Annotated in this window: 228 protein-coding genes, 3 tRNA genes and 1 pseudogene (2 of these 232 only partly in view); 102 read left to right on the top strand and 130 right to left on the bottom strand. The window is 61.9% G+C overall.

Going from position 1 to position 221,684, the window contains the following annotated elements; all coding sequences use genetic code 11:
- Positions 1-291: the 3' portion of a hypothetical protein gene (locus GRI68_RS05800; protein ID WP_160616370.1), read on the top strand. Its footprint begins 159 nt before the window's first position; 291 of the gene's 450 nt are visible here — the last part of the coding sequence; its start codon lies off the left edge, out of view; it ends in the stop codon at positions 289-291.
- Entirely contained in the window at positions 288-593 is a 306-nt protein-coding gene (locus GRI68_RS05795) for a DUF1971 domain-containing protein (RefSeq protein WP_160616369.1), read from the top strand. Before GRI68_RS05800 ends, GRI68_RS05795 begins: the two co-directional genes overlap by 4 nt.
- Here GRI68_RS05795 and GRI68_RS05790 read toward each other — a convergent pair.
- A complete protein-coding gene (locus tag GRI68_RS05790) occupies positions 590-1,168 on the bottom strand; it encodes an ATP-dependent Clp protease proteolytic subunit (RefSeq protein ID WP_160616368.1) in 579 nt (192 codons plus the stop codon). The two genes, GRI68_RS05795 and GRI68_RS05790, sit on opposite strands and share 4 nt — an antisense overlap.
- 144 nt (positions 1,169-1,312) lie before the next feature.
- On the opposite strand from GRI68_RS05790, the gene GRI68_RS05785 reads away from it, so the two are divergent.
- The 3 genes from GRI68_RS05785 to GRI68_RS05775 are packed head-to-tail and all read left to right on the top strand — an operon-like array spanning position 1,313 to position 3,890.
- A complete protein-coding gene (locus GRI68_RS05785; protein WP_160616367.1) occupies positions 1,313-1,699 on the top strand; it encodes a BlaI/MecI/CopY family transcriptional regulator in 387 nt (128 codons plus the stop codon).
- Positions 1,696-3,321 (top strand): M56 family metallopeptidase, encoded by a 1,626-nt coding sequence (locus GRI68_RS05780; RefSeq protein WP_160616366.1) that lies wholly within the window; start codon positions 1,696-1,698, stop codon positions 3,319-3,321. Before GRI68_RS05785 ends, GRI68_RS05780 begins: the two co-directional genes overlap by 4 nt.
- Positions 3,322-3,338: 17 nt before the next feature.
- Entirely contained in the window at positions 3,339-3,890 is a 552-nt protein-coding gene (locus GRI68_RS05775; RefSeq protein WP_160616365.1) for a hypothetical protein, read from the top strand.
- 97 nt (positions 3,891-3,987) lie between these two features.
- Here GRI68_RS05775 and GRI68_RS05770 read toward each other — a convergent pair whose 3' ends face one another.
- Positions 3,988-4,335: a hypothetical protein gene (locus tag GRI68_RS05770; protein ID WP_160616364.1), complete on the bottom strand. Its 348-nt coding sequence runs from the start codon at positions 4,333-4,335 to the stop codon at positions 3,988-3,990.
- A 67-nt stretch (positions 4,336-4,402) separates the two neighbouring features.
- Complete coding sequence (gene miaA, locus GRI68_RS05765; protein WP_160616363.1) at positions 4,403-5,368, bottom strand: tRNA (adenosine(37)-N6)-dimethylallyltransferase MiaA; 966 nt, start codon at positions 5,366-5,368, stop codon at positions 4,403-4,405.
- Here miaA and serB point away from each other — a divergent pair.
- The gene (gene serB / locus GRI68_RS05760; protein WP_234028723.1) at positions 5,361-6,248 is read left to right on the top strand and encodes a phosphoserine phosphatase SerB; all 888 of its coding nucleotides are present in this window, start codon (positions 5,361-5,363) and stop codon (positions 6,246-6,248) included. The genes miaA and serB overlap by 8 nt on opposite strands.
- An 87-nt stretch (positions 6,249-6,335) precedes the next feature.
- The gene (locus tag GRI68_RS05755) at positions 6,336-7,196 is read left to right on the top strand and encodes a Coq4 family protein (RefSeq protein WP_160616361.1); all 861 of its coding nucleotides are present in this window, start codon (positions 6,336-6,338) and stop codon (positions 7,194-7,196) included.
- 61 nt (positions 7,197-7,257) lie between these two features.
- Here GRI68_RS05755 and GRI68_RS05750 read toward each other — a convergent pair whose 3' ends face one another.
- From GRI68_RS05750 to GRI68_RS05725, 6 genes are read right to left on the bottom strand one after another with little or no spacing between them, the layout of a single operon-like run.
- Positions 7,258-7,944, bottom strand: a complete 687-nt coding sequence (locus GRI68_RS05750) for a nitroreductase family protein (protein ID WP_325063764.1) — start codon at positions 7,942-7,944, stop codon at positions 7,258-7,260.
- Positions 7,941-8,348, bottom strand: coding sequence for a DUF3052 family protein (locus GRI68_RS05745; protein ID WP_160616359.1), 408 nt, complete (start codon positions 8,346-8,348; stop codon positions 7,941-7,943). The genes GRI68_RS05750 and GRI68_RS05745 overlap by 4 nt, the downstream gene beginning before the upstream one ends.
- 1 nt (position 8,349) lies before the next feature.
- Positions 8,350-8,682, bottom strand: coding sequence for a DUF6122 family protein (locus GRI68_RS05740; RefSeq protein WP_160616358.1), 333 nt, complete (start codon positions 8,680-8,682; stop codon positions 8,350-8,352).
- A 25-nt stretch (positions 8,683-8,707) separates the two neighbouring features.
- Entirely contained in the window at positions 8,708-10,960 is a 2,253-nt protein-coding gene (gene purL, locus GRI68_RS05735) for a phosphoribosylformylglycinamidine synthase subunit PurL (RefSeq protein WP_160616357.1), read from the bottom strand.
- A gap of 57 nt (positions 10,961-11,017) precedes the next feature.
- On the bottom strand, positions 11,018-11,689 hold the full coding sequence (locus tag GRI68_RS05730) for a hypothetical protein (RefSeq protein ID WP_160616356.1): 672 nt from the start codon (positions 11,687-11,689) through the stop codon (positions 11,018-11,020).
- Positions 11,690-11,734: 45 nt separating this feature from the next.
- Positions 11,735-12,130 carry a DUF2177 family protein gene (locus GRI68_RS05725; protein WP_160616355.1) on the bottom strand — a complete coding sequence of 132 codons (396 nt, stop codon included), beginning with the start codon at positions 12,128-12,130 and terminating at the stop codon, positions 11,735-11,737.
- A gap of 64 nt (positions 12,131-12,194) precedes the next feature.
- Here GRI68_RS05725 and GRI68_RS05720 point away from each other — a divergent pair, with 64 nt between their 5' ends.
- The 7 genes from GRI68_RS05720 (at position 12,195) to GRI68_RS05690 (ending at position 18,322) form a co-directional block, all read left to right on the top strand.
- The gene (locus GRI68_RS05720; protein WP_160616354.1) at positions 12,195-12,443 is read left to right on the top strand and encodes an exodeoxyribonuclease VII small subunit; all 249 of its coding nucleotides are present in this window, start codon (positions 12,195-12,197) and stop codon (positions 12,441-12,443) included.
- An 11-nt stretch (positions 12,444-12,454) separates the two neighbouring features.
- The gene (locus tag GRI68_RS05715; RefSeq protein ID WP_160616353.1) at positions 12,455-13,369 is read left to right on the top strand and encodes a polyprenyl synthetase family protein; all 915 of its coding nucleotides are present in this window, start codon (positions 12,455-12,457) and stop codon (positions 13,367-13,369) included.
- Positions 13,369-13,893, top strand: coding sequence for a pantetheine-phosphate adenylyltransferase (coaD, locus tag GRI68_RS05710; RefSeq protein ID WP_160616352.1), 525 nt, complete (start codon positions 13,369-13,371; stop codon positions 13,891-13,893). The genes GRI68_RS05715 and coaD overlap by 1 nt, the downstream gene beginning before the upstream one ends.
- A gap of 91 nt (positions 13,894-13,984) precedes the next feature.
- The gene (locus tag GRI68_RS05705; RefSeq protein WP_160616351.1) at positions 13,985-14,713 is read left to right on the top strand and encodes a peptidylprolyl isomerase; all 729 of its coding nucleotides are present in this window, start codon (positions 13,985-13,987) and stop codon (positions 14,711-14,713) included.
- Positions 14,714-14,806: 93 nt separating this feature from the next.
- The gene (gene queA / locus GRI68_RS05700; RefSeq protein WP_160616350.1) at positions 14,807-15,835 is read left to right on the top strand and encodes a tRNA preQ1(34) S-adenosylmethionine ribosyltransferase-isomerase QueA; all 1,029 of its coding nucleotides are present in this window, start codon (positions 14,807-14,809) and stop codon (positions 15,833-15,835) included.
- A gap of 43 nt (positions 15,836-15,878) precedes the next feature.
- The gene (locus GRI68_RS05695; protein WP_160616349.1) at positions 15,879-17,129 is read left to right on the top strand and encodes an SAM-dependent methyltransferase; all 1,251 of its coding nucleotides are present in this window, start codon (positions 15,879-15,881) and stop codon (positions 17,127-17,129) included.
- 2 nt (positions 17,130-17,131) lie between these two features.
- The gene (locus tag GRI68_RS05690) at positions 17,132-18,322 is read left to right on the top strand and encodes a serine hydrolase domain-containing protein (RefSeq protein ID WP_160616348.1); all 1,191 of its coding nucleotides are present in this window, start codon (positions 17,132-17,134) and stop codon (positions 18,320-18,322) included.
- A 45-nt stretch (positions 18,323-18,367) separates the two neighbouring features.
- Here the strand turns inward: GRI68_RS05690 and GRI68_RS05685 are convergent, their stop codons facing one another.
- The 3 genes from GRI68_RS05685 to purF all read right to left on the bottom strand — a co-directional run bounded on the left by GRI68_RS05685 (position 18,368) and on the right by purF (position 20,968).
- Positions 18,368-18,712 carry a PilZ domain-containing protein gene (locus GRI68_RS05685; protein ID WP_160616347.1) on the bottom strand — a complete coding sequence of 115 codons (345 nt, stop codon included), beginning with the start codon at positions 18,710-18,712 and terminating at the stop codon, positions 18,368-18,370.
- A gap of 79 nt (positions 18,713-18,791) precedes the next feature.
- Positions 18,792-19,508, bottom strand: coding sequence for an SDR family NAD(P)-dependent oxidoreductase (locus GRI68_RS05680; RefSeq protein WP_160616346.1), 717 nt, complete (start codon positions 19,506-19,508; stop codon positions 18,792-18,794).
- On the bottom strand, positions 19,505-20,968 hold the full coding sequence (purF, locus tag GRI68_RS05675) for an amidophosphoribosyltransferase (protein ID WP_160616345.1): 1,464 nt from the start codon (positions 20,966-20,968) through the stop codon (positions 19,505-19,507). Before purF ends, GRI68_RS05680 begins: the two co-directional genes overlap by 4 nt.
- Positions 20,969-21,118: 150 nt before the next feature.
- On the opposite strand from purF, the gene GRI68_RS05670 reads away from it, so the two are divergent.
- The 7 genes from GRI68_RS05670 (at position 21,119) to GRI68_RS05640 (ending at position 28,614) form a co-directional block, all read left to right on the top strand.
- Positions 21,119-22,360: a lipoprotein-releasing ABC transporter permease subunit gene (locus GRI68_RS05670; RefSeq protein WP_160616344.1), complete on the top strand. Its 1,242-nt coding sequence runs from the start codon at positions 21,119-21,121 to the stop codon at positions 22,358-22,360.
- Positions 22,353-23,048: an ABC transporter ATP-binding protein gene (locus tag GRI68_RS05665; protein ID WP_160616343.1), complete on the top strand. Its 696-nt coding sequence runs from the start codon at positions 22,353-22,355 to the stop codon at positions 23,046-23,048. The genes GRI68_RS05670 and GRI68_RS05665 overlap by 8 nt, the downstream gene beginning before the upstream one ends.
- 61 nt (positions 23,049-23,109) lie before the next feature.
- Entirely contained in the window at positions 23,110-23,400 is a 291-nt protein-coding gene (locus GRI68_RS05660; protein WP_160616342.1) for a hypothetical protein, read from the top strand.
- Complete coding sequence (locus tag GRI68_RS05655; RefSeq protein WP_160616341.1) at positions 23,397-23,876, top strand: glutathione peroxidase; 480 nt, start codon at positions 23,397-23,399, stop codon at positions 23,874-23,876. The genes GRI68_RS05660 and GRI68_RS05655 overlap by 4 nt, the downstream gene beginning before the upstream one ends.
- Positions 23,877-23,879: 3 nt before the next feature.
- Positions 23,880-24,212 carry a hypothetical protein gene (locus GRI68_RS05650; RefSeq protein WP_160616340.1) on the top strand — a complete coding sequence of 111 codons (333 nt, stop codon included), beginning with the start codon at positions 23,880-23,882 and terminating at the stop codon, positions 24,210-24,212.
- Between the two features lie 137 nt (positions 24,213-24,349).
- Positions 24,350-27,820, top strand: coding sequence for a DNA polymerase III subunit alpha (gene dnaE / locus GRI68_RS05645; RefSeq protein WP_160616339.1), 3,471 nt, complete (start codon positions 24,350-24,352; stop codon positions 27,818-27,820).
- The gene (locus GRI68_RS05640; RefSeq protein ID WP_160616338.1) at positions 27,817-28,614 is read left to right on the top strand and encodes a helix-turn-helix domain-containing protein; all 798 of its coding nucleotides are present in this window, start codon (positions 27,817-27,819) and stop codon (positions 28,612-28,614) included. The genes dnaE and GRI68_RS05640 overlap by 4 nt, the downstream gene beginning before the upstream one ends.
- A gap of 52 nt (positions 28,615-28,666) precedes the next feature.
- Here the strand turns inward: GRI68_RS05640 and GRI68_RS05635 are convergent, their stop codons facing one another.
- The gene (locus GRI68_RS05635) at positions 28,667-28,996 is read right to left on the bottom strand and encodes a hypothetical protein (protein ID WP_160616337.1); all 330 of its coding nucleotides are present in this window, start codon (positions 28,994-28,996) and stop codon (positions 28,667-28,669) included.
- 80 nt (positions 28,997-29,076) lie between these two features.
- Here GRI68_RS05635 and GRI68_RS05630 point away from each other — a divergent pair, with 80 nt between their 5' ends.
- Genes GRI68_RS05630 through GRI68_RS05620 form a run of 3 tightly spaced genes read left to right on the top strand, consistent with a single transcriptional unit; the run spans position 29,077 to position 31,337 of the window.
- Positions 29,077-30,693, top strand: coding sequence for a long-chain fatty acid--CoA ligase (locus GRI68_RS05630; RefSeq protein WP_160616336.1), 1,617 nt, complete (start codon positions 29,077-29,079; stop codon positions 30,691-30,693).
- Positions 30,694-30,696: 3 nt separating this feature from the next.
- Entirely contained in the window at positions 30,697-30,912 is a 216-nt protein-coding gene (locus GRI68_RS05625) for a PF20097 family protein (protein ID WP_160616335.1), read from the top strand.
- Positions 30,909-31,337 (top strand): DUF1330 domain-containing protein, encoded by a 429-nt coding sequence (locus GRI68_RS05620; protein ID WP_160616334.1) that lies wholly within the window; start codon positions 30,909-30,911, stop codon positions 31,335-31,337. The genes GRI68_RS05625 and GRI68_RS05620 overlap by 4 nt, the downstream gene beginning before the upstream one ends.
- Positions 31,338-31,353: 16 nt before the next feature.
- On the opposite strand, the gene GRI68_RS05615 is transcribed toward GRI68_RS05620, so the two are convergent.
- From GRI68_RS05615 to GRI68_RS05585, 7 genes are all read right to left on the bottom strand, one after another.
- Complete coding sequence (locus GRI68_RS05615) at positions 31,354-31,848, bottom strand: YbjN domain-containing protein (protein ID WP_160616333.1); 495 nt, start codon at positions 31,846-31,848, stop codon at positions 31,354-31,356.
- A gap of 90 nt (positions 31,849-31,938) precedes the next feature.
- Positions 31,939-33,042 carry a PA0069 family radical SAM protein gene (locus tag GRI68_RS05610; protein ID WP_160616332.1) on the bottom strand — a complete coding sequence of 368 codons (1,104 nt, stop codon included), beginning with the start codon at positions 33,040-33,042 and terminating at the stop codon, positions 31,939-31,941.
- Between the two features lie 49 nt (positions 33,043-33,091).
- A complete protein-coding gene (locus GRI68_RS05605) occupies positions 33,092-33,322 on the bottom strand; it encodes a DUF4170 domain-containing protein (protein ID WP_160616331.1) in 231 nt (76 codons plus the stop codon).
- 116 nt (positions 33,323-33,438) lie between these two features.
- Positions 33,439-33,921, bottom strand: a complete 483-nt coding sequence (locus GRI68_RS05600; protein ID WP_160616330.1) for a hypothetical protein — start codon at positions 33,919-33,921, stop codon at positions 33,439-33,441.
- Between the two features lie 70 nt (positions 33,922-33,991).
- Positions 33,992-34,285: a hypothetical protein gene (locus tag GRI68_RS05595; protein WP_160616329.1), complete on the bottom strand. Its 294-nt coding sequence runs from the start codon at positions 34,283-34,285 to the stop codon at positions 33,992-33,994.
- Positions 34,282-34,728, bottom strand: coding sequence for a phage holin family protein (locus tag GRI68_RS05590; RefSeq protein ID WP_160616328.1), 447 nt, complete (start codon positions 34,726-34,728; stop codon positions 34,282-34,284). Before GRI68_RS05590 ends, GRI68_RS05595 begins: the two co-directional genes overlap by 4 nt.
- Before the next feature lie 52 nt (positions 34,729-34,780).
- Positions 34,781-35,353 (bottom strand): hypothetical protein, encoded by a 573-nt coding sequence (locus tag GRI68_RS05585; RefSeq protein ID WP_160616327.1) that lies wholly within the window; start codon positions 35,351-35,353, stop codon positions 34,781-34,783.
- A 198-nt stretch (positions 35,354-35,551) separates the two neighbouring features.
- Between GRI68_RS05585 and eno the strand changes: the two genes are divergently transcribed.
- Positions 35,552-36,835 (top strand): phosphopyruvate hydratase, encoded by a 1,284-nt coding sequence (eno, locus tag GRI68_RS05580; protein ID WP_160616326.1) that lies wholly within the window; start codon positions 35,552-35,554, stop codon positions 36,833-36,835.
- Positions 36,836-37,685: 850 nt separating this feature from the next.
- Here eno and GRI68_RS05575 read toward each other — a convergent pair.
- The 5 genes from GRI68_RS05575 to GRI68_RS05555 form a co-directional block, all read right to left on the bottom strand.
- Positions 37,686-38,003: a hypothetical protein gene (locus tag GRI68_RS05575; RefSeq protein WP_160616325.1), complete on the bottom strand. Its 318-nt coding sequence runs from the start codon at positions 38,001-38,003 to the stop codon at positions 37,686-37,688.
- A gap of 38 nt (positions 38,004-38,041) precedes the next feature.
- Positions 38,042-39,499, bottom strand: coding sequence for a hypothetical protein (locus GRI68_RS05570; protein ID WP_160616324.1), 1,458 nt, complete (start codon positions 39,497-39,499; stop codon positions 38,042-38,044).
- 226 nt (positions 39,500-39,725) lie between these two features.
- Positions 39,726-40,148, bottom strand: coding sequence for a 6,7-dimethyl-8-ribityllumazine synthase (gene ribH, locus GRI68_RS05565; protein ID WP_160616323.1), 423 nt, complete (start codon positions 40,146-40,148; stop codon positions 39,726-39,728).
- Between the two features lie 18 nt (positions 40,149-40,166).
- Complete coding sequence (gene ribB, locus GRI68_RS05560; protein WP_160616322.1) at positions 40,167-41,435, bottom strand: 3,4-dihydroxy-2-butanone-4-phosphate synthase; 1,269 nt, start codon at positions 41,433-41,435, stop codon at positions 40,167-40,169.
- 65 nt (positions 41,436-41,500) lie between these two features.
- The gene (locus GRI68_RS05555) at positions 41,501-42,304 is read right to left on the bottom strand and encodes a crotonase/enoyl-CoA hydratase family protein (protein WP_160616321.1); all 804 of its coding nucleotides are present in this window, start codon (positions 42,302-42,304) and stop codon (positions 41,501-41,503) included.
- Positions 42,305-42,406: 102 nt separating this feature from the next.
- Between GRI68_RS05555 and GRI68_RS05550 the strand changes: the two genes are divergently transcribed.
- Positions 42,407-44,176, top strand: coding sequence for a DUF885 domain-containing protein (locus GRI68_RS05550; protein ID WP_160616320.1), 1,770 nt, complete (start codon positions 42,407-42,409; stop codon positions 44,174-44,176).
- Between the two features lie 23 nt (positions 44,177-44,199).
- Positions 44,200-44,886: a DUF6445 family protein gene (locus tag GRI68_RS05545; protein ID WP_160616319.1), complete on the top strand. Its 687-nt coding sequence runs from the start codon at positions 44,200-44,202 to the stop codon at positions 44,884-44,886.
- A 427-nt stretch (positions 44,887-45,313) separates the two neighbouring features.
- Here the strand turns inward: GRI68_RS05545 and GRI68_RS05540 are convergent, their stop codons facing one another.
- The gene (locus tag GRI68_RS05540) at positions 45,314-46,912 is read right to left on the bottom strand and encodes a hypothetical protein (protein WP_160616318.1); all 1,599 of its coding nucleotides are present in this window, start codon (positions 46,910-46,912) and stop codon (positions 45,314-45,316) included.
- A gap of 201 nt (positions 46,913-47,113) precedes the next feature.
- On the opposite strand from GRI68_RS05540, the gene GRI68_RS13960 reads away from it, so the two are divergent.
- The 5 genes from GRI68_RS13960 to GRI68_RS05515 all read left to right on the top strand — a co-directional run bounded on the left by GRI68_RS13960 (position 47,114) and on the right by GRI68_RS05515 (position 51,127).
- On the top strand, positions 47,114-48,256 hold the full coding sequence (locus tag GRI68_RS13960; protein WP_160616317.1) for a tyrosine-type recombinase/integrase: 1,143 nt from the start codon (positions 47,114-47,116) through the stop codon (positions 48,254-48,256).
- Complete coding sequence (locus GRI68_RS05530; protein WP_160616316.1) at positions 48,243-48,869, top strand: hypothetical protein; 627 nt, start codon at positions 48,243-48,245, stop codon at positions 48,867-48,869. Before GRI68_RS13960 ends, GRI68_RS05530 begins: the two co-directional genes overlap by 14 nt.
- A gap of 103 nt (positions 48,870-48,972) precedes the next feature.
- A complete protein-coding gene (locus GRI68_RS13870; protein WP_160616315.1) occupies positions 48,973-49,197 on the top strand; it encodes a helix-turn-helix transcriptional regulator in 225 nt (74 codons plus the stop codon).
- Positions 49,194-49,367 carry a hypothetical protein gene (locus tag GRI68_RS05520; protein WP_160616314.1) on the top strand — a complete coding sequence of 58 codons (174 nt, stop codon included), beginning with the start codon at positions 49,194-49,196 and terminating at the stop codon, positions 49,365-49,367. The genes GRI68_RS13870 and GRI68_RS05520 overlap by 4 nt, the downstream gene beginning before the upstream one ends.
- On the top strand, positions 49,364-51,127 hold the full coding sequence (locus tag GRI68_RS05515) for a bifunctional DNA primase/polymerase (RefSeq protein ID WP_160616313.1): 1,764 nt from the start codon (positions 49,364-49,366) through the stop codon (positions 51,125-51,127). The genes GRI68_RS05520 and GRI68_RS05515 overlap by 4 nt, the downstream gene beginning before the upstream one ends.
- Before the next feature lie 139 nt (positions 51,128-51,266).
- On the opposite strand, the gene GRI68_RS13620 is transcribed toward GRI68_RS05515, so the two are convergent.
- The 4 genes from GRI68_RS13620 to GRI68_RS05500 form a co-directional block, all read right to left on the bottom strand.
- On the bottom strand, positions 51,267-51,530 hold the full coding sequence (locus GRI68_RS13620; RefSeq protein ID WP_199799719.1) for a hypothetical protein: 264 nt from the start codon (positions 51,528-51,530) through the stop codon (positions 51,267-51,269).
- A 38-nt stretch (positions 51,531-51,568) separates the two neighbouring features.
- The gene (locus tag GRI68_RS05510) at positions 51,569-51,787 is read right to left on the bottom strand and encodes a hypothetical protein (RefSeq protein WP_160616312.1); all 219 of its coding nucleotides are present in this window, start codon (positions 51,785-51,787) and stop codon (positions 51,569-51,571) included.
- Between the two features lie 442 nt (positions 51,788-52,229).
- Positions 52,230-53,567, bottom strand: coding sequence for a hypothetical protein (locus GRI68_RS05505; protein WP_160616311.1), 1,338 nt, complete (start codon positions 53,565-53,567; stop codon positions 52,230-52,232).
- A gap of 135 nt (positions 53,568-53,702) precedes the next feature.
- Entirely contained in the window at positions 53,703-54,281 is a 579-nt protein-coding gene (locus GRI68_RS05500; protein WP_160616310.1) for a hypothetical protein, read from the bottom strand.
- Positions 54,282-54,642: 361 nt separating this feature from the next.
- Between GRI68_RS05500 and bamE the strand changes: the two genes are divergently transcribed.
- Positions 54,643-54,921 (top strand): outer membrane protein assembly factor BamE domain-containing protein, encoded by a 279-nt coding sequence (bamE, locus tag GRI68_RS05495; RefSeq protein ID WP_160616309.1) that lies wholly within the window; start codon positions 54,643-54,645, stop codon positions 54,919-54,921.
- A gap of 140 nt (positions 54,922-55,061) precedes the next feature.
- Positions 55,062-55,166 (top strand): annotated as a pseudogene (locus GRI68_RS14005) (DUF5818 domain-containing protein); the annotation flags it as partial.
- A 46-nt stretch (positions 55,167-55,212) separates the two neighbouring features.
- Here GRI68_RS14005 and GRI68_RS05490 read toward each other — a convergent pair.
- The gene (locus GRI68_RS05490) at positions 55,213-55,959 is read right to left on the bottom strand and encodes a hypothetical protein (protein ID WP_160616308.1); all 747 of its coding nucleotides are present in this window, start codon (positions 55,957-55,959) and stop codon (positions 55,213-55,215) included.
- Positions 55,960-56,139: 180 nt separating this feature from the next.
- Here GRI68_RS05490 and GRI68_RS05485 point away from each other — a divergent pair, with 180 nt between their 5' ends.
- From GRI68_RS05485 to GRI68_RS05460, 6 genes are all read left to right on the top strand, one after another.
- The gene (locus tag GRI68_RS05485; protein WP_160616307.1) at positions 56,140-57,201 is read left to right on the top strand and encodes a CHC2 zinc finger domain-containing protein; all 1,062 of its coding nucleotides are present in this window, start codon (positions 56,140-56,142) and stop codon (positions 57,199-57,201) included.
- Positions 57,198-60,443: an RNA-directed DNA polymerase gene (locus GRI68_RS05480; RefSeq protein ID WP_160616306.1), complete on the top strand. Its 3,246-nt coding sequence runs from the start codon at positions 57,198-57,200 to the stop codon at positions 60,441-60,443. Before GRI68_RS05485 ends, GRI68_RS05480 begins: the two co-directional genes overlap by 4 nt.
- Positions 60,436-61,347 carry a carbon-nitrogen hydrolase family protein gene (locus tag GRI68_RS05475; RefSeq protein WP_160616305.1) on the top strand — a complete coding sequence of 304 codons (912 nt, stop codon included), beginning with the start codon at positions 60,436-60,438 and terminating at the stop codon, positions 61,345-61,347. The genes GRI68_RS05480 and GRI68_RS05475 overlap by 8 nt, the downstream gene beginning before the upstream one ends.
- A 60-nt stretch (positions 61,348-61,407) precedes the next feature.
- Positions 61,408-62,775, top strand: a complete 1,368-nt coding sequence (locus tag GRI68_RS05470; protein WP_160616304.1) for an exonuclease domain-containing protein — start codon at positions 61,408-61,410, stop codon at positions 62,773-62,775.
- A 320-nt stretch (positions 62,776-63,095) separates the two neighbouring features.
- Positions 63,096-64,292 carry a tyrosine-type recombinase/integrase gene (locus GRI68_RS05465; RefSeq protein ID WP_160616303.1) on the top strand — a complete coding sequence of 399 codons (1,197 nt, stop codon included), beginning with the start codon at positions 63,096-63,098 and terminating at the stop codon, positions 64,290-64,292.
- A 59-nt stretch (positions 64,293-64,351) separates the two neighbouring features.
- Complete coding sequence (locus tag GRI68_RS05460; protein ID WP_160616302.1) at positions 64,352-64,585, top strand: helix-turn-helix domain-containing protein; 234 nt, start codon at positions 64,352-64,354, stop codon at positions 64,583-64,585.
- 19 nt (positions 64,586-64,604) lie between these two features.
- On the opposite strand, the gene GRI68_RS05455 is transcribed toward GRI68_RS05460, so the two are convergent.
- Entirely contained in the window at positions 64,605-66,764 is a 2,160-nt protein-coding gene (locus tag GRI68_RS05455; RefSeq protein ID WP_160616301.1) for a bifunctional DNA primase/polymerase, read from the bottom strand.
- 1,072 nt (positions 66,765-67,836) lie between these two features.
- Between GRI68_RS05455 and GRI68_RS05450 the strand changes: the two genes are divergently transcribed.
- The 3 genes from GRI68_RS05450 (at position 67,837) to GRI68_RS05440 (ending at position 69,246) form a co-directional block, all read left to right on the top strand.
- Positions 67,837-68,232: a hypothetical protein gene (locus tag GRI68_RS05450; RefSeq protein ID WP_160616300.1), complete on the top strand. Its 396-nt coding sequence runs from the start codon at positions 67,837-67,839 to the stop codon at positions 68,230-68,232.
- A 93-nt stretch (positions 68,233-68,325) separates the two neighbouring features.
- Entirely contained in the window at positions 68,326-68,889 is a 564-nt protein-coding gene (locus tag GRI68_RS05445; protein ID WP_160616299.1) for a hypothetical protein, read from the top strand.
- A 48-nt stretch (positions 68,890-68,937) separates the two neighbouring features.
- A complete protein-coding gene (locus GRI68_RS05440; RefSeq protein ID WP_160616298.1) occupies positions 68,938-69,246 on the top strand; it encodes a hypothetical protein in 309 nt (102 codons plus the stop codon).
- 67 nt (positions 69,247-69,313) lie between these two features.
- Here the strand turns inward: GRI68_RS05440 and GRI68_RS05435 are convergent, their stop codons facing one another.
- Positions 69,314-70,219 (bottom strand): abortive infection family protein, encoded by a 906-nt coding sequence (locus tag GRI68_RS05435; RefSeq protein ID WP_160616297.1) that lies wholly within the window; start codon positions 70,217-70,219, stop codon positions 69,314-69,316.
- 114 nt (positions 70,220-70,333) lie between these two features.
- Positions 70,334-70,696 carry a ribbon-helix-helix domain-containing protein gene (locus GRI68_RS05430; protein WP_160616296.1) on the bottom strand — a complete coding sequence of 121 codons (363 nt, stop codon included), beginning with the start codon at positions 70,694-70,696 and terminating at the stop codon, positions 70,334-70,336.
- A 31-nt stretch (positions 70,697-70,727) separates the two neighbouring features.
- Between GRI68_RS05430 and GRI68_RS05425 the strand changes: the two genes are divergently transcribed.
- From GRI68_RS05425 to GRI68_RS05410, 4 genes are all read left to right on the top strand, one after another.
- Positions 70,728-71,309 carry a hypothetical protein gene (locus tag GRI68_RS05425; RefSeq protein ID WP_160616295.1) on the top strand — a complete coding sequence of 194 codons (582 nt, stop codon included), beginning with the start codon at positions 70,728-70,730 and terminating at the stop codon, positions 71,307-71,309.
- A gap of 264 nt (positions 71,310-71,573) precedes the next feature.
- A complete protein-coding gene (locus GRI68_RS05420) occupies positions 71,574-72,413 on the top strand; it encodes a hypothetical protein (RefSeq protein WP_160616294.1) in 840 nt (279 codons plus the stop codon).
- Positions 72,414-72,454: 41 nt separating this feature from the next.
- Entirely contained in the window at positions 72,455-72,718 is a 264-nt protein-coding gene (locus GRI68_RS05415; protein ID WP_160616293.1) for a hypothetical protein, read from the top strand.
- Positions 72,715-73,080 (top strand): hypothetical protein, encoded by a 366-nt coding sequence (locus GRI68_RS05410; RefSeq protein ID WP_160616292.1) that lies wholly within the window; start codon positions 72,715-72,717, stop codon positions 73,078-73,080. The genes GRI68_RS05415 and GRI68_RS05410 overlap by 4 nt, the downstream gene beginning before the upstream one ends.
- A 232-nt stretch (positions 73,081-73,312) precedes the next feature.
- On the opposite strand, the gene GRI68_RS05405 is transcribed toward GRI68_RS05410, so the two are convergent.
- Both GRI68_RS05405 and GRI68_RS05400 read right to left on the bottom strand, forming a co-directional pair.
- Positions 73,313-74,125, bottom strand: a complete 813-nt coding sequence (locus GRI68_RS05405) for a DUF3800 domain-containing protein (RefSeq protein ID WP_160616291.1) — start codon at positions 74,123-74,125, stop codon at positions 73,313-73,315.
- Positions 74,126-74,140: 15 nt separating this feature from the next.
- Positions 74,141-74,719 carry a DNA-3-methyladenine glycosylase family protein gene (locus GRI68_RS05400; RefSeq protein WP_160616290.1) on the bottom strand — a complete coding sequence of 193 codons (579 nt, stop codon included), beginning with the start codon at positions 74,717-74,719 and terminating at the stop codon, positions 74,141-74,143.
- 203 nt (positions 74,720-74,922) lie between these two features.
- On the opposite strand from GRI68_RS05400, the gene GRI68_RS05395 reads away from it, so the two are divergent.
- Entirely contained in the window at positions 74,923-76,155 is a 1,233-nt protein-coding gene (locus tag GRI68_RS05395; RefSeq protein WP_160616289.1) for a DNA cytosine methyltransferase, read from the top strand.
- Here GRI68_RS05395 and GRI68_RS05390 read toward each other — a convergent pair.
- Entirely contained in the window at positions 76,152-77,090 is a 939-nt protein-coding gene (locus GRI68_RS05390; protein ID WP_160616288.1) for a NotI family restriction endonuclease, read from the bottom strand. The genes GRI68_RS05395 and GRI68_RS05390 overlap by 4 nt on opposite strands.
- 368 nt (positions 77,091-77,458) lie before the next feature.
- Here GRI68_RS05390 and GRI68_RS05385 point away from each other — a divergent pair, with 368 nt between their 5' ends.
- The 6 genes from GRI68_RS05385 to GRI68_RS05360 all read left to right on the top strand — a co-directional run bounded on the left by GRI68_RS05385 (position 77,459) and on the right by GRI68_RS05360 (position 81,547).
- On the top strand, positions 77,459-78,709 hold the full coding sequence (locus tag GRI68_RS05385; protein ID WP_160616287.1) for a tyrosine-type recombinase/integrase: 1,251 nt from the start codon (positions 77,459-77,461) through the stop codon (positions 78,707-78,709).
- A complete protein-coding gene (locus GRI68_RS05380) occupies positions 78,709-79,275 on the top strand; it encodes a hypothetical protein (protein ID WP_160616286.1) in 567 nt (188 codons plus the stop codon). Before GRI68_RS05385 ends, GRI68_RS05380 begins: the two co-directional genes overlap by 1 nt.
- 92 nt (positions 79,276-79,367) lie before the next feature.
- On the top strand, positions 79,368-79,556 hold the full coding sequence (locus GRI68_RS05375; protein WP_160616285.1) for a helix-turn-helix transcriptional regulator: 189 nt from the start codon (positions 79,368-79,370) through the stop codon (positions 79,554-79,556).
- Positions 79,553-79,777, top strand: a complete 225-nt coding sequence (locus GRI68_RS05370) for a hypothetical protein (RefSeq protein WP_160616284.1) — start codon at positions 79,553-79,555, stop codon at positions 79,775-79,777. The genes GRI68_RS05375 and GRI68_RS05370 overlap by 4 nt, the downstream gene beginning before the upstream one ends.
- Positions 79,774-80,379 carry a hypothetical protein gene (locus GRI68_RS05365; RefSeq protein WP_160616283.1) on the top strand — a complete coding sequence of 202 codons (606 nt, stop codon included), beginning with the start codon at positions 79,774-79,776 and terminating at the stop codon, positions 80,377-80,379. Before GRI68_RS05370 ends, GRI68_RS05365 begins: the two co-directional genes overlap by 4 nt.
- On the top strand, positions 80,372-81,547 hold the full coding sequence (locus GRI68_RS05360) for an AAA family ATPase (RefSeq protein WP_160616282.1): 1,176 nt from the start codon (positions 80,372-80,374) through the stop codon (positions 81,545-81,547). The genes GRI68_RS05365 and GRI68_RS05360 overlap by 8 nt, the downstream gene beginning before the upstream one ends.
- A 140-nt stretch (positions 81,548-81,687) precedes the next feature.
- On the opposite strand, the gene GRI68_RS05355 is transcribed toward GRI68_RS05360, so the two are convergent.
- Positions 81,688-81,849, bottom strand: coding sequence for a hypothetical protein (locus GRI68_RS05355; RefSeq protein ID WP_160616281.1), 162 nt, complete (start codon positions 81,847-81,849; stop codon positions 81,688-81,690).
- 104 nt (positions 81,850-81,953) lie between these two features.
- Between GRI68_RS05355 and GRI68_RS05350 the strand changes: the two genes are divergently transcribed.
- The 5 genes from GRI68_RS05350 to GRI68_RS05330 all read left to right on the top strand — a co-directional run bounded on the left by GRI68_RS05350 (position 81,954) and on the right by GRI68_RS05330 (position 85,294).
- Complete coding sequence (locus GRI68_RS05350) at positions 81,954-82,346, top strand: hypothetical protein (RefSeq protein WP_160616280.1); 393 nt, start codon at positions 81,954-81,956, stop codon at positions 82,344-82,346.
- Positions 82,343-83,818: a hypothetical protein gene (locus GRI68_RS05345; RefSeq protein ID WP_199799718.1), complete on the top strand. Its 1,476-nt coding sequence runs from the start codon at positions 82,343-82,345 to the stop codon at positions 83,816-83,818. The genes GRI68_RS05350 and GRI68_RS05345 overlap by 4 nt, the downstream gene beginning before the upstream one ends.
- Positions 83,815-84,162, top strand: a complete 348-nt coding sequence (locus GRI68_RS05340) for a hypothetical protein (RefSeq protein WP_160616279.1) — start codon at positions 83,815-83,817, stop codon at positions 84,160-84,162. Before GRI68_RS05345 ends, GRI68_RS05340 begins: the two co-directional genes overlap by 4 nt.
- Positions 84,163-84,167: 5 nt before the next feature.
- Positions 84,168-84,851, top strand: coding sequence for a hypothetical protein (locus GRI68_RS05335; RefSeq protein WP_160616278.1), 684 nt, complete (start codon positions 84,168-84,170; stop codon positions 84,849-84,851).
- Between the two features lie 107 nt (positions 84,852-84,958).
- On the top strand, positions 84,959-85,294 hold the full coding sequence (locus GRI68_RS05330; RefSeq protein WP_160616277.1) for a hypothetical protein: 336 nt from the start codon (positions 84,959-84,961) through the stop codon (positions 85,292-85,294).
- 110 nt (positions 85,295-85,404) lie between these two features.
- Here the strand turns inward: GRI68_RS05330 and GRI68_RS05325 are convergent, their stop codons facing one another.
- The 9 genes from GRI68_RS05325 to GRI68_RS05285 all read right to left on the bottom strand — a co-directional run bounded on the left by GRI68_RS05325 (position 85,405) and on the right by GRI68_RS05285 (position 93,236).
- Entirely contained in the window at positions 85,405-85,629 is a 225-nt protein-coding gene (locus GRI68_RS05325) for a hypothetical protein (protein ID WP_160616276.1), read from the bottom strand.
- 129 nt (positions 85,630-85,758) lie between these two features.
- Positions 85,759-86,397: a hypothetical protein gene (locus GRI68_RS05320; RefSeq protein ID WP_160616275.1), complete on the bottom strand. Its 639-nt coding sequence runs from the start codon at positions 86,395-86,397 to the stop codon at positions 85,759-85,761.
- A 471-nt stretch (positions 86,398-86,868) separates the two neighbouring features.
- A complete protein-coding gene (locus tag GRI68_RS05315) occupies positions 86,869-87,117 on the bottom strand; it encodes a hypothetical protein (protein WP_160616274.1) in 249 nt (82 codons plus the stop codon).
- Positions 87,118-87,253: 136 nt separating this feature from the next.
- Positions 87,254-87,329: transfer RNA gene (locus GRI68_RS05310), tRNA-Lys, on the bottom strand.
- 119 nt (positions 87,330-87,448) lie between these two features.
- Positions 87,449-88,564: a rod shape-determining protein RodA gene (gene rodA, locus GRI68_RS05305; protein WP_160616273.1), complete on the bottom strand. Its 1,116-nt coding sequence runs from the start codon at positions 88,562-88,564 to the stop codon at positions 87,449-87,451.
- The gene (gene mrdA / locus GRI68_RS05300) at positions 88,564-90,711 is read right to left on the bottom strand and encodes a penicillin-binding protein 2 (protein WP_160616272.1); all 2,148 of its coding nucleotides are present in this window, start codon (positions 90,709-90,711) and stop codon (positions 88,564-88,566) included. The genes rodA and mrdA overlap by 1 nt, the downstream gene beginning before the upstream one ends.
- A complete protein-coding gene (gene mreD, locus GRI68_RS05295) occupies positions 90,711-91,268 on the bottom strand; it encodes a rod shape-determining protein MreD (RefSeq protein WP_234028722.1) in 558 nt (185 codons plus the stop codon). The genes mrdA and mreD overlap by 1 nt, the downstream gene beginning before the upstream one ends.
- On the bottom strand, positions 91,265-92,128 hold the full coding sequence (gene mreC / locus GRI68_RS05290) for a rod shape-determining protein MreC (protein WP_160616271.1): 864 nt from the start codon (positions 92,126-92,128) through the stop codon (positions 91,265-91,267). Before mreC ends, mreD begins: the two co-directional genes overlap by 4 nt.
- Before the next feature lie 64 nt (positions 92,129-92,192).
- A complete protein-coding gene (locus tag GRI68_RS05285) occupies positions 92,193-93,236 on the bottom strand; it encodes a rod shape-determining protein (protein ID WP_160616270.1) in 1,044 nt (347 codons plus the stop codon).
- Between the two features lie 191 nt (positions 93,237-93,427).
- Between GRI68_RS05285 and mutL the strand changes: the two genes are divergently transcribed.
- The gene (mutL, locus tag GRI68_RS05280) at positions 93,428-95,287 is read left to right on the top strand and encodes a DNA mismatch repair endonuclease MutL (protein ID WP_160616269.1); all 1,860 of its coding nucleotides are present in this window, start codon (positions 93,428-93,430) and stop codon (positions 95,285-95,287) included.
- Positions 95,288-95,696: 409 nt separating this feature from the next.
- Here mutL and GRI68_RS13615 read toward each other — a convergent pair whose 3' ends face one another.
- The 8 genes from GRI68_RS13615 to ychF all read right to left on the bottom strand — a co-directional run bounded on the left by GRI68_RS13615 (position 95,697) and on the right by ychF (position 103,387).
- Positions 95,697-95,837, bottom strand: coding sequence for a hypothetical protein (locus GRI68_RS13615; protein WP_199799717.1), 141 nt, complete (start codon positions 95,835-95,837; stop codon positions 95,697-95,699).
- A 45-nt stretch (positions 95,838-95,882) separates the two neighbouring features.
- On the bottom strand, positions 95,883-96,800 hold the full coding sequence (locus GRI68_RS05275; RefSeq protein ID WP_160616268.1) for a beta-1,6-N-acetylglucosaminyltransferase: 918 nt from the start codon (positions 96,798-96,800) through the stop codon (positions 95,883-95,885).
- Between the two features lie 365 nt (positions 96,801-97,165).
- Positions 97,166-97,627 carry a MaoC family dehydratase gene (locus tag GRI68_RS05270; RefSeq protein ID WP_160616267.1) on the bottom strand — a complete coding sequence of 154 codons (462 nt, stop codon included), beginning with the start codon at positions 97,625-97,627 and terminating at the stop codon, positions 97,166-97,168.
- Positions 97,628-97,637: 10 nt separating this feature from the next.
- Positions 97,638-98,390 (bottom strand): MauE/DoxX family redox-associated membrane protein, encoded by a 753-nt coding sequence (locus GRI68_RS05265; protein ID WP_160616266.1) that lies wholly within the window; start codon positions 98,388-98,390, stop codon positions 97,638-97,640.
- 13 nt (positions 98,391-98,403) lie between these two features.
- Complete coding sequence (locus GRI68_RS05260; protein WP_160616265.1) at positions 98,404-99,213, bottom strand: DUF1206 domain-containing protein; 810 nt, start codon at positions 99,211-99,213, stop codon at positions 98,404-98,406.
- A 61-nt stretch (positions 99,214-99,274) separates the two neighbouring features.
- Complete coding sequence (locus GRI68_RS05255; protein ID WP_160616264.1) at positions 99,275-100,555, bottom strand: alkaline phosphatase family protein; 1,281 nt, start codon at positions 100,553-100,555, stop codon at positions 99,275-99,277.
- 120 nt (positions 100,556-100,675) lie between these two features.
- Positions 100,676-102,235 (bottom strand): alkaline phosphatase D family protein, encoded by a 1,560-nt coding sequence (locus GRI68_RS05250; protein ID WP_160616263.1) that lies wholly within the window; start codon positions 102,233-102,235, stop codon positions 100,676-100,678.
- 51 nt (positions 102,236-102,286) lie between these two features.
- Positions 102,287-103,387 carry a redox-regulated ATPase YchF gene (ychF, locus tag GRI68_RS05245; RefSeq protein ID WP_160616262.1) on the bottom strand — a complete coding sequence of 367 codons (1,101 nt, stop codon included), beginning with the start codon at positions 103,385-103,387 and terminating at the stop codon, positions 102,287-102,289.
- Between the two features lie 81 nt (positions 103,388-103,468).
- Here ychF and GRI68_RS05240 point away from each other — a divergent pair, with 81 nt between their 5' ends.
- Positions 103,469-104,479 carry a tetratricopeptide repeat protein gene (locus GRI68_RS05240; protein WP_160616261.1) on the top strand — a complete coding sequence of 337 codons (1,011 nt, stop codon included), beginning with the start codon at positions 103,469-103,471 and terminating at the stop codon, positions 104,477-104,479.
- 112 nt (positions 104,480-104,591) lie between these two features.
- Here the strand turns inward: GRI68_RS05240 and GRI68_RS05235 are convergent, their stop codons facing one another.
- Positions 104,592-104,882, bottom strand: coding sequence for a PEP-CTERM sorting domain-containing protein (locus tag GRI68_RS05235; RefSeq protein WP_160616260.1), 291 nt, complete (start codon positions 104,880-104,882; stop codon positions 104,592-104,594).
- Between the two features lie 204 nt (positions 104,883-105,086).
- Here GRI68_RS05235 and GRI68_RS05230 point away from each other — a divergent pair, with 204 nt between their 5' ends.
- On the top strand, positions 105,087-106,613 hold the full coding sequence (locus GRI68_RS05230; protein WP_160616259.1) for a tetratricopeptide repeat protein: 1,527 nt from the start codon (positions 105,087-105,089) through the stop codon (positions 106,611-106,613).
- A gap of 70 nt (positions 106,614-106,683) precedes the next feature.
- Here the strand turns inward: GRI68_RS05230 and GRI68_RS05225 are convergent, their stop codons facing one another.
- From GRI68_RS05225 to GRI68_RS05185, 9 genes are all read right to left on the bottom strand, one after another.
- Positions 106,684-107,376 (bottom strand): cistern family PEP-CTERM protein, encoded by a 693-nt coding sequence (locus GRI68_RS05225; RefSeq protein WP_160616258.1) that lies wholly within the window; start codon positions 107,374-107,376, stop codon positions 106,684-106,686.
- A gap of 130 nt (positions 107,377-107,506) precedes the next feature.
- Complete coding sequence (locus GRI68_RS05220) at positions 107,507-108,496, bottom strand: SDR family oxidoreductase (protein ID WP_160616257.1); 990 nt, start codon at positions 108,494-108,496, stop codon at positions 107,507-107,509.
- 80 nt (positions 108,497-108,576) lie between these two features.
- A complete protein-coding gene (locus GRI68_RS05215) occupies positions 108,577-109,158 on the bottom strand; it encodes a hypothetical protein (RefSeq protein WP_160616256.1) in 582 nt (193 codons plus the stop codon).
- Positions 109,155-109,724 carry an aminoacyl-tRNA hydrolase gene (gene pth, locus GRI68_RS05210; protein ID WP_160616255.1) on the bottom strand — a complete coding sequence of 190 codons (570 nt, stop codon included), beginning with the start codon at positions 109,722-109,724 and terminating at the stop codon, positions 109,155-109,157. Before pth ends, GRI68_RS05215 begins: the two co-directional genes overlap by 4 nt.
- Before the next feature lie 92 nt (positions 109,725-109,816).
- On the bottom strand, positions 109,817-110,518 hold the full coding sequence (locus GRI68_RS05205) for a 50S ribosomal protein L25/general stress protein Ctc (protein WP_160616254.1): 702 nt from the start codon (positions 110,516-110,518) through the stop codon (positions 109,817-109,819).
- Positions 110,519-110,636: 118 nt separating this feature from the next.
- Entirely contained in the window at positions 110,637-111,518 is an 882-nt protein-coding gene (locus tag GRI68_RS05200; protein WP_160616253.1) for a TraB/GumN family protein, read from the bottom strand.
- Positions 111,519-111,526: 8 nt separating this feature from the next.
- Positions 111,527-112,450, bottom strand: coding sequence for a TraB/GumN family protein (locus tag GRI68_RS05195; protein ID WP_234028721.1), 924 nt, complete (start codon positions 112,448-112,450; stop codon positions 111,527-111,529).
- Between the two features lie 10 nt (positions 112,451-112,460).
- Entirely contained in the window at positions 112,461-112,658 is a 198-nt protein-coding gene (locus tag GRI68_RS05190) for a helix-turn-helix transcriptional regulator (RefSeq protein WP_160616252.1), read from the bottom strand.
- A complete protein-coding gene (locus GRI68_RS05185) occupies positions 112,655-113,104 on the bottom strand; it encodes a hypothetical protein (RefSeq protein WP_160616251.1) in 450 nt (149 codons plus the stop codon). The genes GRI68_RS05190 and GRI68_RS05185 overlap by 4 nt, the downstream gene beginning before the upstream one ends.
- Positions 113,105-113,263: 159 nt before the next feature.
- On the opposite strand from GRI68_RS05185, the gene GRI68_RS05180 reads away from it, so the two are divergent.
- The 3 genes from GRI68_RS05180 to ppdK all read left to right on the top strand — a co-directional run bounded on the left by GRI68_RS05180 (position 113,264) and on the right by ppdK (position 119,420).
- Positions 113,264-114,175 carry a glycine--tRNA ligase subunit alpha gene (locus GRI68_RS05180; RefSeq protein WP_199799716.1) on the top strand — a complete coding sequence of 304 codons (912 nt, stop codon included), beginning with the start codon at positions 113,264-113,266 and terminating at the stop codon, positions 114,173-114,175.
- Positions 114,176-114,298: 123 nt separating this feature from the next.
- The gene (gene glyS, locus GRI68_RS05175; protein ID WP_160616250.1) at positions 114,299-116,689 is read left to right on the top strand and encodes a glycine--tRNA ligase subunit beta; all 2,391 of its coding nucleotides are present in this window, start codon (positions 114,299-114,301) and stop codon (positions 116,687-116,689) included.
- A 58-nt stretch (positions 116,690-116,747) separates the two neighbouring features.
- Positions 116,748-119,420: a pyruvate, phosphate dikinase gene (gene ppdK / locus GRI68_RS05170; RefSeq protein WP_160616249.1), complete on the top strand. Its 2,673-nt coding sequence runs from the start codon at positions 116,748-116,750 to the stop codon at positions 119,418-119,420.
- Here ppdK and GRI68_RS05165 read toward each other — a convergent pair.
- Positions 119,417-120,151 carry a class I SAM-dependent methyltransferase gene (locus GRI68_RS05165; protein ID WP_160616248.1) on the bottom strand — a complete coding sequence of 245 codons (735 nt, stop codon included), beginning with the start codon at positions 120,149-120,151 and terminating at the stop codon, positions 119,417-119,419. The genes ppdK and GRI68_RS05165 overlap by 4 nt on opposite strands.
- Before the next feature lie 60 nt (positions 120,152-120,211).
- On the opposite strand from GRI68_RS05165, the gene GRI68_RS05160 reads away from it, so the two are divergent.
- The 3 genes from GRI68_RS05160 (at position 120,212) to GRI68_RS05150 (ending at position 123,549) form a co-directional block, all read left to right on the top strand.
- Positions 120,212-120,943 (top strand): ComF family protein, encoded by a 732-nt coding sequence (locus tag GRI68_RS05160; protein WP_160616247.1) that lies wholly within the window; start codon positions 120,212-120,214, stop codon positions 120,941-120,943.
- Between the two features lie 362 nt (positions 120,944-121,305).
- Positions 121,306-121,707, top strand: a complete 402-nt coding sequence (locus tag GRI68_RS05155; protein ID WP_160616246.1) for a MerR family transcriptional regulator — start codon at positions 121,306-121,308, stop codon at positions 121,705-121,707.
- A 36-nt stretch (positions 121,708-121,743) separates the two neighbouring features.
- Positions 121,744-123,549, top strand: coding sequence for an acyl-CoA dehydrogenase C-terminal domain-containing protein (locus tag GRI68_RS05150; protein WP_160616245.1), 1,806 nt, complete (start codon positions 121,744-121,746; stop codon positions 123,547-123,549).
- A gap of 53 nt (positions 123,550-123,602) precedes the next feature.
- Here GRI68_RS05150 and cysK read toward each other — a convergent pair whose 3' ends face one another.
- The 5 genes from cysK to tyrS all read right to left on the bottom strand — a co-directional run bounded on the left by cysK (position 123,603) and on the right by tyrS (position 129,785).
- A complete protein-coding gene (gene cysK, locus GRI68_RS05145; RefSeq protein ID WP_160616244.1) occupies positions 123,603-124,526 on the bottom strand; it encodes a cysteine synthase A in 924 nt (307 codons plus the stop codon).
- Positions 124,523-125,851 (bottom strand): MFS transporter, encoded by a 1,329-nt coding sequence (locus GRI68_RS05140; protein WP_160616243.1) that lies wholly within the window; start codon positions 125,849-125,851, stop codon positions 124,523-124,525. The genes cysK and GRI68_RS05140 overlap by 4 nt, the downstream gene beginning before the upstream one ends.
- 58 nt (positions 125,852-125,909) lie before the next feature.
- Positions 125,910-128,045: a TonB-dependent receptor gene (locus GRI68_RS05135; RefSeq protein ID WP_160616242.1), complete on the bottom strand. Its 2,136-nt coding sequence runs from the start codon at positions 128,043-128,045 to the stop codon at positions 125,910-125,912.
- An 89-nt stretch (positions 128,046-128,134) separates the two neighbouring features.
- Entirely contained in the window at positions 128,135-128,473 is a 339-nt protein-coding gene (locus GRI68_RS05130; RefSeq protein WP_160616241.1) for a PilZ domain-containing protein, read from the bottom strand.
- A 79-nt stretch (positions 128,474-128,552) separates the two neighbouring features.
- On the bottom strand, positions 128,553-129,785 hold the full coding sequence (gene tyrS, locus GRI68_RS05125) for a tyrosine--tRNA ligase (RefSeq protein WP_160616240.1): 1,233 nt from the start codon (positions 129,783-129,785) through the stop codon (positions 128,553-128,555).
- Positions 129,786-129,823: 38 nt separating this feature from the next.
- On the opposite strand from tyrS, the gene GRI68_RS05120 reads away from it, so the two are divergent.
- Both GRI68_RS05120 and GRI68_RS05115 read left to right on the top strand, forming a co-directional pair.
- Positions 129,824-130,366: a DOMON-like domain-containing protein gene (locus GRI68_RS05120; protein ID WP_160616239.1), complete on the top strand. Its 543-nt coding sequence runs from the start codon at positions 129,824-129,826 to the stop codon at positions 130,364-130,366.
- A complete protein-coding gene (locus GRI68_RS05115) occupies positions 130,363-131,559 on the top strand; it encodes an exo-beta-N-acetylmuramidase NamZ family protein (protein ID WP_160616238.1) in 1,197 nt (398 codons plus the stop codon). Before GRI68_RS05120 ends, GRI68_RS05115 begins: the two co-directional genes overlap by 4 nt.
- A gap of 70 nt (positions 131,560-131,629) precedes the next feature.
- Here the strand turns inward: GRI68_RS05115 and GRI68_RS05110 are convergent, their stop codons facing one another.
- Positions 131,630-132,010, bottom strand: coding sequence for a hypothetical protein (locus GRI68_RS05110; RefSeq protein ID WP_160616237.1), 381 nt, complete (start codon positions 132,008-132,010; stop codon positions 131,630-131,632).
- 34 nt (positions 132,011-132,044) lie between these two features.
- Positions 132,045-133,226 (bottom strand): vWA domain-containing protein, encoded by a 1,182-nt coding sequence (locus tag GRI68_RS05105; RefSeq protein WP_160616236.1) that lies wholly within the window; start codon positions 133,224-133,226, stop codon positions 132,045-132,047.
- A 52-nt stretch (positions 133,227-133,278) separates the two neighbouring features.
- On the opposite strand from GRI68_RS05105, the gene GRI68_RS05100 reads away from it, so the two are divergent.
- Positions 133,279-134,712 carry a methyl-accepting chemotaxis protein gene (locus GRI68_RS05100; protein WP_325063763.1) on the top strand — a complete coding sequence of 478 codons (1,434 nt, stop codon included), beginning with the start codon at positions 133,279-133,281 and terminating at the stop codon, positions 134,710-134,712.
- 51 nt (positions 134,713-134,763) lie between these two features.
- Here GRI68_RS05100 and GRI68_RS05095 read toward each other — a convergent pair whose 3' ends face one another.
- The 6 genes from GRI68_RS05095 to GRI68_RS05070 form a co-directional block, all read right to left on the bottom strand.
- Complete coding sequence (locus tag GRI68_RS05095) at positions 134,764-135,615, bottom strand: AAA family ATPase (RefSeq protein ID WP_160616235.1); 852 nt, start codon at positions 135,613-135,615, stop codon at positions 134,764-134,766.
- 66 nt (positions 135,616-135,681) lie between these two features.
- Positions 135,682-136,980: a serine hydrolase gene (locus GRI68_RS05090; RefSeq protein WP_160616234.1), complete on the bottom strand. Its 1,299-nt coding sequence runs from the start codon at positions 136,978-136,980 to the stop codon at positions 135,682-135,684.
- Positions 136,981-137,007: 27 nt separating this feature from the next.
- Positions 137,008-137,571, bottom strand: coding sequence for a hypothetical protein (locus GRI68_RS05085; RefSeq protein ID WP_160616233.1), 564 nt, complete (start codon positions 137,569-137,571; stop codon positions 137,008-137,010).
- A complete protein-coding gene (locus GRI68_RS05080; protein WP_160616232.1) occupies positions 137,564-138,091 on the bottom strand; it encodes an RNA polymerase sigma factor in 528 nt (175 codons plus the stop codon). The genes GRI68_RS05085 and GRI68_RS05080 overlap by 8 nt, the downstream gene beginning before the upstream one ends.
- An 86-nt stretch (positions 138,092-138,177) precedes the next feature.
- On the bottom strand, positions 138,178-140,175 hold the full coding sequence (parE, locus tag GRI68_RS05075) for a DNA topoisomerase IV subunit B (protein WP_160616231.1): 1,998 nt from the start codon (positions 140,173-140,175) through the stop codon (positions 138,178-138,180).
- Positions 140,176-140,232: 57 nt separating this feature from the next.
- Positions 140,233-141,351 carry a penicillin-binding protein activator gene (locus GRI68_RS05070; RefSeq protein ID WP_234028720.1) on the bottom strand — a complete coding sequence of 373 codons (1,119 nt, stop codon included), beginning with the start codon at positions 141,349-141,351 and terminating at the stop codon, positions 140,233-140,235.
- Positions 141,352-141,439: 88 nt separating this feature from the next.
- On the opposite strand from GRI68_RS05070, the gene rsmI reads away from it, so the two are divergent.
- The 3 genes from rsmI to gshB are packed head-to-tail and all read left to right on the top strand — an operon-like array spanning position 141,440 to position 143,619.
- On the top strand, positions 141,440-142,270 hold the full coding sequence (gene rsmI / locus GRI68_RS05065) for a 16S rRNA (cytidine(1402)-2'-O)-methyltransferase (protein WP_160616230.1): 831 nt from the start codon (positions 141,440-141,442) through the stop codon (positions 142,268-142,270).
- Positions 142,270-142,635: a YraN family protein gene (locus GRI68_RS05060; RefSeq protein WP_160616229.1), complete on the top strand. Its 366-nt coding sequence runs from the start codon at positions 142,270-142,272 to the stop codon at positions 142,633-142,635. Before rsmI ends, GRI68_RS05060 begins: the two co-directional genes overlap by 1 nt.
- A 15-nt stretch (positions 142,636-142,650) precedes the next feature.
- Entirely contained in the window at positions 142,651-143,619 is a 969-nt protein-coding gene (gshB, locus tag GRI68_RS05055; protein WP_160616228.1) for a glutathione synthase, read from the top strand.
- A gap of 12 nt (positions 143,620-143,631) precedes the next feature.
- Here gshB and GRI68_RS05050 read toward each other — a convergent pair whose 3' ends face one another.
- Positions 143,632-144,528 (bottom strand): tyrosine recombinase XerC, encoded by an 897-nt coding sequence (locus GRI68_RS05050; protein WP_160616227.1) that lies wholly within the window; start codon positions 144,526-144,528, stop codon positions 143,632-143,634.
- The gene (hemW, locus tag GRI68_RS05045) at positions 144,525-145,682 is read right to left on the bottom strand and encodes a radical SAM family heme chaperone HemW (RefSeq protein WP_160616226.1); all 1,158 of its coding nucleotides are present in this window, start codon (positions 145,680-145,682) and stop codon (positions 144,525-144,527) included. The genes GRI68_RS05050 and hemW overlap by 4 nt, the downstream gene beginning before the upstream one ends.
- Positions 145,683-145,726: 44 nt before the next feature.
- Here hemW and GRI68_RS05040 point away from each other — a divergent pair, with 44 nt between their 5' ends.
- Complete coding sequence (locus GRI68_RS05040; protein WP_234028719.1) at positions 145,727-146,278, top strand: CAP domain-containing protein; 552 nt, start codon at positions 145,727-145,729, stop codon at positions 146,276-146,278.
- Here the strand turns inward: GRI68_RS05040 and rdgB are convergent.
- Both rdgB and rph read right to left on the bottom strand, forming a co-directional pair.
- Positions 146,259-146,888, bottom strand: a complete 630-nt coding sequence (rdgB, locus tag GRI68_RS05035) for an RdgB/HAM1 family non-canonical purine NTP pyrophosphatase (protein WP_160616225.1) — start codon at positions 146,886-146,888, stop codon at positions 146,259-146,261. The genes GRI68_RS05040 and rdgB overlap by 20 nt on opposite strands.
- The gene (rph, locus tag GRI68_RS05030; RefSeq protein ID WP_160616224.1) at positions 146,885-147,598 is read right to left on the bottom strand and encodes a ribonuclease PH; all 714 of its coding nucleotides are present in this window, start codon (positions 147,596-147,598) and stop codon (positions 146,885-146,887) included. The genes rdgB and rph overlap by 4 nt, the downstream gene beginning before the upstream one ends.
- A 96-nt stretch (positions 147,599-147,694) precedes the next feature.
- Between rph and hrcA the strand changes: the two genes are divergently transcribed.
- Together hrcA and grpE are read left to right on the top strand one after the other, a co-directional pair.
- Positions 147,695-148,738, top strand: a complete 1,044-nt coding sequence (gene hrcA, locus GRI68_RS05025) for a heat-inducible transcriptional repressor HrcA (RefSeq protein WP_160616223.1) — start codon at positions 147,695-147,697, stop codon at positions 148,736-148,738.
- Positions 148,739-148,745: 7 nt separating this feature from the next.
- Complete coding sequence (gene grpE, locus GRI68_RS05020; protein WP_160616222.1) at positions 148,746-149,351, top strand: nucleotide exchange factor GrpE; 606 nt, start codon at positions 148,746-148,748, stop codon at positions 149,349-149,351.
- 120 nt (positions 149,352-149,471) lie between these two features.
- Here grpE and lexA read toward each other — a convergent pair whose 3' ends face one another.
- Positions 149,472-150,152 carry a transcriptional repressor LexA gene (gene lexA / locus GRI68_RS05015; RefSeq protein WP_160616221.1) on the bottom strand — a complete coding sequence of 227 codons (681 nt, stop codon included), beginning with the start codon at positions 150,150-150,152 and terminating at the stop codon, positions 149,472-149,474.
- A 128-nt stretch (positions 150,153-150,280) separates the two neighbouring features.
- Between lexA and GRI68_RS05010 the strand changes: the two genes are divergently transcribed.
- A complete protein-coding gene (locus tag GRI68_RS05010) occupies positions 150,281-151,159 on the top strand; it encodes an IS1595 family transposase (protein ID WP_160616220.1) in 879 nt (292 codons plus the stop codon).
- A gap of 829 nt (positions 151,160-151,988) precedes the next feature.
- Here the strand turns inward: GRI68_RS05010 and trpC are convergent.
- From trpC to GRI68_RS04975, 7 genes are read right to left on the bottom strand one after another with little or no spacing between them, the layout of a single operon-like run.
- A complete protein-coding gene (trpC, locus tag GRI68_RS05005; RefSeq protein WP_160616219.1) occupies positions 151,989-152,777 on the bottom strand; it encodes an indole-3-glycerol phosphate synthase TrpC in 789 nt (262 codons plus the stop codon).
- Positions 152,774-153,766, bottom strand: coding sequence for an anthranilate phosphoribosyltransferase (gene trpD / locus GRI68_RS05000; protein WP_160616218.1), 993 nt, complete (start codon positions 153,764-153,766; stop codon positions 152,774-152,776). Before trpD ends, trpC begins: the two co-directional genes overlap by 4 nt.
- The gene (locus GRI68_RS04995) at positions 153,763-154,374 is read right to left on the bottom strand and encodes an anthranilate synthase component II (protein ID WP_160616217.1); all 612 of its coding nucleotides are present in this window, start codon (positions 154,372-154,374) and stop codon (positions 153,763-153,765) included. The genes trpD and GRI68_RS04995 overlap by 4 nt, the downstream gene beginning before the upstream one ends.
- Positions 154,375-154,380: 6 nt before the next feature.
- Positions 154,381-155,349 carry a prolyl aminopeptidase gene (pip, locus tag GRI68_RS04990; RefSeq protein ID WP_160616216.1) on the bottom strand — a complete coding sequence of 323 codons (969 nt, stop codon included), beginning with the start codon at positions 155,347-155,349 and terminating at the stop codon, positions 154,381-154,383.
- Positions 155,346-156,182: a phosphodiester glycosidase family protein gene (locus GRI68_RS04985; RefSeq protein ID WP_325063762.1), complete on the bottom strand. Its 837-nt coding sequence runs from the start codon at positions 156,180-156,182 to the stop codon at positions 155,346-155,348. Before GRI68_RS04985 ends, pip begins: the two co-directional genes overlap by 4 nt.
- Positions 156,179-157,675, bottom strand: coding sequence for an anthranilate synthase component I family protein (locus GRI68_RS04980; protein ID WP_160616214.1), 1,497 nt, complete (start codon positions 157,673-157,675; stop codon positions 156,179-156,181). Before GRI68_RS04980 ends, GRI68_RS04985 begins: the two co-directional genes overlap by 4 nt.
- Positions 157,676-157,702: 27 nt before the next feature.
- Positions 157,703-159,637 carry a SurA N-terminal domain-containing protein gene (locus GRI68_RS04975; RefSeq protein WP_160616213.1) on the bottom strand — a complete coding sequence of 645 codons (1,935 nt, stop codon included), beginning with the start codon at positions 159,635-159,637 and terminating at the stop codon, positions 157,703-157,705.
- Between the two features lie 220 nt (positions 159,638-159,857).
- On the opposite strand from GRI68_RS04975, the gene tpiA reads away from it, so the two are divergent.
- From tpiA to GRI68_RS04960, 3 genes are all read left to right on the top strand, one after another.
- Positions 159,858-160,634, top strand: a complete 777-nt coding sequence (gene tpiA / locus GRI68_RS04970) for a triose-phosphate isomerase (protein ID WP_160616212.1) — start codon at positions 159,858-159,860, stop codon at positions 160,632-160,634.
- A 66-nt stretch (positions 160,635-160,700) separates the two neighbouring features.
- Positions 160,701-161,063, top strand: coding sequence for a preprotein translocase subunit SecG (secG, locus tag GRI68_RS04965; RefSeq protein WP_160616211.1), 363 nt, complete (start codon positions 160,701-160,703; stop codon positions 161,061-161,063).
- Positions 161,064-161,170: 107 nt separating this feature from the next.
- Complete coding sequence (locus tag GRI68_RS04960; protein WP_160616210.1) at positions 161,171-162,808, top strand: CTP synthase; 1,638 nt, start codon at positions 161,171-161,173, stop codon at positions 162,806-162,808.
- A 274-nt stretch (positions 162,809-163,082) separates the two neighbouring features.
- On the opposite strand, the gene GRI68_RS04955 is transcribed toward GRI68_RS04960, so the two are convergent.
- Positions 163,083-163,568: an Hsp20 family protein gene (locus tag GRI68_RS04955; protein ID WP_160616209.1), complete on the bottom strand. Its 486-nt coding sequence runs from the start codon at positions 163,566-163,568 to the stop codon at positions 163,083-163,085.
- Positions 163,569-163,736: 168 nt separating this feature from the next.
- On the opposite strand from GRI68_RS04955, the gene grxC reads away from it, so the two are divergent.
- The 4 genes from grxC to GRI68_RS04935 all read left to right on the top strand — a co-directional run bounded on the left by grxC (position 163,737) and on the right by GRI68_RS04935 (position 165,428).
- Entirely contained in the window at positions 163,737-164,009 is a 273-nt protein-coding gene (grxC, locus tag GRI68_RS04950; RefSeq protein ID WP_160616208.1) for a glutaredoxin 3, read from the top strand.
- Positions 164,006-164,866, top strand: coding sequence for a carbon-nitrogen hydrolase family protein (locus tag GRI68_RS04945; protein ID WP_325063761.1), 861 nt, complete (start codon positions 164,006-164,008; stop codon positions 164,864-164,866). Before grxC ends, GRI68_RS04945 begins: the two co-directional genes overlap by 4 nt.
- Positions 164,863-165,312, top strand: a complete 450-nt coding sequence (locus tag GRI68_RS04940; protein WP_160616207.1) for a DUF1178 family protein — start codon at positions 164,863-164,865, stop codon at positions 165,310-165,312. Before GRI68_RS04945 ends, GRI68_RS04940 begins: the two co-directional genes overlap by 4 nt.
- Positions 165,313-165,351: 39 nt before the next feature.
- Positions 165,352-165,428: transfer RNA gene (locus GRI68_RS04935), tRNA-Arg, on the top strand.
- 217 nt (positions 165,429-165,645) lie between these two features.
- Here GRI68_RS04935 and GRI68_RS04930 read toward each other — a convergent pair.
- The 4 genes from GRI68_RS04930 to hppD all read right to left on the bottom strand — a co-directional run bounded on the left by GRI68_RS04930 (position 165,646) and on the right by hppD (position 169,658).
- Positions 165,646-166,440 (bottom strand): MipA/OmpV family protein, encoded by a 795-nt coding sequence (locus GRI68_RS04930; protein ID WP_160616206.1) that lies wholly within the window; start codon positions 166,438-166,440, stop codon positions 165,646-165,648.
- Complete coding sequence (locus GRI68_RS04925) at positions 166,437-167,306, bottom strand: mechanosensitive ion channel family protein (protein ID WP_160616205.1); 870 nt, start codon at positions 167,304-167,306, stop codon at positions 166,437-166,439. The genes GRI68_RS04930 and GRI68_RS04925 overlap by 4 nt, the downstream gene beginning before the upstream one ends.
- Before the next feature lie 58 nt (positions 167,307-167,364).
- Entirely contained in the window at positions 167,365-168,462 is a 1,098-nt protein-coding gene (locus tag GRI68_RS04920; RefSeq protein WP_160616204.1) for a hypothetical protein, read from the bottom strand.
- Positions 168,463-168,551: 89 nt separating this feature from the next.
- Entirely contained in the window at positions 168,552-169,658 is a 1,107-nt protein-coding gene (gene hppD, locus GRI68_RS04915) for a 4-hydroxyphenylpyruvate dioxygenase (RefSeq protein ID WP_199799714.1), read from the bottom strand.
- Between the two features lie 175 nt (positions 169,659-169,833).
- Here hppD and GRI68_RS04910 point away from each other — a divergent pair, with 175 nt between their 5' ends.
- From GRI68_RS04910 to GRI68_RS04900, 3 genes are all read left to right on the top strand, one after another.
- Complete coding sequence (locus tag GRI68_RS04910; protein ID WP_234028718.1) at positions 169,834-170,151, top strand: septum formation initiator family protein; 318 nt, start codon at positions 169,834-169,836, stop codon at positions 170,149-170,151.
- 109 nt (positions 170,152-170,260) lie between these two features.
- A complete protein-coding gene (gene pdhA / locus GRI68_RS04905; protein WP_160616203.1) occupies positions 170,261-171,373 on the top strand; it encodes a pyruvate dehydrogenase (acetyl-transferring) E1 component subunit alpha in 1,113 nt (370 codons plus the stop codon).
- Positions 171,373-172,761, top strand: a complete 1,389-nt coding sequence (locus GRI68_RS04900; RefSeq protein WP_160616202.1) for a pyruvate dehydrogenase complex E1 component subunit beta — start codon at positions 171,373-171,375, stop codon at positions 172,759-172,761. Before pdhA ends, GRI68_RS04900 begins: the two co-directional genes overlap by 1 nt.
- Before the next feature lie 6 nt (positions 172,762-172,767).
- On the opposite strand, the gene GRI68_RS04895 is transcribed toward GRI68_RS04900, so the two are convergent.
- The 3 genes from GRI68_RS04895 to GRI68_RS04885 are packed head-to-tail and all read right to left on the bottom strand — an operon-like array spanning position 172,768 to position 175,939.
- On the bottom strand, positions 172,768-173,439 hold the full coding sequence (locus tag GRI68_RS04895; protein ID WP_160616201.1) for a TadE/TadG family type IV pilus assembly protein: 672 nt from the start codon (positions 173,437-173,439) through the stop codon (positions 172,768-172,770).
- The gene (locus GRI68_RS04890; protein ID WP_160616200.1) at positions 173,436-174,032 is read right to left on the bottom strand and encodes a TadE/TadG family type IV pilus assembly protein; all 597 of its coding nucleotides are present in this window, start codon (positions 174,030-174,032) and stop codon (positions 173,436-173,438) included. The genes GRI68_RS04895 and GRI68_RS04890 overlap by 4 nt, the downstream gene beginning before the upstream one ends.
- The gene (locus GRI68_RS04885; RefSeq protein ID WP_160616199.1) at positions 174,029-175,939 is read right to left on the bottom strand and encodes a TadE/TadG family type IV pilus assembly protein; all 1,911 of its coding nucleotides are present in this window, start codon (positions 175,937-175,939) and stop codon (positions 174,029-174,031) included. The genes GRI68_RS04890 and GRI68_RS04885 overlap by 4 nt, the downstream gene beginning before the upstream one ends.
- 90 nt (positions 175,940-176,029) lie before the next feature.
- On the opposite strand from GRI68_RS04885, the gene GRI68_RS04880 reads away from it, so the two are divergent.
- Positions 176,030-176,683 (top strand): hypothetical protein, encoded by a 654-nt coding sequence (locus GRI68_RS04880; protein ID WP_160616198.1) that lies wholly within the window; start codon positions 176,030-176,032, stop codon positions 176,681-176,683.
- Positions 176,684-176,712: 29 nt separating this feature from the next.
- Positions 176,713-177,168, top strand: a complete 456-nt coding sequence (locus GRI68_RS04875; RefSeq protein WP_160616197.1) for an EF-hand domain-containing protein — start codon at positions 176,713-176,715, stop codon at positions 177,166-177,168.
- 1 nt (position 177,169) lies between these two features.
- Here the strand turns inward: GRI68_RS04875 and trmFO are convergent, their stop codons facing one another.
- Positions 177,170-178,540: a methylenetetrahydrofolate--tRNA-(uracil(54)-C(5))-methyltransferase (FADH(2)-oxidizing) TrmFO gene (gene trmFO / locus GRI68_RS04870; protein WP_160616196.1), complete on the bottom strand. Its 1,371-nt coding sequence runs from the start codon at positions 178,538-178,540 to the stop codon at positions 177,170-177,172.
- Positions 178,541-178,605: 65 nt separating this feature from the next.
- Between trmFO and GRI68_RS04865 the strand changes: the two genes are divergently transcribed.
- Complete coding sequence (locus tag GRI68_RS04865) at positions 178,606-179,277, top strand: lysoplasmalogenase (protein WP_160616195.1); 672 nt, start codon at positions 178,606-178,608, stop codon at positions 179,275-179,277.
- Positions 179,278-179,310: 33 nt separating this feature from the next.
- Here the strand turns inward: GRI68_RS04865 and gyrA are convergent, their stop codons facing one another.
- The gene (gene gyrA / locus GRI68_RS04860; RefSeq protein WP_160616194.1) at positions 179,311-182,148 is read right to left on the bottom strand and encodes a DNA gyrase subunit A; all 2,838 of its coding nucleotides are present in this window, start codon (positions 182,146-182,148) and stop codon (positions 179,311-179,313) included.
- A gap of 306 nt (positions 182,149-182,454) precedes the next feature.
- Between gyrA and GRI68_RS04855 the strand changes: the two genes are divergently transcribed.
- Positions 182,455-183,804: a hypothetical protein gene (locus tag GRI68_RS04855; protein ID WP_160616193.1), complete on the top strand. Its 1,350-nt coding sequence runs from the start codon at positions 182,455-182,457 to the stop codon at positions 183,802-183,804.
- A 64-nt stretch (positions 183,805-183,868) separates the two neighbouring features.
- Here GRI68_RS04855 and GRI68_RS04850 read toward each other — a convergent pair whose 3' ends face one another.
- Both GRI68_RS04850 and GRI68_RS04845 read right to left on the bottom strand, forming a co-directional pair.
- Positions 183,869-184,597 carry an NYN domain-containing protein gene (locus GRI68_RS04850; RefSeq protein ID WP_160616192.1) on the bottom strand — a complete coding sequence of 243 codons (729 nt, stop codon included), beginning with the start codon at positions 184,595-184,597 and terminating at the stop codon, positions 183,869-183,871.
- Positions 184,598-184,632: 35 nt separating this feature from the next.
- The gene (locus tag GRI68_RS04845) at positions 184,633-185,271 is read right to left on the bottom strand and encodes a carbonic anhydrase (RefSeq protein ID WP_160616191.1); all 639 of its coding nucleotides are present in this window, start codon (positions 185,269-185,271) and stop codon (positions 184,633-184,635) included.
- On the opposite strand from GRI68_RS04845, the gene lipA reads away from it, so the two are divergent.
- Positions 185,224-186,276, top strand: coding sequence for a lipoyl synthase (lipA, locus tag GRI68_RS04840; RefSeq protein ID WP_199799713.1), 1,053 nt, complete (start codon positions 185,224-185,226; stop codon positions 186,274-186,276). The two genes, GRI68_RS04845 and lipA, sit on opposite strands and share 48 nt — an antisense overlap.
- A complete protein-coding gene (locus GRI68_RS04835) occupies positions 186,276-186,737 on the top strand; it encodes a type II toxin-antitoxin system RatA family toxin (protein WP_160616190.1) in 462 nt (153 codons plus the stop codon). The genes lipA and GRI68_RS04835 overlap by 1 nt, the downstream gene beginning before the upstream one ends.
- Here the strand turns inward: GRI68_RS04835 and GRI68_RS04830 are convergent.
- Together GRI68_RS04830 and GRI68_RS04825 are read right to left on the bottom strand one after the other, a co-directional pair.
- Positions 186,698-187,198 carry a CinA family protein gene (locus tag GRI68_RS04830; RefSeq protein WP_160616189.1) on the bottom strand — a complete coding sequence of 167 codons (501 nt, stop codon included), beginning with the start codon at positions 187,196-187,198 and terminating at the stop codon, positions 186,698-186,700. The genes GRI68_RS04835 and GRI68_RS04830 overlap by 40 nt on opposite strands.
- A gap of 32 nt (positions 187,199-187,230) precedes the next feature.
- Positions 187,231-188,391 carry a bifunctional 2-C-methyl-D-erythritol 4-phosphate cytidylyltransferase/2-C-methyl-D-erythritol 2,4-cyclodiphosphate synthase gene (locus GRI68_RS04825; RefSeq protein ID WP_160616188.1) on the bottom strand — a complete coding sequence of 387 codons (1,161 nt, stop codon included), beginning with the start codon at positions 188,389-188,391 and terminating at the stop codon, positions 187,231-187,233.
- A gap of 73 nt (positions 188,392-188,464) precedes the next feature.
- Between GRI68_RS04825 and dusB the strand changes: the two genes are divergently transcribed.
- The 5 genes from dusB to hflX all read left to right on the top strand — a co-directional run bounded on the left by dusB (position 188,465) and on the right by hflX (position 195,107).
- Complete coding sequence (dusB, locus tag GRI68_RS04820; RefSeq protein ID WP_160616187.1) at positions 188,465-189,481, top strand: tRNA dihydrouridine synthase DusB; 1,017 nt, start codon at positions 188,465-188,467, stop codon at positions 189,479-189,481.
- A gap of 84 nt (positions 189,482-189,565) precedes the next feature.
- Entirely contained in the window at positions 189,566-191,785 is a 2,220-nt protein-coding gene (locus tag GRI68_RS04815; RefSeq protein WP_234028717.1) for a sensor histidine kinase, read from the top strand.
- The gene (gene ntrX / locus GRI68_RS04810; RefSeq protein ID WP_160616186.1) at positions 191,782-193,176 is read left to right on the top strand and encodes a nitrogen assimilation response regulator NtrX; all 1,395 of its coding nucleotides are present in this window, start codon (positions 191,782-191,784) and stop codon (positions 193,174-193,176) included. Before GRI68_RS04815 ends, ntrX begins: the two co-directional genes overlap by 4 nt.
- A 108-nt stretch (positions 193,177-193,284) precedes the next feature.
- Positions 193,285-193,794: an RNA chaperone Hfq gene (gene hfq / locus GRI68_RS04805; protein WP_160616185.1), complete on the top strand. Its 510-nt coding sequence runs from the start codon at positions 193,285-193,287 to the stop codon at positions 193,792-193,794.
- Between the two features lie 26 nt (positions 193,795-193,820).
- The gene (hflX, locus tag GRI68_RS04800) at positions 193,821-195,107 is read left to right on the top strand and encodes a GTPase HflX (protein WP_160616184.1); all 1,287 of its coding nucleotides are present in this window, start codon (positions 193,821-193,823) and stop codon (positions 195,105-195,107) included.
- Here the strand turns inward: hflX and mazG are convergent.
- From mazG to GRI68_RS04750, 10 genes are read right to left on the bottom strand one after another with little or no spacing between them, the layout of a single operon-like run.
- Positions 195,096-195,866 carry a nucleoside triphosphate pyrophosphohydrolase gene (gene mazG, locus GRI68_RS04795; protein WP_160616183.1) on the bottom strand — a complete coding sequence of 257 codons (771 nt, stop codon included), beginning with the start codon at positions 195,864-195,866 and terminating at the stop codon, positions 195,096-195,098. The genes hflX and mazG overlap by 12 nt on opposite strands.
- 51 nt (positions 195,867-195,917) lie before the next feature.
- Positions 195,918-196,094 carry a hypothetical protein gene (locus tag GRI68_RS04790; RefSeq protein WP_160616182.1) on the bottom strand — a complete coding sequence of 59 codons (177 nt, stop codon included), beginning with the start codon at positions 196,092-196,094 and terminating at the stop codon, positions 195,918-195,920.
- On the bottom strand, positions 196,091-196,858 hold the full coding sequence (locus GRI68_RS04785) for an MBL fold metallo-hydrolase (protein WP_160616181.1): 768 nt from the start codon (positions 196,856-196,858) through the stop codon (positions 196,091-196,093). The genes GRI68_RS04790 and GRI68_RS04785 overlap by 4 nt, the downstream gene beginning before the upstream one ends.
- Complete coding sequence (locus tag GRI68_RS04780) at positions 196,855-197,631, bottom strand: TatD family hydrolase (RefSeq protein ID WP_160616180.1); 777 nt, start codon at positions 197,629-197,631, stop codon at positions 196,855-196,857. The genes GRI68_RS04785 and GRI68_RS04780 overlap by 4 nt, the downstream gene beginning before the upstream one ends.
- On the bottom strand, positions 197,631-199,193 hold the full coding sequence (gene metG, locus GRI68_RS04775; RefSeq protein ID WP_160616179.1) for a methionine--tRNA ligase: 1,563 nt from the start codon (positions 199,191-199,193) through the stop codon (positions 197,631-197,633). The genes GRI68_RS04780 and metG overlap by 1 nt, the downstream gene beginning before the upstream one ends.
- Positions 199,194-199,220: 27 nt before the next feature.
- On the bottom strand, positions 199,221-200,177 hold the full coding sequence (locus GRI68_RS04770) for a DNA polymerase III subunit delta' (protein WP_160616178.1): 957 nt from the start codon (positions 200,175-200,177) through the stop codon (positions 199,221-199,223).
- A complete protein-coding gene (tmk, locus tag GRI68_RS04765) occupies positions 200,171-200,806 on the bottom strand; it encodes a dTMP kinase (RefSeq protein WP_160616177.1) in 636 nt (211 codons plus the stop codon). Before tmk ends, GRI68_RS04770 begins: the two co-directional genes overlap by 7 nt.
- Positions 200,803-201,975: a D-alanyl-D-alanine carboxypeptidase family protein gene (locus GRI68_RS04760; protein ID WP_234028715.1), complete on the bottom strand. Its 1,173-nt coding sequence runs from the start codon at positions 201,973-201,975 to the stop codon at positions 200,803-200,805. The genes tmk and GRI68_RS04760 overlap by 4 nt, the downstream gene beginning before the upstream one ends.
- A 33-nt stretch (positions 201,976-202,008) precedes the next feature.
- A complete protein-coding gene (locus tag GRI68_RS04755; protein ID WP_160616176.1) occupies positions 202,009-202,959 on the bottom strand; it encodes an SPOR domain-containing protein in 951 nt (316 codons plus the stop codon).
- Positions 202,943-203,974, bottom strand: a complete 1,032-nt coding sequence (locus GRI68_RS04750; protein ID WP_160616175.1) for a lytic murein transglycosylase — start codon at positions 203,972-203,974, stop codon at positions 202,943-202,945. The genes GRI68_RS04755 and GRI68_RS04750 overlap by 17 nt, the downstream gene beginning before the upstream one ends.
- Before the next feature lie 105 nt (positions 203,975-204,079).
- On the opposite strand from GRI68_RS04750, the gene GRI68_RS04745 reads away from it, so the two are divergent.
- Positions 204,080-204,169: transfer RNA gene (locus GRI68_RS04745), tRNA-Ser, on the top strand.
- A gap of 76 nt (positions 204,170-204,245) precedes the next feature.
- On the opposite strand, the gene GRI68_RS04740 is transcribed toward GRI68_RS04745, so the two are convergent.
- From GRI68_RS04740 to GRI68_RS04715, 6 genes are all read right to left on the bottom strand, one after another.
- Positions 204,246-204,416, bottom strand: a complete 171-nt coding sequence (locus tag GRI68_RS04740; protein WP_160616174.1) for a hypothetical protein — start codon at positions 204,414-204,416, stop codon at positions 204,246-204,248.
- A 110-nt stretch (positions 204,417-204,526) separates the two neighbouring features.
- Positions 204,527-205,939 (bottom strand): dihydrolipoyl dehydrogenase, encoded by a 1,413-nt coding sequence (gene lpdA / locus GRI68_RS04735; RefSeq protein WP_160616173.1) that lies wholly within the window; start codon positions 205,937-205,939, stop codon positions 204,527-204,529.
- Positions 205,940-206,097: 158 nt separating this feature from the next.
- On the bottom strand, positions 206,098-206,469 hold the full coding sequence (locus GRI68_RS04730) for an acyl-CoA thioesterase (protein WP_160616172.1): 372 nt from the start codon (positions 206,467-206,469) through the stop codon (positions 206,098-206,100).
- Positions 206,470-206,529: 60 nt separating this feature from the next.
- Positions 206,530-207,024, bottom strand: a complete 495-nt coding sequence (locus GRI68_RS04725) for a hypothetical protein (RefSeq protein ID WP_160616171.1) — start codon at positions 207,022-207,024, stop codon at positions 206,530-206,532.
- Positions 207,025-207,078: 54 nt separating this feature from the next.
- Positions 207,079-207,390 (bottom strand): hypothetical protein, encoded by a 312-nt coding sequence (locus GRI68_RS04720; protein WP_160616170.1) that lies wholly within the window; start codon positions 207,388-207,390, stop codon positions 207,079-207,081.
- Between the two features lie 4 nt (positions 207,391-207,394).
- Positions 207,395-208,747, bottom strand: coding sequence for a pyruvate dehydrogenase complex dihydrolipoamide acetyltransferase (locus tag GRI68_RS04715; protein ID WP_160616169.1), 1,353 nt, complete (start codon positions 208,745-208,747; stop codon positions 207,395-207,397).
- 140 nt (positions 208,748-208,887) lie between these two features.
- Between GRI68_RS04715 and GRI68_RS04710 the strand changes: the two genes are divergently transcribed.
- Entirely contained in the window at positions 208,888-209,337 is a 450-nt protein-coding gene (locus tag GRI68_RS04710) for a universal stress protein (RefSeq protein ID WP_160616168.1), read from the top strand.
- 7 nt (positions 209,338-209,344) lie between these two features.
- On the opposite strand, the gene GRI68_RS04705 is transcribed toward GRI68_RS04710, so the two are convergent.
- The 9 genes from GRI68_RS04705 to radA form a co-directional block, all read right to left on the bottom strand.
- On the bottom strand, positions 209,345-209,860 hold the full coding sequence (locus tag GRI68_RS04705) for a peroxiredoxin-like family protein (protein ID WP_160616167.1): 516 nt from the start codon (positions 209,858-209,860) through the stop codon (positions 209,345-209,347).
- A 46-nt stretch (positions 209,861-209,906) separates the two neighbouring features.
- Positions 209,907-212,234 (bottom strand): ribonuclease R, encoded by a 2,328-nt coding sequence (rnr, locus tag GRI68_RS04700; protein WP_199799712.1) that lies wholly within the window; start codon positions 212,232-212,234, stop codon positions 209,907-209,909.
- A 49-nt stretch (positions 212,235-212,283) separates the two neighbouring features.
- The gene (gene proS / locus GRI68_RS04695) at positions 212,284-213,828 is read right to left on the bottom strand and encodes a proline--tRNA ligase (protein WP_160616165.1); all 1,545 of its coding nucleotides are present in this window, start codon (positions 213,826-213,828) and stop codon (positions 212,284-212,286) included.
- Between the two features lie 25 nt (positions 213,829-213,853).
- Positions 213,854-214,414, bottom strand: coding sequence for a polyhydroxyalkanoate synthesis repressor PhaR (phaR, locus tag GRI68_RS04690; RefSeq protein ID WP_160616164.1), 561 nt, complete (start codon positions 214,412-214,414; stop codon positions 213,854-213,856).
- 69 nt (positions 214,415-214,483) lie between these two features.
- Positions 214,484-215,527 carry an alanine racemase gene (alr, locus tag GRI68_RS04685; RefSeq protein ID WP_160616163.1) on the bottom strand — a complete coding sequence of 348 codons (1,044 nt, stop codon included), beginning with the start codon at positions 215,525-215,527 and terminating at the stop codon, positions 214,484-214,486.
- 6 nt (positions 215,528-215,533) lie between these two features.
- The gene (locus GRI68_RS04680; protein WP_160616162.1) at positions 215,534-217,231 is read right to left on the bottom strand and encodes an MFS transporter; all 1,698 of its coding nucleotides are present in this window, start codon (positions 217,229-217,231) and stop codon (positions 215,534-215,536) included.
- A gap of 36 nt (positions 217,232-217,267) precedes the next feature.
- Positions 217,268-217,714, bottom strand: coding sequence for an iron-sulfur cluster assembly scaffold protein (locus tag GRI68_RS04675; RefSeq protein ID WP_160616161.1), 447 nt, complete (start codon positions 217,712-217,714; stop codon positions 217,268-217,270).
- Between the two features lies 1 nt (position 217,715).
- The gene (locus tag GRI68_RS04670; protein WP_160616160.1) at positions 217,716-218,264 is read right to left on the bottom strand and encodes a CvpA family protein; all 549 of its coding nucleotides are present in this window, start codon (positions 218,262-218,264) and stop codon (positions 217,716-217,718) included.
- Between the two features lie 11 nt (positions 218,265-218,275).
- Entirely contained in the window at positions 218,276-219,658 is a 1,383-nt protein-coding gene (gene radA / locus GRI68_RS04665; RefSeq protein ID WP_160616159.1) for a DNA repair protein RadA, read from the bottom strand.
- Between the two features lie 80 nt (positions 219,659-219,738).
- On the opposite strand from radA, the gene GRI68_RS04660 reads away from it, so the two are divergent.
- Positions 219,739-221,684: the 5' portion of a patatin-like protein gene (locus tag GRI68_RS04660; RefSeq protein ID WP_160616158.1), read on the top strand. Its footprint extends 367 nt past the window's final position; 1,946 of the gene's 2,313 nt are visible here — the first part of the coding sequence; the start codon lies at positions 219,739-219,741; its stop codon lies beyond the right edge, outside the window.

The raw sequence follows: 221,684 nt of genomic DNA, 5'->3' as shown, positions 1-221,684 counted from the left end.
TGCTACGCGGTGTTTTTCACCGCGCTGGCCGTTGCAACCGGAGGAAGCGGGAAGGCGCTGTTCGCGATTGTCGTCTCGGCGCTCTACACCACGATCTATTTCGGCGTTGCCAGCATCGGGGCAGGGCAGGCGGGGCGCGAAGAGACGTCGCCGCTCGAACGCGGAGAGCCGTTGCAGACCTGGACCGGCCCGATGAACGCCATCTCGGTATATGCGCAGATCCTCGTCGTCCCGCTCGCGGTCGCAGGTTTCGGGATCGGGGTGGCGACGATTGCGCTGGTATCGGCATGACTACGCCCGAGCTTGTCACCTACTGGTCGCTCGGCCGGTTCGATCGTGAGAGTCTACCCGAAGGGCTGCGTCGCGAGCACCGCCTGAAGGACGGCACCTGGGGAAGGCTCGCCCTGTTATCGGGACGGATCACGCTGGTGTGGGACGATGGCGAAGGGGGTGAGCGGGAATTAGAGCCCGGCGAAACGGTCATGATTCCGCCCAAGCGACCGCATCATCTTATCGTTGCCGGGCCATTCGAATTGCAGCTCGATTTCCAGCGCGAGAAACTGCCGGGCGAGGGGATGGAGCCAGCTTCCTAGATCACCCCCGCGATCAGCTTGCGTTCGGCGGCCTCGTCGCAGGTGATGTACCAATTGTCGGGCGCCTTATCGCGCAATTCCTCGAATGCGACGTCCGAGCCGTCGACGATCTCGCGAAAGCCCTCTTCTTCGATCGTGATCGAATGCTCGATCTCGTTGAGTGCGGCTTTCAGCTGGGCAGTGCAGCTGCGCAGCGGGCCGGACAGGTTGATCGTGCGGGTGATCTGGCGCTCATGAAGCAACAGGCTCGCGCCTTCGGTCATGAAGCGGTGCTTGATCGGAAAACCGGCCATGAAGGTCGCCCCGGCCGAATAGACCGCCGCCTTGCCTAGGAAATAGAGCGTGCGCCCCGTTTCCGAAATCAACCGGATATCGGCCGCCATGGCACGTGCGATCTCGGGGTTGCCGCCCAGCGTGGTGATCGCGATCGTCAGCGGACCGTCGGTCGGCGCGGCGGCGAGCTGGTTGCGGAATTCGGCGTACATGGCCTCGTCCACCGCGCCGACCAGCCTGAGCTGGGGCGAAGTGAGCACTTCGTTGCGGGTGTCCTGATCGGGCTGGTTTTTCTGCGCCACGCTACTCTCCTGTTTGTCTGGCAACAGGTGGCCCGCGCGCATGTTCCGCGCCTTTGGTGGAGCCCAGTCGTTCATTCGTCTGTTTACAAGTGTAATTACGCTGCTTACACCTGTAGACGAATCGGGAAGGCGAAGGAGAGAGGGATGTCCTCCAAAAACGAAACCGGCGAACGGATCAGCGAAGCCGAATATGCGGTGATGGAAGTGCTGTGGGACAAGGCCCCGCGCACCGCTGCCGAAGTCTGCGACGAGGTCTGCGAGCAGCGCGACTGGTCGATCGCCACGGTCAAGACGCTGCTCTCGCGCCTCGTCGCCAAGAACGCGCTCGCAACCGAGCCCGACGGGCGTCGCTTCCTCTATCGCCCGCTGCTCGAGCGCGGCGACTACAGCACCCGCGAATCGCGCCGACTGGTCGATCGCCTGTTCGGCGGCCGTGCCGCGCCGCTGGTCGCCCATCTTGCCGAGGCCGAAGCGCTGACGCCCGACGATATTGCCGAAATCGAAAAGCTGCTGAAGGAGATCAAGGGATGATCGACTGGATGCTCGATACGCTGATTTGGACAGGTGCCTTGATCGCGCTGGTCCTCCTGCTTCGCCGCCCGGTCGCGGCGCATTTCGGTGCGCAGGCCGCCTATGCACTGTGGCTCATTCCGTTCGTCCGTCTGCTGCTGCCGCCGATCGAACTGCCGGCCATGTTCGCCCCCACCGTCGCCATCGCGCCGACGCAGGCGATCGCGATCGATCCCGTGCTGCTGATGAATGCGCAGGAGCAGGCGCAGGTCCAGCCGGTCGCAGCCGATACGGCATGGCTGTGGCTCGCGCTCGGCTTTGGCGTGTGGCTGACCGGCGCGGCGGTGACGCTCGCATGGCGCTTTGCCGACTATTTCCGCATGCGCGGCCAGTTGCTGGCCCAAGCGGACGAAAAGCTCGTCGTCGGCAAGGTGAGGATCGTCGAAACCCCCGCCACTGCCTCACCACTGGCGTTCGGTGCGATCGACAAGGTGATCGCGGTTCCGCAAGGTTTTCTCGCCGATAGCGATCCGGAAACCCGCAGGCTCGCGATCGCGCATGAGATGGCGCACCACGATCGCGGCGATCTGATCGCCAATTTCGCGATCCAGCCGCTGTTCGCGCTCCACTGGTTCAATCCGCTCGGCTTGCTGGGATGGCGCGCAATGCGCCGCGACCAGGAAGCCGCCTGCGACGCGCGCGTGGTCGCTGCTGCCGACGATGCGACGCGCGCTGCCTATGCCGAGTGTATCGCGCGCTTCTCCGCCGGTCCCGATCTGGGGCTGGCCGCGCCGATGGCTTGCCCGGTGCTCGGAGAAAAGAGCATCATCCAGCGATTGAGGAGCCTGAGCATGGCCGATATCTCCGCCCGCCGCCGGATCGCCGGCCGCGCCGCGCTCGTCGCCGGGCTGCTGGGCCTGCCGCTGACCGCGAGCATTACCTATGCCGCGCCAAGCTTCACGGAAACTCAGCGCGATGCCGAGCCGCTGGCAATGGTCGATGTCGATCCCGACGTGGACGTGAGCCCCGATATCGACATCGACGAGCAGGCAGACGAGCTCGCAGAAGCGAGCGCCGAACTGGCCGAGGAGAGGGCGCTCGAGGCGGTCGAACGCCGAAGCGACCTGGATGAAGCACGACAGGACCGGATCGAAGCCGAGATCGAGCGCCGTGCCGACCGGATCGAGCGCTTGGCCGAAAAGCTTGCGTCGACCGGGATGGCCGAGGCTGAAATTCATGCCCGGCTCGATCGTGAGATCGCGCAATTGGTGAAGACCCAGACCGAGAATGCCGATCGCCTGGCCGCCCAGGCCGCTCGCGCGGCGAGCCGCAGCATTTCCGCAAGCGCTAGTGCACGGGAATCGGCCACACGCAGCGAGCGGATCGTGATCGAGGCTGTCGAGAACGAACTGCCTCGGATCGCCGTGGAGGTTCAACGCGAACTGAATGCGAGCGGCATCCGGACGACGTGTGTGGTGAATGGCCAGAGCATCGATTGCGATGGTGCCAATGGTGTCGATTACGGCGATTTCAAGCGCGATGCGCTTGCTACCGCCCGCCGCGCAATCGCCGCCGATCGCACGCTGAGCGCGCGCGAGCGCAAGCAAGCACTCGCCGCGATCGACGACGCCGCAAAGGATTGATCTTGCAGGAGTTCTCCATGTCCAAACGCACGACCCGTATCTCCGCCGCTGCAAGCCTTGCCTGTCTTGTCGCACTCCCTGCCGCCGCGCAGACGATCGAATCCGATGAGGACGTGACGGTCGAAACGCGGGTTTCGGTCGATAGTGAACGCCCGACTACTCAGCGCCGCGAGATCCGCGTCGTGAGGCTCCGCGATGACGACAGCGATGTCCGGATTTCGCGCGAGATCGACGATGTGGGGAAGGCCGACATTCGCATCGTGACGATGGGCGAAGGAGCGGACCTTTCCGAGGAAGAACTGAAGGCGATCGCCCAGGCCCGGTTGGACGAGCGCGAGATGGTCGTCTTCAGCAAGAAGGAAATGGTCTGCGAAAAGGAGACGACGGGGCAGGTTTCGCTGCGTGTGTGCAGCGAAGCAGGACGCGGCTCCGCGCTCAAGGCGCTGCGCAAGGCGCGCGCCACCGTTGCCGACGATGACGGGATCGACGATTCCCAAAAGGGGCGCGCACTCGCCGCGCTCGATGCGCGGATCGCCGAACTCGAAGCGAAAAGAGCCGAACAGGATTGAGGGGCGTATTCGCGTAGCGACTTCGACCCGGTCCCCACCGCGAAGTCACCCTCATAAAGGGCGGGTGCGACTCCAGCGCATCCGCCCTTTTTCCGTTCTAGAAGCAGCGAACCTCAAGGATATTGCGGTAGTCGTCGGTTACCAGATTGACGCGCTCGCCGTTGAAGTTCTGGTCGAGCGCGGGTGAGCCTCCCTGTGGATAGGCGCGCGCGAGCGGATAATCCTCGAGGATCTCGCTGAACATCTTGTCGGTCAGCATCTGGCCCTTGTAGTCCTGCAGCTTGTCTGCGCCACAATCGGCGTCGGTCACCGTCTCGGGCGTCAATTCAGTACCTGTTTCGGTCGGTTCCGCCGCGGGTTCGGGGGCAGGCTCGGCTTCTTGCGAGCAGGCCACGACGGCAAGTGCGGCTGCAGGTATCGCGGCCAGCGACAGCATAAATTTCATTGGTGTTTCCCTCCCGTTTGGAAGGGCGAGAACTGCCGTGTCTCTGCCGCTCTGTCCAGCAAAAGCATCACCCCGCGCGGATCCGATCGGCCCATGCTTCGACATCGGGCAGATCGGCACAACGCGGCCAATGCGCGGGCGGCTGATGGCGAAACCAGGTGTACTGCCGCTTGGCATAACGACGGGTGGCGAGGGCCCCGGCGGCAACCGTTTCCTCGCGCGTGGCATCGCCGCGCAGCATGGCAGCGATCTCGGGCACGCCGATGGCGCGCATGACCGGCAAATCGGGATCGAGATCGCGGGCGAGCAGGACCTCGACCTCCGCAATCGCGCCATCCTCCAGCATTGCGTCAAAGCGCCGGTCGCAACGTTCGTAGAGCCATTCGCGATCGGGCAGGAGGACCACCGGATGGAGCGAAACGTTGTGTCCGATGCCGCCTTCCTTGCGCTCCTGCCATTGCGACAGCGTCCTGCCGGTCGATCGCACGACTTCGAGCGCGCGCATCGTTCGCGTGCGATCGGCGGGGGCGATGCGGGCCGCAGCGTCGGAATCTTCGTGTTCGAGCGCGACCCGGGCGTCTGCCTGGGGCAGGGCGCGCACCTTTTCCCGGATCGCGGGTTCAATGGCAGGAACAGGAGCGATGCCGTCGAGCAGCGTGCGCATGTAGAGACCCGTCCCGCCGACGAGGATCGGCACCTGGTCCGCGATATGCGCGTTCTCGATCTCGCGCTTCGCCGCCGCCGCCCATTCCGCGGCGGAGCAGGGATTGGCTCCGTCCCACGCGCCGAACAGCCGGTGCGGCACGCCGTCCATCTCCGCCTCGCTCGGGCGGGCGCTGAGGACCGCGAGATCGGCATAGACCTGCGCGCTGTCAGCATTGATCACCACGCCAGGATGGCCGCGATCATCGAGGACTTTGGCCAGGGCGATGCTCAGCCCGGTCTTGCCGCTGGCGGTCGGTCCTGCGATGAGTGCGAGCGGTGGCTTGTCACCGCTCCGTTCCACGCCTCCGGGAGTTTCGTCCTTGCTCATCGCCCGCCTGATAGCAGAACCTGCCACGCTCGAAGCAAGTCTCGAAAGCGCGCTGTCCGCTCTCGCGGCGTGCGACATGCCGGTGGCCGACGCCCGGATGCTCGAACATTGCGGCGAAGTGCTCCAGATAGACCTGCCGCACGGCAAGGCGGCGGACCTGCGCCGCGTGCTCGATGCGCAATTCGGACCGTGCGACCTGCTGGTGTCGGACAATCCGATCGAGGTACCGCGCCTGTTCGTGTCGGACATGGATTCGACCATGATCGGGCAGGAATGTATCGACGAACTCGCCGATTTCGCCGGTTTGAAGGACAAGGTTGCCGCGATCACCGAGCGCGCGATGCGCGGCGAACTCGAATTCGAAAGCGCGTTGCGCGAGCGGGTTGCGCTGCTCCAAGGCTTGTCGGAAGACGCGATTGCGCAATGCCTCACTGAACGGATCGCCCCGTCGCCCGGCGCCCGCGTGCTGGTGGCGACGCTTGCGGCAAAGGGCTGTCGCAGCGTGCTGGTGACCGGCGGATTCCACCAGTTCGCCGATCCGGTCGGGGACATGATCGGCTTCGAACGGGTGGTCGGCAATCGGCTCGCCACGGACGAGGGCCGTTTGACCGGCGACCTGGTCGGAGCGATCAGCGATTCGGGTACCAAGGCGCGCACGCTTGCCGAGGAAAGCGAACACATCGGAGACAATGCGGTCACGCTGGCGATGGGTGACGGCGCGAACGATGTGCCGATGCTGCAGGCGGCGGCCTACGGCATGGCCTATCGCGCCAAGCCGACCGCGCGCGAGCAGGCCGATGGCTGGATCGAGCGCGGCGATCTGACGGCCATGCTCAAGCTGCTCGGCATTCCCGAACGCGAGTGGGTGGCTGGCGAATAGCGCTTTTCACGAGACGTTTGCGGTAGGGGCTTGGAACCGATCGGCTTTTGGATTATATTTACATTAGTGTAAGTAAGAGCGAATGCCATGACCGACCAAAGCCAGCTTCCCCCGCTCGTAGCCCGGGCCGACGCCGCAGAGACTGCGCGCGACGGCACGCTGTTCCGCCACCCGGATCGCGAAAAGCCGCGGATGCGCCCGATCAAGGCGTTCAATCATTTCCGTGCGCTTGTGCGCGACAAGGAGGATACGAGCCAGGTCTTCCACATCTTCGAATCGCTGCCGAGCCGGGACTTCGTGCCGATGGCGCGCGAACTGACGCTGAGCGAGCAGGGCGAACATCTTCGCGCGACCGAAGACTATCTGCCCGCGATCCTCGACGACCACGATACACTGCGCCAACTGCCCGCAGGCACGGTTGCGCATGCCTATTGCGACTTCATGGAGCGCGAGGGCCTGACCGCTGCGGGCCTGGTCGAGGAGCACAACCGGTTCTTCGGCGATCGTCCCAAATACGGCGATCTGATCGAATGGTACGCTTCGCGCCGCCGCGACACGCACGATTTGCTGCATGTTCTGACCGGTTACGGCCGCGATGCGCTCGGTGAACAATGCGTGCTGGCGTTCACCCACGGCCAGAATGGCGGGCTCGGCAATCTCTTCATCGCCTATCTCGGGGCGCTTCAGATCAAGCGTGTTGCGCCCAAGGTCACGCGGGTCAAAGCCCCGGTGCTCAAGGCTGTGCGCGAGGCGCAGCAAATGGGCAAGGGCGCGCCGCGCGTCACCGATATTTCGATCCGCGACCTGCTTGCCATGCCGCTCGACGAGGCCCGCGCCATGCTCCGCATCCCGACCGGCCCGACCGTCTACGACGAATGCCACCGTCTGTGGCGCAGCGACGGGGTGGATCCGTATATCATGATCACCGGCGAAAGCGCGGTGGCGTAGATTGCTGGTTGTGCCTTCGACATCCGTCGAAGGCTTGCGGTACCTACCCCGGAAACCACCCTCAAAGCCAGCTGGCGATCTGCGTCAGCGGCTTCTTCTTCTGCGCATGCCCGGGGACTGTCGCATCGGATGCGGGGTGTCCCACAACCACGATCATCAGCGGCTTTTCCCATTCCGGCCGCCCGCAGATTTCGCGTAGAAATCCCATCGGCGAGGGCGTGTGCGTCAGCGTGGCGAGACCTGCTTCGTGCAGCGTCGCGATCATCATCCCGCAGGCGATGCCGACGCTTTCACTGACGTAGTAGTTCTGCGTCGTCCCATCCTCGTCCATCCCGCCCTTGCGCTGGGCGAAGCAGACGATCAGCCACGGCGCGGTTTCGAGGAAGGGCTTGCTCGCATCGGTCCCGATCGGATCGAGCGCGTCGAGCCATGCTTCGCTGGCCTTGGGCGCATCGCCGTCCTCGCCATAGAAGCGCCGTTCCTCGGCCTCCGCCGCTTCGCGGATCGCGCGCTTCGTCTCGGGCGACGACACCGCGACGAAATGCCAGGGCTGGTGATTGGCCCCGTTGGGCGCGGTACCGGCTGCAGCAATCGCGTTTTCGATGACGGCGCGCGGCACCGGCGTATCGGCAAAGGCGCGGCAGGAATGGCGGGTCTTGAGGCGTTCGAACGCAGCCTTGGCGCGCGCGACCCGCTCATCATCGGAGAGATCCGGCAGGGCGGGGAAGGGGTGGTGCGTTTCGCTCACCGCAAGTCCTTGCGGATCGCGAATTTTACGGCGGACCACACCTCGTCGACCGCGCATGTCTTGGTATCGACGAAGCCGAGCGCCAGGCCTGCGGTGCGCACGTCGTGTTCGTTGATTTCGGACGCGACACCCGATCCCGCCTTGGGCCAACTGACCCAGACCTGCCCATCGGGTGCGAGCACACCGCGCAAGGTTTCGAGTTGACGCTGCAATGCGTCGGCGGTCGTGACGAACACATGCGCTGCATCGAGGCCTTCGCACGGCTCACCCACGAAATGCAGTTCGAGCGCGTATTCGCCGATTTCGTCCTGCACGCTTTCGGGCATGCCGTCGAACCAGCAAGTCTGCCCGTCACGCAAATTGAGCTTTTTCGCCAAGGGCGTATCGGAATATCCTGCCGTCATTTCACACTGTCCAGATTTGCATACCGCAATCGATGCCATCGACGGCGAGATGCCACAAGGCGCCCACACCGAATGCCCGCGCCCACCAGCGCGGGATCAGCAGCAGCGCAGCGTAGACCAGCGCCGCTTCCCAGCCATGCAGCGGGTGAAAGCCGATGCTGCAGCGGTCAGGATCGAAGATGGGCGTGGCCAGCAGGTGATCGAGGTCGATCAAATTCGCCGCCAGCATCACCAGCCCGGCCGATTTCCACCGCTCGCGCCACAGCACCCACGCAATCGCGAAGGGCGCGAGGAAATGGCCCGCATAGTGGATCAGGGGCTGGAGATAGACCATGCGATCCTCCCCGCAATGCGGAGGATCAGCGCTCCATCCAGTCGCGGAAGAAGCTCTGGTGGGCTTCGCGCATATCGTCGAGCGCGGCGCCGAGCAGGCTGTCGCCGCCGACCGTACCCACACGGTGGAAGCCGATCATTTCCGCTTCGGTGCTCTCCGGCCCTTCGGCAACCAGCGCGTTGAACGCGTCGGCCTTGTCGGCGGGCACGGTCACGACATAGCGGGCCTGGTCCTCGCCGAACCACCACTGCGCCTTCGTGTACTTGTCGTTGCGCTGCACCTCGGCACCGACGCCCCCTGCGAGCGCCATTTCAGCCAGGGCGAGGGCGAGACCGCCATCCGATACGTCGTGCACGGCGTTGACCACGCCTTCCTCGATCAGGCGGCGCACGATCTGGCCCGCACCGCGTTCGGCGGCCAGATCGACCGGCGGCGCGCGACCTTCGTCGCGGCCATGCACGATCGAGAGCCACAGCGATTTGCCGAGATGCGAACGGGTGGGATCGGGGCGCGACCAGAATTCCGGCGCCAGCATGTAGATCGCATCGCCTTCGTTCTTGAACGGCATCGTCATCATGCCGGCGTAATCGTCGATCAACCCGACCCCGCCGATCGCGGGAGTCGGCAGGATGGCCGAGCCGCCGCCGGTCGCCTTGCTTTCATTGTAAAGCGAGACATTGCCCGACACGATCGGGAAATCGAGCGCGCGGCAGGCATCGCCCATGCCTTCGAGGGCGTGGACGAACTGGGCCATGATTTCGGGCCGCTGCGGATTGGCGAAGTTGAGGCAATTGGTCACCGCCAGCGGGCGCGCGCCGACCGCACACAGATTGCGCCAGGCCTCGGCAATTGCCTGCTTGCCGCCTTCATAGGGATCGGCATGGACATAGCGCGGGGTGCAATCGGTGCTGATCGCCAGCGCCTTCTTGGTGCCATGGACGCGGACGACGCCCGCATCGCCACCGGTCTGCAGCGTATCGGCGCCGACCTGGCTGTCATACTGCTCGGCGATCCAGCGGCGCGAGGCGCAATTGGGCGAGGCGAGCATTTCGAGCAGGTCCTTGCCCGGATCGGCCGAATCGGGGCGGGCGGCCATCGGCTCGATCCCGGCCCATTCGGTATATTCCTCGCGGCTGAGATAGGGCCGGTCGTATTCGGGCGCATCGGCCGCCAGGGGCCCAAGCGGAATGTCGCAGACGACGTCGCCGCCGAACTCCAGCACCATGTGCTGCGTATCGGTGACTTCGCCGATCACCGCGAAATCGAGCTCCCACTTCTCGAAGATCGCCGCCGCCATCTCTTCCTTGCCGGGCTTGAGGACCATGAGCATTCGCTCCTGGCTCTCGCTCAGCATCATTTCGTAGGGCGTCATGCCTTCTTCGCGGCACGGCACCATGTCCATGTCGAGCCGGATGCCGGCCTTGCCGTTTGTCGCCATTTCGACGCTGGAGGAGGTCAGGCCCGCGGCGCCCATATCCTGGATCGCGACGATCGCGTCGGTCGCCATCAGTTCGAGGCAGGCTTCGATCAGCAGCTTCTCGGTGAACGGATCGCCGACCTGCACGGTGGGGCGCTTGGCCTCGGCATCTTCCTCGAAATCCGCGCTCGCCATGGTCGCGCCGTGGATGCCGTCGCGCCCGGTCTTCGACCCGACATAGACGATCGGATTGCCCACGCCGGTGGCAGCGGAATAGAAGATCTTGTCGGCATCTGCGACGCCCACCGTCATCGCGTTGACGAGGATGTTGCCGTCATAGGCCGGGTTGAAATTGGTCTCGCCGGCGACGGTCGGCACGCCGACGCAATTACCATACCCGCCGATGCCCGCGACCACGCCCTGCACCAGGTGCTTCATCATGGGATGATCGGGCCGTCCGAAGCGCAGCGCATTGGCGTTGGCCACGGGGCGCGCGCCCATCGTGAAAACGTCGCGCAGGATCCCGCCCACGCCGGTCGCCGCACCCTGATATGGCTCGATGTAACTGGGGTGGTTGTGCGACTCCATCTTGAAGATCGCCGCCTGTCCGCCGCCGATATCGATCACGCCGGCATTCTCGCCCGGGCCGCAGATGACCCATTCGGCCTCGGTCGGCAGCTTCTTCAGGTGCAGGCGCGAGCTTTTATACGAGCAATGCTCGGACCACATGACCGAGAAGATGCCCAGCTCTACGAGATTGGGTTCGCGGCCCAGCGCATTGAGCACGCGCTCGTATTCTTCGGGCGAAAGTCCGTGCTGTTCGACGGTTTCAGGGGTGATCGTATCGGAGGTTTTCGGCATGCGCCGCGCCTTAGTCCAAGGGTTGCCGCCTGTCATCTCTCCGCAACGAAAATTCCCCTAGCTCGAAACGCCGAGCCCCACCTGGCTGCGGTGCCAGCGGGTCGAGCCGACCCATGCCGCGAGCAAGGTCGCGATCGCGTAGGACACCAGAGCGGTGATATAGAGCTGCGGTTCGGCAATCACCGGTTGCGGGCCGAACCAGTTGTAGAGCTGGAAGACGAGCAGCACCACTGCGAGGACGATCGGCGGCACCAGCGGCCCCTTGGTGCTGCGGACGTACCACCAGAAGGCGAGGGCGGTGATGCCCAGTTCGAGCGTGATCGCGATCGCCGGATGGTTCCACAGGCCGAGGCCGAGCTTGTGATCGCCGCCTGCCATGGTGAGATCGGGCACGTGGACCAGCCAGTCCACGAACCAGTGCGAGAGCACGACCAGCGCGGCGATCACCGCGCCTGTCGCATTGCGACTCAGCAACAGCACGATCAGTCCGAATACTGCGGCGAACCCGGCCGTGCCCAGCAGGCTATGGGTGATCGGCATGTGATAGAGGTCGAACGGGACCATCTTGCTTGCCGCAGGGTCGATCCGCATCTTTTCGATTCCCACCAGCGCGAGCGTAAAGAACGCCCAGTCGACCAGCTGCGCGGCCACGAACAACGTGCCGAGCTTGGGTGCCTTTTTCGTCGATGCGGCCGCCGCGAGTGCTGGCGCCCAGTGTCCTATAAACATCTATCCCCCTGAAGATTGCATGTGATGACCCGACCTGATGCGCGGTCAGGCAAATTTCTCCACCGCCCAGGTCCCGGCCGCAGCGGCGACTGCCGTCGCGAACGCGCCCCATGCGATATCGGCGACGGTCACAGTGGTCGACCACTGCTTGAGCACGGCCTGGCTGGTGAGATCGTAGGTCGCATAGGCCAGCGCTCCCAGAAGCGCGCCGTTCAGCGCTGCCGCGCCAATTCCGTCGACCATGCCGGGATGCACCGCGAACCACACCATCCCGGCGATGTAGATCAGGTAGAACGCGATGGCGGGCGCGGCATGGAAACTCTCGGCCAGAATGTCGCCGAGACGGGGACGGTAGAAATTTGGGCCGGCCCAGCGCAGCCACAGCGCGTCGAGAACGCCGAAGGCGAGCGCGCAGCCAAGATAGGCGACAATCCACTTCATCCTGTACTCCCCTGTCGCGCGCATGCTTGACCCGCCACCCGCGCCCCGTCAATGCTGCCGCGCGATGGCAGAGGACAAAACCGACATTTCCGCAATGAGCTTCGAGGACGCGCTGCGCGCGCTCGAAGACGTGGTGCGCAAACTCGAGGGCGGCGAAGTGCCGCTCGACGAATCGATCACGCTGTATGAGCGAGGCGAGAAATTGCGCGCGCATTGCCAGAAACGGCTCGATTCGGCGCAGGCCCGGATCGACAAGATCGTCACCGATGCGCAGGGCCGCGCCTCGGGCACCGTGCCGCTGGACGCGAATTGATCCGCCCCCCGATGCACGCCGCGGCCGCCAACGACACCCTGCTGAAAGACGCGCTCGAAGAGATTCAGAGCGATGTCGACAGAGGCTTCGACGGGTTCCTGCCCGTGCCCGACGATCAGCGCGCACGACTGGTCGAAGCGATGCGCTATGCCGCGATCGGCGGGGGCAAGCGTCTGCGTCCGTTGCTCGTTTCCGCTACCGCGAAACTGTTTCAGGTGCCGCGCGCCACCGCCTTGCGTGCCGGGATCGCGGTCGAGGCGATCCATGTCTATTCTCTGATCCACGACGATCTGCCGTGCATGGATGACGATGCCCTGCGCCATGGGAAACCGACCCTGCACAAGGCCTTCGACGAAGCGACCGCGGTGCTGGCGGGGGATTCGCTTCATGCGTTGGCGTTCGAAATCCTTTCGAGCCCGAACATGACCGGCGATCCCTTCACCCGCGCCGAACTGGTCGCCGCGCTGGCCAAGGCGAGCGGACATGAGGGCATGGCCGGCGGCCAGATCATGGATATGGTGGCCGAGGAAGAGAGCGAGGACTTCGACCTTCCGACCATCACCCGACTGCAACAACTGAAAACCGGCGCCTTGCTCGGCGCATCGGTGGAGCTCGGCGCAATCCTGGGTCGCGTGGCCCCCGAAGGCCGCACGCATCTGCATGGCTATGCTCGCGACATCGGCCTAGCTTTCCAGATCGCCGACGACTTGCTCGACATCGAAGGCGACGAAGAACTGGCCGGCAAGGCGCTGAGGAAAGACGCGGACGCGGGCAAGGCCACCTTCCTCTCGCTGCTCGGCCCCGAACGCGCCCGCGAACAGGCTCGCATGCTGGTCGACCAGGCGATTGCGCACCTGTCGAGCTATGGCGATGAAGCCGACCTGCTCCGCGCTATCGCGCGGTATATCGTGGAAAGGGACCGGTAATGAGCGCCAGCGAGCAAGAACGCATCGGCATCTATCCCGGGACGTTCGATCCCATCACCCTCGGCCATGCGGATATTATCCGGCGCGGCAGCAAGCTGGTCGATCGGCTGATCCTGGGCGTCACCACCAATCCTTCGAAGAATCCGATGTTCTCGCCCGACGAGCGCATCGCGATGGTCGAGCGCGAAGTGGCGGCAATGGGGCTCGAAAACATCGAGGTGGTCGGCTTCAACGCACTGCTGATGAAGTTTGCCAACAAGATGAACGCCTCGATGATCATCCGCGGTCTGCGGGCGGTGGCGGATTTCGAGTACGAATACCAGATGGCCGGCATGAACCAGCAGATCGACGAGGAAATCGAGACGGTGTTCCTGATGGCCGATGTCTCGCTGCAACCGATCGCCTCCAAGCTGGTCAAGGAAATCGCCCTGTTCGGCGGCGATATCACCCCGTTCGTCAGCGAGGCTGTGAAGGCCGATGTGCTGGCCAAGGTGGCCGATATCGGTCAGCTGGGCGATTACTGACGGCCAGCGGCGTCATCCACACCGTTCATTGCCCTGCAAGCGAAGGGCGGGTAAGGCGCGGTCAGACATTTCCGCTACAGAGATACGATACATGATCCGCAAGCTGCTTTGCGCAACTGCCGCGCTGACGATGTTCGCCACCCCGCTGATGGCCCAGGATGCCGACGCGCCGGTCGATTCCGACGTCGCAACCGATGCATCCGCCGAAGCGAGCGACACTCGCCTGCCGATCAGCCGCCAGCTCGATCCGGTGGTGAACCCCAATATGAGCGTCGATCGCGAGAATATCTGGCTGCTGGATCTGTCGAATGGCGGCCGCGTCGCGATCCGTCTCAAGCCCGACTGGGCGCCCGAACATGTCGAGCGGATCAAGACGCTGACCTTGCAGGGTTTCTATAACGGCACCCCGTTCCACCGCGTGATCGAAGGCTTCATGGCGCAAGGCGGCGACCCGACCGGGACGGGCACGGGCGGCTCGCAGCTTCCTGACCTGCAGGCCGAGTTCAACTCGCTGCCGCACCTTCGCGGGTCGGTCTCGATGGCGCGCGCGGGGGAAGAGGACAGTGCCAACAGCCAGTTCTTCATCGTCTATACGCCGACCTTCCTGCTTGATCGCAAGTACACCAATTTCGGTCGCGTGATCGGCGGCATGCAATATGTCGACGAAATCAATCGGGGCGAACCGCCGGCCGATCCCACGACGATCGTTCAGGCCAGTATCGCGACCCAGAACCTCGCGCGTCCGATCCCCCAACCCCCGCTGCCCGCGGCCACGCCGGTCGAGGAGGAAGTGACCGACGCCGATATCCTCGGGAATTGATGTCTCAGGTTCTCGGCTTCGGCGCGGACCTCTTCAGAAAAAGCGCCGGGTAGAGGGAGCTCCCGCCTGCGCGAGGGCACTGTTACAAAAGCCATGCGCGTCTCCGATTTCGATTTCGACCTTCCGCCCGAACTGATCGCGCTGCGCCCCGCGCGGCCGCGCGATTCGGCGCGCATGCTGGTGGTGGAAGGCGATGCTCCCTTCACCGATCGCACCGTGCGCGATCTGCCCGACCTGCTGCGCGAAGGCGATGTGCTGGTGTTCAACGACACTCGCGTCATTCCCGCCCAGCTCGAAGGCCGGCGCGGGGAAGCGAAGATCGGCGCGACGCTGCACAAGCGGATCGATCTGCGCCGCTGGCAGGCCTTCATTCGCAACGCCAAGCGCGTGCGCGAAGGAGACCAGCTGGTATTCGGCGGCGGCGTGACTGCAATCGCCGAGGCGCGGCATGCCGATGGCAGCCTGACGCTCGCATTCGAGGGCGAAGAGCCGGTCGAAATCCTTCTCGAACGCGCGGGCACAATGCCCCTGCCGCCCTATATCGCGGGCAAGCGGGCCACCGACGCGCAGGACCGCGCGGACTACCAGACCATGTTCGCGGCCGAGGATGGCGCGGTCGCCGCGCCCACCGCAGCGCTGCACTTCACCGACGACCTGGTCGCCGCGCTCGACGCGAAAGGCGTGCGGCGTGAGACGATCACGCTGCATGTCGGGGCGGGGACCTTCCTGCCGGTAAAGGCCGAAAATACCGACGATCACGTGATGCATTCCGAATGGGGCCGGATCGACGCGGCAACCGCCGACCGCCTCAATGCCGGACGGGCTGCGGGTGGCCGGATCATCGCGGTCGGCACCACCAGCTTGCGCACGCTCGAAAGCGCGGCTGCTACAGACGGTACGATCCAGCCCTTCGTCGCCGATACCGACATCTTCATCACCCCGGGCTATCGCTTCCGTGCGGTCGACGGGCTGATGACCAATTTCCACCTGCCCAAATCGACGCTGGTGATGCTGGTCAGTGCGCTGATGGGGCGCGAGCGGATAATGGACGTTTATGCCCACGCGATCGCGGAAGGCTATCGTTTCTACAGTTACGGGGACAGCTCGCTGCTCATCCCCTAGCACCGCTTGTCTGGACGCGCCGGGCGCGGCATAGCGCGCAGCGATGGAGATGCAGGCGAGGCAAAGGGGAACGGCGCTGACCGCGCGTTCGCGCGCTTTCGAGCGCAAGCCCGGCCTGCTGGCCCGGCTTTTCGCCCCGGCCTTCGACACCATGCTCGACCGGATCGACCGTGCGCTCGTGTCCGGCACGATCCACGGCAAATTGCCCGACGGTTCGCCACGCATTCTCGGCGGACATGCCCCCGGCTTCGAATGCACGTTCGAGCTCAGGAGCTGGAACGCGCTGGTACGCATCGCCACCAACGGATCGGTCGGGCTGTATCAGGCCTGGGAAGCGGGCGAGTGGTGGAGCCCCGATCCGGTGCCGCTGTGCGCCCTGTTCATGCAACATGCCGAGCGGTTGGGCGACACGGCGCGCGCCAAGGGGCCGTTCCGCCACCTGCTCAAGCTTGCCCATGTCTTCAATCGCAATTCGCACGAGGGCGCGCGCCGCAATATCAAGGCGCATTACGATCTCGGCAACGATTTCTACAGCGCCTGGCTCGATCCCTCGATGGCCTATTCGAGCGGATTGGGAGAGGGCGATCTCAATGCGCTGCAGGCACGCAAGTTTGCCGCACTCGCCGATCGCCTCGACCTATCGGGCGGGGAGCGCGTGCTCGAAATCGGTTGCGGATGGGGCGCGCTGGCCGATCATGTCGCCGAAGCCCATAGCGCGCATGTCACCGGGATCAGCCTTTCGGACGAACAGCTTGCCTGGGGCAGGGCGCATTGGGATCCGGCGCCCGGCAGTCTCGATCTGCGACATCAGGATTACCGCGACGTCGACGAGCAATTCGACGCGATCATGTCGTGCGAAATGGTCGAGGCGTTGGGCCGCGAATACTGGCCGACCTTCATGGATTGCATTGCGCGCAATCTGAAGCAGGGCGGCCGCGCGGCGATCCAGTATATCTCGATGCGCGACGACTTGTTCGACGATTATGCCAAGAGCGCCGATTTCATCCAGGCATATATCTTCCCGGGCGGACTGCTGATCCGGACCAGCGAATTCCGTGCGCTGGCCGAGGAACGCGGGCTCAGCTGGCACGACCAGGCCGATTTCGGGCAGGACTATGCCGAAACGCTGAAGCTGTGGCGCGAGAGGTTCGACGAAGCGGTCGAGCAGGGCCGCCTCCCTGCCGGCTTCGACGAGGAATTCGTTCGCCTGTGGCGCTTCTATCTGATGTATTGCGAGGGTGGGTTCCGCGGCGGCGGGATCGATGTCCACCAAGTCACGCTGACAAGGAAATGACGATGCGGAAGTTCACTGTTTCGATTGCGGCGCTGGCGATGGCGCTGTCCGCCTGTGCCCCGTCAGGCGATTTCAACGCCGCGGCCAGCGCGCAGGCGCCCGGCGACGTGGTGCAATCGACCCCGACAGTCGCCGCTTCTCAGGAAGATGGCGGGCCCCTGTTCTGGGACAGCGACACGCGTTCCGAACGCTTCCGCGCGATGGAGGATTATTTCGCCGGGCTCGAAGTCTCACCCGCCGCGTCGCCCCGCCAGCTCGCCAAGGGGGCACCGTTCGATGACGCAACCCGCGCCGCGATCGACGCTTATCTCGCCGACCACGGTACCGCAGGGATCATGGTGCTGCAGGACGGCAAGGTCCGGTACGAAGATTATGCGCTCGGCATGAAACCGACCGATCGCTGGACGAGCTTCTCGGTCGCCAAGAGCTTCACCTCGACCCTGCTGGGCGCGGCGATCAAGGATGGCAAGATCGATATCGACGCGCTGGTGACGACCTACGTCCCCGAACTCAAGGGCACGGCCTACGAGCTGGTAACCGTTGGACAGGTCGCGACCATGACCAGCGGCGTCGCCTGGAACGAGGATTATACCGACCCGGAAAGCGACGTGGCGCAGATGCTCAACATCGCCCCGGTCGAAGGCGAATCGCAGGTGGTCACCTATGCCCGCACACTGAAGACGGAAGCTGCGCCGGGAACCAAATGGGTTTATAAGACGCTGGAAACGAACCTTCTCGGCCTGATCGTCGAAGAGGCCGTCGGCATGCCGCTGGCCGCTTATGCGCGTGACAAGATCGTCGACCCGGCGGGATTCGCCGGGCGTCTGTTCTGGATGCAGGATCTGACCGGCGGCAATATCGGTGGCTGCTGCCTTTCGGTGCGCCTGTCGGATTACGCGCGCTTCGGCCAGTTCGTCCTCGAAGGCGGCCACGGTGTGGTGCCGAACGACTGGTTCACCGATGCCTCGACGCCGGCGACCGAGTTCGGCGGCGGCTACGGATATGGCTATCAGTGGTGGGTCTATCCCAACGGCTACGGCGCGCAGGGCATTTTCGGCCAGTCGATTACGCTGGTGCCGGAACAGGACCTGGTGGTCGCGATCGTCTCGAACTGGTCGCAGGCGACCGGCAACGAACCCAAGGCTGCACGCGCGAAGCTGATGGCGCAGATCGCCGCAGGCGCTGCAAAGTAAGGCCGTCGCCCCTGCCTTGCGCGGGGGCGACCGCTTATGCGCGCCTTATGCGCGCGAAGTGTAGCGCGAGATGATGTTGTCGTGGACGATCGAGCTCAAGAGCTGATCGAACGCGCAGCCGACCAGGCAATCGCGCCACCACACGACTTCCCCTTGGAGCGATTCGAGCCCCGGTAGCGTGAGCCAGCACACGGTGCCGGGATGGACCCGGCTCACCGCGGCGGCCGAGAAGCCGGCCAGCGAGAGATCGTGCACCACGGTCTCGAAGCGACGAGAGCCCGACATACGCAGGCTTGCAGGGATATCGACACGCGTGCGCGGTGCGCAGCGATCTTCCTGCGCAATCTGCTCGTACCGTCCTTGGACGCCCTTGGCGTGGCTATCGATCATCGTCTGCTCCGGTGATTTTTGCCGCTTTCGCGCGACCCCAAAGCCAGATGATAGTGATGTTAGCCTTTCACGCGGCTGATCAATCGGAGTTAACGACCGTCCGGCTGCCGCTCTCGAAATCGGAGGCGAGCAGGTTAACCAATTCTTCCGCGACGACTTCCGGCCCCTTGAGAGTGGCGGGGTCTTCGCCGGGATACGCCTTCGCCCGCATCCGCGTGCGCGTACGCCCCGGGTCGATCACCGCGACCCGCACCGAACGGGTGAGCTTGGCGGTTTCCTGGGCATAGCTCTGGAGCAGGTTTTCCATCGCCGCCTTGGTCGAGGCGTAGGCGCTCCAATAGGCGCGCGGTTCGGCGCCGACCGAACTGGTGAGGCCGACCACGCGGCCATCTTCGGCCTTTTTGAGCAGCGAATCGAAATGCCCGATCAACGCCTGCGTGGCGAGAATGTTGAGCGTGATCGCCTTGCCGAACTCCTTCTGGTCGATGTCGTTTACCGGCGACAGCATCGGCAGGTAGGCGGCATTGATCACCAGCATGTCGAGCTTGCCCCAGCGTTCGGCGATCGAATGGGCGAGCAACCCGATCGAATTGGCCTCGGCCAGGTCGAGCGGCGCGATCGTCGCGCTGCCCCCGGCGGCGTGAATCTTTTCCTCGACGTCTTCGAGCGTCTTGGCATCGCGCGCGGTGAGGACGACGTGCGCGCCTTCGGCGGCGAGGGCGATCGCGGTGGCGGCACCGATACCCCGGCTCGCACCGGTCACCAGCGCCAGCTGGCCTTCGAATTTCTTGCTCAAGCGACTTTTCCTACGGGAAGCGACAGCTGCGGGTCCTCGCGATCGGTAGCGTCGGTCAGCGTGGTCGGATAATCGCCCGAGAAGCAGGCATCGCAGAATTGGGGACAGGCATTGTTCCGCTTTTCCGCCCCGACCGCTCGGTAGAGACCGTCGATCGAGATGAAGGCGAGGCTGTCGGCGTGGATGAACTCGCGCATCGGCTCGACTTCCATCTGGGCAGCCAGAAGTTTTGATCGCTCGGGCGTGTCGACGCCGTAATAGCAGCTATGCGCGGTGGGCGGGCTGGCGACGCGGAAATGGACTTCCTTCGCGCCCGCATCGCGCATCATCTGCACGATCTTGAGGCTGGTGGTGCCGCGCACGATCGAATCGTCGATCAGTACGATTCGCTTGCCTTCCACGAGGCGACGATTGGCGTTGTGCTTGCGCTTCACCGAGGAATGGCGGTTGGCATCGCCGGGCTGGATGAAAGTGCGCCCGACATAGTGCGACCGGATGATGCCGAGCTCGAACGGGATGCCGCTTTCCTGGGCATAGCCGATCGCCGCAGGCACGCCGCTATCGGGCACCGGGATCACGAGATCGGCCTCGACCGGCTTCTCGCGCGCCAGCTCGACGCCGATTTCCTTGCGCGCTTCATAGACCGAGCGGCCGGCGAACACGCTGTCGGGGCGCGAGAAATAGACGTGCTCGAAGATGCACGGGCGCGGGTTCTGCGCGATGAAGGGGCGGTGGCTCTTCATTTTGCCGTCGAGCGTGATCTCGATCATTTCACCCGGATCGACTTCGCGTTCGAATTCGGCCCCGATCACGTCGAGCGCGACACTTTCGGATGCAAAGACGTAGCCATCGCCCATCCGGCCCATCACCAGCGGTCGCACGCCGAGCGGATCGCGGCAGGCGATCATGCCATTGGGGGTCATCACGATCAGCGCATAGGCACCCTCCACGAGGCGCAGCGCATCGACCAGCCGCTCGAGCGTCGAAGGATAGCGACTCGTTGCGACGAGGTGGATGATCACCTCGGTGTCGGAGGTCGACTGGAAGATCGCCCCGTTCTTGACCAGGTCGCGGCGGAGGTGGAGCGAGTTCGAGATATTGCCGTTATGCGCCACTGCAAAGCCGCCTGCGGCGAGCTCTGCATAGAGCGGCTGCACATTGCGCAGGCCCGAACCGCCGGTGGTCGAATAACGCACATGCCCGGCCGCCATGCTGCCGGGCAGCTGGGCGATATCCTCGGCCGCAGAAAAGTTCTCGACCACATGGCCGAGCCCGCGGCGGGCGTAGAATTCCTGCCCGTCGAAGCTGACGAGCCCGGCGGCTTCCTGTCCACGATGCTGGAGCGCGTGAAGGCCGAGCGCCGTGGTTGCCGCGGCATCGTCCAGCGCGATCGCGCCGAAAACACCGCATTCCTCGTGCAACGTGTCGCCGTCGCTTTCGAAGGGGTGGGGTAGGTCCATGCCCGTCGGTTGCCTGCCTTGAATTGTGATTGAGCGCGCCGCAGCCAATGGCGATGTTGCAAGATGATTACAAGGGGAGTGGGGTGAGTTGTTGCGCGTTAATGACGGGCGCTCTAGGGCAACGCTTCAACGCCGCATGAGACGACGCACTTGATCTTATCCCCTTTCGAATGGACCGTGGCCAAGCGCTACATGGTGCCCGGACGCAGCGAGGCGTTCATCACGCTGGTCGGGGCGATCAGCCTCGTCGCGGTGATGCTCGGCGTGGCTGCGCTGATTATCGTGATGAGCGTGATGAACGGCTTCCGCGCCGAATTGCTCGACAAGATCGTCGGACTCAATGGTCATGCGATCGTCCAGAGCTACGACGGCAAGATGACCGATTGGCGCGAGATCGTGAAGGAAGCGCGCGAAACCCCGGGCGTGGTCCGCGCAACGCCGCTGATCGAAATGCCGCTCGCGGCGAGCCATCGGGGGATGCTGCGCGGCATTCTGGTGCGCGGCAACGCGCCCGAGGATCTCAAGCGGCTCGAACCGAACGTGATTCTCGGCGATCTGTCGCGCTTGCAACCGGACGAGCGCAATGTCGCGATCGGTGCGCGCCTGGCCGAGAACCTCGGCGTACGGGTCGGATCGACGATCACCATTACCAATCCGGAAGGGCGCGCGACACCCTTCGGCACCGTGCCGCGACAGATCGGCTACGAAGTCGTCGCGATTATCGAAGTGGGCGTGCATCAGTATGACGAATTGTTCGTCGTCATGCCGATGGAACAGGCGCAGACCCTGTTGATGCTCGGCGATGCGGTCAACAATATCGAAATCAAGACTACCGACCCCGAGACGGTGCAGACCACGCTGCAACCGCTGGCCGACCGGCTGCGCGGACGCGCGGTGGTGACCGACTGGAAACAGATCAATTCGGCGCTGTTCAGCGCGCTCGCGGTAGAGCGGGTGGCGATGTTCATCGTGCTCTCGATCATCGTGCTGGTGGCGGTGTTCAACATTCTTTCCAGCCTGATCATGCTGGTCCGCGCCAAGACCCGCGACATCGCGATCATGCGGACGATGGGCGCCAGCCGCAAATCGATGATCAAGATCTTCGTGACTGCCGGCTTCGTGATCGGCGCTCTGGGCACCGGGGCGGGCGTGGTGCTCGGTTTCGTATTCCTGCAATTCCGCCAGGCGATCGTGCGCGGGATCGAATTCGTGCTCGGCGTGAACCTGTGGGACCCGGAAGTGCGCTTCCTCACTGAATTGCCGAGCCGAACCGATCCGGGCGAAGTGATCGGGATCGTCGTCATGGCGCTCGTCTTCAGTTTCCTCGCCACGCTCTATCCGGCGTGGAAGGCGGCGAGCACCGATCCGGTGCAGGTGCTGCGTTATGAATAGTGGAGCTGAAAACACGATCGCTCCGGTCGTCGCGCTAAAAGGCGTTACCCGCAGCTTCGAGCAGGGCGGGGTGACGATCGACGTGCTGCGCGGGGTCGACTTGGCGATCATGCCGGGCGAGATCGTCGCGCTGCTCGGCCCCTCGGGCTCGGGCAAGTCGACCATGTTGCAAGCCATCGGCCTGCTCGAAGGCGGGTTCGGCGGACATATCGGGATCGCCGGGACGGCGGCGGAAAAGCTCGATGCGGCGGGCCGCACAGCGCTGCGCCGCGATCATCTCGGCTTCGTCTACCAGTTTCACCACCTGCTGCCCGATTTCAATGCACTCGAAAACGTGATGATGCCGCAGCTGGTCCGCGGTGCGAACGATGCCGAAGCTTCGGCGAGGGCGAACGACCTCCTGACCGCGCTCGGCCTCGGTGCGCGGCTTGATCACCGGCCGAGCCAGCTTTCGGGCGGTGAGCAGCAGCGCGTCGCGGTCGCCCGTGGGCTCGCCAACCGGCCCGAACTGGTGCTGGCCGACGAGCCGACCGGCAATCTCGACGAACACACCGCCGACAAGGTGCTCGACGAATTCCTGCGCCTCGTGCGCGGAGAGGGCAGCGCGGCGCTGATCGCGACCCATAACGAGCGGCTCGCGGCCAAGATGGACCGGGTGGTCCGCCTCAACGAAGGCAAGCTCGGTTAGAATTTTGCATTGAAACCGACCCGCCGGAGCGGCGTTGGTCGGGTGAAAGGACACAACAGACATGACCGACCATCCGACGACTTTCAAAGCCGAGCCCGCCGATCTCGAGGATCCCGATTGGGACGATCGCGCGACGCTCTACAAGATCGACGAGGGCCAAGGCCTGCTCGGCGGTTTCGACGGGCTGCGCCGCGGTACGCTGGGCGAACTGGTGCGCTTCGTCATGACGCTGCCCGAAAGCGATCGCCACGAATACGCGATCCAGGAATCGGGCGACAAGCGCTTCGGCCCGGCGGAAATCGCCGCGCTCGCGGCGCATGAGAATTTCCCCGCCGAGGGCGACGACGCGTGACCACGATCGCCGATTTCACCGTCACGACCAATGGCGGTGAGAAGCTCGATCTGGGCGAGAAGCAGGGCAAGGTCCTGCTGATCGTCAACACCGCGAGCAAATGCGGTTTCACCCCGCAATATCGTGGCCTGCAATCGCTGCAGGACAAATATGCCGAGCGCGGCTTCGAAGTCCTCGGCTTCCCGTCGAACCAGTTCGGCGCGCAGGAGCCGGGATCGAACGAGGAAATCGCCGAGTTCTGCTCGCTCAATTACGACGTCACCTTCCCGCTGATGGCGAAGGTGGACGTCAATGGCGACGATGCCGCGCCGCTCTATAAATGGCTTCGCGAAGAGGCGAAGGGCCTGATGGGCACGACCTCGATCAAGTGGAACTTCACCAAGTTCCTGGTGAATCGCGAAGGCCAAGTGGTGAAGCGCTATCCGCCGACCACCAATCCGGGCGATATTGCCGACGATGTCGAAGAACTGCTCTAGCGCATGATCGCCGAAATCGACGCCTGGTTCCAGTCGCTCGGAGCGGAATACGGCGTGAATCCGTATATTTTCGGCGGCATCTATGTCGGCGCGATCCCGTTTTTCCTGCTCAGCATCGCCTGGCTGGTGCGGCGCGCGCGGGCCGGACAATCGACCGTGCTGCCCACCATGGTGGCGGGGTTCTTCTTCGTGTCGGCCTATCTCTATCTCGCGATTGCGGGGCGCAACATCCCTGTATGGGTGTGGATCTTCCTCGCCGTGCTGATCCTCTACGGCGCATGGTCGACCGTGCGCGACACACGCAGGAAGATCGCCGCCGACACGCCTCCGGACTGATGATCGCTTCCGGAGAATAGTCCGGGCGCGATAGTTATGTGGACATGGGGTGGATAGCCGCATAGTTATGTGGACATGGGGTGGATAGCCGCGCTGGCCACCTTTCAATCCCGACGCCGCGCCCGCATATTGACCCAATGCCCCATGCCCGTTTCGTTCCGCTGCGCGTCTTCTCGAGCTACTCGATGCTCGAAGGGGCGATCGATCCCAAGGCGATGGCGAAACTGGCCAAGGAGCGCGGCTTTCCTGCCATTGCGATGTGCGACCGCAACGGGCTGTTTGGCGCGGTCGCCTTTGCAGCGGCGTGCCGGGGCGAAGGGATCCAGCCGATCATCGGTACACTGCTGGGCGTCGCGCGCGACAAAAGCGGAGAGCGCGTCGATTACGTTCCGCTCTATGCCAAGGACGAGGCTGGCTGGCTGAGCCTGTGCGCGCTGGTCTCTGCCGCGCATCTCGATCGTCCGCTGCATCAGGATCCGCATGTCACGCTCGAAACGCTGGCCGATCATTCGCAGGGCCTGATCGCGCTGACCGGTGCGGGCGAGGGCGCGATGGCGCGCTTGCTTGCCGCCGGGCAGGACAGCCACGCCGAGGCCTATTGCGACCGGCTGCAGGCGATCTTCGGCGATCGGCTCTATATCGAAATCGCCCGCGGCACGTCCGAGGAAGCCGACGCCGCCGAGGCCAAGCTGATCGATCTAGCCTATGTGCGCGACCTGCCGCTGGTCGGAACCAATCCCGCCCAATTCGCCGAGCCGGGTTTTGCCCGCGCGCACGACGCGATGCTCTGCATCGCCAATTCGACCCATATCGAGGCCGAAGAGCGCAAGCGCACCAATCCCGAGGCTTTCGTGAAAACCGAAGGGCTTATGCGCGACCTGTTCGCCGACCTGCCAGAGGCGATCGCCAACACCATGGTCGTGGCCCAGCGGTGCGCCTACGCCCCGCCGATGCGCAAGCCGATCCTGCCCAGCCTTGCCGGCGATCTCGAAGGCGAGGCCAGGATGCTGGCCGAGGATGCGCGCAAGGGGCTGGAAAAGCGTCTTGAGCCCTATGGCGAACTCTCCGCCGAAGAGCGCAAGACCTATGACGACCGGCTCGATTACGAAGTCGGGATCATCAACCAGATGGGTTTTCCCGGCTACTTCCTGATCGTGGCCGATTTCATCAAATGGGCCAAGGACCACGACATTCCGGTGGGGCCGGGCCGTGGTTCGGGCGCGGGCTCGCTGGTGGCCTGGGCGCTGACGATCACGGATCTCGACCCGATCCGGCTTGGCCTGCTGTTCGAGCGCTTCCTCAACCCCGAACGCGTCTCGATGCCCGACTTCGATATCGACTTCTGCGAAACCCGTCGCGGCGAAGTGATCCGCTACGTGCAGGAGCGCTATGGCCACGACAAGGTCGCGCAGATCATCACCTTCGGCAAGATGAAGGCCCGCGCGGTGCTGCGCGATTGCGGGCGCATCATGCAGATGGGCTACAACCGCGTCGACGCGCTGTGCAAGATGGTGCCCAACCACCCGACCGACCCGTGGACGCTCGACCGCGCGCTGAACGGTGCAAAGGATTTCCGCGCCGCCTACGACAACGACAACGAGGTGAAGCGACTGGTCGATCTGGCGGTGCAGCTCGAGGGACTGCCCCGCAATTCCTCGACCCATGCGGCGGGCGTGGTGATCGGCGATCGTCCGCTGGCCGAGCTCGTCCCGCTCTATCGCGATCCGCGTTCGGACATGCCGGTGACGCAATTCGACATGAAGCATGTCGAAAGCTCCGGCCTGGTGAAGTTCGACTTTCTCGGCCTGAAGACGCTGTCGGTGCTCAAGAAGGCGACCGACCTGCTCGAAGAGCGCGGGATCACGATCGATCTCTCGACCCTCGCATGGGACGATCCGGCGGTTTACGACCTGCTCAAGCGCGGCGACACCGTGGGCGTGTTCCAGCTCGAATCGGAAGGCATGCGGCGCACGCTGACGGCGGTGAAGCCGACCAAGTTCGAGGATATCATCGCGCTGGTCTCGCTCTATCGCCCGGGCCCGATGGACAACATCCCGCTGTTCGGCAAGCGCAAGGCGGGCGAAGTCGAAATCGAATATCCGCACGAGAAGCTGAAAGGCATTCTCGAGGAAACCTACGGTATCTTCGTCTACCAGGAACAGGTCATGCAGGCCGCGCAGATCCTAGCGGGCTATTCGCTCGGCGATGCCGATTTGCTGCGCCGCGCGATGGGCAAGAAGGTGCAGTCCGAAATGGACGCCCAGCGCCAGCGTTTCGTCGAAGGCTGCAAGGAAATCTCGGGCATCGAAAAGGCCAAGGCCAACGAGCTGTTCGACTTGATCGACAAGTTCGCCGGCTACGGGTTCAACAAGTCGCACGCCGCCGCCTATGCACTGCTCGCCTACCAGACCGCATGGCTCAAGGCGCATTACCCGGAAGAATTCTACGCCGCCTCGATGCGGTTCGACATGCACCAGTCGGAAAAGCTGGGCGTGTTCGTCGACGATATGCGCAAGAACGCGATCGCGCTGGCGGGGCCGGACGTGAATTCGTCGCGCGCCGATTTCTCGGTCCAGCCGGTCGATGACGGGTATCAGGTCCGATATGCGCTTGCCGGTCTCCGCAATGTCGGCGGCAAGGCGATGGAAGCGCTGGTGGCCGAGCGCCGCAATGCAGGCGCCTTTTCCGATCTCGACGACTTCACCCGCCGCATCCCGCATGGCGCGCTCAACCGCCGCCTGCTCGAAGCGCTGATCGCGGGCGGGGCGCTCGATTCGATCGATCCCGATCGCGGCAAGCTGTTCGCCAATGTCGAGCTGATCCTCGGCGCCGCCGAAGCCAGCGCGCGCGAGCGCGACAGCGGACAGACCGGGCTGTTCGGCGGCGAGGATTCGCCGGCCGAAAGCGGGCTGCGGCTCAAGGATGCCGAACCGTGGAGCCGCGCCGAAGCGATGCAGAAGGAGAAGGAGACCTTCGGCTTCTTCTTCTCGGCCCACCCGGTGCAGCAGTTCAAGGACGTCGCCTCTGCACAAGGCGCACGGCCTTATGCCAGCCTGATGGAGCCCGGCATGGCGGGCGCGACCGGCCGCCGTCCCGCAACGATCGCGGCGATGGTCGAAGGCGTCAATCGCGGCCGCACGCGCCGCGGCAAGGATTTCGTGCGCTGCGATTTCTCCGATACGTCGGGCCAGTTCAGCGCCGCGTGTTTCGAGGAATCGCTAGTCGAGCCGTTCCAGAAATGGGCCAAGGACGGCACCTGCGTGCTGCTCAATGTGGAGCTCGATTCGCCCAATCCTGACGAGCCCCCACGCGTCACCGTGCGCGGTGCGCGTCCGCTGAGCGATGTGAGCGGTAGCGTGGCGATGCTGCTGTCGTTCGAACTGGTGAGCGAGGAAGCGCTGCCCGCGCTGGGCGATCTGGCACGCGGCGGCAATGGCGAGATCGAACTGACCGTCCGTCCGCCCGGTGGCCGCGCGGTGACGATGCACCTCGGCCGCGACTTCATGCTCGACGGCGATCTCGCCGAACGGCTCACCGATGTGCCCGGCATCGAAAAGGTCGAACTGCGGCCGCGACGGGGCGGGGCCCATCTCAGGCTGGTTGCATGACGCAGCCGGGCGTCGACGATCTGACCGACAAGGAAAAGGAAGCCCTGCGCCTCCTGCTCGCGGGTCACGACGCCAAATCGAGCGCCGCCGAACTCGATCTCTCGGTCCACACGATCAACGACCGGCTGCGCAATGCGCGCCGCAAACTGGGTGTGTCGAGCAGCCGTGAGGCCGCAAGAATCTTGGGGGATATCGAGGGGGAGACACCCCAAAATCCTGCGCACACAGGTTTCGGGATGGGCGCGGACATACCGGCCGACGATACTGCAGTCCTCACCAACCAAAGCCGTGCCGGGGCATCCCGCTCCATCTGGCTCGCAGGAGGAATGCTCGTTATGTCTATCTTTATTGCCGCCGCCATCATCGGCCTCACCTTCACCGGTGGCGACGACGCCGTGACCCCCACCAGCACAGCATCGGCGCCCGTCACCAAACAACGCAAAGACGCGGCCAAACCGGCCTCCTACAATCGCGCCATGGCTTTTCTCGCCGAAGTGGATGCCGGAGATTGGCAAGGTAGTTACGACACCGCCGGGAATGCGCTGCGTGCGCAAAGCACGCTCGAGGAATGGGTCGAAAACGTCGTGCCGGTCCGCGCGCCGCTGGGCGAGGTCGAAAACCGTCGTCTCTCGTCCGTCGAGCGGGTCGGGGCCATGCCCGGACAACCAAGCGGCGAGACCGAAGTCCTGCAATTCTCGACGCAGTTCGAGGGTCACGAAGGTCGTGCCGTCGAAACCGTGGTGATGGTAATGGGCCAGGCGGGCTGGGAAGTCAGCCTTTATTTCGTCACCTGAGATATCGAACCGGCACGGGGGGGCGGCGGGCTTCGGCCTTGCCGCCCGTCGCCTATTTGCGACGCGAACCGCGCTGGAACACATTGCTGAACCGCGCCAGCAGCACGATCGCCGTCGGCGCCAGCATCGTGTTCCACAGATCCTTGAGATGAGCGGCATAGTCCGGTGCGATGTCCTGCACCATGCGGTCGCGCATGTCCCACGCTTCTCCAAACAGTGCCACCAGTACCACCGCGGCAAGCGGTTTCCAGTCACGCGCCTTCCATCCGAAGACGAGGCAGGCCCCGAAGAACACCAGCAGCGCCACGTAGATGTGCAGCGCGTCCTTCGCCAGGTGGAGGTTTTCGACGAGAAAGGTCTTCGCCTGCTGCAATGCGCTCATGCGCCAGCCTCTGGCGATGATTGCCAAGCCGCGCAAGCCTCGGCATGAAGGGCGCGATAATATGAGAGGAGAGACGCCGGATGCTGGGCGGAATGCAGGATTACGAACTCAAGGTTACCCATCTGATCGACCATGCAGCGCGCGAACACGGACCGCGCACGCATGTCACTCGCTGGGCCGATGGCAGCGAGACCAGGACCGACTGGGCCGGTGTGCGCCGCGATGCACTGCGGATGACCCAGGCGCTTCGGAAACTGGGGATCGGCAAGGGCGACCGGATCGCGACCCTGGCGATGAACCATGCCCGCCATCTCGTGACCTGGTACGGCGCGGTCGGCGTGGGCGGGGTGCTCCACACGATCAATCCCCGCCTGTTCGAAGACCAGCTGGAATATATCGCCAACCATGCCGAGGACCGGGTCCTGCTCTACGACGCGATGTTCGCGCCGGTGGTCGAGAAGATGAAGGACAAGTGGACCACGATCGAGCATTACATCTGCTTTGATCCGACCACCGTCCCCGAAGGCCAGATTTCCGATATCGGTTTCGAGGACTGGATCGGCGAGCATGATGGCGACACCGAATGGGTCGATGTCGACGAACGCGATCCCTGCATGCTGTGCTACACCAGCGGCACCACCGGCAATCCCAAGGGCGTGCTGTACGAACACCGTTCGACCTATCTGCACGCGCTGGCCGGCCTTCAGCCGCAGGCGTTCGATTTCTCGACCCACAGCGTGATGCTACCGGTGGTCCCGATGTTCCATGCCGCGGCCTGGGGCATCCCCTGGGCGGGTGCGATGGCGGGCGTCAAATTCGTCTATAGCTGCTCGAACGAAGCCGAAGTGCTGCTTGAACTGATGAATCGCGAAAACGTCACCCATTCGGCAGGCGTGCCGACGGTGTGGCTCGGCATTTTCCAGCATTGCGACGCAACCGGCGCGGAACTGCCCAAGCTCAAGCAGGCGATCATCGGCGGTTCGGCCGCGCCGCGCTTTATGATCGAGCGCCTGATGAAAGAGGGCATCCGCGTCGCCCACGCCTGGGGGATGACCGAAACCTCCCCGGTCGGCACGGTCGGCGCACCGACGCCCGATTGGGAAGAGAAGAGCTTCGAGGAGAAGGTCGCGATCGTTCAGATGCAGGGCCGCCCGGTGTTCGGGATCGAACTGCGCACGGTCGATCTCGACGACATGTCTACCCCGCTTCCGCGCGACGGGAAGACCAGCGGCGCGCTGCAGGTGCGCGGGCCGTGGGTGGTCAAACGCTATTTCCGGGCCGATGAAGACGCGGTCGACGAGAATGGCTGGTTCGATACCGGCGATGTCGGCATCATTCATCCCGACGGTACGCTGCAACTCACCGACCGGACCAAGGACGTGATCAAATCGGGCGGGGAGTGGATTTCCTCGGTCGAACTCGAGAATGCCGCGGTCGGCCATCCGGCCATCGCCGAGGCTGCCGCGATTGGCATGCCCCACCCGAAATGGGATGAGCGGCCCGTACTGTTCTGCGTCAAGGCGGAGGGCCAGCAGGTGACCGCCGCCGATGTGATCGCGCATATCGAGCCGCACGTCGCCAAGTGGTGGCTGCCTGACGCGGTCGAATTCGTCGAGGACATCCCCCACACCGCGACCGGCAAGATCAGCAAGAAGGATCTGCGCGCGCGCTTTTCCGATTACGTGCTGGAGGCCTGATCCATGGCGGGATCGAAGAGCTGTCCGAAATGCGGTCGCAAGATGGAAGAGGGCTTCACGATCGATTCCAGCGATTATTCGGCGCCTTCGATCCCGTTCTGGCATCCCGGCGCACCCGACAAGCGCTGGTATGGCCTCAAGATCGACAAGAAGGCGCGGCGCGCGGTCCAGACCTGGCGCTGCACCTCGTGCTCCTATCTCGAAAGTTACGCCCCATGACCTACGTCAATCCCAGCGACACCAACTTCGCCGCGTTCAAGAACTTGCCGCGCGATACGCCGATCCAGATGTTCAACCTGGTGCGTTACCGCAAGGAAGCGGCCTATCCCGAGGATCATCCCAATCACGGCAAGGGCTGGTCTGGCGACGAGGCCTATCGCGAATACGGGAAGACCAGCGGACCGATCTTCGCCCGCGTCGGCGGCAAGCTGGTCTGGCGCGGCCGCTATGAGACCGTGCTCACGGGGCCCGATGACGAGCATTGGGATGCGGCCTTCATCGCCGAATATCCGGACGCCGCGGCGTTCTTCGAAATGATCACCGATGCCGAATATCAGAAGGCGGTGGTGAACCGGACCGCAGCGGTCGAGGACAGTCGGCTGATCCGGTTCGCCAAAAGCGGCGGCGGCGAGGGGTTTTCGTGATCCTCACCGTAAACGATCAATCGTAGAGATAACCGGCGAACCGCTCGGCTGCTGATACGAACAGACCGATTTGGAGGGCATAGTTCTCCATCAGAATACCGCCATCCGAAATGATATACATCCGCAGCGAAATCGTGCCTTCCGGATCGATATAGGCGCGGCCGAAATGCTGGCGGAGATTGAATTCGTTGATCGCCTCCATGATCGCGGTATCACTCGTCCCCTCGCTGGGTGAGAATGTCGCGAGGATGGAGGTGCCAAAGCATTCGCTCTCGGTGTCTTCGTCCTCGCAAGCCATCAGCAAGGCGTCGGCCTTCAGCGTGTTTGCAAACACGATCTCGATATTCCGCCGCTCGCCGCCTTCCTCGTAGCTCGCTTCGATTTTGTCGAGCACAGCCTTGAGATCGGCGCGGGTGAAGGTTTCGATCCGGCGATCGGGGTCGTAGGATTGCGCCGCGATCGGACTTGTGAATGCCAGTGCGACAGTCGCCGCAGCCAAGAACGCTTTCATAAATTCTCCTCCATCGGGTGTCGGTCGACACTGTCCCATTAAATCCGCACCCGCCACAGTCGGGATCGTACGCAGCCGATCACCGCCATTCTATAACAACCGCATCTGCCCGCCAATTTCCGGCGCGCGGAATTGGCTGCAATCGAGTTCGAAGCGCGGGCGATCGAGCGCGGCACGCTTGCAGGCGAGATCGAAGCGGGCGCGGAACAGATCGGGCCACACGCCGCGCGGACGCAGGCGGCTGAAGAAATTGGGGTCGTTGTCCTTCCCCTCGCGCACCGAGCGCACGATGCTCATCACCTTGCCCGCACGCTCGGGGAAATGGACTTGCAGCCATTCGCGAAACAGCGGGGCGACTTCGTGCGGCAGGCGCAGCATAATCCAGCCAGCCGATCGCACGCCGAGGGAGGCCGCGCGCGCGATGATGCCTTCCATGAATTCGTCGGTGATCGCCGGGATCACCGGCGCGATCGAGCAATGCGCGGGCACGCCGGCTTCAACCAGGCGCCCCAGCGCCGCCATCCGTTTCGCCGGTGCCGCAGCGCGCGGTTCGAGCAATGACGACAGGCGCGGATCGAGCGTGGTGACCGATATCGCCACCGCGACCAGCTTGCGCTCGGCCATCTCCTGCAGCAGGTCGATATCGTCGAGCACGCGGTCGGACTTGGTGGTGATCGTCACCGGATTGCGCGCGTCTAAGCACACTTCGAGGACTTGCCGGGTGATCCGGTAATCGCGCTCGATCGGCTGATAGGGATCGGTGTTGGTCCCCATCGCGATCGGCTTGGCCTTGTAGGCGGGCTTCGCCAGCGTCGCGCGCAACAGTTCGGCGGCCCCGGGCTTGGCGTACAGCCTGGTCTCGAAATCGAGCCCGGGGGAAAGGTCGTGATAGGCGTGGCTGGGCCGCGCGAAGCAATAGATGCAGCCATGCTCGCAGCCGCGATAGGCGTTCACCGACTGGTCGAACCCGATATCGGGCGAGCGATTGAAGCTGAGGATCGATTTGGGCCGTTCCTCGATCACCGTGGTGCGCAGCTTTACCGGAGGACCGCCTTCTTCCGCGGCCAGCGCCTCGACATGATCGCGCCAGTCGCCATCGACCTCGCGCGTGGCGAGGCCGAATCGGGTGGGTACGGCGTCGCTTTGCGCGCCGCGGCCATGCACGCGTTCGGGAGGGGCAGGGCGGTCATCCACCCATGGAACGTAACAGGAACAACACCGCGCGTCACGCGCGGAATCGTGCTTATCCCTCGGGGTCGAGCAGCTTGTGCAGCGGCACGATGACGTATTTCATTTCGGCATCGTCGACCGTGCGCTGGGCGTTGCCGCGCCAGACGTTCTCGGCCGCTTCGTAGTCGCCGAACACGCCTGCGACATGCAGGCCTTCGGGATCGGCAAAGGTGATCGCGCGCGGATCGGTGACGCGGCCGCCCATCACGAGATAGAGCGTCTGTTCGGCGGTTTGTTCTTCCATCGGATTATCCTGCTGGTGCGGCCCGGAGCGATGGGCCTGGTGATTTGCGCCGCCCCATAGCGAAACGGGCGGGCAACTCAAGGTCGCCCGCCCGTATCATCACATTTGCATGTCGATTAGCGCCGGACTTTTTCGAATAGCGCGCGGGTGGTTTCGCGTGCATTCTCTAGCGCGGCCTGGCCGAAGCGTTCGGCTTCGCGGGCAAGATCGCCGGCGCTGCTGGCGACGCTTTCGCCCAGATCCTCGATCCGGTCACGCGCTTCGGAGCCCGCATCGCCGGCGCTGTCGAGCGCGCGATTGCCGTAGAGCATCGCACCTTCAGCGGCGACGGCACCGAAGGTGAGAGCCTTCTTGCCGAGTGCGCGGGCAGTCTTTGGCTTAATCAGCGCGGCGATCAGCGCGCCTGCGGCGAGGCCGCCGGCCACGGTGAGAACCGGGTGGTCCTTGGCAAAACTCTTCGCCGAGTTTCCGAGTTCGCGCGCCTTGACGGCGTATTCGCTCTCGTTCTCTCGCTCGGCGATCGCATCGCGTTCGAGACGCTCTTGCGAAGCGGCGATCTTCTCGCGGATCCGCTGGCGCTTTTCGTCACTGACTGTCATGTTTCCTCCGGAGGATAGGGTGCAAAACGGGTTTGCTCTATCAACGCATGCGGAGGCTTGCGCGTTCCGACTATTCGTCGTCTTCGCGCTCGTCCCAACCCAGCAATCGCCCGATCGGTCCGCGCGAGAGCCACAGGACCAGCGCAGCCACCACGCCGCCGATCACGGCCTTGTTCTCTTCGGCGAGTGCGATCACTTCCTCGCTCATTTCGGAAGCCTCTTCGGAAATCGTGTCGGCGATCCTGCCGCCGACCCCGCGCATGGAAAGGTCGGCTTTCATGCGCTCGAAATCGGCGAGCATGATCGCTTTCGCCGCATCGCGGGCAAGGTGGTCTTCTTCGAGCCGGTTACGCAACGAACTCATCCCCCGTTCTCGCTTTCATCGTCTTCGCCCCTTTGCTCGCGCTCCTTGGCGCGGGCACCCATCGCTTCCTTGATCTGGTCGAAGCCGCGGAACATGCGCTGGAACAGGATCCCGGCAGCGAGCGCCCAGAACAGAGTAACGATGCCGATCGCCCACCAGATTCCGACGATGCCACGCAGTCCGAGCAGCACGCCGACCGATCCAACGATCAGCGCGATCACCAGGAACACGGCGCCGATCAAACCCTTGAGCGCAGCCTGCGCGAGGTGATCGACGATGAATTGTACCTTGGTCGACTGATAGGCGACCTCGGCTTCGACATAGGTCTTGCCGTCGTCGATCAGCTGCGTGACGTCGTCTATCAACGAACGCTCCGCCGGGCTGTCGGGGGTTTTCTTGGCGCGATGCTTGTCGCGAACGAGGGGAGGGGGGCTCTCCGTCATGGTGTGCGAAAAGCCCCCCTAGTTTCTGATGTCAATGGAATGTCGAGTTCTATCAGCGACGGAACACGCGGGCGAACATGTAGCCCACGACCGCAGCGATACCGACAGCCGTGCCGGGGCTCTTGCGAACGAATTCGCGGGCGTCTTCACCCAGTTCCTCGAGCTCCTTGGCTTTCAGCTTGTCGGCATTCGACTGGAGCGAACGGGCGGCCTTGCGGGCGTAATCGCCGTATTCGGCGCCGAAGCGTTCATCGATCTGGAGGGCGGTGTCGTCGATAGTCTTGCTGAGCGAGACCAGCGCGTCCGATGCCTTGTCCTTGCCATCGCGCGCGATGTCGGCGGCGTAGGTCTTGGCTTCGGTGCTGTAACCCTTCGCATCGCCGACGAGCTTATCGCCCTGCGAGCGGGCCTTGCCGCGATATTCGCCGGCACGGACCTTGGCTTCGTCGCGCAGCAGCGCGGCGCCGGCCTTGGCTTCGTCGACCGCAGCCGAGAAACGGCTCTTCGCCTGCTCGGTATTGCTGGTGGTCGCCGTCGTCGTTGTCGCAGCGGGGACTGCCTTCGGGGCAGCGGCCTTCTTGCGCGGAGCGGTTTTCTTCTTGGTGGGTTTCTTTTCGTCGGCCATCATATCGGTCCTTTCCCCTATTAGGGATTGCAGATTTTTGCCGGTGCAGGAGAAATCTCCCCCGCACCCTTCATCAAACCAACGCGGCTTGCCTGCCAATGTTCCGCCGCATAGGAGGCCAGCGAACGGAACGGCCTCGAATGCGTAATCGGGGCTGTGTTATTTGCATACAACGCTTCCTCGACGAAAGGCCTTGCCATGACTGCGATCATCGACATCCACGGACGCGAAATCCTCGACAGCCGCGGCAATCCCACGGTCGAAGTCGACGTGCTGCTCGACGATGGCAGCTTCGGCCGCGCGGCGGTGCCCTCGGGTGCTTCGACCGGCGCGCACGAAGCGGTCGAACTGCGCGATGGCGACAAGAAGCGCTATCTCGGCAAGGGCGTGCTGAAGGCGGTGAAGGCCGTGAACACCGAGATCGCCGATGCGCTGTTGGGCGTCGATGCCGACGACCAGCGCGAAGTCGACCTGGCGATGATCGCGCTCGACGGCAGCGACAACAAGGGCCGCCTCGGCGCGAACGCGATCCTCGGCGTGTCGATGGCGGTGGCCAAGGCGGCGGCGAATGCGCGCGGCCTGCCGCTCCACGCCTATCTCGGCGGGGTGTCGGCGCACATGTTGCCGGTGCCGATGATGAACATCGTCAATGGCGGCGAACATGCCGACAATCCGATCGACATCCAGGAATTCATGGTCATGCCCGTGGGTGCGGACAGCATTGCCGAGGCGGTGCGCTGGGGCGCGGAAATCTTCCACACGCTGAAGAAATCGCTGGCCGAAAAGGGCCTGTCGACCTCGGTCGGCGACGAAGGCGGCTTCGCTCCCGATCTCGCCAGCACGCGCGACGCGCTCGATTTCATCATGGGATCGGTCAGCAAGGCCGGGTTCAAGCCGGGCGAGGACGTGGTGCTGGCGCTCGATTGCGCGGCGAGCGAATTCTACCGCAAGGGCAAATACGAGATTTCGGGCGAAAACCTCTCGCTCAATTCGGAAGAAATGGCCCATTACCTCGGCAAATTGTGCGCCGACTACCCGATCCGCTCGATCGAGGACGGCATGCATGAAGACGATTTCGAAGGCTGGAAGGCGCTTACCGACCTGATCGGCGACGAAGTCCAGCTGGTGGGCGACGACCTGTTCGTCACCAATCCCGACCGCCTCGAAATGGGGATCGGCAAGGGGCTGGCCAATTCACTGCTGGTGAAGGTCAACCAGATCGGCACGCTGACCGAGACGTTCGAGGCCGTCAGCATCGCCCAGCGCGCGGGCTACACCGCGGTGATGAGCCACCGGTCGGGCGAAACCGAAGACGCCACCATCGCCGACCTCGCGGTTGCGACCAATTGCGGCCAGATCAAAACCGGCTCGCTCGCCCGCTCGGACCGGCTCGCCAAGTACAACCAGCTCATCCGCATCGAGGAAGAACTGGGCGACAGCGCGGATTACGCCGGCACGGCGTGCTTCGGACGGTTGGCGTAACGGGACGATCAGGTCTGCGATCCCGCAACTATCGTGTCGGAAATCATTCTTCTTTCCCAGAAGAAAAGTATTTTAAGGCCGTATAGAAAAAACAGCCATTGGCCATGGTGACCGCATAATATGTGTACGAATAGGTAATATGCACATCAAATAAAAAGTAATATGATATTGCTGATGCTAATATCAAGTATATGAACGAATATTTCAACAACCTAAGGCTTATTGAATTCTGAAGTTCCAAGATCGCCCATAATGATGAAATAAATATAGATATTGAAATGTTTGCCCCAGATTCGGGCTCCAAAAATAAAAAGACCACTGCCGTTATCAGCAGAAGCGCAAAGAATGATCGTCTATCCATGCACGTCGCGACCTTTTCCATTCAGCTCTTGAAGGACCTATTCGGTTGGTCGGCTGCGTCCCCGTTCCGAAGGGCAATGCCTGCCTGTGGAACTCATTTGACCGCCCTGTTCCTTCGCACCAACAACTGCTATTCCGAGAGTTCCGGGGCGACGATACGGAATCGCCCGTAAGAGGCAAGCGCGCTAGGCCTTTCGCATGGCCGCTCTTCTCCGCCTCGTCCTACCCGATCTTTGCCCACGCTGACGAACCGCTAACGGCCTGCGCTGGCCTACACCCCCAGACGCCAACCCAAATCCCCCGCCGCATCGCGTTCGCTCAATCGCGAGGCGGAGCGCGGGGTGCAGGAGCGGATCGCGAGCTTCGCCAGCTTCGATCGCGCGGCCCAAGAGGAGATCCGCAAATATCGGACCATCTTCACCGGCCAAGTACAGGTTGCATGGACGCTGAGCCAAGAAGCGCAACGGTAGGCGCGGCTTGCGCTCGGCAGCTAACCCTCGTCTTCCATCTCACGTTCGACCTGTTCCTCCGCTTCCTCCTGTGCGTGGTCGAGCTTTTCCATCACGCGGCGGTTCTTGGGGCTGAGCAAATATTGCCACACGCCCCAGGCGTTGATCAGCAGCAGGATCGCATTCATCGCCGCGATGGGGATGGCATTGTCGGTCAGGCCGATCACCACCCAGGTGACGGCGACCGCGCAGAACAATACGAAGCCCCAGCCGGTGACCTTGCGGCCAAGGTCTGCGGCAATCAGACCGGCGGCGAGTATCGTGCCGATGGCGGCGATCCATTCGAGGGGTCCGTTCATGGCCGCTCGACGGGCCGTCGGCAGATAGGTTCCAGAACTTACACGCGTTGGCCGCTTTGCAGCGTCAGCTCGGTGCCGAACACCTGCTTCACCTTGCGCTCGATCGTGGAAAGTTCGACGTGTTCGAACTTGCCCGTCAGGCGCGTCTTGAGGTCGCGATACTGGTCGTAATGGCCGAGCAGGCGATAGGTCCCTTCGCCGTATAGCGAGCCGAGCATCTTGCCGGTCATGAAACTGCCCACGCTGGTAAGCGGGCCGAGTGTGACACTGAGCGTCGCGCCGACCGCGTTGAACATCGCCGAGCCGGCTTCGCCGGTGGCGAAGTCGATCGCGGTGGTCTTGATCCGCTGCATCAGCGAGGCGTTGTCATGCCGGGCTTCGTGGTCGAACTTGCCAAGCCGATCCGACAGGAAGCGTTCGATCCGCTCGTGCTCTGCATCCAGCCCTTCGTCGCCGAGCATGGCGACCCAGCCGCCTTCGGGTGGAGGCAGCTCGCGCGTCGTCTGCGAGAACTTCCGGAACAGCAGGCCGTATTGCGCGAAATCGGCATGGGCGCGGGCGAGAATGTCCTGCGGGCTTTTCACATCCTTTTGCAGGAACGCGAACAGGCCGAGCGGGGGAAGGGCGAGCCGATAGCCGCTATCGGCGTTGGCCTCGTCGATCAGCTGATGCGCATCGGCTATCGCGGTCTCGCGGAAATGGTGCGAGACCGCTTCCTGGAAGGTCAGCGCGTGGAATTGCGAGAGCCGCTGCCAGCGATCGGGCGGCACGTAGACATCCTGTCCGGCAAAGGCGAGCTGGCGGATGTAGGAGAAGCGGAAGCGGTTGACGAGCGTGCCCATGGCGAGCGCGCGGTCGATCCCGTAAGTCTCGGGCAGGGCCAGTGCCGCGTCGATCGCCTCCGGCCCGCACCCGCTGATCCCGGCGACGCATTTGCTGCCCGAAAAGCCACCATCGGCCCACGACGCGAATTCCTCGCTTTCCAGCCAGTGATCGGAGCGGCGCAGATATTCCTTCGCCTCGGCCAGCTTGGCAAAGAACGCATCCGACGCCCCGCGGAACGGTTGGTCGAGCCCCTCGGTCGGCGCGACGGCACCGTTGGCGGTGGCAGCTGGGGCCAGATCGTCGAGTGCGCGCCCGGCCGACGCGACCATGAAGCCGGTCTGCGCGGCCAGATTGCGTGGGCGCACCGGGCCGAACAGGTCGCGATCGAAATTGTTGTCGCGGACCAGATCGTCGAGCTCGTCCTGCAACTGCGCGACCTTGGACGGCGGAAGCGTTCCGTCGAACGACACCTTGTTCGAGGTCAGCATTAGCTCGAGCACCCACAGCGCTTCAAGCAGTTCCCCCAGCGAGATCGGTTCGTTGCGCGTGCCGGGGGTCAGGGTGAACAGCGCGTGCGCCGTCTTGAGTGCGCGCTGGTTGACGCACGACCCGCCATCGAGTCGTTGCAGCGTGCCGTCGAGATCGACCGCGCGTGTTTTCTCCGTCCCCATGGCGCGAGACTAGCGCGCGACATGTGGCATGCCAATCGCGCCGAACGATCGCATGCGTCGGCTCGCTGTTCGGCGCTGTTCGGCGACCAATCGAGCGCTTGATCGACAGGTGTGACGAGTCGGAAAGCGGTCGCCGTGATCCGATATAACGACCCGGAGCGGGTGCTCCTGAACCTACAGCATCACATCGCGATGTTCGCGAATGTGATCGGCCGGACTGGATCGATCAGTCTGCGAACCGCTCTTGCAATTCGAGCATCGCGATCGCCGCCTGGGCCGCTTCGCCGCCCTTGTTCTTGCGATAGGGATCGGAGCGGGCGAAGGCCTGCTTCTCGGTTTCGACCGTGATGATGCCGTTGCCGATGGCGATGCCGTCCATCGTCAACGCCATGATCGCGCGTGCGCTTTCGCCGGCGACGATTTCAAAGTGGTAGGTCTCGCCCCGGATCACGCAGCCGATCGCAACGAACCCGTCATAGCGATCGCTCTCGATCGCCAGAGCGATCGCGCCCGGGATTTCGAGCGCGCCGGGCACGGTGATGGTCTCGTGCGTGTGTCCCGCTTGCTCGAGCGCTGTGCGCGCGCCTTCGAGCAGCTGGTCGTTGATCGTCTCGTAGAAACGGGCTTCGACGATGAGGAATTTCGCCATAATCAATTACCTTTGGGGTCAGTTGCCTTCGGGAATGTCGCGCGTGTCGACGATATCGATGCCGTAGCCCTCGATGCCGGGCACGTTGGGCTGCGAGTTGGAGAGCAGGATCATGTCGTGCACGCCGAGATCGGCGAGGATCTGCGCGCCGATGCCGTAGGTGCGCAATTCGGCGCCGGGATCGTTGTCCCCGCCGCGCAGCGGATCGGATTCGCGCGGGCGCACGAGGAGCACGATCACGCCGCTGCCTTCTTCGCCGATCGCCTGCATGGCGCGCTGGAGTTGGCGCTTGGACGGGCCGGGCTCGCCCAGCATGTCCGACAGGAGCGACATGGTGTGCACGCGGGAGAGAGTTGGCTTGGCGGGATCGACATGGCCCTTCTGGAGGACGAAGCTCTCGCTGTTATCGACCTTGTTGCGATAGGTGATCAGCTTCCACTGGCCGCCATAATCCGAGGTAAAGTCGCGCTCGCCAAGGCGCTCGACCAGGTGATCGTTGCGGCGGCGATAGGCGATCAGGTCGCGGATCGTGCCGATCTTGAGATTATGCTTGCGGGCGAAGCCGATCAGGTCGTCGAGGCGCGACATGGTGCCGTCGTCGTTCATGATCTCGCAGATCACGCCCGAGGGGTTGAGCCCTGCGAGGCGCGAAATGTCGACCGCGGCTTCGGTGTGTCCGGCGCGAACCAGCACGCCGCCATCGCGCGCGACCAGCGGGAAGACGTGGCCCGGCGTGGTGATGTCGCTCTCGTCGCGCGAACTATCGATCGCGACCGAAACGGTGCGCGCGCGGTCGGCCGCGGAAATGCCGGTGGTGACGCCTTCGCGCGCCTCGATCGAGACCGTGAAGGCGGTTTCGTGGCGGGTGCCGTTCTTGCGGCTCATCAGGTCGAGCCCGAGTTCCTCGACCCGCTTGCGGGCCAGCGAAAGGCAGATCAGGCCGCGGCCATGGGTGGCCATGAAATTGATCGCCTGCGGGGTCGCCATCTGCGCGGGAATAACGAGGTCGCCTTCGTTCTCGCGATCCTCGTCGTCGACCAACACGAACATGCGGCCGTTGCGCGCTTCCTCGATGATCTCCTCGATCCCGACCAGCACAGGCGTTTCATCCTGCGCGTCGAGGAAGCGCTCGAGCTTGTTCAGCGTATCGGCGGTGGGGTTCCAGCCATCCTCGGCGCAATCGCGCAGCGTGTTGGCGTGGAGCCCGGCGGCGCGGGCCAGACCGGCTTTGGAGAAAGACCCGTCTTCGACGAGTGAACGAACGCGTTCGACAATAGGATGTGACATGCGGGCGCCTATAATCACACTGAAGTGTGGTTTCAAGCCTTGCACCCGTATATGTACACTAGGGTTCAGTCCCCCTTGAAAACCGGTTTTCTCTTTTCAATGAAGGCATTAACCGCCTCATCATGATCACTGGTGGTGTGTGAGACCGCCTGCATCGCCGCCGACATTTCCAGCATCGTGGCGAGATCGGACCGCTTGGCTTCCCACAGTAGGCGCCGAGTCATCCGCACTGCGTGCGAGGGATTGACCGCGATCCGCTTGGCGAGCTTTTTTGCCGCATCGAGCAATTCGTCGTCGGGCACGACCTGGCTGACGAGCCCCCAGGCGAAGGCCTGTTGCGCGTCGATCATATCGCCGGTCAGCGCCATTTCGGCGGCCTTGGCGTGGCCGATCACCTTAGGCAGTAACCACGCGCCGCCATCGCCGGGGATGATGCCCAATTTGACGAAACTCTCGGCGAATTTGGCGCTTTCATTGGCAACCCGCAGGTCACACATGCAGGCCAGATCGCAGCCTGCGCCAATCGCATAGCCGTTGACCGCCGCGATGATCGGCACTTCGCACGCCGCGAAGGCGAGCGGCAGGCGCTGGATGCCGCGCTTGTAGTTGTGGCGGGTCCGCACGGGGCTGGGGTCGCGCAGGCCGGTGCCGTCCTTCATCGCCTTGAGATCGCCGCCCGAGCTGAACGAGCTGCCCGCCCCGGTCAGGATCGCGACTCGCGCCTGGCGATCGTCGTCGAGCCGCGCCAGCGCGTCCTCCAGGCCCTCGACTACGCTCGGATCCGAAATCGGATTGCGCTTTTCGGGCAGGTTGAGGGTGAGGATGACGATACCGTCATCATCGCGCTCGTAGAGGATCGGGTCGGCCATGTGTGTCTCCTTTGCAGCTGCCCATAGCATCTCGCCGCGCCCTGTCACGGCTTGGCAAGCGCGCGTCCCCATGGCAGCACGCGGCCAACAGGGAGACTTTGCATGCATCCGATCCGCCGAATTGCCGCCGCGATCACCGTGACGCTGACCTTCGCGCTGGCCGCCCCCGCGCTCGCCGGCGAGGCGGACGACTACAAGCAGGCGCGCGAAGACATCTGGCAGTGGTCGCTCGACAACTCGCCGTGGCTTTCCGAAAGTGTCGGCGATCGCCGAAACGACGGCAAGCTGGGCGACATGACGATCGAGAAATACGACCGCGAGATCGCCGAAACTCGCGCATTCCTTGCCCGGCTGAACGCGATCGACGAGAGCAAGTTGCCCGACGATTTGCGGGTCGATTACGGGATTGTGAAGACCAGTCTCGAAGATGCGGTGAAGGGATCGGCCTTCGATCAGGCACGCTACGTGCTCTTCACCAATCGCGGTGGCTGGTTCTCTTCACTGCCGGGCCTCGCCAACCGCTCGCCTTTCTTCACGGCGACCGATTACGAGAGCTATCTCCAGCGGCTCGAAGCCTATCCCGGTTACAACCGGCAGGGCATCGTCCGCACGCGGGTGGCGATCGACAAGGGACTGACCCAGGCCTGCGCGCCGATGGAAGGCACGGTCGAGCGCCTCTCTACGCTGATCGCCGGAGCGCCCGAAGAAAGCGTATTTTACGGTCCGTTCCGCCAGAAACCGGCCACCATCAGCGACGAACAATGGGCGCAATACAAGGCGCGCGCCGTCCAGGTGATCGCCGAGGATATCTACCCGGCCTACGAAGAGTTCTTCGACTTCTATCGGGACGAATACGAGCCGGAGTGCCGCACGGGTGCACCGGGTATCGCCGCCACGCCGGGCGGCAAGGAATATTACGATTACCTCGTCGGCAGCTTCACCACCACCGATATGACCGCCGATCAGGTCCATGAGCTGGGACTTTCGGAAGTGACGCGCATCCGTGCCGAGATGGAGGGGGTCGCCGCCGAGGCCGGATACGACACCCGCGAGGCGTTCATCGAGCACTTGCGGACCGATCCGCAATATTACGCCAAAACGCCCGACGAGCTGATGGAAGCGGCGAGCGCGCTGGCGAAACAGATCGATGGCTGGATGCCCAAGCTGTTCGGCTTGCTCCCGCGCCAACCCTACACCGTGCTGCCGATCCCTGCCGCGCAGGCGCCGGGCAACACAACCGCCTATTACGAATCCGGATCGCTCGAGACCGGGCAGCCGGGCATCTATCGCGTCAACACGACCGAGCTCGACCAGCGCCCACTCTACGAACTGCCTGCGCTCGGATCGCATGAAGCCGTGCCGGGCCACCATCACCAGATTGCGCTGCAACAGGAGCTCGATCTCCACCCGCTGCGCCGCAACGGCACGTTCTTCACCGCCTTCGTCGAGGGCTGGGGACTCTATTCGGAACGCCTCGGGATCGAGATGGGGATCTACGATACCCCGGCCAAGCAGATGGGGCGCCTCAGCTACGAGATGTGGCGCGCCACCCGTCTCGTCGTCGATACGGGCTTGCATTCGAAGGGCTGGACCAAGCAACAAGCGGTCGATTTCATGACCGAGCACACTGCGCTGTCGGCGGGCAATATCGATGCCGAGGTCAATCGCTACATTACCTGGCCCGGTCAGGCGCTGGCCTACAAGATCGGCGAGCTGAAAATCCGCGAGCTGCGCGCCCGGGCCGAAGAAGCCTTGGGCAGCGAATTCGATCTGCGCGCATTTCACGACGCGGTGCTCGAAAACGGCGCGGTCCCGCTCGACGTGCTCGACGCGCATATCGATCGCTGGATCGCCGCGCAGCAGGAGGGCTAGGGCGAAACCCGGCCCGCAATCGCATGGCATCGATCCAACCTGCCAAGGTCACCGTCCAACAGCTCGGACGCGAGACGGAACCGCTGGTCATCATCGACGGATTCACCGGCGCGCCCGAGCGCCTGTGCGCGGCAGCGCAAGAGGCCGAATATCGCGATCCGGGTGCGTCCTACCCGGGCATCCGGGCCTGGGCCGATCCGTCCTATCTCGACATTCGCCGCGACCTGATAATGCAGATCATGCAGCGCGTGTTCGGTTTTCGGCGCGGCGTGTCGCTCGAAGTGTCGACCTTCTCGCTTGTGACCTGCGATCCAGCCGATCTGTCCGATCGCCAGCGCATTCCGCATTACGACCACGACCAGGGCGATCTGATCGCGGTGATGCATTATCTTTGCGACAAGGAGAGCGGCGGGACCGCTTTCTATCGCCATCGCCGCACCGGTTTTGAAGCGATCACGCCCGCGCGTCAGGCCGGCTACAATGCAGCGCAGGGCGAAGACGAACGCGAGTTTGGCGCGCCCCCGCCCGGCTACTGCTACGGCGATAGCGATCGTTACGAGATGATCGGAGAGGTCGAAGCACGTCCCGACCGTTTGGCGCTCTATCGCGGTCGACTGCTGCATTCGGGCGTCATCTCGCAACCCGAATTGCTTTCCGCCGATCCCGCCAAAGGGCGTCTTACGGTCAACATGTTCCTGCGCGGAGCATAGCGCGAGAGCCATGACCGGTCCTTGTCGCGCGACGATCGCTGCGAGAGAGGTCTGTATAAAAGTTCGGAAAAATGGTGGACGCACTTGGGTTCGAACCAAGGACCCGCTGATTAAGAGTGCGGCTTAAGCTCTTGTTATATCGATGCAAATCGCCTCATTTCGTTCGAAAATCATACGGTTGGGGTCCGCAGGTTATCGCAGGCTCTTTCAGGTCCAAGCAGGCAAATTCAGTCGTCTGTGACCCCAGCGGGACCCAGCCCAAGACACGCATCTTATTGAAACTGAATTTCCAGAAAATGTCGCGCGGCACTTAGTGCGGCGTTTCGGGCAGGGCGCCCAACCAAACGACCGGCGGGTCAATGCATTATCATATCGAGTGATGATTGCTGTGTCAGGTCCAATCCATCGAATGAACCGGGGAGAACCACTACAACGCATTGTTTGGTTCTCCGATTTCCTTCCGTGGTTTAAGAAGCTTTTCGCAGAAGCCTTCGTGATTGACACCTGCAACGTGCACACCGAAAAAATACTCCCTATTATATCGGATCGTATGTTTTGCGATCCCGTCCAAAGCGAACCGAAATGCGAGTTGGAAATTTTCAAGTTCGAAGGCACTGGGAGCCATGTCCACGGGCGGCAACCAATCATAAACATACCGACAAGCATCAAACGGAACTACGTCCATGAACATGCGCGTAGACTTCGCAACATAGCTGAAGCGACGCGTACGTTCGACATTGTAGTGCATGGGTCGTGTGTACTGCGCCACGAGGGGCAGCAGTGCAAGCTCGTCGTTGGGTACATCGCAAAAAAGGAACATCTTATCCAGGTAGCGAAAACCGTTAAGAATCGCATCGAACGCTGGCGTCTCAAATGCCTGCTCTTCACTCCTTATGACGTGATAGGCAATTAGAGCCTGTTCTGCTGAGACTTTGGGAGTGGGCTGCCCTGAAAGCTGTTTACGCCATGAGTCGATTAATTTCACCGATCCCGTTTCAAGGATCGGATAATTGACATCATCGTAAGGTTTACCGTTCTTGCTTGCGTTCAATGTCCAGCCAATGGCGTTCATGTCAGAATCTGTAACTAGAACGGTGACGTCATCTTCTGGGGAAGGACCAAAATCCGCAGATGAGGCTGCAACCTTCGAAGCAGGTTCCTTCAAATAGAGGTTCCAGGCCTCCGAATTCGCAAACACGGTCCATGGCGCAATGAGCGAGGCAACATCGAAAATCTGCCGCGTGATATACTGACCATAGTAGGATTGTAGATCTTTCCGAACTTCATGGAAAAACGACTCATCGGTGTTCATTTGGTCCTTGCAAACAAAGCCATGTGCCTGAGGTCCGTCGTCCATATTCCACGTTTCTGCTGAGTCTACTTCCGAGTCCGAGGGCGCTTCCAAAAACGGTCTAGGATATAGGCTGGCGCTGACTAGATCAGCATATGCTGAAGCCTGCTGCTCGTCGCTTTCGTCGGGTGCTGCAAAATTCGTGATTAGGACACCCGGCGAGGCAAGCCCATTGTATCGAAAGATATCAACTAGCGTGCGCAAGGTCGACTGACCTGTGCTCGGAAGAGGGCCACACGCATCTAAATAGATTATATCGAACACCGTCGGAGCTGTTCTAAGAAATGCATCAAGGCTTCCGCGTCGTAGCTTCAAAAGCGGAAATTCGGATTCCGCCACTTCCATCAGGGCAGCATTGTATGTTGGGTTATCGGTTTCGAATGCCCAGATATTAAAAGGATGAACTCCCAGCTCGATTAGGACACGAAAATCGTTGAGGGGTTCGGGACCCGCCAGATAGGCAATTTTCAGTTCACCAGCTGTTTTTGGCGCAAAATGTGCGTCCCAGAAGGCTTCCCAAACCGCTATTGTTTCTTCGTCCAGCGCGGATGCAGCTGCCGCGTCATACGATGTGCTCTTGCCATCCATAAAATCTTTGATTTTTCGCACATGGTTGCGAGGGACCACAGCACTTTCCGACCTAGCGACCGTAAGGCATTCGATGGCATGAGCCAAACTCCGCCTTCGAGCCTCAATTTTTGCTGGCTGATCATATTTAGGGGGCATAAATTGAACTTTCTGCTTCGGGCGGTGTCGATCAATTCATCATATAGCCTCATGCCCAACTTTTCTGCTTCATTCCGTCCGGGACCCAGGGTTTTCTTTGAGATTGCTGGAAAACCGTGATTATTGATGTGCCGTTGAAAGGAACGGCACGTGCGCAAGGCGCTCACTGATAAATCTCTCAAGGCCCTAAGACCGAAAGCGAAGCGCTATGAAGTTCACGACCTTCTGTGCCCCGGTTTCAGTGCCCGTGTGAGCGTTCGCGGTACGATCAGTTTCAGCGTCAAATATTGGTATGGGATCAAGCAACGGCGGCTGGCGCTCGGTCGTTACCCGGTCGTCTCTCTGGCGAAAGCGCGTGAGAAGGCGATGGACGCCTTGCGTCAGGTCGATGAAGGCATCGATCCCGGCAGTCGCCGTCGTCAGCCGGGTCTGTTCGTCGAGGCGGTAGTTGAAGATTACATCCGCCAATATGCCCGGCCCAACAATCGGAGTTGGAGGGAGACACAGCGGATACTGAACCGCGAATTCGTCAGCGTTCACGGTCAACGCGACATTCGGAAGATCGCCCGTGCCGACATTCTAGAAATCATGGATGCCGCCTCGGAGCGCGGCGCGCGCTATCAGTCGAACCGTATCCTTGCGAACATGCGGAAGATGTTCAACTGGTGCATCGAACGCGGGATTGTCGAGACGAACCCGACCAACGGCATCCGCAAGCAGCATAAGGAAGTCGCGCGCGACCGCGTGCTGGATGATGGCGAGATCGTGCGCCTCCTGCGGGCCTGCGGACAGGACAGCTACCCCTACAAGCAATTTGTTCCGCTACTGCTGGCGACTGCGCAGCGGAGGGGAGAGCTAGCTAACATGCGGTGGTCCGAACTTGATCTGGAAAAGCGGACATGGACCATTCCCGCCGAGCGGTCGAAGAACGGCAAGCCGCATGTCGTCCCGCTCAGCAACTATGCGATGAAGCTACTCGACGAAGTACCCCAGTTCGTCGATTGCGACCTTGTATTCACCACAACTCGCGTGTCGCCCATCAGCAGCTTTAGTAAGGCTCTGCGCCGCCTTCACGTGGTGTCGGGTACATCCGGTTGGCATCTACATGACCTACGGCGCAGTGCAACCTCAGGCATGGCTGGGCTTGGTGTAGAACCGCATGTCGCGGAAAAGGTGTTGAACCACATTAGCGGGGTGATCTCGGGCGTTGCGGCGGTCTATAACAGGCACGACTATATGAATGAAAAGCGCAATTCGTTGGAGAAATGGGGGCGGTACCTTGAAGAACTCTGATCAATTATTCGACGCTCAATTTGAGCAGGATCTTAGCAAAGCCACTGGTTTGGATGACGCAACCGTGGCCGATCTGACACGGAGCTTCGAACCGATTGGTCAGCGCTTTCTGAGGATAATTGAAACCACACCGACCAACTTCTCGATAGGGCCAAGTATCACACCGAAGGTCCGGCTAGATTGGCTTCGCAATGACCTGCAGCCATCGCTGACTGAACTAGTTGCCACCCTCCGGGAACCTGCCAAGCTTTCAGGCAAACCCGATACGCTTCCGAGTGAACTGACCGAAGCCGAATTGGCGGAACTCGCACGCCTTCTAGAGAAGCTCGATCGATATGCCGATGAGCTCGGCGACTGCCTCGAAGACCGCATTGCGGATAAATCGACGATTAATGCTGAGATACGCTTCGAACTCGTTTCCGAATTGGCCGTTGCATGCGATGAAGCCGGGATAACGGTGGCTCGCGATCACCACACCGGGAAGAATGACGTTTCGTTAGCGCCCATTATAATCCGAAAAGCATGTAAGGTGATATGCGGTGATTTGATCTCCGTCGATCCGCATCTGCGGGATTACATAAAGCTCCGGGCAAAGAAATCCGCCAAAGCGTGAAAATTTTGCCAGAGCAACGATTAGCGCATCGACGCAAATAGCGCCATTTAGGCTCACGAGAATGGCCATTCTCATCAACGAAACTTGATGAGGAACACTCAAAATGACTGACCAATCAACTGACCGGGGCGTGCGCCGCCGGTTTTACACGCGCGAGCATTTGCATCGTCTTGGCGTTACGCAAAGTCCCAGTACGCTTCTACGCCTCGAGGCCGGTGGACGCTGGCCCAAGCGCGTTCGGATCGGGGACCATTCGGTGGCGTGGTTGAAGGACGAAGTAGACGCTCACCTCGACAAGCTGGCTGCTGAGCGGGAGGCAATCCGATGATCCATTGCTTCACCCGCCAGTATGACGATCTGTATACCGGTCGTCGTAAGACGCGTGTCTTCTTCTTCGAGGCAGACACTCAAGAGGATTATCAAGCGACATTGGGAGAAATCCTCCGGATGCCGCTACCTGGAATTCCCGTCGATGACGATGAGGAGGGCGAGCAATGAACAAGCCCTTCAAAATCCGCGTGACATTCGACCGACCAGCCTCGGTTCTCGGCAATATGGAGTGGTTCGCAAGGCAGGGCATTCGTGTCCTGCCGACCCACGGCATTGTCGATGGTAGATGCACATGTGGCCGCAAGAATTGCGAAAAGGCCGGTAAGCATCCGATACTCGCGCTCGCGCCGGGATGGGCAGAAGATGCAACCACCAAGCTCAAGTCGATCCGCAAATGGCATCGGCAACATCCCGATATGAACTATGGTGTGGTGACCGAGGACCTAACGGTTATCGATTGCGATAGTGAACAGTCGTTGGTTGAATTTCGATCTGGCTATAGACCACCACCGACTTTCACGGTCAAAACAGCTCGGGGATTCCACTTCTACTTTAGCGGCGACATGCCCTCGCGAAACGGTGCGCGCGAAAAGCTCGACGTGAAGAGCGGGCCGGGATGCTACGTGGTCGGCCCCGGCTCGATGCATATATCGGGGTGGACCTATGCCTTATGGGAAGATGAGCCGTTCGCGCAGTTGCCCGACAATATTGCTTCGATCACACAGCGGCGCGACGAGCCACCAGAAACGGGCGGGGATGGGCCGATTCCGGTCGGAATGCGCAACAGCACGCTGACGCAGTTTGCTGGCTATCTGCATTCGAAGGGGGTGCCGCAACAGTCGGTATTAGCGGCGCTCAAGGCGCTGAACCAAGACATGTCCGAAAAGCCGCTGCCCGATCGCGAGATTCGGCAGATCGCGCGTAGTGTATCCCGCTATCCGGCCAAGACCTTGCCCAAAATGATCCCCTTTTCGGAGATCCCCGAGGAGAAGCTGGAGTTTCTCTGGTATCCCTACATCTGCCTTGGCACGCTTGGCTTGCTCGACGGCGATCCGGGCGACGGAAAGAGCCAGTTCAGCGCGTGGCTTTGTGCACGCATTAGTCGCGGCCAGACCTTACCGAACGGCGAGAAGATCAAGCCTGCAAATTGCTTCCTACTGAATTTCGAAGACCTGAAGGGTGCGGTCATAAAGCCGCGATTGAAGGCGAACGGGGCGGACCTGTCGCGTGTGTTCATTCAAACGACTCCATTCGACCTCTCGAAGGAAATGACAGACTGGTTGGACGGTGAAATTGCCGAGAAGCAAGTACGTCTCGTGTTCATCGACCCGATACAGGCGACCATGACGGGCGTTGATGGCAACAGTAACATTCAGGTTCGAGAGTTCATGTCACGTCTGGCTGAGATTGCCGACAGGCGGCGCTGTGCGATCATATGCGTCCGCCATTTCGGCAAGGGTCCGCAGGAACAAGCGATGAAAAAGGGACTGGGGTCGACCGACTTCGTTGGCATTTCTCGCAACCAGTTCGGTCTGGCGCGGCGCAATGACGATGTGCGGGGTTTCATAGTCTTTCACTTGAAGACCAACTTTGAGAGGGGCGATGCCATGCTGTTTATCATGGGTGACGCCGATGGCCGGGAGGGTGAGCAGCCGAAAATCAGTTTCGATAAATTCATCAAAATCGATGCCGACGAGTTCCTGTCGTCCGATGCGTCTGCGCGCGGACCAGCGCAGGACGAACGGCAGGTTGCGAGGGATTACTTGCTGGAGGCGCTTGCCGATGGGCAGAAAGAGGTTGGACCGCTTAAGCGGAATGCTGAAGCCCACGCCATCAGCGCATCGACTCTGGACCGGGCACGAAAGGAACTCGGCATCGTGCCCCAGCGTGACGGCAAGAAGTGGTATTGGGCGCTACCGCCCGAATGATCACCTTTTCACCTTTTCATGTTTTCACACCGCTGATGTGAGGGGGCGACTTCGCGATCACGGTGATCGATCACCGGTGCTGAAAACGTGAAAACATGAAAACCAAAAGTGGGATGCCGGGCACTTGGCCCGGCGTCCTTCATTCCACCAAGGTGGTAAGCGCCTTCCTAGCCTCGCTGAGCGCCTCGGACCCGGCGGTCCATTGCCACGGCTGACGGGCTACGTGGGCCTCCGTGAGGGCGGGGTACTCTTCCTTCTTGCTGACGGCCAGCCGCAGCAGCATGCGCGCCTCGCGCGGCTTCATTTTCAATTCCTTGCAGAGATCAGCAAGCACGATGGTCTTCGGTTTAGCGTCCGCCTTTGCCTTCGGAGCAGCGGGCGTTTTGGTTTTCAGTATCGTCATGCATCATTCCTTTTGAAGTGGGGTGAGAAGCGGCACGGTCAGTCCCAGTCCATCAGCGGGATAGCGAAGGAGCCGAGCCGCCCGACAAATAGATATTCGTCGTCGTCGCTTCCGATATCGAAGGTGTAGCGAGCCCCATCCGCGTCGATGTGGATGCGTTCGTCTTCCGTATGGGTGATCGTGATCGATGCCCCCGGAAACCGTGCGCGTGCATGACGCATGAGGTGGTCGTAATCGGCCGGTTCTGGATGGGTCATGGTGATCGCCTTTTTTCTTCGACGATCAGCCTAATAAGGCCATGCTCTGGCCCGTGTCAGGGTCGATTTCCAAAAATCCTAGGAGGCTATTCCGCATTGCCGATTTGCGATCGGGATGAGGCACAAGACGAAGCGAATTTGCGCCGTGGGTCCCGATGGGGTCCCAGTGAGGATATGGGTCAGAAATTCCCAGATTTCTGCGTCTCTCGGGGTGGATGGCGCAAAAATTGAGAGCGGCTGTGGCCGCAAAAACGGCGGATTTCCGTCAGGACCCGCTGATATTGAATGAGCCTATCTGGGGGCGAAAGACCGCGAGATTGCGTGTCGTTATGCCATCTGCTGAGTGTGCTGGGTCACCACTGGGTACCAGACGACTGATACTGGTTGTTTGGCTCCTGAAACTCCATTTGCGACTGGCCTGACTGGGAAGCAGACGGTTTGCCTAGGGGGCGGGAACGCGCAAGATTTCAAAGGTGAGGTCATACCCTCCAGGACCACCTTGCCAACCGTTGCGCTTAAGAGTGACGCGTGCGCCGTCCTCCACCAGCTCGAATGGCGAGGCTTCCTCAAGTATCGGGGCCAGCTTCGTCTGCCATGTCTCATTCAAGGCTTTGCCCGCTAGTATAAGGGCGTGCTTTGAAAAGTGTGCTTTCGAGGCTTCGTATGTTTCCGGGCTATTGACGTTCATCTTGAGCTTGAGGCGGGAGACAATCTCCGCCGTTCCGTAGACGTAATAGGCTATGTTGTTCGGAAATGCCCCTTGACCAAACTGGGTCAGTCTGGACGCGGCCCACCATTCGTCGGGCTCATAAGCGGCTTCGTGGTAATCGTTCGTACCCAACCCTTCGGCTTCGAGGAACCGGATGGCTGATTGCGGTGACCAGCCGTCCTGCTCGCCGACGGTTGGCGGCTTGCGTTCCCTTTGTTTGAGAGTGCGGAGCTTGGCAAAACTTGCTTTAACCTCCTCCATATTCGTCGGCGGTTCAGTCGTCACGCTCCTGCGCCAGCGCTCCAGAAAGTTCGTGTCGGTGCGAAACGTCAGGATGGCGCGCCATCGCGCAACGCGCCGTAGGCGTGCATCGGGAATGTGAAGCGGCAGGATGCCGAAGATGCGCTCGTAGGGTTCATACAGGGTCAGCACAGCAATGAAGGGCAGGAAGGCGACGGACAGCACGGCTGACAGAGCGAAGAGACGTAGGGTCTCCAAGGTTAGTAGCGTGTCCTTTGAAGCGATGGCCTCTCGTACTACAACATAGATGAGAACCAGCCCTGCGAGAATCTTCACCCATTCGAGCAGCTTGGCTACGGCGGCGTGCGCGGGGTCCAGCTTCGCGGTCGCAGACAGCAAATGCAGCAGAGTCATGACGGGTATAACGAGCAACCAGAACCAAAGGCTTAACGAGACCATATCGGTCAGGAAGATGAAAAGCGTCGTCAGCGAGAAGACTTCAACTACTGCCTTGCGGTAGTAGCGCTGATCGATCTGTGCCTTCTGAAAGTTCAGGATCGAAACCAACGCCGAGGTCATCATCCAGAATAGCGTCGCGGCGGTGTCGCCAACCTTCCAAAGCCCGATGGCATGAAGGCCATAAAGTAGCGCAAAGATATAAGCGACAGCGATCGCCAGCACGCCGAGAATCTTAGGGTTACAGAACGCAAGCACGACCTCGCCCAACGCCTTACGTGTCTTGGGCCTCCAACTCGCCCAAGCAAGGAAAGTGACGAATAGTATGAGGAGTGCCCATTCGCGCGTGGCAAGGATGGAGAAGAATTCACTCACAGAACTAAATATGGTGCAAATGTCTCCTTCAGCAAGACGAAGGGCTCTTATCGCGCGGACGAACGGAAGGGCGTTTGTCCGCTAGTGGGTCAGGCTAAGTTGGCAGCCACCCTAGCGACCTAAATGCAAGGTCGGTTACAGGAGATGCTCGACGATCGCTCGTAGCCGTTCTTGGTGAAGCTCACGGGCGTTTCGCTGAGCCTGCTTAAGGTCCTGCACCTTGGTGTGTCGTATCCGGCCTCGTGGACGGGCGTAGCGTGTATCGCCCTCAACCTGCCCGTGCAGCTTGCGCACCTTGCGGCGAGCGCGGGATAGGTCATCCTCGCTCTGGCTGGCGTAGGTCAGCCTGTGGGCCTTGCGCGAAGCAAATACGCCATCAACGAGAAAGAGCTGCTCGCATCGCGTGCCAGTCAGCGGACAGAGGAAGTAGCAGCGATAGCCGCCATAGGGGCAGGGGACGCATTCGATGGCCGCTCGCTGGTCAGCGACATCCCCGGCAATGCGTATCGACGCGTCGTCCTCGTCGCTCAAATCGACGAAAATTCGCACCTCAAGCACCTCTAGGTCCTGATTTCGCCATCGCACCGTGTCATATGTGCATTCATCGGGCTTCAACAGCCCAGCGCGCTTCAGCACGCGCATGTCGATGACGGGAAACTGCTCGACTGCGCCGCGATGGACGCTGCGCTTCCGCCCGGAATTGATGCCGCCCATGATGGCCTCTCTTTGTCGCTAATGCTGGGCGATTATACGAAATAGTCTGGCGAAGATCAGGCAAAACCCCGACTATACAGCTTTCCATTGCCTGAGAGCGGCACCTGTCCCATACAGCTTGGTGATGCCGCCACGCACGGCATTGGGGATTAGTACCCCCGCACAAGCGGTAGATGCTGACCGTAACAGCGTCACACTCCTTGCCTTTATGGTCGGGGAGCCTGTGGCGTATGTCCAGGACTCTCGGGTCTAAAGGCCGCAGGGCCGACTTGTGCGGTGTACTAACTCCCCGATCACCAAGGGAAGGCGTGAAGTCGAAAGCGGGGGCGTACCGCCATCGACTTCCGGGGAGACACCGGAAATGTTGAAGAAGTTCGCGATTGGTGCGGCACTCATGTGTGCGGGCTGCGTGTCGATGGGCACCGACTATGACGCTACGGCTGTCGATCATCTGCAAGTCGGCATGAACAAGCAGCAGGTCATCGAGATGCTTGGGCAACCCAATCAGGTCATTGACTACGCCGATGGTAGCCAACGCCTTGTGTGGGTGCATTCGACAGGTTCTATGTTCGGCGCAAACGCGAGATCGGTTGGACTTCCGTTCGGGCCAGATGGAAAGCTTACCGACGTGCCTAATTAGTAGTACCGTTCAGTACCGAGAGGAGCGCGTCACGTTGAGACGGGCATACTGCGCCCGTCAAATGTGCTCTTTACGCGTTGGAGATGGCCGGTGGAGGCGTCTGGCAGCTTGATGCCTGATGGGTCTCGAAGGCGCGGAAGCTCGTCGGCAAACGCGTCACGGTCAAGGGCACGTGGGCGGGTTTCAATCTGTTGGATGTCAAGCGGATGCGGAAGGCAGATAGTAATAGCTGCTCGAGATATTAGAAGTTTAGCGATGCACGAAGAATCGTGCGGCGTTGCTTGAAGTGCGCTATGCAGAAGGGGTGACGTCGCCATCATCTATGGCTTGAAAACCTGGAATCGGGCCGTCGAGAAATTCCTTTGTCGCTTCCTCAAATCGCTCGGCGACATCCTGAGCGAACGAAAAATAGTCTGAAAGCACCTGACACATTCGAGTGGTAAAGAGGTTTAATTCTTCAGATTTAACTTTGATGTAGTTAGCAACTCCCGCTGGAACATGCATGTGTGTGGTGGAAACGCCCGTCTCAGCATCGCGCGTCGTCCTACCGAGGCGTGCCGTCTCGAAATGCAGTTCTGTCTTAAGTTTGGCGAAGGTCTCTAGGCTAGCGAGGCAAGCGGCGTAGCGTCGCGAGAGCAGCATTAGATCATCCGCATAATCTGCGCGCTTCGCGCCTATGTAGATCGCCAACTCTTCCGCAGAAAATTCGATCGAGGGTTCGCGCTCAATACCAGCAAATGGGGACAGCCTCTGGTAGATTGGCATGTGGGCATTCCCATCGCGATCGGCCTTTTTCACCATCTCCGAGGTCTGTTTTTGAAAGCTCCCCAAGGAGTTCGCGATTGCGTGTAACTTCACAAAGACTTGGTGGGCAGCCCGCTTGTCTTGGTCCATGCGAGCGGCTTTGTCCCGCTCAAGCACCTCGTTCGAGGCACGTTTTGCTAGTCGGCTCGACGCGAAGTAGCTGGTGGCTGCACCCACTATCGCGCCGCCGATCCCCGAAACCAAAGGGATGATGATGTCCTTGATCCAGTCCATGCTCATTCTCCCAGCTTAATTTTGAGAAGTCTGAACTCTCGATTGGACATAACATCGTGGATTAGACGAGGCAGCAAAAAAGCCGGATTGAAAGGCAGGCGGCGAGCAGCGAGGAATGGGTTACGCGTATTTCTGCATGTAAAATTTTGTTCTCGGTTTTGGACGCGCTAAACAAAGCCCATGGGAGCAAGGGAAGATACTGCCAGATTAAATGGTCTCTCGGTGCAAACCGTGGGCGCATTGCTTGGGATCAATCTCCCTGCGAGCGGCATGGCTCGCTGTCCCTTTGAAGGTCATGAAGACAGCACTCCCTCATTCGAAGTGAAAAGAGATGGTCGTCGCTGGATCTGCTATGGTTGTAACGAACATGGCGGTGCGATCGATCTCGTGAAAATTTACTATGGAATCTCGTTCTTGGAAGCGAAGCGATGGCTGGCAGAGAAGAGCGGTTTCGCTAACCGGAGTTGGAGGCGAGATACTCAACTAGGAACGCCTCATTCTGCCAACTCGACGACACCACAACATCAACGGCTACCCGAGGCTGCGGAGGAGCCGCCGGATCACAGGCTTTATCAGGCGCTACTCGAACTCGCACCGCTTCAGACGCACGGTAAAGATTACCTGCAAGGTCGTGGGTTGGCCGATGATATCATCGAACGCTTCTCGATTGGCCAGATGCCTAGTGTGAAGATTTTTGATCAGCTGACTGCTGAATTCGACTTCACGAGAATTGAAGTCGCGGGCCTGTTCACCAAGTCGTCGAAAAGAGGTCGCTACCGACCGATATTCCCAGAGAACGCACTACTGTTCCCCTATCTTGAGGGAGGGCGGATTGTCTATTTCCAGGCACGAATTCTACACGAAGATTTAAGAGGGGGGCGCTGGCGAAACCTTAACCATCGGCGGCGGCGGATTTACAATTCAGATGTCCTTGCCGATGATAACATCAGGCGTGTCGCGATCTGCGAAGGCGCAATTGACGTCCTGTCGGCAACACAACTCGGATGCGAAGCCATCGGTTTGATTGGCGTCACCGCTGGGCTAACGAAAGATGAGGCTACCGCATTGCGAAGAAGGCAGGTTGATATACTTCTTGATTGGGATGCAGCCGGTGAAAGGCGTGCGGTGACTCTCCGCAAGGAATTAGCACGCTTTGGCGTGGCCGCTACACGCAAGTCAGCGCCTACGTGCGGCGCTAAAGATATCAATGAATATCTCCAAGGCGGGGCTACCAGAATATGAGCATATACGAACGTTTGCTAGCCCCAGAAAATCTCAATTATGCTTGGGGTAAAGCCAAGAATCTCTACCGAATGGCAGATGGATTTGTTGACACTGGCGAAATTGCCGAATTCGAAATCGATCTTGAGCGTCGTCTCCTCGAAATTCGCCGGCAGTTCGAAAAGGGTAGCTATCGGTTAACGAAGTTGCGCCCGCTGCCTCGACCAAAAAAGTTAACGAACGAGAAGGCGGTAAATCGCCAGTACTATCATGTGGCGATCGAGGACCAAGTAGCGTGGATAGCGATTGTGAACGCGCTTGGTCCAGAGCTTGACCTAAAAATGGAACCTTGGAGTTACGGTAATCGGCTCTATCGTCCCGCGTGGTACGAGAAAGACGAAAAGTCCAATTCTACACTTGAAATTGGCCCCTATCGGCATGCTAGCGGATTGTTTTATCGGAAATTCCAGCATAGTTGGCCACTATTCCGCCGACACATCGCCCTGACAGCACGCATGATGGTTTTGCGTAGAGAGTTGCGGTCTGACGAAATGGACGATCCGGATAATCTCGCCGCCATCTCCGCTCAGCACGCAAATCTTGCTTATTTTAGACCAGGCTTTTGGCAGCAGACCGTCGGCAAAAAGCCCAAGAATGATCTTTACCATGCCTCGATCGACCTAAAGCAGTTCTATCCAACTATTAGCATAGATGCGGTAGTGCGAGGGCTCAGCGATGCCGGTGCGATGGATGACAAACGGATCGCGAGTCTTGTGGCGTCCATGCTGAACTTCCAAATTGATAATACTGGGATGCCACATTCAGCACTTGATGACGTCGAACCACCATTCTCGAAAGGCAGCATCAAGGGCATACCGACCGGGCTATTCGTCGCTGGCTTCCTAGCGAATGCAGCGATGTTGCATGTCGACAGGATGGTCGCGAACAAGCTCGAATCCGGTCACGATGTCGCACACTTTCGCTTCGTCGACGACCACACAATCATCGCCTATGATTTTGACGTCCTCTGCGACTGGCTACTCTGGTACGAAAAATTGCTTATTTGTCAGGAAGTTGGGCCCAGAGTCAATGACGAAAAATATGACCCGCCAAGCGTCGGACATTGGGTCAAACAACTAAGGACCGAAAAGTCATTCGCCGAATTGAAGGAAGAGCACGCCAATGCCTATTCCGAGGCGGCATCCGACGCGTGGCTAGATGGTAAGAACCCGACCAAGCTACTGACCAAAACACTCGCACAGGTTTCGGCAATTGCAGCGACCGATATCCATGTTCTTGACGATGAGGATCTCGACGAACGGCTAAAAATGCTCGAATGGCTGCTGCTCGCCGATATTCCAGAGCGTGAAATACGCCCTGATACTCGCGCCGCATTTGCTGCCGGTCAGATCGCCTCTCTCGTTCCAGTTTTAGTTCAGGAGGCCGATGGGCTCGTTAATGCAGCTCGGGACGTAGCCTTGTTTAAATTGCGACGACCAAAACCCAAGCGATCAACTGAAGCCGAGCTGCAGGCTTACGATGAAGAGCTCGCCCAAAAAGAGGCTCACCTTGCAGAATGCATGCAACGGCATGAGAATGATGAAAGAACTCTGCTTCGACGTTGTTTCGCATTATTACTTCAATCCTTGCGTGAACATCCAGGAAAAGCTCGCCTTTTTTATCGTGCCCATCAGTATTGCAGAGTAACCGGACATCATGGCCTCAGCGATATTGCGGATTGGCTGACCGAAACGCGTGACGCTGGCCGCCATGCATGGGCGGACTACTATGTTGGACTTTCCCTGCAAATTATTGCCGGTGGCCTCCCGGCCACAGCTCGGCGGCTACTCGCGCTGGATTCTCTGCAATCTGACATCGAAGCGGCCATGAGCCATCTTGAGAATGTCGCCTCGCTGGACACAAATGTGTTCCACATCCCGCCTGCTGGTGAAACATGGTTTCAGAAAATCGGACGGCAAGAATTCGGCGTGGCGCTGATTCAGATTGCAGAGATGCTCGCGGGGCATCCGAATTATGAGGCACTGGCACACAAGTTTGCCGCGCTATCGCAGAAATTTGTGGCAGCATCGCCGGGTGTTTCCAGCGACACATGGATGCAGGCAACCGGACGGACCGCGGCAGTATGGGCCCATCTTGCTGAGGACCGCCTCAGCGATGGGCTCCAACCTTCGGCTGCTTGGTCGGCGCTGGCGTCGGATTTCACATTCGAGGAACGTATCGACCTACAAGCAGCTCGCCGCTATCCTGAGCACCTACCGGTCGCCGGTTGGACCTACCTTCTTAGCTCTGACCCACTTCCCGAGAATGATTCAGCTTGGATTAGCGAGGTCATTGGAGGCGACGCGTCAAAGCGCGAGGCAGCTATTAGCACGGGAAAGGTCGCCTTCACCCGTGCAGCTCGTTCACTAACGCAGCCTTCGAACAAATGGGTGACAATTCTCGAATGGACTAAGAGCATTCAACTCTGCAGCCCATTTGATCCTCGCAGAGGCGAGTGGACCGCACTCGAAATCGTGGCACAATTGCTCGAAGATTCTACCACCGCCGGCGGCAACGAAACGGACCTCGACCGCCTGCATCCCAACAATGTACTTTTGCCGCGAAGTTGGATCGTCCAGTTCCCCTGCAATCGTGGCTCAACTAGCGTGAATTGGGATGATTGGCGGCATTTTGCACAGGGTAAGTCTGGGCAAGATAAACGCGTGCAATTGCGAAAGAGTGCGACATCGCTTCATGACTACCGTTACACGATCGCGAGCAGGGCCGGGATTCCAATTCCTGATGCTGAGCGAAGAATAATGTCGGTCGGGAGGTTGTTGCTGGGCATCCTGCGCAACGACCATTCCACTTTGCGCATATGGAACATTCGCGGCAACGAGCTTGCCTTTCCGCTCCCGCAAGCTCGCTGGTTTCAAGCTCTGGCGATCTCTTCTCCGACGACATTGATTCTAGAGGCCTGCCTTGGCGCCCGGCCAGCCGAAACCCGTGCCATTACCCGCGAGCCAGGGCTGTTTGGATGGAAGGACGGCGAATATCCAAATGACGCAACATTCGATCCGCCGCTTGTTTACGGCCCTACGGAACTTCTCCAAGCCATCCGTCAAACTCAAAAGATTCTCGAGGACAATCAACTGGCAGTTTCCAGAAATCAGCCGCGTCAGCTCATACCCTTCCGTTTAACCGACTTTGCAGCTAGCGCGGCCGACGTGAATCCTCTCGATGAGGGAGGTCAAGATGATTAATGAGCGCCTGAATATAGGGGTTGTCCAGACATCGTTAAATGCAGACGCTGCGTGGATCGATGACAAGTCGGGCAACTGGCAGAAATGTGTCCGGATGTCCGCGATTGAGGAGCGCCGCGCAAAAAAGGAAATTCGCCATTTCCTTGCGTCGCTCCGGGGCCTCGACACCTTGCCCGATATAGTTCTTTTCCCGGAGCTTTCAGTTCCTCTCGGTTTCGAAGCAAACCTCAAGCGGGCGGCTGAAAAGCTCGAAGCGATCATCATCGCTGGCCTAGACTATCGAATCGAGGCTGGTGAAACGGAGCCAACCGTTTCCAATGAAGCGATAGTAATTGTCCCGCGACGGCTTCGTGGAGAACAGATCGCGAGGCGCACGGAAATACGCAGAGTTGGAAAGACCTGTGCCGCGCCTGGTGAAAAAGCGAAGCTTCAAGCGATTACAGGCGCCAGCGTTGCCTTTCTTCCCCATCCGACAGTTTGGATTTTTGAAAGCGGTGATTTGGGCAAGTTCGCGGTCGCGATTTGCTATGACTTCATGGATCTCGACCGTATCGTCATGTATCGCAATAAGGTCCAGACTCTGTTCATCCTTGCCTACAACAGGGATACAACGTCCTTCGATCATTTAGCGGAAGCCCTCTCACGTATGCTTTTCTGCAATGTGATCGTATGCAACTGTGGCCAATATGGTGGTTCTCTGGCGGTAAGCCCATATCGCGAGCCTTTCCGACGATTGATCTATCGCCACGCGGGGCAATCTCTCCCCAATGCTCAAGTTGTGCAGCTTCCTCTGGCAGGACTTGCAGCGCATCAGGTCGAGCCGACTAATAAGACTTTCAAAAGCCTTCCACCTGGTTTTGAGTACTTCAAACCAGACCTCGAGGCCAAGACTGAAGAGATATGAACCGGGGAACTCGAGTCCGTCACCACATGGCAAGGCAACTACGGTATAACGGACCCGACGATGTATATATTCTATGATCTGGAAACCACGGGTACTGACGTCGTATTCGATCAAATCTTGCAATTCGGGGCGGTTCTCGTCGACGAGAATCTGATCGAGCGTGACCGGATCGAATGCCGCTGCCGCCTCCTTCCCTGGGTGGTGCCATCACCGAGTGCGCTCCTCGTTACCTCAACTAACGTGAGGCTGCTCGATGACCCGTCGCTTCCAGACTTTTTCACCATGATGCAAAATGTCGCGAAGCGGCTTGAGCAATGGGGGGCTGCCATCTTTGTTGGCTACAACTCAATGCGCTTCGACGAACCACTTCTCCAGCGTGCCTTTTGGCAAGCGCTCCTGCCACCTTACGTAACGGTGACCGGAGGGAACTCCCGCTTCGACCTATTGCCTTTGATTCGAGCAGCCAGTTTACTTCGTCCCGGGTTCTTCACAGTTCCGCGTCGCGAAACCGGCAAAGCGAGTTTCAAACTCGACGCCCTCGCTCCGGCAAACGGCTTTACTGCCCATCACGCTCACGACGCGCTGGGCGATGTCGAGGCCACGCTATTTCTTGCCAAGAAATTGAAGACAGGCTTGCCAGAGCTTTGGGAGCCGCTCGCATCACGCACATCGAAGGCATCCGTTACCAGCCTACTTGCACCTGAGTCGCCGATCTTTTTCCTCGATCATGGTGCGACCTCCACATTTGCTAGTTTTATGCGTATTGACCGAGCGTTGAGCCGACAGTCACATGCTATATTGGCCCGTTTGGAGTTCGACTGGGCTGGTGCGGGAAAGCCGTCTAAGGACAATTCGACTAAGATGCGCAAGGCGCTTCGGCGAATACCGCTTAACAAGGCACCGGTTTTGCTGACTTCGCAGGAAATCCAACTCCTCTCTCATCTTGCACCTTCGACAGAAGAACTCGAGCAAGCCGCTTTCTTATCGAGCAATCCCGAACATTGTCTGGCACTTGCCGAGCTTATGGAACCTCTCGAAACTGCGCAGACGGGAGAGGAAGCTCAGCTGGAGGAGATGATTTTCGAAGATTTTGCAACTCCCCACGATGCTAATCTGATGACCCAATTTCATAGATCCTCATTCTCACAGAAATCTGTGGTTGCTCAATCATTCGATGACCTTCGCTTCCGTCGATTGGCGATACGAATGCTGTTTGTTCAGCATCCTTCTAGCTTGGGCGATCGAGACAAATTGAACATAAGATCGGGAATATCCAATAGACTTGAGGGTGATCCAGAGGGCAAGCATCGGTACCGATCGATATCAGATGCACTCCGCGAGTTAAATGCGGCATCTCAGAGCTTTGCAAGCCATCAAACTGACCCGATAAGGGATTGGTTGGCTAACCGGACTGCTGTCACCCGCTGAAATGTGTGTCGCCCTGCTATGGAACCAACGCGGCACTTGAACAATAGGATTACTCTGTGACCCCATTGGGACCCACGTGAACGCACCTGTTGCCCGATCATCCGTAAGTGCTTGAAAAAATGGTGGACGCACTTGGGCTCGAACCAAGGACCCGCTGATTAAGAGTGCGGCACAGCGGGGTCAACGGGGGTCAATCATGGTCAGTTAGGCGCTCGCGAGTCAGTAAAACCGCGACATTCCAGTCAATCAGCGTCAGCGGAGGGCAGCCAAGGGTGGTAGCCGCTCGGTGCCTGGCGCGGTACTCGAAGGAGAATGTCGCTATGGCCGTGACGAAGCTGACCGAAGCCCGCATCCGAGACCTTGCACTCGGGTCCGGCATCCACAGGGACACCGAGGTGAAGGGCCTGATGGTCATCTGCCACAAGACCACCAAGTCCTATGCCGTGCAGGGGGACGTGAGGCGGAACGGCCGCCACGTCCGCACGGTGCGGGTCAAGATCGACCGGGTCGACAGGATCGGGCTCAGGGACGCCCGCAACCGCGCTCGCGTGCTGATGAGCCAGATACAAAGCGGGGTGGACCCGACCGACGGCCCGGACGAGACGGGCATCACCCTCTCCGGCGCGCTTGAAGCCCACCTGGAGGAGAAGCAGCGGAGGCCGCGGACGGTCGAGGGCTACCGCTACCACCTGGACCACTACCTGAAGAACTGGCGCAATAAGGCCGTGGCCGACATCTCCCGCCAGATGGTCCGTGACATGTTCGCCGACCTGAAGCGGAAGCACGGGGAGCCGACAGCCGCCTCGGTCATGCGGACGCTCAGGGCGGTCATCAACACGGCCATGCGGATCGACGAGAGCCTCGAGGGCAACCCCGTGGCCGCGCTGCGGGTGCCGACCACCCGCAGGCGCAAGGTGGCGCCGCTGGACCTGAGGGAGTGGTGGGGCAAGGTCACGGCGCTGACCCCTGCCAGGCGCGACCTCCACGTTGCGATGCTCTTGACCGGAGCCCGCCGGTCCTCGATCCTGAACGTGCGCAGGGAGGACGTGGACGCCGAGGGCGGGGTCCTGACGCTGACGCACATGAAGACGAGCGACGACCCGCTCAGCCTTCCGATCGGGTGGCGGCTGTCCAAGGTGCTCCACGCCCGGATGGAGGCGGACCGGCCTCTCAATAGCGAGTGGCTCTGGCCTTCGCCGACCAGCCGCAGCGGGCACATCGAGGAGCCGAAGGAGCGAGGCTTGCCAAGCCCGCACGAGTACCGCCACCACGCCCGCACGCTCTACATCCAGGCGGGCGTTGGCTACGCCGAGAGCGCGCTGCTGCTCGGCCAGAAGCTGCCCGGCGCGTCCGGCGGTTATGTACACGCGGAGCATCTCGTCGAGCACCTGAGGAATCATGCTCAGGCGCTCGAAGACCTGGTCTTCGCGGCAGCTCATTCAGGCTTCACCGAGACTTCCGACGGCCGCGTGGTGGACCCGATGGGCTTCACGCCCGCGCTGCCCGCTCCCGAGTGATGGTCCTAGCTACGGTCATTCTCGGTCACTTGGCGCTCCTCTCAGATGGAGGAAGCCGAGTGACCGAACTGACAATAGACGCCATCCGCAAGGTGATTCGCGAAGAGACGAGCAGGCCAGTGAGCCCTTGGCTCGATACGAGCGGCGCCGCCGCGTATCTCGGTTCCACCGCAGGCACGTTGAAGAACTGGCGGGCCGCTGGGATCGGTCCGGCCTACCACATCATGCAAGAGCGACTGGTGCGCTACCACGCGGACGACCTGGATCGCTTCGTGCGAACCGGCGGGCGCTGAGAAGAGGCAGCCGTTTAGCTCAGGTCGCCGCCTCGTCGAGCGGGTCGACCTCATCCATACCGAAGTCATCGAACGGCAGCTTGCCTAGGCGCTTGCTGACGTACGTCTCCAACAGAACATCTTGCGGGAGGAGCAGCTGCGAATTGTGGTGCAGGTGAAGCGCCTGGCGCTGCTCCTTCTCCAAGTCATCCTTGGCCTCAAACTTCACCAAGTGTCCTCGATCGCAGAGGTCGTTGATGATCCGCCCCGTCTCTTGGTTGTTCCCCCCGAGATGCTCCTTCACCGCCTTGACGGTCGGGTGCTCGCCGCTCTGCAGCAAGGCCGTCACCGCATCGTCGACGCGCTTCTCTTTTCCCTCTAGCTTGCGGACGGCAGCCCGCACCTTCCTGTCGGCTTGGCTGCTGATAGCCGGGATGCCGTTCAAGATCGTCCGCTCCTGCCTCTTGCTCGGGTCCCACTCGACAGGGACCGCCACGGTCTTGCTGTGGGTGCCGAAGGCAACCTCTCGAAAATCGGGCGCGAACCTGACCTTGTGGACGCCGAGGTAGCGGTCGTCAGTCGTCTCGTCGTGGAGCAGGTAGGCGGTAAAGTCCGCGTCCGCTTCGAACGCGCCGGACCCGCGGAAGCTGTGCGCGGCAAACTCCGAGCGGGTGATCGCCTTCGCGACGTGCCCGACGATGATCGTGGGCACGCCTGAGGCCTTGAGCGCGGACATCATCTGCCCGACCGCGCGGCTGTCGTTCTCGCTCTCGAGCTCGCAGTTGGCGTTGGCGGTGTCGAGCACCACGATCGGGCGTATCTTGAAGCCGTGCTCATTCTCGTAAGTGAAGCGATCGCCCAGCTTCTTGACGCGGGCGGCCAGGGCCTCCGGTGTTAAGCGCTTGGCTGGGAAGTAGTGCACCCACTTCAAGATCTCGGGAAGCGATGCCGCGCCCGGGTTGCTCGAGAGTGCGCCGATCGCGCTCTTCACCTGCCCCATGTCCTCGCCGACGAACACTACGTGGCGACGGAGCTCGGCGTGCCGGACGGTCCAGTCCTTCGGCGTCACGTGAGCCGCGGTAGCGAGAAGCGGGATGAGGTTGATGGTCTTGCCTGCACCCCAGGCGCCAGCGATGACTCCGACGCCGACCGGCAGGAAGCCGTCGACGACGAACTCGGTGGAGCCCACGAAGTCCTCCAAGGACAGCACTTCGCGCTCATCTCCGTCTTCAGCTGAGGCCCCGAACAGGTCTTCGTGAAAATCCTCGACCGCGCCCGCCGTGTCCGGCTCGAGGCTGACGAGCTTCCCGGCGCCCGCCTTGTTCAGCTCCCTGAAGAGCGTCAGCACTGTCACCACGCGACCGCCCTTGTCGGTGTGGAGGCTGTCCCAGCGGCGACCGACCACATCGCCGTGTTCGGCATATGCGGGGTCCGAAATCGACCACTCGACGAACTCGTCCCGGCCTTCGCCCGCGGTCGCGTGGTGACAGGCCATCATGAGCTCCAGCCAGGGGCCGTGCTCGCGGAAGTCGGATACGTCGAGCAGCTCCAGGGCTCTCGACAGCCACTCCGGCGAATAGCCGCCGCCGCCGTCCGCCGAGGCCCTCACGGGCCGCAGGATCGCGTTCACGAACGTCTCTGGCGCCTCCGGCACGTCTGTGAAGCTGGCGGACACGAGGCGGTAGGGCTTGCGGGTGTCCGGGTGGCTGCTGCCGGGCGCCACGACCTGGCGACCGTGGGCCTTGAACTCGACGCCGGGGTAGGCCTCCAGAGTGTCCAGCACGAGCGTCCCGGCGGGCATCTTCATGTAGACGTGCTTGCCGCCGCTGCCCGTCTCGACGGTAGGGTAGGCGTCGAACGACACGCCCAGGTCTTCCTGAAGGCGGCGGAGCGGATCGTCCCCCTCGGCGAAGTTGCGCGGGTCGACGTCGACCACCAGGTCTCCGTCGCGCAGTCGCACGCCGACGTTCTGCGCGGCGAGGTGCCGGATCGCCTCATCGACTTCCATCGCCGGCTCATCGCGCCAGCCCTTGAACGGCGCCTTGCCGATCGGGCGGCCGTGCGGGTCTAGGGCGTCGGGGGAGTGGAGCCGGATCAGTTCGAATCCGGTGTCGGCCAGCTTGGCCAGCTCGCCGGGCTCGAACTCGAATGCTGGCCCCTTGGCGCCAGCGGCGGCGGTAGTCTCGTTCTCGTCAGACACTTGAAATCCTAACTTGCCATTGGGTCTTGTCGTCTGTCTCGCTTGGTCCCATTCCCATTCCCAAGCACCCCGTCTGCGGTCGAGGCCGGTTGGGCCCCATCGGCGTCATCGCCGGTGGGGCTCTTTCCGTTCTGCGTCCCGCGCGAGCGCAGCAGCGTGGGCCCGAGCGCTGTCATACGGCGAGCGGTTCGCAATATAGTCGTCCAGGTCCGCTCTGCTGTAGCGGACGCGCCAGGTGTCCTCCGATCGCGACCAGGGTGGGCCGCCACGGTCGGACGAGCGCATGCTGGTCAGGCTGTTGATCGTGGAGCCGAGGTACTGGGCTGCCTGTCGGGTGGTGAGGTACTCGTCTTGCATCGTTGGTCCTTTCAGCCGCGTCGCGGGCGTCTTCGACCGGCCTAGGCCTTCTCGGCTCGCAGGCTGAACCAGTGTTTCAATGCTCCAATGTCCTCGCCCCAGGGCGTCCAGTCCCTTGCGGCATTGGCGCCAATCCGAGCGACCGCCCCTCTGGCGCGAGGGCGATACGGAACTAATGGAACTGATGGAGCACTCCACGCGTCCCGGATCGGAGGTGCTTGCTTGGTGGGACAGGCTACCACTCCCTGCCGTTTTCGGGCGCATTCATCAGTTCCGCCTTTAAGTATTGGAACTGAAGAACTAATGACATGAACGCTGTGCGCATAGGGCCTTTTATGGGCCCTTATGCACATAGCTTCATCGGTTCGGCTTGGTCGGAACTGATCCGGAACTGATCGGAACCGATGGAACTGATGAGGTTCATGGGAGCGCCGCGACTGGCGTGTCGGACACCCTCTGGTCAGCCGATCGACCTGCCACCCATCCTCTGTCCGATCGCAAAAGGCGCGCACGCGTGCATTATGCCCGCACACGTGCGCACGCGTGCGCGGCCCACTGATCGAGTGTCAGAAAGTAGACTGCGTGAATGCGTACGAATTCAACAATTTGGCATTTCCACTTCTGTATGAGCACCGCATTGGATACAGAGCAATCCCCCCACTCCCCCCTCAGTAAATTACCAGTGGTATCCAGATGTCAACCCCGAGGACTTTCTATGGCGACCTTTGAAGAAGAAACTTATCGCATTGCTGTAATGTTGGACGCACAGCGAGCCGAAGAGGTGAGAGCAGAAAAAGTAATTGGCCCGCTTCTTAAAGAGGCAGTGGCTTTGATTGAGGATCTCGCCAGGGGATCAGATTATATTGACGTCTACCCCATGGATCGGTCTGACAAGACCCAAGTGATCGCCGTTAATATTATGGGTTTCGGCGTTCTCTCGATAACCTTGCGAGCGAACGTCGGAGGTTTATCGTTGAAGCCGGAGACGCAGTCGCCCTTTGAACTTGGAGACAACTCCGAACGAATGGTCGAGGTCGACAAGCTGGATATCGGCTGGATGCAGATGACTTTGGCCTCCATCCTGAGCTCGGTCTCGAAGATCGAGAATTAAACCACTGGTGTCTCGCGCCCACGCCCGCGCGGCATGTGCCCGCGCATGGCAGGATCACCCAAGAAGCGAGCGAGGCGGGAGAGGGCGGCGGCGATGGCCGACCCGCTGGACGAGGCGGCGCCGCGTCCGCCCCTAAATCCCATCCCCTTCGACGGCGGCCAGCCGACCCCCGAGGCGCTCGACGCGATCGCCGCCGCGCTGTCGGAGGGCTACCCGCGCCACCAGATCGCTCGCGCCCTCGGCACTACAGTGAAGACGCTCAAGCGGATCGTGGACGGCAGCGAGGCGCTGATGGACGCGGTCGAGGCCCGCAAGGACGCCGAGGAGGCGGAGCTGCGCGACATCCTGATGGGCATGGCGAAATCGGGCGACACCGTGGCTGCCATCTTCTTGGGCAAGAGCCAGTACGGCTGGCGCGACCGCGACGACGGCAAGGGCCAGGTAGTGCAGGGCGGCGGCGTCCTGGTCGTCCCCGGCATGGAGAGCCTCGACACTTGGATGGCTCGCGCAGAGGATCAACAGAAGCAGTTCCGGGAGGCACCGGTCGAGGTCACAGACGAGCAGGCAGACCGGGCCGAGAGCGCGAGGCGCGCCAGTCGCCCGCATGAGGGGTCGCCGGGCATCGAGGGGCTGCGGCTGGTCAAGCCGGGGCGTTGATTGCAAGAGCGGTTCATCATCACCAGATAATCAGCCTTTGGAGGCCGTATGATCTGGGAAGCACGAACCGCATTTACCGAGATTGAGGTTGGAACCCGTCTGTGCATTATGGAGCACATGCAGATGGGAGGCGATCCGCCTGGCCGATTGATTGGTGACCATGAAATGCCGATCGAGCTCAACGACAAATGGGTCACTTCTAAGGTTGAGAAGGCCGATGGCGAGAGCGCGACCCTGGAGCTCTGGGATGGGCGGCGCTTCAAGATGTCTAGATCGAAGCCAAACGAACCGGGTTCCGGTATCACCTCGTCAATGCATACTCAGGACTGGGTGATCCGCAAGCAACTGACCGACTGACACCGTATAGGTTGGCGAGGGCGGTAGAAGCCAAGCCGTTTCAGAGCCTTGGCCTTTTTGCTATGGCCTAAGCACCGGCCTGAGCACCGCCGTCCCCGTGTTGAGGCAGTCCGCGGTTCTCCTTTCGCTCCCAGGTCTCGATCAGGAACAGGGCTATCGTACTCGCGGCGTTGAGAGCGAGACGGGCGATGCGAGCGTCCATCCGGCGGAAGCCCTTCTCCCGCCCGTGTGCGTCCCCGCCGTGGGTCCGGAGTGCACCGACCCCCTTGAGCGTGGACGTGAGACCGCCCAGAACCTGCCGTACGTCCTGCTCAATCTCTGGAGGCAAGTCTGTCCGGCCGGGCGAGAGGCCCAAAGGCTCCTGGACTGCCTTCAGTAGCCCGTCGATGTCCTTCCTGGCGGGCAGGGGAAGGCTCATCTCTGTCAGGATCGAGCGACATACCGCCTCGACCAGGGAGCAGGCGGCCGTGACGCAATCCTCCGGGTCTTCAGCTGCGTTCTCGATAGCCCGCGCGACCTCCACCTGGACGGTGTCGAAGTCCAAGACCGCCACTTTGCTGATGAAGGGCTCGACGATCACGCCGCTTCCCTGTCGACCGGTCAGATGCGCCTTGCCTCCCACCACCGTCACCGCGAGACCGTCGGCCTCTAGTGCTCTGTTCAAATGTTCCCGGACGGCCGCAGCCTTCTCCGGTTCGCTCAGATACTCCCTCGGATCGCACACCTTGAGGATGGCTCTCTTGACGAGTTCGTCGCCGTCGGGCCCTGCTGCCATCTGGCGAAGCGCGTCGATCGTGGCCGGGATGCGAGACTGTGAGCCGATGCGCATGTCGAAGCCGCAGTCGAGGAAGAAATGTTCGATCTTCGGACCGGAGCGATAGACCCCGATTGGCGGCGCCATATCATTGCCCGCGCCTCCACTTATCACATCGACGAGTGCCTTGATGACGTAGGGTGAAAATCGGCCGTTCAACTGTACTCTCCTGGCACGCACTGATTAGGGATCAGCGCGGCTGGCAAAGGGATGGCGCTTACCCGCAATGGCTTAGCGCCTCTGCGCCATTCCGAGCACCGCGCCGGGCACCGCTCAAACCTCTTTGCGGACTCGCGCCTCCCTGTCGGTCATCACTTCCGGGTCATCGCGACGAAGCCGCGACCGATACCAAGCAATAGAATCGCGCGTGGTTTGAGCGTGCGGGAACTTGGCGAGCACCCGCTCGAGCACCTCCTCGTTCGTGTGCCCGTTCCGAATCTCCGCCTCGGCGAGTTTCCCGACAGTCTGCCCCCAATGCTCCTTCAGCAAGAAGGTGTTTATCGCCTCTCGCGCCGCTTCGGACACGTTGACGCCGAGGTCCTCCGCGACCTCCTCCAGCCCGGCATATTGGTCACCGCGCATGCTGATAGTTATTCGCTTCTGCATTTTGCTGCTTGACGCATCAGATGTCATCACTTAGCTGCCCTCACCGGTTGTCATCACTCTGATGCTGATCGCAGAAACTGAAAGGAATGGCAAGATGAAGAGCAACGGAATTACCCTGGCGAGCAGCCCGCAGAGCGGAAGCGTCGCGATCACCTACGATGAGCTTGAGGCATCGAACGCGAGGCGGTTCATCACCCTCTATATCGACGCCGGGGTTCCGGAGTACGATAGCGACCTCGACGAAGAGGAGGTGCCGGAGAGCCTCTTGGCTGCCGCAATCGCTTTCAACAGGGCGCTGCAGGTGCTCCACTTCGTGCCGGAGATGACCATCCATTGGCTGATCGACAACGTGCCGGGGGTCCACGACGAGACCGTCCGGCGGTACGCGGAGGAGACGCTCGGCATGGAGCGCGCCGAGGACCCCGTCGAAGCGGCGCGTAGCCGCACCATGGCGCGCCGCGCGGCTGCGGGGCAGCTCGGCAAGGAGGCGCAGCTCGAACAGGCATTGAGCGGAGCGTCGGAGGATTGCGTCGTCAATGCGCTCTATGCCCGCTTTGATGATGTCCGCTTGAAGGAAATGCTCGTCAGGCTTCAGGACCTGATCGACCACAACCGCGGCTTCGATGAGAGCGAAGCCGCCTAACTGCAAATAGGAAAGGCCATCGGGCGGTTTGCACTCCCGCCCAATGGCTTGCCCGCCGCGGCGTCTCCTGAAAACCGCGGCGGGCACCGTTTGCTGGTCCGAAACGCTGACCGACCCGCGCATCCGTCATCTCGTGTCGAGTTCGAAGCGACTGCGCTTCGACCGGGTCCGCAGGTGGCGGGCCGTTCGTCTGGGCTGCGCCTGGGCATGGTCGAAACGTTCAGCTTCGGGCGCGACGCCTGAACCTCGACGGAAAGGAACACCATGCCCAATCCCAGCAAGACGAAGGCGAACCTTGGAGCCGCCTGGATGACCGACAACGACATCCGCGCCGCCCTCGCCAAAATCCATCACAACCGCAACCAGCACGACAACATGGTTCGCAAGGCCCACTCGGACCTGACGCGCCGCCGTCAGCAGCTTGAGAGCTCGCTCGACGGGATCAACAAGCGCGACCGCGACTCGATGGTGACCAAGGCGCTCGCCGGCCACCGCAACGAATTGGCCCGTCAGAGCAAGGACGCGCGGCTGGCCCTGACCCGCGAGCTGTCCGCCCTGGCTGACCGCATTAAGTCCGCAGAGGCGCACTACCGCTCCCCGATGCAGATGCTGATGCGCGACACCCTGGGCGACGAGCGCCGCAGCCGCATCCAGTCCCAGATCGAGCATTCCGGGCCCGTCGAGCTGGCGAGCCTCGCTGAGCTGGCGGCAGCGACCCGCGATAAGGAGTTGGCCGCCGCGCTGTGCGGTCGGGTTCACGGCATGAAGCGCGACGAGCGCCCGTTCAACGCGGGCGAGCTGGCCGACGTGATGTTCGGCGAGCAGCACCGCGAGCTCAGTCAGGCCTTGGTCGAGGCGGAGCGGCGCGTCCTGGAGGCGTTGCAGGCCGACCAGGATTTCGAGACGGGGAAGGGCAGCCCGCACCGCGCCCTCCAGATCGCCATGCTCAAGAAGCGCGAGGCCGAGATCGGCGCCTACGGCGACCCTGCCCCCGACGACGAAGAAGACGCTGACGATGCACCCGCCGCCACCGCGACTGGCGAGGACCGGATCGTCGCGGGTCTGAAGGCTCGCCGCGCACCGGCATCCGAGCCGACCGAGTGAACCCCATACAGCCCGACACACCGACGAAAGGAAACTAGGCCATGGCCGTATTCATTTTCCATCCCGCCAACCACGCCGACCGCCGCGCAGACGGCATCGGCTTCGTGCTCGCGGAGGGCGCCGACGAGGAGGCCGCACGGGCATCGGCCGCAGCGATGATCGGCGCGCCCGGCATCGGTGCTTGGTCCGCCGTGCCGGTTGGCGCGGGCATCGACCCCGTCGCCGTCCAGGGCCTGCCGGTCGGCAAGTCCGGCAATGCCACCTGGCCCGACCGGACGCGCGCCAATCGCGCGCTAAGCGCATGACCGCGGAGCAAGAGGGGGGCCTTCGGGACCTCCTCCACGGTCGCCCGCTGGTCTTCCCGGTCACGGTCTACGGTCTGCTCGGCGGCGACCCGAACGAATTCACCACAGAGGAGTACGTGACGGTCGTCGGCTGGCTGCACAGGCTGGGCTACGAGCGACGCGTTCGCTCCCGCTTCTCGCACGCGCACCTCATGTCGGTATGGGCGCGGGAGGAGGTCTGGCCCGGCGAGGAGCCGGGCGCCGACCGCCCCTACGACGGCATCCCGCTGCGGCGCGACCCGGAGCTGCGGATGACCAGGGAGGAGCGCGAGGACCGGCGCGACAGTAGGCGCCGGTTCAACCGCTACCTCAGCAGCCTGTGACGACGAGACCCATCCGGCACTCCCGGTCGGGCCCATTATCGCTCGAACCCGGTAGCTGCCCAACCGATCTCTGCGCCCTTCAGGTGCATTCGGTGGACATCATACCACGTTCGGCAGTCGGGCGCGCAGGGTAGGTCTGACGGGGCAGAAGCGGAAAGGTCACTGACCTTAAATTGATTGCTGATTGGTCACAACGAAAGCCGCAGCGATGCGGAAAATCGAAGCGTCGAAGCTAAATAGATTGGTCCGAAACAATGCCATTCTCTGCGAGGAAAGCGTGCAAGCCAAGGTACTTTTCGCGATAGGGCTCGTAACGCACGCTCTTGGGGCTGAACTGAAATCCAATCTCTGAAACTTTTTCGCTCGCAAAATCTCCCTCTTCACGGAAAAATAGAGGACTGAGTAGTGTCAATATGATGCCAGCCGACTTCGCGAGCTTGGCCTGTTCTCGCGTGTGGACATTGATAGCAAAGCGCAGTGACCCCACGACAATATCGACGAGGGAGCAGAAATGAGATTGGCCGATGGCTGAGTAGTGGACACCAATCAGATTCCCCAATCGCTTCTCCTTTGAATAGGGTAGACCGGTTATCCCGATGGCCACTTTCTCCCTCAGATGCCCATCGATCAAATTCCCTTCGTCAGTGAAGCGGTCGAGCAAAGCGAGTCCCGTCCCACTCTTTCGATTGAGGTAGCAATCAAAGTGATACAGCACGGCATTCACGCCGTTTCGGCGGGCCTCATGCAAGCCTGTTGTTTTCGCGATATCGTGAAGCACCACGTATGCAAAAAGCCTCGCGCCATGCTCGGCAGCTTTCTTTAAGATCGCTTGCTTGAGTGCGATGAAATCTGCGTGTCCAAGTTCTGGCGGTACAGGATTAAACTTTAGTAGGAAATCGCGAGGCACCCCTGCTCGCTCCCGTACCTCCTCGATTTCACGGGCTAGCGCTCTGGCATTTTCGGGTGGAATGGATACCCCGGCGTAAAGAAGAAAATCACCAGCTCTTTCTTCCATGTTGGATTCGTCGCAATAGAGCAGATACATACTAGTTCGACCCGGTTAACGGTTGCGAGGCTGATCGGTGAGCAAGGAATTGTCTAAGGCCGCCCACAACATCTTGGCTAGATAGGTGCGATAGGGCGCGGCCTTATCGGCTTGGAATTCGGGTTCAATCGATTGCCGAATTATTCTGACCGCTCTTTGAATGCTCCCATCCTCGCTCGGCCAAACATCGGTCATTCCGAAGTGCGAAAGTGCGAGGATGGATGCGGACCAAGACGACAGCCCCCATAGTCTCGTGGCATCTTTCTTCAGTTCATCGTAGGAACATCGCTTCCAAGCCTCAAAGCGCTCGGGCTCTCTCGCATGAGCATCGGCAAATCCTCTGATAGCCTTGGTTTTCGCGGTGCTTAGTCCGGCTGATCGCAGACTTTTGTCCTTGAGCAAATGTGGCCCCTCGATGCCCTCTTCTAGATAGAGCTTCTCCAAACGGCGGTAGATGGTCGCAGCAGCAGCACCGGATAGCATTTGCCCGACGACGATCTTAACAACACTCACCGGAAGAGGCTGGCTCGAGCGCTTTATAACTTCAGGAGGTCCAAGCTCTTCAAAGATCGATAAAAGGGCCGGATAAGCCACGCACATGTGAACGTATGCTTCTCGGGAAAGCTGGGGTGGAAGGCTCTGGTTCATCCTTTGCGATAATCCACGTTCATTGATCCGCTGTAGGTGTACCTTGACATTTGTTCCATATCTGTTCCAGACGTTTCCCCCATCAGTTTTCCACGACATGAGGGCGCCGAACTTTGTCTCACACGTCAGAAATCCGATATGGAGCACCGATGGACCATCTTTATTGCATCGATCTATTCGCCGGAGCAGGCGGCATCTCCATCGGCTTGGAAGAAGCTGGGTTCACCTGCCTATACGCTAACGAAGTCTCCCCCATCTACTCGACAACTTTGGAGAAGGGTCATCCAGACGCTTTTGTGGAGAGAGGCGATATTCGCAAAGTAGATGCAGGATCGGTCAGGCGCGTGCTCCAACTTGAGAAAGGCGATCTCGCGCTCTTGGCCGGCGGTCCTCCGTGTCAGGGCTTCAGTGTGAATGCTCCGGTCCGCTCGACAGATGATGAGCGCAATCATCTTTTTCGCGACTATTTGCGGTTCGTTGAGGAGTTTGAGCCTGCCGCAGTGCTCATTGAGAACGTCCCAGGCATGGTCTCATACGAAAAAGGGCAGACTGTTAAGGAGATTTTGAAGGCGCTCGAAAATCTGGGGTATGATGCTGCGGTACGCATTCTTTATGCACCGCACTACGGTGTCCCACAGATGAGGTGGCGGACAATCTTTTTGGGCAACCGTCTAGGTATCGATCCTCACCACATGTTTCCGTTGCCATCACACTACGCTAAAGGCCGAGCTAACTTCACGAAGTCGCTTGATGGCGTATCCCTAGTCATGAGCGATGATGACGTTCGGGCGAGTGCAGAGCGAGAATTCTTGACAGTTCAAGAGGCGATTGGGGATCTCCCCGCTGCCGTTTCGGATGACGCTCTCGTTTATGCCACGGCTCCACAGAACGCTTTCCAGAGTCATGTGCGCAGGCTCTCTCGGAAGCCGGAAAATCATCAGTCAGCTGGCTTAGGGCCGGCCAACTTGGCACGCCTACCTCACATTCCTCCCGGCGGCTCATGGCGAGATATCCCGTTCGATCTCCTACCAGCAGGTATGAAGCGCGCGAGGCGCTCCGACCATACAAAGAGATACGGTAGACTTCACCCTGAAGGTATCGCGAGCACCATTCTAACGAAGTGTGATCCGCATTGGGGGAGCTATATTCATCCTTCGGAGGATCGGATCATTAGCGTTCGAGAAGCAGCGAGAATTCAAACGTTCCCCGATCATATTCAGTTCTACGGCTCACTAACCGACCAATATAAGCAGGTTGGAAATGCTGTCCCGCCACTGCTTTCGAAGGCCATCGGGGAAAAGGTCCGGGAGGTACTGTTCTCCGACCGAACCGTGTCGACATTTTCCCGATGGCACGAGCCGCAGATGCGAATAGCCGTTTAGAGAATTGATGCCATACGCTCGTCAAGAAGGTCGGCCGCGTTCTCATCGACATTCGAAATGAAAGCCTGAGCGACAGCCACTGCGTCCAGATGCACTGTCCTGACCGGACAGATATCACGAATTTGGCCATCAGGAACGGGATCGGAGATGGAGTAGGTTTTGATACTCAATCGATCACGCGCGGGACCATCAAGCTTGGGAAGGTCTCCGATGACCTCTTCGAATTTCTGATAAACAACCTCGGGGGCGATAAAATAGAAGCCCACACACCGTTCTGTCCCGCGATAGATATTCCCCTTGCGAATGATCTGCGGGATTAGGCGTTTGTGCACGTTGGCCCAATTCAGGCCATGACCTGAATTGTCGATCGCTGAATTGGGAATGTTACCGGTCTCCTTCATTCCCCCATAGGCGGCCCAGTTGTCTCGGTAGTTGCCGGTGATATCAATGCTCTGGACTTCAATCCCGATGAATTCATCGGCGGCGAGGTCCAGCTCGTTCTTATAGAGCTGAATCACCCAATCCATGCTCATTTGGCCATTCGAATTAACGGAGATCTCAGTCCCGGAATTCTGGCCAAACGCCACAGCGGGGCGGGCCTTATTCCGCGCTCGATCACGAAGATCAGTTGTCGTGCCGCCGATAACCAACTCCGTGCCATCTCCCCAAACCTCTTTTGCGAGGTCTTCGAAGATACCGTAATTCTTTTGATAGAGGCGTTTCGGGCAAACAATGACCTCATCGTGCGGCCCGGTCTTCATTCCATTTGTTACCGAGCACACGCCGTAGATGACACTCTGATCATGGTTGGTTTTGGAGCAAGTCCTATCAGTGAAGGGGCAATGCCTCTTTACGAAAGTCTCGCGGGCAATGTCCGAGACGTCATTGGGCCTGTAACCGAACAGTTCGACAATATCTTTGCCTTGAGCTCTCACTCAACAACTCCCCCTCAATTTTCAGACACTTGGTCTAGAGGAGAGGCTGATTGGGCGGCAAGGCCCAATCGGTGTCTATTCGGTTTTTGTCATCAGCGAATCTACAAATCACCCCAGATAGGGCGTTCTATTGCACTGAAACCTAAGGGAAAAGTGGTGGACGCACTTGGGTTCGAACCAAGGACCCGCTGATTAAGAGACAAAATCAGCCCCCAAACGAACCCTAACCAATCAAAACGTCTAGCTTGCCTAAACACTAAGATTTGAGGGCTGTTGCGTGCTTTGTTATGCTCTGATACTAACACGGGGTAACGGGCCAAAACGGCCCGTTCTGTTACCCCAGTGTTACCCCAGTGGAGCATTTGAATATGGCGCGAGGCTTTACGACGAAGGGTGTGGAGGCGATCAAGCCTAACCTTGCCAGGCGGCAGGAATTACCGGACCCGGCCCTATCAGGATTGTATCTCGTTGTGCAGCCCGGCGGGACTAAGTCGTGGGCGTTGCGCTATCGTTTTGCTGGCAAGCCCGCGAAGCTTACACTGGGCCGCTGGCCCGTCATGGGCGTGGGAGACGCACGAGCGGCCGCAACGGATGCGCTGGAAGAGGTTGAGCACGGGCGCAATCCGGCGGTGGCAAAGAAGGCTGCCAAAGCCGATCAGCGCGAGGCCCAGCTTACCGAACGCGACAAGGTAAAAACGCTAGTCGAGCAATTCGACAAGCGGCACCTTTCCAATCTGCGCAGCGGGGCAGGGGTGCGCCGTGCGCTGGATGCGCACGTTGTGAAGGAATGGGGCGACCGTGACATTCACGAGATTACGAAACGCGATGTTATCGACCTGCTGGACAAGATTGTGGACAGCGGGCGACAAACGACTGCCAACAGAGTGCGTGCCTATACGGGAAAGTTTTTCAACTGGTGTGTGGAGCGCGATATTCTGGCCACCAATCCGGCCGCCGGCGTGAAGCCGGTGGCGAAAGAGGTTGCCCGCGACCGCGTGCTGACGGACGATGAAATCCGCTGGTTCTGGCAAGCCTGCGATAAGGTGGGTTATCCGTGGGGAGGCTTCGGAAAGCTGTCATTGTTGACGGGACAGCGGCGGCAGGAAGTTGCTGCCATGACCTATGCCGAGATTGAGGGCGATCTTTGGAGCCTGCCAGCCGAACGGGTGAAGAATGGGCGGGCGCATAACGTGCCGTTGTCGGAAGCTGCGCTAGACGTGCTGGCCAGTGTCCCGCGTATCGCTGGAAGCGGGCTTGTACTCACCACCACGGGCGACACGCCCGTCTCCGGCTTCGCCAAAGGCCATGACCGCCTTGCCAAGAAGATGGCCGAGATTGCATTCAAGGAACGCGAGGAGCCGGTCGAAATCCCGCATTGGACCTTTCACGATCTGCGGCGGACAGCGGCAACAGGAATGGCGCGGCTGGCCATTCCGGTGCGCGTGACAGAGGCTTGCCTCAATCACGTTTCCGGGACCGCTGCCGGTATTGTCTCGGTGTATCAGCGCCACGATTACGCGCCGGAAAAGCGGCAGGCGATGGAAGCTTGGGGGCGGTTCGTGACGGAGCTTGTCGAGGGCAAGCCAGATAACGTTGTGCGACTGGCGGAGGCAGGGTGATGATTGTGCCTAATGGATATGTGGCGCTTAAGGAAGCGAGCCGCGTCTTGCAGTCTGACTACGTTTATCCCGATAACACCATGCCCAATGGCTTTGACTTTGAGCATAGCGGCTGGACGGACGAGCTTTGGGCACTCGTGGGGCGGCTACCAATCGAGGGTGTAAACCCACGGGGAGACAAACTGGATATACCGCCCGGTGATCGTCGCGAAGCACCTTGGCGTGGACCAACGCAGGATTATTCGCCGCTTGAGAATGAATGGCTCGATCTTGGTGAGGGAAGGATTAAGTCCGGCGATTACGCTGGATGTATGATTGTCATTCCTAAAGCGGCATGGGCTGCGTATCTGAAAGAACGGGAAAGCGGACAAGCGCGTGCCACGGGTGGCAGGCCACGGCATCCTGCTTACGAGTGGTATAAGGCCAAAGCCTTCGACCGTGGAGGCAAAACTGTAAAAGAATTGCAGCGCGAAATGCCGGTGGATGCCAATGGCAACCCGCCGTCGGCAACTACAATCCACAAATGGGAGAACGAAAATAGCAAGAAACCCCCTGCACAAACTTAGGGAAAGGGTTTCTTAGTTTCTGTGTTGATGACGCGGTAAAATCCGTGCGTAGAAGAGGCTCCACGTTCTAACGCAATGAAAGGAAGCGTAACGTGGAAAGCAGACTTATAGGATCGGCCGCAGTCCGAGAAATGTGCGGTGGAATTAGTGATATGTCGATTTGGCGTTGGCTGAATGACGACGCCCTGAACTTCCCCAAGCCAATTTATATTTCCCGTCGCCGCTATTGGCGCGAAGCTGACATCCTTGACTGGATCAATTCGCGTGAGGTGGCGGCATGAGCATTCCTGACGATGTCGTCCCACACCTGGGCCATATCGCATCGAACCGAAAGGTGTTCATCCACGGGCACCCCAACGGAGCGCGTGTTTCGGTTGTTTGTGACGGGCAAGCTGGAAAGAGCAAACCGTTCGACAGTATTCACGACGCACGCCTCTACGCGTCCGGCTTGGCTGATGGCCTTTGCTGCCCTCTGATCGACTGGACGGAGGCCGCAGCATGAAAACAAAAAAAGAAACCCCCGGCGGTCAGGCCGGGGGCATCGGGAAGTCTCAATTCGATAAACAGGATGATACGAAAAACGCAGACCAAGCGCAAGAAGAAGCGGAAGTGCTCGCAGACCTTTCTGCTCTTATCCGAGAGCGATATGAAACTGCGCTGGCCGACGTGTCCGCGTGGAATCACCGTGTCGAAGTATGGCGGGCGAAGCATGGCCCAAAGCCTATCCCTGTGAAGGCCTTTAAAGAGCATCCCGCTTCGGACATGCTGTTGCTCCTAGCTCTTGGCGAGGATTGCGACTGGATCGATGAGAGCGCAATGCGAGGGCTTGTCAGCAAAGCTCTTGCATCGTCCAACCGCGATCTGCGTCGAAGCATTCCGTTTATGAAACGGGCAACGGCGGCAATGTTCGAGACAGCGACACGTGCCGCTAACCCCGCCGGAATGATGGCCCGCGCAGTCTTCAACTGCGGCATCACGAATATGTTAGGAATGCTGATCGAGCTTCGCACAGCAACCGACTTCTACGGATTGGAGCCGGATAAAGTCGCCGGTTGCATCCTCGTCCGCACCGCTGACGTGCAGGAAGGGGAGGGCGATGACTGACGATTTCGATCCCTCCGACTGGGAAGCTCTGTCCGAGGAAGAAGACGCCAGCGCGGAAAGTCAAAAACAGGACGCGCACGCTGCCAGGAGCAAAGCCGAACGGGCGGGCAAGTTTGCGTTCGTCGCCGCAGGCGATCTAACCCTTACTGCGCCAGATTTTCTCATAGACGATTGGATTGAGCGAGACGCCTTCGGCGTCATTTTCGGTCCGCCCGGCTGTGGCAAGACGTTCTTTGCGCTCGATCTGGCTCTATGCGTTGCGGCGGCGCTTGATTTCCACGGCCATGGTGTAAAGCCCGGCCCGGTTATCTATATCGCGGGCGAGGGACATGGCGGCATCGCACGTCGCCTTCACGCATGGGCAAGGCATCGCAGAGCATCGCTATCGGGAGTTCCGTTCTTCAAGTCCGTTCGGGCGGCACAATTTCTCAATGGGGATCATGCCGCCAAGGTGACAGAGGCGGTCTGTGAGTTGGCCGCCGTCCACGGCGCACCTGCTCTAATTGTGATCGATACCCTCGCCCGCAACTATGGCCCCGGGGACGAAAATGCCACTTCAGACATGAGTGCTTTTGTTGCCGCGATGGATAATTTGCGCGCTGAGTGGCCCGGTACGACCGTCGCTGTCGTGCATCATACTGGACATGAAAACACCAACCGGGCGCGAGGATCGATCGTCCTTAAAGCCGCTTGCGACTTTGAATATGCAGTAGCGAAGAAGGGACGCGGCATGTTGGAAATATCGTGCTCGAAGATGAAAGACGCGCCTGAGCGTCCGGCTGTCACGTTTGGTCTAGAGAGTATCGAACTGGGCGAGGCGGGTACATCGGCTGTGCTGGTGCCCGCCGTGATGGACGAAGCTACCGAAGGCAATAAGCCAAAGAAGCTTACCGCCAATCAAAAGCTGGGGCTCGATACCTACAAGGCAGCGGCAGCCGAAGGCGGTATTTGGCAGAAGGATGGCTTCGATGGCCTGCACGTAGATGAATGGCGCGAGGCATTCTATGCGCAAAAGACCGGCGAGAAGAAAAAGGCTTTTCAGCGTGTCCGTGAGCAGCTTCCCATTCTTGGCTTGCTCATTGAGGAAGGCTCGATCTTTAGGCCTGCCGATCCAGCTATTCAGCTTGAAATCGCTATGATGCGAAAGCCCCGCGAGGAAGTGGCATGAACGGGACACGGGACATTGCCGGGACATGTCCCCCTATTGTCCCCGTCCCGGGACACGGGACATAGGGGACAAGGGTCTATAGGCCCTGTCCCCTTGTCCCGCCTGGACCATCTTGATGCTTGGATGAGCGCGGGTTGGGTTCAGAACAAACCACCGCGATCAGGCCGCAAAGATTGAGCAAGAATCGAGGTGAATTTGCCCCCAATCAAACTCAACTCGCCACCTATTTTTTCTCCCCCGCTGCGCCTTATCTTTTGGCGCGACCGCAAAGCCTGTGGATAAGTGACTTGCTGATCGTCCATCAAAGCGTCTCGTTCCATAACGTACTGTAACAGGTCGATAATATAGCTTTTCAGTCGGGTGCGTATTATATCAGGGTAACGCACGGGTAACGAAAGGCCCCGAATTGCCCAAGGAAAGCGCCACTGCTGACAAGCCATTGCCCAACTTTGCTACCCGCAAAGGGACCGGGGCAGTGGTGCTTTGTGGTGTGGACGGCCGCAGTCTCATGGCGCGGCGGTTTCGTGAGATTCATGCAGGGATTGAAAGCGACCTTGGCGGCGATTTGACCGAAGCGCAGCGACACCTAGTCGCTCGGGCCGCAACGCTGGCAATCTGGTGCGAGGCAAGGGAAGTTGAACTTGCGGAAGGTGCTGAATTTGATGCGGGCGCATATGCCACCATCGCCAACGCCCTCCGCCGCTTGCTTGCCGATCTAGGCCTTGAACGCCGGGCGCGCGACGTGACGCCTTCAATTGCCGAGTATACCGCCCGCAAGGCAGCGGAGAAGGCGGCATGATTACGTTCTCCGAAGCCATGACGGACCCGCAGCTATTCGGGCCTTGGTTCGAAGGCGATAGCTGGGCCTGCCATTATGTGCTGGCGAAGGCCATGTTTGGCGAGCCGCTCGACGCTGACGAACTGGCGATCTTCACCGAACTTACCGGCCTTAAGGAAGCGCCTACGGAGCCTTGTAGCGAGGCCTGGATCATCGCCGGGCGTCGTAGTGGCAAAGACGTGTTCGCAGCCGCACTGGTGGCTTGGATGGCCGCTATATGGGCCGAATCTGCCGGGCTGACAAAGTGCCTGCAACGGGGCGAACGCGGCGTGGTGCAGCTTCTCGCCGTAGACCGGGAACAGTCGAAAGTCTGTCTCAATTACGTCCGGGGATATTTCGAACAGCCATTGCTTTCGCAGATGGTGGCCAAGATTGCGGCCGACGGGCTGGAACTGACGAACGGGCTGGCCATCGAAATCACCACGAACAACCTTCGCCGCGTTCGCGGTAGGACGGTGCTGGCCGCTGTATTCGATGAGGTGGCATTCTTCGCAGCGGAAGGCTCCGTTTCGCCGGACGTGGACGTCTATAATGCTGTGAAGCCTGCAACAGCGACCATCCCGGGGGCGATGTTGATCGGGATTTCTTCGCCATATGCACGGCGCGGATTACTCTTCAAAAAATGGAAATCGTACTATGGCAAACCCGGTCGCACGCTCGTGGTGCAGGGGCCGACGTGGGTTTTCAATCCGACGATCCCGCGCGACGGAGAGTTTCTGACTGCGGCGTTCAATGACGATCCGGTTGCCGCTGCCAGCGAATACGGCGCGCAATGGCGCTCCGATATCGAGGCATTCATTGCCCGCGAAGTAGTAGAGGCTTGCATTTCTCCCGGCATCCATGAGCGAGCGCCCCTTCCTGGCGTGCACCACGTTGGCTTCACTGATCCCAGCGGCGGCTCTGCTGACAGTTTCACGCTCGCCATTGCCCATGCCAGCACAGATGCCGAGGGCAATAGCGTAGCCGTGCTGGACGCGGTGCGCGAGCGCAAGCCTCCGTTCAATCCATCCCAGGTCATCGAAGACCATTGCGAACTGCTGAAAGCCTACGGCATCGATCGCGTCGTTGGAGACCGGTACGCCGGCGAGTTTCCGCGCGAACAATATCGCAAGCACGGCATCGCATACGAGCTGTCGGAGAAGGTTCGCAGCGACCTGTATCGCGAGCTTTTGCCCGCGCTCAATTCCGGGCGGGTGGACCTTTTGGACCATGACAAGCTCGTCAATCAAATCGTGTCGCTTGAACGGCGCGTACCTCGCTCCGGCAAGGAGTCGATCGATCATGCCCCCGGCGCGCATGACGACTTAGCGAACGCGGTCGCTGGTGCGGTGTGGTTGGCGATCGAAAAAAAATCTCGTGGCAGCGCATGGGTCGCCATTCGCTCCCGCAACCGCAAGTCCCCTAAACACGATCAAAGGAGTTACATCGCATGAAAACTGCAATTCACAATGTCAGCCCAAAGCTTCGCGGCTTCATCGCCGCAGCAAGCGGGCAACGCGCTAGCGCGGCAGTCTCCCGCGAAGATTTCGACGTGCTTGAAGAGAAGGTCGATGCGCTGTTCGCGGAGATCGACGAACTGTTCTCGCGCGAAAATCTATCGGCAGCAATTAGCGAAGCGCTCGCCCCGGTGCTGGAAAAGGATGCAGACAAGGATGGCAGCAAGGTCGCCAACCGTGGGCGCCAGCCGCGCGCCACCGGGCGCTTCAAGCTGCCCACGGACGACGACAAGCCCGAGCGAGCTGCCAAGGGCGGCTTCAAGCTGCCGGAAGCGGAGTAGGGGGCATGGCGACCATTACGCATACAGCGCCAGCCGCAGACGAGGTGAAGATCGACCGCACGATGGTGTTGGATCCTGCCGAGCTGTGGAGCGACATCGAAAGCTGCCCGGACTGGCCGATCGTGAGTGCGGCGAACCTCCAACATATGCAGATTGTGAAGGGCGAGGCGACTGCCGAAGCCCGGCTCGATACCATCGGGCGGCTGCTGAATGGCAGTGCTCGTCAGTTGCGGGAACCGACACAAAGCGAGCGGGAAGCCGAGTTCGATCGAGTGTTCGATCCCGCCAAGGCACCTCTCCCCCGTTGGCGGGGGCTTGGGCTGACGTTCGGGCCGCGCAAACTGCTGACCGAGGAAGACGCCAGTCTGATCGTGGAGGCGGCGCACCTCCGCGCCTACCTTCGCAAACTTTCTACCCATGAGGCCAAGCGTGCCGAGGAAGCCGAGCGACGGGAAATCGACCGGGCACAGCGCACCTTGGACGGTTACGCCGATCACCAGCGCCGTGACCTGGCCGAACTGAGCGACCTTTCGGAAGCTGCGGCACGGCACGAACAGCGGATTGCGGACGAACGAGCGTTTCATCGCGTGGCGGAAATTCGGCAGTCACTTAGCCGTGGCCATGACGAGGCAGCGCAGGCCGCTCGCGAGTTGGGCGTCAAACCGCCCGAAGCGCCGCAGGTCGATTGAGAATGCGCCGGGTGGAAGGTCCACCGTCCGGCCATAGGTGGCTTTTAGCTGCCGCGACCGGGAGGGGTACTCCTCTGCCTTTCCCGGTCACTTCCGGGGAATAGGATATGAGCAAATTTGTGAAGCGGGTGGAGCAAGTGGAGGCGGTCCGCTTTCGCGGCCTGACGGCATGGGGCGAGCCAATATTTGATGAGCGCCGCCCCCAATGGTTGGCAGAAGCATTGGAGCGCGACCGCAGCGAACGCGGGTCGGTCACTGTGCTGCGCGAGGATTGGAAGCCCGGCTTGGCTGTGTTTGGCCCCGGCGGTGTCAGCTTTTGTGGAGCGGGAAACTGGATAGTTCGCGGGCTCGAAGGCTCGCTTACAGCAATGTCACCGGAAGCGTTCGCGGCGCGCTATAAAGCGCTGCCCGAGCTTGTGGATGATGAGAAGGTGGCGGCGTGAGGCCTCAAGTCATAGCGGAGTCGGGCCGCGCTCGCTCTCAGCAGCCAACTCTGGAAGAGATCGATCTTGCAAAGAGGCAGATGCTTCTGACAGGCACCGTCGAGCCTCGTCTACGGCATGTTGTAGCAGCCCTTGAACGTCTTGATCGTGCGGGTATTTAAACGGACCGTTACTAAGGTCTCCTGCCCGAAGGTGCGATCCTCACATTCCTCAATTGCTTTTGTTGAAAACTCAGCTTTCCAGAAGCCCCCTTTGATGGGACGAAGGCTTTGGATACCAAATTCAGTCATTCGCAACTGCCCCTCTCTTGGCTGAAAACCATACTGGCCCGCCATACGGGGGGAGTCTACGCAAAAGCGAAGCGAAGCGAACATCAACGTTCTACTAGCGCCTAACCCAAGGCTCACTTGTCCGCTCCATCGTCATCACAAGCGTCATTTGCGTCAGGCAGCGTTCAATTGAGGCTAATTCGCAAACGGATCTACCGGGATATTTTGCTCAAGCTCGCGCAACCTATCTCGCTCATCGCGATCGTCCACCCAACTTCTTCTGCACTGTTTAAAGTCTTCCCAACGCCTATAAAGGCTCAGTGCTCTCAGAGAATCAATAATTGTCTCGCCTCGTGTGACGATGATGGCACTCGGCATGCCGTCGAAGACATTACTAACATGCTCAAAGTTTGAGGATATGGCAAAGCCGTTATTGATTGAATGGGCGGCATTTTCAAACCATCCGCCATCATCATTTGTCACTCTGATCACTCCGAGTTGGTCGCCAATTGAGATCGACCAAGAGGGATTTTGAAAAGCTACAAGTAGAGAATCTCCATCATCAAAATTAGGTTTTGTTTGTCTCACTACCATCATAGTGGAGCCACCAGCGCCTACGGCCTCCCACGAGCCAAAAAACTCACATGCTAAATCTGGGGTATCCGTGGCGATCCGCTCTTCGACGGTCGGCGCGTCGTCCGTTGACCTTAGGGTACCATCTTCGATCGCAGGAGCTTCAATGGGTAGGCCGTTTTCCGAAGTAGCCGCTTCCTGCGCAATCGACGGTGATGTGGCCAACAGCATGGCGAAGCTTGTCCAAATATATCGGTTCATGCGCAAACCCCCTTGTTCTCGCACTCTTAGATCGGGCTTTGAGAGTTGAGCAAGTTGGAAGATTGATAACAACAGCTTGCAAATTCGTTCCTGCTTCGTTCTTTAGCAAGAGATGAGTAGCAAGCGCCTGACCAGCCTCTCCGACTATGCGCGGCACGGATATAAACTCAGGCTCGATTGCGAGTGCGGGCGTGTGGTGTTGCTGGACCCGCGTAAGCTTCTACAAGCCTGCTACGACCGCCGAATGCCGCACCATCTGGAAGCAGTGACGCCGAGGCTGCGTTGCTCAAAATGCGGAATGCGCCCGCACAGGATCGGGCCGGGTTTTGGAGAATAGCCGGTTCAGTCCCCCCGCTATAGACTTTAATCACCGCGCACCCGCACTTTGAGCTGGTCGATACGACGGGGTAGCTTCAGCATTTGGCAGCCAGCCGGAGGGAGGGGTGATCCCATGGCTCTCCCGGCTTTTCCTCAATCTAAAGGGGTTTCGGCGGACTTTATCTTAGTTTCAACGCCTGCATCTTTCGCGATGTCCATGCATAGCTGACGAAAGCTATATTCGCCCGGGCTACCATAACGACCGACTTCCGACTCCGCAGACTCGAACTCGGCCACAATCGCCTTGACGTGTCGTTCGCTGATAGCTCCGCTCTTTCTCAGGCCGGAGACGATCGCCCGTAAAGCTTCGCGGGTTGAAACGTCCATTTCATCACCCCCCATGGTTGGGCAAATTGAGGACGTATCACGCCTTGAAGTCAATGCGTTAGCAATCTGTGCGACTGTTACCCCAAACGTTACCCCAATAGAAAAACCCGCCGAGGGGCGGGGTGAAAGCTCGCCTAAGTGCTTGAAAAAATGGTGGACGCACTAGGGTTCGAACCTAGGACCCGCTGATTAAGAGTCAGCTGCTCTACCAACTGAGCTATGCGTCCACTCGGGCTTTCGCCGCGACCCGGTCGGAGTAGCCGGAAAGGCTCGCTCTCGAATCGGGGAGGCGCTCATATAGCGGGCATTTCAGCGCTGCCAAGTGCCTGCGTGCGAGAAAGTGAAATCAGTAGCGCCGGCGGGACTGGGTCTTGCCCCAGTGATCGACGGCCATCAGCGTCCCGATACAGATCATCACCGTCAGCATCGACGATCCGCCATGGCTAAGGAAGGGCAGGGGAATGCCCACGACCGGAGCGAAGCCCATCACCATCAGCAGGTTGATTGCGGCGTAGAAGAAGATCGTGAATCCCATCCCAATTGCGAGCAGCCTGCCGAAGCGATGCGGCGCGCGATGCGCCACGCGCAGTGCCCAACGCAGCATCAGGCCGTAGCAGGCGATCACGAACATGCCGCCGAGCAGTCCCCATTCCTCGGCCATGGTGGCGAACACGAAATCGGTATGCGCCTCTGGGAGATAGGCGAGGTGGCTCTGCGATCCATCGCCAAAGCCCTTGCCCGTGATGCCGCCCGATCCGATCGCGATCTTGGACTGGGTGATCTGATAGCCTTCGCCCAACGGATCGCTTTCGGGCGCGAGGAAGGTCGTGACGCGGCTCTGCTGGTAGGGGGTTAGGACCAGTGTATAGACGAAGGGCAGGGCAGCAGCAGCGGCGCCGCCGGTCACCAGGAACCATTTGAGCGGAGCACCTGCGATGAAGACGATCACGACGCCGCTCGCGACGATCGCCAGCGTCGTGCCGAGATCGGGCTGGGTCAGTACGAGAGCGCATGGCAAGGCAACCAGGATCATGGCGGGCGCGATCCCGCGCAGGGTTCCGACGAGGCCGGGAGGCAGCGTTGAATAGAACCGTGCCAAGACGAGGACGATCGCAGGCTTCATCAATTCGGACGGCTGCAATTGCATGAAGCCCAAATCGATCCAGCGCTGGCTGCCACCACCGGTAAAGCCGATCGCTTCCACCACCATCAGTAGCAGGAGCAGCGCGACGTAGACCGGGTAGGCCATGAAGCGATAGACCGCATCGCTGAAGCGCGACATCACCAGCGCCATCACCAGCGCCACGCCGAAACGCATGAGGTGCTTGGCGGCATAGGGCTCCCAGCTGCCACCCGCTGCCGAATGGAGGACAGCAGCACCGAACCCGGTCACCGCGATCAGCAGCAGCGTGATCTTCCACGGCCAGCCCAACAGGCTTTCGGGGACGACGGGTGCCGCCATCAGTCGTCACCTGCCGTGGAGGCAGACGTGCGGGGGGCGGGCGAGGGCGAAGGTGCCGGCGTGCCGGCTGCCGGGCGCGCGGCAGATGAGTCGCCTCCGGCGCCGGGATTGCCATTGGTCGCCTCGGGCTTGAAATAATTGTCGCTGGCACGGGTTTCGGCCGAGCCTTCGATCGCATTGCCCTGCTTGGCCGACGCCACGAAGCCGGGGGCGCTTCCGCCACCGGGGGGAAGGGTCTCTCCCGCCGCTGCAGCAGCCGCGCGGTACTTCGCTGCGAGGCGCGCCTGCGCGGTACCGCCCCAGGCTTTCTCGTAACCGTGGAGCAATTCGAGCGCCTTGTCGGGATCGTAAAGGAAGGTGAGCACGTCGCGCGCGACGGGATAGGCCGCGCCCGAGCCGCCGCCGTGCTGGATCGTCACCGCGCAGGCATAGCGGGGATTGTCGAACGGGGCGAAGCACATGAAGTGTCCGTGGTCGCGATATTTCCACGGGCCGGACTTGCCGTCCGAAATGTTGAGGCCAACGACCTGCGCCGTCCCGGTCTTGCCCGCGAGCAGGACGTTATCGATCGGCAACCGTGCCCGCCCGGCGGTGCCCGGCCCATTGACGACGTCGCTCATCGCCTGGCGGATGTAGGCGATCTGTTCGGCGTTGAAGCCCAGGCTTTCGAATTGTGGCTTCTTGTCGCTCGCAATGATGCGTGGCATCACCTTGCGCCCCATCGCGATGCGCGCCGACATGACCGCCACCTGCAGGGGCGAGGCGAGCATGTAGCCCTGGCCGATCGTCGAATTCACCGTGTCATAGGCCTGCCATTCGCGATCGTACTTCTTGCGCATCCATTCGGGGCCGGGGACGGTGCCGTAATATTGATCGACGAACGGGAGCGGGAATTCCTGCCCCATCCCCAGATCCTTCAACTCTGCGGTGATCGGCGACATCCCGACCTTCTGCGCGAAGTGATAGAAATAGGTATCGCACGACTGGTAGATGCCCTTGGCCATATCGACCGTGCCGTGTCCGCCGCGTTTCCAGCAGCGGAAATACCGGTTGCCGACCTGCAGGCCGCCACCGCAATAGACCGTCTCGTTGGGGTCTAGACCGGCCTTTAGAAATGCCAGCGATACGCCGGGTTTCACCGTGGAGCCCGGCGGGTAGAGCGATCGAAGAGTCTTATCGAGGAGCGGTTTGTGATCGTCCTCGTTGAGCATCGAATACTCGACCCGGCCGATGCCGTCGGAGAAGGAATTCGGATCGAAGGACGGCATCGATGCCATCGCAAGGATATCGCCGGTGACCGTATCGAGCACCACCACCGCCCCGCTTTCCGGGCCCAGGCGACGCGCGGCGTAATCCTGCAAGGCCGCGTTGATCGTGAGCCGCAGCGGCGCGCCCGGCGTATCCTCGCGGGTTTCGAGCTCGCGCACGATCCGTCCGCTGGCGGTCACTTCGGTCCGGCGCGCGCCAGGCTCCCCGCGAAGCCGTTCTTCGAACTGCTTTTCCAGCCCGTCCTTGCCGATCTTGAAGCCGGGCGTGACGAGCAGGGGCGGCTTGTCTTCGGCTTCGTATTCTTCCTTGTTGGCAGTCCCGACATAGCCGAGCAGGTGACCCACCGCCGGGCCGGTCGGATAATTGCGGGTATAGCCCTGCTGCGCGACCACGCCCGGCATATCGGGCAGCCGCACGCTGATCGCGGCGAAACGCTGGTAATCGAGGTTCGACGCGACTTCGACCGCCTGGAAACCGTTCGATTGCTCGATCCGGTCGCGCAGATCGGTCATCTCGGTATCGGAAAGCTTGAGCACGCTGGCGAGCTGATCGAGCGATGCCTCGCGCCGGTCGCCCATCCGTTCGGGGATCAGGTCGACTCGGAAATCGGCGCGGTTGGCAGCAACGGGGGTGCCATATCGATCGACGATCGCCCCGCGCCGCGGCGGGATGAGCGACAGGTTCACCCGGTTGCTTTCCGAAAGGACTTCGTAGCGCTCGTTTTCGGCCACGCCGATATAGGCCATGCGACCGACCAGCAGCAGACCGACACCGGCCTGAACCGAACCGATGATGACCGAGCGCCGGTCGAAGACGTTCTGCAACGACGCGCCCGTGGGCGGCGGAGAGAACGAGCGGGGACGGCGGCGACGGAACATCAGGCGATACGACGGAGCTTCAGGACACGGATACGGTCGAGGATGCCGACCAGGCGATTGACGATGGGATAGGCGAGCAAGGTCAGCAGGACCTGCGGACCGAGCACCATTACGGCGCCAAGATCGGCCGGATTGGCGATCACGGCGCCGAGCGCGAGATAGGCAATCGCGATCGTCGACGCGATGATCCATTCCTGCAGAAAGCCGCGCCACAGCAAGCGCATCTCGATCAGTTCGAGCGCAATCATCGTCAGCGAGAATAGCAATATAGCGCAGCCCAATGGCTGGCCGCTGAACAGATCGTTCCACATCCCCAGCGGCAGTCCCGCCCAGATGGGGAGAAGGCCGGGGCGCAACTGGCGCCAGGCGATCAGCATCAGCAGCGCGAGCGGCGGTACCAGCGGAGCGGACGTGATGATCGGGAGCAGGGGCGTGAGCGACGCGATCGCGACACTGGCCCATGGCATACCATATACGAGCAGCGGCCAGGGCGCATACCCGATCCGTCCGCCGGCGTGTCGCCGCTTGACCTTGCTGCGAACGGCAACCGCCATCATTCGAGCTCGGCGGAAGCTTCGGGGTCGAACACCGGATCGACGGTGACGAACTCGGTTGCCGCCGGGTTGCTGAGCACTTGCGCCATCGCTCCGTCGGACAGCAATTCGATTACCACCGCGACGGGTATATTGGGCGAGTAATAGCCGCCCGATCCGCTGGTTACGAAAATGTCGCCCGGTTTGAGAGGATTGATCGTCAGGTCGATCAGCTTGATCCGCACCGTGCCATCGCTTTCGCCTTCGGCAAATGCGGTCAGGCCGTCTTCGGCGCGGCGGACTGGAACGGTGCTTTGCCGGTCAGTCACCAGCAGCACGCGGGCGGTGTTGCGCCCGGTTTCCAGCACCCGGCCGATCAGACCGCGCTCCGAGCGGACCGGCATGCCGCGCTCGACGCCCTGGCTGCTGCCCGCAGACATCGTGGCGAAACGCCGCGTACTGGACGAGGTAGAGCCGATCAGGCGCGCGCTGACGATCGGTTCGCGATCGTCCTCGTAGAGGTTGAGCAATTCCTTGAGGCGCCGGTTCTCGGTTTCGACCGCTTGCAATTCGGCAAGCCGCACGCGAGCGGTGGCGAGGTCCTTTTCGAGGCGCCGGTTCTTGCTGCCAGCCTGGAAATAGGCCTCGATTTCGCCGAACAGGTTTTGCGACGTCGAGCGTCCGCCCGCGCCGGCAACCGCGACGGGACGCACCACGTCGCCCGCAGCGCCGCGGGCGCTTTCGAAACGATCTTCCCGCGTCCACGACAGGACCAGCAGCGTCACGCCGATCGCCGCCCCCAGGATCGCGACGACCCAGGCGGTGAACTTCGAATACTGTTCCTTTCGCGAGAAGCCGATGCTTCTACGGGTGAACGATGCCATTGCTTGGCGCTGCTCCTGTTGCGGCCGGCGTCCGACCGGGACGGGCAGACGCCGACGGTATTCGTTACTGCGTCATCAGGACGCCGTGGAAGATCGCTTCCTCCATCGCCCGGCCGGTGCCGACTGCGACGCAGGTAAGGGGATCTTCGGCGACCGTCACCGGCAGGCCGGTTTCCTCGCGCAGGTACTCGTCGAGCCCGCGGATCAGCGCGCCACCGCCGGTCAGCACTATGCCCTGGTCGACGATATCGGCGGCCAGTTCGGGGGCGGTGTTTTCCAGTGCGATGCGCACGCCTTCGACGATCGCGCCGATCGGTTCGGCCAGCGCTTCGGCAATATTCGCCTGGTTGATCGTGATTTCCTTGGGCACGCCGTTGACGAGGTCGCGACCCTTCAGCGTGAACTGTTCGCCCACACCGTCTTCCGGCACGACCGCGCAGCCAAAATCCTGCTTGATCCGCTCTGCCGTGGCATCGCCGATCAGCAAATTGTGGTGGCGACGGACGTAGGAAATGATCGCTTCGTCCATCTTGTCGCCGCCGACGCGGACCGAGGTAGTGTAGGCCAGACCGCGCAGCGACAGCACGGCGACTTCGGTCGTCCCGCCGCCGATATCGACCACCATCGAGCCGACCGGTTCGGTTACCGGCATGTGCGCACCGATCGCAGCAGCCATCGGTTCGAGGATCAGGTAGACTTGGCTCGCCCCGGCGTTGGAGGCGGCATCGCGGATCGCGCGGCGTTCGACCGAAGTCGAGCCCGACGGCACGCAGATCGTGATTTCGGGGTAGCGGAACATAGAGCGCGAACCCGTGACCTTGCGGATGAAGTGCTTGATCATGTGTTCGGCGACTTCGATGTCGGCGATCACGCCATCGCGCAGCGGGCGGATCGCTTCGATCGAATCGGGCGTCTTGCCCATCATCATCTTCGCGTCTTCGCCCACCGCCTTGACGACCTGGATGCCGTTCAGGGTTTCCATCGCCACCACAGAAGGCTCGTTGAGCACGATGCCCTGGTCCTGCACGTAGACCAGCGTGTTGGCGGTACCGAGGTCGATCGCGATGTTGGGGGCGCCGAATTTGAAGAGGTTGCCGAACCAGCTCATGTAATCAATCTATCCAGTTGTTATCGCCCGCCAATTCGCGAGGAATCATGACGCGGTGCGAGAGGGTTCCCGTAAGGAGACGCGCTCTAGCGCAAGATTGTTCCGAATTCCAAAGGATTCGGGCAGTTCGCCGGTGATTATCCGCACCTGCGGACTGACTTCGCGGCGAGGCGGGGTTATGTTGCGACGGCATGCCTAAGATCCGTCGTCTTCCCGAACACCTGGTCAACCGAATCGCCGCAGGCGAAGTCGTCGAGCGTCCGGCCTCGGCGCTCAAGGAACTGGTCGAAAACGCGATCGATGCCGGCGCGACGCAGATCAGCGTGAAGCTCGAGGGCGGAGGACGCGACGCGTTCGAAGTTATCGACGACGGGTGCGGCATGTCGCCCGACGAGATGGCCCTCGCGCTTGAGCGGCATGCGACCTCGAAACTGCCGGAGGAACTCGTGGGAGACGATGCCGCGCTCGAACAGGTGCGCACGCTCGGCTTCCGCGGGGAGGCGCTGCCCTCGATCGCCAGCGTATCGCGCTTCACGCTCGAAAGCCGGGTGCGCGGGGCGGAAGGCTGGCGACGCGTGATCGATCACGGGATCGAGATCGAGGATGGACCCGCCGCGCTGCCGCCGGGCACACGCGTGCGGGTGGAAAACGTGTTCGCCAAGGTGCCCGCGCGGCGCAAGTTCCTGCGCACCGAGCGTAGCGAATACGGCGCGGTGATGGATGTGATGCGCCGCTTGGCCATGGCCCGGCCCGAGATCGGCTTCACCGTCGAGCATGCCGGCCGGCGCCCGCTGTCACTGCAGCCGGGGCAGGGGCAGGCCGAGCGCGTTGCCCAGATCGTGGCCAAGGAACTGGCGCAGGATGGCGTCCGCCTCGATTTCGAGCGCGGCGAAGCGCGGCTCACCGGCGTGGCTGGCCTGCCGACCTTCAATCGCGGGGTGGCCGACCACCAGTATCTGTTTGTGAACGGGCGCCCGGTGAAGGACCGGCTGCTCTCGGGCGCAGTGCGCGGTGCCTATGCGGATATGCTGGCGCGCGATCGGCATGCGGTGCTCGCCCTGTTCCTCGATCTCCCGCCCGAGGATGTCGACGTCAACGTTCACCCGGCCAAGACCGAGGTCCGCTTCCGCGATCCCGCCGCGATCCGGGGGATGATCGTCTCCGGCCTGCGCCGCGCTCTCGATATGGGCGATCGCCGCAGCGCGCAGGCACCCGCTGCCGACGCAATGGGGCGCTGGCAGGTCGAACCGGGCTACGACGCCGAGACCGGCGAAGTGCGCGAATCGGCTACATCGGGACTGGCCGAGGTCTCGCCCGCGCTGCATTCGCTATTCACCGGGCGCGACCGCGGTGCGGGGGGCTCCGGTTTCCGCGAACCGCGCGTCGAATATGCCGCCGAACGGGGCAGCGCCTTCGCCCTGCCGCAAGGCCGGGCCGAGGAAGCGCAGCCGATCGCGGCGGATCAGGATTACCCACTCGGCATCGCGCGCGGGCAGGTCGCTAACACCTATATCGTCGCCGAAGCCAGCGATGGGCTGGTGCTGGTCGATCAGCACGCGGCGCATGAACGCCTGACGCTTGAACGGCTCAAGGCGGCGGGGGCGGAGGCCAAGATGGCGCAATCGCAGCCGCTGCTGATGCCCGATGTGATCGAGCTCGACGAAGCCGATTGCGACCGCCTCGAAAGCGCGATTGACAAGATGGGCGAACTCGGCCTGGTGATGGAGCGCTTCGGCCCCGAAGCCATGCTGGTGCGCGCCATGCCCGCCGCCCTCAAAAAGGCAAAGCCCGAAGCCCTGGTGCGCGACATTGCCGACGACATCGCCAAGCACGGTGAAGCCCTGTTGCTGGGCGAAAAGCTGGACCTCGTCCTCGCCACTATGGCCTGCCACGGCTCGGTCCGCGCCGGCCGCGTGCTCCGCGTCGACGAGATGAACGCCCTGCTGCGCGAAATGGAACGCACCCCGCGCTCCGGCCAATGCAATCACGGCCGACCGACCTGGGTGAAGCTGTCGATGGACGATGTCGAGAAGCTCTTCGGGCGGCATTAGAGCGGGCTAGCGCGCGCCCTTGTTGAGCAGCCCTCACTCATTAAAAGCGATAGCGGACATTCCGCTAACCACCCCATGGCGGACGTTCCCTGAGCTCAACCCTCCGCGTCTGGGATAGGGCCGCCCTTAGACCGTCAGTTTCCAGTGCGATGATCCCAATTTCAAGATAATCGTCTAATTTTGAGGTCGCTTCCTATCTTCAATCGCCGCTTCGGCATGTTGGCGAGCAAACCGTATCGTCTCTGCTCAGTGCAGTGGGTTGATTTGCTTCTCGTTCGGTAGCCCGCGGAGCCTCCATCCTCCATGCTTCGGCAGCCTTGGCGGCGATATGGACAAAGGGTGGTTTAGGGGGAGTTTCAGTTGACGGGCCTGTGCAGCGCCAATTCGCTGCACTGAAGTGCACAGACTGTTACTTCTCGCGACCTGAACTCATGTGCTCTAGGCCGCGAACGACCCCTGCTTTCTGCGTCGGCTTCGAAGCATTGGTTTTCACCTTTTCAGCCTTCGGCTTGCGAATTTCGCGATTCGATTTCTTCTGCGATTTTGCCATCGGATATTCCTCTCAACGGGTGGTATTGGGGGCTGCAATCAAGGTTTAGGCGTCGATCAATTCGCGATCACTCAAAGGTGATGACAGGGGCATCCTTGGCGTCTTTCCGGGAGCGCGGTATTGGTCAGCAGCCGGAGATGCGATGTGGTTTTCGAGCAGCGAGAGGATTTCGGTCTCGTGTTCGGCATCAAATTTGCGCGCAAAGAGATCGGTGCTGCACCGCAATTCTTCGAAATCGCTCTCTTCATAATTGCGCGGACGCAGCTTGATGTCGCCATCGGGCACCCAATCGATCATTCGCAGATCATCGTTCATCACAATTCCGTGGCCAGCGCTGTTCATCATCACGGTCTGAAAGAACGCTTCATCTGCAATAAAGCTGTTGCGGTAGAAGACCTTGAAGCGATCTACTCGCCGATCATGGCAGACATATTCGCAGAAGCTGCGGGTTACGGCTTTCCATTGCGTGCCGATAAATGGCGTGTCGCCAAGCATGTATGGGCGCGCCACGCCGGTCGCTGTCATCTTCCCATGTTCCTCAATGAACATGTGGCTGATGCGGTTCATCGTGTCGGGACGCTCTTTTGCCTGATCGAGCGCACGTATGAACTGCTTGCCGGGATTGGCGGCGAAAAACTGGCGGATGTAATTTTGGCTCTTGAGCGGAAAATCCTGCCCGGAAAGGTTGATATAGTGGCTCCACTGGCTGTCCATTTCGAGCAGACGCGTCATCCCTCTAAGCTCAGCCTCCACGAGACTATAGCCGCCCCACAGGGCATCTCGTGACTCGAGCAATTCGGCTCCCTGATAGGGTTTGAGAAAGGCCGAAATATCGCGTTCGAGTTCTTCGCCAGAGCTCTTGTCGACATGGACGACGTACTGATTGCCCGGAAGATAAATCGCCGTGAACAAGCGTTTGAACTGTGCCGGATAGCGGTGAACGAGAAGGAAATAGGCGATCATCGAGCAGCTCCTTCGCATCGCTCGTGCCTGGCTGTCTAAACCCCGGACACAGCGATTGCGTTTCCTGTCTCAGGAAAGCCAATCAAATGAAATTCTGATTGTGAAGAGACACCGCCAGACAGGACTGCGACGACTGAATCGTAGTGGCGTGACCACTAGATGGCGCTGCTATTCGTAGGTTACAAGGCTTTGCCTATCGAACAACATTTGCGCATCGCCGGAAACCGATACCGAGGCATCCGAATGTCCACCATTCCATTCGTGCGGCTGATACCTGCCGTTGCGCAATTGGTCTGGTATTACGCCTTTTTAAGTGCTGCTAGCGTTTGATAATGGCACATGCTGTTCGGGCAGCATTAGCGATTTCAGCCGCCCGCCGCGTCCGGATCCCGCACTGCGACCATACCGTTGCTGACCATCTGCATGACCTTCACGTCGTCCTGGTTGAACACCTCGACCCGGCTTTTGTAGAGGCCGAGCGTGGGGTTGGACTGGCTCCGGCGCTTTTCGAGCACTTCGGTTTCGCAGCGGAGCGTGTCGCCGGGGTAGACTGGGCGGATCCAGCGCAGATTGTCGATCCCAGGGGAGCCGAGGCCGGCTTCCTGCCGCTCGGTCAAATCGTCGACCAGCATCCGCATCATCATCGCGCAGGTGTGCCAACCGCTGGCCGAGATGCGCCCGAAATGGGTTTTTGCCGCCGCCTCGTTGGAAAGGTGGAAGGGCTGCGGATCATAGCGGGTCGCGAAGTCCTTCACCTCTTCGGCGGTCACTTCGTAAGAGCCGAACGCGCGATGGCTGCCGACTTCGATATCTTCGTAATAGAGCATGGAAGCCGCTTTAGGCGGTCAGGCCGTACCGCGCCAGCATCCAGATACCCATTGCGATCATCGCGAGATTCTCGCTCAGCGAGACGAAGCCCAGCGGCACGTTGCTGCCGCCGCCGACGCAGGCGCATTTGATCTCGCGCTTCTGCACGTAGACCGCGTAGAACACGCTGCCCGCACCGACCGTGCCGATGAACAATGCGATCGGGATCGAGAGCCAGGGCAGCAGATGCCCGGCCATCAGGATCGCTGTCGTCGCCTCGAGGAACGGATAGGCATAGGCATAGGGCACGAAGCGGCGGCCAAGCTGGTCGTAGCCGACGAACATGGTCGAGAACTGCTCGACATCCTGCAGTTTGAGCATGGCCAGCATCGCCATCGAGAAGGCGATGAACCATTCCGCCGTGCGCAACACCAGCGGCGTGCCGAAGCTCCAGATCGCTAGCGAGACCGCCAGCCCCAGCGCGACCGCGAATACTGCGAGCACGGGCTGGTAGCTGGTCTCGCCATCGTCCTTCACCTTGCGGTCGAAGAACGCCCGCAACGCGTCGTATCCGCCGATCCGCTTTCCAGCGATGAAGGTTTGCGGGGTGGTGGGTACGTCGTGCTGGGCCTTGAAGGCGTCGGTTTCCTCACGCGTGGTGAGGTGATGGTCCTCGACCGCATAGCCCTCGCTTTCGAGCAGCCATTTGGACTTGGTGCCATAGGGACAGACATGCTTGTCCATCACCATGCGATAGAGGACCGCATTTTTTGGCTCCGTCATCGAGCGCGGCCGATTACTGACCCGGCACGTCGGGCTTCATGTCGCCCGAAGTCAGATGCGGGATCACGCGATAGCGCGATGTGACCAGGCTGAAGAGCCCGAAGAAGAATAGTCCGATCGCCACCAGCGAATAGAGAATGCCATCATCGCTGAGGCTCACGATCGCATCGCCGAGGCCCTTGACCTGATCCGACGACGAGAACCACGCGGCCTGCACCAGCGACCACCCGATCAACGCGAACACGACGGCGCGTGCGGCATGGCCGGCACGGCCGATATGGCAGACCCAGCCCGGAGCACGGCCGCTGATACGCTTCATGAAGCCGAGGTCCCACGCCTTCTTGGCCTGCATGATGCCGCCAACGAGGAAACCGAGGCCGATGAGGCCGAGCACGATTCCGCCCAGATCGTAGGAGAGAACGGTGCTGGCACGCTCCTGCGTCCCGCCACCGCCACCCGATCGCTGGCCTGCGGCTGCGTACTGGAATGCGGCATAGGCAAGGAAGCTGTGGGCCACGCCCGATGCGACGTCTCCGACCCTCTTGAGCACGCCCTTGGTGTCGTCGTCGCGATTATAGATGTTCGCGATGCCGGAAAGGAATTTGTAGATCGCGTAGGCGAGCATGCCCAGCGCGATCACGTAGAGGAGCGGTTCACCGAACGGCACCCCTTCGAGCATGTCGAACACACCGGTCGAGCCTTCGCTCGCCTGGCCACCGCTTCCCGTGGACAAGGCGAGATAGCCCAGCAGCATGTAGGTGACACCGCGCGCGGCATAACCGAGACGTACGAGCCAGCTGAATTTTTCCGATTTATCGACCATTGTCTTCCCCTTGTTTTGCAAGCCTAACGGCAGGGAAGGGGGAAGCGTTCCGCACGAAAGCTCAGTCTGCTTGTTTGATGGCTGGGAAGAGCGCGTCGTACGGGCCGTCGCCCTGCGGACTACGCGGCAGGCCTATCAGCTTGCGCACTAGCGGAGCGAGCGCCGTGTTGTCGACCACCGGCAAGGTCACGCCTTCGCGAAAGGCGGGTCCGCTGGCGACGAAGACCGCCTGCATTTCGGTCGCGAAATTGTCGTAGCCGTGATTGCCGCCGCTCCAGCGCGCTTCGGATGCCTTGGGGGTTATCGACCAGCCTGTTTCGGCAAGGCAGAAATAGGGCGGGATGCGATCGTTGGTTCCGTACTTGTATCGGGCGGGGATCGCATCTTTCGGCCAGCAGGTCATATGGTCGTGATCGGCGAGGATCGCGGCGCGGAACGCGTTTTCCTGACCCGGCAGCGGTTCGAAGGTCGCGAAGGCTCCGGCATCGATCAGGCGATAGAGCGACGCATCGACGATATCGTCGAGCACAACCACGCGGTGCGAACTGGTCGCGGCCATGCCATGGTCGGAGACGATGACGATGTTGGCAGGCTGGCCGAGGATTTGCAGGCCTTCGACCAACATGGAGATATGCGCGTCGACATCGCGCACGGCTGCGTTGAGCTCTTCGCTATCGGGGCCACCCTTGTGGCCGGCGGTATCGACGGTGTCGAAGTAAAGCGTGACGAATTCGGGCCGGATCTCCGCCGGTCGCCGCAGCCAGTCGAGCACGGCGTTGACGCGCTGGGTGTTCGAGACCTGCATCGAGAATTGCTGCCAATCACTCGGCAGTACGCCATCGGTGACGGCGCCGAAAGGCTGGGCGGTGCCGCCCCATGGCACGGCCGATCCGGGCCAGAACATTGCAGCGCTGCGGATACCCGCTTCCTCCGCTTCGACCCACACCGGCTTGGCCGCGCTCCACCAAAAGGGATCGAGCGTCGCCATGGTGAAGACCTCGTCCGGGCGGGCCTTGTCTTCCATCCTGTTGGCGGTGATGCCGTGATGGTCAGGCACAAGACCGGTCACCAGCGTCCAGTGGTTGGGGAAGGTCTTGCTGGGAAAGGACGGGCGCATTGCCGTGCGCACGCCGGTTTGCGCGAGGCCCGATATGGTCGGCGTGATCCCGCGATCGAGATAGGATGGATGGAACCCGTCGATCGAAATGAGGATCGTGACCGGTGCGCGCTGTTCGGCTGGTGCCGACTGCGAGGCGGATGCGGGTTCCGCATTCAATGCAGGTGCGCAGGCCTGCAGCAGAGGAGCCGCGAGAAGGGCGAGGGCAGCGGCGAAATAGCGCATCGTAGGAACTCTCGATTCAGGCCGGGGGCAGGCATTCAGGAAGGTGGCGGAGGCACGCTCTGCCAGCGTTTCATGACACCGCGATGATATCGCGCGCCTGCCAGAAGCGGCAATTCGCGATCAGGCAATCGTCAGATTTGCCGGGCCAGCTTCCACGACCGCGCTGGCACGTTTCGACAAGGTGCCGCCCGGGGTGGAGACCTTGTCGAGCACCATGAAATCGGTGCGCCAGGCTTCGGCAGTAACGTCGCAGACCCCGTAGCCGCGCTGGTCGTTGATGAATTGCAGCTGGGGATTGTTGGCCAGGATGCGATCGCTTCCGGGCCGCTGGTCCTGTCCGTCACCACCGCTGGTGATCGACGTAACGACACATTCGGCTGCCACTGGCGTGTCACCAGAAAGCAGGAGGCCCGCGTAGTTCTGGTGCTCGTCCCCGGTCAGCACCACGGCGTTCGGGACATTCTCGAGCCGCTTCATCAACCGCTTGCGTGGGACGTCATAGCCAGCCCAGCTATCGAGGTTGTAGGCCCGCTCGGGCTGGTCGTCATAGGTGCGCCGGTTGAGCGGCATCATCATGACCTGTTGTGCGATCCCGTTCCAGCGGGTGTCGCTGCGCATCAAATTATCGTCGAGCCAGCGCTCCTGCGCCTGGCCAAGAACTTGCGCATCCTTGTCGTAGACGCCCTCGCAAGGCGTGACGCCCCAGCGGTCGTCGCAGGGCTGGTTGCTGCGGAAGCTGCGCGTGTCGAGGACATTGATGGCGGCGAGACTGCCGAAGGTCAGCTGGCGGTTGGCAAGGATCAGCGGACCATTCGGGATCATCGAGCGGCGCACCGGCATGTTCTCGTACCAGGCCTGCATCGCCGCCTGACGGCGCAGCGCGAAGATTTCGGGCGGTACGGAGGGATCCTGCGAGAAATCCTGCACCCAGTTGTTCTGCACTTCGTGATCGTCGAAGGTCGGCACGACGGCATGCGCCGAACGGGCGGCCTGCAGATCGAGATCGAGCAGGTATTGGGCATAGTGCTCGCGATAATCGTCGACCGAATAGAGCTCTCTCAGGCGATGCTCGCGAACCTTGGGCACGGGCAGCCGCTTCGGCCCGTAATTGTAGTCATAGGCGTATTCGTAGATGAAATCGCCATAGTGGTAGACGAAGGCGAGATCATCGTCCTGCGCCAGTTCGCGATAGGCGGTGTAATAGCCGCTTTCGTAGTGCTGGCACCCGCACACACCGAAGCGTAGCCGGTCGACAGAAGCGCCGGCCGCGGGAAGCGTGCGCGCGCGCCCGGTCAGCGACCGGTCACTGCCGACCACGAAGCGATACCAATAGGGCCGGTCGCTCTTCAGTCCCGCGAGTTCGACGTGGACGCTGTGGCCCAGCTCGGGCCGCGCGAGCGCTTCTCCTTTGGCCACGACATTGCGGAACCGGTCGTCTTCGGCGACTTCCCATTGCACCGGCAGTGCCGAACTCGGAGCGCCTGCGTGCTGCTCGAAAGGCTCGGGCGCGATCCGCGTCCAGATCACGAAGCCGTCACTGCTCGGATCACCCGCTGCGACACCGAGCTTGAACGGATATTCGCGGAACCAGCTTTGCGCCTGCAGGATATGCGGCGCACCGATCGTGCTGACGGCAAGTCCGGCGGCGGCTGACTGGATCAGCTTGCGGCGGGTAATCATGATCTGCGAAACCTCATTCTTGGCAGCGCGGGACGCTGGCTTGGATGATCTTCAGACGTTGAACTTGAACAGCATGATGTCGCCGTCCTGCACGGGATACTCCTTGCCTTCCTGGCGCAATTTGCCCGCGTCGCGCGCGGCACTTTCGCCACCGAGTTCGACGTAGTCGTCGAAGGCAATGGTCTCGGCGCGGATGAAGCCGCGTTCGAAATCGGTGTGGATCTCGCCCGCAGCCTGCGGAGCCTTTGCTCCGGCGGGAAAAGTCCAGGCGCGCGCTTCCTTGGGACCGACGGTGAAGAAGGTCTGCAGGCCGAGCAGGCGATAGCCCGCGGCGATGATGCGGTTGAGGCCGCTTTCGGTGAGTCCGAGCTCGGACAGATACTCGGCGCGTTCCTCGCCTTCCATGGCGACCAGTTCGGCCTCGATCGCAGCGGAAACGATCACCGCTTGCGCCCCTTCGGCCTCGGCCTTGGCGAACACCTTGTCGGACAGCTCGTTACCCTTGGCAGCGTCTTCTTCGGCGACATTGCAGACATAAAGCACCGGCTTGGCGGTGAGCAGCTGGGCCTGTTCCAACAGGCGCGCTTCCTCGTCATCGCCCGGTTCGACGAGGCGGGCGGGCTTGCCGTCCTTCAGCAGTTCGAGCGCCTGGCCTAGCACGCTGACGAGAGCCTTGGCTTCCTTGTCGCCACCGGTCGCCCGACGCTTGGCGTTCTCGACCCGCTTTTCGAGGCTTTCGAGATCGGCCAGCAGCAATTCGGTTTCCACGACTTCGGCATCGGCCAGCGGATCGACCTTGTTCGAGACGTGCTGGATGTCGTCATCCTCGAAGCAGCGCAGCACATGGACGATCGCGTCGACCTCGCGAATATTGGCGAGGAACTGGTTGCCGAGGCCTTCGCCCTTGCTCGCGCCTTTCACCAGCCCAGCGATATCGACGAAGGCGAGCTGGGTCGGGATGATCTTGGCCGAGCCGCCGATCGCGGCGATTTTATCGAGTCGATCGTCGGGCACCGAAACCTGTCCGACATTGGGCTCGATCGTGCAGAAAGGATAGTTCGCGGCCTGCGCGGCCTGCGTTTCGGTAAGCGCGTTGAACAGGGTCGATTTGCCGACGTTTGGCAGTCCGACGATGCCGCATTTGAAACCCATGGGAATTTCCTAATATTTGGGCGATAGTGGTTGCGCAGCCGCTTAGACGGCACAGCTTGGAATTGCCAGACGGGGGACGAGATGAAGGTTCGGATTTTGATTGCGGCGAGTGCGCTGGCGCTCGCGTCGTGCGGAAGCGATGCCGGAGAGGATCTGAGCGCAGGCCAGGCCGCGTACGATGCCGGTAATTTCGACCAGGCGCGCACGAATCTCGTCGCCGCGCTCAAGCAGGACCGTAAAAACCCCGTCGTGGTCGAACTGCTGGCGCGGACGTATCTCGAGCTCGGCGATGGCGATCGGGCAAAAAGGCAGTTGGACAACCTCGCAAAGCTCGAAGACGTGCCGGAGGACTACCCGTTTCTGATGGCACAAGCGCAGCTCGACCGCGGGCAACCGGAACTCGCATTGGAAGCGATCCAGGGAGAGGAAAGCGCGAAAGCCTATCACCTCCGGGCGCAGATCCAGATCGCCGAAGGCGATTATGACGAGGCGCGTGATACGATGCGGGCCGGGCTCGATCGGCCGGGCGAGAAGGGCGGGCTCTATGCCGATTACGCACTGTTTCGCTTGGGCGACGAAGAGATCGGGGACGCCGCGCGCTATGCCGCCATGGCCAAGAAATCCGCGCCCGACGCGTCGCGAACGTATCTCGCGGTTGGCAATGTCGCCGTGGCGCAAGACCGCTTCGACGACGCGATTGCCGAGCTGAAAGAGGGCGTCGATCGCTATCCGCGCGATCTGGAACTGCTTTACGGCCTCGCGCGCGCCTATGGCCTGAGCGGCCGGAATGAAGAACTTGCCGCCTTGCTCGACGATGCGAAGCCCCGCGTCGGCGGGAGCATGGAATTTACGGTCATGCGGGCGCGGCTCGCCGGAGATCGCGAGAATTGGGAAGAGGTGCGCAGCCTGCTGCAGCCGATCGAGAGCGATCTCGATAACCTGCCGTCCGACAATTTCCTTTATATCACCGCGCTGGACAAACTCGGCCAGACCGAGCTCGCCTTTAACCGTCTGCAGCGTCTGGTACGGCGATTCCCCGGCAATCAGGACGCCGAAGCGATGCTCGCCCAGCTGGAAAACCAGCTGGGCTGAGCGATCGACATCACGCCATTGCCGACAGCGTATTCCCAGACTTGAACGCAACCGGGGCCGGGCTCTCTCATGAGAACCCGGCCCCGGTCATAATCCCTAGTGGGATCGCAGCTTATTCGTCGTCCTTGCGGCGACGGCGGCGCGTGTGCGCGGCGCCTGCACCGATCGCGGCCAGCCCGAAGAGGCCGAGCATGCTCGGTTCCGGCACCGAAGTCGGCGGCGGGGGAGGCGGCGGCGGCGGGGGCGGCGGCGGAGGGGGCGGAGGCGGAGGCGGCGTGTGCCCGCACCATTTGCTATGGTTATGGCTTCCACCCCAGTCACCCCACCAGGTCGCGTGGGCCGGAGAGGCCGCGACCGTCGAAGCGACGACGGCGAAGCTGACGGCGATCGCAGTCTTCTTCATTGTGTATCCCCCTATCAAAGCGGTTCGGTTAAACTTACCCAGGTCCTACGCAAGCCGTGTGCCAAACGAGGGTTTCTGCGGGTTCCGATGGTTAAGTTGGCTTGGTTAACGGCGCGTTTGTCATTTTTCCCGACAAGCCGATGTCCCGAAACGGCACGGTTTGACAATAACCAAATATTTCGATCATCGAAGTATGCGCAAAGCATGAAAATTCGTTCGACTCATCTCGTTCCGGCCCTTGCCGCTCTGGCGCTGGTCGCTTGCTCGGCCGATCCGGCCGACCGTTTCGCGCGCGCGCAGGATGCCTTCGAGAACCATCGCTACGACGAGGCACGGCTCGATCTGGTCTCAGGGCTCAAGGACCGGCCGGGCGATGTCGCCATGCTCGACATGCTGGCACGGACGCAGCTGGCGCTTGGCGACGGCGAGGGGGCGCATGCAAGTCTCGAACGACTCGAGGCCGCCGATGGGCTGCCCGGCGATGCGCCGCTGTTGTTCGGCGAGGCCGCATTGCTTCGGCGGCAATTCGATGAAGCGATCGAACATGTCGCACCCGAGAAAAGCGCGGAAGCATGGCGAATCCGCGCGGTTGCGCGTGTGGGCAAAGGTGAACTTGCCGAGGCCGGCAAGGCGTTCGGAGAGGGTGCCGCGCGCGACGATGCCACGTCGCGCCTGTTGGCCGACTATGCCATCTTCGCGCTCGGCAACGGTGCGTTGGCTCGGGCGCGGGAGTTGGTCGACCGGGCGCTCGAGGTCGAACCCGATGGGCTCGATGCGCAACTCGCGCAGGGTCGGGTGGCAATCGCCGAGGGGGATCTCGGGGTCGCGCTTACGGCGTATGATTCGGCGCTCAAGCGGTATCCGGACAATCCGACCGCGCTCATAGGCAAGGCAGGCGTGCTGGGCGATCTCGGCTCTTTCGACGAGGCAGAGGCGCTGATCGGGGATGCGGCCGGGCGAATGTCCAATAGTTCGGACATCGTGTATCTGCGCGCCCGTTTGGCGGGAGCGCGCGGCGATTGGGCGAAGGCCCGCGACATCATCCAGTCGAACGAGCGAGCACTCGCCGACCGCGACGACGCGCAGATCCTCTACGGCGAAGCGCTGGTCGAGCTGGAGCGTTATGAATTGGCCAGGGCGACCTTGCAACCGGTTCTGCGACGGCAGCCGCGCAACGCCTATGCCCGCCGACTGATGGCGCGCGCGAAACTCGGCAGCGGCGATGCAGGATCGGCGCTGGCGACGATCGGGCCGCTTGCCGATCGCGCCGAAGCCTCGCAAGCCGATCTCGCACTGGCCGCTCGCGCTGCGCAAGAGACCGGATCGGCCAAGGCAAAAGCGTATCGCGATCGCGCGCGCGTTCCCTCGCCGGCAAGCCTCGCGGCAGAAGTCGCGACCGCCGACGCTGCGATGAAAGCGGGCAACTGGCGCGAGGCGATCTCGGCTTACGAACGGATCATCGCCGCAACGGGCGAGGAGAACGTGCTGGTTCTCAACAATTTCGCCTTTGCCCTGGGCCAGTCGGGCAACCCGAAGCGGGGCCTCCAATACGCGCGGCGCGCTCTTGCCATGGCGCCCGAGAACCCGTCGGTGCTCGATACGGTGGGCTGGTTGCTGATTGAGACAGGGGGTGACCGTGACGAGGCGATCCGGCTATTGGAAAAGGCAGCCAAGCTAGCCCCGCGCAATCGCGCCATTGCCGACCATTTGCGCCAGGCAAAAGCGCGCTAAGCGACCCTACGAAAAAGGCGCCCCTTCCATCTGGAGAGGGCGCCCGGTTCTTGTCGAACGAATGGTGGACCTAGGCGGCGATGGCCCGCCGACGGCGGCGCATCACGCCGATGCCGCACAATGCGAGCCCGAACAGGCCGAGCATGCCCGGTTCGGGCACCTGGGTGCCGCCGGTGCTGCTGCTGGACGTGGTGACCTTGCCCGACGCCGAACCATCTCCGTTCACGCCCTGATAGCGGACGAAGAAGTCCGACAGGGTGATCGCGGGATTAGGGTTAGCGAAGTAGAGTGCAAAGGCGCCGGTGCCGGACTGACCGTTCTGCAGGCCGTCCTTGCCCGAACCGGCGCCGGCGCAAGAGCCGCCCTTCTTGGCCTTGAAGCAGACATCGACCTGGCCGATCTGGTTCGGATAGCGTCCGTCCAGCTGCGCGAAATCGAACGTGCCGCTGGCGTCGACACCGGTGATGTCCGGATCGACGTCGAAGGCGAAACCCGTCAGCGTGCCGGTCGACGTGGTCGACGTGTTTTCCGCGTCGTAGCCGAAATTGTAGGTCTGCCCGTCGTCCGAGATGCCGAGCAGCGTGAAGCTGATTTGCGAGGTAAGCCCCTCGATCGTGTCGTCGCCATCGGTGTAGCCATCGAAATCGAACGAGAATGTCGTGCCGATATCGTCCTCACCCAGAGTGATGGGATCGGCCAATGCCGGGGTGGTCGTCGCCATGGCAATCATGGCAAGCGTGGCGGCAAACAGTTTGCGAAACATCGAGAGACCCTGAAACAGAAAAAAGCTTTATTGCCCGGACATTAGCACAAACCATGCCAATCCCGCACTTCCGCCAGTTCCGTGTCGGATACGCGTTGGTTAACGCGCCATTTGTAATAATTTCCGACGTTTAGTCGTACACCGCCCTGATCCACGGGCCGGCGGCGCTTTCGCCCAGCCAGTCGAGCTGCGTTTTGCGGCTGACCTCGTTGATCGCGGTCTGCGGGATGAAGCGCGGATGCACCGCGCGGCGGAGGGGGCGGGTGCCTGGCGGCATGGCGATGATCTCTGCGATCGCGCGCGGGATATCGTCGACATCGGTGTCGCGTCCATCACCGGTCTCGGTTCCCATCCGGGCAATCATGGCGGGATAGCCCTCGGCATGCTCGGGGGAAATGCGGGCTTTCAGGGCGTTGTTGTAGCGATTGCGGTTCTTCCAGATCTCGGTCGGATAACCGCCGGGCTCGATGATGGTGACCTCGATCCCGTGCGGCACGAGCTCGTAGGCGAGCTGCTCGCTCATCGCCTCGACCGCGAACTTGGTCGCGGAGTAATGGCCCGCACCCGGCGCGATCACGCGGCCGAGTTGCGAGGAGATGTTGAATATCTGTCCGCTTCCCCTTGCTCGCATCGCCGGAAGCACCGCTCGCGCCATGCGGTGATAGCCGAACACATTGGTATCGAAGGCGAGTTGCATCGCCTCCATGTCCTGCACCTCGACCGGCCCGGTGATCCCGATCCCGGCATTGTTGACGAGCACGTCGAGCGCGCCGCCGGAATCCCGTTCGGCTTGGCGGACCGCATCCTCGATTTCGTAATCGTACAGCACATCGAGCCGCAGCACCGCGAGGTCGAGCCCCTCGTTTTCGGCAATCGCCATCAGTTCCTCGGCTTCGGGCCGCGGGGTGTTGCGCATCGTCGCAAAGACCTTCGCCCCGGCCCTCGCGTAATACAGCGCTCCGGCATAGCCGAACCCCGACGAGCAGCCGGTGATCAGGATCGACTTGCCCGAAAGGTCCGGCTCGGCCTGCGCCAGCTTGGCGGCAAGCGGCACCGAAGTGGCGAGGGCGGCTCCGGCGGCAGTGCCGGCGAGCAACGAGCGGCGGGTGATGGGGGGCATGACGGTCTCCTCTCTTCGGGAGCCTAGCGCGCCGGGGCCAAAATGCGAAGAGCCGCGTGGATGCGGCAAAGGAGCGCCGCTTAGGACATCGTCACGATGATCGTGATGACCAGCGCGCCATAGAGGATATCGAGCAGGATCATCGCGCGCAGGGCCTTTGCGATGGTCGGCGCGCGCAGGGCGCGGGCGATCGGCCAAGCCGCTACCGCCAGGAAGGCCAGCAGGACGATCACCTCGATCCAACCGTCGCGGCCGGTCTCCAGCACGTCGAAATGGAGGAAGGTGAAGAATGCGATCAGCACCAGCGCGCTCGTGCCGCCGAGCGAGAAGCGGCGGCTCTGCATGAACCATTCATCGAGCGACACGCGATCGTCCGCGCGCTCGGGAAACACGAATGAAGCCGCGACGTAGAACACGATCGTGAAGACGAGCCCGGCGAAAATGAGCCCGGCATTGACCACGACCTGCTCGCGCAATTGCCAGAAAGTTTCGATCATCAGCGCGCTGAGAAACAGCACGAAGAGCAGCAAGAGCGGGGTGAGGCGACCAAGCGAAATCTGATCCCGACGGCGCAAGGCCAAGGATATCCCCTGCGCTAGTTCGGTCAGCGCGAGGCCCACCGGGATGGCGAGGAACAGGCAGACGTAATCGAATTCGGTCATCCCTGCATCCGCAATGCAACGTCGTTCATGAAGCGCACGTCATCGCCATCGGCCAGCCAACCGGCCTCTGCGCCGATGGACGCGAGCATGTCGGACAGTCCGTCGATCTCGGGCTTGGCGTAATTGCCCAGCACATGGCCGTGGACGCGATCCTTGTGGCCGGGATGTCCGATCCCGAGCCGCACGCGGCGGAAATCGGGGCCGAGGTGGTTGGCGATCGAGCGCAGCCCGTTGTGCCCGGCATGGCCGCCGCCCTGCTTCACCTTGACCTTAAACGGGGCGAGGTCGAGCTCGTCGTGGAACACGGTGAGGGCCTCGGGGCCCAGCTTGTAGAAGCGGATTGCCTCGCCGACGCTGCGGCCGCTTTCGTTCATGAACGTCGCGGGCTTCAGCAGCAAAACCTTCTCGCGCCCAACGCGGCCTTCCTGGACCCAGCCGGAGAATTTCTTCTGCACCGGTCCGAAGCCATGGATTTCGGCAATCGCATCCATCGCCATGAAGCCGACATTGTGCCGGTGCATCGCATATTGCGGTCCGGGATTTCCAAGGCCTGTCCAGATTTGCATTCAGCCTCCCTAATCTGCACTCGCGCAAAAGCAAAACGCCGGGCTCCACGAGGGAACCCGGCGCCTTGGTGATTGCTTGCAGAAAGCCGAGCTTATTCGCTCTTGTCTTCCTGTTCCTGAGCGGCGTCGTCGTCCGGACCCTGTTCGGTCGCGGCGGTTTCGCCCGGCTCCATGCCTTCGCCCGTCTGGTCTTCCTCGTCGCCTTCGGCGCCTTCGGATTTCTTGAGCGCGGACGGAGCGACCAGCGTGGCGATGGTGAAGTCGCGATCGGTGATCGCGCTTTCGCTACCCTCGGGCAGCTTCACTTCGCTGATGTGGATCGAGTCGCCGACTTCCTTGCCTTCGACGTCGATTTCGATCTCGCTCGGGATCGCGTCCATGTCGCAGATGAGTTCGAGCTCGTGACGGACCACGTTCAGAACGCCGCCCTTCTTGAGACCCGGCGAACCGGCTTCGTTGACGAACACGACCGGCACTTCGACTTCGACCTTCGCACCCTTGGCGAGGCGATAGAAATCGGCGTGGACCGGACGATCGGAAACGGGGTCGAGCGCAACGTCCTTGGGGAGCGTCTTCAGCTTCTTGCCGCCGAGTTCGATCGTGACGATCGAGTTCATCAAGTGCCCGGTATCCAGCAGGCGGACCAGTTCCTTGGCCTCGACGTGGATCGGGGTGGGTTCTTCCTTGCCGCCATAGATCACGGCGGGGACACGGCCTTCGCGACGCAGTGCACGGGAGGCTCCCTTGCCAGCCCGTTCGCGCGTCTCGGCCGGCAGGGTCAGAGCGTCGCTCATATCAATGCCTTTCGAAATGCATATGTGTGTTATCCGGTCTCGCCACGCCTCCAGGGATGACCATGGCTCCGGAAGGGCGCGCTCCTAGCGTGCGGGGCGCAAAAAGCAAGCGTTTACCCTACTGAACGCGGCGAACCGTCCAGCCACGCGCGGCGAGCAGGGCGGGAAGGCCGTCCTCGCCCGCCAGATGCGCCGCACCCACGGCGACGAAGGGGCGCTTGCCGGCGCGCATCATTTCTTCGACCTTGCGCACCCACGCGGCATTGCGGCGAACCAGTAGCGCGTCGCGCAATTCGGGGTCGGCGAGCAGGCCGGTGCGGGATTCGGCTGCGATGGCATCCATATCGCCCCGCGCCCACGCCGTCGCGAGACGGCGATCGTCCATCTCTTCATCCTCGTGCGCCACGACAAGTGCGAGCATGTCGCGCTGCTCGCGTTCGGGAAGCGTATCGAAGATGAGCAATTGGGTCCGTGCGCCTTCCAGATCGCGAACAGGCAAGTCGGTCTGTGCCAGCAGCGCCCTGTCTATGCCGTTCTCGGAACTGCCCGTGTCGGACATGGCTTGCGCGAGGGTCAGCGCCACTGCCCACGTCTCCGTCGCGGCGAACTGTTCTTCCGTCAGGCCAGCGGTCGCAAGCTTCCCCAGCAGGGCATCGCGCCGCTCGGGCGGCACACGCAGGGAGAGGGCCGGCTCGGGGCCCGAATGCGCCAGCTCGGTGAAGATTGCTGCGACCGCGCCGCGCTCGGTGATCTCGCTGGCCTCCACGACCATCAGCTTGGATGCGCGCAGCGCCTCGTCCACGGCGGCGGTGCGCCATTTCACCGGCTCCCATAATTGGTGGATCGTCGCGAACAGATAGCCGCGCTCGCCATCCGGGCCGCGAACTTCCCATAAAGCCGGTGTCACCGCCTGGTGCCCTTCGGCCTGGCGCGCTTGCTGCCCGGAATCGCAGGCAGCGATCCCGAGCAGCAGAAGTATCGAGAGGAGAGCGCGTATCACGCCTTCCCTTATTGCACGCGCGTTACGGAAATCCCACGCTTTTGGAGGAAGTCCTGCACGCTGTCCTGTCCGGCGAGATGGCCTGCGCCCACCGCGATGAAAACGGTACCGGGCTCATCCATGCGATCGTCGATCCAGACAGACCAACGCTCGTTCCGGTCGATCAGGAGGCGCTTGTAAAGCACCGGGTCACCGAAGCTCTGCTTGATCAGGGCCGCAATCGCGTCGACATCGCCCTCGCGCCATTCGCCGAGGATGTCGGTCATCACTGTGCCCACTTCGTCGAAATCGTCGATGATCGACATCAGGTATTCGACCTGTACGTCCTGCGGCAGGGTGTCGAAGAAATCGATCTGCTCTTCGACGGTTTCGAGACCTTCCGCGTCGATCTCGCGCGCGTCGAAAATCGCATCGATCTTGGCTTCGCCCCCTTCTTCGGGGTTCCAGCCCTCCTTCATCAGCGGCAGCATCGACAGGGTGACGGCCACCATCCACGGTTCGACCTGGTCGAAGGCTTCGACCGGGGCGCCGAGGCCGGTGACCACCGCCTCGTAACGCGCACGCTGATCGTCATCGAGCAGGCTGCGCAGCGTGGTGCCGTCGGTAAAGACGCCCCGCTGGCCCATCGTCGCGCCGAGCGCGGCTTCGTCGATCTCGCCCAGTTCGGTTACGAGTTCGTCGGATGCGCCCATCGCGTCTCCGATCACACCGCTTTCCCAGTCGATGCCTTCGGGCAGCAGGTGGACCGTACCGAACAGATAGATCGTGGTGTCGTCGTCGGACACTCGCCACAAGGCGGGGGTCGCCTTCTGGGCTGCCGCTTCGGCCTGGGGCTCGGCAGCAGCCGCATCCTGCGCGATCGCCGGGCCGGCAAAGGCGAGGGAAGCGGCCATGACGAGGCCGGTAGCGGCGGTATTGAGCAGTTTTTTCATCGTGTTTCTCCTAGCTGTAGTCATCTTCGAAAATTGTCTCGACGGGAAGCTCGAAAAGGCGCGCGATCTTGAAAGCGAGGCCAAGCGAGGGATCGTGCTTGCCGGTTTCGATGGCGTTGATGGCCTGCCGGGATACGTCGAGCTCGCGGGCCAGATCAGCTTGGCTCCACTCGCGCTCGGCGCGCAGGACGCGGAGGCGGTTCTTCATGCGGCGCCCGTGCCGCGCACGCGAGCAAAGGCAAAGCCGAGGTGGAACGCCAACGCAGCGAGAACCATTACGAGATATCCGTCGACCGGAACTCTCAATGCATCGTCTGTAATGCTAGGCGCGCCTACGCCTGCGGCGAATGTGCCGACCGAATAACCACCGTGATACACCGCGAGGATAGCGCTCGCCGACAGATATAGGGCAATGACCGCCATCCCCCATCTCAGGCCTACATGACGGAGGGCATTGAAATGTTCGTCGAGGCGAGTGCTGAAGATAAGAACAAATAGACATGCGCCCACCGTCATCAACGCCGCTCCAGTGAGCAGGAGAGGTGCTTCCACGGCATAGCACCCGAGCAGGATCAGGTTGGCGCCAAGGCCCAACCAGGCGGTAAAAAGGGCGGCGGAAGTCTCGCGCGCCGAAGATGCCTGGAATTCGAACATCACATCTATTTCTCCATGTCAGGTATGCGTGACTATATGTCGTGATTCGCTGACTATGTCAATACAACCTGACAATATGACATGAGCTGGTGACATTCGGCGTAGTTTTTCACGCGCGGATTGATTCTCTGCCACCCCTGCGCCATTGCGCGCGTCACGATGAACACGCCGATCCAACGCGACCCGAAACACAGTTTTCAGGACATGATCCTCGCGCTCCACGATTTCTGGAGCGCGCAGGGCTGTGTGATCCTCCAACCCTATGACATGCGGATGGGGGCGGGCACGTTCCACACCGCGACTACGCTGCGCGCGCTGGGGCCCGAGCCGTGGAACGCGGCGTTCGTCCAACCATGCCGCCGGCCGACCGACGGTCGCTATGGCGAGAATCCCAACCGGCTGCAGCATTACTACCAGTATCAGGTGATCCTGAAGCCGAGCCCGCCCGACATCCAGGACCTCTATCTGGAGTCGCTGCGCGTGATCGGGATCGATCCGCTCAAGCATGACATCCGCTTTGTCGAGGATGACTGGGAAAGCCCGACGCTCGGCGCCTGGGGCCTGGGCTGGGAAGTCTGGTGCGACGGGATGGAAGTCACCCAGTTCACCTATTTCCAGCAGATGGGCGGGTTCGACTGCAAGCCGGTGGCTGGCGAACTGACTTACGGGCTCGAACGCTTGGCGATGTATATCCAGGGCGTCGATAGCGTCTACGATCTCGCCTTCAACGATCGCGGCGTATCCTACGGCGACGTCTTCCTCGAGAACGAGAAGCAGATGTCGAAGTGGAACTTCGAAGTCGCCGAGACCGACGCGCTGTTCGACCTGTTCAACAAGGCCGAGGCCGAGTGTCGGAACGCGCTCGCCAACGACGTGCCGATTGCCGCCTACGAACAGGCGGTCGAGGCCAGCCATATCTTCAACCTGCTGCAGGCGCGCGGCGTGATCAGCGTGCAGGAACGCGCCAGCTACATGGGCCGCGTCCGCGATCTCGCGCGCGGCAGCTGCGAAGCGCATATGGCCAAGGAAGCGCCCGCCTGGGCCGAGAAATATCCGGAGTGGTCGAAATGATCTCTGCCAGTCCTAAACCGTACTTCGTCACCCCCGCGCAGGCGGGGGTCCAGATAACCTCCCTTGCGCGCGCCACAGCCCTTATCTGGGCCCCTGCCTGCGCAGGGGCGACGGAGGCGGCGAATGTCTGATTTCCTCTTCGAACTGCGCAGCGAAGAAATCCCCGCCCGCATGCAGGCGGGCGCGCGCGCCGAACTCGAAAAGCTGTTCCGCCGCGAAATGGATGCCGCCGGTGTCCAGGCGGGCGATATCACCGTCTGGTCGACCCCGCGCCGCCTCGCGCTCATCGCGCGCGGGCTGCCGCTGGCGACCGAGGCTGTCAGCGAAGAGCTGAAGGGCCCGCCCGTCGGCGCGCCTGATCAGGCGATCGACGGTTTCTGCCGCAAGGCGGGGGTCGACAAGGGCCAGCTCGAAACGCGCGATGTGAAGGGCAGGGCGACCTATTTCGCGGTCAAGAACGTACCCGGCCGCGCGACAGCGGACCTGCTAGCCGAAGCGATCCCCGCGATTATCCGCGACTTTTCATGGCCCAAGTCGATGCGCTGGGGCGGTGCCTCGATCAGCACCGAATCCTTGCGCTGGGTGCGCCCGCTGTCGGGCATCGTTGCGCTGCTCGGCGACGAAGTGGTCGATTGCGAAGTGCACGGTGTCAAGAGTGGCCGGACAACTGTGGGGCATCGCTTCCATGGCATCCGGAAATCCGATCCGAAGTCGCGCAATTTCGGGCTACCGTTCGAGATTTTCAAAGACAAGAATCCGACTGTTCTGAACAGCAACGGCATGCTCGAAATCGGCAATGTCGATGATTACGAACGCAAGCTGGCCGATGCGCATGTTATCGTGAACCACAAGCTTCGTGAGGACGAGATCAGGATCGGAGCGAGAGCCGCTGCGCTGGGTGCCAGCCTTAAGCTGGTCGAGGACGAGGGGCTGGTGATCGAGAATGCGGGGCTGACCGAATGGCCGGTCCCGCTGCTCGGCCGGTTCGAGGAGGATTTCCTCGAGGTCCCGCCCGAGACGATCCAGCTCACCGCGCGCGTCAACCAGAAGTACTTCGTTTGCGAGGACGAAAAGGGCGAACTCGCCAACGCCTTCATCTGCACCGCCAATATCGAGGCGGAGGATGGCGGCGCGCGCGTGGTCGAAGGCAACCGCAAGGTCCTCGCCGCGCGCCTCGCCGATGCGCGCTTCTTCTGGGATGTCGATCGCAAGAAGACCCTCGAAGAGCACGCCGAGGGGCTGAAGCGGATCACCTTCCACGAGAAGTTGGGCACCGTCGCCGACAAGGTCGATCGCGTAGCCAAGCTCGCCCGCTGGCTGGTCGAAGAGGGGATTGTCACCGATACTCCCCTCCCCGGTGGGGAGGGGCCGGGGGTGGGGGTTCCCACCTCGCAGGCGTCGAACACCCTCACCCAACCCTCTCCCTCACGGGAGAGGGCTTCTTTGGCCGACATGGCCGAGCAGGCCGCGCGGCTATGCAAGGCCGACCTCGTGACCGAGATGGTCGGCGAATTTCCCGAGCTGCAAGGGCTGATGGGTGGCTACTACGCCCGCGCCGAGGGCCTGCCCGATGCCGTTGCCGACGCGATCCGCGATCACTACAAGCCGGTCGGGCAGGGCGACGATGTGCCGAATGCTCCGGTAACTGTGGCGGTAAGTCTGGCGGACAAACTGGATACTTTGGTGTCGTTCTTTGTCATCAAAGAGCGACCGACAGGATCGAAAGATCCGTTTGCTCTGCGGCGCGCGGCTCTGGGTGTTATCGAACTCATCCTCCAGAATAACCTGCGGATCGAGATCGACTACGCGACTGCAAGAGCGGCTAACCGCGTCTTCAGGCAGCAAAAATATCGCGAAGATTTCGAAGCATGGTTCGCTGAACATAATAACGCTGAGCTATATCGCGCAGTACCCGATTTCTTTGTCGACCGCCTTAAGGTTCAGCAGCGCGACGCGGGTGTCCGGCATGATCTCATCGATGCGGTTTTCGGGCTCGCCGAGCGCAAGGACGAAATCGTCGGAAACCTCGCCCGCGTCCACGCGCTCCAGTCCTTCATGGACACCGATGACGGTACCAATCTGCTCGCAGGCTACAAGCGCGCGGCCAATATCCTTAAGAAAGAGGACTGGCACGGGATCGAGGGCGAGATCGCGCAAACCGGCGAGGAAGATCCGCTCGCGCTGGTCGACGATCCTGGCATGAAGGACGTGATTGCGGCCAAGATGCGCGAGAAGCACGCCGCCGCGCTTTCCTACACGCCCGAAAAGGCGGAAAAGGCGCTGATCGATGCGCTCGGCGAGGCCGAACCGCGCGTGGCCGAGGCAATCGAAGCGGAAGATTTCGCTGCCGCCATGTCCGCGCTGGCGAGCTTGCGCGCGCCGATCGATGCGTTTTTCGAGGAGGTGACGGTCAATGACGACGACAAGGCCAAGCGCGCCCATCGTCTCGACCTGCTCGCCCGCTTCCGCGACGCCGTTCACCGCGTCGCCGATTTCTCCCGGATCGAGGGCTGAATTCTTAACCCTGAACAGTGTAACATCCGGTCCATGCTTAAGCTGAGGTTCCAGTAATATGAACAAGACGGTCTACCCCTTCGGAGGCAAAGCCGACCATTCGGACCCCCGTCAGAAGGACAAGACCGTCACCGGCGGCAAGGGTCGCAACCTGGCCGAAATGGCCAGCATCGGCCTCCCGGTGCCCCCGGGCTTCACGATCACGACCGAGGAATGCCTGCGCTATCTCGAGCAGGGTGGCGACTTCACGCCCGAACTGCGCGATGCCGTTCGCGAAGCGCTCGCCCATATCGAGACGACCGTCGGCAAGACGCTCGGCGATGCGAGCGATCCGCTGCTCGTTTCGGTGCGCTCGGGCGCGGCGATCTCGATGCCGGGGATGATGGACACGGTCCTCAATCTCGGGCTCAACGACGAAACGGTGCAGGGGCTTGCGGCGACGTCGGGCGATGCGCGCTTCGCGTGGGACAGCTATCGCCGTTTCATCCAGATGTACTCGGACGTAGTCCTCGGCCTCGATCACGGCCTGTTCGAGGAAGCGCTGGAAATCGCGAAGGAAGACAAGGGTTTCTTCGAAGATACCGAGATGTCGTCTGAAGACTGGCAGGCGCTGGTCGATGAATTCAAGACGATCGTCTCGCGCGAACAGGACGCCCCGTTCCCGCAGGATCCGCACGAGCAGCTATGGGGTGCGATCCGCGCCGTGTTCGACAGCTGGGAAACCGAGCGCGCGCGCACCTATCGCCGCTTGAACGACATCCCGCACGACATGGGCACCGCCGTGAACGTGCAGGCGATGGTGTTCGGCAATATGGGCGATACCAGCGCGACCGGCGTTGCCTTCACCCGCGATCCCTCGACCGGCGAGCGCGCCTATTACGGCGAATACCTGATCAATGCGCAGGGCGAGGACGTCGTCGCCGGCATCCGCACCCCGCGCTATCTGACGAAGGCCGCGCGCGAAGCCGCCGGCGCCGAGCCCGCCTCGATGGAAGAGGCTATGCCCGAAGCCTATGGCGAGCTCGCCCGCGTGTTCGACCTGCTCGAGAAGCACTATCGCGACATGCAGGACATCGAGTTCACCGTGGAACGCGGCCAGCTCTGGATGCTGCAGACCCGCACCGGCAAGCGCACCGCCAAGGCCGCGCTCAAGATCGCGGTCGAGATGGAAGGCGAAGGCCTGATCGAGCGCAACGAGGCAGTCGCGCGGATCGATCCGATGGCGCTTGACCAGTTGCTTCATCCCACGCTCGATCCCGCAGCGAAGCGCGATGTCGTGGCCAAGGGCCTGCCGGCATCGCCAGGCGCGGCCTCGGGCAAGATCGCGCTCGATGCCGATACGGCCGAACGCTGGGCGCATGGCGGCGATGACGTCATCCTGGTGCGGGTCGAGACCAGCCCCGAGGACATTCACGGCATGCACGCAGCACGCGGTATCCTCACCGCACGTGGCGGCATGACGTCACACGCGGCGGTAGTCGCGCGCGGCATGGGTCGTCCCTGCGTGTCGGGTGCGGCCGGGGTGCGGATCGATAACGCTGCGCGCACGCTCGAGATCGGCGGTCGCGGCTTTGCCGAAGGTGACGTCGTGACGCTCGATGGCGGTACGGGCGAAGTCATGGCGGGCGAGGTCGCCCGGATCGAACCAGAGCTGGTCGGCGATTTCGCCACCGTGATGGAGTGGGCCGACGCGTCGCGGCGCATGCGCGTGCGCGCCAATGCCGAGACGCCCGAGGATTGCCGCACCGCCCGCGGCTTCGGCGCCGAAGGTATAGGCCTGTGCCGGACCGAGCATATGTTCTTCGATGCCTCGCGCATCGCCGCGGTGCGCGAGATGATCCTCGCCGAGGACGAGGCCGGCCGCCGCGCCGCGCTCGAAAAGCTGCTGCCCGAACAGCGCTCCGATTTCGAAGCGATCTTCGAGGTGATGGCAGGGCTCCCGGTCACGATCCGCCTGCTCGATCCGCCGCTGCACGAGTTCCTGCCGCAGAAGGAAGCCGATTACGACGAGGTCGCCCGGGCGACCGGCCATTCGGTCGACCGGCTGAAGCGGCGCGCGAGCGAGCTGCACGAATTCAACCCGATGCTCGGCCATCGCGGCTGCCGCCTGGGGATCACCTTCCCCGAAATCTACGAGATGCAGGCACGCGCGATCTTCGAAGCGGCCTGTGCGGTGAAGCAGGGCTCGGGCGACGCGCCGCTGCCCGAAGTGATGATCCCGCTTGCCGCCACCAGGCGCGAAGTCGCGATCCTCAAGGCGCTGGTCGATCGCGTCGCCAAGGACGTGTTCGAAGAGCAGGGCTGCAAGCTCGACTACCTCGTCGGCACGATGATCGAACTGCCGCGCGCCGCGCTGGCGGCCGGTGACATCGCCGAGGATGCGGCGTTCTTCAGCTTCGGCACCAACGACCTCACGCAGACGGCGCTGGGCGTTTCACGCGACGATGCGGCCAAATTCCTCGGCGAATATGTCGATCGCGGCATCTATGCGCGCGACCCGTTCGTCAGCATCGATGTCGACGGGGTGGGCGAACTGGTGCGTATCGGTGTCGAGCGTGGGCGCGCCACCCGGGGCGACATCAAGCTCGGCATTTGCGGCGAGCATGGCGGTGATCCGGCGAGCATCGGCTTCTGCGAGGAAGTGGGCCTCGATTACGTCAGTGCCTCGCCCTATCGCGTGCCGATCGCGCGGCTCGCTGCGGCGCAGGCAGCGATTGCACAGAATGACTAGCGCCGGCGTCCGCTGAGGGTGATTATCTCGAACCTCTCCAATAGCTTGCCTTCGCTATCGGAGAGTTCGTCGAACTTTGCCCGGGCCCTTGTCAATGCGGCCTTGCCAAGCGGCGGACCCGGTTCTGCGAGCACGTTCGACAGTCCCAGCGCGCGCAGGTCGCCCACCAGGCGTCCGAGCGACGAGTACCGTACGGGGAGCGAGTGGCCGTCCACCACCGGATCGGCGAAGCCCGCGCGCTGGAGCAATTGCGCCCCGCTGCGGATGTCGACCATCGGATGGAGCCGCGGGGCAGGGCGCTCACCATCGGCGGCGTGCATGATCGCGCGCAGCCGCTCGAGACTGCCTGCACCGACGAAGCTGGCGATCATCAAACCGCCCGGCGCCAGCGCCTCGCGCAAGTGCACCAGAGCGCCGGGCAGATCGTTGACTGTGTCGAGCGTGCCGAGGCTGGCGATGAAATCGTGCCCGCCGGCGGGGAAGGGTCGCTCCTCGTCGAAGCCGTCGGCCGGATCGACCGAACGCGCCCCTGGCAAAACCTGTGCGAGCCGCCCGGTGCGATCGCCGATGATCAGCGCATTGCCCGGTTCATGTCGGATGAAGGCGAGCCGCTCGATCACTTCATCGACCATGTCGTCGAGCACATATGAAGCGGTGGCCGGATCGGCGCGGCGACGCGCGGCCATCCGGCGGGCGGGGGAAAAAATCGTGGGAACCTGTCGTTCGGCCATACGGCTCCCTGTCGTCTTGCTCGACCCATCGCAAGGGCGAAGATCGCCGGAGCGGTCACGATGACTTGGGGCGACGCGCTCTCTCCGGTGGTCGATGCGGTGTTTCCGCCGCGTTGTCCGCTCTGCGGCGAGGCGATCGCGGCCCAGGCCGGGCTGTGCTCTGCCTGCTTTGCCGAAATCGACGTCCCGGGCGAACCGTGTTGCTCCGCGTGCCAACGTCCCTTCGACATCGCGCAGCCCGACGGTTCGATCTGCGGGACCTGCCTGCAGGATCCGCCAGGGCATGACGGCATCGCTGCCGCGACTCTTTACGGCGAGGGGCCCCGCAAGCTGGTGCTGTCCCTCAAGCATGGCGGACGCATCGCCTTGGCGCCGATGATGGGGCGAATGATCGCGCGCCAGGCGACACGGGTTGACGACACATGGCTCATCGTGCCGGTGCCTCTGCATCGCTGGCGCATCTGGCGGCGCGGCTACAACCAGGCGGCCTTGCTGGCGCGCGAGGTAGCGCACACAACCGGTGCGCATTTGCTGGTCGACGGATTGGTACGCGCCAAGGCCACGCCGATGCTGGGTGGCCTCGGACGGAAAGCACGGCGGCGGACGCTGAGTGGTGCGATCCAAGTCGATGCGCGGCACCTCGCGATGCTCAAGGGCAAGAAGGTCCTGCTGGTCGACGACGTGCTCACCAGCGGCGCGACGAGCGACGCCTGCGTATCGGCGCTTAAGCGGGCTGGCGTAGAGACGGTGTTGGTCGGCTGTTTCGCCCGGGTAATCGAAGACGGGCAATAAAAAGCGCCCGAAGCCGCGAAGCTCCGGGCGCTTTGGTTACGAACCCGGCGTCCGGACCGAAGTCCCCCGATATGCGTTCCCCCACGCATCCCGGCACCGATTTCGTTTCCGACTCGCCCACCCGAAAAGGGGGGCGTTGGCCGGATCTCCCTGAACCAGGCCGAAGCCACGGATCAGAATGCGGTCCCCTCAAACCGCGAATGGGAATGAACAGCAGGAACGCCGAATCTCAAAACGGGGATTCGCTAATGTCTCGATTTTGGACCCGCGCTGTCACTTCATTGCAACAAATCGGCGCGCTGAGCGCACTTTCTGCCGCGATGCTGCTTGACCCTTACGTTAACGGAAACTAGCTGGAGGTCATGAACGCGGCAAGCCAGATCGAGAATCCCGACGAGCGTTTTGCCATCTCGCAGATGACGCGCGAATTCGACGTCACTGCGAGGGCCCTTCGCTTTTATGAAGATGAGGGCCTAGTGCAGCCGCAGCGAGACGGGCTCCAGCGGGTCTATTCGCAACGCGATCGCGCGCGGCTCGCCTGGATCATCCGGGCCAAGAATGTAGGCTTCAGCCTGGCGGAAATCCGCGAGATGATCGATCTATACGACCTCGGCGACGGCCGCGTCGAGCAGCGCCGCGTCACGGTCGAGAAATGCCGCACGCATATCGCCAAGCTGGAGCGCCAGCGCGAGGATATCGATTCCTCGATCGAAGAACTCACCGAATTCGTGCGACAGATCGACGCACTCGACCTGCCGCGCTAGTCGCAAACCAATCCATACCCTCAAACGGAGTACCCGATGCCCCGCTATAACGCCCCTGTCCGCGATACGAAGTTCGTCATTGACGAGATCCTCGAGCTCGAGAAGTTCGGCAATCTGTCGGCCTTTGCCAATGCCTCGTCCGACATCGTCGCGGCGGTGCTCGAAGAAGGTGGCAAGTTCACCTCCGAAGTGCTGTTCCCGCTCAACCGTGTCGGCGACGAGCAGGGCTGTACCCGTCATGAAGACGGGTCGGTCACCACGCCCGAAGGTTTCAAGGAAGCGTTCCAGCAGTTCCGCGAAGCGGGGTGGGGCACGCTCACCGCGCCGGAAGAGTTCGGCGGGCAGGAATTGCCGCATGTGGTCGGCTTCGCGATGGAAGAATTCATGTCTTCGGCCAACCAGGCGTTCGGCATGTATCCTGGCCTGACCAATGGCGCGGTCGCCGCGATCCTCGCCAAGGGTTCGCAGGAGCAGAAGGAAACCTTTGTTCCCAAGATGATCTCGGGCGAATGGACCGGCACGATGAACCTTACCGAGCCGCATTGCGGGACCGATCTCGGCTTGATTCGCACCAAGGCCGTTCCCCAGAATGACGGCAGCTACGCCATCACCGGGACCAAGATCTTCATCAGCTCGGGCGAACACGACATGTCCGAGAACATCATTCACTTGGTGCTCGCGAAGACTCCCGACGCACCTGACAGCACCAAGGGCATCTCACTTTTCATCGTGCCCAAATTCGTGCTCGACGACGATCAGAATCCGGGCGAGCGCAATGCGGTGATGTGCGGTTCGATCGAAGAGAAGATGGGAATCCACGGCAATTCGACCTGCGTCATGAATTATGACGGCGCGACCGGCTATCTCGTCGGCGAGGAAAACAAGGGTCTTGCCGCGATGTTCATTATGATGAATGCCGCGCGCCTCGGCGTCGGCATCCAGGGACTGAGCCAGGCAGAAGTCGCCTATCAGAACGCGGTCGATTACGCCGGCGATCGCCGCCAGGGCCGCGCGCTGACCGGTCCGGCCGACCCGAACGAACCGGCCGACACGCTGTTCGTCCACCCCGACGTGCGACGCATGTTGATGGACGGCAAGGCGTTCACCGAAGGCTTTCGCGCATTCTGCCTTTGGGGCGCCTTGCAGCAGGACCTTTCACACGGGGCGGCGAGCGAGGAAGAGCGTCAGGCTGCCGATGATCTGATCAGCCTGCTGACCCCCGTCATCAAGGGCTACGGCACCGACAAGGGCTATGACATCGCGACCAACATGCAGCAGGTCTATGGCGGCCACGGCTACATCGAGGAATGGGGCATGTCGCAATATGTCCGCGACGCCCGCATCGCCCAGATCTACGAAGGCACCAATGGCGTGCAGGCGATGGATCTGTGCGGCCGCAAGCTGGCCCAGAATGGTGGCCGCGCGGTGCAGGCCTTCTTCCAGGTGGTCGATGACGAATGTGCGGCGGCGAAGGATGTCGCCGGTCTCGAAACGCTCGCCGGTCAGGTCGAGAAGGCCAATGGCGAGCTGAAAGCTGCAACCATGTGGTTCATGCAGAACGCGATGGCCAACCCGAACGATCTCGGCGCCGGTGCGCACCATTACATGCACATCATGGGGATCGTCGCTGTCGGCATGATGTGGCTGAAGAGTGCGCGAATCGCCCAGTCCGAGCTCGATGCGGGCGGCGGCGACAAGGCGTTCTACGAAGCCAAGCTGGTGACCGCACGTTATTATGGCGACCGCTTCACCCAGGATGCCGGATCGCTGCGTCGCAAGATCGAAACCGGTTCGGACACGATGATGGAATTGCCGCCCGAGGCGTTCCAGACCGCAGCCTGAGCCGATTGCAGATAAAGAAAGGGCCGCTCCTGGAGCGGCCCTTTTTCGTGGGATCAGCCTTCTTCGGGAAGGAAATCCGGGACCGAGAGATAACGCTCGCCGGTGTCGTAATTGAAGCCGAGGATGCGCGTGCCCTTGTCGACTTCGGCCGCCTTCTTGGCGATTGCCGCGAGGGTGGCGCCGCTCGAGATACCGACCAGCAGGCCTTCCTCGCGCGCCGAACGGCGCGCCCATTCCTTGGCTTCCTCTGCAGCCACTTGGATCGCGCCGTCGATGGCATCGGTGTGGAGGTTGTCGGGGATGAAACCGGCCCCGATGCCCTGGATCGGGTGCGGGCCGGGTTCGCCGCCCGAAATGACCGGCGATGCCTCGGGCTCGACCGCGAAGGATTTGAGATCGCTCCAGGTCTTTTTCAGTTCCTCGGCGCAGCCGGTGAGGTGTCCGCCGGTGCCAACGCCGGTGATCAGATAGGCCGGCGGGGTGTCGCGGAAGTCCTCGAGGATTTCCTGCGCCGTCGTGCGCACATGGACGTCGACATTGGCCGGGTTCTTGAACTGCTGCGGCATCCACGCATTGTCGGTCTTCGCGAGCAATTCTTCCGCACCCGCAATTGCGCCCTTCATGCCCTTTTCCTTGGGCGTGAGGTGGAATTCGGCTCCGTAGGCGAGCATCAGGCGGCGACGTTCGATGCTCATGCTTTCGGGCATGGCAAGGATCAGGCGATAGCCTTTCGCCGCGGCCACCATCGCCAGGCCGATGCCGGTATTGCCGCTGGTCGGTTCGATGATCGTTCCGCCGGGTTTAAGCGACCCATCCTTCTCGGCTGCCTCGACCATGGCAAGCGCGATCCGGTCCTTGATCGAACCGCCGGGATTGGCGCGTTCGGACTTCACCCAGACCTCGTGGTCGGGAAACAGTCGGGAAAGGCGGATGTGCGGCGTACGGCCAATGGTGGCGAGGACGTTGTCGGCTTTCATGGAATCTGCTCCTGCAGTGTGTTCTCCGGGGTCTCTTCCTTCAATGCTTCAGGTGGATCGAAGGTCCTCGTCTTACGTAAGACGGGAAACAGGCCTGTCCAGAGGGCGACGGTCACGATAGCGCCGACCCCGCCGCTGACGACGGCAAGCACCGGTCCGATGAGAAAAGCGAGACTGCCGGAAAAGAAATCGCCGAACTCGTTCGAGGCCGAGATCGTCAGCAGGCTGACGGCCGACACCCGGCCGCGCTTGTCGTCCGGCGTATGAAGCTGGATCAGCGACTGGCGAATATAGACCGAGAACATGTCCGCTGCGCCGACGATGAACAGCATGGCGAGCGACAGGGGCATGGATTTCGACACGCCGAACACGATCGTCGCACAGCCGAACAGGGCGACGGCAATCAGCATCTTGGGTCCGACATTGGTCTTGAGCGGACGGAAGGAGAAGAACGCGGCGGTGACCGTGGCGCCGATCGCGGGCGCCATCGCAAGCTGGGCGAGCCCGGTTTCGCCGACTTGCAGGACGTCGCGGGCGTAGACCGGAAACAAAGCGGTTGCCCCGGCGAGGAACACCGCAAACAGATCGAGCGTGATCGCGCCCAACACCATCTTGTTGCGCACGACATACTGCAACCCGTCGACGATCTGGCCGATCGGGCGTTTGGCGCCGGGAATCACCGAGCGCGGAACCTCTCCGATGAAGCTCAGGAACAGGAGCGCGCAGGCGAACAGGGCCGCGGCCACGGCGTAAGGCAGGAAGGGGATGATGGCGTAGAAGTAGCCGCCGACCGCCGGTCCGACGATCATTCCGCTCTGCCAGGCGATCGAAGACAGCGCGATCGCATTGGGCAGGATGGATTTGGGCACGAGATTGGGGGCGAGGGCGGACAATGCCGGCCCATTGAAAGCCCGCACTATGCCGAGAACGACCGCGACGCCAAACAACCAGGGTAGGGTGATCGCGTCCTGCCAGGTCAGCACGGCGAGAGTCGCGGCACAGGCGAATTGCAGCGCGACAGTCGCGCGGGCGACGTTGCGCCGGTCGAGCCGGTCGGCTGCCAATCCGGAGAACGGGGTCAGGACGAAAAGCGGGAGGAACTGGAGCAGGCCGATGAGGGCCAGCTGGCCCGAGGCTTCGCCCACGCCCATGCCGCTGTCGCGCGCGAGGCTGTATGTCTGCCAGCCGATGATCAGCATCATCGCATACTGGCCGAGCGTCATCGTGAGGCGCGCGACCCAGTAATTGCGGAAATTCGCGATCTTGAGCGGTGCGGTGCCGCTCGCCTGGGTGGTTTGCTCTGTCGAGGCGTCAGGGGTGCTCATCGCTGCGCCATGACAGGCCCACGGGGGCTTGCCAATAGCGCAGCGAGAGCGGGATTGCTCAGAAGCTGAGCTGAGCGGTTACGCGGATGTCCCGACCTGCGATCGGGATGAATTCGCGGGTGAAGGACGTCGCGCGGCGACCAAGCGTATCGGTCAGGTTATGACCGACGAGCGACAGGGTCAGGCGATCGTTGTCGTCGATCGGGCGCCACGTGATGCCTGCATTGACCAACGTGTAGGCGTCGAGCGGCTCGGCACCGGCTTCGACCCGGTCCTGCTTGAAATTATGCTCGACTTCGCCGTTCAGGCTGAACGCACCGAATTCGGCCGACAGTCCACCCGTGATCTGCAGCGGCGGAATGCGGGGGATGGGAGTAGCGCCGGAGCGTTCGGCCCGCACATATTCGAGGGCGCCATCGGCTTTGACGGTCACGCTGTCATTGCTGAACAGCGGCACCGAACCGTCGAGCTCGACCCCCCAGAACGTCGCCGGGACTTGGCTGTACTGGTAGATCGGGAAGCCTTCCTCTTCTTCGCCGCTGTCGAACGACGTGATGAACCCGTCGAAATCGATGTAGAAGGCGGTGGCGGCGAGGTTGATGCTATCGGTCTCGTAACGTCCGTAGACTTCGACCGAATTGCTGGTTTCCTTGCCAAACGTACGGTCACCCGACTCGATCGCCTGGGTGGCGACGTGGAGGCCGTTGCTCAGCAGTTCTGCCCCGCTCGGTGCGCGGGCGGTGCGCAGGTAATGCACGCCGGTGACAGCGTCGCCGCCGGCGAAACGGTAGGCCAGGCCCGCCGCGCCCGAAACGAGCGTGAAATCACGATCTAGCCCGGCTTGCTGGTTGGAGCGCGATGCGCTTTCCACGCGCAATGCACCTTCGACGGTGAGGTCGCCAATGTCGTAGCTCTGCAGGGTGAAGACGGCATAATTGCGGTCCTCGGTGCCCGGGTAGAACGCTTCTTCGCCGATGATTTCCATGTCGCTCGACGTGAGGCTTGCGCCGATATGGCCATGCCACCCGTCCCGATCGCGCTGGACCAGTTCGACGCGACCTTCGAACGCGGTGCGATCGAACGTGGTGCCGACTTCATCGCCTTCGAATTCGGTGTGGAAATAGTCGGCGAAGCCGAACCGGATCGTTGCCTGTTCGAAGAAACCGCCGAGATCGAGCGTGCCGCGGAAGTCGCCACGGGTCTGGTGAAGATCGATCGTGACCGGACCTTCCTCTTCGTGACCCTCTTCGCCGCCTTCTTCCTCGCCTTCGGCATGGTGATGGCCGCTGCCGGGGCGCTCTGGCACGCCATAGCGCGAATCGTAGCTACGCAGCGAAACGCCGAACGAGCCGCGATCGCCGAGCCAGGCGAGGCCGCCACCGAACGAGGTCGTTTCGGTAAAGCTGTTGGGGACGACACCGGTTGCGTTGGCCGCTTCTTCGAATTCCGCCGCCTCGTCGAGGTGACCTTCCTCGCGCTCTTCGTCGGCTTCTTCGAGCAATTCGGCTCGCAGACCGTCGCTGACCAGACGGCCGCCGACCCGCAGGTCGTCGCTCTCGCTACGCGCCGCATCGAGATGCATCACCCAGCCATTGCCGAAGCTGTAATCGGCCGAACCCGAAAGCGCGCGGAAATCCGCTGCGCTACCGTAGCTCGCCAGCGCATCGACGCGCAGGCCGTCCTCGGGCACTTCGCGCGGAATGCGACGGTCGATGACGTTCACGGCACCGCCGATCGCTTCACCGCCGAAGAGCAGGGCTGCAGGCCCCTGGATAACATCGATATGATCGATGATCAGTGGATCGATGGCCGCGCCATGGTCGACCGAGAGGGCGGAAACGTCGATCGAGCCGATCCCGTCGACGAGCAGTTTGACGCGGTCCTGGTCGAAGCCGCGGATGACGGGACGTGACGAACCGGGCGCGAAGCCGCTGGTGCTGACCCCAGGAAGGGTGTCGAGTACTTCGCCGATCTGGCCGTCGAGTTCGGTGGCGATCTGGTCGGAATCGAGCGTGCGGACGTTTTCGAACAGCAGCAGGTCGGGAATGCTCCCGACGATGACTATGCTGTTTTCATCGCCGTGACGATGATCGGCACGCGGATCGTCGTCCGGCGACGCATCCTGTGCCATGGCGGGGAGGGCGAGGCTCGTCGATGCGAGCAGGGCGAAGGGAAATGCAAGCGTGTGTTTCATTCCGCCGCTATAGCGTAATGTTATACTATATCATCCCCAAAGGATGCAGTTCGTCGACCAGACAGGTCGGTTCATCGGTTCATCCCGCCTTAGCGAGAAGAGCGGAGGCGAGGATTGGGCTGGAGTTCGTCGATCAGCATTCCGAACTCGTCGACCCGAATGATTCGCTCGAACTGGAACCCGGCGCGATCTTCGGTCTGCCAGATCATGTGGGCCTCGATCCGGCCGATGACGGGCAGGCGGATGGTCACGCGTTCGCCGCGGCCGAATTCGAGCGCGCCTTCCACCATGAAGCCCTGCGCTGAGATATTGGCGATATGCATATGCACGTCGCCGAGGTTCCGGTGCTCGCCGATAACGGGATGCGAGACCGGATGTCGCGCCGCGCGGCGCTTGTCCGTGACCGAAAGCTGTGCACCTGGACCCATGTCGCCGACTCCTTCTGGTCAAATCGTCGCGAGGGAATTGTTCTGACCAAAAATAGACAACAAACGGTAAAGGAATGAGTCAGTTGGCGACGAGAATGCCGTGTTTCTTCTTTCCTACGCTCAGGCGGCGGGTCGAACCGGGCGGTACGCGAAGGACTTCCTGTGGATCGGAAACCCGTTCATCGTCGAGCTTGACCGCGCCTTCCTTGACCTTTCGCTTCGCTTCGCCGTTGGAAGCGGTCAGACCCAGCGCGGTGCAGGCCATCGCGACAGTCATCCCTTCATCGGGCACTTCGACGGTTGGGAGATCTTCACCCACCCCGCCCTGATCGAACGTGGCCTGCGCGGTTTCGCGGGCCGATTCCGCAGCATCTTCGCCGCGTACAAGTTTGGTCACCTCGTCGGCGAGGACGATCTTGGCATCGTTGATATCCTTGCCTTCGAGCGCTTCGAGCCGGGCGATCTCGTCTAGCGGGAGATCGGTGAACAGCTTGAGGAACCGGCCGACATCGCGATCGTCGACATTGCGCCAGAATTGCCAGAAGTCATAAGCCGGAAGCTGGGCTTCGTTGAGCCACACCGCGCCGGCGGCGGTCTTGCCCATCTTCTTGCCATCGGCCGTGGTCAGCAGCGGGGTCGTCAGGCCGAACAATTCGGTGCCGTCCATGCGGCGGCCAAGTTCCAGCCCGTTGACGATATTGCCCCACTGGTCGCTGCCGCCCATCTGCAGCCGCACGCCCATCTCCTGGCTGAGATGGCGGAAATCGTAGCCCTGCAGGATCATGTAGTTGAATTCGAGGAAGGTCATCGGTTGCTCGCGCTCGAGCCGTAGCCGCACCGAATCGAACGACAGCATGCGATTGACGGTGAAGTGCGTGCCGACCTTCTGCAGCATCTCGATATAGCCGAGACCCTCAAGCCAATCGTGATTGTTGACCATCACCGCGTCTGTCGGACCGTCACCGAAAGTGAGCAGGCGCTCGAACACAGTGCGGATTCCGGCGACGTTTTCCTCGATCGCCTCGTCGGTCAGCATCTTGCGGCTCTCGTCACGCCCCGTCGGGTCGCCGATCCGCGTCGTGCCGCCGCCCATCAGGACGACGGGCTTGTGTCCGGTCTGCTGGAGCCGCCGCAGCATCATGATCTGCACGAGGCTTCCGATATGGAGCGAAGGCGCGGTTGCGTCGAACCCGATATATCCCGGGACGACCTGAGTGGCGGCGAGCTTGTCGAGCTCTTCCGCGTCGGTGATCTGGTGGATATAGCCGCGCGTTTCGAGGACGCGCATCAGGTCTGATGTGTAGGTCGTCATAATGAATTGCGCGCTACCACGGGGCGAAAGGGATGCAAATGCAAACGCACGTGCTTGTCGCACACCCGGCATTTCCGCCAGTGCAGGTCCGCGGGATGGAAGCGCGTGTTATCGGCCACGATGCCAATTGGCTGCGGTTGCGCTGGCGGATCGAAGGCAGCGCCGGACTGGTCGTCCCGGCTTTCGCCGGGAAGGGGCGGGCCGACGAGTTGTGGAAGACCACATGCTTCGAAGCGTTTCTCCAGCCTGAAGGCGGATCGGCCTATGTCGAGCTCAACCTGTCCCCGTCCGAGCGCTGGGCTGCCTACGATTTCACCGCGCCGCGCGAAGGTATGAGCGAGAGGGCGATGCCGCGCGAACCCGATTGTACGATGCGGCAGGGATCGAGCTTTGCGATCTTCGACGCAGCCATTCCCGCTGCGGGTTTGCCAAACGCGGTGTGCAATCTCGGCCTCACCGCCGTGATCGAGGAAGACGGCGGCGTCAAAAGCTACTGGGCGCTGGCCCATGGCGCAGAGCATCCTGATTTTCACGACCCGGCTTGCTTCAAAGCACAGCTTGCGGCACCTCCGGGCGCATGAAAAACGGTATCGACCGGCTGCTTGCCGATCCGCAACTTCGCGCCCCCCTCGATGGTCGACGCGTCGCGCTGCTTGCGCATCCCGCCTCGGTGACGGAGGACCTGACGCATAGCCTCGATGCGCTGATCGCCGCCGGTGTGAACGTATCGAGCGCGTTCGGGCCCCAGCACGGGCTCAAGGGCGACAAGCAGGACAATATGGTCGAAACCGCGGACGAGACCGATCCGCATTACGGTATCCCTATCTTCAGCCTGTACGGAGAGCATCGCCGCCCGACCGGGCAGATGATGTCGACTGCGGATGTGTTCCTGTTCGACCTGCAGGACCTGGGGTGCCGGATCTACACCTTCGTCACCACGCTGCTTTACGTGCTCGAAGCCGCCGCCGCGCATGGCAAGAGCGTATGGGTGCTTGACCGCCCCAATCCGGCCGGCCGACCGATCGAGGGTACGCTACTCGTTGAAGGACAGGAGAGCTTCGTCGGCGCAGCGCAAATGCCGATGCGGCACGGCCTCACCATGGGCGAGATGGGGCAGTGGTTCGTCGATCATTTCGGTCTCGACGTGGATTATCGCGTGATCGAAATGGAAGGGTGGGCGCCCGACGGCCCCGGCCACGGATGGCCCACAGATCGCGTGTGGATCAATCCCTCACCCAATGCCGCCAACGTCAACATGGCGCGCGCCTATGCCGGCACGGTGATGCTGGAGGGGACGAATTTGAGCGAGGGCAGGGGGACAACCCGCCCACTCGAAGTGCTGTTTGGTGCGCCCGATCTCGATGCGGCTGCGGTTCGCGCGGAAATGCAGCGTTTGGCACCCGATTGGCTAAGCGGCTGCGCACTGCGCGAATGCTGGTTCGAACCGACCTTCCACAAGCATAGCGGCGAGCTTTGCAGCGCGCTGATGATCCACGCGGAAGGTCCGTTCTACGATCACGCCGCGTTCCGCCCATGGCGCTTGCAGGCGCTGGTGTTCAGGGCGATCCGCAACCTTCATCCCGACTACGATCTGTGGCGCGACTTTCCCTACGAATACGAATTCGATCGGCTCGCGATCGACGTGATCAACGGCGGACCATCCTTGCGCGAATGGGTCGACGACAAGAACAGCACTCCGGGCGATCTGGAAGCCCTGGCCGCACGTGACGAAGCGATCTGGCGCGAGCGCATCGCGCCGCATCTGCTCTACTGATTGGGTTGACGCGCCGGTTGCACGATTTCCACCAGCGCGAAACTGATCGGCATCATTGGCTCGCAGACGGCTATTCGGCGGTCGCGAGCAGCCTCAGCGCGGGTCCGTCCTCCGGCTTGGGGAACGGACGGACATCGTCCGGATTGGCGAGCATCTGGATCACCGGGCACCCGTCGATCCGCCGGTCGACGGCAGCGGAGAGGAGGGGGCGCTCATCGGTAGCCGTCTCGCGGCGCAGGATCGGCATTCCGCTTTGCTCAAGCGCCTGTTCAATCACGATCTCGCAGTGAGCTTCATCGTGCTCGCCGAAGTCGGGCATCGGTGGAACGGCACTGTCCTCGTGAGCAGCGAAAAGCGAAACCACGGTTGCATCGTCGTTCATCGACGACGTTTCGTCCGCATCTGTCGCGGCGTGGGCAAAGAGCGGCATGAGCGCGAGCACGATTTTCATTGGCATCATCTCCCCGATTGGCTCCCGAAATACCCTATCCCTGCTTGCGGCTCAATTCCCGCATCGCATCGTCGAGACCCTCGAGCGTCAGCGGGTACATGCGGTCCTTCATCAATTCGCGCATCATCTTGGTGCTTTGCGAATAGCCCCATTGCTTTTCGGGCACCGGATTGATCCAAACCGCCGCGGGATAGGTATCGGTCACACGCTTCATCCAGGCGGTGCCCGATTCTTCGTTAAAATGCTCGACCGAGCCGCCCGGATGGGTGATTTCATAAGGGCTCATCGCGGCATCGCCGACGAACACGATCTTGTAGTCGTGGCCGAATTTATGAAGGATGTCCCAGGTCTTGGTCCGCTCGGTCCAGCGGCGGCGATTGTCCTTCCACACGCCTTCGTACAGGCAATTGTGGAAGTAGTAGAATTCGAGGTTCTTGAACTCGGTCGTAGCGGCGCTGAACAATTCCTCGACCAGCTTGATGAACGGATCCATCGATCCGCCGACATCGAGGAACAGCAGCAGTTTCACCGCATTGCGTCGTTCGGGCCGCATCCGGATATCGAGCCAGCCCTGCTTGGCCGTGCCGTCGATCGTCGCGTCGAGATCGAGCTGGTCGGCAGCCCCGTCGCGCGCGAACCGACGCAGGCGACGCAAGGCCATCTTGATATTGCGGGTGCCGAGTTCCTTGGTGTTGTCGAGGTTCTTGAACTCGCGCTTTTCCCATACCTTCACCGCGCGCTTGTGCTTGCTCTCGCCGCCGATTCGCACACCTTCGGGATTGTAGCCCGAATGGCCGAAGGGCGAGGTGCCGCCCGTGCCGATCCACTTGTTGCCGCCTTCGTGGCGTTCCTTCTGTTCTTCGAGCCGCTTCTTCAGCGTCTCCATGATCTCGTCCCAATCGCCGAGCGCCTTGATCTTCTCCATCTCTTCAGGAGAGAGGAATTTCTCGGCCACCGCCTTCAGCCAGTCTTCGGGAATATCGACCGGGTTCTGCCCGTAATCGGTCAGCAAACCCTTGAAGACCTTGTTGAACACCTGGTCGAACCGGTCGAGCAGGCCTTCGTCTTTCACGAAGGTCGCGCGCGAAAGGTAATAGAACGCTTCGGGGGACTGCTCGATCACATCGCGGTCTAGCGCTTCGATCAGCGTCAGATGCTCCTTGAAGCTCGCCGGAATGCCGGCTTCGCGCAATTCGTCGACGAAATTAAAAAACATGCTGATCCGTGGTCCGCGTTTAACTCGTAGATAACCATATCGCCCTAGGTCGGTGCCTGCATATCCACAGGTGGACCAGGGGCAGATGGAAGTTAGCAGAATAGAAGCGGCAAGCCAGAGCGCGATCAACCGCATTCCCGAAAGCTGTGGCGAGGTCACCGTTGGGTGCTCCGATGTTGCGGGAATCGTCGAAGGCGTGATCCGTTCGTCCGAGCGATTGCGGGAAGAGCAGGCGGCCTTGCAGGGCACCGTCGCGGCGCTCGAGCAGGATCAGCGACAAGTAGCCAGTTCAAGCTCCGAAGCACGTGCGCTTTCTGAGCGCGCGCGAGCCCGGCTCGATGAAGGCACCGACCTTATCAAGGGTTCGCTCAACCAGATTGGGGAATTGCTCGGCCTGGTCGATTCACTTACCCGGCACGTGACCGATTTCACCGCTGCAATGGAGCAGGTGCGTTCGAGCTCGCAAAAGATCGACACCATCGCCGAGACCACCAATATCCTTGCTCTCAATGCTACGATCGAGGCGATGCGCGCGGGCGAGGCGGGGCGCACCTTTGCTGTGGTGGCGGACGAGGTGAAGAGCCTCGCGCGCGACACGCGGCTCGCGACCGAGGAAATCACGCACACCATCGACGCGCTTGGCGGGCAGGCCGAACGCGTCATCCAGCAGATCGAGGATGGCGCCCAGGCGAGCAACGAGACCAAGACTTCGGTCGCCCAGATCGAACAGACGCTGATCGGGGTCAGCGACCTCGTGAAGGAAGTCGATCGCCAGAACGAGCAGATCACAGGTGCGACCGGCACGATCAGCGATCATGTGGCGAGGGTGCAGAATGTGATGTCGAGCTTCGCCTCGGCCACTGTCCGCAACGAAACCCAGCTGGAAGACGCCAATCGCCGCGTCGGCATGCTCGAAATGACCGCCAACTCGATGTTCGATCACATCGTTCACGCCGGTCTATCGCCCGAAGACAGCGCGATGGTCGAACAGGCACGCAATGCGGCCAACGAAGCCGCGCAAATGGCCGAAGAGGCAATTGCCGACGGCAGGCTGAGCCTCGCCGATGTGTTCGATGCTGATTATCAGCCGATCGCAGGCAGCAATCCGCCGCGCTTCCGCAACCGGATGATGGACTGGGCCTACGATCACTGGCGTCCTTTGCTCGATCGCGAAGAGTCTCGCGATCCACGCGTGGTGGCCGCGGCCTGTACCGATATGAACGGCTATCTGCCGGCGCACCTTACCAAGTGTTCGCAGCAGCCGACCGGCGACGTGACGCATGATACGAAGTTCTGCCGCAACGGCCGGATCATCCTCGATCCCATCGACCAGAAATCGAAGAAAAGCACCGCGCCCTACATGATGGCCGTCTACCGCCAGGAAGGCGACGGCAAGACCTACCATGTGGTCCGTAACGTCTACGTCCCGATCTTCATCGAGGGACGCCGCTGGGGCGATTTCGAACTGGCGTACAAGCTGGCTTGAGCGCCCGTGGGTTGAGCCGACCCGGCCTCGGCGAGGCCGGGTTTCAACCGATCAGCTCTGGCGGCGTGCCATGAAGGCGAGGCGTTCGAACAGCATCACGTCCTGCTCATTCTTGAGCAGCGCGCCGTGGAGAGGCGGAACGGCGCTGTTGGGATTGGCGTCCTGCAGCACGTCCAGCGGCATGTCCTCGTTCATCAGCAGCTTGAGCCAGTCGAGCAATTCGCTGGTGCTGGGCTTCTTCTTGAGGCCGGGCACTTCGCGCAGCTCGTAGAAGATTTCCATCGCCTTGGTGACGAGCTGTTTCTGGATGTCGGGGAAGTGGACGTCGATGATTTCCTGCATCGTCTCGCGATCGGGAAACTTGATGTAGTGGAAAAAGCACCGGCGCAGGAACGCGTCGGGCAATTCCTTTTCGTTGTTCGACGTGATGATGACGATCGGGCGCTCTTGCGCGGTGATCGTCTCATGGGTTTCGTAGACATCGAAGCTCATCCGGTCGAGCTCCTGCAACAGGTCGTTGGGGAACTCGATATCGGCCTTGTCGATCTCGTCGATCAGCAGGACTGGTAGCTGTTCGGAGGTGAACGCCTCCCACAATTTGCCCTTCTTGATGTAGTTCGAGATGTCGTGAACGCGCTCGTCGCCGAGCTGGCCGTCTCGTAGGCGGGCCACCGCGTCGTATTCGTAGAGGCCCTGCTGCGCCTTGGTAGTCGATTTGACGTTCCACTCGATCAGCGGCGCACCCATCGCCTTGGCGACTTCCTGCGCCAGCACGGTCTTGCCGGTGCCCGGTTCGCCTTTCACCAGCAGCGGCCGACGCAGCGTCACCGCCGCGTTGACGGCGACCTTGAGGTCTTCGGTCGCGATATAGGATTGGGTGCCTTCGAAGCGTGTGTCGGTCATGAAAGTCCTGTGGGCTTAATCGTTCGATTAAGGCGATAGGTGGCGCAACCGCGCGAGGCAAGACCGCTATTGATCGCGCGCGACGCGGATCGCCCGCTGGGCCAGAAGCATGAGATCGGTATCGCCGAACGTGGTCGTAGGATCGTTGCGTCCGATACTGACGACAAAGCGGCGACCTTCGGCATCGGACAGAAGCCAGCTGAAATTGAGCACGCCCGGTTCCGAGCCACCCTTGTAGGCGACCGTGCGCCATTGGGCGCGATCGGCGGGGCCCATGGCGGGGTTGATGCCGAGGACCGCGTCGACCGTCGGATCGTCGAAACCATCGAGCTGCTGGAAAATCCGTGCGATGTCGTAACCCGAGGCGAACCATTCAACCTCGAGGGCGCGCGGTCCGTTCGCGAAAATGGCGTTCACATCGCCGTTTGCCACGCCGGAAAGATCCAGTGCATCGAGCGCCACACGTTGATCGCTGTCGTCGGCGGCCGCGTAATGGCTGAGCTTCTCGTCAGAACCGGCTTTGAGGGCGAACAACTCGGCAGTCGTGAGGAAGGGCAGGATAAGCTCGGGATCGGCGTGGCTGGCCGCCAGGACCTCGACCTCGACGGCCTCGCGCCCGACCAGCGCGATCAACTGGTCGGTGGCGCGATTGTCGCTGACCGAAATCATGAACGACGCGAGGGTTTGCACGGTCATCGGTGCGTTCTTGGGGAACGCGTTCAACTGGCTCCCGGCAAAGGTGCTTTGCGAGAGAGAAACGACCTCGTCCCAGCGATGCCGCCCTTCGGCAACCGCCCGCGCGACCGCCGAGAGCACGTAGAGTTTGAAGGTCGAGCCGATTGCCAATTGCTGCTCGCCGTTGACGTCTAGCAAGGGCGTGATGTCGCCATTGTCCTCCAGCCGTGCCACCAGCAGGCCGGTTTCACCGCCAAGTTCGGAAAGATCGTCGGCAATCGTGCTCTTATCGGATTCGATCGCGCGGAAGTCGGTGAACTCGATAAGCGAGATCCGATCGTCCTGCTCGGGATCGATCATGATGTTGCCCTGGCCAATCGCCTTCTCGAACCGCATTTCGAACACCGCTGCCATCGCCGAGCGCGGATCGACCGACTTCACGTCCTGCAACGCACCGAACTCGGATTCGAGCCGGGCTGCGAGTTCGTGCAGTTGCGACGCGGGAATCTGCGCAAGAAATTCGACGGTGAAAACGCCGTCGGCGTCTTTCTCATCCTTGAGCACGGCCAAAGCATCGGCCGTTCGCGAAGCGAACGGGTCTTCCGCGATTGCCTGGGTGGAGGCGTCCTGCGCCGCTGCGGGCAGCGGCATTGCGATGGCGGCAGCGAAGGCGGCGATGATGGGTCTCATGATAGGTCTCCGGTTGCGAAGGTGTGATTAGTGATCGAGGCGGTCGATTTCGCGGGCGAGCCCGCGCGCGGTGGCCCGATTGAGCCAGGCGACGAAGGCGAAGAAGACCACTGTTCCGGCAAGCGGGAGTCCGATCCCTTCGAGCGCGGTATGCCAGCCCTGGTTCCGGGCGACGCGGAAGCCGACCGCGCCATACACGCCCAGTATGCCGGGCAGCATCGGAGCTAGATACCAGAGAGGTACACTCTCCAATAGCTGGCGCTGGCGGTCGAGTTGCCGCCGATAATGCGTGCGGCAATCGGATTCGGGCTGACGCGCGAGGTTCGATCCGGCGGAGTGGAGGTGCCACAGAACGAACCCCACGCCGATGAAGCCGGCGAGGAAGGCAGCGCCGAAGTCCCACAGGCCGTAAGCCAATGCCCCGATCGCGGCTGCGCCGAACATTACCAGTACCAGCCCGCCCGCCACGAATTCGACGAGGTTGCGATTGCGGATCGTGCGTTCGAAACGGGTGGCCCGCTTTGCGCATTCACCGGGTGCGGAAAACTGCGCAGTTTCTTCGCGCGCGGTCCAGAAGGTGAAGTCAGTCATCGTCGTATTCCTTGGTCGGGGCATCGAACTTGCTCGAAAGCAGCGCTTTGAGACGGTGGACCCGGGTCGCAACCGCGCCGGGTTTGAGGCCCGTCACATCGGCGATATCGGTTCCGGTTTCGCCTTCGAGCCACAGCAGCATGACTTGCGCATCGAGCGTGGGGAGGGCGCGGATCAGTGAATGCGCCCGCGCCACGGCGAGGCTTTCGGCCGCTGCACGCTCGGCATTGCCGGGTTCGGGAAGCGTATCGATCTCATCGAGCGACACGGGTTTGGGGTGCCGGGATGCGCGCAGGCGATGTTCGGCAGCAACATTGTGCGAGACCCGGTAGACCCAGGTCTTGAGCGAGCAATCGCCATCGAAGCGTGCGAAGCTGCGAAACAGCTCGCAATGGATGTCCTGCTCCAGATCGCGCGCCCTTTCGGGATCGCGCTCCATCGCCTTGGAAAGGCGCGCGATCGCGGGGGCGAATTGCTCACCCGCCTGGTGGTAAAGCCTATGTTGCGCTGGTTCGGTCATACCCCCTTAGTCCGCCGGGACGGGGATTTCTTACACGCACGCTGCGATTTTTGCGTTTCGCCCCAAATACGGCGAAAAACGACAGATCAGGCGTCGATCATTTCGCGATCGAATTCGCCAGCATTGTTCTGGATGAAGTCGAAGCGGTGCTCGGGATTGCGACCCATCAGCCGGTCGACGAGGTCCTTCACCACCGCCCGGTCCTCGAATTCGGCGGGCAGGGTGATCCGCACCAGGCTGCGCTTGTCGGGATCCATCGTGGTCTCGCGCAATTGCTGCGGGTTCATTTCGCCGAGGCCCTTGAAGCGGGAGACCTCCACCTTCTTGCCCTTGAAGACCGTCTCCTCGAGCTCCTGGCGATGCGCCTCGTCGCTGGCATAGCGGCTCTCCTTCCCGGCGGTGAGGCGGTAAAGGGGAGGCTGGGCGAGGTACAGGTGCCCCTTGCGCACCAGATCGGGCATTTCCTGGAAGAAGAAGGTCATCAGCAAGGTCGCGATATGCGCGCCATCGACATCGGCATCGGTCATGATGACGATCTTGTCGTAACGCAGCTTTTCGGCGTCGCAATCCTTGCGCGTGCCACAACCTAAAGCGAGGGTGAGGTCTGCGATTTCGCTGTTTGCGCGGATCTTGTCCGCCGTTGCGCTGGCGACGTTGAGGATCTTGCCGCGGATCGGAAGGATCGCCTGGGTCTTGCGGTTACGCGCCTGCTTGGCGCTGCCACCCGCGGAGTCCCCTTCGACGATGAACAGCTCGGTTTCGGCGTCGGTCTCGCCCGAACAGTCGGTCAGCTTGCCGGGTAGGCGGACCTTCTTGGCATTGGTCGCGGTCTTGCGCTTGATCTCGCGTTCCTGCTTGCGCCGGAGCCGCTCGTCCATCCGCTCCATCACCTGGCCCAGCAGCGCGCGGCCGCGGTCCATATTGTCGGACAGGAAGTGGTCGAAATGGTCGCGCACCGCGTTCTCGACCAGGCGCGCCGCTTCGGGCGAGGTCAGCCGGTCCTTGGTCTGCGACTGGAATTGCGGATCGCGGATGAAGACCGAGAGCATGATCTCCGATCCGTTGGTCACGTCGTCGGCGGTGATGTCCTTCGCCTTCTTGGTGCCGATCAGATCCCCGAACGCGCGCAAACCCTTGGTCAGCGCGGCGCGCAGGCCCTGTTCGTGCGTGCCGCCATCGGGAGTGGGTACGGTGTTGCAATACCAGCTGGTCGAACCGTCCGAATAGAGCGGCCAGGCGATCGCCCATTCCACGCGGCCCTGTGAGCCATTATCCTGATCTGGGGCGAAATCCTGCTTGCCCGCGAATGGCTGCGCCGTAACGCATTCACGCTCCCCGACCTGTTCGGCGAGGTGATCGGCGAGCCCGCCGGGAAACTTGAAGACCGCCTCTTCGGGCACGTCTTCGCTGAGGAGCGAGGGCGCACATTTCCAGCGGATCTCGACCCCGGCATAGAGATAGGCCTTAGAACGGGCGAGCTTGAACAGCCGCTTGGGCTTGAACTGGCGATCGCCGAAAATCTCGGTGTCGGGCGTGAAGATCACGGTGGTGCCGCGGCGATTGGGAGCGGCGCCGATTTCCTCGATCTTGCCGAGCGAGAGGCCGCGCGCGAATTCCTGCGCGTAGAGCTTGCGATCGCGCGCCACTTCGACCCGCGTGTGCGAGGACAGCGCATTGACCACGCTGACCCCGACGCCGTGCAGGCCGCCGCTGGTGGCATAGGCCTTGCCCGAGAACTTGCCGCCCGAATGCAATGTGGTGAGGATCACCTCGAGCGTCGACTGACCCGGATATTTGGGATGCTCGTCGACGGGGATGCCGCGGCCGTTATCGGCAATGCTCAGCCGATTGTCTTCGTCCAGCACGACTTCGATGCGCGAGGCGTGACCGGCCACCGCTTCGTCCATCGCATTGTCGAGGACTTCGGCGGCGAGGTGGTGCAGCGCCCGGTCGTCGGTCCCGCCAATATACATGCCCGGCCGCCGCCGGACGGGTTCAAGCCCCTCCAGCACCTCGATCGAGGAGGAATCGTAATCGTCGCCGGGGGTCTTGGACCCATCGTTATCGAACAGTTCGTCTGCCATCGGCAGCAGCCTACGCGCTGGCAGGGGCCCCCGACAAGCGTGTCACGACGGTTTTGCTCAATCGGCGAAGCGGGTCGGCGCGTCCTCGATCGTGACGCTGCTGGTGTCGCGCACCTCGCGCATTTCGAACGCGCGCTCTCCCACGCCGTTCGAGCCGAAGCGGATAATCCCGTCGCTGCCGAGGAAACCGCCGCGCGAATAGAGCCGCTGGGCGGGGAACGGATCGCCCACGCGCCAGTCGCGCGCGATGTTGAGCGTGATCAGCACCGCATCGTAGCCGAGCGTGGCGATCCGGAACGGACGCCCGCCGAAGCGCTGTTCGTAACTGTCGGAGAATTGCGGCCAGCGCTCATCGGACAGCGCCGAATACCATGCGCCGCGCATCGCCCGGTTGTCGTAAATCGCGTCGTCGCCGCTCCACAGTTCGGTGCCGAGCAATTGGGTGCTGTCGCCAGCAGGCTTGAGCACCGGCGCGGCAAGCGCGGCGAGACGGCCGCTATCGGCAATCAGCACCGCGTCGTAACCGCCGCGATCTTTCAGACGAAGGGCGGCGCTGCGGATCGAGGTATTGCCGCGATCGTAGCGCTCCATTCCGGTGAAGGTCACACCATAGGTGCGTGCGGCGGAAACGAGGCCCTCGGCGGCGCGATTGCCATAGGTCCCGGTCGGGACGAGACCGGCAATGCGCCGGATCCCGCGCGAGGCGGCGTAGCGAATCGTATTATCGATCGACTGACCCGGCTGCGTGCCCATCAGGAACACGCCGCGCTGGCCTTCGCTGGCATCGTTCGAAAAAGAAATGACGGGCACGTCGGCAGGCAGAGCGGCACCTGCCACCGCATCGATATTGCTGCCCATCAGCGGGCCGAGAACCAGCCTGTTGCCATCGGCGAGAGCCTGGCGGGCGGCGGCGGCCGCTCCCGGAGCGGTGTCGTAGGTCGTGACCCGGATTTGCTGCGCATTGGTGTCGATCAGCGCTGCGGTTGCCGCGTTGGCGACCGAACGGCCGGCACGTTCATTCTCGCCGGAAAGCGGAACCAGCAAGGCGACGCGGTGGAAACCTTCGTCATCGGGCAGATTGCTGGTGGGCGGCGCAGGCGTGGTGACGACGGGGGGAGGGGCTTCGGGCGTGCCCTTGGGGATGACCGAACAGCCTCCGAGCAGCGCGAAGGCCATGCCGGCCAGAACGCCTCTCCTGCCCAACCTGTGACGTTGCAGAAATCCGGCCATGACTCATTGCTCCCGATCGTTCATGAGGCTCGCCATGGGCGACCCGCTTCAACCCGGCCTCTATATTGTTGCGACGCCGATTGGCAATCTCGGCGACATGACGCTGCGCGCGCTCGATGTGCTGAAGCGCTGCGATGGCGTGGCGTGCGAGGATACGCGGGTCACCGGCAAGCTGCTCAAGCATTTCGATATCTCCAAGCCGCTGTGGCGTTACGACGATCACAGCGGGGAGAGGGACCGGCAGCGGCTGATCGATTCGATGCAGACCCGCGCGGTCGCTTTGGTCAGCGATGCGGGAACGCCGCTGGTCTCCGATCCCGGCTATCGCCTGCTGCGCGATGCGCGCGAGGCGGGCGTAACGGTGACCACCTTGCCGGGCGCTTGTGCGGCGATTGCCGGATTGACGCTGTCGGGCCTGCCCAACGATCGCTTCCTGTTTGCTGGCTTCCTGCCCCAAAAGGACAAGGCGCGGCGCGATACGCTCGACGGTTTGAGCGCGATCGACGCCACGCTGGTCTTTTACGAAACCGGGCCGCGCCTCGTGAAAAGCCTCGATGCGATCGCGCAATGGGACGGGGCACGCGATGTCTGTGTCGCGCGCGAGCTGACCAAACTGCACGAAGAAGCACGGCGCGGGACGGCGACGGAGCTTGCGGAACATTATCGCGCCCATCCCCCCAAGGGCGAGATCGTGCTGCTGATCGGTCCGCCGGCAGAGCAGGAAGCGAGCGAGGCGGATGTCGATGCCTTGCTTGCGGCTCTGCTCGACGAGATGTCTCCGGCCAAGGCGGCGGCAGAGGCGGCGCGGCGCACCGGACGGCGAAAATCAGAGCTTTATCCGCGCGCGATGGAACTCAAGGCCTGATGGCGAAAACGGCCCGCCGCAAAGCCGAACGGCGCGGGCGACGGGGCGAAACGCTGGCGAGCTGGTATCTGCGGCTCAAAGGCTGGCGGATCGTCGATCGCAGGGTGCGCAACCCGCGCGGCGAGATCGATCTGGTGGCCAGGCGGGGGCGCACGATCGCCTTCATCGAGGTCAAATGGCGGCGAACAGGCGAACAGCTCGATACGGCGATCGATGAATACCGTTTGCAGCGCGTGGCCGCGGCGGTCGAAGCGTCGGCCCATCGCTACGCCAGCTCCGGAGAAGATATCCGCATCGATGTGATCCTGGTTGCGCCGTGGGCCCGGCCACGCCACATCGCCAACGCATGGCAACCCTTTAACTAAAAAACCGGAGCCGACATGACCCTGCGCGTGGCCGTCCAGATGGACCCGATCGAAACCGTCAAGATTGCGGGCGATTCCAGTTTCGCCCTGATGCTCTCCGCACAGGAGCGCGGGCATGAGCTTTATCACTACGATGTGCGCAGCCTGGCCTGGGATCGCGGGGCGATCACCGCGCATGCCGCTCCGGTGACGGTGCAGCGGGTCGAAGGCAATCATTTCACCAAGGGCGAGACGCGCAGGATCGATCTCAAGGAGGATATCGACGTCGTGCTGATGCGGCAGGATCCGCCGTTCGATCTGGGTTATATCAGCGCGGCGCTGTTGCTCGACCGGCTTCAGGGAGAGACGCTGGTCGTCAACGATCCGCGCGAAGTGATCAATGCGCCGGAAAAGATGTTCGTGCTCGATTACGCGCGCTTCATGCCGCCGACGCTGATCGCGCGTTCGCTCGATGACGTGCGCGCATTCCAGCGCGAGATCGCGGACGAATTCCTCGGCGGGCTGGTGGTCAAGCCGCTGCACGGAAACGGCGGCAAGGCGATCTTCCGCATCGGCCCGGACGGGGAAAACCTCTCCGCCCTGTTCGAAGTGTTCAACCAGACCTGGCCCGAACCGCATATGGTCCAGCCCTTCCTTCCCGAAGTCTCAGAGGGCGACAAACGGATCGTGCTGGTCGATGGCGAGGTTGCGGGCGCGATCAATCGTTTCCCGGGCGAGGGCGAGTTCCGTTCCAACCTCGCGCAGGGCGGCCATGCCGAAGGCGCCGAACTTACCGAGCGTGAACAGGAAATCTGCGCCGCGATGGGGCCGGAACTGAAGAAGCGCGGCCTCGTGTTCGTCGGCATCGACGTGATCGGCGGCAAATGGCTGACCGAGATCAATGTGACCTCGCCCACCGGTATCGTCGCGATCGACAAGTTCAACGGGACCGACACCGCCGCGAAGATCTGGGACGCGATCGAAGCGCGGCAACCCGCCCTGTAGGCGGGTGGGCCGCTAGTCCTGCTCGCGCGGATGGGCGTTGCGATAGGTGTCGAGCAGCGTCTTGGCATCGACCTGCGTGTAGATCTGAGTCGAGGCGAGGCTCGCATGGCCGAGCAATTCCTGCAGGCTGCGCAAATCCGCCCCTTCGCCCAGCAAGTGCGTTGCGAAGCTGTGGCGCAGCGCATGCGGCGTCGCAGTGGCCGGCAGGCCGAGCGCCGTGCGGGCGCGGGCGACCGCTTTCTGCACCGCTCCCTGCCCCAAGGGCCCGCCTCGTGCGCCGCGAAACAGCGCACCGTCCTTCGTCAACTCGTGCGGGCAGGCTTCGGCATAGACCTCCACCGCATCGCGCACGATCGGCATGATCGGGACGACCCGCTGCTTGCTACCCTTGCCGGTTATCGTGAGGCGATCGGCCTGCGGCAGGTCGTCGCCGGTCAGCGAGAGCGCTTCGGATATGCGCAGGCCCGCGCCGTAGAGTAGCAGAAGCACTGCCTGGTCGCGCAGGCCCTGCCAATCCTCGCGAGCGGTCGATGCCACTTCGGCGGCGAGCCCCTCGGCCTCGTCGGGCGTAACCGGGCGCGGAATGCCGCGCTTCACCTTGGGGCCGCGCAGGCGCGGCGGGGCGGGATCCTCTTCGCCCGCGCGCTCGGCGGCAAAGGCGATGAACGCCTTGAGGGCCGAGAGTTCGCGCGCGGCGCTTGCATTGGACAGTCCGTCGGCCCGCCGCCGCGCCAATTGCCGCCGCAGGTCGCGCGCTTCGAGGCGGGCGAGGGCAGACCAGTCGGTTGCGGGCAAATGCGCGAGCCATCTCCGCGCCGCGGCGACATAGGCGCGCACCGTGTGCGGGGAGCGTCGCTTGGCGAGCGCGAGATGCGCTTCCCACTCGGCCGCGACGTCCGATGCGCTCATGCCGGTGCTTCGGCAGGGGAGGGGGTGAGGATTTCAGCCGCGATCCGGTCGAGCAGCAGCATCCCGTCCTCGGTCAGCGCGATCCTGGCTCCATCTGTCGCCAACAGGCCTTCGCGTTCGAACAGGGCAACCCTGCTGGAGGAAAGGTGGTCGCCCGCGTTCACGCCTAGACGCACGGCCAGCGCATCCGGGTCGATCCCCTCGTTCAAACGCAGCCCCATCATCACCGCTTCCTCGAACTGCTCGCTCGCCGGAAGGGGGCGCTCTTCGACGATGCCTTGGCCATTGCGTTCGATCGCGCCAAGGAAGTTCTCCGGCTTGCGATGGCGGACGGTTGCGACCCCGCCGCGCCGACCGTGGGCGCCCGGTCCGATGCCGACGAAATCGCGATAGTGCCAATAGGCGAGGTTATGCGCGCTCTCGCAGCCGAGGTGCGCGTGGTTGCTGACTTCGTAGGCGGGCAGCCCCGCTTCTGCCATCCGCGCCCGTGTGGCGGCAAACAGCCGGGCCGCGGCTTCCTCGTCGAGCGGGGTAAACGCGCCGCGCCGCACTTCGGTGGCGAAGCGTGTGCCGGGTTCGATCGTGAGCTGGTAAAGCGAGAGATGCTCGGTGCCAAGCGCCAATGCGCGCTCGAGTTCGGCGAACCATGCGGCGTCGGTCTGATTGGGACGCGCGTAGATCAGGTCGAAACTGACGCGTGCGAACTGCGTCTGCGCAATCTCCAGCGCGCGCAACGCCTCGGGCACCGAATGCTCGCGCCCGAGGAAATGCAGCGCCTCGTCCTCCAGCGCCTGGATCCCCAGCGACACGCGGTTGATTCCAGCCCCGGCGAGCGCGGCGAAATTGCCCGCCTCGATCGAGGTCGGGTTGGCCTCCAGCGTGATTTCGATGCCTGGTGCAAAGCCCCACAGGCGCTGCGCCTCGTCGAGCAGCGCACCAACCAGCGCAGGTGGCATCAGCGACGGTGTCCCGCCGCCGAAGAAGATCGATGTCAGCTTCTCACCGCCGGCAAGTTCCGCTTCGTGGCGCATGTCGGCCAGCAGCGCGGCGCGCCATTCGTCGGCATCCACCGCCGCGCGCACATGGCTGTTGAAGTCGCAATAGGGGCATTTCGACAGACAGAAGGGCCAGTGGATGTAGAGCGCGCGTGCCATGGGGGGATTCAGTCGGCCTTAACTTCTCGGAGTCAAGGTGAAGCATGATCTGGCTTCGGCTCCTGGCGATGTTTGCGATCGTTTCCGGGCTGACCGCACCGCTCCCGGCGGCTCGCGGCTCGGCCGATCTCGTCGCGCCCATCATGGATTTGCACAACCGCGAACGCGCGCTTTTCGGGCAGAACCAGCTCGCATGGAGCCCCAGCCTGGCACGCGAGGCGCAGGATTGGGCCGATGAACTCGCCCGTCGCGGCGTCCTTCAGCATGCCGGACGAACGGCGACTCGCGGTGCGGGCGAAAACCTGTGGATGGGGACAGCCGGCTATTACTCGATCGAAGACATGATCGGCGGATTCGTCGAGGAAAAGCGACACTTCCAGCCCGGTCGTTTTCCCGATGTCTCACGCACCGGCGACTGGATCGATGTCGGCCACTACACCCAGATGATCTGGCCCACGACCCAAGAAATCGGCTGCGCGCTCGCGACGGGGGCCGGACAAGACGTGCTCGTCTGCCGCTATTGGCCGGCCGGAAACTGGATGGGACACATGGTGGGCTTCGAGCCCGAAGGCCGCGCTAGGCGAACAGCGCCTTGACCAGCTTGGCAAAGGCATCGGCGCGGTGGCTGATGCGGTGCTTTTCTTCCGGATCGAGTTCGGCGAAGGTCTGATCGCGGCCCTCGGGCACGAACACCGGATCGTATCCGAAACCCAGCGTGCCGCGCGGCGGCCAGGCCAGCGTGCCTTCCGCGCGTCCTTCGAACGTCACATGCTCGCCATCGGGCCATGCGATCGCCAGCACGCAGGAGAACCATGCGCTGCGATCGACGTCGGGGCCCTGCTCGGCGAGTTTCCCCTCGACCTTCCCCATCGCCATGTACCAGTCGCGCCCCGCATCGCCTTCGAACCATTGCCGCTCGGCCCAGTCCGCGGTGTAGACGCCCGGCTTTCCGTCGAGCGCGGCGACCGACAGCCCGCTATCGTCGGCCAGCGCCGGCAGTTGCGCCGCTTCGGCCGCAGCCCGCGCCTTGATTAGCGCGTTGTCCACGAAGGTCGTGCCGGTCTCGGCCGGTTCGGGCAGGCCGAGCGCGCCTGCGGACACGCACTCGATCCCGTACGGCGCGAGCAGCGCCGAAATCTCTTTCAGCTTGCCCGCATTGTGCGTCGCAATGACGAGCTTGGCGCCGAGGGGCGGATGCGTGCTCACCCGATCGCCTTGTCTTGCGCCTTGAAAATGTCGGCACAGCCCATCTGTGCGAGGCGGAGCAGGCGCATCAGGCCTTCTTCGTCATAGGTCGCGCCTTCGGCTGTCGCCTGCACTTCGGCGATCTGGCCGCCTTCGATGAGCACGAAATTGGCGTCGGCATCGGCCGAGCTGTCTTCATCGTAGTCGAGATCGAGCACCGGCGTGCCGTTGTAGATCCCGCAACTGACCGCGGCGATCTTGGCGGTGATCGGGTCCGATGCGATCGCGCCCGACTTGAGCAGGCCGTTGACCGCGAGCCGCAGCGCCACCCAGGCGCCCGAGATCGAGGCGGTGCGCGTACCGCCATCGGCCTGGATCACATCGCAATCGAGCGTGATCTGGTGTTCGCCAAGCGCCTTCATATCGACCACCGCGCGCAGCGAGCGTCCGATCAGACGCTGGATTTCCTGGGTGCGTCCCGACTGCTTGCCGCGTGCGGCCTCGCGGCTGCCACGGGTATGGGTAGCGCGGGGCAGCATCGAATATTCGCCGGTAACCCAGCCCTGTCCCTTGCCGCGCAGCCACGGCGGCAGGCGATCCTCGACGCTCGCGGTGCACAGCACCTTGGTATCGCCGAAGCTGATCAGGCACGAACCCTCGGCGTGCTTGGTGTAACCGGTCTCGATACTGATGGGGCGCATTTCGTCGGGCGCACGGCCGGAAGGACGCATGGGATTCTCCGTATTGCTGTTTGCAGCCTCGTTAGGCGCGCAGGCCTTATGCGCACAAGTCTTGTCTGGCCCGGCCCGGCGCTTAAACGGGGTGTTATGACATCCCCACCGCTCATCGACCTGACCGATCGCGCGCGCGAGATTTTCCGCCTCGTGGTCGAACGCTATCTCGATGACGGGCAGCCGGTCGGTTCGAAAACACTCGCGGGGGAGGGGGCGCTCGACCTTTCGCCCGCCTCGATCCGTTCGGTTCTGGCCGAGCTCGAAAATGTCGGGCTGCTGGCCGCACCGCATACCAGCGCGGGCCGCATGCCGACCGATACGGGGCTGCGCCTGTTCGTGGACGGGATGATGCAGGTCGCCGAACCGAGCGCGGAAGAGCGGGCGGCCATCCGCGAGAAACTCGGCGAGCCCGGCACGGTCGAACACGCGCTCGAACGCACCAGCGCGCTGCTGTCCGATCTTTCGGGCGCGGCAGGCATGGTGATGGTTCCGCGTCGCGAGCCGCGCCTGAGCCAGCTTTCGCTGGTCCCGATCGCGGCCAATCGCGCGCTGGCGGTGCTGGTGGGCGAGGACGGGCAGGTCGAGAACCGCATGCTCGAATTGCCCGGCCCGATCGATGTCGGCGCGCTGCAGGCGGCGGGCAATTATGCCACCGCACGGCTCGCGGGGCGCACGCTGCCCGAAGCGGTCGCGGCGATCCGCAACGAGATCGCCAGCGGACGCACGCGGCTCGATACCGCAAGCCGCGATCTGGTCGAACGCGGGATCGCGGTGTGGAGCGAGGACGCGAGCCAGCGCCCGGTGCTGATCGTGCGCGGTCAGGCCAAATTGCTCGACGACAGCGCGATGGGGGATATCGAGCGGGTCCGATCGCTGCTCGACGAGCTGGAAAACAAGGAATCGGTAGCCGCACTGCTCGACAATGCGCGCGAGGCCGACGCGACGCGCATTTTCATCGGATCGGAAAACCGGCTGTTCTCGCTGTCGGGCTCCTCGGTGGTCGCAGCGCCCTATCGCGATCGCGAGGGAAAAGTGGTGGGTGTGCTGGGTGTGATCGGCCCCACGCGGTTGAATTATGCCCGCGTGGTCCCCATGATCGATTTCACAGCGAATTCGCTCAGTAAACTCATCAGTTAAGAGCAGTATGACCAACCAGAACGACACCAATGGCGCGGATGCGCCCGATCCCGAAGTGCAGGAAGAACTGCGCGGCGTACCCGACGACATGCTCGAGGGCGATGACGAGGCGGCGGAGGCCGAGGGCGAGGGGGGCGACCTTTCCGAAGCGCTCGCCCAGCTGCGCGCCGATCTCGAAACCAGCAAGCAGGACGTGCTTTACGCGCGCGCCGAAACGCAGAACGTGCGGAGGCGGCTTGAAAAGGACGTCTCCGATGCGCGGCAATATGGCGCGACCGGCTTCGCCCGCGATATCCTGTCGGTGGCGGACAATCTGTCGCGCGCGCTCGACCACGTGCCCGAAGCCCTGCGCGAAGACGACAAGTCGAAGCGCTTCATCGAAGGCATCGAAGCGACCCAGCGCGAGATCGACAAGGTCTTCGCCCAGCACGGGATCAGCCGCATTGCCGCGGTCGGGTTGCCGCTCGATCCGAACCAGCACCAGGCGATGATGGAAGTGCCGACCGACGATGCCGAACCCGGCACGATCGTGCAGGAAATGCAGGCGGGCTACATGCTGCGCGATCGCCTGCTCCGCCCGGCGATGGTTGGGGTGGCAAAGAAGCCCGATTAGGGCCTTCCCCACTCGTTGCAGTGAACGCAAATGAGAAAGGCCGCCCATCCCATCGGATCGGCGGCCTTCTTCATGTCTGTCCCGGCGCTCGATGATACGGGCGCCCGGTGGTAGCGACGCTCAGTTGTAGCGGCGCAAAAGCCCTGCCAGCTTGCCCTGGACGCGGACTTCGTTGGCGTCATAGACCTGTGCTTCGTAGGCCGCATTGGCCGGATCGAGCCGCACGCGGCCGCTTTCGCGGCGCAGATATTTGAGCGTGGCTTCCTCGTCGCGCACCAGCGCCACCACGATTTCGCCGTCGCGCGCCGTATCGGTGCGTTTCACCAGCGCATAATCGCCGTCGAAAATCCCGGCCTCGATCATCGAATCGCCCGACACTTCGAGCGCGAAGTGATCGCCGGCACCCAGCAGCGCGGCGGGCACGGGCAGGGTCTGGTAATCTTCCATCGCCTCGATCGGCACACCGGCCGCGATCCGGCCGTGCAGCGGAATCTCGATCACGTCGTTGGCGGGCTGCGGCGTGGTTTCCGGCATCTTGATCGATGGCGGGCTGGCGGGTTTCTTTGCCCCGACCGCGGCCACCGCATCTTCGGGCTGCCGGATCACTTCGAGCGCGCGCGCCCGGTTGGGCAGGCGGCGAATGAACCCGCGCTCTTCCAACGCGGAAATGAGGCGATGGACGCCGGACTTCGATTTCAGATCGAGCGCGTCCTTCATTTCCTCGAAACTGGGCGAAACTCCCGTTTCTTCGAGCCGCGCCTGGATGAAACCAAGCAATTCATGCTGTTTGCGAGTGAGCAATCGCTCCTCCCTTGATCGGTCCGCCTTGAGTGAACGAACAAGGAACAATTAGGCAACTTTTCAGCACACGTCAAGCGCGAGGGGATTATCCCCTTGCGACAAGTAGTGCTTTGTGCTACATAATGAGCATGAAAACGAAAGCCCCCACACTCCGCCAATTTCAGGACCGCTTCCCGACCGAGGAAAGCTGCCTGGAACACCTCAAACTGGTGCGCTTTGGCGAGCGTCACGAGTGCGACAAGTGCGGCAAGGATGCGAAGTTCTACCGTGTTAAGGCCCGCCGCTCCTATGCTTGCGAGCATTGCGGCCACCAGATCTATCCGACCGCTGAAACACCGTTCCACCGGACGCGCACCAGCCTTCGCGACTGGTTCCACGTCATGTTTATGTTCACCACCTCGCGCAGCGGTGTCGCGGCCAAGGAGGTCGAACGCCAGATCGGCGTGACCTACAAAACGGCGTGGCGCATGTGCCATGAAATCCGCAAATACATGGCGATTGTTGACGGTGACGAACCGCTGGGCGGGCCTTTCGTGACGGTCGAGATCGACGAAACCTATCACGGCGGCGTCGCGAAGGGCATGGGGACGGGCTACAAGGGCAACAAGACCGCGATCCTCGCCATGCTACAGCGCGGCGGCAACGTGATTACCCGCGTCATCCCGAACCGTGGCAAGGTTACGCTAGAGGGTCACATCTTTGAGAATGTGAAGCCGCACACCGAAATCCACACCGACGAGTTCAGCAGCTACGGCGATATTGGCGATTTCAAGGGCTACTGGCACCACACGGTGAACCACAGCGCAGGCGAGTATGTGCGCGGCAACGTCTCGACCAACGGCGTTGAAGGCTTCTGGGCACAGCTAAAGCGCGGGATTAGCGGAACTCATATCCACGTTAGCGCGAAGCATCTTTCGAAGTATCTAGGCGAGTTTGAGTTTCGTCACAATCGCCGGAACCGTCCCGAGACGATGCTTTCCGAGCTGATGCTGGCTTTTCAGCGCTAGGCCCCGTCATCACCTTTAGGAGGCGGTCGAAGCGGGATGTGTCATCGCTCATTTTTGAGGCCTTACATGGATTGGGTCAACGTCTGATAACGTGGAGTCTTCGAGTTCAAACGAGTGGCAATACACGCGGCATATCACAGGGACCGTATGATCTGCTAGGCGGACACAAAGCCACGCCTTTTGGTTTCGATCTACTTTAATGCGCCCCCGACCTCCGACGCGTATTTTTTTTGGGCATTCTAAAGTAGAGGGCACAAGCGCCAATCCGGCGGAAACCCGCTCGTATACGGGGGGTTCTAACTCAATCGAATACCGGACCAGACTGTTTGGTTCGACTTCGGAGAAGCGTATATCGTCGGTGTTTGTTCTGCTGTTGGCGAAATACTGCCTGACAAACACGCATTCCGCATTTTTGTAGGAATATCCTCCGCCGCGCCAAGAGCCGAGCGATCGGTCCCTCTTTCGGACAATGAGAGGTGCCCTCACCAAACAAATCACCGCCCACCCTAGGGTGACGAACCCGAAAGCCTGGGCAGCGATCACCCAAGAATCTATTTCCTCAATCATGCGAGTGAAACTCGCTGTTTGAAGAATAAGGTATGTCGCGCCAGCAGCCTGCAACAGCGAGAGAATTTCTGAGCGATCAAACACCGGGCCAGAAAATTCATCCCACCAACATTTTGCGGACCGCCTAACAAAGCGGCGCTTCTTAATGGCAGAAACGTCCATCCCACCCTCATATCACCACTCCCCCGAATTCGGGAGTCTGCGGTGATACTTGTCCGAAGGGGATAGCCCCCAAGCGCGAGGGACGGAATACTGCGGTTTTCTATCCGATTCCGAGCAATTCCCGCGTCGCGCTCTCGACATCGGGCTGGCGCATCAGGGTTTCGCCGACGAGGAAGCAGCGCAGGCCGTGGGCCGACAGGCGCTCCAGATCGACGTTGGCTGCGATGCCGCTTTCGGCGATGCCGATGGAGTCTGCGGGCAGATGGGGGGCAAGGGCTTCGCTGGTGGCGAGATCGGTCTCGAACGTGGCGAGGTTCCGGTTGTTGATGCCGACTAGCTGCGGGTCGAGCGCCAGAACACGGTCGAGTTCGGCCCGATCATGCACTTCGAACAACACATCAAGCGTATGATCGACAGCCGTGGCAGCGAGTTCGGCCATCAGCGTGTCGTCGAGCGCGGCGGCGATCAGCAGCACCGCATCGGCGCCCAGCGCGCGGGCTTCGACCACCTGCCACGGATCGAGCGTGAAATCCTTGCGCAGCACCGGCAGCGAGCATGCCGCCCGCGCCTCGACCAGGAAGCGATCCGCGCCCTGAAAATGCGGTTCCTCTGTCAGGACCGAGAGGCACGCGGCGCCACCGGCGGCGTAGGCACGGGCGTGGTTCGCGGGTTGGAAATCGTCTCGGATCAGGCCCTTGGAGGGGGAAGCTCGCTTGATTTCCGCGATAAGTCCGAAGCCTGACGTCGCGGCGTTGCCGAGCGCCTTGGCAAACCCGCGCACCGGACCGGCGTTGCGCGCCGCATCTTCCAGCGAGCCCAGCGAACGCTCACGCTTACGGCGCGTCACGTCCTCGCGCTTGATAGCGCAGATTTCGGCCAGTTTGCTCATGCCACCATTGCAATCCAGTCGGCGAGCAACTTGGCCGCTGCGCCGCTATCGATCGCATCTTCGGCTTCCGCCACCCGCGCGGGCCAGTCTTCCTCGCGCCCCGCCACGACCAGCGAGGCCGCGGCATTGAGCAACACGGCGTCACGATAGGCCCCCGGTGTGCCGTCAAGTAATGCGCGTAAGGCCTTGGCATTGTGGACCGAATCGCCGCCCCGGATCGCTTCGACCGGAGCGTGGGCAAGGCTCGCTTGCGAGGCATCGAGGCGGCGCATTTCGAAATCGTCGCCGCGCACATCGGCCACTTCGTTGCCGGCTGCGAGGCTCAATTCGTCGAGACCCTCATCGCCCGAGACGATCAGCGAACGCCCGGTGCCGAGCGCGGCCATCGCGCGGGCGTAAATCGGAACGTAAGCGGGGCGCGCAATCCCGATCAGTTGGCTCTTTACGCGCGCGGGATTGGACAGAGGTCCCATCAGATTGAAGATCGTGCGTTTGCCCAGTTTCTGGCGGATGGGCTGGATCCGCGCCATCGCCGGGTGGTGGTTCTTGGCGAACAGGAAGCAGATACCGAGCTCTCCGAGGGTCTTTTCCGCGGTGCGCCCGGCAGCGTCCATATCGAGGCCGAGCGCCTCGAGCGTATCGGCGGCCCCCGCCTTCGAAGATGCGGCGCGATTGCCATGCTTGGCGACCGGCACGCCGCATGCCGCGACGACCAGGCTGACGGCGGTCGAGACGTTGAGCGTGTGGTGCCCGTCCCCCCCGGTGCCGCAGACGTCGATCGCATCGTCGGGCGCCTCAATCGGGATCAGGCGCGCGCGCAATGCACGGGCTGCACCGGTGATTTCGCCCGATTTTTCGCCGCGATCGGAGAGATCGGACAGGAAGCGCGCGATCTCCTCTTCCGACGGCGCACCGTCGAGGATCGTGCCGAAGAAGGCCTCGGCTTCCTCTGCGCTGAAATGGTGTTCGACGGCGGGGAGGGCGCTCATGCCGGGACCTTCGTTTCGATGCCGCACAGCGCGACGAAATTTGCAAGCAACGCGTGGCCGTGTTCGGTGGCGATGCTTTCAGGGTGGAACTGGACGCCGTGGATCGGCAGCTCGGCATGGCGGAAGCCCATCACGCTGGTGCCGTCGAGACTCCCCGAACTATCGGGCGTCTCGCTGGTCGCGTTGACCAGCAGGCAATCGGGCACATCTTCGACCACGAGCGAGTGATACCGCGTCGCGAGGAACGGCGAGGGTAGCCCTTTAAAAACCCCGCTGCCGTCATGATCGACGGGCGAGGTCTTGCCATGCATCAGCCCCCCACGCGTGACCCGCCCACCGAAATGCTGCCCGATCGCCTGATGGCCGAGGCACACGCCCAGCAATGGCATCTTCGCGGCGGCACAGGCGGCGACGACATCGATGGTGATCCCCGCCTCGTTGGGCGTACACGGGCCAGGTGACAGAAGGATGCCGCTCGCGCCCATCGCCATCGCTTGCTCGACCGAAATTGCATCGTTGCGGCGCACCTCGACCGGGGCACCGAGTTCCATCACGTAATGGACCAGGTTCCAGGTGAAGCTGTCGTAATTGTCGATGACGAGGATCATGAAGGGTTACGCAGGATAGCGCTCGGCCAGCTCGTCGGTCGCCCGCACGAGTCCGTCTATAATGCCGGGCTCGCCCGCGCTGTGACCGGCGTCGTGGACGATGCGCAGATCGACTTCGGGCCATGCTTTTTTAAGTTCCCATGCGGACACGGGCGGCGTGCAAATATCGTGGCGGCCCTGGACGATGATGCCCGGGATGCCCTTCAACTTGTCCGCATTCGTGAGCAACTGACCTTCGTCGAGGAAGAAATTTTCGAGGAAGAATCGCGCGCAGATGCGGGCGAAGGGGACGGCTTTGGACGGGTCGGCGAAGCTGTCGAGCAATTCGTCATTGGGGAGCAAGGTCGCGACATTGCCTTCCCACAGCGACCATTCCTTCGCCGCGGCAAGGCGGGTGGCCTCGTCGTCGCTGGTCAGGCGCGAGTGGTAGGCTTTCACCAGGTTGTCGCGCTCGTCCTCGGGAATCAGGCCGGTGAATTTGTCCCACTGTTCGGCCATGATCTCGCTCGCACCGTAGGAGTAGAGCCAGTCCTTCTCCCTCTGGCGACCGAGGAACACGCCGCGCAGCACGATCTCGCTGGTGCGTTCGGGATAGGCCTGCGCGTAGGCGAGCGAGAGCGTCGCGCCCCAGCTGCCGCCGAAGACCTGCCATTTCTCGTGCCCGCACATTTTGCGCAAGCGCTCGATATCCTCGACGATGCGCCAGGTGTCGTTGTTCTCGATCTCGGCGAAGGGCAGCGACTTGCCGCAGCCGCGCTGGTCGAACAAAAGCACGTCGTATTTCTCGGGATTCCACTGGCGCCGGTGTGCGGGCGCCATGCCGCCGCCCGGGCCGCCGTGGAGGAACACCGCAGGCTTCGCGCCTGGCGTGCCGACCCGCTCGTAATAGAGCGAATGGCCTTCGCCGACATCGAGCATGCCGGTCTCGTATGGTTCGATTTCGGGATAGAGTGTGCGTTCGTAGTCCATCGTCATTCCTTGTCCTCGACCAGCAGGATCGGCCCTATCGATGCGCCGCTGTCGCGGCGATTGGCGGCGGGATCCCACAGGGCCGACACGCTGCCATCGAGATAGAGCGCGTTGGGGGTCTTGAGTTCATCGCGGAAATAGCGCGCAAACTTGCCGAAGCTCAGCGGCATCTCGCTGATCACGAAATGGGCCCGGCCCTTCGCATCGACGCCCACGCCATTGCGGATGCGGATCGAAGGGCCATCGTCCTGGATTTCAGGGTGGAGCTTGCCGTCGATCACCAGCATCGGGCCCGACTGGGTGCCGAATTTCGGGCGGTCGCCCACGGTCGCGTAGAATTGCGGGGTCGCCATGACGCGCCACTTGGCACCGGTGCCGAAGAACACCCCATTGGGCAGCATGTGGAAATTGCCATCGCCTTCGGCCGTGTTGAGCTCGTGCAGGCGTTCGCCGTTTTGGACGTAATAGCCGATCGGCTTTCCTTCACCGTCGAACATGCCTCCATTCATCGCGAAAGCGACACGCGACGTTTCGCTACCGAGCGCTTTGGCAAGCGCGGCGAAGCTGCGATAGGGCGCACCGTCCTTGGGGCTCAAAGCCGTGCGGATGCGGTGCTTTGCCGGATCCGCCACGCAGTGGGTGAGTTGGACGCCTTCGAACTCGACAGCCTCGCACGCTGATGCGCGTTGCGGGGTAGGCTTCTCGCTTGCGCTGGGCGCCGGCGAGGGGGTGTCGAGCGCCTTGCCACCAATCTCTGAACGGCTAACGGGCTCGCCCGGCTGCTGGCGATCGCACGCTCCGAGAGCGAGCAAGAGGACGAGCGGAAGCGCGACCCTCACTCCGGTTCTCCTGCCACGCGATAGGCTTCGCGGGCCGCAGCGAACAACGCTCCGGCCTTGGCCTCGCATTCACGTTGTTCGGAAGCCGGGTCGCTGTCGGCGACGATACCGGCGCCTGCGGTCACATGCATTTGTCCATCCTTCACAATGGCGGTGCGTAGCGTGATGCAGGAGTCGAAGGAACCGTCGGGGGCGAAATATCCAACCGCTCCGGCGTATGCCCCGCGCTGTTCGTCTTCCAGCTCTGTGATGATCTGGCAGGCGCGGATCTTCGGCGCACCGCTGACCGTACCGGCGGGAAAGCCCGCAAACAGCGCATCGAGTGGATCGGCGCGGCTAAGGTCGAGTTCGCCCGTCACGTGGCTGACAAGGTGCATGACGTGGCTGTAGCGCTCGCAACCATAGCTTTCGGTTACAGTGACGGTGCCCGGCTTCGCCACCCGGCCGACATCGTTGCGTGCGAGGTCGAGCAGCATCAGATGTTCGGCGCATTCCTTGGGATCGGCGCGCAATTCCGCCTCGAGCGCGCGGTCTTCGGCCTCGCTCTTTCCACGCGGACGAGTCCCGGCGATGGGGCGGATGGCCACCTCGCCATCTCGCAAACGGACCAGGATTTCGGGGCTCGAGCCGACCAGCGCGAAGCCGGGCAGGTCGAGATGGAACAGGAAGGGGGATGGGTTCACCCGGCGCAGCGCGCGATAGAGCGCAAACGGTTCGAGCGTGAAATCGGTCGAGAAACGCTGCGCCAGCACGACCTGGAAAATGTCGCCTGCCGAAATGTAGTCCTTCGCACGCGCGACGCGGGCGGTGTATTCGCCCGGGTCGATCGAATGGCGGATTGCGATGGCTCCGTCGGGCCTCTTGGCGGTCCAGGCTCTTGGACGGTCCAGAGCCGCGATCGTGTTGCCAAGCCGAGCTTCGGCGTCGGCGATCTGCTCGGCGGGATCGGTGTCCGACGGATAGAGTGGGGCGATCGCGAACAATGTGTCGCCGACATTGTCGAACACCAGCAGGCAGCGCGGGCGAACGAAAAAGAGGTCCGGCGTTCCCAGCGCATCGCGGTCGGGCCTGCGAACCGGCTCGATCCAACCGAAGCTCTCATAGGCGAAATAGCCGACGAGCGTAGCAATGGCGGGAGGAAGGGCGGAAGGAATATCCGCGCGGATCTCTTCGAGGAGCGCGCGCAGCGCGTCGAGCGGCGCGGCCTCGACCTGTTCGAAAGCGTCGCGATCCTCGGTCCACCGGCGATTGATCGTAGTGCTGGTTCCATCGGCGCGCAGCACAAGATCGGGATCGAGACCGAGCAGGCTGTAGCGGCCGCGATGTGCTCCGCCTTCGACCGATTCGAGCAGGAAATCGCCGCGTTCGGGCTCAATCAATCGGGCGGCAGCGCCAACAGGCGTAATTTCGTCGGCCACGAGTGTGCGCCAGACGAACGCCGGATCACCTAGATTTAGCGCTTCAAGCGCCTCGCTTTCACCAAGAAGGGCCATTGCGGGTCCATCGCTTTCCAACCGCCCTCAGCGACCGCTGCCGGAGAGTTGCTCGATCACGGCACGGATCGCGTTTTCATTGCGCGTCACACCGATCTCGGCCTCGATCGCGTTGTCGATTTGCTCGGCATATTCCTGGCCGGCGCCGCGGCCCAGGTTCGTGCGGAACGTGGCGACTTCGGGATCGTCGCGTTTGGTATCGGCGGGAACGATGTCGTCGAGCTGGACGACGAACCAACCGACATTGAGAGGCGCGGCAAGCTTCTTGATCGTGTCCTTGGCCATGACAAACATGAGGGCGATCGGCGGCGGCACGCGCTCGCTGTTTGCGGTCAGCGCACTGCGCGGAATATCGACCATTTCGATCGGCGGTAGCTTCTTTTCGAGAGAGCGTAGCGCGGCATCGAGATCCTTGCCGCCGCGAACGGCCTTCATAATCTTGTCCGCGGCTGCCTTCGCCGCCACCGAACCGCGCTCAAGCCGCCATGCAGCAGTGACCTGCTCCTTCACATCGGCAATCGGGGGAGGGGCGGCACTGGTAAACTCGGCCACATCGAAGATCAGGAATTTCTCGCCGGGGACGACCTCGGCAAGAATCGGATCGCTATCTTCTTCCATGACCGCCACCGTGCTCAGCACGGGGTTCAGGATTTCGGGTACGCTGTCCGGCGTGTTGTAAATCCGACCGTCGGACAGGGCCGGGCCGGTGCGCTTCACTTCGGCGCCCAGCTCGCTCGCAACCTCTGCTAGCGTCGAACCGCTGGCAAACCCGTCTTCGACATCTTCGGCGAACTGGTTGACGGCTTCACGCTTCTTTTCTTCGGCAAGCGTCGCGACGATTTCATCGCGCACATCGGCCAACGACCGCGCGGGCGTGCTGTTGATGGCGTCGACAGTCACGATATGCCAGCCAAGCGGGCTGCGGAGCGGGCCGACGGTCTTGCCCCTGGCGGCTTCGAAAGCCGCCTTGGCGACGGCGGCGTTCGAGGCTTCGGCATAATCCGCGCGTTCGGTTTCGAGGTCGGACGGGCTGAGGCCGGTGCCTTCGGCGGCCGCGGCAAGCGACTGACCGTTACGCACCTTGGCGAGGATCGCTTTGGCACCCTGTTCGGTCGGAGCGATCAATTGCGTCAGCGAACGGCTTTCCGAAGCACGATACTGATCGGCATCGCGCTCGTAGCGAGCGCGGATTTCCGCAGCAGTCGGTGCGGGGATGTCCTTGAGCGACGACGCATCGAATTCGACATAGCGGATCACCCGCCGCTCGGGAATCGTGAAGCGATCGCGATTGCTGGCGTAGAACTCGTCGAGTTGTTTCTTGGTCGGATCCTTGTCTGGCGCGAACAGGGCCGAGGGCAGGCTTACGACCTTACCCTTGCGCGTTTCCCGCAGCGCGCCTGCATACCGCACGGCCATATTTTCGGAGAAGGCCGAGCCGATGAAAGCAGGGGCGAGCAACTGATTTGCGACAAGCGACTGACGAAGGCGCGCGCGGTACATCGAATCCGACAGGCCGATCTGCCGCAGAGCCGAGGCATAGGCGGCCTCGCTGAAATTGCCGTCGAGCCCGGCGAAATTGGAATCGCTAGCGATCTCGCTGTCGATCAATCGCTTGCTGATGACGATTCCGTGCTTTTCGCCGTATTCGACCAGCGCCGCACCCTGGATCAGGACGTCGAGCACGCGTTCGAGCCCGCCTTCCTCGATGAACTGCGTCATGGTGAGGTCGGGGTTCTGGCTGCGCTCGTTATTATAAGCGGTTTCGACCGTGCTTCGCAGTTCGGCGGTATCGATCGACGTGCCGCCCACTTCGGCCACCGTCTCGCCGCCGGCAACGCCGCCGAAAGTACCGGTGTTCGCCACATCGCTGCTGGCGAAAGCCAACGCGATCAGTCCGAGGAAGGCCAGGGTGATGCCGATACCGAGCTTCGACTGGAAGAATGAGCGGAATAAAGTGATCATGGTGGTGCGATGACCCGGTCAGGATGAATGCGTGGTGGCCGCGCGGATGCGCGCTCGTGGATCGGCGATGTAAAGACGCTGTGGCCCGTCGGCAACCATCGATCGTTCATATCCCGCAATTGCGCGACTCGGGTTTTGACAAGTAGGACCGAGGAACCTAGCAGCCCGGTTTCCCCGCGCGGATGGGTCGCAGCGGGTCGTTTGAATTCGAGGAAATGCAATGGGCCATCGCCCTTATATCGTCGGCAATTGGAAAATGAACGGCACGCGCAATTCGCTGGCGGAAGCCCGTGCGATCGATCGCGTGGCTTCCAAATGGCCGCAGGTGCGGGTCGGGATCGCCCCGCCGCACACCCTGATTCATGCCATGCGTGACGCCGTCGACTCGATCGATGTCGGCGGGCAGGATTGTCACTCCGAAACCGACGGCGCCTATACGGGCGATATCTCCGCTGCGATGCTCAAGGATGCGGGCGCAAGCTTCGCGATCCTGGGCCACAGCGAGCGGCGGCAGTATCACGGCGAAACCAATCCGCAGGTGAAGGCGAAGTGCGAGGCTGCACTCGGTGCCGGCCTCAGCGTAATCCTGTGTGTCGGTGAAACCGAGGAGCAGCGCGATTCGGGCGAGGCCGAATCCACCGTGTCGGGGCAGTTGACGTCCTGCCTTCCGGAAATCGCGGTCGAAGAAGAAGGCGAAAGCGTGTCCGCGCGCCTCGCGATCGCTTACGAGCCGATCTGGGCAATCGGGACCGGACGCGTTCCCTCTCTCGATGAGATCAAGGCGATGCACGCATCGATCCGGGCCAAGCTCGTCGACACTTTCGGCGAGAACGGCAACGAGGTCCGCATTCTTTACGGCGGCTCGGTCAAGGCCGACAATGCACTCGAAATCCTCTCTTGCGACGAAGTCGGCGGCGCTCTCGTCGGCGGTGCAAGCCTGACCAATGAGAGCTTCGGCGCAATCATCATCGCCGCGGCCGACGACGCCCGCGACTGAGCGCTGCTTGAACAGAAACGCACTCGCGCCTAACTAGCGCGCACACTTTATTCGATCGGGATACCCATGTCGCTTTTCATTTTCCTTACCGTCATCCAGGCGATCGTTGCCGCAGGGCTTGTGGGCGTGGTGCTCATGCAGCGCTCCGAAGGTGGTGGGCTCGGCATTGGTGGTAGCCCGGGCGGACTGATGAGCGCACGCGGTGCAGCCGATTTCCTGACACGCGCAACGAGCGTTCTCGCGACCCTGTTCGTGATTCTCTCGATCGCACTGGCGGCTATCGCGGTCGAAACGACCGGTGCACGCACGATCGATACGTCGCTCGATCGCTCGGTACCGACTGCCGATTCTTCGGCACCCGCATCGGCGCCGGCCCCTGCAGCTGCCCCGGCGGATGGCGATCCGCTCGCCGGTGCCGCGCAGGAATAACAGCACGGCTTATCGAACCGCTGCCATCTGATTTTGGCAGCGGATTTGTGGATTGCACCGATTGGTGCTTGCGCATCCCTGCGGGGTATCCCTAAGGCTCGTCTCCCATGGCGCGGTACATTTTCATCACCGGCGGCGTGGTCTCCTCGCTTGGCAAAGGTCTCATGGCGGCATCGCTCGGTGCCCTGCTTCAAGCGCGTGGCTACAAAGTCCGCATTCGTAAGTTCGACCCCTATCTGAACGTCGATCCGGGGACGATGAGTCCTTACCAGCACGGCGAAGTCTACGTGACTGACGACGGGGCAGAGACCGATCTCGACCTGGGCCACTACGAACGCTTCACCGGCGTTTCCGCGCGGCAGAGCGACAACATCACCTCCGGCCGCATCTACCAGCAGATCATCGCGCGCGAACGGCGCGGCGATTATCTCGGCGCGACCGTGCAGGTGATTCCGCACGTGACCGACGCAATCAAGGAGTTCGCCCTGGCCGACCAGGACGACCTCGATTTCATCCTGTGCGAGATCGGCGGTACCGTCGGCGACATTGAATCTCTGCCGTTCATGGAAGCGATTCGTCAGCTCAGGAATGAACTCGAGCCCCAGCAATCGCTGTCGGTTCACGTCACGCTGGTTCCGTTCATCGCCGCTGCGGGCGAGCTCAAGACCAAGCCGACCCAGCATTCGGTGCGTGAACTTGCCTCGCTAGGTATCAAGCCGGACCTGTTGCTGTGCCGGACCGAACACCCGCTGCCCGAAACCGAGCGGCGCAAGATCGCGCAATTCTGCAATGTGCGCACCGAAGCCGTGATCCAGGCGCTCGACGCGCCCTCGATCTATTCGGTGCCGCTGCAATATCATCGCGAAGGTTTGGACGCCGAAGTGCTTCGCGGATTCGGCATCACCGATGCCCCGGATCCTGATCTGACGCGCTGGGAAGACGTCACCGACCGCTACTTCAATCCCGAAGGCGAAGTGACGATCGGGGTAATCGGCAAGTATGTCGGCCTTCAGGACGCGTATAAATCGCTCAACGAAGCGCTGATCCATGGTGGCATGGCTCATCGGGTGAAAACCAACATCCGCTGGATCGATGCCGAAGTGTTCGAGAACGAGGACGATTCGGAGATCGCTGCGGCGCTCGAACCATTGCACGGGATTCTCGTGCCGGGCGGGTTCGGAGAACGCGGTTCGGAAGGCAAGATCGCTTCAGTCCGCTTCGCGCGCGAGCGCAAGGTTCCGTTCTTCGGCATCTGTCTCGGCATGCAGATGGCATGCATCGAAGGCGCACGGAACACGGCCGGAGTGGACGCAGCGAGTTCCACCGAATTCGGCGAAACCAGCGAGCCGGTGGTAGGGATCATCACCGAATGGATGGGCAAGGAAGGTCTTCAGCAACGCGCTGCCGACGGCGATTTGGGCGGCACGATGCGGCTCGGGGCCTATCCGGCGAAGCTTGCAAAAAACAGCCGTGTTGCAAGCGTTTACGGCGCGCAGGATATCTCCGAACGTCATCGCCATCGTTACGAAGTGAACAGCGCATATCGCGAAGGGTTGGAAGCAGGCGGTCTGGTTTTCAGCGGCATGTCGCCCGATGGCCTGCTTCCCGAAGTGGTGGAGCGGCCCGACCATCCGTTCTTCGTCGGTGTGCAATATCACCCTGAACTGAAGAGCAAGCCGTTCGATCCTCATCCCCTGTTCGCTGACTTTATCGGCGCCGCCGTAGAGCAATCGCGCCTTGTCTAGCTTCCGAGATTGTTAACCAGAATCGGACACTGTCATAAAAATCTGGCATCCGGTCTTGGATTGGCTCCATCATTTGATATAGGTTGCACATTGGAACGCACGGGCGAGGACGTAACTGGAGTCGCCTAGCAACGAGCTTGTTCGGCAGGCGATCGTCTTCTGCGACCCGGACGGTCATCCGCGAACAAGACGGCGTGCAAACGTCGTGAGGGGGCGAACTCACCCGGTTCGCCCCCTCGACTTTTCCCTAAACAGACGGAAATCGACTACGCGGTCAGGCGGCCGCCTGATCGTCGTTGTAAGCCTTTGTGTCGGCTTCGATCGTCTTCGGCTTTTCGGCGCTTCCACCAATCGCGATCTTCTTCGGCTTCATCGCTTCGGGGACTTCGCGCAGAAGGTCGATCACCAGCAGTCCGTCTTCGAGCTTGGCGTCGTCGACCCGCACGAAATCTGCGAGTTCGAACCGACGTTCGAAACCGCGCTGTGCAATACCGACATGCAGGAAGTCGCCTTCCTGCTCTCCATCGGGGCGGGTGCCCTTGACGGTCAGCAAATTCTGTTGGGCGGTAATATCGAGATCGGCGGGCTTGAAGCCTGCCACAGCCAGCGTGACGCGATATTCGTCATCGCCGCGGCGCTCGATATTGAAAGGGGGATAGTTGTCGCCGCTGTTCTGGCGCGCGGCGTTTTCGAGCACGTCGAACAAGCGGTCGAAGCCAACGGTGTTGCGACGATAGGGGGTGAAATCGAAACGGCTCATGATTCAAATCCTCTAAACTTGAGCAATCTGTTTTCACGGAACCCGCAAGGGCGGCATTCCGTTGATGAAACGTACCGCACCCTTACGGCGCGCGATACATCACATAGATAGGAATTGGCCGCACCGCTGCAAGATCGCAGTTGTGTTGGTCCGCAGAAAGGAAATTGCATGACGCAGGAAACGAGCCCCAAGGTCGAAATGTACACCAAATGGGGCTGCCCGTTTTGCGTCCGCGCCAAAGCGCTGTTCGATCAAAAAGGCGTTGCTTACGAGGAGTATGACGTCACCGGCGACGACGCAAAGCGCGCTGAAATGGTCGAACGTGCGCCCGGCGCCCGCACCGTCCCGCAGATATTCATCGACGATCAGGCAATCGGCGGGTCCGACGATCTCGCCAAGCTTGAGCGTGAAGGCAAGCTGGACGGCATGCTCGGCCGGTGAGCTCGCCGGCCGAAGCCCATCGGATCGCAGTCCTGCAGATGCGTTCGGGGATCGATCCGCGCGCCAATCTGGCGGTGATGCAGCAAGCCGTTCGCGACGCTGCCGAGGGCGGGGCGGAGATACTGTTTACCCCGGAGATGAGCGGCCTGCTCGATCGCGACAGGGCGCGGGCGAGCCACGCAATCTCTCGCGAGGAAGACGATGTGGTTCTTGCCGGGATGCGCCACGCGGCGCGTGAACACGGGATCTGGGTCACGATCGGTTCGCTTGCAATCGAAAAAGTCGTGGACGACCCAGGCAAACGGCGTTGGGCCAATCGCGCTTTCGTAATCGATAGCGATGGCGCGGTCGACGCCCGATATGACAAGCTGCACCTGTTCGATGTTGAACTGGGTGGCGATGACGACTGGCGGGAATCGTCTGCCTATGATGCGGGGGAGGGGGTCGAAGTGGTCGACACTCCTGTCGGGCGGCTCGGGCTGTCGATCTGCTACGATCTGCGCTTTCCTGCGCTTTACGATGCGCTCGGAAGGGCAGGGTGCGATGTGATTGCCATCCCCGCGGCGTTCACGGCGCCCACCGGCGATGCGCATTGGCACGTGCTCCAGCGCGCTCGCGCGATCGAGGGGAGCGCCTATGTGGTCGCGGCCGCCCAGTGTGGTCGTCATGAAGACGGACGACGCACATATGGCCACAGCCTTGTGGTCGACCCGTGGGGTGACACGGTTCTCGACATGGGTGGCGACGATATCGGGATAGCGTTCGCCGATCTGCATCCGAAGCGGATCGCAGAGGTGAGGGCGAAGCTGCCCAGTCTTGCGAACCGTCGCCAACTCCCCAATTCGGGCACAGCATGATCGTATACGACCTCGTCTGCACCTGTGCCGGACATCGGTTCGAAGGCTGGTTTTCCAGCTCGGAAGACTATTTGCGCCAGAAAGAGAAGGGCTTGCTTGCCTGCCCTCAATGCGGGTCGGCGGACGTCGTGAAAGCACCGATGGCGCCGGCAGTTGCGGCCAAATCCAATTCTCGCCCATCCTCGCAACCGCTGGCGAGCGGGGCCGACGACGCCCAACAAAAGGCCCTTGAGACGCTGGCGAAATTGCAGGCCAAGGCGATCGAGGGTTCCGAATGGGTCGGCAAGGATTTCACCGAACGGGCCCGGCAGATGCATTATGGCGAACGCGACCGAGGAGCGATCCATGGCGAGGCAACGCTGAAGGATGCCAAGGATATGCTCGATGAAGGCATATCCGTTGCACCGCTGCCATTGTCTGTAACGCCGCCGGACGAACTCAACTGATTGTCAGCGGACGGTGCGTTTCCTATGGACCCGCGTGGAGCGCCCGTAGCTCAGTAGGATAGAGCACCAGATTCCTAATCTGGGGGCCACAGGTTCGAATCCTGTCGGGCGCACCATTCCATTGAAAACATTTGCGTTTGTCGCTGACGGAATTCTAGCTAGGGGGCTTTGATGCCGCCATTGTCAGCGTGATGCTCTACTGGCAGTTCCGCGAAGGTGATATCCGCTGGAACAAGCGTAACGAGGATGCGCCTCCAGCTGGCAATAATGACGTGCCATCAATGGCGTGACGGCGCGCGCGGTCAAAACGGGCCGCGCGCACCAGTCGCTCCTTTAGAAAATTCCACCGTCGAAGGTGTAAGTGACGGCAAGCCCGCCGTAGAACTGGTCTTTCGAGCCATAGGCTGTGATCACCGGAGAGTCTGCTGGATCGCCCACCAAACGTTCGTATTTGGCGTAGGTGTAGATGCCCCAGCGCTCGCTCAACTGCTTGATGAACCCCGCCGTCGCGCCGACAGACTGGACGCCGCCGCCAGCATCGTAGGCCGGAAGGCCGGATGCTAGGGATTGTGCCGGCGTTACCGAATAATACGAGTCCTGGAACTTGTTGTCGGTGATGGTCACGCGCGGGCCGATCGAGAACAGGTAATCGTCCGCATCGCGGATGATGTAGTCTGCGCCCAGATTGGCGATCAGGCCGTCATGGCCACTCACCGCCTGACGCACCTCGGCGCGCAGGCGAAGGTTATCGGAGATCTCGTAATTGGCGAAGGCGCCGAGTTCGACCGACAGCTTCACCTTGGGCAGGATACCGCCCACGGCTTCGCTTTTGCGCTCACCTTCAAAACCGAGGCTGGGTCCAAAGGATAGGCCACCCGTCTTCACGAGACCGAAACCAAAGCCCTCGTCAGGAGCTTCGAACTCGAACGGCTGCTCGCCGGTCGCGGAATCGATATCGAAGAAGGGGCGCAAGCTCACATCGTCGGAGCCAGGCCAGCTGGGCACGACTTGCGGACCTATCGCGATCCGCGTGCGCTTGCCTTCCGCGTTGCCGTCCTGTGCGCTGGCGGGCGTAGCCAGGGCTAGGCCGGCGAGCACCGGAACCAGAACGATAGAGACAGATTTCATGCATTTTCTCCGGGTTGCGATCCCAAGGGCACCTTCTCCTTGAAGGTGTGGGTCACATAAGGGAATGGAATTTCGATGCCGGCATCGTCGAGGCCGCGCTTTATGGCTTTGATGACCTTGTCCTGACTCTCCCACATACTACGCGGGGTAGAGCCGGCATGCCAGCGAACCTTGAAGTCGACCGAGCTCGAATTGAATTCGATGGCGAACACGTCGACGCCCTTTTTGAGCTCGATGCCTTCAACGCCGCGGACCGACTTTTCGATGACCTCGGCTGCGTGATCGAGATCGGTATCGTAGGAGACACCGCACACAACTTCGTGGCGGCGCACCTGCTCGTCCGTGAGGATTTCGACCGGATTCTTGAAAAGGATGGAATTCGGCACGATCGTGAGTTCGCCGGACAGTTTGCGCACATGGGTTTCGCGCAGGGTGATATGCTCGACCTTGCCCTTTATGCCTTCGCACTCGATGATATCGCCGATCCGCATCTTCTCGCGCAGCATGATCAGCACACCGGCGAGGAAATTCTCGAAAATATCCTGAAAAGCGAAGCCAATCGCGACTGCACCGATACCGAGGCCCGCAATCAGGCTGGCCGGGGTCATCCCGGGCAGGACCACCATCAGTGCGATCATGAACCCTGCGATCCAGATCACCAGCTTAACCACAGTATCGACGAGATTCTTGAGGCTTGGCCGGAGCGTCGTCTTGCCGGTCATTGCATCGGCAATTCGGACCGCGAATCTCGCCACGATCCAGGTGATCACCAATATTACCAGCGCGATTACGACACTGGGCAGCGAAGCCACCAGTGCACGCGCCATGGAGTGCAACTGGTCGGTCAGAGTGCCGACATAATCCATTTTCGGAAATCCCCCTTTGTTTCCACCGCCAACGCTGGGACGGCGGAAGGGGTTCCTGTCAATTCTGGCGGAGCACGTAAACCGGTCCGACGTCTATCCTATCCCCTGAATCCGGAAATATGAGCGCAAGTTCGGCAGTCCCCGCATCGATATCGCGCGGACTTTCAAACTGGATACGGCCAAGCTGCCACTTGCCTGCAAATTTCACATAGCGTGGTTCGGCTAACGGGCTGCCTGTCTGTTTGTCGATGAGTGTCGCGCCGACATATGCCCCGTCGCCCGCTTCATTCAAATCGCGTGCGGCAATCGCGAAAAGGAGGCGATCGCCTGCATTTATCGCGCCTTCTATTGGCACGCGTGAGATGTGCGCACTACCCTCGGCGAGCGATTCATCGATCAGGAACCGCGTCGCACGCCCGAGCCAGATGTCGTTCTCCCGGCGTTCTTCCGTCTGGCCGCCGTCTGCACTGAAGGACCATTCGCGGTTTTCCGGTGCATTCAGAAGCGTGCCGGAACCTTGCAAGGGCGGGGGAAGGGAGGAAGTCGCAGTCCTGGTTGCCTGGCCGGACTCTGCTTCCGGTGCTGCGATGGCGTTAGCGCCCGTGACGACGATGACCTGACCGATTTCTATCGATTGTGGCATCTGCCCGAACTGAAAGACGACGATGCCGACTTCCGGACTCAGCGATACATCGGCTTGTGCGGTGACTTCGTGCCACGTCCACTGCCGGTTGAGAGCAACCATGGTCTGGCCGAAGCCCTGATATGGCTCGACATCGCGCTGGAAGCGAAGCTGGACTGCGCCATCGCTAGAGAGCTTGCGGGCGTAAAATCCGATCGTGATGGTGTCGCCGCGCGCTACTTCCCGCAACAAAGGAACCTTTGCACCGATATTGTAAATCGGGCCGTTGCTACGGATGGTGAATTGCTGTGCAGCTTTTCCACCTGGAATTGTCTCGTCCCTGACCACGTCGGCGGACGTATCACCGTAAACGACCCAATCGATCCGGGTGGGATCGTTCACCAGCGTTCCCGGCAGCTGTGCATCTAGCTGTACGAGATCGTCGGCCTGCGCCGAAGCGCTTGGAGCGGCAAAGACAGCTATCAAAGCCGCCCCCCCGGCAAACAGTACTTTCTTGAGGTTATTCGAGCGCATTGGACCTCTCCCAAGGTAACGTCCTGAGAACGTTATCAAAGAGGGAGAGGTCTCTCAAGTGCAGGCTAGTGCGCCGGCAATTTGTCTGCTCAGGCTTCGACCGTCTCGGCATCCTCGACCGAAAGCGCGCCGCGCTTGATCTGGTCGCGCTCCATGCTTTCGAACAGAGCCTTGAAGTTGCCTTCGCCAAAGCCGTCATCACCCTTGCGCTGGATGAATTCGAAAAACACCGGGCCGACCTGCGCTTCGGCGAATATCTGCAGGAGCAGGCGAGGCTGACCGCCTTCGGTCGTCCCGTCGAGAAGGATGCCGCGGGTCTTCAACTCTTCGACCGGCTCGCCATGGCCGGACAGACGTCCGTCCAGCATCTCGTAATAGGTTTCAGGCGGTGCCGTCATGAAGGGCACGCCATATTGCTTGAGACGATCCCAGCACGCGACCAGATCGTCGCAGATCAGCGCGATGTGCTGGATGCCCTCGCCGTTGAACTCCTTCAGGAATTCCTCAATCTGGCCCTTGCCGCCATCGCCTTCCTCGTTGAGCGGGATGCGGATCTTGCCGTCGGGAGCGGTCAAAGCCTTCGACGTCAGCCCGGTATATTCGCCCTTGATGTCGAAGAACCGGATTTCGCGGAAGTTGAAGAGCCGCTCATAGTAATCGGCCCAGTAGGCCATCCGACCGTTATATACGTTGTGGGTCAGGTGATCGATCACGTTGAAGCCCGCGCCGACGGGATTGCGCTCGACACCTTCGATGAATTCGAAATCGATATCGTAGATCGACAGCTCGCCATTGCCACGATCATAGCGGTCGACAAGATAGAGGTTCGAGCCTCCGATGCCCTTGATCGCGGGGATGTTGAGTTCCATCGGGCCGGTTTCGGTTTCGATCGGCTGAGCGCCGGCCTCGACTAGATGATCCCAGGCTTCGGCGATTTCGCGAACGCGGAAGGCCATGCCGCATGCAGAAGGGCCATGCTCACGCGCGAAATACCAAGCCGAACTGTGCGGTTCGTAATTGGTAAGCAGGTTGATCCCGCCCTGACGCCACAACTGGACGTCCTTGCTGCGGTGGTTCGCCACATGGGTGAAGCCCATCGCCTCGAACACGGGCTCGAGAACGCCTTTTTCTGGCGCGGTGAATTCCACGAAATCGAAGCCATCAAGGCCAGCGGGGTTTTCGAAGAGGTCGGTCATTGTCTCACCATCAATGCAGAATAGGAAAATGAAAACTGGTTTCAGTTGAAACTGCTTTTGGTAATGCGATTGAGCCAAGTCAAGCGGTGTGCGGTGAATCAACCCGTCGCATCCATGGCCGGTTCCGTAACGAATCTCCTTGCCAGCGAATCCGAACTCTGATTCAAGCAGATTCATGGTAAAGCTGACGTCATGGATGCAGAGAGGTGCGAAACGGGGAGGGGCCGGGCAGGGCCTCGCGCTGATCGCCCTGTTGCTGATGGCCGGTTTTGCGATTCTCGGCCCGACCGGCCTTTTGGCCTGGGGCGATCTCGACCAGGCGTTGCAGGACCGCAAGGCGCAGATCGTGGCGCTCGAGCAGGAGCAGGCCCGGCTCGAAAACCGCGTTGCGCTGGCAGATCCGAAGAATTTCGATCCTGACCTGGCGGGGGAATTGCTCCGCTCCGAGCTCAATGTCGGCCATCCTGACGAGTATGTTCTGACGGTCGACTGATCCGCGCGGAACCTGCGGCTGTCCCCAACCATTTCCGTTACGTCACCTGTGCCGTTGCCGCGCGCCGCGAGGCTGCTATAGCGCGCGCATATTCCCCCTGGAGGTATCCTTGGCCAAATCACCCAAGAAGGCGCCCGCAAAAAAAGCGCCAGCAAAAAAGAGCGCCGACAAGGCACCGGTAACCACACATCCGGAGAGCGAGGATTTCGCGCTGCGCAATCTGCAGCAGGCCCTCGAAGCCAATCGCCATTACAAGGCGAACGATGACGAACTCCTGAAGTTCTACGAGCAGATGCTGCTGATCCGCCGCTTCGAAGAGCGTGCGGGACAGCTCTACGGTCTCGGCCTTATTGGCGGCTTTTGCCACCTGTATATCGGCCAGGAAGCCGTAGCTGTCGGGCTGCAGTCCGCGCTCGATGGTGACAAGGATTCGGTCATCACCGGATATCGCGATCATGGGCACATGCTGGCCTATGGCATCGATCCCAAAGTGATCATGGCCGAACTTACCGGTCGCCAGGCCGGGATTTCAAAGGGCAAGGGCGGGTCGATGCACATGTTCTCGACCGAGCATAAGTTTTATGGTGGACATGGAATCGTAGGCGCACAGGTCGCGCTCGGTGGCGGGCTCGCGCTCGCACACCAGTACAATGACGATGGCGGCCTGTGCCTCGCCTATTTCGGCGATGGCGCGGCGAACCAGGGCCAGGTCTACGAGACCTTCAACATGGCTGCGCTCTGGAACCTTCCGATCGTCTTCGTTGTCGAGAATAACGGGTATGCAATGGGCACAGCCGTGAAGCGCAGCTCGGCCGAAACCGAATTCTATCGCCGCGGTACCGCATTCCGCATCCCGGGCATGGACGTGAACGGTATGGATGTGCTGGAAGTTCGCGCGGCGGCCGAAATCGCGATGGACTATGTCCGCAAGGGCGGCGGCCCCGTGCTGATGGAACTCAACACCTATCGCTATCGCGGACACTCTATGTCCGACCCGGCGAAATACCGTAGCCGTGAGGAAGTGCAGGACGTGCGCGAAAAGAGCGATCCGATCGAAGGTGCCAAGAAAGCGCTCATCGAACGAGGGGTTTCCGAAGAGAAGCTCAAGGAAATCGACAAGGCGATCAAGGCGCGGGTCTCCGATGCCGCCGACTTTGCCGAGAATTCGCCCGAGCCGGAGATGGCCGAACTCTACACCGACGTACTGGTGGGAGAATACTGATGGCGGTCGAACTCAAGATGCCCGCGCTGTCGCCCACGATGGAGGAAGGCACGCTCGCCAAATGGCTCAAGCAGGAAGGCGACGAGGTCGTCGCTGGCGACATTCTGGCCGAAATCGAGACCGACAAGGCCACGATGGAATTCGAAGCTGTCGATGAAGGCGTGCTCGGCAAGATTCTTGTCGCCGAGGGAACAGAAGGCGTTGCTGTCGGCACCGTGATCGCGATGATCGGCGAAGAGGGCGAAGACATGTCCGATGCCGCACCCAGCGAAAGCTCGTCCGACGAGGTCGAGGATGTGCAGGGCGAGGGCAAGGATGTCGGTCGCGACCAAAGCGAGGCCGAAATCACCAAGCCGGCACCGAAGCCGAAAGCGGACGATCCGGAGATTCCCGCTGGCACCAACATGGCCAAGCTGACCGTTCGCGAAGCCTTGCGCGACGGTATGGCCGAAGAAATGCGCCTCGACGAACGCGTGTTCGTTATGGGCGAGGAAGTCGCCGAGTATCAGGGCGCGTACAAGGTTACGCAGGGGCTGCTCGAAGAGTTCGGACCCAAGCGGGTGATCGACACGCCGATTACCGAATACGGGTTCGCCGGCATCGGCACCGGTGCGGCGATGGGCGGCCTGCGTCCGATCGTCGAGTTCATGACCTTCAACTTCGCGATGCAGGCAATCGACCACATCGTGAATTCGGCGGCGAAGACCAATTACATGTCGGGCGGCCAGATGCGCTGTCCGGTCGTATTCCGCGGCCCCAACGCGGCGGCAAGCCGTGTCGGAGCACAGCACAGCCAGAACTACGGGCCGTGGTATGCCAGCGTTCCGGGCCTGATCGTGATCGCGCCATATGATGCGCAGGATGCCAAGGGCCTGATGAAGGCCGCAATCCGCTGCGACGATCCGGTCGTGTTCCTGGAAAACGAGCTGGTCTACGGTCGCAGCTTCGAAGTCGCACAGCTCGACGACCATGTCCTGCCGATCGGCAAGGCACGGATCATGCGCGAAGGTACCGACGTCACCATTGTCTCCTATTCGATCGCCGTTGGCCTCGCTCTCGAAGCGGCCGAGGAACTGGCGGGCGAGGGGATCGACGCCGAAGTCATCGACCTGCGCACGCTGCGTCCGCTCGACCGCGAAGCGATCCTGACCTCGCTTGCCAAGACCAACCGGTTGATCATCGCCGAGGAGGGCTGGCCTACCTGCTCGATCTCTTCCGAAGTCATGGCGATCTGCATGGAAGACGGCTTCGATCATCTCGATGCGCCCGTTCTGCGCGTGACCGACGAGGATGTGCCGCTGCCTTATGCGGCCAATCTCGAAAAGGCGGCGCTGATCGACAGCGCGCGGATCGTCAAAGCGGCAAAGAAGGTGTGCTACCGCGACTGAGGCGGATCAGCAGCTGAGGACCGTGGCCCTGGGCGAAGGGTTGAAAATCTGGCTCAGGTCACGGTCGTCGCGAACATACATCGCGGCGGTCTTGGTGAGAGTTTGTGGCTCCACAGCCCAGCCAAGAAGCAAGGGGTCATATTCGTAGAAAATTTCTACGAACATGATGGCGAAGTCTCGGTCTGCCGTCACGCGATTGCTGGCGGGGCCCATTCCCTTGAAGCCGGTGCCGCTCGATCCTTTGCCTTCATTTCCATAGGCCGACTTGTACGATCTCTTGTCGCCGTAGCATCGCTGCCAATGTATCCACTGCCCGTTGTCTGCGTTCACCTCGAGGCTGGAAATAATCGCGCGTCCGTTCTTTTTGAAATCGAGTGTGCCGGCCTGCAATTCCATGCCCGCGAACACTTCATGGACATCATGTTCACGGAATTGGGGGTCGCCTGTGGTGACGAACTGTTTGGCTCGCGAGGCATTGTCCGCGAGCGACGTCGCGAGATGGCTCACGCGCTGCTGGGTGAGGGCGTAGTTTGTCAATTCGGCACCGCCAAGCCCGAGCGTAATCAGGAACGGCGAGACATAGGCGAACTCAACAAGCGCGAGTCCGCTTTCGCAGCGCCAGATTTTGCGCAGGCGCTGCCTCAGGCCACCGAACCTTTCGCCGATTTTGTCTTTCATGGACATATGTTGACCCCCTCATTGGGTACCTGCGTCCCATAGGGCTGGTTGCGCAACGTGGTTTCGGCGTTGAGCTGGGTAATCTTCTCGCTGCTCCCGACAAGCGCCCACAATGGAAAGATCTTCTCGTACTTCACTTCGACTTCATAGAGGACGGCATCGTCCGCCCCGCCTTGGCTCTTTTTCCTGCCACGATCGGAGTCCCACTTCTTGTTGCCGTTGATATCGACGAAGCACTCGGTTGAATCGTAGCGTCCGTTCGAATTGGAATCGGTGAAGTCTTCGGGCGTTTTGACGTCCGAGAAATCCTGATAGCTCGTCCGCTTGATCTTGACATCGGCGTCTGGGGCGACACGCTTGATGCTCTTTTCCACCTTTTGGTCGATCGCTGCGGCATTGGTGCTGCCATCCTCGAGACCCGATGCACGAGACGCCTCTTGCAGAGCATTGCGCAGCGTGGTTTTGACGTAGGCGACATGTGCGAGCTCCATCCCGCCGAACAGGACGAGAAAGAGGATCGGTGCGACGACCGCGAACTCGACAATCGTGGCGCCCGATTCATCCTGGCGAAGTTTCCTGCAGAACGCGATCACGAACCGATCCTCAGATCCGCAATCTGAGAGGCAATGGCGGCATATTGCGCGCTAAGTTCGGCCGCATTGCTGGCATAATACCAACGTCCGCCGCTTGAACAGTCTTTCATGCGTTGAGTCAGCGATGTACCAAACGCGATAACCCACACCGTATAGCCTTCGTTTTTCGCGAGGCGGCAAGCGGCTTCGAACCGCTTGTAATGGCGGGTTGATAGATCATTCGTGCCGATACCGCTATAGCCCACACGGTGTTCGAGTTGTTCGATCCCATACGCTGAATGGGTTTGCTGGTTCACAGCCATGTCACCATCGGTCATGAAGATGAGGTGGCGCGTGGTCGATACGTTTGGCAGGTCGTTCACGTCCGATGAGAAGATCCCGCGAGGGCTACCGAGTCGCACGCCCCAGATCATTCCGATATCGTGGTAGGTCTGTCCGTCGGGTGACAAGCTATTGAGATAGTTGCTCATCCAGGTCGGCACTGAACTGCTCGTCATCGGAATGGATTCGAACAATCGCATCGGCGCCGGGCACGCGGAGTAATTGCCGCCCGGCTGCGTGAAGTCGGATGTACTCGTCTGATTATCATAGTTACGATAGAATGAGATATTATTCCAACGAGGAACCCAGTAGCTGCCTGGCTTGCCAGGGTCCGGGGCGCTGACGACATCCAGATCCTGCGCACCGTCGGGAATGGGGTTCCAGTCCGGTTCCGCAACCGTCTCGCGCTCGATAACGCAGCCGTCCCACGCGTTGCTTGCGATCGGAATGTTATCCCCCCTGACACCGTCGTTCATTGCCGCCAGTTCGCGGACATCGTAGGTGCCTGCAGTGTCGACCCACGAGTAGACTTCAGATCCGGGACTGTACTCGATCACATCTCTCGCATAGCTGACCGGTCCCAATCCGCTCAGGCCGCTGGCGTTCATGGTAACCGGTCGATAGACCCATTGCTTGAAGGCGTAGCGGGTTTCATATTCGTATTCGGTGTAGACCGGCCTTCTCGTGCAGTAACCGTAGTCCCTTCCGCGGTACCTTCCTCGTCGGTCGAAGTTCACCAGTTCATACGTCGTGGTGACAGGAGGATTCCCGGACGTGGAACTGGCACCACCGTTCGAGGCCCAATTGTCGCAATCGTAATCGTATAGGACTCGCCTATACGTTTCTTCCGCACCGTAGGTCGTTTCTCCCGGGCCGGTCGCCACATAAACGGGCTCAGTGAATTCTGCTTCGCGCGATTGGTAGACCGCCGAATCCGCAAAATAGCTACTTGGCATCTTTGCATTGGCAATCAGGTGCGACGCGTTGACGCTTACCGAGTACGGTACGAAGCCATAACGTACGCGGGTACCCGGATCCGACGTTGCCTTAGCGAGGGTTTCGTGGAAGTCTTTAACTGCCTGTCGCAGCGCTCCGATCTTGTTGCTGGTCCCCATCGAGCCGGTCGTATCGAGGACGAACATGATATCCGTGTTCGAAATCTGCAGTTCGGCCATGCAGGACACGCTCAACTCGAAGTTTTTGTAGTTGAACATATGCATTATCAGCGTGGGAACTTTTGTCGTCGCCGTGCCGAGAACATCGTCATCGGCGTTTCTGGTCGGCGTGAACACCGTATCGCTGGCACTGAAATCGGCGGATTCGTAGTTGACGCCGAACATTTTCTGCGCCTTGCCTTTTTCGCCCGATCCCCAGCTACCGGTGCGGGCGAGGGCGCGGCGACCGGCGAGGACGCCCGCATCGCAGGCCGACTGCAATTGCGATTTCGCCATCGAAGCACGGCTAAGATCAACAGCGCCGCCAACCATGGCGAGCATCGGAAATATCGCTGCTGCACCGATGACGTAGACATTGCCTGACTGGTTGCCCCATAGGCGCCGCACGAATTGGAAGATCATATGTATCATCGGCCCACCACGTGATTCATAGCCGTGATCTAGAGTGGTTTGGTAAGCGTCCCGCCAAGCAGTATGGTTAATGAGGTATTAAAGCGGAAGATGAGCGGCGCCGACCCCGACCAAATACCCCAAATCTACCTGCTGGCGCTTGCTTATGCGCCCGGGCCGAGCGAGCGTGATATTTTCACATTGTTCGCGCTCGAGGCCCAATTCGCACGCTTCGTCAGCGGAGCGAACGAGCCGATCATAGCCCAGATGCGCCTCGCCTGGTGGCGCGATCGCTTTGCCGAACCGGTCTCCGATTGGCCCAAGGGAAACCCGCTCCTTGCCCGACTATCGAGCTGGGGCGAGGCTGCAAGAGAACTTCAGGGCGTTGTCGATGGATGGGAAGCGCTGCTTGCCGAGCGGCCGCTCGGCGAATCTCCGATCCTGGCCCATGCCCAGGGGAGGGCGACGGGATGGCTGGCTCTGGCGAAACTCAAGGGAGACGGAGCGCAGGAAAGCGCCATTGCGCCCGCAGCCAAGCGCCATGCGCTCGTCGAAGCCGCATGGCACTGGCTCGGCGAAGGCGATCGCACAATCGCGCTCGATCTGGCGGGGGCCCTGCCCAAGACGCAGCTTCGCGGGAAGACGCTAAGGCCGCTGGCCGTGCTCGATGCGCTGGCCGCGAAAGCCCTTGCCAGCGATCGCGCGCCCCTATCGCGACCGACCGATCTATTCATCGCATTGCGCCGGGGCCTGCTGGGGCGCTAGAGTGGTCACCATCGCGATAGGGGGCGACGATGAAGGGACTGGTAAGCGGAGCATTCATAGCACTCGTTCTCGCAGGCACTGGCCTGTTCTGGTGGCAGGGCAGGGCGCAGGTCGAGGAGGCGGCCCCACCACCACCTGTTGCGGAAAGTGCGGTGCCCGATACGCTCCCAAGCGTCGATCCCGGGGATCAACGCGGTCCCGACCTGCCCGAAGCGACCGAACTCACGCGCGAGCAGCGCCGATTTTTTCGCTATGACCGCAATCGCGATCTCAAGATCACCCGCCGCGAAATGCTCTCGACCCGCACGGCCGCTTTCCGCAAGCTCGACAAGGACGGCAACAATCTGCTGACCTTCGAGGAGTGGGCAGTGGCGACGGTCGACAAGTTCGAAGGCGCCGATTCCGATGGCGACAATGAACTGACGCCGTCCGAATTCCGCACCACTGCTCCGAAGCGCAAGCCGAAACCGGCCTGTCGCTGTTAGGTTAGGCGGGCACACCTTCCATTTCGGCCAGCCACGCGCCGAAGCTCTCCTTGGCGCGCGAGGTATAGGCTTCCTTGCGGACTTTCTTCGGCACCCGCTCCTCGAAGGGCGGGAATAGGCCGAAATTGACGTTCATCGGTTGGAAGGTCGCCGCCTCGGCATCGCCGGTAATGTGGGAGAGCAGGGCGCCCATCGCGGTTTCGCGAGGGGGCGAAGTCCAGTTCCGCCCGGCCAGCTCGGCAGCCACCATCAGGCCTGCCATCAAGCCGACGGCAGAACTCTCGACATAGCCTTCGCATCCGGTCACCTGCCCGGCGAACCGGATATGCGGCGCGGCTTTCAGGCGCAGCTGGCGGTCGAGTACGTCGGGCGAATTGAGAAAAGTGTTGCGATGCAGGCCACCGAGCCTTGCAAATTCGGCATTCTCGAGCCCGGGGATGGTGCGGAAGAGCTCGATCTGTGCGCCGTATTTGAGCTTGGTCTGGAATCCGACCATGTTCCACAGCGTGCCGAGCCGGTTGTCCTGACGCAGCTGGACGACCGCATAGGGCCAGCGGCCTTGTGGGTGCTCCTCGCTCGTATCGTAGGGATTATCGAGACCGACGCCCTTCATCGGGCCGTAACGAAGGGTCTCCACCCCGCGTGACGCCATCACTTCGATCGGCATGCAGCCTTCGAAATAGGGGGTGTCCTTCTCCCACTCGCGGAATTCGGTCTTCTCGCCGTCGATCAGTCCTTGGTGGAACGCCTCGTACTGCTCCTTCGTCATCGGGCAGTTGATGTAGTCGCCTTCTTCGTTCGAAGCTTCGGTGCGCTTGTTCCAGCGGCTCTGGATCCAGCATTTCGCCATGTCGATGCTGTCGCGATGGACGATCGGCGCGATGGCGTCGAAGAAGGCGAGGCGATCGCTGCCGGTCGCAGAAACGATGCTCTCGGCCAGCGACTGCGCAGTCAGTGGGCCGGTCGCAACGATGGTGAGCCCTTCGTCCGGCAAGGTATCGATCCGTTCGCGCACGACAGTGATGTTCGGATGCTCGAGCAGCATCCGCTCGACCTCGGCCGAGAAGATGTCGCGATCCACCGCCATCGCGCTACCTGCGGGAACGCGCGCCTTCTCGCCCGCCCGCATGACGATGCTGTCGAGCCGCCGCATTTCGTGATGCAGCAGGCCTACCGCGTTCTTCTCGTCGTCGTCGGAGCGGAAACTGTTCGAGCAGACAAGTTCGGCCAGGCCGTCGGTCTGGTGGGCAGGCGTGGTCTCTCCGCTGCCGCGCATTTCCGACAGGCGAACGTTGTAGCCGCGCTGGGCCAATTGCCACGCCGCTTCGCTTCCGGCGAGGCCGCCGCCGATGATGTGGATATCATGTGCCATGGAACGCGCAGTTAGGTTTGCATGGCGCGCGCGTCCAGCGCTAAGCGGTCGGCGAAGGAGTATCCATGGTCCGCCAAGCCCTTATCGATCGCAGGCCGTTCCTGCTGCTGAGCCTCGCACTGTCGGTCTCCTTTTTCTTCGCGAGCGACGGACGCGTCCCTGGTCTATGGCTCACCGCATGGAAGGGCGCATGCGTCGGTACGCTCGCGATCTATGCGTGGGATCGGGGCAGGGGGCGCGACACCGTGCTGATCGCCGCCGTGATGGCACTCGGCGCGCTGGGCGATGTGGGAATTGAGTTCGCCATCGAATTGGGCGCGCTGTTTTTCGCCCTCGGGCATCTCGTTGCGATCCTGCTTTATCGCCACAATGCGCGGGAGATCGTCCAACCGAGCCAGAAGATGGCCGCCTTTGGATTGCTGCTGGGTACGCCGATCGTCACCGCGATGATTACCGCGCCGCAGGATGGCTGGCTTCTCGCAACGATCTATGCGCTGATCCTCGGGCTGATGGCTGCCACTGCTTGGGTCAGCCGCTTCTCGCGCTATCAGGTGGGGCTTGGCGCGGTGCTGTTCGTCGCGTCCGACCTGCTGATCTTCGCCAAGGAAGCCGGCCGGATCGATCCCGCGATCACCGATTGGCTCATCTGGCCGCTTTATTACACCGGTCAGTTCCTGATCGTCACCGGGGTGATCCAGCGGCTGCGCGGCGAGCGACACAATCCGGCAGCGGTCTAACCCGCTACGTTCGTTTGCCGCCCGCCGATCGCACTAGCTTGCGCCGGGTTCGCCTTCGATATTGTCGTCCGAATGCGCGGTCGTGTGCGGCGTCGTCTCTTCGGAGGTCCGCCCCACCATGTCTTCGGCGATCGCTTCCTCGGCCTCGTTTTCAGGCGACTCGTCTTCGTCGATCCGGGCTGCACCGACGATCCTCTCGTCCTTTCCAACATTAAAGATCCGGACCCCGGACGAAGCACGTCCCGAGATCGAATAACCTTGATGGTTCTCGAACCCGTTCTCCATTTCATGGCGGAACTCGATCGGCAGGCGGATCAGCTTGGCCTGGTCGGTCACCAGCATGAGTTGCATGCCGTGGCGGACGGGGAAACTCGCCACCACCGGACCATTCCGATCGGGATTGCTGTCGGGGGCACCGATATTGGTCAGTCCCATGCCGCCACGACCGATCGTGCGGTATTCGTAGGAGGACGAGATCTTACCATAGCCGTTTGCGGTGATGGTGAGGATGAACTCCTCGCTTTCTGCCATTTCCGCCACTTTTTCAGGCGGCAGCGTGGGTTCGACATCGTTGTTCTTCCACGATGCCGCCCGCAGATAGGCTTCGCGGACCTCGGTGTCGCGTTCGCTGGCATCGAGCACGGCCATCGAAACGAGCTTGGCACCATCTTTCAAGGTCATACCACGCACGCCGATGCCGGTCCGGCTCTTCGTTTCGCGCGCATCGGTCGCAGCGAAGCGGATCGCTTTGCCCGTATCGTTGGCGAGGAAAACTTCCTGCGTTTCGCCCACCAGGCGGACGCCGATCAATCGGTCGTTGCTGCCTTCGACGAACCCCATCGCGTATTTGCCGTTCGAGGGCACGTTGGTGAACGCGTCCATCGAGTTGCGGCGAACCATGCCCTGTTCGGTAGCGAACACGATTCCGAGCGAGGACCATTCTTCCTCGTTTTCGGGCAGGGGCAGAACGTTGGTGACGAGTTCGCCATCGCCCAGCGGCAGCAGATTGACCATCGGACGACCGCGGGTCTGCGGACCGCCCTCGGGCAATTTCCACACCTTCAGGCGATAGACGCGTCCAGTATTGGTGAAGAAAAGCACCGGGTTGTGGGTCGAAGTTACGAACAATTCGACGACGGCATCCTCGTCCTTCGTCGCCATACCGCTGCGCCCCTTGCCGCCGCGAGCCTGCGCGCGGAACGTGGCGAGGGGAGTGCGCTTGATGTAGCCGCCATGCGTGACGGTGACGACCATGTCTTCCTGCTCGATGAGGTCTTCATCCTCGAGCCCGTCCCAGGCCGGCGCGATCTCGGTGATGCGCGGCGTGGCGTAAGCCTCGCGGATTTCCTCGAGTTCCTCACGCATCACCCCGTAGAGTTTCGCTCGGTCGGCGAGGATCGAGAGATATTCCTCGATCGCGATCGAGAGTTCCTTGAGTTCATCGCCGATCTCGTCACGTCCGAGCGCCGTCAGGCGATGGAGGCGCAGATCGAGGATGGCCTTCACCTGGCGTTCGGAAAGGCGATATGTGCCGCCCTCCTGTTCGGCATCGGGCTCGATCGCTTCGACCAAGCGGATATACTGGGCGATATCACCGATCGGCCATTCCTTGGCGCGCAGCTTTTCGCGAGCGACCTGCGGGTTCGGTGCTCCGCGGATGATGGCCACCACTTCGTCGAGATTCGACACGGCGACAACGAGGCCAAGCAAGATGTGCGCCCGATCGCGCGCCTTGTTGAGCTCGTATTTTGTGCGCCGCGTGATGACCTGTTCGCGGAACGCGATGAACGATGAAATAATGTCGCGCAGCGAAAGCACTTCGGGGCGCCCGCCGCGGATTGCGAGCATGTTGGCCGGGAAGCTCGATTGAGCTGGTGTATAGCGCCAGATCTGGTTCAGCACGACTTCGGGCGACGCATCGCGCTTGAGGTCGACCACGACACGAACGCCCTCACGCGAACTTTCGTCGCGAATGTCGGCAACGCCTTCGATCCGCTTGTCCTTCGCGGCTTCGGCGATCTTTTCGACGAGGCCCGACTTGCCGACCTGGTACGGCATCGATGTGAGGACGATCGACTGGCGATCGCCTTGCTTCGTCTCGATTTCGTGACGCGCGCGCATCAGCACCGAACCGCGCCCGGTCGTGTAAGCCGAGCGGGCGCCCGATTTGCCGAGAATCAGGGGAGCGGTGGGGAAGTCCGGACCTGGAATAATCTCGAACAATTCTTCCGAACTGATTGAAGGATTTTCGATATATGCCAGGCAGCCGTCGATCACTTCGCCCAGATTGTGCGGAGGAATGTTGGTCGCCATGCCGACCGCGATGCCGCCCGCCCCATTGACCAGAAGGTTCGGAAAGCGTGCCGGCAGCACGGTCGGCTCCCGCCGGGAGCCGTCATAGTTGTCGGCGAAATCGACTGTGTCCTTGTCGAGATCGTCGAGCAGCGAATTGGCCACGCGGGCAAGGCGTGCTTCGGTGTAACGCATCGAGGCCGGCGGATCGGGATCCATCGAGCCGAAATTGCCCTGACCGTCGATCAACGGGACGCGCAGGGACCAGTCTTGCGTCATGCGCGCAAGCGCGTCGTAGATCGCAGAGTCGCCGTGGGGGTGGTAGTTACCCATTACGTCGCCGACGATCTTGGCGCTCTTGCGATAGGGTCGTCCGGCGACGAAGCCGCCTTCCTGACTGGCGAACAGGATCCGGCGGTGAACCGGCTTCAGTCCGTCGCGCACATCGGGGAGGGCGCGGCTCACGATCACGCTCATCGCGTAATCGAGATAGCTGGTCTTCATTTCATCGACGATGTCGATGCGGGGAAAAGCCTCGGGCGAGGAGGGGGAATCGAGAATTTCGGTATCGTCTGCCAAGGGGCGTCCGTTCGTATTGTTTCTGCTTAGCCGCGAGGGGCCTTCCAATGGGGTAGACCTTATCAAATCCGCTCGAAATTCGCCAGCAAACCCCCTCCGCGGAGCGCAGATTCGCGCGATTTATCCACATTGCTCGCCGGAACGCGCTGAACCGGCCATGCGTAGGGTATTCAAACACCGTTCAGCGGCTTTTTGGTAGAAGGTTCATATTGCCAGAAAGCCGATGGAGCGGCAGGAGGCACAACGAATTTGGCCGGGCGGCATCCCTCCGCCGCCCCGGTTTTCTCAACGAAGGGGATTTCTCAGATGATTTCGACTGTTTCGCGCAAGACCCGCGCTATTATCGGCAAGCCTACGATGGCCGCGATGCTCGCCTTTGCGGGTATCGGTGCCGTCGCCACCGCACCTGCCGCGCAGGCCCAAGAACAACAGCCGGAACTCGCACCCTCCAAGGACTTCCAGAAAGCCTTCAAGCCGGTATTCGAGGCGTACAAGGCCAGCGCGGCGGACGCGGAAGTGAAAGCCAAATCGGACAGCGTGCGCCAGTCGGAGGGCGAAGCTCGCGAAGCCGGTCGCGCCGAGCTCGCGCGGATGCTGGCGGACGAGATCGCTGCATTGCGTGCGGTGAAGGACAAGATCGAAAACCCTTCGGACCGGTATTTCTGGGGCAACGTCGCGATTGGCTACGGCGCGCTGACTGACGATACAGCCCTGCAGCTCGAAGGCATCGACACGGAAACGTCAAGCGGCCTGCAAAGTAATGCTCGCAAGGCGGCTTTGCAAAATGCGCGCGGTATCATTCTGTTCGAACGTGGCGATTTTGCGAAGGCGCGTGAGGCGTTTCAGATGGCGATCGATGCCGGAAGCACCGATGCCAACCTGAGAAACAACATTGTTGTCACGTATATTCGCGAAGGCAACCGAGCGCAGGCGCTCGATTACATGAACGGTATGATCGACGAAAGCGCTGCGGTCAGCAAACCGAGCGAGGAATTGTTGCTCCGAGCGTACAAGCTGGCACGCGAACTCCAGACCTCCGATCAGAATGATTATGCTTACAATCTCGTCCGGTTCTATCCGAACCCGACGAACTGGGCCAATGCGATCATCATCGTGCGTGACGGATATAGTGAGGACGAGGCCGTGCTCGACCTCCAGCGACTGATGGTCCAGACCGACAGTATCCAGAACCGTCCGGATGTCTCCGCGATCGTTGAATACGCCGATTACCGCAAGCGTCCGCAGGAAGTGCTCGACGCAATCGATCTTGGCATCGAGAAGGGCTTCTTCGACGAAAGCGAAGGGTTCGTTACGCAGAATCGCGAAGACGCTAAGAAGCAGATCGCGGTCGATGAAAGCGGCGAGTTGGATTCGCTCGGTGCCGACGCGCGCAAGCCGAACGCGTCGCTCGCGACTATTGTGGCCGCAGCGGACGCCTACCTGAACTATGGGCAGCCGGGCACCGCTGAAGAACTCTATCGACTTGCCGCGGCCAAGCCCGGTGCCGGCAACGGCAAATTCATGACCCGCATCGGCATTGCGCAAATCGAGCAAGGCCGTTTCGCCGAAGCGAAGGAAACGTTCGCCTCGGTAACCGGTGAGTGGGCGGCGATTGCCAATCTGTGGCGGATCTATGCCGAGCAGCAGGCTGGCTGACCGTAATTCAAACCCAATTGAAAGAGGGCGAGTCGGCTTTGGCCGATGCGCCCTTTCTCTTAGGTCAGCGCAGGCGCCTAACGTAATACTGGTTGTCGTCGCGACGCTCCATCTGGAACTGGTCGATCGAATCGAACAGGTCGGACAGCCGCTTGAAGCCGTAATTGCGAACATCGAAGCTGGAACGGTTGCCGGCGATCAGGCCGACTTCGCCGAGCGAGGCGAAACCCTCTTCATCTCGCTTGGCGGCTTTCCAGGCGGTGCCGAGCAGTTCGATCAAATCTTCGTCGAGCGAACGCTTGTCCTCCGCCTTGCGAGCCTTGGGGCTCGGCGGTTCATCCGATGCACTCGCGATCAGCGCGTCGATATCGATAAAGCGCGTACACGCGCTCTTGAACGCGGCGGGGGTCTTCTTGGTGCTGCCGAAGCCATAGACGATCAATCCATCCTGCCGCAGGCGCGTGACGAGCGGGGTGAAATCGCTGTCCGACGACATGATCCCGAAACCGTCGACCTTCCCTTGATACAGCAGGTCGACCGCATCGATCGTCATCGCCATGTCGGTGGCGTTCTTGCCCGCTGTCAGATCGAATTGCTGCTGCGGACGGATCCCGTATTTGTGGGTGATCTTGTCCCAATTCTGCAAATTGTTCTTCGCGAAATTGCCGTAGGCACGCTTGATGTTCACCTGGCCGAGTTCGGCCATCACGGTCAGCACCGGGTCGATGCCGCGCGGACTGGTGTTGTCGGCGTCGATCAGGAGGGCGATGTTTTTGAGATCCGGTTCGGGCATGCGCCATCCTTAGGCACTCGCGCGACCGAATCAAATCATGCGGCGGGGCCGAATTCCCCGGTTTCTTCGTCGAGCACTCGCAGGACGCCATCCGAAATCGCAAAGTGCGCACCGCGCAGCGCCAGTTCACCGGACTGCTCGCGCTCGGCGACGAAGGGGAAGGAGCGGAGATTGCCAAGGCTCAATGTCACCGCTGCCAGTTCCATGGCCAGTTCCGCTACGCGTCCGGACGTCCCATATTCGCGGGCGACCGGATCGCGCACATCGTCGAGCATGCCGACCCAATCGGCAACGAAACCGCCTGCGCCATGTTCGTTCCCGTGGAGGTTCTGCGTCAAGGCTGCATGGCAGCCGCCGCACATGCCGTGACCCATCACGACGACTTCGCGCACTTTGAGAAACTGCACGGCGAATTCCACTGCGGCCGAGACCCCGTGATGGCCCGGTGTGGTCTCGTAAGGCGGGACCATGGCCGCTACATTGCGCACCACGAAGATTTCGCCCGGATCGACATCGAAGATTTGCGCCGGATCGACGCGGCTGTCCGAACAGGCGATCACCATGACCTGGGGCGACTGACCCTCGGCCAGTTCCGACCAGCGCGCGCGCTGTTCCACCCAGCCGGTTTGGCGGAAACGGCCATAGCCATCGACGAGTCCGGAAAATCTCTTCATGCGATCGCCCATGCCGTCTCTTTGCAGGACTGGCAAGATGGCCCGAAGGCTCCTAAGTGGGCGCCCATGAACGACCTCTCATCCGCTCCGCAGCCCGAAGAACGCCCCGCCCGCCAGCGCAAGCCCGATTGGATTCGCGTAAAGGCCCCGGTGACGAAAGGCTATGGCGAGACGCGCAAGCTGATGCGCGACCTCAACCTCAATACGGTCTGCGAAGAGGCTGCCTGTCCCAATATCGGGGAGTGCTGGACCAAGAAGCACGCGACGGTGATGATCCTGGGCGACGTCTGCACCCGCGCCTGCGCGTTCTGCAACGTCAAGACGGGCATGCCGCGCATCGTCGATCAGGACGAACCCGAGCATGTTGCCACCGCTGCAGCAAAGCTTGGGCTCGAGCACATCGTCATCACGAGTGTCGATCGTGACGATCTCCCCGATGGCGGTGCCGGCCACTTCGTCAAGGTGATCGAAGCCCTGCGCCGCAACACCCCCGATACGACGATCGAGATTCTGACGCCCGATTTCCGCGGCAAGATGCGCCCGTCGATCGAGGCGATCGCTGCGGCCGGGCCGGACGTGTTCAACCACAATCTGGAAACCGTGCCGCGCCTCTATCCGACGATCCGCCCCGGCGCGCGTTATTATGCCTCGCTGCGTCTGCTCGAAGAGGTCAAGCGCCACGATCCGATGATCTTCACCAAATCGGGCATCATGCTGGGTTTGGGCGAACAACGCCTCGAAGTGCACCAGGTGATGGACGACATGCGCTGCGCGGATATCGATTTCATGACCATGGGCCAGTATCTCCAGCCCACGCCGAAGCATGCCAAGGTCGAGGATTTCGTTACACCCAAGGCATTCTCGGCCTTCGGTGCGATCGCACGGGCCAAGGGCTTCCTGCAAGTCGCGTCGAGTCCGCTCACCCGCTCGAGCTATCATGCGGGAGACGATTTCGCCGAAATGCGCGCGGCGAGAGAGGCGAAGCTGGCCAAGGCGAAGGCCTGATGCCGACGATCCGCGAATCCAAGCGGCTGCCTTACAGCTGCGAGCAGATGTTCGATCTGGTCGCCGACGTCGATCGCTATCCCGAATTCCTGCCTTGGGTCGTTGCGACACGCGTGCGCGCTGATAGCGAGACAGAGATGACCGCCGACATGCTGGTCGGGTTCAAGGCGATCCGCGAGAAATTCACCTCGCGCGTTACCAAGGCGCGGCCGCATTCGATCCTGGTTCACTACGTCGACGGACCGCTGCGCGATCTCGACAATAGCTGGGCCTTCGAACCGGATGGGGAAGAGGCCTGCAGGATCAATTTCTGCGTCGATTTCACGTTCAAGAACAAGGTGTTCGAAGCGCTCGCCGGGCAATATGCCGATCGCGCCTTCCGCAAGATGGTTGCCGCGTTCGAAACGCGCGCGGCCGCGCTTTACGGTAGCAACAGTTCGAGCGCGACCAGCGCCGCCTGATGCCGGATCGCGGCGCGGGTGCCGCCTGCGAAAACGCGCTCCTCGGCCTCGTTTTCTTCCTGTCCGCGGATCGCGCGGGCGAAAACCACCGTGCCGACCGGCTTGAACTCGCTGCCACCGCCTGGCCCGGCGATCCCGCTGACCGCTACCGCGACATCCGCGCCGCTCGCGGCAAGCGCGCCCTTCGCCATGTCCCAAGCGCACGCCGCCGAGACCGCACCGAACGTATCGATGATATCGGAGGAGACGCCCAGCATCTCGATCTTCGCGGCATTTGAATAGGTCACGAAGCTGCGGTCGAGCACAGCGGAACTGCCGGGTATCTCGGTGATTGCACTGGCGACCAGGCCCCCGGTGCAGCTTTCCGCCAGTGCAACCATGCGTCCGGCTTCGCGATTGCGCGTGACGACCTGCTCGGCGAGGGCGACCATGTTCTCGGGAAGGATGGCGTCGAAATCCATGCTCGGCTCCAATGCTGGCGGTTGGGGCGGCGCTAATCGAATACCGCGAGCGTGGCCACCGCCTGCGCCGCAATTCCCTCACGGCGTCCGGTCATGCCAAGCCCTTCGGTGGTCGTCGCCTTGACGCCGACCAGCGCCGGATCGATGCCGAGGATCGCCGCTATCCGCTCACGCATGGCCGAGCGGTGCGGACCGATCTTGGGAGCTTCGCAGATGATGGTAAGATCGATGTTCGCGACAGCGTAGCCTGCCTCGTCAGCCAGTTTCCCGGCATGGGCGAGGAAACGGTCTGATGAGGCGCCTTTCCACTGCGGATCGCTGGGCGGGAAATGGTCGCCGATATCGCCTGCGCCCACCGCACCGAGGACCGCGTCGGTGATCGCATGGAGCGCGACATCCGCATCGCTGTGCCCGGCAAGGCCATGACTGTGTTCGATACGCAATCCAGCGAGCCACAACTCTTCGCCCTCGGCCAGGCGATGCACGTCGAAGCCAAGACCGGTGCGGATTGCCGGGCGCGAGCTGCGGAAATCCTCGGCGAATGTGAGCTTTTTCAGCGCTTCGTCTCCTCGCACCATAGCAACCTCGCCGCCGAAATCGCGCAAGACATGCGCATCGTCTCCCGCATCGCTCGCGCCTTGCCATGCGCGATGGGCTGCCAGGATATCGGCAAAGCGGAAGGCCTGCGGCGTCTGCACGCGCTTGAGCGTTTCACGATCGGCCTTGCCGGCCATCATGCCGTCGCGCTCGATTGCGATCGAATCGACCACGGGGAGCACGGGAATTGCACCGGCATGGGAGGGTAGGGCGGCGACAAGGCGATCGACCACTTCCGGCACCACGATCGGGCGGGCAGCGTCGTGGATCAGGACGTGTTCGGGTGCGCGTTCGGCAAGCCCTTCGAGCGCGAGGGCGACCGATTGCTGTCTTGTTCCGCCGCCGTGGCACGTCTCGACCCCTTCGAGATCGCCGATCGCCTCGCTCGCCAGATCATCGGCATCGGGCGCGATCGCAACTACGATCGGGGCGCATCCCGCTGCCAAAAGCCGCTCGACCGAATGACGCAGCACAGGTTTGCCGCGCCAGCGCACATACTGCTTGGGAATGTCTTGCACCGCACGGCTTCCCGTTCCGGCAGCGACGATAATCGCTGCGAGGTTGCGCGAAGGGGGAGATGTGAAGGCGTCGGTCATGGTGCGCGCCGCCTATCGTCTTGTCGCGAAACTGGCAATCGACTAGGGGCGCGCCTACCTAACGGTCATCACCATGAGCAACACGCCGCAGCCTCCCCATCTTGCGCCGATCGATATCGGCCCGGTGCGCATTGCGCAGCCGGTCGTGCTCGCGCCCATGACCGGCGTAACAGACCTGCCGTTCCGCCGCCTTGTGCGCAAATTCGGCTCGGGGCTCAATGTGACCGAGATGATTGCAAGCCAGGCTGCGATCCGCGAAACCCGCCAGAGCGTTCAGAAGGCGGCTTGGGATGCGATCGAGGAGCCCGTCTCGATGCAGCTCGTAGGCTGCGATCCGGAGTCGATGGGCGAGGCCGCCAAGCTCCAGGAAGACAATGGTGCGGCAATCATCGACATCAATTTCGGCTGTCCGGTGCGCAAGGTTGTCAACGGATACGCCGGAAGCGCGCTGATGCGCGAAGTTCCTTTGGCAATCAAACTGATGGAGGCGACTGTTAAGGGCGTTTCCGTCCCGGTTACGGTGAAAATGCGGATGGGTTGGGACCATGACAGTCTCAATGCGCCCGAATTGTCGCGCATCGCCGAAGATATCGGCGTGAAAATGGTCACCGTCCACGGCCGGACCCGCAACCAGATGTACAAGGGGTCCGCCGACTGGGCTTTCATCAGTAAGGTTAAGGATGCGGTCTCGATCCCGGTCATCGCCAATGGCGACATCTGCGATATCGACGACGTTGCGCAGGCTGCGGAGCAGAGCGGGGCCGACGGTGTCATGATCGGGCGAGGGGCATACGGCAAACCTTGGCTGCTTGGTCAGGTCATGCATTGGCTCGAAACCGGCGAGCGGTTGCCCGACCCGCGGATCGAAGAGCAGTTTTCGACTATCATGGACCACTATCGCGCCATGCTCGGCCTTTATGGCGACGTGGTCGGGGTGAAGATCGCACGCAAGCACCTGGGCTGGTACACCAAGGGTCTCCCTGGCTCGGCCGAATTCCGCAACACGGTGAATTTCGTCGATAATCCGGTTGACGTCATGGCGTCGCTCGAACGTTTCTACGAGCCGTTCCTCGAACGCGAAGCGGCCTGATCCGCAGCACTGTCACCGCTCGCGCAAGCGCATTGGTCGCAAAAGCGCTTGCATAATTGCAACAGTGTAGCCCACAAGCCTCATATGGCGAGCGCTACACTTACACGCCACAAACGGTTGCCGCTCTGGCTGCGGCGCATGATGGTGTCCGCTCGCCGCGCGAATGCGATGGTGATCCTCGAGATCGTATCGGTTTTCGGCTTTCTGGTCATGGCTGCCGTCACTTGGTCGACCATGACCGGTTCCGCCGCCCAAGGCGACTTGCTTCCTTCGCGCGTTACGACCTTCCTTCTGGTTGGCACGCTGGTCCCAGCGCTCGCGATCCTTGTTCTCCTTGGCCGCCGAATTGCGTTGAGCCGGGCGCAGGAAAACCAGGTTGGCACGGGCAAGATGCACGTCCGGCTTGTCCTGATTTTCTCGATGATCGCCGCTATCCCGACATTGTTCGTGGTCGCGTTCGCCTCGGTTCTCTTCCAGTTCGGCACCGATTTCTGGTTTTCCGAGCAATCCCGGGGCCTGCTGACCAATGCCAACAGCCTGGCCGAGGGATATTACGAGCAGAACCAGAAGGACGTTGCGCGTCAGACCGAGGCAATGGCCGAACAGCTGCGGGAATATCTGGCGGAGAATTCGACCGTCAGCCCGGATTTTGGCGATGGCTACCGGAACCAGATGCTCAATCGGGGCCTCAGCCAGTCGTCGATCATACAGACGACCCCCGATGGCCAGCTCGTCATCGTCGCCTTCCCGGATAACAACCCGATCGGGAAGGAAATCCCGGCCGAAGCGCTCGCCAGCATCGCGAACGGCGAACCATCGGTGGTGGCGAGCGATGCGACCGGAATAGAGGCCATCGCGGCTATCGACCGCGAACTCGGCGTCTATCTCTACACGACCCGCAGCTCTGAACTGCTCGAATTTAGCCAGGGCGAGCGCGCGCAGGATATCGTGCAGGATTACGCGATCCTCACGCGCCAAGCGAGAATCCTGCAATTGCGCAGCATGGGCGCGCTGTTCATTCTCGCGCTGATCCTCGTGGCCGTCGCGATCGCTTTCGCACTGCGCTATGCCGACCGTCAGGTGAAGCCGCTTTACGAACTGGTCGATGCCGCACGGCGGGTCGGAGCGGGAAACTACTCGCTACGCGTCGAAGGCCGTACGGGTGCGGACGAAGTCGGTCTCCTCAACCGTGCCTTCAACCGCATGACCGACCAGATCGAGCGGCAGACAGCGGCCCTTGTTGGGGCAAACGAACAATTGCACGATCGCGGCATCTTCATCGAAACGGTGCTTGAATCGGTCACTGCAGGCGTCATTTCGCTCGATGAGGAAGGCAAGGTCCAGCTGATGAACTCGTCGGCGCAGGCCCTGCTGGGGCAGCCGGAAATTCCGGTGGGTCGCCCGATCCGCGACATTGCACCCGAGCTTGCCGATCTCGACGAAACGCGCAGCGGCCAGATCGTGCAATACCAGCAAGACAACGAACTGCTCACCTTCGCGGTCAAGGCGACACGCGGCGAGGACAGTCACGTAATCACGTTCGAGGATATCACGCGCCAGGTTCTCGACCAGCGGCAGGCGGCATGGTCGGATGTGGCGCGCCGGATCGCGCACGAGATCAAGAACCCTCTCACGCCGATCCAACTCGCGACCGAGCGGCTCAAACGTCGCTATCGGCGCCAGATCGAGCAGGATGGCGAACTGTTCGACGAGCTAACCTCGACCATCGTGCGCCAGGTCGGCGAACTGCGAACCATGGTCGATGCGTTCAGCTCGTTCGCCCGGCTGCCCAAGCCCTCCTTCCGCCGCGAGGATGCTCTGGATCTGGTCCGTCAGGCACTCTTCCTTCAGGAAGTCGCGCATCCGGAGATCGATTTCGCCGTCGAAGTCGAGGGAGAGATCGGCGACATCCAGTGCGACCGCCATCAGTTCGGTCAGGCGATGACCAACGTCATGAAAAACGCCGGCGAGGCAGTCGAGGCCAAGGCGAAGAACGCCGAGCCCGATTATCGCGGACGGATCACGGTCAACCTCGTGGGCGAGGACGATCTCGTCAAAATCGTCATTGCGGATAATGGCATCGGACTCCCGAAGGAGCGCGAGAAGATCGTAGAGCCCTATGTTACCACGCGAGAGCGCGGCACCGGGCTCGGGCTCGCCATCGTCAACAAGATCGTCGAGGAGCATGGCGGTGCCATGAGCTTCGGAACCATGGAGGAAGGCGGCACGCGCGTCACGTTGACCTTCGCCTGCGATCCCCGCATCCAAGCCAGCGCCAACAGCACGAAAGAGGCTGCCGAATGAGTACCAGCAAACCCGTCGAAGTCCTGATCGTCGATGACGAAAAGGATATCCGTGAACTGGTCGCAGGCGTCCTCAGCGATGAAGGCTACGAATGCCGCACTGCCGGGGATGGGGAGGGGGCGCTTGCCGCGATCGACGAGCGGCGGCCGAGCCTCGTGCTTCTCGACGTATGGCTCCACGGCAGCTCGATGGACGGGCTCGAAGTCCTCGATGAGATCAAGGCACGCGAACCCGAATTGCCGGTGGTCATCTTCTCCGGCCACGGCAATATCGACACCGCCGTGGCGGCGATCGGACGCGGAGCGATGGAATTCATCGAGAAGCCGTTCGAAGCTGAGCGGCTCATCCATCTGGTGGAAAGAGCGACCGAGACCGAGCGCCTGCGCAGGGAAAACGCCCAATTGCGGCAGAGCTTCGCTACCGCGCACGAGTTCACCGGCAATTCGGCAGCGATCAACCAGGTTCGCGCGACGCTCAAGCGCGTAGCCAATACCGGGAGCCGCCTGCTGATTACAGGGCCTGCCGGGGCGGGTAAGGAGGTCGCGGCGCGATTGCTCCATGCCTGGAGCCCGCGCGCGAACAACGCCTTCGTGGTCGTCAATTCGGCGCGGATCACGCCGGAGATGTTCGAACAGGAGCTGTTCGGCGAGGAGAACGACGGCCAGCTCGTGCGCGCCGGTCTGCTCGAAACTGCCGATGGCGGGACGCTGTTTCTTGACGAGGTGGCCGACATGCCGCTCTCGACACAGGCGCGTATTTTGCGGGTTCTGACCGACCAGTCCTTTATGCGGGTCGGCGGGACGCGCCAGATCCGGGTGGACGTGCGTGTCGTGTCGTCATCCTCGCGGGATCTCGAACAGGAGATCGAGGACCGCAATTTTCGCGAGGATCTGTTCTATCGCCTGAATGTCGTGCCGGTCGAAGTACCGTCGCTGGCCGATCGGCGGGAGGATATTCCCGCACTGGTCGATCATTTCTTCGCGCGCTACGCGGCCGACCAGGGCATTCAGCCGCCGGACATCAGCGTCGAGGCGATGGCCGCTCTGCAAGCCTATGATTGGCCTGGCAATGTTCGCCAGCTGCGCAATGTCATCGAACGCACGATCATCCTCGCGCCGCGCGACCGATTGACCGAGATCGATGTCGACCTTCTTCCTTCCGAAGTCACCGACGGGAAAATCAGCGGAGAAACCGGAATCGGCGCGTTGATGGGCGCGCCTTTGCGCGAGGCGCGCGAGAATTTCGAGCGCGAGTATCTGCGCGTCCAGATCAGCCGGTTTTCGGGCAACATCTCGCGCACCGCGACCTTCATCGGGATGGAACGGTCGGCGCTCCATCGCAAGATGAAGCTGCTCGGCATGGCCGAACGCAAGGCTTCCGAGCGCAAATAGGGAACTTCCACGGCTGCGCATCATTGCTCGGTTAAGCCGCGACTTTGCGGCGAAACCTGACCAGCGATCCACCCAACATACAGAGACCGCGGTAAGGGGGCACATACCATGGCGGGCGACGATATTTCCGCGCAGTCGAAGAGCGCAAACAGCGGGGCGAGCTTGCAGGACCAATTCCTCAATCTCGTGCGCAAGACGAAATCACCTGTCACGGTGTTCCTGGTCAAGGGCGTCAAGCTCCAAGGCATCGTGACGTGGTTCGACAATTTCTCGCTGCTGCTGCGCCGCGACGGCCAGTCTCAGCTCGTCTACAAGCACGCTATTTCCACCATCATGCCGAGCCAACCGCTCGACGCGGGCCAGTTCGAATCGCGCAATGCCGCCAAGAAGCAGCGTCTGCTGCAGGACGTGTTCCTGGGCCGGTGCCGCGAGACCGAAAGCCAGGTCACGATGTTCCTGATCAACGGAGTGATGCTGCAGGGCCGGATCGCGGCTTACGATCCCTATTGCACCCTGCTTGAGCGCGAGGGTTATGTGCAGCTTGCCTACAAGCACGCGATCTCGACGATACAGCCGCTCGGTCCGCTCGATCTGCAAGATGAAGGCGACGAAGACTGAGCTTTCTCGAAGACAGTGCGGAAGAGGTGACACGCGGCGCTCGCGCGCTGATCGTGCACCCTGACCTGCCCGACAAGCGGCACCTCGACCTTGAGGCGCGGCTCGAGGAGGGCAGGGGGCTTGCGCTCGCCATCGGTCTGGTGATTGCGGAAAGCTACGCCCTGCCGATCCGTGAGCCCAAGCCGGCGACGCTGTTCGGTTCGGGGCAGGTTGAACGCATCGCCACCGATTGCGAACTGCACGAGGCCGAGCTGGTCATCATCGACGGGCAACTCTCGGCGATCCAGCAACGCAATCTCGAAGAGACGATCAAGCGAAAGGTCATCGACCGGACGGGACTCATTCTCGAGATTTTCGGCGAACGCGCGGCCACCGCCGAGGGGCGATTGCAGGTCGAGCTCGCGCATCTCGACTACCAGCAGGGCCGGCTCGTGCGCAGCTGGACCCACCTCGAACGCCAGCGAGGCGGCTTTGGCTTCCTCGGCGGCCCCGGTGAAACCCAGATCGAGGCTGACCGCCGGATGATCCGCCAGCGCATGGGGCGCCTGCGCCGAGAGCTGGAGCAGGTCCGCAAGACTCGCGGACTGCATCGCGAACGGCGTGAGCGCGCGCCTTGGCCGGTTGTCGCCCTGGTAGGCTACACGAACGCCGGAAAATCCACGCTATTCAATCTCTTGACCGGGTCTGACGTCATGGCGGAAGATTTGCTCTTCGCAACGCTCGACCCGACCATGCGAGCCATCCGCCTGCCGGGCGTCGACAAGGCGATCCTGTCGGACACGGTGGGCTTTATTTCCGACCTGCCGACGCAACTCGTCGCTGCTTTCCGCGCCACGCTGGAAGAGGTCACCGCGGCCGACGTCATCGTGCATGTGCGCGACATCGCGAACCCTGATACCGAAGAACAACGCGCGCGCGTGCTCGACGTGCTGCGCGATCTCGACCTGCTAGACGAAGACCATGAACCGACCGGTGCGCCGATACTCGAAGCGTGGAACAAGATCGATTTGCTAGGCGACGAAGACTTGGAAGTCGCACGCAATCGCGCCGATGCGCGCGACGATCGCGTCGTTCTTCTATCCGCCGGGACGGGGCAGGGCGTCGATGCGCTCCTCGATGCGATCGATACTTTGCTGACCGCCGATGCAAAGGTCCATGAATTCACGCTCGACGCGAGCGAGGGCCAGAAAATCGCATGGCTGCATGCCCATGGCGAGGTTCTGTCGCAGGAAGAGATTGCAGGGGAAGAGCCCGAATACAGGCTTTCGGTTCGCCTCACATCACGCGAGTACGGGCGGTTCTCAACGCTCTGACGCTTTGACGCTCTGCCACAGGGCTTCCTGGGCATCGAGATCGAGCTCGGCGAAATCCTTGCCGTCGGCTTCTGCGAAGCTTTCCATTGCGCGGAACCGGCGATCGAACTTGGCATTGGCGCGACGCAACGCCTCTTCAGGGTCAATCCCGTAGGCGCGTACGACGTTGACTGCGGCAAACAGCAAATCGCCAGCTTCTTCGGCCTGGTGCGTTGGGCTTTGCGCCGCGCGCAATTCTTCGATTTCTTCATGCAGCTTGTCCGCCGGACCTCGTGTATCGGGCCAGTCGAAGCCCGTGCGTGCCGCGCGTTTCTGGATTTTTTCGGCACGCATCAGCGCCGGCAGCGCCTGTGCGATCCCGTCGAGCGCGCTTTGCGCGCCGGCCTCGGCGCGTTCGCGGGCTTTCAATTCTTCCCAGCGGCGTTCCTGCGGTTGGCCGGAGGTGTCGTCGCCGAAGATATGCGGATGGCGCGCTTCCATCTTGTCGGAGATCGACCGCGCGACATCGTCGAAATCGAACGCGCCTTGTTCTTCGGCCATGCGGGCATGGAATACGACCTGCAGCAGCAGATCTCCGAGTTCACCGCGCAGATCGTGAAGATCCGAGCGCTCGATCGCATCGGAGACTTCGTACGCTTCCTCGATCGTGTACGGCGCGATCGAAGCGAAATCCTGCGCCAGATCCCATTCGCAGCCGGAATCCGGGTCGCGGAGGCGTGCCATGATCGAGAGAAGGCGGGAGATTTGCTCAGATGACATAGGATGATAATATATATTATGTAAAATATAAGGTGGGCTATGAGGGGTGGTTTACGCGCCCATCCCCGTGAACAACAGATAAGCCGCACCGAAAATCGCGACCCATGTCAGCGCCATGATCGCCGCCTTCGGCAATGTCAGTCCGCGGCCGGACAAGCCCGGCAGTACCAGGATCAGCCAGCCAAGGATCGAAACTACACTCAGCGCTGTCCATGCGGTGCCGGTCATGCGGCGAGCTCCAATCCGTCGTAGCCGACGATCACGTGGTCGGGCGTTTCGGCATCCAGCGTGGCATAATCCATGCTCTTGTCCAGATGCGACAAAACGACCGTGTGCGCATCGATCCGTTCACCGAGTTCGATGGCCATGTCGAGATGCGCATGCGTCGGATGTGGCTGGCGCCTGAGGCAATCGCTGACCAACACATCGGCACCATCGAAAACGCGAAGCATCTCGTTGGTTATTTCGGAAAAATCCGTAGCATAGACCAACGCCTTCCCATCGCACTCGAAGCGGAAGCCGGTGGTTTGAGTCGGTCCATGCGGCATCTCGACGCTGCGAAACGCTACGCCGCCATGCATCCGCGCGCGATCGAGCGTCTGAAGTTCCACGATCGTCGGATAACCGTGCTGCCCGGCGAACACATAGCCAAAGCGCTGTCTCAACCGATAGGCACAAGCCGTTGAAGCGAAGCCGGGAATTGCCGCGCTTCTGCCATAGCGCAGGACCCTTAAGTCATCGATTCCGTGGCAGTGATCGGCATGGTCGTGCGTCCAGAACACGGCATCGATCCGGTCGATCTCGTTGGCGAGCAATTGCGCCCGCAGATCGGTCGAAGTGTCGACCAGCAACCGCGTGCCTTCGTCGCTTTCCACGATGATGGAAACGCGTGTGCGCCGGTTCTTCGGCTCGGCCGGATCGCACTCGCCCCAGTCCTTGCCGATGCGCGGGACACCGGTGGACGTACCCGATCCGAGCATCAGCAGCCTCATGCGGCCGCTTTCGTGAACAGTCCGAAGAAATTCCGCGTCGTGACCTCGGCAAGTTGCTCGGGTGTGGTGCTGCGCAGTTCGGCCACGAACCGCGCGGTGTCGGCAACATAGGCTGGCTCGCAGGTCTTGCCGCGATGCGGGACTGGAGCGAGAAACGGCGAATCGGTTTCCACCAACAGCCGATCCTCGGGAACCTTGGCCGCAGTGGCCTGCAATTCCTTCGCGTTCTTGAAGGTCACGATGCCCGAAATCGAGATCGTCAGGCCCAGATCGAGGACCGCCTCGCCAAACGCATCGGACGCGGTGAAGCAATGGATCAATGCGGGAAAATCGCCCTTCTCCATCTCGTCGCGCAGGATCGAAAGTGTGTCGTCCTCTGCGTCACGGGTATGGATGATCAGCGGCAGACGCGTTTCGCGGCACACGGTAATGTGCCGGCGAAACAGGCGCTGCTGCGCTTCGCGATCGGAATGCTCGTAGTAGTAATCGAGCCCGGTTTCGCCGATTCCGATCACCTTGGGATGATCGACTGCTTCGCGCAGCCTGTCCTCATCGACGTGCTGGTGTTCGTCGGCGTGATGCGGGTGGATCCCGATGCTGGCGAAGACATCCTCGTTTCGCTCTGCCGTGGCGACGATATCGTCCCACTCGCTCTCGCGCGTCGAGATGTTCAGGAACTTGCCGATCCCGGCACTGCGCGCGCGGTCGAGAACGGAATCCTGATCCTCGACCAGGCCTTCATAATTGAGATGGCAGTGCGAATCGACGAGCATCACCCCTCCCCCTTCCCTGAAGGCAGCTCGAGCCGGGGGAACACGCCTTGCGGCTTTTCGAGCGTGAAGTCCGATCCAGTGAGAGCATCGAACCAACCGGCTTCGTCGAGCGCGGAGAAATCACGGTTTTCGCCCATCCCGATCTGGTCGAGCAGCTTGTCAGCGGCTTCAGGCGTCACCGGCCGCAGCGCAAGCGCAAGCGGACGGACCAGGCGGAAGCACGTCATCAGCACGGCCTGCATTCGCTCGGGATCGGTTTTGCGCAGCGCCCATGGTGCTTGATCATCGATATATTGGTTGCAGGCAAACACGGCGCGCATCCACGCGTCGAGACCTTCGCTGAAGTTCAGCGCTTCGAAATCGGTGCGCAGTTCTCCGATCGCGTTGGCGACCGTTTTCTCGAGTTTGGAGTCCTCGTCGGAAACTTCATATCCAGCCGTAAGTTTCCCATCCATGTTCTTGTGAACCATGGAAAGAATGCGCTGGGCGAAGTTGCCGAAGCTGTTCGCAAGCTCGGCGTTTGCGCGCGTCACGATGGCTTCGTCGGAATAGGAACCGTCCTGCCCGAAAGCGATCTCGCGCATCAGGAAATAGCGGACCGGATCGACACCGTAGGTATCGGCGAGCGCCAGGGGGTCGGTGACATTCCCCTCGGATTTCGATTCCTTGCGCCCGCGATTGAGCACGAAACCATGGGCGAACACTTGCTTGGGCAGTTCGATTCCGGCGCTCATGAGGAAAGCCGGCCAGTACACCGCATGAAAGCGCGTGATGTCCTTGCCGATCAGATGAAGATCGCAGGGCCAGAAAGTTCGCCACTCTTCGGTTTCGTCGGGAAAACCGAGGCCGGAGATGTAATTGGTGAGCGCATCGACCCAGACATACATCACGTGCCCGTCACTATCGGGTACCTTCACGCCCCAGTCGAAACTGGTGCGCGAAACCGAGAGATCCTTCAGGCCGCCTTCGACAAAGCGTATGATCTCGTTCCGACTGCGTTCGGGAGCGATAAAAGACGGATGATCCGCATATAATGCGAGCAGTCTGTCGGCATAATTCGACAGGCGGAAGAACCAACTCTCCTCTGCCGTCCATTCGACCGGCGTGCCCTGCGGAGAGAGTTTTTCGCCGCCCTCCCCTTCGCCCAGCTCGCTCTCATCGTAATAGGCTTCGTCGCGAACCGAGTACCAGCCTTCGTAGCGATCGAGATAGAGATCGCCATTGGCTTCCATCCGCCGCCAGATCTCCTGGCTTGCACTATGGTGATCGGGATCGACCGTCCGCTGGAAGCGATCGTAGGAGATGTTGAGCTTTTCACCCATCGCAATGAAGTGCGACGTCATCTCGTCGGCAAGATCGCGCGGTTCGCGGCCCACATCGCGGGCCTTCTGATAGACTTTCAGCCCATGCTCGTCGGTGCCGGTCTGAAAGCGCACTTTGCGCCCGGACATTCGCTGGAAGCGCGCAATGACGTCGGCGGCGATCGCTTCGTAGGCGTGGCCGATATGGGGCTTGCCATTGGGATAGCTGATGGCAGTGGTAATGTAATAGGGTTTGCTCACCCGGTGGCCTGACTTTCCGAATTGTGGTTAGGCAGCCTCTCTAGGGAGCGCGGCGGAGGCCAGCAAGCCGCCAATCTCCATCGCCAGCAATCCGGGATCGAAATTGGCCGTTGGCGCACGGGCTGCCAGAGAGACGAGGTCCGCATGGGCATCGATGATGCGCTGGCGCTGCAGCGGGGGCGCCGACCGAAGGCGCGAGGTCAGCAGACGACGCCCCAGGGTGAAGATTGCAGCGATACGTTCGGGTGTAGGGCGGGCGCCAATCGCGGCAGCGAGTGCTCCGCGCCGCTCCATACCGTTGTCACCTTCGGCGATCAGCGCGCGCATCGCGGCATCGAGCTTGCCCATGTCCTCGTCGAGCCACGTCATCGCGGCACCCGGCGATCCGAACGCCCCGGCCACGGCCCGGTCAATCGCTCCAGGATCGGCTTCCGGTCGCTCGCTGGCGACGATGCCACGAACCTGGTCTTCGGCCAGCGGTTCGAACCGCAATGTTCGGCAACGCGAGCGTATCGTCGGGAGAAGGCGTCCCGGCCTGTGGGTCACGAGGAAAAACACGTTGCCTGCCGGCGGTTCTTCCAGGCTTTTGAGCAGCGCGTTGGCCGCGCTTGCCTCCAGATCGTCGGCAGGATCGACGATGATGGCGCGGCACGCGCCGAGCGTTGGACGCGTGTTCAAACGCCGCTGCAAGCCTCGGATCTGGTCGACCGAGATGTTGCGCTTACGCTTGTAGGGCTTGCCTTCGTCGCGATTGCGCGCTTCCTTGTCGTCGGCCGGGGGCCGGCTCAATTCGAGGATATCGGGATGGTTTTCCGCAACCGGGCTCTCCGGTCCATCGGCACCGACCAGTTGGGCAGCGCATTTCCACGCGAAGGTCGCTTTTCCGACCCCTGACGGGCCTGCGAGCAACCAGGCATGATGCAGTTTCCCGCCATCCATGGCGGATTGCCACGTCGAGACCGCATTCTGGTGGCCGATCAGCATACGCCATCCGCCTCGATCAAGTCTTTCAGCGCCGCGAGCACTCGTGCGTGGACTTCGCCGGGAGTGCCGCTCGCATCGATCGTGGCGAAGCGGGTCGAATCCTCATCGGCGAGCCGGGCAAAGTTGCTGGCGACGGCTGCGTGATAGTCTCTGCCACGAGAGCCGATCGCATCGCTGATGCCTCCGTCGCGCGCGTCTAGCCTCGCTTCTGCTTCGGCGGAAGGAAGGGTGAAAAGCAACGTCCGATCGGGGAGCAGGCCCGCGCTGCCGATCTCGTGCAATCGCAGCACTGCCTCGTCACCGAGGTCCCCTGCCCCGCCCTGATAGGCGCGGCTCGAATCGAGAAAACGGTCGCACACCACCCATTCGCCGCGTTCGAGCGCAGGGCGTATCAAGCGATCGACATGATCGGCGCGGGCGGCGGCAAACAGCAATGCCTCGGCACGCGCGCCGAAGCCATCGCCATCGAGCAGCAGGTTGCGAATCGCTTCCGCGCCCTCTGTTCCTCCCGGCTCGCGGGTCAGTGTGCAGGAGATGCCTTGTTCTTGCAGCGCGGCGACCAGGAGCTTTGCTTGCGTCGATTTGCCAACGCCCTCGCCGCCTTCGAAGGTAATGAAGCGCCCGCTCATCGCAGCCATCCCAGCAGCCCGTTTTCGAGGCGATCGATGGTCCCGGCCTGTGCGACGTCCTTCGCGGCAACGAGCGGCGCGCTCTGCACCAGTTCGCCATCAACCCTGATCTGCAACCTCGCCACCGTCTCGCCCGCCTTGATCGGAGCGACGAGAGGCCCGCGATAGGCTACGCGCAAATCGATGTCGCCTCGGCTGCCGGTCGGCACGTCGAGATGATAATCGCGCGGCGCCTCGAGCCCCACCGAGGAGGCGGCGCCCTGCTGCACCTTGGCTCGCGCGACCTCTGCACCATCGGCGAACAGACGACGCGGCTGCCACGCTGAGAACCCCCATTCGATCATGGCGCGTGCCAGCGCATCGCGATCGCGGCTACTTTCGGCACCGGCGATGGCCACGGCGAGTCTACGGCCATCCCGCTCGGCCGAGCCGAGATAGGTGTAACCCGCCTCGTGGGTAAACCCGGTCTTGAAGCCATCCGCGCCGCGGATCTTGCCGATCATGGGATCGTGATTGTCCTGCTCGATCCCGTTCCATTCGAGCGTCGGCTTGCCAAAGAAGGCCGCGTATTTCTTCGGGTGCCGTGTCACGATCGCCTGGGCGAGCGCGATGAGATCGCGAGCCGAAGTGTAGGTCCGCCCTTCGTCGGGAAATCCGTTGGGAGACCCGAATGCGCTGTCGCGCATGCCGATCTTGCGGGCTTCCGCGTTCATTCGCGCGGTCCAGTTTTCGATACTTCCGGCCGCACCGCGCGCAAGCAGCGCCGACCCGTCATTGGCGGAGATCGTCAAAATACCGTGGAGCAGATCCGCGACCGTCACACGTTCACCGAGCCCCAGAAACATCGTCGACCCGCGCCTGCGCCAGGCCCGGAAAGTTTCCTCGTCCATGGTGAAAGGCTGCCGGAGATCGATTTCGCCGCGCCCGATCATCTCGAAGGCGGTGTAGGCGGTCATGGTCTTTGTGACCGAGGCAGGCATAAATCGCCGATCCGCGTTCTTTTCGTAGAGGGTCTGCCCGGTTCCCAGATCGACCAGCAAGACAACCGGTGCGCGCTCGACCTCGGGCGGAGGGGCAATCGTCGTTCCGCCGAGCGAGATCGAAGGCCCTTGTTGACCAGCACTCTCCATCGGGGCCAACGCTGCGGCCGCGACCATTGCGCCGAACATCAACGCCTTGCAATTGCATATCATGAGACCTGATCAGTCCTCGAACACGACACGCGCGTCGGAATAGCCAGCGGTTCGCACCCTGGCGAGATCGCGTTCGGCCTCTGCGGCAGAAGCAAACGGACCAGTGCGTACGCGCCAAAGGCGACCGGCGGGATAGACTGTCCCGTTGATCTTCGCTGCCACACGATCGGCACTCTCACGCTCCGAATAGGCTCCGGCCTGAACGAAATAGCCGGTCTTTGCGACCGGTGCGGTGGGCTCAAGCGAAGGCTCCGGGGTGGGGCTGATGTTTGGCAAGGGTTCCGGTGTCGCCGCGGGACTCGGCATCGGAGCAGGACGTGGTGCGACAGACGGAATGGGTGTCGGCGTGATTCGCGGCTCCGGAACCTCCTCCGGACGGATGCCGGCGGCTTCGGAAGCGGCGGGAAGCTTGCGGCGCAAGACCGTCAACAGACCGCCAGGCGTTTCCATCCGCATCGACGCCTCGGCATCCGAGCGCAGGAGCGTGCGCTCGCTCTCGGGCGGATTGACCCTGCGCACCCGCACCGGTGTTACGCCCGATATGCCGAGTTGAGCCATGGCTGCAGGGCTGAGGGCTAGCAGGTCGTTGCTACCCATCGGGCCGCGCCGTTCGACTCTGGCGAGAATCGTGTGTCCTTCGTCAAGCTCGGTCACTTCGACGTAGCTTGGCAGGGGCAGTGTGTGATGCGAGGCGGAAATACCGAGCGCTCCCGCCTCGTCGGCGATCGCATAGCCGACGGCGTCGTAATTGAGCGCGTCGTCTGGCGTGTAGGTCACCGAACCGATGGTATAGGGAGGTCCGATCACCACTGGATAGTCGCCCGAAGGACCGAAGGGATCCGACGCAATAGCGGGCTCTTCCTGGCCGCCCCACGGATCATCCCCCAGCCCCAGCGAAGTGCAAGAGGCCACGAGAGCGGCGAGTGACGATGCGGCGATGGCTCTAGCGTGCAATCTCATTGGCAAGCAGCCCTACCCCCAAAGCGTAAAAATTCGAGCAATTGTATTCGAGGATGGTGCGATAATTCGACGTCAAAAGATAGGCCGTATTGCCCGGGCCATCAGGCTCGATCAGGCTGACCAGAGTGTCGTCAGAAATCGGCGCCGCGGGAACGATCCCCAGCGCACGCCATTCGCGCACGGTCTTCCAAGGGGCGTGGCGAACGTGGACGCGCGGACAATAAGGCGCCTGCATCGGGTTTTCGAGCAGCGTACGGTCGAACCCGCTGGGCACAACCGTCGGCACACCCCAGGGCAGGCCCGGCTGCCATCCGGCATCGACGAAATAGCTGGCGATCGAGGCCAGCGTATCGGCGGGAGAGTTCCAGATATCGGCATCACCATCGCCGTCGCCGTCCTTCGCGATACGGAGATAGACCGAGGGCAGGAATTGCGGATTGCCGAACGCTCCGGCCCAGCTGCCGACAAGGCGCGCGCGGGGCACGCCGCGATCGACCATCTTCATCAGGTCGATCAGTTCGGGCTCGAACAGGTCGCGGCGGCGCCCTTCATAGGCCAGCGTGGCGAGCGCGCGGGCAAGATCGAAATCGCCCTTCACCGCGCCATAGGCGCTTTCCTTGCCCCAGATCGCGACAAGGATTTCCGCAGGAACACCGTATTCGCGCTCGACCCGGTCGGCGAGCGGCCCGAGATTGCGAAGCGTGCGGCGTCCGCCTGCGATCCGCGCAGCGTCTACGGTGCGGCGGAAGTAAGGCTGGAAGGGCGGAAAGTAATTCGGATCGCGCTGCGCTGTCGAGCCGGGCTGCCCTCGGTCGAGCGCCACCACGCGGGGGTTTTCGGTCAAGCCGTCGAGCACCTGGCGGATCGCGCTTTCGCTCACCCCTTCCCCGCGGGCCTTGGCCGCGACGAGTTCGAGATAGGCATCGAAGCCCAGATTGTCCTGCGCACAGGCCGTGACGGGAAGGCTGGCCAATGCAGCGGCACAGAAGAGGATGAAAGATTTGATCAAAGACATGGCTTTCCGTTGCACATAGCGGGTTAACGTCAAGCGACAAAACCGCAGCAGGCGATAATCCGTGGCTTTACCGCGCCGCCTGCGATCTCTAGCGCTGTTCGAACCGGATGGGTGGCAGAGTGGTCGAATGCACCGGTCTTGAAAACCGGCGTGGGTGCAAGCTCACCGTGGGTTCGAATCCCACCCCATCCGCCAGAGCGTGGCTCGTTCAACAGAAAAAGGGCCGTCCAGCGGGGCGGCCCTTTTCCGTTTATCGACGTCGGTTGCGTGGTTACGCGCTCTCTTCCTCGGGTTTTACAAGTGCGGCGGACTGCTTGCGCTTGCGCGCGGGGTAGTCGTTCGCCTCGACCGAAGACTGGTTCTTCAACGCCGAATGTTTCTCGATGACCTGGCCCTGCTCGTCGTAATCGACTTCGGGATTGTCGCGAATTTCGTATTCCACGGAAACCTCTCCTTTGCGACCCTAACGCTTTTGCGCTCGGGTCGGTTTCCGGGAGAGGCCCCGATTGCGCCAGGAAGTGCCGGGCATGCGCCCAGCGCCCCGAATAGGGCCTAGATGTGCAGTGCGCGTCCGTAGCTGGCGAGTACGCTTTCGTGCATGCTCTCGCTGATCGTGGGATGCGGAAACACTGTCTGCATCAGCTCCGCTTCGGTCGTTTCCAGCGTCTTGCCGACGACGAAGCCCTGGATCATTTCGGTCACTTCAGCGCCGACCATGTGCGCACCCAGCAACTCGCCGGTCTTGGCGTCGAACACCGTCTTGGTGAAGCCCTCGGCCTCGCCCAGCGCGATCGCCTTCCCATTGCCGATGAAGGGGAACGTGCCGGCCTTCACTTCGTAACCGGCTTCCCTGGCCTTCTCCTCGGTCAGGCCGACGCTGGCGATCTGCGGGTGGCAATAAGTGCAGCCCGGGATGTTCGCGCGGTCGAGCGGATGCGGGTGGACATCCTTGTTGCCCAGTTCCTGCGCGATAGCCTCGGCAGCTGTGACGCCTTCATGGCTCGCCTTGTGCGCCAGCCACGGCCCAGGCGTGCAATCGCCGATCGCCCACAAACCCTTCGATTTGGTACGCCCGTAATCGTCGATCTGGATGAAGCCGCGATCCATTTCGGCCAGCTTGTCTAGCCCGATCTCCTCGGTATTGGGCACGATGCCGATGGCGACGATGCAATGGGAGAACTCGGTCTCGGCGACCTTGCCGTCCTTCGCCTTGATCTTCGCCTTCACGCAGTTATCGGACACATCGAGCGCCTCGACGCCTGCGCCGGTCATGATCTCGATGCCCTGCTTGGTCAGCGACTTTTCGAGGAAGGCGGACACGTCCTTGTCTTCCACCGGCACGATCCGGTCGAGCATTTCGACCACGGTCACGTCGACGCCCATGTCGTTGTAGAAGCTGGCGAACTCGATCCCGATCGCGCCCGATCCGATTACCAGCAGCTTCTTGGGCATTTCCTTGGGAGTCATCGCGTGGCGGTAGGTCCACACGCGTTCGCCGTCGGCCTTGGCAAAGGGCAGGTCGCGTGCGCGTGCGCCGGTGGCGACGATCACGTGCTTGGCTTCGAGCTTCTCTTCGCCCTTCTCGCCTTTGACAGTAAGGCTGGTCGGCCCGGTGAGCCGCCCCTCGCCCATATGCACCGCGATCTTGTTCTTCTTCATCAGGTGCGTGACGCCCTGATTGAGTTGTTTGGCGACCCCGCGGCTGCGCTTCACGACAGCGTCCAGATCGGCCTCGATCTCGCCCGCGATCTTGAGGCCGTAATCCTTCGCATGCTGGGCATAGTGCAGGATCTCGGCACTGCGGAGCAGCGCCTTGGTCGGGATGCAGCCCCAGTTGAGGCAGATGCCGCCCAGCAATTCCCGCTCGACGATCGCGGTCTTCAGCCCGAGCTGTGCGCAGCGGATTGCTGCCACATAGCCACCGGGGCCCGAGCCCAACACGATTACGTCATACTTGTCAGCCATTTGCTTTCCTGTCTTCACACCATGTCCGAGGGAGACATGGACCGGGTGTTACACTGTTCAGGGGAAGGAATCCCTGGTAGGTGCGATATCGGCGTCATGACGTCGGTTTGCCACGTTTCGCCGATGTAGGACACCGCCCGGAATACTCCCCGTTCGACCTACTCTCCTTCGACCGGGCGCGGACGGCCGGTCTCGTCGATGGCGACGAAGGTGAATTTCGCTTCGGTCACCTTCCCGCCATGTTCCGAATGGCGCTCACGCCGCCAGGCTTCGGTCGCGATCACGATACTCGACCGCCCGACCGATTCAATCGTGCAATAGACCGAGACCTCGTCGCCAACCTTGACGGGCTGGTGAAATTCCATCCCGTCCATGGCGATCGTAACAGCGCGCCCCTTGGCGCGGCGCGCGGCAACCAGGCCTGCGCCATGGTCCATCAGGCTGAGCAGCCAACCGCCAAAGATATCGCCATAGGCATTGGCATCGGCCGGCATCGCGGTGACGCGGATGGCGGGATCACGTTTGGGCATGAAAACTCCAGTTGAGATGAGACCGTGCGCCGCCACATGCGGACGCGCGCGCCTCGATGATCAGCCGGCGATCTCTTCGAGATACTGGCTGCGGACCCAGCCCTGAAGGCAAGGCCCGACATAATTGCGTTCTTCCGCGATGGGCGAACTGACCTCGCAGCTGCCGATCGCTTGCCCCTCTTCGGGATAGACCACGCCGCTCCACTCGCCGTCGGTCGCGCAGATCGCGACAGCCCGTGCGTCTTCGAGCCGGTCGCGCTCCTTCACCATGTCGGAAGGCGCATCGCGGACGGAAAGATAGGTTTCGCCACCGGCCTCGAGCCCTGCGACCCGGGCATTCGTGCCGCAAGCGTCCATCTGCGGCTCGTCGCCACCGACTTTGATCGGCATGGGGACCGGGCCGTCATAAGGCTCGCTCGGCTGCGTATCCGCTGCCGTAGTGGCTTCGGGGCCGACCGGCGTCGCCACCGCGTCCTCTGCGGGCGCTTCGGCAGGATCGGAACAGGCTGCCAACGCCAGGACGGAAAGGCTGAGCGCAAGTGTGGACTTCATCATCGCCACATTCCCTTCGGTATTTGAAATGATATAACGCGGGTGCGAAAGCGGAAATCAAGCATCGAGGCCGTCCTTCGGGTACGCCTGGAAAGTGCCGTAAGCGACTTTATTCCCGTCCGTGAGCTGACTGTTCAGAAGATCGAGTTCGTCTTTCGGGGTATCCGTATCGGCAAGATCGATGAACATGACGTCCTCGACATCGAGAAGCTGATAACGATCTTCCATCAATGCTTCCGACGCTTTCTCTCGGAATTCGGCCTCCGATTCACAATCGACAACCACGTTGACGAATGCGCCATACATACCGGAAGCGTGGAGCTCCGAACCCGGCTTGGCTCTCACCTCATAGCAGCCAATCCAAGCCATTCACTTAAACCACCAGCCCCATCGGATTCTCGCATAGCTGCTTGAACGCTTCCATGAGCTGCGCGCCGTCGGCGCCGTCGATGGCGCGGTGATCGAAGCTGCCCGATGCGGTCATGACGGTGGCGACCTGCAGCGCGCCGTCGACCACATAGGGCCGCTGCTCGCCGGCACCGACCGCCATGATCATGCCCTGCGGCGGGTTGATCACCGCGTCGAACTGCTTGATCCCGAACATGCCGAGATTGGACAGGCTTGCGGTGCCGCCCTGATATTCGTGCGGCTGCAATTTGCCGTCGCGGGCCTTCTCGGCCAGCGCTTTCATCTGCGTGCTGATGGCAGCGAGGCCCTTCGTATCGGCCTCGGTGATGATCGGAGTGATGAGGCCCGTCGGCGCCGCCACCGCGACCGAAACGTCGGCACGGCTATAGCGATGCAACGTATCGCCCTGGAAACTGACATTGCACTGCGGCACGCGCATCAGCGCGCGGGCAAGAGCCTTGATCAGGAGGTCGTTGACACTGAGCTTCACGCCGTCGGCCTCGAGCCCGGCATTGAGCTGCTTGCGCAGGTCGAGCATCGCATCGAGACGAATATCGACCGAGAGATAGTAATGCGGGACCTGCTGCTTGCTCTCGGTAAGACGGCGGGCGATGACCTTCCGGACATTGCTGAGCTTCTCTTCCTCGTAAGGCGCGCCGTATTCGCTTTCCGCCGGGGTTTTGGACGGAGTGCGCGGCGGTGCCATTTCCTCGGTTGCGTCCCGCTTGGCTGCCGGCTTGTCGGCTTGGCCGCCCGTCGCGCCTTCAACGTCGGCTTTCACGATTCGGCCATTCGGACCCGAACCTTCGATCGAGGACAGCTCCAAACCGTTCTGTTCGGCAATCCGGCGCGCCAGCGGGCTGGCGATGATGCGCTCTCCGTCCACGGTGGGGGCGGCGGGCGCTTTGGCCGTATCCTGCGTGCCTGCTGAAGCGGGATCATCTTTCGTCTGCGAGCCGTCCTCGGAAGTCTTCGACTGCTCCGGTGCGCTGCTTTCATTTTCCTCGGGCGCAGGCGGCGGCGCAGGCGCATCGCCTCCATCGCCCGCGGCGGCCTTGGCCTCGTCGAGGTCTTCGCCCTCTTCGGCCAGCGTCATGATGACCGTACCCACGGCCACGCCTTCGCTGCCTTCTTCCACCGCGATGTCGGCGACCGTGCCTTCGTCCACGGCTTCGAATTCCATCGTCGCCTTGTCGGTTTCGATCTCCGCCATGATGTCACCTGCGGCAACCGTGTCGCCGACCTTAACCAGCCATTTGGCGAGGGTGCCCTCTTCCATGGTCGGCGAGAGCGCGGGCATCTTGATGGCGATGGGCATCCGGAATCCTTTGTGTGTCGTAACGGCAAGACCGCTTTTGAAACCCTCTGCCGAAAGCGCGCGCGCGGGGCAAGCGTGCAGTCGGGCTTGCTCCGCGCGTTATTTGCCGCCTAGACCCGCGCGGGAGAGAGGAACATTCAATGCGCGTCTATCTGGTAATCATGGATGAAAGCGCCGAGGCGAAGGTCGCGATGACCTACGCTTCGCGGCTTGCGCTGCAGGCCGATGGCACGGTGCATATGCTCGCGCTCGTCCCGCCGCAGCAATTCAGCGCCTTCGGCGGTGTGCAGGCGACGATGGAGGAGGAAGCCCGCAGCCGCGCCGAAGTGATGGTGACGTCGGCCGCAGGGCGCTATTTCTCCGAAAGCGGGCGCATGCCGGTGATCTCGGTCGAACAGGGCGATCCCGAAAAGGTGGTCCGCGAGTACCTCGCCGAACACCCCGAGGTGTCCGCGCTGGTGCTGGGTGCGGCCGAAGACGGGCCTGGGCCGCTGGTCACGCATTTCAGCGCGCATTCGGGCACGCTTCCCTGCCCGCTCTACATCGTGCCGGGCGACTGGAAACACGAGACCGTGGGCGAGATGTTCTGATCCGCGATCAGGTCAGCGTTCCGCGCGCCGGATAGCCCTTCTCTAGAATGAAATCGACGCCGTCGAGCAATTGGTCGATCGAGGGCCGCGTGAACGGCGCGCTCTGGGCCTGGGCAAAGAACAGCGTGCCATCGGGTCGAACGAGGAACAGTCCCGGTTCGGAAAACACGTCCGGCTCGTCGCTACCCTCGCGCTTTTCCGAAATGTAGAGCCCCCATTCACGGGCCTTTTCCTCCGACAGGCCGTAGCACAGCGGCAGATCGCCGGTGTCCCATTCTTCATCGACGACCTTGGCGCGATCTTCGCGGTCCATCGAAATCGCGAAGGGATTGATCCCGCGCTTGGTAATCGCGTCGAGCTTGTCAGCGATCGTCTCGAGATAGTTCTTGCAGATCGGACAATGCTTCCCGCGATAGAATACGAGCATCGTGAAATTGTCGGGGCTCTGATCGGCGAGGTTGAAACGCGCGTCGATCGTCAGCGGAAGATCGAGCGAGGGAACGGGGCGATTGGGGATGAGCATGATTTCTCCTTTGGGAAATCAATGCCCTGCCCCCATCGCCGTTCCGTTATTTGCCGCGTTTCTTGCCCTGGTGGCGGATATTGCCGGGGCGTCCGCGCTTGCCTTGCTGGTGCTTGGCTTTGCCTTCGGCTTTCCCGCGCCCGTCATTCTTTTTGGGCGGCGGGCGTTTGCCGCGCTTTTCGATCTGGCCTTCAAGGCCCGGCACTTCGAATTTCAATGCGCCGGTGATCGGGTTGGCTTCGGCGAGCTTCAGTTCGAGCCGGTCGCCGACCGTATAGGTGTCGCCGGTTTTCTCACCGACCAGCGCCTGGGCTTTCTCGTCATAGCGGAAATAGTCGTTACCGAGGGTCGAGACCGGCACCAGCCCGTCGCCGCCGAATTTGAGGATCGTGGCGAAGAAGCCGAAGCTCTGGACCCCGGTGATGCGCGTTTCGAAGGTTTCGCCGACGCGGCTCGAGAGCCAGGCGGCGACATAGCGATCGATCGTGTCTCGCTCGGCCTCCATCGCGCGCCGCTCGGTCTTGCTAATCGCATCGGAGATCTTGCCGAGATCGGCGCGATCCTGATCGGAGAGGCCCGACGTATCGGGGATCTTTCCCTTCGGCGCAGGCTGTTCGAGCTTGTAGGCATCGACCAGCGCACGGTGGACCAGCAGGTCGGCATAGCGGCGGATCGGCGAGGTGAAATGCGCGTAGCTCCCCAGCGCGAGGCCGAAATGCCCGGCATTGGCGGGCCCGTAATAGGCCTGCGTCTGGCTGCGCAGCACGGCTTCCATCAGCAGCGCCTTTTCCTGCTCGTCGGCAACGTCTTTCAGCAGCCGGTTGAACAGCGAGGGCGTAATTACCTGCCCCAGCGCGAGCTTTCCGCCGATGCTCTCGATATAGTCCTTCAGCGTAACGATCTTCTCACGGCTTGGCTGTTCGTGCACGCGATAGACCACCGGTGCGGCCTTGGCTTCGAGCGCCTTGGCCGCTGCGACATTGGCCGCGATCATGAAATCCTCGACCACGCGATGCGCATCGAGCCGTTCGCGTACGGCGATCTCGGTGATGCGGCCCTTCTCGTCCAGCATGACGCGGCGTTCGGGCAGGTCGAGATTGAGCGGGTCGCGCGCCTCGCGCGCGGCGTAGAGCGATTCCCAGCAGGCCCAGAGATTGGTGAGGTTGTCCTTCGCCTCGCCCTCGTCGACGCGGCGCTGCGCTTCCTCGTATGCGATCACTTCGTCGATCCGCACGATCGCGCGGGTAAAGCGCCAGGCCTTGATCCGCCCCTTGGCATCGATCGTCATATGGCAGGCCATCGCCGCGCGGTCTTCGCCCTGGCGCAGCGAGCACACATCCGCAGAAAGCACTTCGGGCAGCATCGGCACGACGCGATCGGGGAAATAGACCGAATTGCCGCGTTTCCTAGCCTCGCGATCAAGCGCGCCACCCGGGCGCACGTAGTTCGAAACATCGGCGATCGCGACGAGGGCCTTGAAGCCGCCCTTGTTGTCCTCGGCATCGTCGGGCTCGGCCCAGATGGCATCGTCGTGATCGCGCGCGTCGGCGGGATCGATCGCCACGATCGGCAGATGACGCAGATCTTCGCGATGATCCTCGGACAGCGGCAATTTCGCCGCCAGTTCGGCTTCGGCGATCACCTCGTCGGGGAAGATGTGCGGGATGTCGTGCTTGGCGATCGCGATCAGGCTGAAGCTCTTGGGCGCCAGCGGATCGCCGATCACCTCGGTGACTTTCACACTAGCGCGCTGCCCGCGGCCGACCGCTTCGGCGTAGACCAGCTGGCCATCCTCGGCCCCGCCGAGATCGGCGATCTTGGAGGAATTGCGCACGCTTTTCTCGACCGGCGCGAGCCAGCCCTGGCCGCTCTTGTCGATCTCCACCACGCCCATCATCTGATCGACGCGTTGAGGCAGTTTCTTCATCACGAAACCGCGCCAGCCCTTGCCGGCCTCTTCGGTCCGGGCGAGCACGCGATCGCCACGCCGCAGAGCGGGATGCCCTCCCTGTCCTTTGCCCTTCTTCTCGATGAGCACGATCTTCGGCGGCGGGGTGCCGGTGTCCGGAGCCCAGTTCTCGGGAATGGCCACAGGCTCGCCATCGTCGATATCGACGACCTTGAGGACCGTGACCTTGGGAATGCCGCCCATACGGTGGAAGGCGCTTCTACTGCCGTCGATCAGCCCTTCATCGGCCATGTCGCGCAGCAGCGCTTTCAACTGGACGCGCTCCTGCCCCTTGAGGCCGAACGCCTTGGCGATTTCCCGCTTTCCTGCGGGATTGTCGCTCGTCTTGATGAATTCGAGAATCTTTTCTTTGGTCGGGAGCCCGGGATTGCGGTGCCGCGCCCTGTTTTTCTTCGGTTTTGTCATATGCCTACCCAGATGGCGATCCGGGGGCATTTAAACAAGGCCGCGTGGATCAGTAGGCCCGACCGATATAGATCCGCTCTACCGCCGGTTCGCCGGTGAAGGGGCATGGGCCCGACGCGCCTTCGTCGCCCAGTGGCACGTTCCGCATGGTCAGCTTCAGCGATTTCAACTGTTCGACGACCTTGTCGAGTGCCTCGCCGGTCGGACGCGACCACGCCATCTCGACCCAGCCGGGATACTTGTCCTTCGAGGAATAGAAATCGCGCAATTCGTCGAATGTCGTCAGGTCGCGGCGGATATTGTCGTCACGGCGCTCGCGGGCTTCCTCGAACAGCGCGGTCTGGATCGCTTCGAGTTCGGCCCCTGCGCTCTCGGTGAATTCCTCGGGCGAGGGATCGCGGAAGGCGGGCTTGCCGTTTTCGGTGTTCCACAGGCGATCGCGGCGCAGCAGGCTGATCTTGTCGTTTTCGACATCGCGACCACCGATCTCGACGATCAGCGGCGCGCCCTTGCGGACCCAGTCCCAGCGCTTCTGCGCCGCCTTGCCGGGCCGCGTATCGAGATTGACCCGCAGCGGATCGCCGAAGGCCGTCTGCTGGCGGAGCATCGAAGCGAGCTTCGCGCAGTAGTCGAGCACCACCTCGTCGCCGTCATTGTCGCGCAACATCGGGAGGATCACGACCTGCCACGGCGCAATTTGCGGCGGAACGCGTAGACCGTCGTCGTCGCCATGGGTCATGATCATGCCGCCGACCATGCGGGTCGATACGCCCCAGCTGGTGGTGTGGCAGAGCTGCTCACCGCCTTCGCGGTCCTGGTATTTGATCCCTGCGGCCTTGGCGAAGCTGGTCCCGAGATAATGCGACGTTCCGGCCTGAAGCGCCTTGCCGTCCTGCATCATCGCTTCGATCGACCAGGTGCTGTCGGCCCCGGGAAAACGCTCGTGCTCGGGCTTTTCGCCCGCGAAGACCGGCAAAGCGAGATCGTCTTCGGCAAAGGCGCGATAGACTTCGAGCATGCGCATCGTGTGTTCGCGTGCCTCGGCCTCGCCTTCGTGCGCGGTATGGCCTTCCTGCCACAGGAATTCGCTGGTGCGCAGGAACATGCGGGTGCGCATTTCCCAGCGCACGACGTTGGCCCACTGGTTCAATTTGAGCGGAAGGTCGCGCCAGCTCTGGATCCAGCGCGCCATCGCATCGCCGAAGATGGTTTCGGACGTCGGACGGACCACCAGCGGTTCTTCGAGCTTGGCTTCGGGATCGGGCTTCAGCCCCCCTTCCCCATCGGAGATCAGCCGGTGGTGGGTGACGACCGCCATTTCCTTGGCGAACCCGTCGACATGTTCGGCTTCGCGCTCGAAATTGCCGAGCGGGATGAACAGCGGGAAGTAGACATTGTCGTGACCCGTGGCCTTGATCCGGTCGTCGAGCAGGCGCTGCATCCGCTCCCAGATGCCGTAGCCCCACGGCTTGATGACCATGCAGCCGCGCACGCCCGATTCCTCGGCCATGTCGGCCGCGCCGATCACTTCCTGATACCAGGCAGCAAAGTCGTCTGCGCGCCGCGTATTCAGCGCATGGCGGATATTGGCCACGTGTAATTCCCGTATTCTGGAGCTGTTATTTGCCGAGCTTGTCGAGCTTGTCCTGCATCGCCGTCATCTGCGCGCGCAGTTCGGCGAGTTCGTCCTTCGTCTCGCCTTCCTCGTCCCCATCGGCCGGCTTGTCCTGACCCGCGGTCAGCACGGCGCGCCAGCCATCGGCGAACATCTTCATGTTCTGCTGCGCCATCTTGGCAAAGGGATTCCCGGCCAGTCCCTTGCCGAACGTATCGCGCAGCTTTTCCTGGTTGTCGCGAAAGCTCTTCATCGACGCATCGAGATAGGACGGCACCATCGCCTGCATCGAATTGCCGTAGAGCGAGATCAGCTGGCGGAGGAAGGAGACCGGCAGCATGTGTTCGCCATGGGCTTCCTCGTCCATGATGATCTGGGTCAGCACCTGGTGGGTGATGTCGTCCCCGCTCTTGGCGTCGACCACCTGGAACTCGACTTCCTCGCGGGTCATCTTGGCCAGCGTGTCGAGCGTGATGTAGCTCGAACTGTCGGTGTTGTAGAGCCGACGGTTCGCATACTTCTTGATGACGATCGGTTCTTCGGGATTGCGAGCGCGCGCAGCCATCTGGCTCTCCGGGTTAGGTGAATTGTGCGCACTAGCAGCATGGCCGAGTGCAGCGCAATATCGTTGCGTTCAAGCACGCTCGAACCGGGATCCCAGAACCGTGAGCAATTCGTACTGCGAAAGGCCGCTGATGCGCGAGGCTTCGGGCAGATCGTACACCGCTTCGATCCAGTCGCCTTCCTTCAGCTGAGGGGCATCGCCAAGATCGACGGCGGTCATGTCCATCGATACCCGTCCCACCACCGGCAATATGGTTTCCCCGCTTCGCATGCGCCCTTTGCCAGACCAGCTGCGCAGATAGCCATCGGCATAGCCCAGCGCGACCGTGCCGATCCGCATTGCCCGCGGCGCGGTGAACGTCGCATTGTAACCGACCGTCTCGCCCTCTTCGAGATTGCGGATCTGCATGATCGCGGCCTCGATCGTGACCACCTGCCGGATGTGATCGGCGAGTTCTGCACGCGGGATGCCGCCATAGAGCGAAAGGCCGGGCCGGGTCAGGTCGAAGTGATAGCCGCTGCCCAGGGCGATCCCGGCGCTGTTCGAGAGACTCGCTGCCCGATGCGCGATCTGCCCCCTCGCCTCGTCGAACACGGCGCGCTGCCGATCGTTGGCTACAACGTCCTCGTCCGCGCATTGCAGGTGCGACATCAGCACCTCGACCTCGAGCTGTGCGATGGCCGGATCGCCGATCGCGGCGATGGGCAGGCCGAGCCGGTTCATCCCTGTGTCGAGCATCAGGTGGCAAGGTCCGCCGCCAGCCTCGTGCCAGAGCCTGGCTTGGCGCACCGAATTGATGATGGGGCGTGCGCCCACGGCGATACCATACGCGGCTTCGCCGGCATCGATCGGACCATGCAGAACCGATATCTGCTCGGCCGGCACGACGTCGAGCAGGTCCGGCACCTCGGACCAATGCGCGACGAAGAAATCGCGACAACCGGCTTCTGCAAGCGTCGACGCGACGAGCTTTACCCCGAGCCCGTAGCCATCGGCCTTCACCGCCGCACCGGCGCGTGCCTCGCCCGACAGTCGATCGAGCGCCCGCCAATTATCGGCCAGTGCGGCGCGATCGACGGTCAGCTTCAGGTTCGGCGGGGGAAGATCGGGCATGAAGTCCTAAGGGGCAGCAGGGGAAACCGGCGGCGGTGTTCCCGAATCATCGAAATCGCGCGGCGGGCCGCTCTTCACCCCCCATAATACGATAACCAGCCCCACCGCGACCACTGCGATCGTGTACCACAGGCCAGCATAGACGTTGCCTGTGCGCGCGACGATGATCCCGGCAATCAAGGGCAGGAAGCCGCCAAGGTAGCCCGCGCCGAAATGATAGGGAATCGACATCGAGCTGTAGCGGATTTTCGCCGGGAACATCTCGGTCAGAAGCGCGGCCACCGACCCGTAAGTGAGCGCAGACAGCACGCCGAGACCCAGCAGCAAGAAAAGGATGCCGACAAGGTTGGGGAGCGGCGGAACCTGGCGCGAGAAATCGAACCCACGCTCCGTCAGCGCCGCCTGCAATCCTGCTGCGCGGGCGGAGGATGCTCCCTCGTTCGCGGCGAACCATGTGTCGTCGAGCGTGATAGTCGTATCGGCGGCGGTTACGACCAGATCATCTGCCTGGACGACGGAATACGCGACCCCGTTGGCGATCAGCGTTTCGAGCACCTTTCCGCAATCGCTCTGCGCGCGATCGAACAGGTCGGCAAAGGGATCGGTGCGACACTCCGGACCGGAGACGACCACCGGGACATCCGCTGCCGTGCGCGCAAGGCCCGGATTGGCGAGCGCGCCCAATCCCCAAAAAATCGGAAACAACAGCGCCAGAGCTGCCACCGCACCGATCACGATCGGTTTCTTGCGGCCCCCCCGATCCGACCATTTGCCAACGATGACGTAGAAACTCATCGCAATCAGCCCGGCCAGCAGGAGCAGCCATTCGACCAGCGTCTCGTCGAGCCGCATCGGACCGCGCAGAAAGCCAAGGCCGGAGAAAAAGGCGGTGTACCAGATGGTGGTCAGCACCCCGGTGACGCCAAATGCGACCAGGATGCGCTTCTTGTTGCCGGGATAGGTGAAGCTCTCGACGAAGGGATTCCCCGCCGTCTCGCCAGCTTCGCGCATCGCCTGGAATACGGGGCTCTCCGACAGTTTGAGCCGCATCCAGAGCGACACTGCCAGCAGGATGATCGATAGCAGGAAGGGTACGCGCCACCCCCAGCCTTCGGCCGTGAACTGTTCTTCGGGCAGAATGGCCCGGCAAAGCAGGATCACGGCGATGGACAGGACGAAGCCGCCCACCACGCTCGCCTGGATGAACCCGGTATAGAACCCGCGTTTTTCGGGCGGGGCATGTTCGGCGACATAGATCGCTGCGCCGCCATATTCGCCGCCGAGAGCGAGACCCTGCATAATCCTCAACAGGATGACGAGGATCGGTACCGCCACGATCCAGGCGCTCCCATAGGTACCTTCGACGTAACCGACCGTCGGGATCATCCCGACTCCGGCTGTGGCGATCCCCATCAGCGTGACGGTGACGAGGAAGGTGTATTTGCGCCCCAGCCTGTCGCCGAGAAACCCGAAAAGGATGGCGCCGATCGGGCGGAATGCGAAACCGACCGCAAAGGTCGACCAGACGAGAAGCAGCCCAAGCGTATCGTTATCGACGTCGTAGAACGCATCCTTCAGGATGTAGGCGAGCGTTCCGTAGATGAAGAAATCGTACCACTCGAACACCGTGCCGGCCGAACTGGCGGCGATGACGAGCCGCAATTCCTTCGCCGTGGGCTCTTGCCCGTGCAACGTATCCCCCATCGCTCTCCCCCTAGCGAATTGATATCGGGAGATGTTCTACTCCGGCTCCGCCGGGAGGGAAAGCGCCTTGGCGGCAGCCGTCCACGGCAACAGGATGGCGCCATGACGGCCAGGATAATTACTGGCACGGTCGAGCAGGTCGAGCCTGGGCCAGGCGGGCCGTTTGCCCTCTCCAGCGAGCCAGGCGTGGAGCCCGGCGAGGCAATCTACAATCTCGCGCTCGTTCCGGCCAACGGCATGATGTGCAAAGATCGCCGCAGCGGCCTGTCCGATCGCGCAGGCGCTTACCTGCAGGCCAAGCCCGGCGATCCGGCGATCGGGATCAAGATCGCATCCCAATCGCAGCGTGCTGCCGCAGGTGGTCGATCGCGCTTCGCCCATGTTCTGCCATTCCCCCGCAAGCGGGAAATCGGCGAGCTCGGTCGCCAGGCGCAGCATCTCGGGTGTATAGAGTTCCGCCGTACCCGCGGTGTCACCCGCCATGTCAGCTGGCGGTTTCGGGTTCGGTCCCGGCCGATTCCTCTGCCCGCTCACGCTCCAGCGCCTGACGACGCTCGGCAATTATTTCGACCAGCGACTGGCTGGCGGAATTGATGAAAGTGTAGCTCCGCGCCTGCGTCATCCAGGCGGGGCGTCCACTGATGCCCCACACAGAATCGTACCCCAGCACCAGGACCGAGAACGCGAAAACGGTGATGATCACGCCCTTCACCGTCCCGAACCCGAAGCCGAGCAAGCGGTCGAACGGGCCAAGCGGAGAGTTCCGCATCGATTCGCCGAAATTGTTCGCGATCACTTTCACCACGGCATAGGGCACCAGCAGCAGGATCGCGAACGCCAGCACCGGTGCGCCATTATTGAAATCGAGATAGGGAGCGATCGCCGCCGTCAGCGGAGTGTGCAGGAAACGGATCGCAAGAATTGCGCAGACCCAGGCGAACAGCCCGAGGACTTCCTCCACGAACCCACGCATGAACCCGGTGATCGCGCCAAGCCCCACGATCAGCAATACAACTAAATCGAAACCCGTCATTGTTGGGGGAATTAGGCCCCACCCATGATGCGGTCAACGAGTTTGGGCAGGAGATCGATCGAGCGGTGGTTAACTCCCTCGATACTCTTGGCTTCGTCGATCGGAGGTCCGTTGGAATTGTCGAAGCCGAGCTTTGCCGCTTCGCGCAGCCGCATGGCCGAATGGGCGACCGGTCGCACCTCGCCCGCCAGCGAAACTTCGCCGAACCAGGTCGCACGTGCCGCCAGAGGCTTGTCCGCCATCGCCGACACGAGCGCCGCACAGACCGCGACATCGGCGGCCGGATCGGCAAGACGATAGCCCCCGGCAACATTGAGATAGACTTCGGCCGAGGAGAAATTCAGTCCGCAGCGAGATTCGAGCACGGCGAGCAGCATTGCCAATCGTCCGCTGTCCCAACCCACCACGGCTCGGCGCGGTGTCGCCCCGCTTTGCAGGCGCACCACCAGCGCCTGGATTTCTACCAGCACCGGGCGTGTCCCCTCGATGGCTGGGAACACGGCGCTTCCCGCCACCGGGTCTTCGCGACCCGAAAGGAACAGCGACGAGGGGTTCGCAACCTCGGCCAGTCCTTCGGCGCCCATCGCGAACACCCCGATCTCGTCCACCGGGCCGAAGCGGTTCTTGAGCCCGCGCAGGATCCGGTACTGGTGCGATCGCTCGCCCTCGAACGCGAGCACGACATCGACCATGTGTTCGAGCACGCGCGGGCCGGCGATGTTGCCGTCCTTGGTCACGTGACCGACCAGGACCAGCGCACTCCCGCATTCCTTGGCGAAGCGGATCAGCTCGAACGCGCACCCGCGCACCTGGCTCACCGTACCCGGCGCGCCTTCGATCTGGTCGGAATACATCGTCTGGATCGAATCGATCACGATCAATGCGGGCGGAGCGCCCTGCCCCAGCGTGGTGAGGATATCGCGCACATTGGTTGCGCTGGCCAACCGCACCGGCGCATCGGCCACGTCCAACCTACGGGCGCGCATGCGGACCTGCGCCGCGGCTTCCTCGCCCGAAATATACACCGCGCCGCCCATGTTCCTGGGGCCGCTTTTGGCGATATTGGCCGCCGCTTGCAGGAGCAGGGTCGACTTCCCGATCCCCGGATCGCCCCCCATCAGGATCGCGCTGCCTGCAACCAGACCGCCGCCCAGCGCGCGATCGAATTCGGCGAGGCCGGTGGTCAAACGCTCGGGAGGGGTGCCGACCTCCTCCATCCCTTCGAGCGCGATGAGGCGCCCGCCGGAGGACAGATCGTGCTTTTGGGAAAACACCGTCGCCGGGGCATCCTCGACCAGCGAGTTCCATTCCTTGCACTCGCCGCACTGCCCCTGCCAGCGCGACGCGACGCTTCCGCAGGCCTGGCAGACATAACGTTTCTTGGGCTTTGCCATGACCATTCGTTAGCCAGAACATTTGCGGAACACAAGCGTCGCTGTTGCCCCGCTCCACGGTCCCTGCCATCACGGTGACAATGCGCCAGAAGGAACTCAGGATCGCCCTTGTCTGCTATGGCGGCATCAGCCTTGCGGTCTATATGCATGGCGTGACCAAGGAAGTCTGGCACGTCGCGCGAGCGAGTTGCGACTTCCACCGCGATCCTGGAGAAAAAGCGCAGGAATTATCCGCCACGGCAAGGGTTTACCGCCGCTTCCTGGAAACCATCGAAGATCGTTCGGGAATCCGGCTGCGGGTGCTGAACGATATCATCGCCGGCTCGAGCGCTGGCGGTATCAACGGGCTCTTTCTGGCCGAAGCGCTGCACAACGGCGGCTCGCTCGAACCGCTGACCGAAATGTGGCTGGCCGAGGCTGACACCGATCGTCTGCTCGATCCCGATGCACAGCTGTGGACGCGCTATGCAAAATCGCTCGCCTCGCCGCTGATACTCGCATTGCTCAATCGCCCCGGAAACGCGATCAACGAAAGCGTAGCGCCCGAAACGCGTAACGAGGTGCGGAACAAGCTGTCGCGCCTTATCCGCTCGCGCTGGTTCGAGCCGCCGTTTTCGGGGATCCATTTCAGCCGTCTGATAGACAACGCCCTGGTGGCGATGAAAGACAAGGCGTGCGGTCCTCGCCTGCTCCCGCCCAACCATCCGCTCGATGCGATCGTCACCGCAACGGATTTCAAGGGCCATCTCGAAACCCTGCGCCTGCACAGTCCGTCGCAGGTTGCAGAGAGCGAACATCGTCTGACCATGGGCTTCCGCGCTTTCGGCGGAGAGCAATTGGCAGCGCGGCCCGAACTGGTGCTCGCCGCCCGCGCCACGGCCAGTTTTCCCGGTGCGTTCCCTGCCTTCCAGCTTGCCGAACTCGACAAACTTGTGGCCGAGCGCGAAATAGACTGGCCTCGGCGCGATCGCTATCTGCGCAAGCTGCTGCCCGCCCATGCGCGCGCTGGAAATCTCGACCGGGTCGCGTTGATCGATGGCTCGGTCCTCAACAATGCGCCGTTCGAGCAAGTGATCTCCCTCCTGTCCGAACGCCCAGCCCAGCGCGAGGTGGATCGCCGCATCGTCTATATCGATCCGCGGCCCGATCGCGTTGGTAGAGCTTTGCGCGAAGACGATCGCCCGCCAGGGTTCTTCCCTGTGATCTTCGGCTCGCTCTCGACGATTCCGCGCGAGCAGCCGGTGCGCGACAGCCTCGACCAGTTGGCAGCCCATTCGCGCGAGGTCGAACGGTTGCGCGACACGGTCGAGGCCTTGCGTCCCGATGTCACAGCGACGGTCGAAAAGCTGTTTGGCCGCACCCTGTTTCTCGACAGCCCGACGGTCGCGCGGCTCACGGCCTGGCGTGGCAAGGCGCAGACCGCCGCCGCCAAGCAGGCGGGTTATGCCTTTCACGGATACGGCGAAGCGAAGTTCAACGGGATCGTAACCACGCTCGCCGCGACCATCCGCGAGGGGGCACCCGAACTCGGGCTCGAAACCGGAGAGATCGATGCGCGGCTGCACCGCTATCTGCGCGATGAGCGCGGATTGCAGATTTCGGGAGCGAAGGGCGCAGCGAGCGCGGAGGCTATCGAATTCTTCCGCACACACGACCTCCCGTTCCGGATCCGCCGCTTGCGTCTGCTTGCGCGGCGGCTCACCCGCGACTGGGAGGGCGAGGAGTCGATTCCGGAAAATGAGCGCGAGATCGCGCGCAGTGCAGTCTACGATGCGCTGTCCATGTACCTCGATCGCGAACCTGCCTCGTCGCTAGGGGAAGGCTTCGCCGAGATTGCAGAAGCGTTTGAGGCCGATCCCGGCGTGGTGCTCGAGGCAATCGGCGAACGGCGTGGGCTCAAGGAGACCGACCTCGCGGTCGACCAACTGCTGGCCAATACGATGAGCCAGCTCTCGAGCGCGCTCAAGCGCCGGATGCTGCTGTCCTATCTCGGCTTCCCGTTTTTCGACACGGTGACCCTGCCCCT

It is taken from the genome of Alteriqipengyuania halimionae (genome assembly GCF_009827575.1).
Classification (GTDB): domain Bacteria; phylum Pseudomonadota; class Alphaproteobacteria; order Sphingomonadales; family Sphingomonadaceae; genus Alteriqipengyuania_A; species Alteriqipengyuania_A halimionae.
This window is presented reverse-complemented; position numbering and strand designations above follow the sequence as displayed.

Excerpts from the sequence above, each read along its gene's own strand:
- rnr (WP_199799712.1), bottom strand. The coding sequence starts at position 212,234 with ATGACAAAACCGAAGAAAAACAGGGCGCGGCACCGCAATCCCGGGCTC.
- GRI68_RS04875 (WP_160616197.1), top strand. The coding sequence starts at position 176,713 with ATGAAGGGACTGGTAAGCGGAGCATTCATAGCACTCGTTCTCGCAGGC.
- GRI68_RS05135 (WP_160616242.1), bottom strand. The coding sequence starts at position 128,045 with ATGAAACACACGCTTGCATTTCCCTTCGCCCTGCTCGCATCGACGAGC.
- ribH (WP_160616323.1), bottom strand. The coding sequence starts at position 40,148 with ATGGCGAAATTCCTCATCGTCGAAGCCCGTTTCTACGAGACGATCAAC.
- GRI68_RS05745 (WP_160616359.1), bottom strand. The coding sequence starts at position 8,348 with ATGACGGCAGGATATTCCGATACGCCCTTGGCGAAAAAGCTCAATTTG.
- GRI68_RS04715 (WP_160616169.1), bottom strand. The coding sequence starts at position 208,747 with ATGCCCATCGCCATCAAGATGCCCGCGCTCTCGCCGACCATGGAAGAG.
- GRI68_RS05085 (WP_160616233.1), bottom strand. The coding sequence starts at position 137,571 with ATGACTGACTTCACCTTCTGGACCGCGCGCGAAGAAACTGCGCAGTTT.
- ychF (WP_160616262.1), bottom strand. The coding sequence starts at position 103,387 with ATGGGTTTCAAATGCGGCATCGTCGGACTGCCAAACGTCGGCAAATCG.
- GRI68_RS05180 (WP_199799716.1), top strand. The coding sequence starts at position 113,264 with ATGAACACGCCGATCCAACGCGACCCGAAACACAGTTTTCAGGACATG.
- GRI68_RS05070 (WP_234028720.1), bottom strand. The coding sequence starts at position 141,351 with ATGGCCTTCGCGCTGCTCGGAGGCTGTTCGGTCATCCCCAAGGGCACG.
- eno (WP_160616326.1), top strand. The coding sequence starts at position 35,552 with ATGACTGCGATCATCGACATCCACGGACGCGAAATCCTCGACAGCCGC.
- GRI68_RS05620 (WP_160616334.1), top strand. The coding sequence starts at position 30,909 with ATGACCTACGTCAATCCCAGCGACACCAACTTCGCCGCGTTCAAGAAC.
- GRI68_RS05340 (WP_160616279.1), top strand. The coding sequence starts at position 83,815 with ATGAAAACTGCAATTCACAATGTCAGCCCAAAGCTTCGCGGCTTCATC.
- GRI68_RS05220 (WP_160616257.1), bottom strand. The coding sequence starts at position 108,496 with ATGCCCCCCATCACCCGCCGCTCGTTGCTCGCCGGCACTGCCGCCGGA.
- GRI68_RS05195 (WP_234028721.1), bottom strand. The coding sequence starts at position 112,450 with ATGAAAAAACTGCTCAATACCGCCGCTACCGGCCTCGTCATGGCCGCT.
- grxC (WP_160616208.1), top strand. The coding sequence starts at position 163,737 with ATGACGCAGGAAACGAGCCCCAAGGTCGAAATGTACACCAAATGGGGC.
- GRI68_RS05165 (WP_160616248.1), bottom strand. The coding sequence starts at position 120,151 with ATGGCCGAACGACAGGTTCCCACGATTTTTTCCCCCGCCCGCCGGATG.
- GRI68_RS05775 (WP_160616365.1), top strand. The coding sequence starts at position 3,339 with ATGTCCAAACGCACGACCCGTATCTCCGCCGCTGCAAGCCTTGCCTGT.
- GRI68_RS05795 (WP_160616369.1), top strand. The coding sequence starts at position 288 with ATGACTACGCCCGAGCTTGTCACCTACTGGTCGCTCGGCCGGTTCGAT.
- GRI68_RS04830 (WP_160616189.1), bottom strand. The coding sequence starts at position 187,198 with ATGGATTTCGACGCCATCCTTCCCGAGAACATGGTCGCCCTCGCCGAG.
- GRI68_RS05380 (WP_160616286.1), top strand. The coding sequence starts at position 78,709 with ATGATTGTGCCTAATGGATATGTGGCGCTTAAGGAAGCGAGCCGCGTC.
- GRI68_RS05155 (WP_160616246.1), top strand. The coding sequence starts at position 121,306 with ATGAACGCGGCAAGCCAGATCGAGAATCCCGACGAGCGTTTTGCCATC.
- GRI68_RS05410 (WP_160616292.1), top strand. The coding sequence starts at position 72,715 with ATGACCGCGGAGCAAGAGGGGGGCCTTCGGGACCTCCTCCACGGTCGC.
- GRI68_RS05770 (WP_160616364.1), bottom strand. The coding sequence starts at position 4,335 with ATGAAATTTATGCTGTCGCTGGCCGCGATACCTGCAGCCGCACTTGCC.
- GRI68_RS05695 (WP_160616349.1), top strand. The coding sequence starts at position 15,879 with ATGGAGATGCAGGCGAGGCAAAGGGGAACGGCGCTGACCGCGCGTTCG.
- GRI68_RS05470 (WP_160616304.1), top strand. The coding sequence starts at position 61,408 with ATGTATATATTCTATGATCTGGAAACCACGGGTACTGACGTCGTATTC.
- GRI68_RS05650 (WP_160616340.1), top strand. The coding sequence starts at position 23,880 with ATGATCGCCGAAATCGACGCCTGGTTCCAGTCGCTCGGAGCGGAATAC.
- GRI68_RS04720 (WP_160616170.1), bottom strand. The coding sequence starts at position 207,390 with ATGGCTTGGATTGGCTGCTATGAGGTGAGAGCCAAGCCGGGTTCGGAG.
- GRI68_RS05590 (WP_160616328.1), bottom strand. The coding sequence starts at position 34,728 with ATGACGGAGAGCCCCCCTCCCCTCGTTCGCGACAAGCATCGCGCCAAG.
- GRI68_RS05365 (WP_160616283.1), top strand. The coding sequence starts at position 79,774 with ATGAAAACAAAAAAAGAAACCCCCGGCGGTCAGGCCGGGGGCATCGGG.
- GRI68_RS05500 (WP_160616310.1), bottom strand. The coding sequence starts at position 54,281 with ATGGGCGGCATCAATTCCGGGCGGAAGCGCAGCGTCCATCGCGGCGCA.
- purF (WP_160616345.1), bottom strand. The coding sequence starts at position 20,968 with ATGGACCTACCCCACCCCTTCGAAAGCGACGGCGACACGTTGCACGAG.
- GRI68_RS05360 (WP_160616282.1), top strand. The coding sequence starts at position 80,372 with ATGACTGACGATTTCGATCCCTCCGACTGGGAAGCTCTGTCCGAGGAA.
- GRI68_RS05605 (WP_160616331.1), bottom strand. The coding sequence starts at position 33,322 with ATGGAAGAACAAACCGCCGAACAGACGCTCTATCTCGTGATGGGCGGC.
- GRI68_RS05285 (WP_160616270.1), bottom strand. The coding sequence starts at position 93,236 with ATGAGCTGGTTCGGCAACCTCTTCAAATTCGGCGCCCCCAACATCGCG.
- hrcA (WP_160616223.1), top strand. The coding sequence starts at position 147,695 with ATGACATCCCCACCGCTCATCGACCTGACCGATCGCGCGCGCGAGATT.
- GRI68_RS04920 (WP_160616204.1), bottom strand. The coding sequence starts at position 168,462 with ATGCGCTCGAATAACCTCAAGAAAGTACTGTTTGCCGGGGGGGCGGCT.
- GRI68_RS05185 (WP_160616251.1), bottom strand. The coding sequence starts at position 113,104 with ATGTTCGAATTCCAGGCATCTTCGGCGCGCGAGACTTCCGCCGCCCTT.
- GRI68_RS05660 (WP_160616342.1), top strand. The coding sequence starts at position 23,110 with ATGACCGACCATCCGACGACTTTCAAAGCCGAGCCCGCCGATCTCGAG.
- GRI68_RS04790 (WP_160616182.1), bottom strand. The coding sequence starts at position 196,094 with ATGACCGGCACCGCATGGACAGCGCTGAGTGTAGTTTCGATCCTTGGC.
- GRI68_RS05600 (WP_160616330.1), bottom strand. The coding sequence starts at position 33,921 with ATGACAGTCAGTGACGAAAAGCGCCAGCGGATCCGCGAGAAGATCGCC.
- GRI68_RS04760 (WP_234028715.1), bottom strand. The coding sequence starts at position 201,975 with ATGTTCGGCGCAATGGTCGCGGCCGCAGCGTTGGCCCCGATGGAGAGT.
- GRI68_RS05555 (WP_160616321.1), bottom strand. The coding sequence starts at position 42,304 with ATGGCCGACCCGATCCTCTACGAGCGCGATGATGACGGTATCGTCATC.
- GRI68_RS05720 (WP_160616354.1), top strand. The coding sequence starts at position 12,195 with ATGGCAGAGGACAAAACCGACATTTCCGCAATGAGCTTCGAGGACGCG.
- GRI68_RS04815 (WP_234028717.1), top strand. The coding sequence starts at position 189,566 with ATGGCGAGCGCTACACTTACACGCCACAAACGGTTGCCGCTCTGGCTG.
- GRI68_RS04710 (WP_160616168.1), top strand. The coding sequence starts at position 208,888 with ATGCGCGTCTATCTGGTAATCATGGATGAAAGCGCCGAGGCGAAGGTC.
- GRI68_RS05040 (WP_234028719.1), top strand. The coding sequence starts at position 145,727 with ATGATCTGGCTTCGGCTCCTGGCGATGTTTGCGATCGTTTCCGGGCTG.
- GRI68_RS05705 (WP_160616351.1), top strand. The coding sequence starts at position 13,985 with ATGATCCGCAAGCTGCTTTGCGCAACTGCCGCGCTGACGATGTTCGCC.
- GRI68_RS05050 (WP_160616227.1), bottom strand. The coding sequence starts at position 144,528 with ATGAGCGCATCGGACGTCGCGGCCGAGTGGGAAGCGCATCTCGCGCTC.
- GRI68_RS05585 (WP_160616327.1), bottom strand. The coding sequence starts at position 35,353 with ATGGCCGACGAAAAGAAACCCACCAAGAAGAAAACCGCTCCGCGCAAG.
- mrdA (WP_160616272.1), bottom strand. The coding sequence starts at position 90,711 with ATGTTCCGTCGCCGCCGTCCCCGCTCGTTCTCTCCGCCGCCCACGGGC.
- GRI68_RS04900 (WP_160616202.1), top strand. The coding sequence starts at position 171,373 with ATGGCGGTCGAACTCAAGATGCCCGCGCTGTCGCCCACGATGGAGGAA.
- GRI68_RS05415 (WP_160616293.1), top strand. The coding sequence starts at position 72,455 with ATGGCCGTATTCATTTTCCATCCCGCCAACCACGCCGACCGCCGCGCA.
- GRI68_RS05255 (WP_160616264.1), bottom strand. The coding sequence starts at position 100,555 with ATGCGCTATTTCGCCGCTGCCCTCGCCCTTCTCGCGGCTCCTCTGCTG.
- GRI68_RS05275 (WP_160616268.1), bottom strand. The coding sequence starts at position 96,800 with ATGATCGCCTATTTCCTTCTCGTTCACCGCTATCCGGCACAGTTCAAA.
- GRI68_RS04770 (WP_160616178.1), bottom strand. The coding sequence starts at position 200,177 with ATGCTGATCGGCCACCAGAATGCGGTCTCGACGTGGCAATCCGCCATG.
- GRI68_RS05335 (WP_160616278.1), top strand. The coding sequence starts at position 84,168 with ATGGCGACCATTACGCATACAGCGCCAGCCGCAGACGAGGTGAAGATC.
- GRI68_RS05060 (WP_160616229.1), top strand. The coding sequence starts at position 142,270 with ATGGCGAAAACGGCCCGCCGCAAAGCCGAACGGCGCGGGCGACGGGGC.
- GRI68_RS05140 (WP_160616243.1), bottom strand. The coding sequence starts at position 125,851 with ATGAGCACCCCTGACGCCTCGACAGAGCAAACCACCCAGGCGAGCGGC.
- GRI68_RS05685 (WP_160616347.1), bottom strand. The coding sequence starts at position 18,712 with ATGATCGATAGCCACGCCAAGGGCGTCCAAGGACGGTACGAGCAGATT.
- GRI68_RS05190 (WP_160616252.1), bottom strand. The coding sequence starts at position 112,658 with ATGAAGAACCGCCTCCGCGTCCTGCGCGCCGAGCGCGAGTGGAGCCAA.
- GRI68_RS05240 (WP_160616261.1), top strand. The coding sequence starts at position 103,469 with ATGAAGGTTCGGATTTTGATTGCGGCGAGTGCGCTGGCGCTCGCGTCG.
- GRI68_RS05330 (WP_160616277.1), top strand. The coding sequence starts at position 84,959 with ATGAGCAAATTTGTGAAGCGGGTGGAGCAAGTGGAGGCGGTCCGCTTT.
- GRI68_RS05080 (WP_160616232.1), bottom strand. The coding sequence starts at position 138,091 with ATGACCGAACCAGCGCAACATAGGCTTTACCACCAGGCGGGTGAGCAA.
- GRI68_RS05225 (WP_160616258.1), bottom strand. The coding sequence starts at position 107,376 with ATGTTTCGCAAACTGTTTGCCGCCACGCTTGCCATGATTGCCATGGCG.
- trmFO (WP_160616196.1), bottom strand. The coding sequence starts at position 178,540 with ATGGCACATGATATCCACATCATCGGCGGCGGCCTCGCCGGAAGCGAA.
- GRI68_RS04855 (WP_160616193.1), top strand. The coding sequence starts at position 182,455 with ATGATTTCGACTGTTTCGCGCAAGACCCGCGCTATTATCGGCAAGCCT.
- GRI68_RS04680 (WP_160616162.1), bottom strand. The coding sequence starts at position 217,231 with ATGGGGGATACGTTGCACGGGCAAGAGCCCACGGCGAAGGAATTGCGG.
- GRI68_RS05635 (WP_160616337.1), bottom strand. The coding sequence starts at position 28,996 with ATGAGCGCATTGCAGCAGGCGAAGACCTTTCTCGTCGAAAACCTCCAC.
- GRI68_RS05475 (WP_160616305.1), top strand. The coding sequence starts at position 60,436 with ATGATTAATGAGCGCCTGAATATAGGGGTTGTCCAGACATCGTTAAAT.
- GRI68_RS05465 (WP_160616303.1), top strand. The coding sequence starts at position 63,096 with ATGGCCGTGACGAAGCTGACCGAAGCCCGCATCCGAGACCTTGCACTC.
- GRI68_RS04865 (WP_160616195.1), top strand. The coding sequence starts at position 178,606 with ATGGTCCGCCAAGCCCTTATCGATCGCAGGCCGTTCCTGCTGCTGAGC.
- GRI68_RS05485 (WP_160616307.1), top strand. The coding sequence starts at position 56,140 with ATGGGAGCAAGGGAAGATACTGCCAGATTAAATGGTCTCTCGGTGCAA.
- GRI68_RS05785 (WP_160616367.1), top strand. The coding sequence starts at position 1,313 with ATGTCCTCCAAAAACGAAACCGGCGAACGGATCAGCGAAGCCGAATAT.
- dusB (WP_160616187.1), top strand. The coding sequence starts at position 188,465 with ATGAGCAACACGCCGCAGCCTCCCCATCTTGCGCCGATCGATATCGGC.
- GRI68_RS05740 (WP_160616358.1), bottom strand. The coding sequence starts at position 8,682 with ATGGTCTATCTCCAGCCCCTGATCCACTATGCGGGCCATTTCCTCGCG.
- GRI68_RS05615 (WP_160616333.1), bottom strand. The coding sequence starts at position 31,848 with ATGAAAGCGTTCTTGGCTGCGGCGACTGTCGCACTGGCATTCACAAGT.
- tpiA (WP_160616212.1), top strand. The coding sequence starts at position 159,858 with ATGGGCCATCGCCCTTATATCGTCGGCAATTGGAAAATGAACGGCACG.
- GRI68_RS04845 (WP_160616191.1), bottom strand. The coding sequence starts at position 185,271 with ATGAAGAGATTTTCCGGACTCGTCGATGGCTATGGCCGTTTCCGCCAA.
- GRI68_RS05265 (WP_160616266.1), bottom strand. The coding sequence starts at position 98,390 with ATGACGGAGCCAAAAAATGCGGTCCTCTATCGCATGGTGATGGACAAG.
- ribB (WP_160616322.1), bottom strand. The coding sequence starts at position 41,435 with ATGTCACATCCTATTGTCGAACGCGTTCGTTCACTCGTCGAAGACGGG.
- GRI68_RS05090 (WP_160616234.1), bottom strand. The coding sequence starts at position 136,980 with ATGAGACCCATCATCGCCGCCTTCGCTGCCGCCATCGCAATGCCGCTG.
- GRI68_RS05520 (WP_160616314.1), top strand. The coding sequence starts at position 49,194 with ATGATCCATTGCTTCACCCGCCAGTATGACGATCTGTATACCGGTCGT.
- GRI68_RS04730 (WP_160616172.1), bottom strand. The coding sequence starts at position 206,469 with ATGCCCAAACGTGATCCCGCCATCCGCGTCACCGCGATGCCGGCCGAT.
- trpD (WP_160616218.1), bottom strand. The coding sequence starts at position 153,766 with ATGAGCGCCCTCCCCGCCGTCGAACACCATTTCAGCGCAGAGGAAGCC.
- GRI68_RS04835 (WP_160616190.1), top strand. The coding sequence starts at position 186,276 with ATGCCGACGATCCGCGAATCCAAGCGGCTGCCTTACAGCTGCGAGCAG.
- GRI68_RS05385 (WP_160616287.1), top strand. The coding sequence starts at position 77,459 with ATGGCGCGAGGCTTTACGACGAAGGGTGTGGAGGCGATCAAGCCTAAC.
- pip (WP_160616216.1), bottom strand. The coding sequence starts at position 155,349 with ATGACGATGGACTACGAACGCACACTCTATCCCGAAATCGAACCATAC.
- phaR (WP_160616164.1), bottom strand. The coding sequence starts at position 214,414 with ATGGCTGCGCGCGCTCGCAATCCCGAAGAACCGATCGTCATCAAGAAG.
- GRI68_RS04785 (WP_160616181.1), bottom strand. The coding sequence starts at position 196,858 with ATGAGGCTGCTGATGCTCGGATCGGGTACGTCCACCGGTGTCCCGCGC.
- mazG (WP_160616183.1), bottom strand. The coding sequence starts at position 195,866 with ATGTCATCTGAGCAAATCTCCCGCCTTCTCTCGATCATGGCACGCCTC.
- cysK (WP_160616244.1), bottom strand. The coding sequence starts at position 124,526 with ATGAAAGCCGACAACGTCCTCGCCACCATTGGCCGTACGCCGCACATC.
- GRI68_RS05545 (WP_160616319.1), top strand. The coding sequence starts at position 44,200 with ATGGCATCGATCCAACCTGCCAAGGTCACCGTCCAACAGCTCGGACGC.
- GRI68_RS05625 (WP_160616335.1), top strand. The coding sequence starts at position 30,697 with ATGGCGGGATCGAAGAGCTGTCCGAAATGCGGTCGCAAGATGGAAGAG.
- rph (WP_160616224.1), bottom strand. The coding sequence starts at position 147,598 with ATGCGTCCTTCCGGCCGTGCGCCCGACGAAATGCGCCCCATCAGTATC.
- GRI68_RS04940 (WP_160616207.1), top strand. The coding sequence starts at position 164,863 with ATGATCGTATACGACCTCGTCTGCACCTGTGCCGGACATCGGTTCGAA.
- GRI68_RS04670 (WP_160616160.1), bottom strand. The coding sequence starts at position 218,264 with ATGACGGGTTTCGATTTAGTTGTATTGCTGATCGTGGGGCTTGGCGCG.
- GRI68_RS05730 (WP_160616356.1), bottom strand. The coding sequence starts at position 11,689 with ATGTTTATAGGACACTGGGCGCCAGCACTCGCGGCGGCCGCATCGACG.
- GRI68_RS05570 (WP_160616324.1), bottom strand. The coding sequence starts at position 39,499 with ATGGGGACGGAGAAAACACGCGCGGTCGATCTCGACGGCACGCTGCAA.
- GRI68_RS04780 (WP_160616180.1), bottom strand. The coding sequence starts at position 197,631 with ATGCTCGTCGATTCGCACTGCCATCTCAATTATGAAGGCCTGGTCGAG.
- GRI68_RS04880 (WP_160616198.1), top strand. The coding sequence starts at position 176,030 with ATGAGCGGCGCCGACCCCGACCAAATACCCCAAATCTACCTGCTGGCG.
- GRI68_RS05510 (WP_160616312.1), bottom strand. The coding sequence starts at position 51,787 with ATGACCCATCCAGAACCGGCCGATTACGACCACCTCATGCGTCATGCA.
- GRI68_RS05325 (WP_160616276.1), bottom strand. The coding sequence starts at position 85,629 with ATGGCGGGCCAGTATGGTTTTCAGCCAAGAGAGGGGCAGTTGCGAATG.
- GRI68_RS04705 (WP_160616167.1), bottom strand. The coding sequence starts at position 209,860 with ATGCTCATCCCCAATCGCCCCGTTCCCTCGCTCGATCTTCCGCTGACG.
- alr (WP_160616163.1), bottom strand. The coding sequence starts at position 215,527 with ATGCCCGATCTTCCCCCGCCGAACCTGAAGCTGACCGTCGATCGCGCC.
- mutL (WP_160616269.1), top strand. The coding sequence starts at position 93,428 with ATGCCTAAGATCCGTCGTCTTCCCGAACACCTGGTCAACCGAATCGCC.
- GRI68_RS04725 (WP_160616171.1), bottom strand. The coding sequence starts at position 207,024 with ATGATGAAGTCCACACTTGCGCTCAGCCTTTCCGTCCTGGCGTTGGCA.
- GRI68_RS04850 (WP_160616192.1), bottom strand. The coding sequence starts at position 184,597 with ATGCCCGAACCGGATCTCAAAAACATCGCCCTCCTGATCGACGCCGAC.
- hppD (WP_199799714.1), bottom strand. The coding sequence starts at position 169,658 with ATGACCGACCTCTTCGAAAACCCCGCTGGCCTTGATGGCTTCGATTTC.
- bamE (WP_160616309.1), top strand. The coding sequence starts at position 54,643 with ATGTTGAAGAAGTTCGCGATTGGTGCGGCACTCATGTGTGCGGGCTGC.
- hfq (WP_160616185.1), top strand. The coding sequence starts at position 193,285 with ATGGCGGGCGACGATATTTCCGCGCAGTCGAAGAGCGCAAACAGCGGG.
- GRI68_RS04955 (WP_160616209.1), bottom strand. The coding sequence starts at position 163,568 with ATGAGCCGTTTCGATTTCACCCCCTATCGTCGCAACACCGTTGGCTTC.
- GRI68_RS04755 (WP_160616176.1), bottom strand. The coding sequence starts at position 202,959 with ATGAGATTGCACGCTAGAGCCATCGCCGCATCGTCACTCGCCGCTCTC.
- GRI68_RS05095 (WP_160616235.1), bottom strand. The coding sequence starts at position 135,615 with ATGACCGACACACGCTTCGAAGGCACCCAATCCTATATCGCGACCGAA.
- GRI68_RS04995 (WP_160616217.1), bottom strand. The coding sequence starts at position 154,374 with ATGATCCTCGTCATCGACAATTACGACAGCTTCACCTGGAACCTGGTC.
- GRI68_RS13620 (WP_199799719.1), bottom strand. The coding sequence starts at position 51,530 with ATGACGATACTGAAAACCAAAACGCCCGCTGCTCCGAAGGCAAAGGCG.
- GRI68_RS05205 (WP_160616254.1), bottom strand. The coding sequence starts at position 110,518 with ATGAGCGACGCTCTGACCCTGCCGGCCGAGACGCGCGAACGGGCTGGC.
- queA (WP_160616350.1), top strand. The coding sequence starts at position 14,807 with ATGCGCGTCTCCGATTTCGATTTCGACCTTCCGCCCGAACTGATCGCG.
- miaA (WP_160616363.1), bottom strand. The coding sequence starts at position 5,368 with ATGAGCAAGGACGAAACTCCCGGAGGCGTGGAACGGAGCGGTGACAAG.
- GRI68_RS05630 (WP_160616336.1), top strand. The coding sequence starts at position 29,077 with ATGCTGGGCGGAATGCAGGATTACGAACTCAAGGTTACCCATCTGATC.
- GRI68_RS05010 (WP_160616220.1), top strand. The coding sequence starts at position 150,281 with ATGAAAACGAAAGCCCCCACACTCCGCCAATTTCAGGACCGCTTCCCG.
- GRI68_RS05120 (WP_160616239.1), top strand. The coding sequence starts at position 129,824 with ATGCAAACGCACGTGCTTGTCGCACACCCGGCATTTCCGCCAGTGCAG.
- GRI68_RS05105 (WP_160616236.1), bottom strand. The coding sequence starts at position 133,226 with ATGTTTTTTAATTTCGTCGACGAATTGCGCGAAGCCGGCATTCCGGCG.
- GRI68_RS05355 (WP_160616281.1), bottom strand. The coding sequence starts at position 81,849 with ATGGACGATCAGCAAGTCACTTATCCACAGGCTTTGCGGTCGCGCCAA.
- GRI68_RS05315 (WP_160616274.1), bottom strand. The coding sequence starts at position 87,117 with ATGGGGGGTGATGAAATGGACGTTTCAACCCGCGAAGCTTTACGGGCG.
- GRI68_RS05215 (WP_160616256.1), bottom strand. The coding sequence starts at position 109,158 with ATGACCGAATTCGATTACGTCTGCCTGTTCCTCGCCATCCCGGTGGGC.
- GRI68_RS05405 (WP_160616291.1), bottom strand. The coding sequence starts at position 74,125 with ATGTATCTGCTCTATTGCGACGAATCCAACATGGAAGAAAGAGCTGGT.
- GRI68_RS05395 (WP_160616289.1), top strand. The coding sequence starts at position 74,923 with ATGGACCATCTTTATTGCATCGATCTATTCGCCGGAGCAGGCGGCATC.
- GRI68_RS05755 (WP_160616361.1), top strand. The coding sequence starts at position 6,336 with ATGACCGACCAAAGCCAGCTTCCCCCGCTCGTAGCCCGGGCCGACGCC.
- radA (WP_160616159.1), bottom strand. The coding sequence starts at position 219,658 with ATGGCAAAGCCCAAGAAACGTTATGTCTGCCAGGCCTGCGGAAGCGTC.
- GRI68_RS05150 (WP_160616245.1), top strand. The coding sequence starts at position 121,744 with ATGCCCCGCTATAACGCCCCTGTCCGCGATACGAAGTTCGTCATTGAC.
- GRI68_RS04750 (WP_160616175.1), bottom strand. The coding sequence starts at position 203,974 with ATGTCTTTGATCAAATCTTTCATCCTCTTCTGTGCCGCTGCATTGGCC.
- GRI68_RS05595 (WP_160616329.1), bottom strand. The coding sequence starts at position 34,285 with ATGAGTTCGTTGCGTAACCGGCTCGAAGAAGACCACCTTGCCCGCGAT.
- GRI68_RS04675 (WP_160616161.1), bottom strand. The coding sequence starts at position 217,714 with ATGGCGGGTGACACCGCGGGTACGGCGGAACTCTATACACCCGAGATG.
- GRI68_RS05690 (WP_160616348.1), top strand. The coding sequence starts at position 17,132 with ATGCGGAAGTTCACTGTTTCGATTGCGGCGCTGGCGATGGCGCTGTCC.
- ppdK (WP_160616249.1), top strand. The coding sequence starts at position 116,748 with ATGAACAAGACGGTCTACCCCTTCGGAGGCAAAGCCGACCATTCGGAC.
- GRI68_RS13615 (WP_199799717.1), bottom strand. The coding sequence starts at position 95,837 with ATGGCAAAATCGCAGAAGAAATCGAATCGCGAAATTCGCAAGCCGAAG.
- pth (WP_160616255.1), bottom strand. The coding sequence starts at position 109,724 with ATGCAAATCTGGACAGGCCTTGGAAATCCCGGACCGCAATATGCGATG.
- GRI68_RS05575 (WP_160616325.1), bottom strand. The coding sequence starts at position 38,003 with ATGAACGGACCCCTCGAATGGATCGCCGCCATCGGCACGATACTCGCC.
- GRI68_RS05780 (WP_160616366.1), top strand. The coding sequence starts at position 1,696 with ATGATCGACTGGATGCTCGATACGCTGATTTGGACAGGTGCCTTGATC.
- GRI68_RS05550 (WP_160616320.1), top strand. The coding sequence starts at position 42,407 with ATGCATCCGATCCGCCGAATTGCCGCCGCGATCACCGTGACGCTGACC.
- coaD (WP_160616352.1), top strand. The coding sequence starts at position 13,369 with ATGAGCGCCAGCGAGCAAGAACGCATCGGCATCTATCCCGGGACGTTC.
- GRI68_RS04925 (WP_160616205.1), bottom strand. The coding sequence starts at position 167,306 with ATGGATTATGTCGGCACTCTGACCGACCAGTTGCACTCCATGGCGCGT.
- GRI68_RS05725 (WP_160616355.1), bottom strand. The coding sequence starts at position 12,130 with ATGAAGTGGATTGTCGCCTATCTTGGCTGCGCGCTCGCCTTCGGCGTT.
- dnaE (WP_160616339.1), top strand. The coding sequence starts at position 24,350 with ATGCCCCATGCCCGTTTCGTTCCGCTGCGCGTCTTCTCGAGCTACTCG.
- GRI68_RS05270 (WP_160616267.1), bottom strand. The coding sequence starts at position 97,627 with ATGCTCTATTACGAAGATATCGAAGTCGGCAGCCATCGCGCGTTCGGC.
- GRI68_RS04910 (WP_234028718.1), top strand. The coding sequence starts at position 169,834 with ATGGTAAAGCTGACGTCATGGATGCAGAGAGGTGCGAAACGGGGAGGG.
- purL (WP_160616357.1), bottom strand. The coding sequence starts at position 10,960 with ATGCCGAAAACCTCCGATACGATCACCCCTGAAACCGTCGAACAGCAC.
- GRI68_RS04885 (WP_160616199.1), bottom strand. The coding sequence starts at position 175,939 with ATGATACATATGATCTTCCAATTCGTGCGGCGCCTATGGGGCAACCAG.
- GRI68_RS05665 (WP_160616343.1), top strand. The coding sequence starts at position 22,353 with ATGAATAGTGGAGCTGAAAACACGATCGCTCCGGTCGTCGCGCTAAAA.
- lpdA (WP_160616173.1), bottom strand. The coding sequence starts at position 205,939 with ATGGCTGACAAGTATGACGTAATCGTGTTGGGCTCGGGCCCCGGTGGC.
- GRI68_RS05160 (WP_160616247.1), top strand. The coding sequence starts at position 120,212 with ATGACTTGGGGCGACGCGCTCTCTCCGGTGGTCGATGCGGTGTTTCCG.
- secG (WP_160616211.1), top strand. The coding sequence starts at position 160,701 with ATGTCGCTTTTCATTTTCCTTACCGTCATCCAGGCGATCGTTGCCGCA.
- grpE (WP_160616222.1), top strand. The coding sequence starts at position 148,746 with ATGACCAACCAGAACGACACCAATGGCGCGGATGCGCCCGATCCCGAA.
- GRI68_RS05235 (WP_160616260.1), bottom strand. The coding sequence starts at position 104,882 with ATGAAGAAGACTGCGATCGCCGTCAGCTTCGCCGTCGTCGCTTCGACG.
- GRI68_RS05130 (WP_160616241.1), bottom strand. The coding sequence starts at position 128,473 with ATGGGTCCAGGTGCACAGCTTTCGGTCACGGACAAGCGCCGCGCGGCG.
- GRI68_RS05345 (WP_199799718.1), top strand. The coding sequence starts at position 82,343 with ATGATTACGTTCTCCGAAGCCATGACGGACCCGCAGCTATTCGGGCCT.
- GRI68_RS05515 (WP_160616313.1), top strand. The coding sequence starts at position 49,364 with ATGAACAAGCCCTTCAAAATCCGCGTGACATTCGACCGACCAGCCTCG.
- GRI68_RS05110 (WP_160616237.1), bottom strand. The coding sequence starts at position 132,010 with ATGAAAATCGTGCTCGCGCTCATGCCGCTCTTTGCCCACGCCGCGACA.
- glyS (WP_160616250.1), top strand. The coding sequence starts at position 114,299 with ATGTCTGATTTCCTCTTCGAACTGCGCAGCGAAGAAATCCCCGCCCGC.
- GRI68_RS04895 (WP_160616201.1), bottom strand. The coding sequence starts at position 173,439 with ATGAAAGACAAAATCGGCGAAAGGTTCGGTGGCCTGAGGCAGCGCCTG.
- rodA (WP_160616273.1), bottom strand. The coding sequence starts at position 88,564 with ATGGCGGCACCCGTCGTCCCCGAAAGCCTGTTGGGCTGGCCGTGGAAG.
- gshB (WP_160616228.1), top strand. The coding sequence starts at position 142,651 with ATGACCCTGCGCGTGGCCGTCCAGATGGACCCGATCGAAACCGTCAAG.
- GRI68_RS05425 (WP_160616295.1), top strand. The coding sequence starts at position 70,728 with ATGCTGATCGCAGAAACTGAAAGGAATGGCAAGATGAAGAGCAACGGA.
- GRI68_RS05480 (WP_160616306.1), top strand. The coding sequence starts at position 57,198 with ATGAGCATATACGAACGTTTGCTAGCCCCAGAAAATCTCAATTATGCT.
- GRI68_RS04975 (WP_160616213.1), bottom strand. The coding sequence starts at position 159,637 with ATGATCACTTTATTCCGCTCATTCTTCCAGTCGAAGCTCGGTATCGGC.
- GRI68_RS05490 (WP_160616308.1), bottom strand. The coding sequence starts at position 55,959 with ATGGACTGGATCAAGGACATCATCATCCCTTTGGTTTCGGGGATCGGC.
- mreD (WP_234028722.1), bottom strand. The coding sequence starts at position 91,268 with ATGATGGCGGTTGCCGTTCGCAGCAAGGTCAAGCGGCGACACGCCGGC.
- rsmI (WP_160616230.1), top strand. The coding sequence starts at position 141,440 with ATGGGCGACCCGCTTCAACCCGGCCTCTATATTGTTGCGACGCCGATT.
- GRI68_RS04960 (WP_160616210.1), top strand. The coding sequence starts at position 161,171 with ATGGCGCGGTACATTTTCATCACCGGCGGCGTGGTCTCCTCGCTTGGC.
- hemW (WP_160616226.1), bottom strand. The coding sequence starts at position 145,682 with ATGGCACGCGCGCTCTACATCCACTGGCCCTTCTGTCTGTCGAAATGC.
- GRI68_RS05370 (WP_160616284.1), top strand. The coding sequence starts at position 79,553 with ATGAGCATTCCTGACGATGTCGTCCCACACCTGGGCCATATCGCATCG.
- tyrS (WP_160616240.1), bottom strand. The coding sequence starts at position 129,785 with ATGACGACCTACACATCAGACCTGATGCGCGTCCTCGAAACGCGCGGC.
- GRI68_RS05420 (WP_160616294.1), top strand. The coding sequence starts at position 71,574 with ATGCCCAATCCCAGCAAGACGAAGGCGAACCTTGGAGCCGCCTGGATG.
- parE (WP_160616231.1), bottom strand. The coding sequence starts at position 140,175 with ATGGCAGACGAACTGTTCGATAACGATGGGTCCAAGACCCCCGGCGAC.
- mreC (WP_160616271.1), bottom strand. The coding sequence starts at position 92,128 with ATGGCATCGTTCACCCGTAGAAGCATCGGCTTCTCGCGAAAGGAACAG.
- tmk (WP_160616177.1), bottom strand. The coding sequence starts at position 200,806 with ATGAGCGGGCGCTTCATTACCTTCGAAGGCGGCGAGGGCGTTGGCAAA.
- GRI68_RS04930 (WP_160616206.1), bottom strand. The coding sequence starts at position 166,440 with ATGAAATCTGTCTCTATCGTTCTGGTTCCGGTGCTCGCCGGCCTAGCC.
- GRI68_RS05250 (WP_160616263.1), bottom strand. The coding sequence starts at position 102,235 with ATGATTACCCGCCGCAAGCTGATCCAGTCAGCCGCCGCCGGACTTGCC.
- GRI68_RS13870 (WP_160616315.1), top strand. The coding sequence starts at position 48,973 with ATGACTGACCAATCAACTGACCGGGGCGTGCGCCGCCGGTTTTACACG.
- GRI68_RS04825 (WP_160616188.1), bottom strand. The coding sequence starts at position 188,391 with ATGACCGACGCCTTCACATCTCCCCCTTCGCGCAACCTCGCAGCGATT.
- GRI68_RS05640 (WP_160616338.1), top strand. The coding sequence starts at position 27,817 with ATGACGCAGCCGGGCGTCGACGATCTGACCGACAAGGAAAAGGAAGCC.
- GRI68_RS05440 (WP_160616298.1), top strand. The coding sequence starts at position 68,938 with ATGATCTGGGAAGCACGAACCGCATTTACCGAGATTGAGGTTGGAACC.
- GRI68_RS05445 (WP_160616299.1), top strand. The coding sequence starts at position 68,326 with ATGGCCGACCCGCTGGACGAGGCGGCGCCGCGTCCGCCCCTAAATCCC.
- GRI68_RS05715 (WP_160616353.1), top strand. The coding sequence starts at position 12,455 with ATGCACGCCGCGGCCGCCAACGACACCCTGCTGAAAGACGCGCTCGAA.
- GRI68_RS05230 (WP_160616259.1), top strand. The coding sequence starts at position 105,087 with ATGAAAATTCGTTCGACTCATCTCGTTCCGGCCCTTGCCGCTCTGGCG.
- GRI68_RS04980 (WP_160616214.1), bottom strand. The coding sequence starts at position 157,675 with ATGGCCCTTCTTGGTGAAAGCGAGGCGCTTGAAGCGCTAAATCTAGGT.
- GRI68_RS05450 (WP_160616300.1), top strand. The coding sequence starts at position 67,837 with ATGGCGACCTTTGAAGAAGAAACTTATCGCATTGCTGTAATGTTGGAC.
- GRI68_RS05115 (WP_160616238.1), top strand. The coding sequence starts at position 130,363 with ATGAAAAACGGTATCGACCGGCTGCTTGCCGATCCGCAACTTCGCGCC.
- GRI68_RS05320 (WP_160616275.1), bottom strand. The coding sequence starts at position 86,397 with ATGAACCGATATATTTGGACAAGCTTCGCCATGCTGTTGGCCACATCA.
- ntrX (WP_160616186.1), top strand. The coding sequence starts at position 191,782 with ATGAGTACCAGCAAACCCGTCGAAGTCCTGATCGTCGATGACGAAAAG.
- trpC (WP_160616219.1), bottom strand. The coding sequence starts at position 152,777 with ATGAGCAAACTGGCCGAAATCTGCGCTATCAAGCGCGAGGACGTGACG.
- GRI68_RS05260 (WP_160616265.1), bottom strand. The coding sequence starts at position 99,213 with ATGGTCGATAAATCGGAAAAATTCAGCTGGCTCGTACGTCTCGGTTAT.